Source organism: Pantoea phyllosphaerae (assembly GCF_051025595.1).
Classification (GTDB): Bacteria; Pseudomonadota; Gammaproteobacteria; order Enterobacterales; family Enterobacteriaceae; genus Pantoea.
Genome location: NZ_JBPFDE010000003.1, coordinates 168,241 through 339,995 on the forward strand (window position 1 = coordinate 168,241; position 171,755 = coordinate 339,995).

The window sequence follows — 171,755 nt, forward strand, 5'->3', positions numbered from 1 at the left end:
CCATCAGCACAAAGTAGCGCCCGGCGAACTGGCCGGTCTGCTCGATGGCGTGAATATCCGCCGGGCTCTCCACCACGCAGATGAGACCATTCTGCTGACGCCGCGGATTGGCGCAGATGGTGCAAATCTCCTGCTCGGTGAAGGTACGGCAATCGGCGCAATGGCCGATTTCGGACATGGCGCGCGTCAGCGCCTGCGCCAGCCGCATGCCACCGCTGCGATCGCGCTGCAGCAGCTGAAAAGCCATGCGCTGCGCCGACTTCGGCCCAACGCCGGGCAGGCAGCGCAGCGCCTCCATCAGAGATTCAAGCAGTGGACTGGTTTGCATCAGAATGGCATCTTAAAGCCGGGCGGCAGCTGCATGCCCGAGGAAACAGAGGCCATTTTCTCTTTCTGCGTTTCGTCGATGCGGCGAGCGGCATCGTTGAATGCGGCGGCGACCAGATCTTCCAGCATATCTTTGTCATCTTCCAGCAGGCTGGGATCGATCTCCACGCGGCGGCAGTTGTGCGCGCCGTTAATGGTGACTTTCACCAGGCCTGCGCCCGATTCGCCAGTCACTTCCAGCGCGGCGATCTCTTCCTGGACTTTGGCCATTTTGTCTTGCATCTGCTGGGCCTGCTTCATCAGGTTGCCCAGTCCGCCTTTACCAAACATAGTTTTCTCTCTCAGCTAAGGCCGCATCGCTATCCATAAGACAGCGGCAGCGTGGTCAAACGGGTCGGATACTCTCTTCATCCAGATCGGCGTCGAAGAACCGGCGCAGCGTCTGGATGTGGGTATCACTAATGATAGACTGGCGCGCCTGCGCCAGCTTCTCTTCATAAATGGCCTGTCGCCACTCGAGTGGCGTCAATACCGCAGGATTATCATCTTCAATGATAGTCAATTCAACGGGCTGACCGGCGGCGTCGCTCAGCGCGGCAGCCAGCACCTGCTGCGCCGACGCGGAGTTCAGATGACGCTGCGCGGCGCGCAAATGCAGGCAGACGCCCTGCTCGGTACGCTCTTTCCAGGCGTTCAGCGCCAGCTGCTGCACCAGCTTCGGCAGCGGCAGCGCGGCGATTTCCGCCGCCCAAGGATCGCGCTGCTGCGCTTCTTCCATCAGCCGTGCCGCCAGCTCAGGGGTTTTCTCATGCTCAAGCGCCGAACGCAAGGCTTTTGGCGTCGCCACCGGTTCGGGTGCCGCCTCAACCGGCGACTGCGCTTTCCAGCGGTACGCCTCTTTTTTCGCTGGCGCCGTCTCGCGCGGACGCGCCGCCTGCGCGCGTTCAGTGACGGAGGCCAGGCGCTCCAGCGCGGAGGTAGCCGGCCGCGTCAGAGACGCTGCCGGCTCACTCTTTTTTGGTTTGCTGGCCCCCTGGCGCAGCAGCTGGGTGCGCGCCTGCAGGAGCTGGCTGGTGGTATCGGAAAATGAGCCGTCAGGCGCGGCGGCCGGCGGTGCGGCGACCGGCGGCGCGACCCGTTCCTGCGGCGGCGCGGGCGGCGCCATCTGCGGCTGCGCGGCGGCGACATGCTGCTGCGGCGCGACGGCGTGCGCCTGCGCCTGCGCGGCTGCGGCGGACGGCTCCGCCTGCGGCGTCATCGCTGGACGCGCTGCCGGTTCGGCTATCGCCGTTTGCGGATGGAACGCCAGCGCGCGCAGCAGGGTCATTTCGACGCCCATGCGGCGGTCGGGCGCCAGCGGCAAATCTTTGCGCCCCATCAGTAGCGTCTGATAGTAGAGCTGAACGTCAGCGGGCGGGACCACGCGCGCCAGTTCACGCAGGCGCGGCGCATGGCTCTCTTCTTCATCGCTGATTGAGCCGGGCAGCAGCTGCACCATGGCGATGCGGTGCAGCAGACGCAGCATCTCCACCAGCAGCGCTTCCCACTCTACGCCGCGCGACGCAGCCTGGTTGAGCAGCGTCATCACCTGTTCGCCGCTACCGTCCACCAGCGCCTCGATCAGGCCCAGCGGCTGCTCATCGTCCAGCGTGCCAAGCATCTGGCTGACAACGAGGCTGCTGACGATGCCCTGCCCCATCGCGATCGCCTGATCCGCCAGGCTGAGCGCGTCGCGCATGCTGCCGTCGGCGGCGCGCGCCAGCAGCTGCAGCGCGCGCGGTTCGTTTTCGATCTGCTCCTGCTGCAGCACATAGCTGAGCTGTTTGCGGATCAGTTCGACGTCCAGCGCCTTGAGATGAAACTGCAGGCAGCGGGAGAGGATGGTCACCGGCAGCTTTTGCGGATCGGTGGTAGCCAGCAGGAATTTAACGTGCGACGGCGGCTCTTCGAGGGTTTTCAATAGCGCGTTGAAGCTGTGGCGCGACAGCATATGCACTTCGTCGATCAGATAGACCTTAAAACGGCCGCGCGCGGGGGCATACTGCACGTTGTCCAGCAGATCGCGCGTGTCTTCCACCTTGGTGCGCGAGGCGGCGTCGATCTCGATCAGATCGACGAAGCGGCCCTGTTCGATCTCGCGGCAGTTGTCGCACTGGCCGCACGGCGTGGCGGTGATGCCGGTTTCGCAGTTAAGTCCTTTCGCCAGCAGGCGCGCGATGGTGGTTTTGCCTACGCCGCGCGTGCCGGAGAAGAGATAAGCATGGTGGAGACGTCCCAGTGACAGTCCATTCGCCAGCGCGGTCAGGACATGTTCCTGACCGACAACGTCAGCAAACGCCTGAGGACGCCATTTTCGCGCAAGTACCTGATAGCTCATGTGGATTCGATCACTGGATGTGGTTGGAAAGATGAGCGCAGACGCGCTGCAACCCCTGTATATCGTTGCAGTAGTTTAACAGCGACAGCGGGCATTGCCTATCACTTGCTGGCCTCGCGCGCGGCGAGGCCATTGTCACTTAGTGACCGGGGAAGTTGACCAGGCTGTAGCAGTTGACGCCCAGCGCTTTCAGGCGCGATTCGCCGGTCAGATCGAAGAGATTAATCACGAAGGCGGCGTCTTTGACCTCGCCACCTGCGCGGCGGATCAGCTTGACCGTGGCTTCGATGGTGCCGCCGGTCGCCAGCAGATCGTCAACCACCAGCACCACGTCGCCAGGCTTAATCGCGTCTTTATGCAGCTCGAGCGCATCGGTGCCATATTCCAGCTCGTAGGATTCGCTGAAGGTCTCGCGCGGCAGTTTGCCGGGCTTGCGCACCGGCACGAAGCCGACGCCTAATGCCAGCGCGACCGGCGCGCCAAACAGAAAACCGCGTGCTTCGGTGCCGACGACTTTAGTGATGCCACGATCGCGAAAGCGCTCGACGAACAGCGCGATGGTCGCGGCGTAGGCTTGCGGATCTTCCAGCAGGCTGGTGACGTCGCGGAAGAGGATCCCGGGTTTCGGGTAATCCGGAATGCTTTTAATGCTCTCTTTAATGAATTCAAGCTGCTGCGCAGTTGCGGTCATAATGTTACGCCTGGTAAAAACTTTATATCGCGCAGCTTCCATAGCGTCAGATTCCGAAATGAATCAGACGCAGAGAGTAAAAAAAGGGAAGCCACGCACGAAGATGCCCAAATCTAAGCAAATGGCCGGCTAAATGCAACCTTATCGCGGCGGCGCGCGATCGTCGGGCGATTCGGCGACCACAGGAATACGCCACATCATCAGCAGCAAAAAGCAGAGCATTCCGCCAAGAAAAAGGCGCACCCACAGAATTTTCACCAGCCAGATAGAAAGGCAAAAGGTCACCAGCGTCAGCACCATGGCGCGCCCTTTCGCGCCCGGCGGCATCGCGCGGTGGCGCTGCCAGTGGCGCAGATAGCGGCCAAACGGCGAACGCCACAGCAGCCAGTGGTGAAAGCGCGGCGACGATCGGGCGAAGCACCAGGCTGCCAGCAGCACAAATGGCGTGGTCGGTAATAATGGTAATACAATGCCCAGCGCGCCGAGCAGGATAGCCAGCCAGCCGAGAGTCAGCAGTAAAATACGTTGCATAGCCTTGCCTGAATCCGTTGCATGCGCGCTACGTTAGCACAGATAAGGAAAAGATAATGGCGGACGCCACTACACAACAACGCCTGGCCGCCTGCCTGGCCGCGCTTAAAGCGCAGATTGCGCGCCATTCCGATGGCCACTGCCGCACGCCGCGCTTTGACCGCCAGCTATTTAGCGCTAGCGGCACGCGGCTGGCGGACTATCTGCAGGAGATTGAGCGTAATCAGCAGCTGCTCTACGCCTCGTCGAATGCGCAAGAGCGCGTCTGGCTGGCGGAGAAGCTGGTAAATCAGATTGCCGCCCTGCAGCGCGAAGCGAATACGCAGCAGCTGCGCCCGCGCCGCGAACGCCCTGCGGCGACGCCGCGCCAGCAAAAGCTGGCGGAATACCGCGAGTATGAACGGCGGCTGCAGGCGATGATCGACCAGCGCGAACAGCGGCTGGCGCTGGCGGAGAGCCTGGCGGCGCAGCAGCAGTTGAAACAGGAGCTTGAGGTACTGGAGGGTCGCATGGCGCGCTGTCGTCAGGCGATTGATGCGGTGAGGTGGGCGCTTTCGCTGCGCGGCGAGGCCTTGTGAGACCTATACTTAGCGCCATCTGTTCTGGAGCCTGAAATGGGAATTATCGCCTGGATTATCACTGGAGCGGTCGCGGGCTGGCTGAAGCGGCGTTTTTTCCCCGGACGGCCTGGCGGCCTTGTCGCCACGCTGGTGCTGGCGGTCATCGGCGCGCTGGTCGGCGGCTATATCGCCAGCTATTTCGGCTTTGGCTCGCTGGCGACGCTCCAGCCTGCCGCGCTCGGCTGTGCGCTGGCCGGCGCCCTACTTATGCTGCTGGTTGCAGCGAAACTGCGTATATAAGGAATAGAGATGTCACTGGAAAACGCGCCTGACGAGATAAAACTGGCGGTGGATTTGATTCAGCTGCTGGAGGAGAACCGCTTGCCAGCGGACACCGTGCTGGCGGCGCTGGCAATCGTGCAGCGCGACTTCGAGAAAAAGCGCGACGCGGAGCGTCAGGCCTGATGCGACGCGGTTAGCGTCGGGCTCAGGCGCAGCATATCGATAAAGACTTCGACGATTTGCGGCGCGCTCGCGGCCAGGTCAAAGCTCTCGGGCGTAAACAGCCAGCTCTCCATCATGCCGTTGACGTACCCCCGCATCAGCAGTGCCGCCTGGCGGGTATTGAGCATAACGGGTAATTGCCCGGCCTCAATGCACTCTTTCAATACTTCTTCTATTTTGTCATAGCACTCTGACAGCAGGCTTTGCTGCATGATTTGCAGCGCGGCCATTTCGCCGACGAACTCGCACTTATGGAAGATGATCTCCATCAGCGCACGACGCTGTGGATCCTTTGCTGTCGCTTCAAAGATATAGATCAGCATCGCGCGCAATACAGAAAGTGGATCGCCAGGATATTTTGTCTGATACTCAAGTTCCACATCATCAAGCCCAGCGTCGGTGCGCAGCCAGATTTCGTGTAACACATCGGCTTTATTTTTAAAGTGCCAGTAAATAGCGCCCCGCGTGACGCCAGCCGCTGCGGCTATATCCGCAAGCGAGGTGGCAGAAACACCCTGGCCGGAAAATAACGCAAGGGCTGCATCCAGAATTTGATGACGTGTTTCAAGTGCTTGGGCTTTGGTTTTTCGTGCCATAGGGAGCTTTTTTTACAAACTGGCAAGTTTACATACATTTGTGAATGTATGTACCATAGCACGACCCGGGTTTTAGCGCAGCAATGGGTTTATCGGTTTGTGATCCATTGATCAATTGATATCGGACACTAGAGGTTTATTTATGAATAAAAACAGAGGATTAGCGCCTCTGGCGGCCGTCCTGATGCTTTCAGGCAGCTTTGTGTTAACAGGATGTGATGATAATAAATCCCAGCAAGCCGCCCAGCAGCACCCGCCGGAAGTGGGAGTTGTTACCCTGAAAAGCGAACCCCTGAAGATTACCACGGAGCTGCCGGGCCGAACTTCCGCCTATCGCGTGGCTGAAGTGCGTCCTCAGGTTTCCGGTATCATTCTGAAGCGTAATTTTGTGGAAGGCAGCGATATTAAAGCGGGCGAATCGCTTTATCAGATCGATCCTGCCACCTACCAGGCAAGCTACGACAGCGCCAAAGGCGATCTGGCGCAGGCGGAAGCCAACGCCCGCATCGCGCAGCTGACGGTTAATCGCTACAAGCCGCTGCTCGGCACCAAATATATCAGCCAGCAGGATTACGACAACGCCGTCGCTACCGCCGCGCAGAACGCCGCCGCGGTGCAGGTTGCGAAAGCGAACGTCGAAACCGCCCGCATTAATCTGGCCTACACCAAAGTGACCTCGCCTATCAGCGGTCGTATCGGCAAATCGTCCGTGACCGAAGGGGCGCTGGTGCAGAGTGCGCAGACCACCGCGCTGGCCACTGTGCAGCAGCTCGACCCGATGTATGTCGACGTCACCCAGTCCAGCGACGAATTTATGCGCCTGCGCGCGGAGCTGGAATCTGGCCAGCTGAAACAGGTCGACGGCAAAGCGACCGTTACCCTGCTGATGCAGGACGGCAGCGAATCGCCGCAGAAAGGCACGCTGGAGTTCTCCGACGTCACGGTTGACGAAACCACCGGCTCTATCACCCTGCGCGCTATCGTGCCGAATCCAGATCATCGTTTGCTGCCGGGCATGTTCGTCCGCGCGCGTCTGGAGGAAGGCACCAACCCGAATGCGCTGCTGGTTCCGCAGCAGGCCGTCGCCCGTACGCCGACCGGTCAGGCGACCGTCATGGTGGTTGGCGCGGACAACAAGGTTGAAGTGCGCAGCGTCAACGCCGCGCAGGCGATTGGCGACAAATGGCTGGTGACCTCTGGTCTGAAAGAGGGTGAACGCGTGATCAGCGTCGGCACGCAGCGTGCGAAGCCAGGCGCCCAGGTGACGCCGCAGGAAGTCTCTGCCGAGCAGAAATCTGACGCCAGTGCGCAATCTCAGACCCAGTCTGAAAAAACTTCGTCTTAACAGGAGCCGTTGATACATGGCTAAGTTCTTTATCGATCGCCCCATCTTTGCGTGGGTAATCGCCATCATCGTGATGCTGGCGGGTGCGCTATCGATTCTTAAGCTGCCGATCGAGCAATATCCAAACGTTGCTCCGCCGGCCGTGCAGATTCGTGCCGCCTATCCGGGCGCCGATGCGAAAACGCTGCAGGACTCCGTGACGCAGGTTATCGAACAGAATATGAACGGTATTGATGGGCTGATGTACTTCTCATCAAACAGTGATTCTTCCGGTAACCTGCAGCTGACCCTGAGCTTTGAATCCGGCACCGATCCCGATATCGCGCAGGTCCAGGTGCAGAACAAACTGCAGCTGGCGATGCCGCTGCTGCCGCAGGAAGTGCAGCAGCAGGGTATTCAGGTGCAGAAATCCTCCAGCAGCTTCCTGATGGTGGCGGGTTTCGTCAGCGATGACGGATCAATGACCCAGAACGATATCTCCGACTTCGTCGCCTCGAATATCAAGGACCCTATCAGCCGTACGTCAGGCGTGGGCGATACCCAGATCTTCGGCGCACAGTATGCGATGCGTATCTGGATGGACCCGGCGAAGCTGAATAACTATCAGCTGACGCCGGTCGACGTCATTAGCGCCATCAATACCCAGAACGCCCAGGTGGCGGCGGGCCAGCTTGGCGGCGCGCCTGCCGCGCCGAACCAGCAGCTTAACGCCTCAATTATCGCCCAGACGCGTCTCACCTCGACTGACGAATTCGGCAAGATCCTGCTGAAGGTGAATACCGACGGCTCGCAGGTTCGCCTGCGCGACGTCGCGAAAATCGAGCTGGGCGGGGAGAACTACGAGGTTATCGCGCGCTATAACGGCAAACCCGCTTCCGGTATCGGTATCAAGCTGGCGACCGGCGCAAACGCGCTGGATACCGCCAATGCGGTGAAGGCGGAGCTGGGCAAACTGCAGTCGACCTTCCCGGCTGGCCTGAAAGTGGTTTATCCCTATGACACCACGCCGTTCGTTAAGATCTCCATCTTCGAAGTGGTGAAAACCCTGTTTGAAGCGATCGTGCTGGTGTTCCTGGTGATGTATCTCTTCCTGCAGAACTTCCGCGCCACGCTGATCCCGACTATCGCCGTCCCGGTGGTGCTGCTCGGCACCTTCGCGATTATCAGCGCCTTCGGCTACTCGATAAACACGCTGACGATGTTCGGTATGGTGCTCGCCATCGGCCTGCTGGTGGATGACGCCATCGTCGTAGTGGAAAACGTTGAGCGCGTGATGGCCGAAGAGGGCCTGCCGCCAAAAGAGGCGACCAGGGTCTCAATGGAGCAGATTCAGGGCGCGCTGGTTGGTATTGCGCTGGTGCTCGCGGCGGTCTTTATCCCGATGGCCTTCTTCGGTGGTTCAACCGGCGTTATCTACCGTCAGTTCTCCATTACCATCGTTTCTGCGATGGCGCTGTCGGTGCTGGTCGCGTTGATCCTGACGCCGGCGCTCTGCGCCACGATGCTGAAGCCGATCAAGAAAGGCGATCACGGCAAAACCACCGGTTTCTTCGGCTGGTTTAACCGCCTGTTCGACAAGAGCACCAACCACTACGTCGACAGCGTCGGCCATATCGTGCGCAGCACCGGTCGCTACCTGGTGATCTATCTGGTGATTGTGGTGGGCATGGCCTATCTGTTCCTGCGTCTCCCCTCCTCGTTCCTGCCGGAAGAGGATCAGGGCCTGCTGCTCGCTCAGGCGCAGTTGCCTGCGGGCGCAACGCAAGAGCGTACGCAAAAGGTCATGGATCAGATCACGGACTACTTCCTGAATAAAGAGAAGGATAGCGTGAAGTCGGTGTTTACCGTTAACGGCTTCGGCTTCTCCGGCCGTGGTCAGAACACCGGTATCGCCTTCGTCAGTCTGAAACCCTGGGATGAACGCAGCAGCAGCGATCTGAAGGTGCCGGCTATCGCCGGCCGCGCCATGGGCGCGCTGGGCCAGATTAAAGATGCGATGGTGTTCCCGTTCAACCTGCCGGCGATTATCGAACTGGGTAACGCCACCGGCTTCGACTTTGAGCTGATTGACCAGAATAACCTCGGCCATGAAAAACTGACCGAAGCGCGTAACCAGCTGTTGGGTATGGTGGCGCAGCACTCTGATACGCTGGTGGGCGTGCGCCCCAACGGCCTGGAAGATACGCCGCAGTACAAGCTGACTATCGATCAGGAAAAAGCGCAGGCGCTGGGGGTATCGCTGTCCGATATCAACACCACGCTTGGCTCCGCCTGGGGCGGCTCTTACGTCAATGACTTTATCGATCGCGGCCGCGTGAAGAAGGTCTACGTAATGGGTGAAGCCAAAGATCGTATGCTGCCTGACGACATCAGCAAATGGTACGTGCGCAACAGCAGCGGCAACATGGTGCCCTTCTCCGCCTTCTCGTCGGCGAAGTGGCAGTATGGTTCACCGCGTCTGGAGCGCTATAACGGTCTGCCGTCGATGGAGATTCTGGGCCAGGCTGCGCCAGGCAAGAGCTCCGGTGATGCCATGAACCTGATGGAAGAGTTGGCGTCGAAACTGCCTGCGGGCATCGGCTATGACTGGACCGGCATGTCCTACCAGGAACGCCTCTCCGGCAACCAGGCGCCTGCGCTCTATGCGATCTCGCTGATTGTGGTCTTCCTCTGCCTGGCGGCGCTCTATGAGAGCTGGTCGATTCCCTTCTCGGTGATGCTGGTGGTGCCGCTCGGGGTTATCGGCGCGCTGATCTTCACCACGCTGCGTGGACTCAGCAACGACGTCTACTTTGTGGTGGGACTGTTGACCACCGTCGGGCTATCGGCGAAGAACGCCATTCTGATCGTTGAATTCGCCAAGGATTTGATGGAGAAAGAGGGCAAAGGCCTGGTTGAGGCGACGCTGGATGCCTGCCGCATGCGTCTGCGCCCGATTCTGATGACCTCGCTCGCCTTTATTCTCGGCGTGCTGCCGCTGGCGATCAGCACCGGCGCAGGCTCCGGCGCGCAGAACGCCGTCGGTACCGGCGTAATGGGCGGGATGGTGACGGCGACCGCGCTGGCTATCTTCTTTGTTCCGGTCTTCTTCGTGGTGGTGCGCCGCCGCTTCGGCAAGAACAAAGCGGAGCTGGAAAAAGGTCATCCAACCGAACAGAGCCAGCAGCACTAATCTTTGCTGAATGATAAAAGGCCGCGCAAGCGGCCTTTTTTATTGCTGGCGCGCCTGTGCGGCTACGCTGGCCCGGGCGCCATGAGGCAGAAGCCTTTTCCCTGCCTGCTTGTCCTACCTCACTCATCCGCAACCTCTCCAGCAAAAACTCACGCAAAATCTTCGCGCCCTGGCGACACGGGTTGCATTGTTCGCCAGCGCACGCCATAATAATGTTACTTTATAACATAACATTTGTGAGGCGTTATGAAACCGAATATTCATCCTGCTTATCGTCCAGTCGTGTTCCACGACACCACTGTCGATAAGTATTTCAAAATTGGCTCCACCATTAAAACCGAGCGCACCATCGAATTCGAAGGTGAAACCCTGCCCTACGTGACGCTGGATGTCTCTTCTGCCTCCCACGTCTACTACACCGGCAAGCAAAAAGATTTCACCAAAGAGGGCAGCGCCGCGCGCTTTAATCAGCGCTTCGGCCGCTTCCTTAATAAACAGGGACGCTAAAGATGCAGGTATTGAGCTCGCTGGCGTCGGCAAAAAAACGCCACAAAGATTGCAAAATCGTGCGCCGTCATGGACGCGTCTTTGTGATTTGCAAATCGAATCCGCGCTTTAAAGCGGTACAGGGAAGAAAGAAAAAACGATAGTCAGTGTCGTGAGAGCTGGCCGGGGAACCTCCCCGGCCTTTTTTTTATTTCATGCTGTGGATCATCGCCTCAACGTTGTGGCGAAATGCCGCAACATAGGTGGGCGCAGGGCCGGAAGGCTCAGAGAGCGCCTCAGGATAGAGCTCGCCGCCCGGCTGCGCGCCGGTTGCGCTGGCGATCTGCTTCACCAGGCGCGGGTCGGTCTGGTTCTCAATAAAGTAGCTATGGATATGCTCGGCCTTAAGCTGTTTGATCAGGCCGCCAACATCGCTGGCACTCGCTTCCGCCTCGGTAGAGAAGCCGACCGGCGCCAGGAAGATGACGCCGTAGCGCTGCCCGAAATAACCGAACGCGTCATGGCTGGTCAGCACCTTGCGCTTCGCCGCCGGTATTGCCGCAAAAGCGGTTTTCGCCCAGCTGTCCAGCGTCTGTAGCTGCTGAATATAGGTTTCGCCGCTGCGGCGAATCGCCTCGGCGTCTTGCGGATCCGCTTTAATCAGCGCGTTCATCACGTTGGTGGCGTAGATGACACCGTTGTGCATGCTATTCCACGCGTGGGGATCGGTCACGGTTTTCCCCTCCTCTTCCATGCTGCGCGTCACTACCCCGCGCGAGGCCATCACGGCGTCACCTTTATAACCTGAGGCGCTCACCAGACGATCCATCCAGCCCTCCAGCCCAAGGCCGCTGACGAAGACCAGATCCGCGCGGGCCAGCGCCTGGCTATCCTGCGGCGTCGGCTCGAAGGTATGGGGATCGCCATTGGGTCCGACCAGCGATTTTACCTTCACGTGCTCGCCGCCCACCTGCTTTACGATATCCGCCAGTACGGTAAAACTGGCGACGACATTCACGGTTTTCGCCATAGAGAGCGGGCTGATCAGCAGCGCGCCGACCGCCAGGCTTAACGATAACTTCTTCATAAATACCCCTGTTTAATGGCGGCGCAGAAGGCCGCCGCATGGACCTGCCAGAATAGAAAGAAAAAAGAGCAGCGCGGCGCTCAGCACCACCGCCGGGCCCGCCGGGAGCGAGAAGCGCCAGGAGAGCATCAGCCCGATAACGGCCGCGGCGATCGCCAGCCCCATCGCAGTGACCAGCATCCATGCCAGATGGCGGCTCCAGAATCGGGCGCTGGCGGCGGGCAGCATCATCAGCCCCACTGACATCAGCGTGCCGAGCACCTGAAAGCCCGCCACCAGATTCAGCACCACCAGCAGCAGAAACAGGCCGTGCACCAGCGGCGCGCTCCAGTTGCCCTGCGCACGCAGAAAATCGGGATCGAAAGCGTCAATCACCAGCGGCCGGTAGATCGCCGCCAGCATCAGCAGGGTAAAGGCGGCGATGGCGCCGACCAGCAGCAGCGCTGGCTTATCTACCGCCAGCAGCGAACCGAACAGCACATGCAGCAGATCGACGCTCGATCCGCGCAGCGATACCAGCGTGACGCCAAGCGCCAGCGAGCCTAAGTAAAAACCGGCGAAGCTGGCGTCCTCTTTCAGCGGCGTGTAGCGGCTTACCGCGCCGGAGAGCAGCGCCACCGCCAGCCCGGCGATAAGCCCGCCGACGCCCATCGCCACCAGTGACAAACCCGATATCAGATAGCCAATGGCCGCGCCCGGCAAAACCGCGTGCGACAGCGCGTCGCCAATCAGGCTCATGCGGCGCAGCGACAGGAAGACGCCAAGCGGCGTGGCGCTCACCGCCAGCGCCACGCAGGCGATGAGCGCGCGACGCATAAAGCCGAATTCGATGAAAGGCTGAATCAGCGTCATGAGGCCAGGCTCCGCAGTGCGACCGACGCGTCGCTGGCCGGTTGTAGCGCCGCGTCGTCCAGCGACAGCAGCTGGCTGAAATAGCGCTCCACCAGCGGGCGGTCGTGCAGCACCACCAGCAGCGTGGTGCCCGCCTGCCGCTGCTGCTGCAGGATCGACATCAGCAGCGTCACGGTTTTGCTGTCGATGCCGTTAAAAGGCTCATCCAGCAGCCACAGCGGGCTGCGCTGCAGCAGCAGTCGGGCGAAAAGCACGCGCTGCAGCTGGCCGCCCGACAGCGTGGCGGGCTGTGCGCTGGCAAAATTGCTCATCTGCACCGCATCCAGCGCTTGCTCGATCTCCCGGCGCATGCTGCGGCTGATGCCGCCAAACCAGCCGCAGCGCGGCCAGCAGCCGATCGACACCAGTTCAAAAACGGTCAACGGAAAGCGCGTCTCCAGCTCGCTGCGCTGCGGCATCCAGCCGATAGCCTTCCGGGGAAGTTGCAGCTCGCACTTTCCGGCTACCGGTTTGATCAGCCCGGCGATGGTTTTCAGCAGCGTCGATTTGCCGCTGCCATTGGCGCCGACTAGCGCCGTCATGCTGCCGGACGTTAACTCGGCATTAATCATCGGGGTTACCGCCCTGTTCTGATAGCCCGCCTGCAGCTGGGTAAAGCGCATCATGATGCGACTCCCCACACGATCGCCAGCGCCAGCAGGACGATGACAGACAAGGCCACAGCGACTCTTCCGCCTAGTGAAAGAAGCATTCCACTCTGATCCATGATTTACTCATAATGTTATAACATAACAACAATCTATCTCAATTTTAGCGCAGAGCGTGCAGGCAATATGTTTCAAAAGGTATCCGTTACCCGGCACGCCTTCCTGAAAGACGATGCCATTTATTTGATTCAGTAAGGAAAAAAGCTTTACGAATAATAACAATAGGTTTTGTCGTTAAGAGAGGAGTTGCAAAGTAGTTGCACAAGTCTAATGATCGGTTTAACAATCTCATCGAGCAGGAAATGAAAATGTCACTGCAGCTTGAAAGCAATATCAGCCCGGATAACCCGTCTGTCCCAGAATTAACGGCGTTTATCCAACGGAATATTCCCAAAATAGCGCAGCCTTTGGCAGGAGATTTGCAATGGTATTCGCCTCATGCGCAGTTAGTTCCGGAGAGTTTTAAAATAAAGTCTGTAGAAAAGTTAGCCAGCAATCGTTTTAAAATGCTTTATCAATTTGATGGACATATATTTAGTCCTTGTCTGGATTTAAATGAAGTTTTTACGCGCGAAGAGCAGGTTCAGTTTCAGGTTCTTCCCGGCAGACTTGAGTTTGAGCTCATTGAGAGCCAGCAACCCTCACCCGCTGACGAATTGTAATATTTAGTAATTGAGGTGAGCAAATCTAATGATTGTGTTTTATATTTAATGTATCCCAAGCTCTGACCGCTATTCGTAATCACTTCCTGGCCGCTTAACCTTAACTCGCCGCGTTGCGGTATCCGTGCAAGCTATGGAGGGGAAAAAGATGGACGAGTACTCACCGAAACGGCATGATATTGCCCAGCTTAAATTCCTGTGTGAGAGCCTGTTTGATGAAAGCATGGCGACGCTGACTGACAGCCATCACGGCTGGGTTAACGACCCTACTTCTGAGAACAATTTACAGCTTAATGATTTGATTGAGCACATTGCTTCTTTCACGATGAATTACAAAATAAAGCATGCTGAAGATGAAGATCTGATAACGCAAATCGACGACTATCTTGACGATACCTTTATGCTATTTACTAATTACGGTATCAATGCACAAGATCTGAATCGGTGGCAGCGTTCCGCCCGACGCTTATTTAATCTTTTTAGCGAAGAGTGCGCTTTTCTTCAGCAACCCAGTCACTCAATTTAGGTAAACACGAGACCGGTTTATTTATGAACGATAAAAATCTGACGAAAACTGATTATTTGATGCGGCTGAGACGCTGCCGCTCGATCGATACGCTCGAACGCGTCATTGAAAAGAATAAGTATGAATTATCCGATGACGAACTGGCGGTATTTTACTCTGCTGCCGATCACCGTCTGGCTGAACTGACAATGAACAAACTTTACGATAAAGTTCCTGGCTCAGTATGGAAGTTCGTGCGCTAACACACTGTTTTTCCTTCCTCTTTACTGCATAACACCCGCTTAATTCTGAATAAATCTTTAACTGGCCATGGAGTGGCGGTTATGAGAGATGTCTGAGGATTTTCCGAGGGGTGAAAATGGTGGAGGCCCTGCCAGCCACATCCCGGCACACGCGTCGCCTGCTGCGGCTGCTTCCTTCCGGACCTGACCGAGTTCACAAGTTAGCATTGCGGGAGGACCAACAGAGCCTCCATTGACAAGCCCTCTTTCGAAGGCGGGGGCATTATCAGGGAAGCCCCCGGTAATTGCAAGCGCCGTCCGGATGACCGTTGTTTTCTTGAACAATACGTCTCGCCAGGGGGCCGCGTCGCCGTGTTAGAGTAGCATTTTTGCTTCTGCGCAAGGTCGTTATGGATCCGCAAGAGAGTTTTCAGCAGCGCGTATGGCACATCGTTGCCGCTATTCCGCCAGGTAACGTTGCCACCTATGGCGATATTGCCCGGCTGGCGGGTTCGCCGCGTGCGGCACGTCAGGTGGGTGGCGTGCTGCGTCGTTTACCTGCCGGCAGCCGGCTGCCGTGGCATCGCGTCATTAACCGTCACGGAACCCTTTCGCTACAGGGCGACGATCTGTTAAGGCAACGCGATGCGCTGGCGGCAGAAGGTATTGAGATAAGCGACGATGGGCGCGTTGCGCTGGACGTTTATCGCTGGCAGCCCTGACAGCGGGGCGAAGCCGCCCCGCTCCTGGAGGATTACAGACGTGTTGGTGCCGGTACGGCGGAAGATGGCGTCACCTGCGTCGGCGAGGTCGACGGCACAGTGCTGACCGCGCCGGGCTGCGTAGGCAGCGCGGTTTGCGGTACCGGCACCAGCAGCAGTTCCGCTTTGGTACCGCCCTGGTTAATGACCGGTTTCACCGAATCGGTGATAAAGGCCAGCTTGCCGTCGATGGTAATCGCCGCGCTCAGCAGAATACGCGCGTTGGGCTGGATATCCGCTGGGTTAAACGGCAGCACAAACTGGAACGGTGCCTGCTTGCCCTGCGTGTGTACGGCGCGCTGCGACAGCACTTTCGACGGCGCGTTCGCTACGGTGGCGTCGGAGAGCGTGACCGTCAGCACTGCGTCAGGCGGCAATGCAATCCGCTGACGAATATAGACCGACCCGCTCACGTTAGGCTGCGCAATCGCCGCCTGTTGCCCTGCCGCGCTGGCGCCCAGCGTCGGTACCGGTACCGGCTTGCTGTGATCGGCACAGCCTGCGGCAGCTGCAATCAGGGTAATACCACTTACCATTTGCCAGAGTTTCATTGATGTCGTCTCCATCTGATCACTATGATTATTGGCTGCGAATTCATCGCCTGGGGTTTCATTCGCCTTATGTGGTTAATCCTGGCATAAAATCCAGATATTTCCTCTCTGCCCTTGCGTGGCGTCCGCTGCACTCTTTGATTGACGGCAACTGGTCGGATCTTTCACACTGAGCGGGTTAACTTTGTGAGGATTGCACTATGAGCCAGGCGCTGCAAAATCTGCTGAATTTGTTAAATCTGGAAAAGCTGGAAGAGGGTCTCTTTCGCGGCCAGAGCGAAGATTTAGGACTGCGTCAGGTGTTTGGCGGTCAGGTGGTGGGCCAGGCGCTCTACGCGGCGAAGCAAACCGTGCCGGAGGAGCGTATTATCCACTCTTTCCACAGCTACTTTTTACGGCCGGGCGACAGCAAGAAAGGCATTATTTACGACGTGGAAACCCTGCGCGACGGCAAAAGCTTTAGCGCGCGCCGCGTCAGCGCGGTGCAGAACGGGCAGCCTATTTTCTATATGACCGCCTCTTTCCAGGCGCCTGAGAGCGGCTTCGAGCACCAGAACGCGATGCCTGAAGTGCCCGGCCCGGAGACGCTGGCGTCGGAGCAGGATCTGGCGCAAAAGATGGCGCATCTGCTGCCGGAAAAGGTGCGGGAGAAGTTTATTGCCGAGCGGCCGCTGGAGATACGCCCGGTTCAAATCCACAATCCGCTGAAAGGCCGCGTCGACGAGCCGGTACGACAGGTCTGGATCCGCGCTAACGGCGGGCTGCCTGCCGACCTTCGCATTCACCAGTACCTGCTGGGCTACGCCTCCGATCTCAACTTCCTGCCGGTCGCGCTGCAGCCGCACGGCAAAGGATTTCTTGAGGCCGATATGCAGGTCGCTACCATCGACCATTCCATGTGGTTTCATCGCCCGTTCAACTTCAGCGACTGGCTGCTCTACAGCGTGGTGAGCACCTCGGCCTCCGGGGCGCGCGGTTTTGTACGCGGCGAGTTCTATAACCAGCAGGGCGTGCTGGTCGCGTCGACCGTGCAGGAAGGGGTGATGCGTCAGCGCAGTGAATAAGCTACCAGGCTGCGCAAAGGCAAAAAATAAGGGGCGAATTGTCGCCCCTTTTCGTTTTTCTTTTTCTTAGCGCACTGCTTTTCTTCGCCCGACGGCTTACTGGTTGTAAGCGTTCTCGCCGTGGCTGTTAACGTCCAGACCTTCACGCTCCTGCTCTTCCGGCACGCGCAGCCCAACAATCATATCCGCCAGCTTAAAGCCGATAAAGGCGACCACCGCAGACCAGACGATCGTTACGCCGACGCTGAACAGCTGCACCCATACCTGATGCCCCATGGTGACGCCTTCCGCATAGCCGACGCCGCCCAGCGAAGAAGAGGCGAACACGCCGGTCAGGATACAGCCGACGATGCCGCACACGCCGTGCACGCCGAAGACGTCGCACGGGTCATCCACGCGCAGCATTTTCTTCAGCGAGGTCACGCCCCAAAGCCCGGCCAGACCGCCCACCAGGCCGATAATCAGCGCGCCGCCGACGCCGACATAGCCACAGGCTGGCGTGATAGCCACCAGGCCCGCGATAAAGCCCGAACAGGCACCCAGCAGCGACGGTTTACCGCGTACCGCCCACTCGCCGAAGGTCCATGACAATACCGCGCCTGCGGTCGCTACCACGGTGTTCAGGAAGGCCAGTGCAGCAATTTCGTTGGCGGCAGAGGCGGAGCCGGCGTTAAAGCCAAACCAGCCCACATAGAGGATCGCCGTGCCGGTGAAGACCATCGGCAGGTTATGCGGCTTGAACGCCTCTTTGCCGAAGCCGGCGCGTTTGCCTACCAGATAGGCGCCCACCAGGCCCGCGATGGCGGCGTTGATATGCACCACGGTGCCGCCAGCGAAGTCCAGCGCGCCATCCTGTGCCAGAAAACCGCCCGCCCAGACCATATGCGCAATCGGCAGATAGGCCAGCGTCACCCACACACCGACAAAAATCAGCACCGCGGAGAAGCGAATACGCTCGGCGATAGCGCCAACGATCAGCCCCACGGTGATGCAGGCAAACGACGCCTGGAACGCTACGTGGATATACTGATAGAAGCTGCCCATAACCGCTTTCAGCTCGATGTTTTTCAGCATCGCCCACTGGAAGCTACCGAAGAAGGCGTTGCCTTCGCTGAAGGCCAGCGAATAGCCGTACACAATCCACAGCACGCAGACCAGTGCAAACGTCACCGCCACCTGCGTCAGCATCGAGAGCACGTTTTTGCCGCGAATCAGACCGCCGTAAAACAGCGCAATCCCTGGAATTGTCATAAACAGCACCAGCGCGGTGCAAATCATCATAAAGGCGTTGTCGGCTTTATCCGCTACGGCAGGCGCAGCCATCGCCAGCGACGGTAACAGCGACAGGCTGATGAGGCCCAATAAGGTGAGTGCTTTATTCATTTTTTTCCATCCCATCAGATAACGTAGCCGAAATTAAAGCGCTGCTTCGTCGGTTTCACCGGTACGAATACGGATAACGCGCTGCAGCTCGGCAACAAAAATTTTGCCGTCACCGATCTTGCCGGTATAGGCCGCTTTGCTGATCACATCCACCACTTCGTCGAGCTGATCGTCGGCGATGGCAACGTCAATCTTGACCTTGGGCAGAAAGTTCACGCTGTACTCGGCGCCGCGATAGAGCTCTGCATGGCCTTTCTGGCGGCCGAACCCTTTAACTTCAGAGACGGTCAGCCCCTGAATGCCGATAGAGGAGAGAGCTTCGCGCACATCCTCCAGTTTGAACGGTTTGATGACCACGGTAACCAGCTTCATTGCATCCCCTCCGGGTAATAGACAAGTGAGTCGCCTCAGACACGCAGAGACAGAAGCAAAGGCTGTGCCAGGAATGAAGGAGCGAATGCGACGCGGCGTAAAGGCAGGCCGGGCCGGTTTGAAATGGCAAAAGAAGAGAGCGAGAGAAGAAAAGGGAAACCAGAGGCTAAATAATCTGCACTTCTTTGGTGCTTCTGGCCTCAAAGAAGTGCAAAGGGTAAGAACATTCTGATAAATGCGCGCAAAAAAGGTGCAATTTACTCCACGGTGGCGACGGCCTTGCCCGACGCGAGTTCATCGCCCGCCTGCTGCAGCTGATACATCTGCCAGTAGCGTCCCTGTCGCGCCAGCAGCGCGGCGTGATCGCCCTGCTCTACCACCTGACCACGATGCAGCACCAGAATCGTGTCCGCCTCGGTAATGGTCGACAGACGATGAGCGATCACCACCAGCGTGGTGTGCTGGCGTAGCCTGCTCAGCGTCTGCTGAATCGCCTGCTCGGTGCCAGAGTCGATATTGGCGGTCGCCTCGTCGAGGATAAGGATCTGCGGCATCGCCACCAGCACGCGCGCCAGCGCCAGCAGCTGCTTCTGCCCGACCGAGAGGGTATTGCCCTGCTCGCCCAGGCGCGTATGAATGCCGTCCGGCAATGCGCGCGCCAGCGAGGCGAGCTGCACCTGCTCCAGCGCCTGCCAGACCGCCTCTTCGCTGATATCGCGGCCGAGGCGCACGTTAGCCAGCAGGCTGTCCGCCAGCACCACAGGATCCTGCTGCACCATGGCGATACCGCGCCGCAGCGTCTGATGGCTGAGCTGGCCAACAGGACGATCGTCCAGCCAGATTTCGCCGCGCGTCGCCGGGTAGTAGCCCATCAGCAGATTCGCGAGGGTGCTTTTACCGCTGCCGGTATGGCCGACCAGCGCCACGAAGCTGCGCGGCGGCACCTCAAGGTTGATGTCGCTCAGCACCTCGCGATCGGCGCGATAGGCGAAACTTAGCTGACGCAGCGAGATGCGTCCTGACGCCAGCGGGCGATCGTCGCTGCCGTAGCGCTGCTGCGCGGCATCCATCAGCTCGAAGATTCGCTCGCCCGACACCACCGCCTGCTGCAGCATCGACTGCTGCGTCGTGAGTTCGATCAGCGGTTCGTTCAGGCGGCCAAGGTAGGTAATGAACGCATAGAGCACGCCGACCTCAAATATGCCCGGCGAAGAGAAGCTGAACAGCATCAGCAGGCCGCAAAGGATCATCGCTGAAAACAGGCTGAGCAGCGGGCGCAGCAGAAAACCGTCAAGCCGCAGCGTCTGCATACGCGCTTCATAGTGCGAGCGGCTCGCCTGGCTCATGCGCTCGCCGAAGCGCGCCTGCTGGCGAAACTGCTGGATCACGCTCATGCCGTTGATCACTTCGTTAAAGCCGTTGTTGATATCCGCCAGATAGCTGCGCACGCGGCGCGCGATGGGCGTGCTGTAACGCTGATAAATCAGCATTACCGTCAGCACCAGCGGAAAGATGGTCATCGCCACCAGCGCCATGCGCCAGTCGAGGCTGAACATCGCCACCATCATCGCGCCAATCAGCGCCGCGCTGCGCAGCACCGTGGCCACCACCGTCACGTAGAGATCCCTGATCACTTCGGTATCGTTGGTGACGCGCGAGATAATCTGCCCGACCGGCTGAGTGTCAAAGGCGCTGAGCGGCTGCCGCAGCGCCGCGTCCATCACGTCGCTGCGCAGCTGCTGCACCACGCCAATTGCCGCGCGGTTAAACAGCAGCGCCTGAAAATAGTGCAGCCCCGCCGCCAGCAGCTGGAGGAGAATAAAGCCTGTTACCAGCCCGGCGACAATCCCCCAGGGCATCTGGTGTTTCGCCACCAGGTTATCGATAAAGTAGCTGACCAGCACCGGTCCGGTCACCTCGGCCGCAGCGGCGATCCAGAGCAGACCGACCGCCAGAGCCAGCGATTTACGCCACGGCCTGCCGTAGGCGAGCAGCCGCTTCAGCGTCGGCCATAAGCGTTTAGAGGTCGCCATCGAGCGCTCCTTTTGCCGATTCGTCTTCGTCCAGCGCCGCCTCAAGCTGCTGATAGCGATACATATCGCGATACCAGCCCGGCTGCGCCGCCAGCGCGTCATGATCGCCGCGCTGGGCGATCTCGCCCTGCTGCAGCACCAGAATTTCGTTCGCCTCCGCCAGCGCCGACAGGCGGTGCGCGCTGATAATCAGGGTGCGGCCCCGGCCCCAGAGGCGCAGATTGTGCAGAATATCGTGCTCGGTGCGGCCGTCGACCGCCGACAGCGCGTCATCAAGGATCAGGATCTCCGCGTCGAGCAGCAGCGCGCGCGCAATAGAGAGTCGCTGCTTCTGGCCGCCGGAAAGCATCACGCCGCGCTCGCCCACTTCAGTTGCATACCCCTGCGGCAGCCGCAGGATATCCTCATGTACGCAGGCCAGCGTCGCCGCGCGCTCAATCTCCTCCTGAGTGGCGTCGGGCTTGCCCAGTGCGATATTGCTCGCCACGCTGTCGGAGAAGAGGAACGGCGTCTGGCTGACGACCGCCAGCCGACGGCGCCAGCTGTCGATGCGCAGCTGCGTCAGGGGAATGTCGTGGTAGCGAATATCCCCCTGGTCGATATCAAAATGGCGCTGAAGCAGGCTAAGCAGCGTGCTTTTTCCGCTGCCGGTCGGGCCGCACAGGCCCAGCATCTGCCCCGGTTTCAGCGTGAAGCTGAGGTTGCGCAGTACCGGCGCGGCGCTGGTCGGATAGCGAAACGCGCGGATCGAAGCCTGCAGCACGCCCGCTTCCGCTGGCGGTTCCCGATCGCCATCCACGACCGCAGGCGCTTCCGCCAGCAGCGCGTCGATGCGGCTCCATGCGGCGCTGCCGCGCTCAACGATGTTGAACATCCACGCCAGCGCCAGCATCGGCCAGATCATCAGGCCAAGATACATCACAAAGCTGGTGAGCTGACCAAGCGTCAGCTGGTCGTGCCACACCATCCAGCTGCCGCCGCCAATCGCCAGCAGGTTCGAGAAGCCGATAGCGATATAAATGGTGGGATCGAAACGGGCATCGACGCGCGCCACGCGCAGGTTTTTCGCGCCGGTATCGCGTGCAATAGCGGAGAATTGATCTGACTGGTGCGACTCCAGGCCAAACGCCTTAATCATGCGGATACTGGTCAGGCTCTCCTGCGTCTGATCGTTCAGACTGGAAAAAGCCGCCTGCGCCAGCTTGAAGCGATCGTGCAGCTGGTTGCCGTAGCGGTGGATAAACAGCGCCATGATCGGCATCGGGACCAGCGACAGCAGCGTCAGCTGCCAGCTGATCTGCAGGCTCATCACCAGCAGCACCACGCAGCCCATCACCAGCGAATCCACCAGCGTCAGCACCCCTTCGCCAGCGGCGAACACCACGCGGTCCACGTCGTTAGTGGCGCGCGCGATAAGATCGCCGGTGCGATGGCGCAGATAAAAAGCGGGATGCTGGCGGCTGAGCTGGCGATAAAAATCTTCGCGCAGTTCGACGGCCAGCTGATAGGAGGCGCCGAACAGCAGCACGCGCCAGACGTAGCGCAGCAGATAGGTCGCCACGGCGGTCACCAGCATCACGCCGATCCACATCATGATAGCGCGCCCGCTCATGGTGTGATGCGTGACGCCGTCGACGATCACGCCCACCAGATGCGGCGGCAGCAGCTGCAGGATAGCGATCGCGATCAGAAGAGCGACCGCGCCCAGATAGCGTCGCCACTCGCGGATGAAATACCAACTTAACTGGCTAAATAGTCGCACTAGACTCTTCTCTTTCTTTTGCCTCAGGGGGCAATGGGTAACGCCGTGGTGTATTTAATCTCCTCCATGGCGAAGCTGGAGGTGACGTCGATCAGGCCCGGCACGCTGTTGACCAGACGCTTGTAAAAGTCGTCGTAGCGCTTCATATCCGCAACCTGGATGCGCAGCAGATAGTCGAACTCGCCCGCCGTGCGGTAGAACGCCAGCACCTCAGGCATCTCCTGCACCGCCGTCACGAAGCGCTGATACCATTCACGGCTGTGCTGCTGCGTTTTGACAAACATAAAGGCGGTCAGCGCGAGGCCGAGCTTTTCCGCATCCAGCAGCGCAACGCGAGCACGGATGATACCGTCATCCTCCAGCTTTTTCAGTCGCTTCCAGCATGGCGTGGTGGTGAGGTTGACGGCGTCCGCCAGCGCCTGCAGCGACAGCGTAGCGTCGCGCTGCAGCAGATCGAGCAGATGACGATCGGTTTTATCTAACATTTCTCTCCTCGGGAGAATATTTTTCTCCAGGTGCGCCATTATAGCGGAAATAAAGCCAACTCTTTTTCCTGCCCGTGCCTTACAATCAGCACAACTTTTCAGCTGGAATAGCATTATGAGTAACTGGACTCGCCACGCCATTAATGAGATCAACGCGGACTTTCAGCGCTCCGCCGAAACCCACCTGATTCGCTTTCGCCTGGCGGATTATCCCGGCATCGATTTCTATCTGAAAGATGAGAGCACGCATCCCAGCGGCAGCCTGAAGCATCGGCTGGCGCGCTCGCTGTTTCTTTACGGACTGGCGAACGGCTGGATCAAAGAGAACAGGCCGGTGATCGAGGCCTCTTCCGGCAGCACCGCGGTCTCGGAAGCCTATTTCGCTCAGCTGCTCGGCCTGCCCTTTATCGCCGTCATGCCGGCAAGCACCGCGAAGCGCAAAATCGAGCAGATTGAGTTCTATGGCGGCCAGTGCCACTTCGTCACCGACCCGTGCGAGCTTTACAGCGCCTCGATGCAGCTGGCGCGCGAGCTGAACGGCCATTTTATGGACCAGTTCACCTACGCCGAACGCGCCACCGACTGGCGCGGCAATAATAACATCGCCGAGAGCATTTTCCGCCAGATGGCGCTCGAGCCTTGTCCCGTGCCGCATACGCTTATTATGGGCGCCGGCACCGGCGGCACCTCGGCGACGCTGGGCCGCTATATTCGCTATCAGGGTTTTGCCACGCGGCTGCTGGTAGTCGATCCCGAGCACTCGGTGTTTTACGATTACTGGCACAGCCGCGACGCGACGCTGCGCAGCCCGCGCGGCAGCCAAATCGAAGGTATCGGCCGTCCGCGCGTCGAGCCCTCTTTTATGCCCGATGTGATTGACGAAATGATGAAGGTGCCGGACGCTGCCACGCTGGCGGCGATGCTGAAGCTGGCGCACATTATCGGCCGTAAGCCAGGCGCCTCAACAGGCACCAACTTCTGGGGCATGATGCAGGTGGCGAAGCGGATGCGAGCGAACGGCGAACGGGGCGCGCTGGTGACGCTGATGTGCGACAGCGGCGAGCGCTATCCCGACAGCTATTACGATGAAAGCTGGGTCGCGCGGCAGTTTGGCGATATCAGCCGCTGGCAGCGCGAGCTGGAATAAAATCGCGGACTCCCTGTCCGCTTCACTCTAATCCTCAGCATTCGGGGGAATACGCGAGGTGCGGCGTCGCCAGCCAGTGATCTAAAAAGTGAGACACCGCCTGTGTCTCGCAATGGCCGATAACCGGCAAATGGGGCAGCGCCGACTTAAGCTGGCTCATGGCGTTGCCCATCACAAACCCTTTCCCCACCAGCCCCAGCATTTCACGGTCGTTCATGGCGTCACCGAAGGCCATGCACTCCGCCAGCGGCAGTGAAAGATGGTGACACAGCATGGCGAGCGCGCTGCCTTTGTTGCAGTTGAGCGGCAGCACCTCCAGACAGTCCAGCGCCGAGAAACAGATATGGGCGCGGTCGCCGAGCGCCGCCTCAAGCTGCGCTTTCAGCTGGCAAAGCGCGTCGTGACGTTCGACGAAGCAGATTTTGGTGACCTGATGCGCGGGAATGCTTTTCAGATCGCGTAGCTGGTAGCGAAAGCCGCTCAGCGCGTGCGCCTGCAGCATCTCCGGCGCCGGTACGCCGGTAAACCAGCCCTCGTCGTTAAAAACGTGCGCCGTGGCGCTGCTCTTCCAGCGGCTATGCAGTACCTCTTCCGCCACCGAAGGCGAGAGATCGCTGGCAAACAGCAGATTGCCGTCCAGATCGTGCACGCGCGTGCCGTTACCGGTAATTAGCCAGGCGGGCAGCGTAATGCGCTGCCGCAGGATCTGCATCTCCAGCAGGTGACGGCCGGTGGCGAAGGCCAGCTGCACGTTGCGCTGATGCAGCGCCAGCAAACTGTTTAACGTCTGCTGTCCCAGCTGGTGGCTGGGCAGCAGCAGCGTGCCATCCATATCAAATGCGGCAAGTCGCGCCATTGCTCTCTCCCGTTGATAAGTCAGCATTCACTATCGCCTGGCAATCCCGGAACTAATAGTGAATACTTTTTGAAAACTGTTCCGGGTTTTCTATGCGCCAGCTCAATCGCCTCAATCAGTTTCAGCGCCTGTGGCAGCAGAGCCAGGGCGCCCCCCAACAGACCTGCGTGGCCGAGATGGCGCGCCGCTGTTTTTGCAGCGAGCGCCACCTGCGCACGCTGCTTTCGCAGTGGCAGCATGCAGGCTGGCTGCGCTGGCAGGGCAAATCGGGGCGCGGCAGGCTGGGCACCCTGACCTTTCTTCGCTCACCCGAACAGCTGCGGCAACAGCTGCTGCAGACGCAGCTGCAGGCGGGCAACGCCGCCGAAGCGCTGCAGGTGCTGGATATGGCGCCGGAGCGGCTGGTGGATCTGCTGCGCCCGCTGATGGGCGGCCAGTGGCAAAACGATGCTCCTGTGCTGCGCATCCCCTACTATCGTCCGCTCGATTCCGTCGCGCCGCTGCAGATTGTCGGGCGCGCCGAACAGCACCTGGCGCGTCAGCTCTTTTCCGGCCTGACGCGATTCGAAGCGGACGAGCCGGTCGGCGATCTGGCGCATCACTGGCAGCACGCCGACGAAGGGCGCGTCTGGCTGTTCTGGCTGCGCCCGCAGCTGTTCTGGCATAACGACGAGCCGCTTCAGGCCGCGCAGCTGGTCGAGCAGTTTCAGCGCATTTTGCAGGACGCGCGCGCGCAGCGCCTGCTGGCGGCGGTCGCAAGCGTAGACGCGCCGCATCCGCTGGCGCTGCGCTTTCGGCTGAGCCGCAGCGACTACTGGCTGCCCTGGCGACTGGCGCATCAGCTCTGTTTGCTGCCCCATCCGCAGCAGCCGCGCCTCGGCAGCGGCCCCTGGAAGCTGGCGCACTTCACGTCCGAGCTGGTGCGTATTGAGAGCCATACGCGCTGTCACCTGCCGCTGCCGCTGATGCAGGCGGTTGAGTACTGGATTACGCCGACGCTGTTCGATCGCGCACTCGGCACCAGCTGCCGCCATCCGGTGCAGATCGCCATTGGCGATGCGGCGGATCTGGCGTCGCTGCGTCCGGTCAGCCGCAGCATCAGCCTCGGCTTTTGCTACCTCGCCTGTCGTCCGCGCGCCGGTTTTAGCCCGGCGCAGGCGCGTCGTCTGCTCCGCCTGCTGCAGCAAAGCGGCATCGTGGCGCAGCTGCCGCTGGAAGAGGGGCTGATTACGCCGAGCAAAGAGCTGCTGCCGAGCTGGCCAGTGCCGCCTGTAGAGGATGAGGCGGCGCGTCTGCCGCCGCGCCTGACGCTGCACTACCAGCTACCGGTCGAACTGCATGAGATGGCGCAGGCGCTGCGTGAACTCTTGCGCGCGGAAGGCTGTGAACTCACGCTGATCTTTCACGAGGTGAAAAGCTGGCGAGGCAGCGAGGATCTGGCGCAGGCCGATCTGGTGATGGGCGACCGGCTGATCGGCGATGCGCCGCTTTTTACGCTGGCAAGCTGGCTGGAGATCGATCGGTTGTGGCCTGCGGCAACCAGCCATCATCTTCGTCAGCAGCTCCTGGAGATACAGCGGCTGGCCGACGGCGAGGCGCGCCGCGTCGCGCTGCACCAGCTCTACCACAGTCTGATGCGCGACGGTCTGCTGCTGCCGCTGTTCAACTATCGCTATCAAATCTTTGCTCCACCGGGCGTAGAGGGTATCCAGCTCAACCCCCTCGGCTGGTTCGACTTCAGCCGCGCCTGGGTTCCGCCGCCGCTGACGGCGTAAAGCCGCGCTTCGCGCTGTTCAGCGGGCGGGAGAGTGATTACCATAGAGGCAAAATTTTCGACCAGGACAATATGATGAAACGAGCCGTTGTCGTCTTTAGCGGTGGACAAGACTCCACTACCTGCCTGATTCAGGCGTTGCAGCAGTATGACGAGGTGCACTGCGTCACCTTCGACTACGGCCAGCGCCATCGCGAAGAGATTGATGTTGCCCGTGCGCTGGCGCTGAAGCTGGGCGCACGCGCCCATAAGGTGCTCGACGTCACCCTGCTGAACGAGCTGGCGGTAAGCAGCCTGACCCGCGACAACATTCCTGTCCCCTCTTACGATCCCGCTGCCAGCGGCCTGCCGAGCACCTTTGTGCCAGGACGCAATATTCTGTTCCTCACCCTCGCTTCGGTTTATGCGTATCAGGTGGAGGCGGAGGCCGTGATCACCGGCGTCTGCGAAACCGATTTTTCCGGCTATCCTGACTGCCGCGACGAGTTCGTTAAGGCGCTGAATCACGCCGTCAGCCTTGGCATGGCGCGCGAGGTGCGTTTTGAAACCCCGCTGATGTGGCTCAATAAAGCAGAGACATGGGCGCTGGCCGACTACTGGCAAAGCCTGACGCTGGTACGCGAAGAGACGCTGACCTGCTATAACGGCGTCAAGGGCGACGGCTGCGGCGAATGTGCCGCCTGTCATCTGCGCGCACGGGGCCTGAATGACTATCTCGCCGATTGCGACGCCGTGATGGCAGTAATGAAAAGCAAAAGCGGCCTGGTCTGATACTGGCGCGGCGCTGCTCAGATGCGCCGTGCTGTTGCCTCAGGCGGAGAAGGCCTCCAGCCGCGCGCGCAGTTCGCTCTCCAGCGCAACCGCTTTCTGCGTGCGCAAATCGATGCAGACAAAGGTCAGCGCCGCATCCGCCACCAGGATTTCGCTCCCCGCCAGCGTGACGCGCTGGGTAATGACGCCGCTTTTTCCGTTCAGCTGCGCCATTTCGCTGTGAATCGCCAGAACGTCGCCCAGCACAGCCGGACGACGGTAGTTGATATTGATATTCACCACCACAAACGCCAGCTGCTGCTGCTGCAGCCAGCTGAACGCGTCTGCCTCTTCGAGCCACTGCCAGCGCGCCTCTTCAAGAAACTCCAGATAGCGCGCATTGTTGACGTGCTGATACACGTCGAGGTGATAGCCGCGAACTTTAATTGTGGTCTGCATGCCTGACATCTCCTGTCGTTAAAGAGGGCTTAACTGGTATGACCTCTCTAGCGTAGCAAAAGGCCTTTTGCCGCGCGGCAAAAGCGTCAGGGTTGCGTCTTAGCTCACAGTTTCAGCCGCTCAGCGTTACGTTCAATAAGCGAATTGCCGATGCCTGGCACCTCCTTCAGCTGTTCGACGGCGGTAAACGGCCCATACTGCTCGCGATAGCTGACAATCGCCTGCGCCTTTTTCAGCCCGACGCCGTTCATCGCCGCCGACAGCTGCTCGGCGGTCGCTTCGTTAATGCTGACTTTTTCGCCTGCCGCCTGTGCGGCCTGGGCAATCGGTTTCTCACCTGCGGTTTCCGCCGCTGACAGGCTGGAGTAGCCGAGTGCGCCGCCAAGCGCGAGGGTGAAGCAAAGAACGGACAATAGTGATTTAGACATGCTCTGTTTCTCCTTATGTTTAACAGCAAGGAGAGGGTGACAGAGAAGAGCGAAGGCCTCAAAAGGCAACATTCAGAAATGGAAAAGGCCGCGCAGGCGGCCTTTTCGTTTCTTACTGCAAAACACTTTTTTGCGAGCGTTACTGCATTTGCGCCGCGGCACCGTATTTGATTTTGGCTTCTTTGCGCAGGTTAGCGAGCAGCGCTTCGAACGCCAGCTGCGCGTTATTCTGCGTTACGCCCTTAATCATTTCGTCTACCTGCTCCTGCGGCAGCGTACCGCTGCTGACTTTATCCAGCGCCACCAGCACGACATTGCCCTGCATATCTTCGCTCACGCCCCACGACGTTTTACCGTCAACAGGCTGCGGCAGATTGAAGGCGGTCTGCGCGATGGGATCCTGGCTGTTACGGTCGACGGTTTTGCTGGCGCTTAGCGTCAGACCGGCCGCGCTCAGCGCCTCCTGTTTGCCCGCTTTAAGATCGGCCAGCAGTTTGTCCGCCTGCGCCTTCGCCTGCTGTTCCGCTTTATCGTGCTTCAGCGTGTCGGCAATCTGCGCTTTCACCTCATCCAGCGGTTTAACCGCTTCAGGTTTGTGCTCGCTGATACGCAGCACAAACGCGCGGTCGCCATCCACGGTGATCACGTCGGAGTTGTTGCCTGGCGCGCCGTTCTGTCCGGTGAGGCCCCCGTTGAAGATGGCGTTTTTCACCGCGTCGAAGTTCAGCTCCTGCGGCACGCTGTCGCGGCTGAACCAGCCGGTCTCAACCACTTTCAGGCCGGAAGCCTGTGCGGCGCCAGCGAGCGACTCATTGTCGTTGCTCGCCGCTTCGCTCACTTTCTGCTGCTGCTGGTAGAAGGCGTCGACCGCTTTCTCCTGCTTCGCTTTTTCGGCCACCGCGTCGCGCACTTCGGCCAGCGGTTTGATCTGCTCCGGCTGGATATCGTCCAGACGCACCACCAGGAAGCCGACCGACGATTTAATCACGCCAGAAAGCTGGCCTTTCTGCGTCAGGCCAGCGTTTTTCAGCTCGTCCGGCGTGGTGGCCGGCTCAAGCCAGCCCATATCGCCGCCCTTACGCGCGGAGATAGGATCGATCGATTTGCTTTTCGCCAGCGCGGCAAAGTCAGCCCCGCCCTTCAGCTGCGCCAGCACGGCGCTGGCATCCGCCTCGGTTTTGGTCTGAATGACGCTGTAGCGGTTACGCTGCGGCTGGGTGTAGTCCGCTTTATGTTGGTCGTACCAGCTCTGAATGTCGGCGTCGCTGACGCTGGCCTGCAGGCTGGCGGCGTCCATTTTGATGTAGCTGACGCGGAACTGCTCCGGCGCCATAAAGTTGTTTTTATGCTGCTGGTAGTACTGCGCAATCTCGTCGGCTGACGCGGTTTGTTTCGCCGCCAGCGCGTTGACGTCGATGGTCGCCTGACGGATGTCGCGCTTCTGCGACACCAGATCCACCAGCTTGCTGGTTTCGCCTTTCAGCATAAAGTCGGTATTGGCGACGGCGTTGATCAGCTGCTGGGTTGCCAGCTGCTTGCGCAGCGCTTCCGCGTAGCGATCGGCGGTAAAGCCCATGCTGCTCAGCAGAGCGTTATACTTCGCGTTGTCGAACTTGCCGTTGGTCTGGAACGCCTGCTGGGCGAAAATCGCCTGCTTGACCTGATCGTCGCTGATAGTAATGTGGAGGTCGTTGATATACTGATCGAGCAGCGCCTGGTCTACCAGCTGCGACAGCGCCTGCTGACGCATCTGCTGCATGAAGCCGTCGTTACCGGCAAGCTGCGAGAACTGATCGCCCAGCATCTGCTGCTGGCGGCTACGCTCGCTGTTGAACGCCTGATCGAGCTGCGCGCGGCTGATTTCCTGTCCGTTGACTTTAGCGGCGTAATCGCTGCCGCCGCCGATAAGGTAGTTGCCAACGCCGGTCAGCACGAAGGAGAGAATAATCAACCCCAAAATAACCTTGAGCACGACATGATTCGACGCCGCGCGTAAATTGTCCATCATGGTATGACAACGCTCCGCTGTAGTGTGGATATAAACCTCGGGCGCAACGCCTGTCGGATAAAGGCCGTTACGCAACTGCCGTTTAGCCTGGCAGCTTCACTCCTGTTGAGACAAGTCTTAGCGCGATTTATCCCCGGATCCGAATAAAAAAGGCACATCAAATTTGATGTGCCCGTATGTTACATGAGAACGCAAGAACCGTCCTCTAGTCCACGGAAGAAAATGCTTCTGTGGACGGATGCGATGTCATGCGTTGACAGCGTCTTTCAGCGCTTTACCGGCGCGGAAGCCCGGTACTTTGCCAGCGGCAATGGTGATCTCTTTGCCGGTCTGCGGGTTGCGGCCGGTACGTGCGGCACGTTCGCGTACGGAAAAGGTGCCAAAGCCCACCAGAGCCACTTCGTCGCCGCCTTTCAGCGCGTCGGAAACAGAACTGGTGAATGCGTCTAAAACACGTCCGGCTGCTGCTTTAGAAATGTCAGCGTCTGCAGCAATTTTGTCGATCAACTGTGACTTATTCACTCTCTTCATCCCCTCTTTTATTATTTCACTTCACATCCGCGCGTCCTGGCGGATACGAATGCGCAGCACGTTATATCAAGCCTGTTGAGGCGAAACAACGGAATTCATCTTAATCGTTGATCCCGCAGCCCCCTAAATTAACGGCACTAAAAAAAGCTGGCAAGCGCTCATTGGCCTGCCAGCTTCGCTTTTTAATGCTTTATGTCGCTAATCACTATTTTGCAGTAGCGACCTGCATGCCGTAAGGGGCGTTTTCCAGCGCAAGGCCTAAAACTTCTTCGATGCGTTTCACCGGATGGATCTCCAGATCGGCGATAACGTTGGCCGGAATCTCTTCCAGGTCGCGCTTATTATCGTCCGGGATCAGCACCACTTTAATGCCACCACGATGGGCCGCCAGCAGCTTCTCTTTCAGGCCGCCAATCGGCAGCACCTGGCCGCGCAGCGTGATCTCGCCGGTCATCGCCACGTCAGAGCGCACCGGGTTGCCGGTCAGACAGGAGACCAGCGCGGTGCACATCGCGATACCGGCGCTCGGGCCATCCTTCGGGGTCGCGCCTTCCGGTACGTGAACGTGGATGTCGCGCTTCTCGTAGAAATCGCCGTTGATGCCCAGCTTCTCGGCGCGCGCGCGCACTACCGTCAGCGCCGCCTGGATCGACTCCTGCATCACCTCGCCGAGTGAACCGGTGTAGGTCAGCTTGCCTTTGCCCGGCACGCACGCGGTTTCGATGGTCAGCAGATCGCCGCCCACTTCGGTCCACGCGAGGCCGGTTACCTGGCCAACGCGGTTTTCACTTTCGGCGCGGCCATAGTCGAAGCGCTGTACGCCCAGGTAATCTTTGAGGTTGTCGCCGTTGATGGTGATATGCTTCTGCTCTTTGTTCAGCAGCAGCGTTTTCACCGCTTTACGGCACAGCTTCGACAGTTCGCGCTCCAGGCTACGCACGCCTGCTTCGCGCGTGTAGTAGCGAATGATGCCGACAATGGCGCTGTCTTCCACCGTGATTTCGCTCTCTTTCAGGGCGTTACGCTCAATCTGTTTCGGCAGCAGATGCTGTTTGGCGATGTTGAGCTTCTCATCCTCGGTGTAACCAGAGAGGCGAATCACTTCCATACGGTCCAGCAGCGGTGCCGGAATGTTCATGGAGTTGGAGGTGGCAACGAACATCACGTCGGAAAGATCGTAATCGACTTCCAGGTAGTGATCGTTAAAGGCGATGTTCTGCTCGGGATCGAGCACTTCCAGCAGCGCGGAAGCGGGATCGCCGCGCATGTCGGATGACATTTTGTCAATCTCGTCCAGCAGGAACAGCGGGTTTTTCACCCCGACCTTCGCCATTTTCTGAATCAGTTTTCCTGGCATAGAGCCGATATAGGTCCGGCGGTGACCGCGAATTTCTGCCTCGTCACGCACCCCGCCCAGCGCCATACGCACATACTTACGGCCGGTCGCCTTGGCGATCGACTGACCCAGCGAGGTTTTACCCACGCCCGGCGGTCCAACCAGGCAGAGGATCGGGCCTTTAATTTTACTGACGCGGCTCTGCACGGCGAGATATTCCAGGATGCGGTCTTTGACGCGCTCCAGACCATAGTGGTCAGTGTCCAGCGTCTCCTGAGCCTTGCGCAGGTCTTTTTTCACCTTGCTGCGCGCATTCCACGGTACCTGGACCATCCAGTCGATATAGCCACGTACCACTGTCGCTTCAGCGGACATCGGCGACATCATTTTTAATTTCTGCAGCTCGGCTTCAGCTTTTTCACGCGCTTCGTTCGGCATTTTCGCCGCGTCGATTTTGCGTTTCAGGGCTTCGTACTCATCCGGCACGTCGTCCATTTCGCCCAGCTCTTTCTGAATGGCCTTCATCTGCTCATTCAGGTAATACTCGCGCTGGCTCTTCTCCATCTGCTTTTTCACGCGGTTGCGAATGCGCTTCTCAACCTGCAGCAGATCGATTTCCGACTCCATCATTGCCATCAGATATTCCAGACGCTCGTTCACGTCTGACATCTCCAGCACCGACTGTTTATCGGCTAATTTCAGCGGCATATGGGCCGCAACGGTATCAGCGAGGCGCGCCGCATCGTCAATATTGTTCAGCGAGGTCAGCACTTCCGGCGGGATCTTTTTGTTCAGCTTGATATAGCCTTCAAACTGATTGATCGCCGTCCGTACCAGCACTTCCTGTTCACGCTCTTCAATTTCCGGCGAGATCAGGTATTCCGCCTGCGCGGTAAAATGGTCGCCATTATCCGCCAGGGTGGTGATATGTGCGCGCTGCAGGCCTTCGACTAAAACTTTGACGGTGCCGTCAGGCAGTTTCAGCATCTGCAGCACAGAGGCCACGGTCCCTACAGAGAAGAGATCGTTAATGCCAGGTTCATCCGTTGACGCCTCTTTCTGGGCAACCAGCATGATCTTCTTGTCATGATCCATCGCCGCTTCGAGGCAACGAATCGATTTTTCCCGACCAACAAACAACGGAATTACCATGTGCGGATAAACCACCACGTCGCGCAGAGGCAACACGGGGATTTCAATGCGTTCAGAACGCTCAGGATTCATAGAGCTCTCTCTTAGTTAGTGTCCGCCAGGTGATGGGCACCGCATAATGCAGGGAATGTGCAGTTAAACCCACAGGATTATGAGTATATGGGGATGATCGTTCGACATTCAACGTCATGAGAGCGAGAAAAACAAAAGGGGAAAGAATTTTCCCCTTTTTTAATGATATCAATGCCCTTGCGCTGGCGAATTATTCGCCAGACGCCTGGGCTTCGTGCTTGCCGTAGATAAGCATTGGCTCTGACTGACCATCGATAACCGACTCGTCAATCACCACTTTTTCTACGTCTTCCATAGAAGGCAGGTCATACATGGTTTCCAGCAGCGCGCCTTCAACGATAGAACGCAGGCCGCGGGCACCGGTCTTACGCGACATCGCCTTTTTGGCGATGGCGGTCAAAGCTTCGTCGCGGAACTCCAGTTCGACCCCTTCCAGGTTGAACAACGCCTGGTACTGTTTGGTCAGGGCGTTCTTCGGCTCGCGCAGGATCTGGATCAGCGCCTCTTCGCTCAGCTCGTTGAGCGTCGCGACCACCGGCAGACGACCAATGAACTCCGGGATCAGACCGAATTTGATCAGATCTTCAGGTTCTACCTGAGAAAGCAGTTCGCCTTCGCTCGCTTTTTCCGACTTACCTTTTACCGTTGCGCCGAAGCCGATACCAGAGCCGGTTTCCACGCGCTGGGAGATCACCTTATCCAGACCCGCGAATGCGCCGCCGCAGATAAACAGAATTTTAGAGGTATCGACCTGCAAAAATTCCTGCTGCGGATGCTTGCGACCGCCCTGCGGCGGCACGGCCGCTACGGTGCCTTCAATCAGCTTCAGCAGCGCCTGCTGCACGCCTTCGCCGGAAACGTCGCGCGTAATCGACGGGTTGTCTGACTTACGCGAGATTTTATCAATCTCATCGATATAAACGATGCCGCGCTGCGCTTTTTGCACGTCGTAGTCGCACTTCTGCAGCAGCTTCTGGATGATGTTCTCCACATCCTCGCCCACATAGCCCGCTTCGGTCAGCGTGGTAGCGTCAGCCATGGTAAACGGCACATCCAGCAGGCGCGCCAGCGTTTCCGCCAGCAGGGTCTTACCACTACCGGTTGGGCCAATCAGCAGGATGTTGCTTTTGCCCAGTTCGATGCCATTGCTGGTATCACCGTTGCGCAGGCGTTTGTAGTGGTTGTACACCGCAACCGCCAGCACTTTTTTCGCCTTTTCCTGGCCGATAACATAATCATCGAGGTGATGGCGGATTTCGTGCGGCGTAGGCAGCGCGCTACGTTCGCGATGCGGGGCAACTTCTTTGATCTCTTCGCGAATGATGTCATTACACAGATCGACACATTCGTCGCAGATATACACTGACGGCCCGGCAATCAGCTTACGCACTTCATGCTGGCTTTTGCCGCAAAAAGAGCAGTACAGCAACTTTCCTGAACCGTCTTTGCGCTTATCTGTCATCAGTTAACCTCTTCTTGTTCTCAGGCCATACAGGCGTACGGCGCAGGCCGTGCGAACACGGCCAATATTCATTCAACTCAAGCCCGTTTCCCAGTAACTATAGCGCAAGGAGACGGGCAGATGAGTCTTATTCGCGATGTGTCAGGACGGAGTCGACTAAACCATACTCTACCGCTTCACTCGCCGAGAGGAAACGGTCACGCTCGGTATCGCGCTCAATTTCTTCCAGCGACTTGCCGGTATGCTCCGCCATCAGCTCATTCATACGCTGTTTGACTTTCAGAATCTCTTTCGCATGAATCTCGATGTCGGTCGCCTGGCCCTGATAGCCGCCCAGCGGCTGGTGAATCATCACGCGCGAGTTCGGCAGGCAGAAACGCTTGCCTTTGGTGCCAGCAGTCAGCAGGAAGGCGCCCATGGAGCAGGCCTGGCCCATACAGATAGTGCTGACGTCCGGCTTGATGAACTTCATGGTGTCGTAAATCGACATGCCCGCAGTAATCACACCGCCTGGGGAGTTAATATAAAGATAGATATCTTTCTCAGGGTTTTCCGCTTCCAGAAACAGCATCTGCGCCACGATCAGATTGGCCATGTGATCTTCAACCTGGCCGGTCAGGAAGATGACGCGCTCTTTCAGCAGGCGGGAATAGATGTCGTAGGAACGCTCGCCGCGTGAAGTCTGTTCAACCACCATGGGCACCAGCGCATTGCGCGGCGCAGTAAATTCACGATCGCCACTGTATGACATTACCGTCTCCTGGATATAGTTCATTGGCTACATTCTGTACCGATTTTCTCTGAAGCGCGCGCGTTCTGCACAGCTTCGCTTCATTTCCGACACCTTCAAGGACGGTTAATCAGCCAGTCTAACTCTCTTCTGCATACTCCCTCAATCTGGGGATACTGCCCTGCTGTTTCAAGCATAACAACCTTTTCTTCATTCGCTAACCGGGAAAAAGCGCAACGTGAATAATTTGCCGATTTATTAAGCGAATAGCAGCACAGGAGAGGAGATGGCGTCGGAAAAACAAAAAAGCCCGCGACTTTTCAGCCGCGGGCTTAGCACTTCTGGTTAAATCCGCAATCAGGCAGCGTTGGTCTGATTCATCAGTTCCTGGAAGCTGGTCGCTTTCTCAGTTACTTTCGCTTTTTCCAGAACGGCTTCAACCGCCTGCTCTTCGAGCGCCACGTTGCGCATGTTGTTCATCAGCTCGTTATTTTTGCTGTAGAACTCAATCACTTCCTGCGGATCTTCGTACGCCGACGCCATCTCTTCGATCAGGGCGTTAACGCGCGCTTCGTCAGCTTTCAGCTCATGGGTGCGAATCACTTCGCCCAGCAGCAGACCAACAACAACGCGGCGTTTCGCCTGCTCTTCAAACAGCTCGCGCGGCAGTTCCAGCGCTTGCTTCTCGTTGCCGCCGAAGCGCTGCGCAGCCTGACGACGCAGCACGTCGATTTCGCTGTCGATCAGCGCAGCCGGCACGTCGATCTCGTTGGCTTTGACCAAACCGTCGATCGCCTGCGTTTTCACGCGGTTGCGAATGGCGCCTTTCAGCTCGCGGTCCATGTTTTTACGCACTTCAGCGCGCAGACCTTCGATGGAACCATCTTCCACGCCGAAACGCTTGATGAACTCTTCAGTCAGCTCAGGCAGTTCGCGCGTTTCAACTTTCTTCAGCACGATGTCGAACTTCGCGTCTTTCCCTTTCAGGTTTTCCGCATGGTAGTCTTCCGGGAATTTCACATCGATAGTGAAGGTTTCGCCCGCTTTATGACCCACGATGCCCTCTTCGAAGCCCGGGATCATACGGCCCTGGCCCATCGCCAGCACGAAGTCAGAGGCTTTGCCGCCTTCGAACTCTTCGCCGTCGACTGAACCGCTGAAGTCGATGGTCGCGCGATCTTCAGCAGTCGCTGCCGCATCGCTCTCTTTCCAGTTGGCCTGCTGCTTGCGCAGGGTATCCAGCATGGCGTCGACGTCAGCGTCGGTCACTTCGACCAGCGGTTTTTCGACTTCGATGCTGTCCAGACCCTGCAGCTCAACTTCCGGATAGACTTCGAACTCGACCGCGTAGGTGAAATCTTCGCCTTCTTTATATTCGCCCGGCACGTAGTTCGGCGCGCCAGCCGGATTGATTTTTTCTTTGATGATGGCGTCAACGAAGTTGCGCGTCATCAGCTCGCCCAGCACGTCCTGACGAACAGAAGCGCCGTAGCGCTGTGCGATGATATTGGCCGGCACTTTGCCTTTACGGAAACCATCGATACGGACTTTTTTCGCCACTTCCACCAGTTCTTTCTTCACTGCGCTTTCGATGCTGTCTGCGGGGACAGTAATCGTAATGCGACGGCCCAGACCCTGCGTGGTTTCTACTGAAACTGTCATCTTGTTACCTCAAAAAATCGCGTGCTCGGTCAACTTCAGACACCACACATTATGTAATGCGCCGTATCCAACAACCGGGACGGCTTCCATTAAGAGAACCTGATCCCTGTCACCAGAAGCGTCCCGAAGACATTCCGGAAAAATAGACGCAGCATTATAGCGGCATCGCCCTGGTGAGTCGAGGCTGTAAACTCACCACTTTTTAGCGGCTTTGCTGCTTTTTTGCGCCAGAGATCGCGTTTATCGCTAAATAATGAAAAAAACGGCCCGGAGGCCGTTTTTTAAAAAAGGCGGGAGGTGCTCAGGCGAGGGTGCCGGCACCGCGGCAGTTTGGCGAGGCGAGCACGGTATCCTGCAACCCCTCCCACTCTTTCAGGGTGTAGGTATGCAGCGCCAGCGCATGAACGCTGCCTGCCAGCTCGGCGGCGAGCTCGCCGTAAATCGCCCGGTGGCGCGCCAGAAAGCGCTGACCAGCGAATACGTCGCTGACGATAACCACCTTGAAGTGGCTTTCGGAACCCGCCGGGACATTGTGACGATAACTTTCGTCATGCACTTCCAGATGAGCCGGCGCAAAAGCCAGGCGAAGCTTCTCTTCGATCTGTTCGCGAATCATTGTCTCTTTCCTCAATGGCGAGCGCTGTGCCCCATCTGGTTAAATATTAGTAGGTTTTCAGGCGCGTCCGCACAAATGTGTGAAAATATTTCCGCCGTTGCCTGAGCCGACCGGCATGATAGCGCAGCGCGAGTGCAGGTCAATGCCCCGATTTTTCATAGCCTATAAAAAAGGCGGTTTCCGCGAATTTCCCCTTCGCAAGGGCTTTTTTCACTGCCGCGCAATGCTATGATGGCCGCAGTTTTTGCAAGCCAACCCACAACATTAACGAGAATAAGCATGTTGAAAAAACTGTTATTTCCCCTGCTGGCCGCCTTTATTTTGGCTGGCTGTGCCGCTAACAGCAATACGTTGACCATTCAGCCGAAAATTGAGCTGCCGCAGCAGGATCCCAGCCTGATGGGCGTGACCGTTAGCATCAACGGTGCCGATCAGCGCAGCGACCAGGCGCTGGCGAAAGTCAATCGCGATGGTCAGCTGGTTACCCTCACCCCGTCCCGCGATCTGCGCTTCCTGCTGCAGGAGGTGCTGGAGAAACAGATGACCGCGCGCGGCTATATGATCGGGCCGGAAGGGGCCGTCGACCTGCAGATCGTGGTGAATCACCTCTATGCAGACGTGACCGAGGGCAACGTACGCTACAGCATCACCACCAAAGCGGATATTTCGATTATCGCCACCGCGAAGAACGGCAACAAGCAGGTGAAGAACTATCGCCAGACCTATAGCGTAGAAGGCGCTTTCAGCGCGACCAACGACAAGATCACCAAAGCAGTGAACTCGACGCTGGGCGACGTGATCGCCGATATGGCGCAGGACACCAGTATCAACAATTTCATTAAGCAGAACGCGCACTAATCCACCGCACTATATGCATGCCCGGCGCACCGCCGGGCATCGCTTCAGGGTCAGCATGAATCACTATCTTCGCATCTTCACGCAACGAAACGCCGCCGTTTTACTGCTGCTCGGCTTTGCTTCCGGCCTGCCGCTGGCGCTGACCGCTGGCACGCTGCAGGCCTGGATGACGGTGGAAAATGTCGATCTCAAAACCATCGGTTTTTTTTCGCTGGTTGGTCAGGCGTACGTGTTTAAATTTCTCTGGTCGCCGGTGATGGATCGCTTTACGCCACCGTTTCTTGGCCGTCGCCGCGGCTGGCTGCTGCTGACGCAGCTGGCGCTGATCGCCGGGATTATCGCCATGGGTTTTATGCAGCCCGCACGCGACCTGACGCTGCTCGCTGCACTGGCGGTACTGGTTGCCTTCTGCTCCGCCTCGCAGGATATCGTCTTCGACGCGTGGAAAACCGACGTGCTGCCGCCGGAAGAGCGTGGCAGCGGCGCCGCCATCACCGTGCTTGGCTACCGGCTGGCGATGCTGATCTCCGGCGGGCTCGCGCTCTGGCTGGCGGATCGCTACCTTGGCTGGCAGGCGACCTACTGGCTGATGGCGCTGCTGATGGTGCCCGCGCTTATCGCCACCCTGATAGCCAAAGAACCCGACACGCGCGCCACCACGCCGCATTCGCTGCGTGAGGCGGTATCACTGCCCCTGAAGGACTTTTTTCAGCGCAACAATGCCTGGCTGCTGATTACCCTTATCGTGCTCTATAAGCTGGGCGACGCCTTCGCTGCCTCGCTGACCACCACTTTTCTGATCCGCGGCGTCGGTTTCAGCGCCGGCGACGTCGGGCTGGTAAACAAAACGCTCGGGCTGCTGGCGACCATTATCGGAGCCCTCTACGGCGGCGTGCTGATGCAGCGCCTGAGCCTGTTCCGCGCCCTGATGATTTTTGGCGTACTGCAGGCGGTCTCCAATTTTGCCTACTGGCTGCTGGCGGTAACGCCCCCGCATTTATGGAGTATGGCCAGCGCCGTCTTCGTGGAGAATCTGTGTGGCGGCATGGGCACGGCGGCGTTCGTGGCGCTGCTGATGACGCTGTGCAATAAGTCCTTCTCCGCGACGCAGTTCGCCCTGCTCTCGGCGCTCTCGGCGGTAGGCCGCGTCTATGTCGGCCCTGCGGCTGGCTGGCTGGTCGAGCTCTGGGGCTGGCCGACCTTCTATGCTTTCACTGTGCTGGCGGCGCTGCCCGGTCTGCTGCTGCTGCTGCTCTGCCGCGACACGCTGAGCGAAGCGCAAAACAGCGGGCATTTCCTGACGCGCACGCGTTTTGCCGCTGGCTACCGCTGGACCACCCGCCTGTTCTGCTGCGGATGCGCTGTTATCGCGCTCTGGCTGGCGATGCTGGCGTGTCAGGCGCTGGGGCTGTGGCAACTGGAAAGCGTGCCGGGCATGCTGTTCGAAGCCGGTATGATGCTGCTGGCGCTGGCGGTATGCGGAGGCGTAACGCTGGACTACGTTGCGCAGCGAAAAGCACCACACCGCAGCTTTAATTAACAAGAGGTATTATTTCATAACGGAAATGTATCTGGCCGCTCTGACGGGCGGCAAACGTTAAACTTTGTCATCAAGAGTTATTTTCTGGGAAATATTAAGATCCCATTTCGTCATTTCGCGAATATATTAAAAACCGGTGCGCAATTATTTTGTATAAATTTCATCACTCAAATGATGCAGATTTGTTAAAGAATTGGGTATCAAAAGTAAGGTTTATTCTTTCCCTGATTTCTTTAAGGATACTTTCATCGGTTTTTGTTATATTGGTGCCAACTGCTTGTCGCAGTTAATAATTTATCACCCCAGGCAACATCTGTGACACCCTTAGCAAAAGGTGTCAACACGCTGCTGACACATCCTTATGCTGGTTTACACTGCATAAACCTTCCCGTAAAATGCGCGCACACTTAAACGACAATAAGCCCTTTGTCATTGAGGTCGTTAAATGAGACTCAGGAAATACAATAAAAGTTTGGGGATTTTGTCATTAATCGCAGGCACTTTGTTAATGAGTGGCTGCGATAATGCGTTGTTAAATCCCAAGGGACAGATTGCACTTGAGCAACGTTCGTTGATTCTGACAGCCTTTGGCTTGATGTTGATCGTCGTTATTCCCGCAATCTTGATGGCGGTGGTGTTTGCATGGAAATATCGTGCATCCAACACTGAAGCGAAGTACAGCCCCAACTGGTCACACTCTAACAAAGTCGAAGCCGTGGTCTGGACCATTCCGATCCTGATCATTCTCTTCCTCGGCGTGCTGACCTGGAAATCAACCCACGCGCTGGAGCCGAGCAAACCGCTTGCCTCTGACGTGAAGCCAGTTGAGATCCAAGTAGTGGCGCTGGACTGGAAATGGTTGTTTATCTACCCGGAACAGGGTATTGCCACCGTTAACCAGATCGCTTTCCCGGCTAACACGCCGGTGAGCTTCAAAATTACCTCCAACTCCGTTATGAACTCTTTCTTTATTCCGACGCTCGGCAGCCAGATCTACGCCATGGCGGGCATGCAGACCAAACTGCACCTGATCGCCAATGAGCCAGGAACGTTCGACGGTATCTCCTCGAACTTCAGTGGTCGAGGTTTCTCTGGTATGAAGTTCAAAGCCATTGCAACCAAGGACGATGCGGAATTCCAGCAGTGGGTCGCCAAAGTTAAAGCGGCACCTAACACGCTGACCACTATGGAAGATTTCGAGAAAGTCGCCGTACCAAGCGAAAATCATCCGGTGGAATATTTCTCTTCAGCGAATCCTGAACTGTTCAAGCAAGTCATCGCTAAGTTCATGACCAGCCACGGGAAGATGGACATGTCTCAGCACGAAGGCATGGACATGAGTCACACCGCTTCCGCGGGAGCCGAGGAATAATACGATGTTCGGAAAATTAACACTGGATGCAGTGCCGTACCATGAGCCGATTATCATGGTTACGGTTGCCGGGATCATCATTGGTGGTCTGGCAATCATCGCTGCCCTAACCTACTTTGGTAAATGGCAGTACCTGTGGTCTGAATGGCTCACCTCCGTCGACCATAAAAAACTGGGTATCATGTACATCATCATGGCGTTCGTCATGCTGCTGCGCGGCTTCGCCGATGCCATCATGATGCGTACCCAGCAGGTAATGGCTTCTGCCGGGGAAGCCGGCATACTCCCGCCGCATCACTACGACCAGATCTTTACCGCGCACGGCGTGATTATGATCTTCTTCGTGGCGATGCCTTTCGTCGTGGGTCTGATGAACATCGCTGTGCCGCTGCAAATCGGCGCACGCGACGTTGCCTTCCCGTTCCTGAACAACCTGAGCTTCTGGTTTACCGCGGTTGGTGTGATCCTGGTTAACCTGTCGCTGGGCGTGGGCGAGTTCGCACAGACCGGCTGGCTGGCCTATCCGCCGCTGTCGGGCGCGGAGTACAGTCCTGGCGTCGGGGTTGATTACTGGATCTGGAGTCTCCAGCTTTCCGGTATCGGGACCACGCTGACCGGCATCAACTTCTTCGTGACTATTCTGAAGATGCGTGCGCCGGGCATGGACCTGTTCAAAATGCCGGTGTTTACCTGGGCTTCTCTTTGCACCAACGTCCTGATTATCGCTGCGTTCCCGGTTCTGACCGTGACCCTGGCGCTGTTGACGCTTGATCGTTACCTTGGCTTCCATTTCTTTACCAATGATATGGGCGGTAACATGATGATGTACGTCAACCTGATCTGGGTTTGGGGTCATCCGGAAGTGTACATCCTGGTGCTGCCGGTGTTCGGCGTCTTCTCTGAAGTCACTGCGACCTTCTCGAAAAAACGTCTGTTTGGCTACACCTCACTGGTGTGGGCGACCATCGCCATTACCGTGCTGTCGTTCATCGTCTGGCTGCACCACTTCTTCACCATGGGTGCGGGCGCGAACGTTAACGCCTTCTTTGGCATCATGACGATGATTATCGCGATTCCGACCGGCGTGAAAATCTTCAACTGGCTGTTCACCATGTACCAGGGCCGCATCGTAATGCACTCTGCCATGCTGTGGACCGTAGGCTTCCTGGTCACCTTCTCTGTTGGTGGTATGACCGGTGTTCTGCTGGCGGTGCCGGGTGCGGACTTCGTGCTGCATAACAGTCTGTTCCTGATCGCGCACTTCCATAACGTCATCATCGGCGGCGTGGTATTCGGCTGTATGGCTGGCGTGACCTACTGGTTCCCGAAAGCTTTCGGCTTTACCCTGAACGAAACCTGGGGCAAACGCGCCTTCTGGTTCTGGATCATCGGCTTCTTCGTTGCCTTTATGCCGCTCTACATTCTGGGCTTCATGGGCATGACGCGTCGTCTGAGCCAGGATATCGATCCGCAGTTCCACTCTCTGCTGGTTGTCGCGGCCGTCGGTGCAGGCCTGATCGCTTGCGGTATCATCAGCCAGGTAATCATGTTCTACGTCTCTGTGCGTGACCGTCATCAGAATCGCGATCTGACCGGTGACCCGTGGGGCGGCCGTACGCTGGAGTGGGCAACCTCTTCACCGCCGCCGTTCTACAACTTTGCCACTATCCCGCATATCCACGAGCGCGACGCGTTCTGGGAAATGAAAGAGAAAGGCGAAGCGTACAAGCAGCCGGCGAAATATGAAGAGATTCATATGCCGAAGAACAGCGGCGCGGCTATCGTCATCGCTGCCTTCGCAACGGTATTCGGTTTTGCCGCAATCTGGCATATCTGGTGGCTGGCTGGCCTCTCCTTCCTGGGCATGATCGTGACCTGGATTGTGAAGAGCTTCGACGAAGACGTGGACTACTACGTTCCGGTTGTCGAGATCGAGAAGATCGAGAAGCAGCACTTTGACGACATCAGCAAAGCGGGTCTGAAATAATGTCAACTGAAACTCTGACAAAACACCACCACGACGCCCATGCGGAGCATGGGCATCACGATGCGGGAGCCAATAAAGTCTTTGGCTTCTGGATCTACCTGATGAGTGACTGCATTATCTTCGCAACCCTGTTTGCGACCTATGCAGTTATGGTCAACAGCACTGCCGGTGGCCCGGCAGGCAAAGACATCTTCGAACTGCCGTTCGTTCTGGGCGAAACAGCGCTGCTGCTGCTGAGCTCCATCACCTACGGCATGGCGGTTATCGCCATGAACCACGACAAGAAGAGCTCCGTCCTTAGCTGGCTGGCGCTGACCTTCCTGTTTGGTCTTGGCTTTATCTGCATGGAGATCTATGAGTTCCATCATCTGATCGAAGAGGGTTTCGGCCCGAATCGTAGCGGCTTCCTGTCAGGCTTCTTTACCCTGGTAGGCACCCACGGTCTGCACGTTACCTGCGGCCTGATCTGGATGCTGGTGCTGATGTTCCAGATTGCCAAACGTGGGCTGACGTCGACTAACCATACCCGTATCCTGTGCCTGAGCCTGTTCTGGCACTTCCTGGATGTGGTCTGGATCTGCGTATTTACCATTGTCTATCTGATGGGAGTCATGTAATGAGTCATTCAGCTAACGGAAATGTTGTTCCGCACAGCAGCGTGAAGTCCTACATGATCGGCTTCATCCTCTCCGTCATCCTGACCGGTATTCCGTTCTGGATGGTGATGAGCGGTGGGTCATCTCAAGGTATGACCCTGGGCGTCGTGGTTGCCTGCGCAGTCATCCAGGTCGTTGTTCACCTGATCTACTTCCTGCATCTGGACACCAAGTCCGAAGGCGGCTGGAACATGGTAGCCATCGTCTTCTCGGCAATCATCATTCTGATCGTCGTAGTTGGCTCGCTGTGGATTATGTGGAACCTCAACTACAACATGATGGTTCACTAAAGAGTCGCGTAATGATTAAGCAATACCTGCAAGTAACAAAACCAGGAATTATTTTCGGGAATTTAATTTCTGTGATCGGCGGATTTCTGCTGGCTTCAAAAGGCAGCATTGATTACGCCCTGTTTCTCGCCTCGCTGATCGGCGTGTCGCTGGTTGTCGCCTCAGGTTGTGTTTTCAACAACGTGATCGACCGCGATATCGACGTAAAGATGGAGAGAACCCGGAATCGAGTGCTGGTTAAAGGCCTCATCTCCGCGAAAGTAAGCCTGATTTATGCTACCGCGCTGGGTATTGCTGGCTTTGCGTTGCTCTACTTTGGTGCCAATCCGCTGGCCATGTGGCTGGCGGTCATGGGCTTCGTGGTTTACGTCGGCGTTTACAGTCTCTACATGAAGCGTCACTCGGTTTACGGGACGCTGATTGGCAGCCTGTCTGGCGCCGCGCCGCCGGTGATTGGCTACTGCGCCGTCACCAACCAGTTTGATGCCGGTGCGCTGATCCTGCTGGCGATCTTTAGCCTGTGGCAGATGCCGCACTCCTATGCGATTGCCATCTTCCGCTTTAAAGATTACCAGGCGGCGAACATCCCGGTTCTGCCGGTGGTGAAAGGCATCTCCGTGGCGAAGAATCATATTACGCTCTATATTCTGGCGTTTATGATTGCCACGCTGATGCTGTCACTGGGCGGCTACGCAGGCTATAAATACCTGGTGGTCGCGGCGGCCGTAAGCGTCTGGTGGCTGGGAATGGCGTTATCAGGTTACAAGACCTCAAACGATCGTGTCTGGGCGCGTAAGCTGTTCGTCTTCTCAATCGTGGCTATCACCGCGCTGAGCGTCATGATGTCGGTGGACTTTATGGCCCCGGCGTCAAAAGATCTCCTGACCTACGTGTGGTAATGCCGCACGGCCATGCATGCTAAGGGCGCGATTCCGCGCCCTTTCTTTTTGTTACCACTTCTTAAACACTATTATTTTACCCGCCCTCCCCTGCTCCCTAAAATAGATGCGGCAAACTTACAGAGGTTGGAATGAACGATAATAAAATGACGCCGGTGGAGCTCCGCGCCACATGGGGTTTGGGCACGGTATTTTCCCTGCGAATGCTGGGTATGTTTATGGTCCTGCCGGTATTAACCACTTACGGCATGGCCCTTCAGGGTGCAAGTGAAACCCTTATCGGCCTGGCGATCGGCATCTACGGTCTGGCGCAGGCGATTTTTCAAATTCCCTTTGGCCTGATGTCCGACCGCATTGGCCGCAAACCGCTGATCGTCGGCGGCCTGCTGCTGTTTGTCCTCGGCAGTCTTATCGCCGCGACCACCACCTCTATCTGGGGTATTATTCTCGGCCGCGCGCTGCAGGGCTCCGGCGCGATTGCCGCTGCCGTGATGGCGCTGCTTTCTGATTTAACCCGCGAGCAGAACCGCACCAAGGCAATGGCCTTTATCGGCATCAGCTTCGGCGTCACCTTTGCTATCGCGATGGTGATCGGCCCCATCGTTACCCACGCGCTCGGCCTGCACGCGCTCTTCTGGATGATCGCCATTCTCGCCTCGCTGGGTATCGTGATTACCCTGCTGGTCGTGCCGAGCGCGCCCGGCCATGTGCTGAACCGCGAATCGGGTATGGTGAAAGGCAGCTTCCGCAAGGTGCTCGGCAATTCGCGCCTGATCAAACTCAACGTCGGCATTCTCTCTCTGCATATTCTGCTGATGTCCAGCTTCGTCGCCCTGCCCGGCCAGTTCGAGCAGGCGGGCCTGCCCGCCGCCGAGCACTGGAAAATCTATCTGGTGACGATGCTGATCGCCTTTGTCGGCGTGGTGCCCTTTATTATCTACGCCGAGGTAAAGCGCCGCATGAAGCGCGTCTTCGTCGCCTGCGTCAGCCTGATTGTTATCGCGGAGATTGTACTGTGGGGCGCGGCAGGCCATTTCTGGACGCTGGTGATCGGCGTGCAGCTCTTTTTCTTCGCCTTTAACCTGATGGAGGCGATTCTGCCGTCGCTGGTGAGCAAAGAGTCGCCGGCTGGCTATAAAGGCACGGCGATGGGGCTCTACTCCACCAGCCAGTTTATCGGCGTGGCGATTGGCGGTAGCCTCGGCGGCTGGGTGTTCGGCCATTTCGACGCGCAGACGGTGTTCCTGGTGGGCGCCATCGTGGCGGCGGTCTGGCTGTTCGTCGCCATGACCATGCAGGAGCCGCCCTACGTCAGCAGCCTGCGTATCGTGCTGAGCGATAACGCGCTGGCGGTGCCGAATCTTGAGCAGCGCCTGAAAGCCCAGCCGGGCGTATCGGCGGTGTTAATCGTGCCGGAAGAGAAAAGCGCCTATATTAAGATCGACAGTAAGGTCACCAGCCGCCCCGAACTGGAGGCGCTGCTGGCAAGCAGCTAAACGCGGGATAGTCAGCCTGAGACAAAAGAACCGGCATTGCGCCGGTTCTTTGCTTTTCGCGCAGCGTTAAAGTGACATATCCACCACGATCCGCCCTTCGATTTTGCCAGCGTGCATACGCTCAAAGATAGCGTTGATGTGGCTCAAGGGCTCAACGGCAATGGTCGCTTTCACCTTATGCCGTCCGGCAAAATCGAGCGCCTCCTGCAAATCTTTTCTTGTGCCCACGATAGAGCCTCGTACCGTGATGCCGTCCAGGACCATATCAAAGATAGAGAGATCGAACTTGCCCGGCGGCAGCCCGTTAAGCACCATGGTGCCGCCGCGTCGCAGCGTGCCAATGGCCTGTTCAAACGCCTTAGGCGATACGGCGGTGACCAGCGCCGCATGCGCGCCGCCGAACTGCGCGTGAAACACCTGCGCCGGATCCTCTTTGCGTGCGTTGGCCACCACGCTGGCGCCGAGACGCTGCGCAAAAGCCAGCTTTTCATCGTCAACATCGACCGCGGCGACGTTTAGCCCCATCGCCACAGCATACTGCACCGCCAGATGGCCCAGTCCACCGATACCGGAAATAACTACCCAGTTTCCAGGCCGCGCCTCCGTCATTTTCAGGCCCTTATAGACCGTCACCCCGGCACACAGGATCGGCGCTACCTCGGCATAATCGAGGTTATCAGGCAAAATGCCGACATAGTTGGCATCGGCCAGGCAATACTCCGCAAAGCTGCCGTTAACCGAATAGCCTGCATTTTTTTGCTCATGGCAGAGCGTCTCCCAGCTATCCAGACAGTGCTCGCAGTGCCCGCACGCGGAATAGAGCCAGGGCACGCCAACGCGATCTCCCGGCTTGAGGTGCGTAACATGAGGCCCGACAGCCACCACCTCGCCGACGCCTTCATGACCGGGAATAAAAGGCGGCACAGGTTTGACGGGCCAGTCGCCCTGCGCCGCATGAAGATCGGTATGACAGACGCCGGTCGCCGCAATTTTTACCAGTACCTGCCCTGCCCCGACTTCTGGTATTGGCACCTGCTCAATAACCAGCGGTGCGCCAAACGCCTTAACCACGGCAGCTTTCATCATTTTCATGACGTCTTTCTCCTGTTGAGGGTTTCATCAAGAGAGTTGCACACCTTTACTGATAAGCATATTGATTTAACGCAGAGGTAAGAGAAAACAGGCGGGGCAAGAGAGGCGGTAAACAAGGCGTGCAGCAGATGAGCTGCCGCACGCCTTAAGAGGATTAATCGCGGAAGTTCTTGAACTGGAATGGCTGGCCAAGGTTGCCGCCGCGCACCAGCGCCATCGCGCTCTGCAGGTCATCGCGCGACTTGCCGGTGACGCGCAGCGATTCACCCTGAATCTGCGTCTGGACCTTGATCTTGCTGTCTTTAATCAGCTTCACAATCTTTTTCGCCACGTCGCTCTCAATGCCCTTTTTCATTTTGGCATCGACGCTCCAGCTCTTGCCGCTGTGCTCGATCTCCTCAGGGATATCGAGCGCGGCGCCCTCAATGCCGCGCTTGAGCATCTTCTCGCGCAGCATATCCACCAGCTGTTTCACCTGAAAATCGGACTCGCTGGTCACTTTGATGGTTTCACTCTTTTCGTTGAGCTCGAAGCTGGCGCTCACGTTGCGAAAATCGAAGCGGGTCGTTAATTCACGGTTGGCGTTTTCGACCGCGTTGCGGACTTCCTGCATGTCGATTTCTGAAACGATATCGAAAGATGGCATCTCTTCTTCTCCTGACGCTAAAGTGACATGCATAATACGCGTCTTGCCGCACTAAACAAAATCAGGCTGCGCACAACGCTATACTTATTATCACTGGGTATAACAGAATAAACGACAAACCCGGATACGGGAGGCAGTATGAAAATTACCGTGTTGGGTTGTGGCGCTATTGGCCAGGTCTGGCTCGCTGCCCTGGCGCGCCAGGGCCACGACGTGCAGGGATGGCTGCGCGTGCCGCAGCCCTACTGTTCCGTCAATGTGATTGATTACCAGGGCCAGGTGAGCAACAACACCTTTATCGCCAACGATCCGCTGTTTCTGGCCAGCAGCCAGCTGCTGCTGGTGACGCTAAAAGCACCGCAGGTTTCGCCCGCGGTGCGCAACCTGCAGACCGTGCTGTCGGACGATTGCCCGGTGCTGCTGCTGCACAACGGTATGGGCACCCTGGAAGAGCTGAAAGGCCTGAGCCAGCCGCTGCTGCGCGGCATCACCACGCATGCGGCGATGCGCGACGGGACGGTAATCAAACATGTCGCCGGCGGTATAACGCATATCGGCCCGGCAAACCGCAAAAGCGCGGCCTTTAGCGATCTTGCCGATATCCTGCACGCGGCGCTGCCGGACGTCGCCTGGCACGACAATATCGCCGCCGCCTGCTGGCGCAAGCTGGCGGTCAACTGCGTTATCAATCCGCTGACCGTGGAGCACGACTGCCAGAACGGCGCGCTGCGCGCCTGGCCGGAACAGATCGACCTGCTCTGCCAGGAGCTGAGCTGGGTGATGGAGCGCGAGGGCCAGCACATCACCGCCGACAGCCTGCGGGACATTGTCGACAACGTGATTGAAACCACCGCGGCCAATACCTCCTCTATGCTGCAGGACGTGCGTGCGCAGCGTCTGACCGAAATCGATTACATTTCTGGCTTTCTGCTGCGACGCGCGCGCGCCCAGGGCATCGCGGTGCCGGAAAACACCCGTCTTTATGAACTCGTAAAACGCAAGGAGTCCCACTATGACCGCGAACACGCCAGTTCTCGTTTGCCTGGCACATGGCAGTGAAGAGACCGAGGCGGTCACCACTATCGATTTGCTGGTGCGCGGCGGCCTGAGAGTTGTTACCGCCAGCGTGGAGAGCGACGGCTCGCGCGAAATCGTCTGCTCGCGCGGCGTGCGCCTGCTGGCGGATGCGCCACTGGTGGAGGTGGCCGATGATGACTACGCGGCAATCGTGCTGCCGGGCGGTCTGAAAGGCGCGGAAACCTTCCGCGACAGTCCGCTGCTGGTAGAAACGGTGCGCCAGTTCCATCTCTCTGGCCGCATCGTCGCGGCAATCTGCGCGGCGGCTGGCACGGTGCTGGTGCCGCACGACCTCTTTCCGGTGGGCAATATGACCGGCTTTCCCGGCTTAAAAGAGACGATTCCGGCGGAGAAATGGATGGAAAGACGCGTGGTATGGGATCCGCGCGTCAATCTGCTGACCAGCCAGGGGCCGGGCACGGCGATGGATTTCGCGCTTAAGCTCATCGATCTGCTGGCGGGTAAAGAGAAAGCGGCGGAGGTGGCGTCGCAGCTGGTGCTGGCGGCGGGCATCTACGATTACAGCGAGTAACACAGGCTGCGCGTTATGCGCAGCCTTTTTTCACTACGGACGATAGACCTTCACGTTTTTGAAGCCCTGCTCGTGCAGATAGAGCGCCTGCAGCTTGCTCATCACGCCGCGATCGCAGTAGAGCAGCCAGGTTTTGCTCTGGTCGAGATCGCCGAACTGGCTGCTGAGCTTATAAAACGGCAGCGATTTCACCTCGGTGCCCTGCAGCGCCAGCGGCTTATCTTCCTGCTCGTCAATGGCGCGGATATCCAGTACCACATCGTCGCTGCCGAAGGAGTCCACCGTTTCCACTTCCACGACTTCTTCTTCAGCCTGCTCGGCGATATCGCGGATATCGAGGTTGCTCGCCTCTTCCACTACGCGCTGCAGGATTGCGAAGTCGAAGTGCTGCTCTTCCGCCTCAATTTTCGCCTTAACCGCTTTCACCGTCGGGCTTTTAGAGATAACGCCGCAATATTCCGGCATGGTGCTGGCGAAATCTTCGGTGCCAATCTCACGCGCCACTTTGATGATGTGCTCTTTATCGTGCGAGATCAGCGGACGTAGAATCAGGGTATCGGAGGCGTTATCGATCAGGCGCAGGTTGGTCAGCGTCTGGCTGGAGACCTGGCCCAGCGCTTCGCCGGTGACCAGCGCCTGCACGCCGTAGCGCTCTGCGACCATCGACGCGGCGCGCACCATCATGCGCTTCAGCACGACGCCCATCTGGCCGTCATCCACTTTTTCCAGAATCTCGCCGACTACCGGCTCAAAGTTGATCGCCACAAAGCGTACGCGGTGCGAGCGGCCGAAGCGGTTCCAGATATAGTGCGCCACCTGGCGCACGCCAATTTCGTGCGCTGCGCCGCCGAGATTAAAGAAGCAGTAGTGCACGCGACAGCCGCGACGCAGCAGCATATAGCTGGAGACGCCGGAGTCGAAGCCGCCGGAGATCAGTGACAGCACATCTTCCTGCGTGCCGATCGGGAAACCGCCCAGCCCTTCATAGCGGCCGGTGATCAGCATCAGCCGATCGTCGTCGATTTCGAGGTGCACGGTGACGTCAGGCTTGTTCAGCTGCACCTTCGCGCTGGCGATATGCTGATTCAGGCCGCCGCCGACGTAGCGCTCTACGTCCTGCGAGCTAAACTCATGTTTACCGCGGCGCTTAACGCGCACGCAGAAGCTTTTGTTCTGCAGGCTTTCGCCATACTGCGCCATCGTCTGCTCGAAAATATCGTGCACGTCGGTGTAGCTGCGGTCTTCGACCGACAGCACGTGATGAATGCCGGGAATGCGGGTGAGCTCATCCACAATCACGCCGCGCAGCCCTTCGTCTTTTGACCGGACTTCGATGTGATCCCAGTGGCGAACCACGGCGATATCGTCGCCGACGCTCTTCAGCACGTTGCGAATATTGGTGGTGAGAATTTTGATAAAGCGCAACCGCACCGACTGACTTTTGATGGTGATTTCGGGAAATAACTTGATGATAAACTTCATGGCGACACGAATTCGTTGGGCAAATAAGTGCGAGCGCGCGGCACTTAGCTGGTAAAATCACAAAAATTGCGGGCAAAAGGGCGCAGCCGCATCCGAGGCGCGAGAGTATATCACCTTTGTCAGATGACTGCTTCTGCAACCGCAGTCACATTGATTATTTTGCTAATCAAACGCTCTCCGCTACCATGACCGATTACGAGAGAAAGTCTTACACGTGAGTCGACACTGAATATGCCGAAAAAAGCCGAACAGCCCGCCAGTTTTGAAACCTCCTTGCAACAGCTGGAGCAGATTGTCAGCCGGCTCGAGAGCGGCGAGCTGCCGCTGGAAGAGGCGCTGAATGAGTTTGAGCGCGGCGTACAGCTGGCGCGCAACGGTCAGCAAACGCTACAACAGGCCGAGCAGCGCGTACGCATCCTGCTCAGCGACGATAAAGACGCCGATCTCAGCCCCTTCACGCCGGAAAAAGAGTAATGGATTTTATTCACCTGCTGAGCCTCTATCCGGAACGGGCCAACGCCGCGCTGTCTCGCTTATTAGCGCCGCTTCCCTTTCAGAGTTCTCCTCTGGTTAACGCCATGCGTTATGGGGCACTATTAGGCGGTAAACGCCTGCGTCCCTTTCTGGTCTATGCCACCGGCGAAATGTTCAATGCCGATCCGGCGAGCCTTGACGCACCGGCCGCCGCCGTGGAATGCATTCACGCCTACTCTCTGATCCATGACGACCTGCCCGCGATGGATGACGACGCGCTGCGTCGCGGCCAGCCGACCTGTCATATCAAATATGGCGAAGATACCGCGATACTGGCCGGCGATGCGCTGCAAACCCTGGCGTTCTCAATCCTGGCGGAGGAGCCGATGCCGGGCGTCAGCGACGCCAGCCGCATTGCGATGATTGCCGAACTGGCGCGCGCCAGCGGCGTGGCGGGCATGTGTGGCGGCCAGGCGCTCGATTTAGCGGCGGAAGGCCAGCGCGTCGGGCTGGAACAGCTGGAGCAGATCCACCGCCATAAAACCGGCGCGCTGATCCGCGCCGCCGTGCGCCTTGGCGCGTTAGCGGCGGGCGAGCGTGGACGCGATGCGCTGCCGGCGCTGGATATCTACGCTGACGCCATCGGCCTCGCGTTTCAGGTACAAGACGATATTCTTGATGTGGTAGGCGACAGCGCCATCACCGGCAAAAAACAGGGTGCCGATCAGGATCTGGATAAAAGCACTTACCCGTCGCTGCTTGGGCTCGACAATGCCCGAGCGAAAGCCAGGGAGCTTCACCAGCAAGCGCTGAGCGCGCTGGATATTCTTGCGGCGCAATCGTTAGACACCACAGCATTGCAGGCGCTGGCAAGCTTCATAATTGAACGCGACAAATAACTTCCATAATGAGTCTCTGATGAGTTTTGATATTGCAAAATACCCGACACTGGCGCAGGCAAGCACCGTTGAGGAGCTGCGTTCTCTTCCGAAAGAGTCGCTTCCGGCGCTGTGCGACGAGCTTCGTCAATACCTGCTGGACAGCGTAAGCCGCTCCAGCGGCCATTTCGCCTCGGGTCTGGGCGTCGTCGAGCTGACCGTTGCGCTGCATTACGTCTACAACACGCCGTTCGATCATCTGGTGTGGGATGTCGGGCATCAGGCCTACCCGCATAAAATTCTGACCGGACGCCGCGACCGCATCGGCACTATTCGCCAGAAAAACGGCCTGCACCCCTTTCCGTGGCGCGGCGAGAGCGAATATGACGTGCTGAGCGTCGGCCACTCCTCGACCTCCATCAGCGCCGGGCTCGGCATGGCGGCGGCGGCGGAGCGCGAAGGTCTGGGCCGCCGCACCGCCTGCATTATCGGCGACGGCGCCATTACCGCCGGTATGGCGTTTGAGGCGATGAACCACGCGGGAGATATCAAGCCCGATATGCTGGTGATCCTTAACGACAACGAGATGTCGATTTCGGAGAACGTCGGCGCGCTGAATAACCGTCTGGCGCAGATCCTGTCGGGCAAAACCTACTCGCGCCTGCGCGAAGGGGGCAAACGCGTGCTGGGCGGGCTGCCGCCGATCAAAGAGCTAGTGAAGCGCACCGAAGAGCACCTGAAAGGCATGGTGGTGCCAGGTACGCTGTTTGAAGAGCTGGGCTTTAACTATATCGGCCCGGTAGATGGTCACGACGTGCTGACGCTGGTGACGACGCTGAAGAACATGCGCAGCCTGAAAGGGCCGCAGTTCCTGCATATCATGACCAAAAAGGGCAAAGGCTACGCGCCGGCGGAACAGGATCCGATCGCCTGGCACGCGGTGCCGAAGTTCGATCCCGCCAGCGGCGCGCTGCCTAAGAGCGCCGAAGGTCTGCCGAGCTACTCCAAAATTTTCGGCAGCTGGCTGTGCGAAATGGCGCAGGACGATCCGAAGCTGATGGCGATTACGCCTGCGATGCGCGAAGGCTCCGGCATGGTGGAATTTTCGCGCCGCTATCCGGCGCAATATTTCGACGTGGCGATCGCCGAGCAGCATGCGGTGACGTTCGCCGCGGGCATGGCGATCGGCGGCTACAAGCCGATTGTGGCGATCTACTCGACCTTCCTGCAGCGCGCCTACGATCAGGTGATCCACGACGTGGCGATCCAGAAGCTGCCGGTGCTGTTCGCCATCGATCGCGGCGGCATCGTCGGCGCCGACGGCCAGACCCACCAGGGCGCCTTTGATCTGGCGTTTCTGCGCTGCGTGCCGGAGATGGTGATTATGACGCCGAGCGACGAGAACGAATGTCGCCAGATGCTCTATACCGGCTATCACTATCAGGACGGGCCGAGCGCGGTGCGCTATCCGCGCGGCAATGCGGTCGGCGTCGAGCTGACGCCGCTGCAGAGTCTGCCGCTGGGCAAAGGCGTGGTGAAGCGTCAGGGCGAGAAGCTGGCGATCCTGAACTTCGGCACGCTGCTGCCTGCGGCGGCGGAAGCGGCGGACGCGCTTAACGCCACGCTGGTGGATATGCGCTTCGTGAAGCCGCTGGATGAGGCGCTGATTGCCGAGCTGGCGCAGCGTCACGAAGCGCTGGTGACGCTGGAAGAAGGCGCAATTAAAGGCGGCGCGGGCAGCGGCGTCAACGAGACGGTGATGGCGAAACGCCTGCGCGTCTCGGTGCTTAACCTCGGCCTGCCGGATGAGTTTATTCCGCAGGGGACCCAGGATGAAGTGCGTCACGATTACCAGCTGGACGCGCAAGGCATTCAGCAGCAGATCAGCGACTGGCTCGCGCAGTAATTCCCCGCCCTCCTCTCCTGCTATGCTTGATGGTTTAATGCATAGCAGGAGCTTTCATGAAAACTACCCAGTTAGGCAACACCGACCTTGAGGTTTCCCGTCTCTGCCTGGGCTGCATGACGTTTGGTGAGCCGGACCGCGGTCGCCACGCCTGGACGCTGCCGGAAGCGAGCAGCCGTCCGCTAATCCAGCAGGCGCTGGAGGCAGGCATTAACTTTTTCGATACCGCGAACAGCTATTCCGATGGCAGCAGCGAAGAGATCGTCGGCCGCGCGCTGAAGGCCTTCGCCCGTCGTGAGGAGATCGTGGTCGCCACCAAGGTTTATTTCCCGCTCAGCAATCTCTCACAGGGCCTGTCGCGCAAGAATATTATGCAGTCGATCGACGACAGCCTGCGCCGCCTCGATATGGAGTATGTCGACCTGCTGCAAATTCACCGCTGGGACTATGAGACGCCGCTGGAGGAGACGCTGGAAGCGCTGAGCGACGTGGTGAAGGCGGGCAAAGCGCGCTATATCGGCGCCTCTTCGATGCATGCGTGGCAGTTCGCCAAAGCGGTCTATACCCAGCGGCAGCACGGCTGGGCGCCGTTCGTCAGCATGCAGGATCAATACAACCTGATTCAGCGCGAAGAGGAGCGCGAGATGCACCCGCTCTGTCAGGCGGAGAATATCGCCGTGCTGCCGTGGAGCCCGCTGGCGCGCGGCAGGCTGACGCGCCCCTGGGGCGAAGCGACAGCGCGTACCGCTTCAGATGAGTATGGCAAAACTCTTTATCAGGCCACGGAGGAGAACGATGCGGTCATCGCGCAGCGCCTGGAGGCGATCGCGGTGCGTAAAGGGGTGAGCCGCGCGCAGGTGGCGCTCGCCTGGCTGCTGCATAAGCCAGCCGTGACCGCGCCAATTATCGGCGCATCGCGCGCCGAGCAGCTAGCGGACCTGGTGAAAGCGGTTGAGGTGGAACTGAGTGCTGAGGAGATTGCCGAGCTGGAAACGGTTTATCAGCCGCACCCGGTAGTAGGCTTCGAATAGTAGCCTGTGAATCAAGTGCCTGCACGGGCGGCATGGCCAGATCGCAAAGTCGCTCAAGGCATCCCTGCACGCTCGGCCCGCGCGAATACGCACCTCATCCCTGAGGTGCGCCCGTAAACGGGCCAACGCGTTGCGTTGTTCAAAAACGCTCCCGGCGTTTTTGTCCTTGCCGCGGGACGCTTTGCTCTTCTGCCCATGCCGCCCGCTTGTAGGAATAGCGTGCGCGCTGAAAGAGGTTTCAGCACGCGCCAGCAAAAATCAGGCCGCCAGCCACACGCCTGCGCTATAGAGCAGCGCCGCCGAGATCACGCCGGCGATAATATCGTCCACCATAATCCCCATGCCGCCGTGCACGTTGCGATCGAACCAGCGGATCGGCCAGGGCTTCCACATATCGAAAATGCGGAACACCACAAACCCGGCCAGCACCCACTGCCAGCTGTTCACTGGAATCGCCATCAGCGTAATCCACATGCCGATAAACTCATCCCAGACGATGCTGCCGTGATCGTGCACGCCCATATCTTTGGCGGTGCGGTGGCAAATATAAACGCCGATGCTAATGCCCAACAGCACGATCAGCGAATAGAGATCCTGCGGCAGCCGCGCCATTAGCCACCAGAACGGGATCGCCGCCAGTGACCCCATCGTACCTGGCACATAAGGACTCAACCCGCTGCCGAAACCGGTGGCGAGCAGATGCCAGGGATTGCTCATGCGCAAGCGGCCCTTCGCCACATCCTTATTTCGCGTCAAAATGATCAAATCCCTTATGGCTGAAGGTCACCGGTTTATCGTGCTCCAGCAGCGTGAGCCCTTCCGCTTCTGGCACCAGCTGCCCAATGCTGGTAAAGGGCACACCGAGGTGGCCCAGCGCTACGTCAAGCGCGCCACGGTTTATCTCCGGCACGGTAAAGCAGAGCTCGTAATCTTCGCCGCCGCTCAGCGCCCAGCGCAGCACCTGCTCAGGCGCAAAATGGTCGCGCAGCGCAGGCGACAGCGGCAGCGCCTCCAGATTCAACCGCGCGCCGCAGCCGCTGGCCTTGAGAATATGGCCGATATCGGAAATCAGTCCGTCGGAGAGATCGATCGCCGCCGAGGCGAGCGAACGCAGCGCCTGGCCCTGCAGGATGCGCGGCATTGGGCGCAGGTGGCGCTTAATCAGCGCCTCATGCACCGCCGGATCCTGGATACGGTGATGATGCTGCAGCAGCGACAGGCCCGCCGCGCTGTCGCCCAGGGTGCCGGTCACGTAGATCCAGTCGCCTGGCTTTGCGCCCGAGCGCTTCAGCGCGCGGCCCTGCGGCACCAGCCCGTGAATACCGAGCGTCATGCTCAGCGGGCCGCGCGTGGTATCGCCACCCACCAGCTGCATATCGTAATACTCCAGCAGCTCGAACAGGCTTTCGCTAAAGGCTTTCAGCCATTCCTCATCGACCTCCGGCAGCGTCAGCGCCAGCGTCAGCCACGCCGGATCGGCCCCCATGGCCGCCAGATCGCTGAGGTTAACCGCCAGCGCTTTATAGCCGAGATCGGCAGGATGAATATCACGTAAAAAGTGGACGCCCGCCACCAGCGTATCGGTGCTGATCGCCAGCGTCTGTTTCTCCGGCACGCTCATCAGCGCGCAGTCGTCGCCGATGCCGGTCTCAACGTCGCGGCGGCTGCGGGTTCTGCGATTGAAATAGCGTGCGATGAGTTCGAATTCGCCACAGGACATGGTTGCGTTCCGCTTACTGATGAAAAAAGGCCAGCAAGCTGGCCTTTTCTTTATTTGCGATTGGGTCTGATTTGTGGTGCAGCTTTATCCAGCACGCCGTTGACGAACTTGTGGCTCTCTTCAGCGCCAAACACTTTCGCCAGCTCGATACCTTCGTTGATTGCCACTTTATACGGCACATCATCGCGCTTGCTCAGTTCATACAGCGAAATACGCAGGATTGCTTTTTCTACCTGGCCCAGCTCTTCCAGCTGGCGCGACAGGTAAGGTTTCATCAGCCCATCCAGATACGCGCTGTTGGTCGCCACACCGGACAGCAGTTCGCGGAAATAGGTAATGTCGACGTCTTTGACGTCCTGTTCCGCCAGAAACTGGTATTCCACATCGGCAATGTCGTTTTTAGACAACTGCCAGGAGTAGAGCGCCTGGACAGCGCACTCGCGGGCGCGGCGACGAGCAGCAGGTTTCACAAAATTCCCCTTACAAAAATCAGGCTTTGATGGCTTTCAATACGTTAATCATTTCGAGTGCGGTCAGGGCCGCTTCGGCGCCTTTGTTACCCGCTTTGGTACCGGCACGCTCAATAGCCTGCTCGATATTTTCCGTGGTCAACACGCCGAAAGTCACCGGGATTTCGCTGGTCATCGCGACGTTAGCGATGCCGGAACTGGCTTCGCCGGCGACATATTCAAAGTGGGCGGTGCCGCCGCGAATCACGGTGCCCAGCGCCACGATAGCGTCGTGCTTGCCGCTGTTCGCCAGCGCGCGAGCCGCCAGCGGCAGTTCGTATGCGCCTGGCACCCAGACGACGGTGATATTTTCATCTTTCACCTGACCGATACGCTTCAGGGCATCGATCGCGCCGTCCAGCAGGCTGTCGTTGATGAAGTTGTTAAAACGCGCAATAACGATGGCGACATTGGCCTCAGGCGTGGCAACAGCAGCTTCGATAACTTTCATACTTATCCTTTCAGGGTTTTGTTATGGCCCCGCAGGGGGGCGGATTCTATCACACTCTTTGGCGGCGTGCTCTCGCTTTTCCGCCGCGGTCAGCGCGGCGTCAGCGTCAGGCGCAGATCGGGGCCGACCTGGCGCACGTCGCGAAATGAAAAGGCTGGCGCATCGGCCAGCTGCGCTAAGCCGGGCAGCTGGCACAGGCCGCGCGCGGCGTCGCCGAGCAGCCTTGGCGCCATATAGACGATCAGCTCATCCACCACGCCTGTCTGCAGCAGCGCACCGGCCAGCGACGCGCCCGCTTCGACCCACAGGCTGTTCACCTGCCGTTTGCCCAGCAGCATCATCAGCGCCACCAGGTCGAGCTGTTCGCCACGCGGCGGCACGGCGATCTGCGTCACGCTCTCCGGCCAGGCCTGCTGGTCCGGCGCGGCGCGCATCAGCCAGGTTTCGCCCGGCTGGCTAATCAGTTTGTGCTGCGGCGTCACCCGATTGCGGCTGTCAATAATGACGCGCAGCGGCTGACGCAGCTCAGCTTCCTTCAGCAGCGACTGCGACGCGCTATCGAGCTCTGCCCAGCGCACCGTCAGCGACGGATCGTCCGCCAGGACGGTGGCGCTGCTGCTGAGGATCGCCGAGCTCTGCGCCCGCAGGCGCTGCACGTCGCGACGCGCGGCGGCTGAGGTAATCCACTGGCTCTCGCCGCTCGCCATCGCGGTGCGGCCATCCAGGGAGGCGCCGAGCTTGAGCTGAACATACGGAAATCCGGTGCGCATGCGCTTCAGAAAGCCGCGATTGAGCGCTTCCGCTTCCGCCATCATCAGCCCGTGGCTGACCTCAATGCCCGCCTGCTGCAGGCGATAGAGACCGCGCCCGGCAACCTGCGGATTAGGATCCTGCATCGCCGCGACCACGCGGCTAACGCCGGCGGCGATCAGCGCGTCGCAGCACGGCGGCGTGCGGCCATGGTGGCTGCACGGCTCAAGCGTGACGTAGGCGGTGGCGCCGCGCGCCCTGTCGCCCGCCATGCGCAGCGCGTGCACCTCAGCGTGCGGCTCGCCGGCGCGCTGATGCCAGCCTTCGCCGACGATCTCGCCGTCGCGTACGATAACGCAGCCCACGTCAGGATTGGGCGTCGTGGTAAAGCGTCCGCGCCGCGCCAGCTCCAGCGCGCGCGCCATATAGCGTTCATCCATAATCAATCCTGTAACCTGGCGATCTCCGCACCGAAATCGCGAATATCTTCAAAACTGCGGTAGACCGAGGCGAAGCGAATATAGGCGACCTTATCGAGCTTTTTCAGCTCGTCCATCACCAGATTGCCGATCAGCTTGCTGGGGATCTCTCGCTCGCCGGTGGCGCGCAGCTGGGTTTTGATATGGTTTACCGCACTTTCCACCGCATCGGCGCTGACCGGGCGCTTCTCCAGCGCCTTCATCATGCCGCTGCTGAGCTTGTCTTCATTAAAGGGTTCGCGCACGTCATTGCTTTTCACTACCCGCGGCATCACCAGCTCCGCCACTTCAAAGGTGGTAAAGCGCTCATGGCACACCAGACACTGACGACGTCGTCGCACGGACGATCCTTCACTAACCAGACGTGAATCAATGACTTTTGTGTCCACAGCAGAGCAAAATGGGCAGTGCATGACCTTTCCTGACGCTTAACAAATGGGCCCTACAGTGTAGCGCGAATGGCATGTCAACAAAATGTATAAGCGTGTCTTTCCTCTTTTGCCATTCGGCAGGAGACGTCGCGAGAAAGTGTCTATGCTTACTGATGTCGTCAGAAAGACGGCCCACACCATGACCATCTGGAGGATATATATGGGTTTGTTTAACTTTGTGAAAGAGGCAGGCGAAAAACTGTGGGATGCGGTATCCGGCCATGATGATGCCAGCAAAAAGCTGAAAGAGCACATCGACAAGCTGGGCCTACCTGACAGCGACAAAGTAAACGTAGCGGTTAACGGCGATACCGTCACGGTGAGCGGCGATGGCATTTCTCAGGAGCTGAAAGAGAAAATTCTGGTGGCCGCCGGCAACGTCGCGGGCATTACCAAAGTCGACGACCAGGTCAAAACCGCCGACAGCGCGCCAGAAGCGGAGTTCTATACCGTGAAAAAAGGCGACACGCTGAGCGCGATTTCGAAAGCGGTTTACGGTAACCCTAACGAATATAACAAGATTTTCGAAGCCAACAAGCCGATGCTGACCCACCCCGACAAAATCTATCCGGGCCAGGTGTTACGTATTCCTAAATAACGGACAAGGAAGGCTTTATGAACAGGATGGTTTGGGCGCCTTTGGCGTGCGCGATGGCGCTGTTAAGCGGCTGTAGCTCGACGCCCGTCAGTCCCAAAGTGAACCAGCTGCATCAGGAAGTGAGCCAGCTGAATCAGCAGATGCGCCACCTGACCACTCAGGCAAGCGCCATCGAAATCCAGGGGCAGCTTAACAGCAACTCGGCCCAGGGCGCCTGGCTGGTGCCACAGGCTAATACGCCGGTCGAGCTGCAAACCCAGCTTGGCAAGCTGCGCCTCTCGCTGACGCGCGTCGCGGCGGAAGCCAACGGCACGCGCGCTAACCTGACCATCAGCGCCACCGACGGCCAGCCTGTTCCGGCGCTGCGCGCGCGCGTGGTGTGGGGCGAACGCGATCCGGCGACGGGCAAACCGCTTGACGCCACCAGCCTGAGCCAGACGATCGCGGTGCCTGACGCGCTGCTGCCGCGCGCCTCTGTCATCGTGCCGCTGCGCCTGAGCGGCCTGACGCCGGACCAGCTTGGCTTCGTGCGCGTGCATGACGTTGTAGGCGACGCCCCTGCTGCGCCTGTTACGCAATAACAGAAGCGCCCAAACAAAACGGGCTGCCAGATGGCAGCCCGTTTTTTATTACGCTTACGCGTTACGGCAAGATTGAGGGCTGGTCCGCGCCCTCTTTTTCTACCTTCTGCACCAGCATATGTTCGCGCTTCATACCCAGCTTCAGCGCCAGCGCGGAAGAGGTATAAATCGACGAGATAGTGCCGATGGTGACGCCGATCAGCATCGTCAGCGAGAAGCCTTTCAGCAGTGCACCGCCGAAGATAAACAGGATCAGGATCATCGCCAGCGTCGTCAGCGAGGTGATCAGGGTACGGCTCAGCGTCTGGGTCAGCGACACGTTGGTGATGTCGTAAGGCGTGCCGCGGCGGATCTTGCGGAAGTTCTCACGAATACGGTCGGATACCACGATTTTATCGTTGAGCGAGTAGCCAATCACCGACATCAGCGAAGCGACGATGGTCAGATCGATTTCGATATGCGCCAGCGAGAGAATGCCGCAGGTGATGATCACGTCGTGCGCCAGCGCCAGCACGGTGCCGAGCGCCAGGCGCCACTCAAAGCGAAAGCCGATATAGATCAGAATGGCAATCAGCGCCGACAGCAACGCCATTGCACCGGCCTGCGCCAGGTCGCTGCCCACGCTCGGGCCAACGAACTCAATGCGCTTCACCGTCGCGTTCTGCTGGGTGGTCTGATTGACGATAGTAATGATCTTGTTGCCCAGCTCCTGGCCAGCCGGACCGTCCATAGGCGCCATGCGCACCATCACGTCGCGGCTGCTGCCAAAGTTCTGCACGATAGGATCGGCATAACCCGCTTTTTCCAGCCCGTCACGCAGCGTATCCAGCTCTGCAGGTTTCTCCAGCGCGATCTCGATCACCGTACCACCGGTAAAATCGAGCCCCCAGTTGAAACCTCGCACGGAGATGATGGCGACAGACGCCACGATCAGCAGGGCGGAGATAATAAACGCCAGCGTGTCCCAGCGCATAAAGTCGACAACTTTACGTCCGTGGTTCAGCTGTTCAATATTGTATTCCTGTGCCACAACGCACTCCTCAGATAGACAGCTTGTTGATGCGCTTGCCGCCGTACACCAGGTTCACGATGGCGCGCGTTCCAACGATCGCGGTAAACATCGAGGTGGCGATACCAATAGCGGTGGTAATCGCAAAGCCTTTAATTGAACCTGTACCAACGGCATACAGGATGATGACCTTGATCAGCGTCGTTACGTTAGCATCGACGATACTGGAGAAGGCGCCTTTATAGCCTTCATGAATCGCCTGCTGCACGGAACGGCCGTTTCTCAACTCTTCCTTAATACGCTCGTTAATCAGTACGTTCGCATCCACCGCCACCGCCAGCGTCAGCACGATACCGGCGATACCCGGCATGGTGAGCGTGGCGCCCGGCAGCAGCGACATGATGCCGACAATCAGCACCAGGTTGCACAGCAGCGCGCTGGTCGCAATCAGGCCGAACTTTTTATAGAACACCACCATAAACAGAATCGAGGCGATCAGACCCCACAGGCAGGCTTCAAGCCCCTGGGTAATGTTCTGTGCACCCATGGTCGGGCCGATAGTACGCTCTTCCACGATCTGAATCGGCGCAATCAGCGCGCCCGCACGCAGCAGCAGCGAGAGCTGGCGCGCTTCGTTCGGGTTGCTGATGCCGGTGATACGGAAGCTGTTGCCGAGGCGAGACTGGATATTGGCGACGTTAATCACCTCTTCCTGTTTCACCAGTACCGCGCGACCGTTAGCGTCTTTCTTACCGCTGTCTTTGTACTCCACAAAGAGAGTCGCCATCGGCTTGCCGATATTGTCCTTGGTGAAGTTAGACATGATATTGCCGCCCGCGCCGTCCAGGGAGATGTTGACCTGCGGCTGGTTATACTCGTCCATGCTGGAGGTCGAGTCGGTAATATGGTCACCGGTCAGGATCACGCGCTTGTAGAGCACAACTGGCTGACCTTCGCGCGTCTGCTTCACTTCCGAGTCGCCCGGCACGCGGCCGTTAGCGGCGGCGGTCGGATCGACAGTGGTGTTCACCAGACGGAACTCCAGGGTCGCGGTGGCACCGAGGATCTCTTTAGCGCGCGCGGTATCCTGAATGCCCGGCAGCTCAACCACGATGCGATCGGTACCCTGACGCTGCACCAGCGGTTCGGCGACGCCAAGCTGGTTAACGCGGTTACGCAGGATAGTGATGTTCTGCTGCACGGCGTATTCGCGCGCTTCGCTGAGGCGCGCATCGCTCATGACCGCGCGCAGCGCGTCGCTACCGCTGGAGGAGATGACCATGTCGCGATGGCGTCCGCTCAGCCAGTTAATTGCGGCGTCACGGCTGTCGCCGTCGCGGAAACGGATTTCCACGCCGTAGTTGGCGATTTTATTGACGTTGGTATAGGGGATATTCTTTTCACGCAGGTCGCTGCGCAGGCTGTCGGCATTCTGCTCCTGCAGCTTGCTCAGCGCGGTATCCATATCCACTTCCATCAGGAAGTGCACGCCGCCGCGCAGATCCAGACCGAGCTTCATCGGTTCAGCCGCCAGCATGCTCAGCCAGCGCGGGGTAGCCGGCGCGAGGTTGAGCGCAACGACGTAGTTCTCGCCAAGCTTATTCACAATCGCTTCACGGGCGCGCAACTGCACATCCGTATTGGGGAAGCGCGCCAGAATAGCACCGTTTTCCAGCGCGAGAGATTTGCTCTGGATATTCTCTTGTTTTAACAGGTTCTGAATCTGATCCAACGTTTGTTCACTGGCGGCGACGCCGCGCGCGCCAGTGATCTGAACGGCCGGATCCTCACCATACAGGTTGGGAAGCGCATAGAGCAGGCCGACAAGAATGACGACGACCAGCATCACGTACTTCCACAAAGGATAACGATTTAACACGGCAGTTCCCTTAGGGAAGTAAATATTAGAGCGCCTTCATCGTACCTTTCGGCAGGACGGCAGCCACGAAATCACGTTTGATAACCACTTCATTCGTCTCGTTCAGGGCGATAGTGACATAGCCCGTTTCAGAAACTTTCGTTACGCGGCCTACCAGGCCACCGCTGGTCAGCACTTCGTCGCCCTTAGCGATGGAATCCATCAGCTTTTTGTGCTCTTTCGCACGCTTCTGCTGCGGACGCAGGATCATGAAGTAAAAAATCAGACCAAACACCACCAGCATGATCACCAGAGAATACGGACTTCCCTGCGACGGTGCACCTGCGGCAGCCACGGCGTCAGAAATGAAAAAGCTCATTTAATTTCCCTCATTGATAGAATTATCAGACGTTTAACGGCGGAACCGCTTTGCCCGTCCGTTGGTAGAACTCGCTAACAAAGCGCTCCAATTTACCCTCTTCGATAGCCTGGCGTAAACCCGCCATCAGGCGCTGGTAGTAGCGCAGGTTATGAATGGTATTCAGGCGCGCGCCGAGTATTTCGTTACAGCGATCAAGATGATGCAAGTAGGCGCGGCTGTAATTGCGACAGGTGTAGCAATCACACTCCGCATCCAGCGGCGAGGTATCGTCTTTATGCTTCGCGTTACGGATTTTCACCACGCCGTCGGTGACGAACAGATGGCCGTTACGCGCGTTGCGCGTCGGCATTACGCAGTCGAACATATCAATGCCGCGACGCACGCCTTCCACCAGATCTTCCGGCTTGCCGACGCCCATCAGGTAACGAGGTTTGTCCTGCGGGATCTGCGGACAAACGTGCTCCAGGATGCGATGCATGTCCTCTTTCGGCTCACCCACCGCCAGGCCGCCCACAGCGTACCCATCAAAGCCAATCTCTACCAGACCTTTGACGGAGACATCACGTAAATCTTCGTAAACAGAGCCCTGGATAATGCCGAACAGCGCGTTCTTGTTGCCCAGGCTGTCGAAGCGATCGCGGCTGCGTCGCGCCCAGCGCAGCGACATCTCCATCGAGCGCTTCGCGTAGTCCCAGTCCGCCGGGTATGGCGTACATTCGTCGAAGATCATCACGATGTCCGATCCCAGATCGAACTGGATCTCCATCGATTTTTCCGGATCGAGGAAGATCGGATCGCCGTTGATCGGATTGCGGAAGTGGACGCCCGCTTCGGTGATCTTGCGGATATCGCCAAGGCTGAACACCTGGAAGCCGCCGGAATCGGTGAGAATCGGCCCCTTCCACTGCATAAAGTCGTGCAGATCGCCGTGCAGCTTCATGATCTCCTGACCAGGACGCAGCCAGAGATGGAAGGTGTTGCCGAGAATAATCTGCGCGCCGGTTTCCTGTACCTCTTCCGGCGTCATGCCCTTAACCGTGCCGTAGGTGCCTACCGGCATAAACGCCGGGGTTTCCACCACGCCGCGATCGAAAATCAGACGGCCACGGCGCGCGCGCCCGTCGGTAGTGTCGAGTTCAAACTTCACAAAGCCTCCATCAGAGAAACAGTCTGATGCGATGGTTAAACAAGCAGTTTACGGCGGCGCCGTAAACCGGACGTCATCAGGCACCGACTTTCTCGTGCGGTGCCTGCGGATTTTTCGTAATGAACATCGCGTCGCCATAGCTGAAGAAGCGATATTGTTCAGCCACCGCGGCCTGATAGGCCGCCATGGTGTGCTGATAGCCGGCAAAGGCCGACACCAGCATAATCAGGGTCGATTCCGGCAGGTGGAAATTGGTGATCAGCGCGTCGATCACCTGATACGAGTAGCCGGGATAGATAAAGATCTGGGTGTCGTCGAAGAAGGGCGCAATCAGCGCCTCCTGGCTCGCCTGCGCCGCGCTCTCCAGCGAGCGCACCGAGGTGGTGCCGACGGCCACCACCTTATTGCCGCGCGCTTTGCACGCCAGCACCGCGTCGACCACCTCCTGCGGCACTTCGGCATATTCGGAGTGCATAACGTGCTCTTCGATACTGTCGACGCGCACAGGCTGAAAGGTGCCCGCCCCGACGTGCAGCGTCACGAACGCCATCTCCACGCCCTTTTCTCGCAGCGCCGCCAGCAGCGGCTCGTCGAAGTGCAGTCCCGCGGTCGGTGCCGCCACGGCGCCGGGACGCGCGCTGTAGACGGTCTGATAAAGCTCGCGATCCGCCTCTTCGTCGGGACGATCGATATAGGGCGGCAGCGGCATATGGCCGACGCTGTTGAGAATATCCAGCACCGCGCGATCGTCTTCGAAGGCAATCTCAAACAGGGCGTCGTGACGCGCCACCATGGTCGCCTTCACGCTCTCGTCGTCGCCCAGCAGCAGCTCTGCCCCCGGCTTCGGCGCCTTAGAGGCGCGCACGTGCGCCAGCACGCGCTTCTCGTCCAGCATGCGCTCCACCAGCATTTCGATTTTGCCGCCGCTCGCCTTCCGGCCGTAAACGCGCGCCGGGATCACCCGCGTATTGTTGAACACCAGCAGATCGCCGGGATTCAGCTTCTCCAGCACGTCGGTAAAGACCCCGTGCGTCAGCTGCCCGCTCGGACCGTCCAGCGACAGCAGGCGACAACCGCTGCGCTGCGCCTGCGGATAGTGGGCGATAAGAGATTCAGGCAACTCAAAAGTAAAATCGGCGACACGCATGGCTAACTTCTTACTCAGGCATAAAAACAAGCGGCACAGTTTAGCGGAAAAGCGGCCAATTCTGAACAACTGGCTGCACGTTCGCACTTCTGGCTATAATGCGGCATGAACTTTCTTGCCCATCTTCACCTTGCTCATCTCGCCGACAGCTCGCTGCTCGGCAACCTGCTGGCGGATTTCGTGCGCGGAAACCCGCACGAACAGTGGCCGATGCCGGTAGCCGACGGCATTCTGATGCACCGCCGTCTTGATGCGATGACCGACGCCCTGCCGGAAGTGCAGGAGGCGCGCCCGCTGTTTCGTCCGGAAACGCGCCGCGTCGCGCCCATTACGCTTGACGTAGTGTGGGATCACTTTCTCGCCCGCCACTGGACAACCCTCCATCCGGAGGTCACGCTGGCGGCCTTCTCGCGCTTTGCTGAACAGCGCGTGGTGCCGCAGATGGCGGGCACGCCGGAGAGCTTTCAGGCGCTCAACTCGGTGATGTGGCGCGAACGCTGGTTCGAGCACTACGCCGATCCGGCGCGCATGGCACGCGTCCTCAGCGGCATGGCCCAGCGGCGGCCGCGTCTTGCCGCGCTGCGCGACTCCTATCAGGATTTCACCGATCATTACGACCAGCTGGAAATGCTCTTTTTCCGCTTCTATCCGCGGCTGATGGCGCTGGCGCGCAGCAAAACGCTCTGATCTTTTCCCGACTTGCCACACCTCTGCATTTGCGGCTTAATGAAAGCCTGCTTAACAATCGCGTGCACCCTGCACGCTATTTCCGGCGAATGATCGATTCAGCCGCGTGACAAATCATAAGAGGGAAAGGATGTCATCCGCTTCGCAAACCGAAACAGACGCGCGTTACCACTATGCCTGTGACATCGCCCGTGCGGCGGCCAGCCGCGCCTATGCCTGGTATCAGCAGCGCCAGCAGCTGGTGGTTGAACACAAGCGGGATTTACAGGATGTGGTCAGCGAGGCGGACCGCAACGTCGAAGAGCTGATTAAGACCCTGATTGCCGAACGCTTCCCGGACGATGCGGTGCTGGGGGAAGAGAGCGGCGGCGAGGTCGAGGGCGCGCGCTGGGCGTGGGTGGTGGATCCCATCGACGGCACCGCCTGCTTCCTTAACGGCCTGCATAACTGGTGCGTGTCACTGGCCGTCTTGTGCGACGGCGAAGCGCTGATCGGCGTGATTTGCGACCCGAACCATCAGGAGCTGTTTCACGCCCGCGCGGGCCGCGGCGCCTGGGTCAATGAAACGCGCCTGCAGGCGCACGGCGCGCAGCATCTCAGCGAGGGCGTGCTGGGATTAAGCAACTCCAGCCGCGCGCCAGCGGAACAGACCGCCGCATTCATTCAGGGTCTGCTTGCCGAGGGCGGCATGTTCGTTCGCATCGGTTCCGGCGCGCTCACCACCGCCTGGGCGGCGGCGGGCCGTCTGATCGGCTATTACGAAGCGCATATGAACCCCTGGGACAGCCTGCCGGGCATCGTGCTGATGCGCGAAGCGGGCGGCATTACCAACGACTATCTCGCCAACGACGGCCTGAGAAACGGCAATCCGGTGCTGCTGGCCAACCCGGCTATCTATGCGCAAATTACCGCGCTGCTCGGCCCTGACGCGATGAAAGCTACCTGAGTCAGCTTGCCTTTTTACAGGCGGCGCAACAGCCTGTAACGCGGTTGGGATGGCGCGGTCGCAAAATCCCCCCTTCTCCTGCGCGCCCGTCCCGCTAACGGGCCTGCGCGCAGCGTGCTTGCCCCCTGGGCCATGCGCATTGCTTCTGCACCTTCCCTTCTTTCGCTGGCTTAAGCCTGCCTAATCAATCGCCCTTTTATCCTTAACCGCTCCTGCACTGTTTTTTTAGCGCCGCTGCGAACTTTTCTATATTCGCGCCGACATGATTTTCCGGCCCTGTTTTGACTTAACATAAAGGCGTCAATCATCCCTTTATCATTATTTTTTATTTTTTCTTTTGCTTAATTCGGCGACGGGATTCGCCGATTTCTTTATGGACGACGCCAACGACATCGGCGGTATTAAATACCCTTGTCGCTACTCGGGGAATCCGATAATGAAAACGATCTCATCGCAGGATTATCGCGCGGATATCGATGGCCTGCGCGCCGTGGCGATCCTGCTGGTTGTGCTGTTTCACGCGGGCGTCAGCGCCCTGCCTGGCGGCTACGTCGGCGCCGATCTCTTCTTTGTTATTTCAGGCTTTCTTATCGGCGGCACGCTCTACCGCGACTACACTGCCGGCCACTTCTCGCTCTATCGCTTTGCCGTGCGTCGTATTCGCCGCATTGCGCCTGCGCTGTTGACCATGCTATTCGGGCTGCTGTTTATCGGCTATTTCCTGCTGTCGCCGCTGGAATATAGCCAGCTGGCGAAATACAGCGTTGGCGTCTTTCTTTCGGTGCCCAATATTATTCTGCTAAAAGGCGCAGATTATTTCAGCGCACCGGCAGATTTAAACCCGCTGCTGATCACCTGGTCACTCGGCATTGAAGAGCAGTTCTATCTTGTGCTGCCGGTTATTATGCTGCTGGCCGCCAGAAAGCGCCTCTTATTATTCACGGTGGTGGCGCTGCTGAGCCTGCTGTCGCTGGCGGGCTGCATCTGGCTGACGCCGCAAAACAGCTCGCAGGCCTTCTATCTGCTGCCGACGCGCGGCTGGGAGCTGGGCGCGGGCGTGCTGCTGGCGCTGTGGAGACCGCGGCCGATCGGCGGCCTGTGGGCCAACCTCTTCACGCTGGCCGGACTGGCGCTGATCGCCTCCTGCGCACTCCGGCTCAACAACGGCGAGGGATTTCCCGGCGGCCAGGCGCTGCTGCCGGTGCTGGCGGCCTGCCTGCTGATCGCGGCGCGCAGCGCAGTCAGTCGCCTGGCGCTGGAAAACGCGCCGATGCGCTTTATCGGCAAAATCTCTTACTCCTGGTACCTGTGGCACTGGCCGCTGCTGGCGCTGGCGCGCATCTGCAGCGACGGCCCGGTCAGCGTCAACCAGGGACTGAGCATCAGCGCGATAGCGCTCGGCGTCGCCTGGCTGTCGTGGCGCTACGTTGAGCAGCCGTTCCGCCGACCGGCCAGAGCGCCGCGCGCGGTGATCCCCACCTATTGCCTGATCTCAGCTGTTGCCGCCGCCGCAATGGTGGGCCTGTGGAGCAGCGGCGGCCTGCCGTGGCGCGTCAATGATAAGGTGCTCAGCAGCGAAGCCTACAAAATCGAGGCGCAGGCCGATCCCTGCCTGGCCGATAACGGCGCAGGGCTGCCTTCAGCCAGCCAGCACTGCCAGCCGAAGACGTCGCGCCCCGGTATCGCCCTGGTCGGCGACAGCCATGCGGCGGCGATGCGCAGCGCCGTAGCGCGCTACGCCGAGTCGCAGGACAAGCCGCTCTTTCAGCTAACGAAAGCCACCTGCCCGCTGCTGGCGGCGGGCGTCACGCGTGCGCTCTACCAGCAGCCAGCGCATGCCAGCCAGTGCGAGGCGTTTAACGCCGCAGTGATGAAAGAGCTGGTCAGCCCGCGCATCGACGAGGTGATCATCGCCGCCTCCTGGGCGGCCGGAATCGAAACGCTGCCCGGCGCAGGCTATCGCGACATTCATCATCCCGACAGAGACAACCTCAGCGCGCTGAAACAGGGCATGGACGGGGTTATCGCCCAGCTGCGCCAGGCGGGAAAAAAGGTGGTCTTGATCGAGGATGCACCGCTGCTGTCGCTGGATCCCCTGCGCTACAGCAACAACCGCAACATGCCGCTGCGCCGCGAGCTGAGCCAGTGGCTGAGCGACTGGAAACCGCTGCCGACGCAGAACGCCCGCACCCGGCTCTACTCGCTGCCGGAAGCGGACGTCACGCGACTGCTGCGCAGCTACGAACAGCGCGACGTGCGCGTGGTGTCGTTACAGGAGAATTTATGCAACCGCAGCGGCTGTCTGGTGACCTGGCAGGGTCTGCCGCTCTACTACGACGATAGCCATCTGAGCCCGCAGGGCGTGGAGATCGCGCTGGGCAGCCGCTGGTAGCGGCTTTGCCCCCGGCCATAAAGCAAAACGGCCCGCGCAATCTCCTGCGCGGGCCGTTTTCGTCTTATGACGATTTAAGGCTTACGCACCAGCTTATAGCCCGCCAGCAGCAGCACAATCCACACCAGGCCCACATAGAGCGAAATCCGCGTATCCGGGAAGTAGCCGATCAGCGCGATAATAAAGCCCAGGAACAGCACGCCGAACAGCGAGGTCCAGATGCCGCCCGGCACCGCGAACTGCAGTTTGCTCGCCGCCTCTTTGCCAATCTTGCGGCGGAAAGCGATCTGCGACAGCAGGATCATAATCCACACCCACACGGTGGCGAAGGTGGCCAGCGAGGCGATGACCAGGAAGACTTTCTCCGGCATCAGATAGTTGAGATAGACCGCAATCAGCATCGCCGCCATCATCACCACCACCGTCACCCAGGGAATACCGCGCGCGGAAACCTTCATAAACATCTTCGGCGCGTGGCCCTGCTGCGCCATGCCGTGCAGCATACGTCCGACGCCAAACACGTCGCTGTTGATCGCCGACAGCGACGCCGTCAGCACCACGAAATTCAGGATAGAGGCCGCCGCCGCAATGCCGAGATGCTGGAAGGTCAGCACGAAAGGCGAGCCGTTGGTGCCAACCTGATTCCAGGGGTAGATCGACATAATCACGAACAGCGTGCCGACGTAAAACACCAGAATGCGCATCGGCACCGAGTTGATGGCGCGCGGAATTGACTGCGCCGGATCTTTGGCTTCGCCAGCGGTAATGCCGATAATCTCGATGCCGCCGTAGGCGAACATCACCATCTGCAGCGACAGCAGCATGCCGACGATGCCGTGGGCGAAGAAGCCGCCGTTGCTCCACAGGTTATGAATGCCGGTCGGCTGGCCGCCGTTGCCGATGCCCCAGAAAATCATCGCGAAACCGGCGACGATCATCACCACGATGGTAGCGACCTTAAAGAAAGAGAACCAGAATTCGACTTCGCCGAACACCTTCACGCTCATCAGGTTAACGGCGCCGATAATCAGCACCACGCTCAGCACCCATATCCAGTGCGGCACCTCAGGAAACCAGACGCCCATATAGATGCCGAAGGCGGTCACGTCGGCGATGGCGACGATCAGGATTTCAAAGCAGTAGGTCCAGCCGGTGATATAGCCCGCCAGCGGCCCAAGATAATCCTGCGCATAGCGCGAAAAGGAGCTGGCCTGCGGGTTATTCACCGACATCTCGCCGAGCGCGCGCATAATGATATAGGCCACCGCGCCGCCGATAATATAGGCGAGCAGCACGCTCGGCCCCGCCATCTTGATGGCATCCGCCGACCCGTAAAACAGTCCGGTGCCAATCGCCGATCCCAGCGCCATAAAACGGATATGGCGCGTGCTCAGTCCGCGTTTGAGCTTGTTGGTTTCTTGCATAACAACCTGTACCTGTAAAAGAAAAACCACGGGCAAGCCCGTGGTTACATTGCAGCCAAAGCCCGCAAGCGGGTGAGATGGCCCGAAGAGCAAAGCGTCCCGCGCCATGGACAAAAACGCCGGGAGCGTTTTTGAACAACGCGGCGCGTTGGCCCGTTTACGGGCGCACCTCAAGGATGAGGTGCGTAACGTGCGGGCCGAGCTGGCATGGATGCCATGTTGCGTCTTTGCGATCGGGCCATTTCTCCCGCGTCAGCACTCTGTCACTAAACTAACCACGGGCAAGCCCGTGGTCAGAGAAAACAGCAGCGGCGGTTACGAGTGCGCCGTAACCTGCTCGCGTCCTTTAACGCGATCCACAACCGCCGCGATCAGCAGCATCACCAGCGCGGGCGGCAGCCAGGCGAGTCCCTGGTCCGCCAGCGGCAGCTGCTGGCTGAACGCCGGCAGCATATCCTTGAAGCTGGTGGTTTTCACCCCGTCGACAATGCCGAAAATCAGGCTGACCAGCATGGTCGGCGCAACCAGACGGCTGCTCTTGTTCCACCAGTTCAGGGTGAAACTCAGCACAATCAGCACGATGCACGGCGGATAGATCGCCGTCAGCACCGGAATTGAAATCTGAATCAGATGGCTCAGGCCAAGGTTCGACACCACCATTGAAAACAGACCCAGGATAAAGACCAGTGCTTTATACGACAACGGCAGGTATTGCGCAAAAAATTCCGCACAGGCGCAGGTCAGACCGACCGCCGTCACCATGCAGGCGACGAAAATCAGCGCCGCCAGGAAGAAGCTGCCCATGCCGCCGAAGGTCTGCTGCACGTAGGCATGCAGGATCGCCGCGCCGTTTGCGCTCTGCGCCACCAGCGCGCCGCTGCCGTTGCCAAGTTTGAACAGGCTGAGGTAAACCAGCGTCAGGCCGACGCCTGCAATCAGACCCGCCATTACGGTATAGCGCGTCAGCAGGCTGGCGCTCTCCACGCCGCGCGAGCGCGCCGCATTGACGATAACGATACCGAACACCAGCGCGCCAAGCGTATCCATCGTCAGATAGCCATTAACGAAGCCGCTGGAGAAGGCGGCGCGCTGATAATCTTCCGTTGCAGGCGCGATGGTGCCTGCTGGCCAGATCAGCGCGGCGACGCCGAGCACCGTCAGCGCGACGATTTTCAGCGGCGCGAGGAAATGGCCCACGGTGTCCAGCAGCTTGCCGGGATAGAGCGACACGCCAATCACCAGCACGAAATAGATCAGGCTGTAGATAAACAGCGGCAGCGCGCCGTCGCCGGTCAGCGGTGCGATGCCCATCTCGAACGATACGGTCGCGGTGCGCGGCGTGGCGAACAGCGGGCCGACCGCCAGATAGCAGACGGTGGCCAGCAGCAGGCCGGCGCCCTTGCCGATAGGGGTGCTGAGCGCGTCGACGCCGCCGCCAACGCGTGCCAGCGCGATTACGGTCATTACCGGCAGGCCGACGGCGGTGATCAAGAAGCCAACGGCGGCGGTCCAGACATGTTCACCAGACTGAATACCGACCATCGGCGGGAAAATAATGTTACCCGCGCCGACAAACAGGGCAAACGTCATAAAGCCCAGCGCGAGGATATCCTTCGAGGTTAAACGATGTGTCATACAACTGTATTGCCTGTTACGAGTGTTGCGGTGGAAGTTGGGTTTATGTTGTCCCCAGACCGCGCGTTGACAACGACGTAGCGCACGATGCCAGCGCATTGTGCTTGCCTTAATCGTGTCGCGCAGGTGAATTAAGCTGCTTTTGTTCTGTTCACAAGTGGGATACTACGACAACGGCCGTAAGTAGAACGTTTATAGCGGAGAAAGGCAATACGGGATCGGAAAACCAGAAGGTTATGACGGAAAACAGCCAAAAAGCAGTGAATATCTCGGATATATCTCCGCAGGGCATCAGATGATGTGCTTATTTTTTCTGCATCGCGTAAGAAATTTCAGCGTAAGTGTGCGGCATGATGCACAAAAGGCGCGTTTTACGCGCCTGTTTGCACAAGTTTACAGCCTTACCACACCTGTCCGGCGATATCGACCACCAGGCGAATCTTCGCCCACTGCTGCTCTTCGCTCAGGCTGTTGCCCTCTTCTGTCGAGGCGAAGCCGCACTGCGGGCTGAGGCAAATCTGGTCCAGGCTGACGAATTTCGCCGCCTCCTGCAGACGCGCCTTCACCTGCGCCGGATCTTCCAGCTCGCCGTTTTTGGTGGTCACCAGGCCCAGCACCACTTTCTGGTGGCCTGGCCTGATAAAGCGCAGAGGCTCGAAGCCGCCGGAGCGCTCGTTGTCATACTCCAGGAAGAAAGCGTCGATGTTCACGCCGCCAAACAGAATCTCCGCCACCGGCTCGTAGCCGCCTTCAGAGATCCAGGTCGAGCGGAAGTTGCCGCGGCAGACGTGCAGGCCGACGGTAAGATCGGCGGGCTTGCCCTCCAGCGCCTTGTTGAGCACGCGGGCGTAGGTCTGCGCCAGCTGCTCGGGATCGTCGCCGCGCTCGCGGATTTGACGCTTCTGATCTTCCGAGCAGAGATAGGCCCAGACGGTGTCGTCCAGCTGCAGATAGCGGCAGCCCGCATCGTAAAAGGCTTTGATCGCCGTTTTATAGGTTTCGGCCAGGTCGTCGAAGTAGTCCGCCAGATCGGGATAGACGGTTTCGTCGATCACTTTGCGGCCACCGCGGAAGTGCAGCACGCTCGGGCTGGGAATGGTCATCTTCGGCACCGCGTCGCCCGCGACGCTCTGCAGGAAGCGAAAATGCTCCAGCATCGGGTGATCGCGGAAGCCCAGCTTGCCCACCACGCGCACGCCGTGCGCTTTGGTCTGGACGCCGTTGAACTGAATGCCCTGCTCCGCTTCAAACAGCTCGACGCCCTCCAGGCCACCGAAAAAGTCGAAGTGCCACCAGGCGCGGCGGAACTCGCCGTCGGTCACCACCTGTAGACCATTGGCAATCTGCTTGCTGACGACATCGCGGATTGCGTCGTCTTCGATGCGGGTCAGCGCGGCTTTGTCGATCTGGCCAGCGGCATACTGTTCGCGCGCGTTTTTAATGGCGGCGGGACGCAGGAAGCTGCCGACGGTATCGGCGCGGAACGGGGCGGTCTGTGCGGTCATCTTCACTCCTGGCACCCTGAGCGTTAATCACGTCAGGGAATAATTTCGCTAAGTTATATATAGCCATCTGGATGGCTAAACGTCTGTGGACAGAGTGGCACGCGCGCGCCTTATCTGCAACAGAAGAAATTTCAGCGGAGTTGAAAAAAATTCACGTTAGCGCTTACTTCGCCTCTAGCGCTGCCAGTGCCTGCTCGCGCTGCGCCGCTGACAGCGGAAGATAGCCCGCTTCGCTGACGCGGCGCTGGCCCTGCGGCGAAAGCACCTGATGAAGAAAGGCGTTTACCAGCGGCGGCAGCGGCTTGCCCGGCGGCTTGTTGACATAGATATAGAGCGGGCGCGCCCAGGGGTAGCGGCCGCTGCGGATAGAGTCGGCGTCCGGCGCTACCGCCGCGCCCTGCGCGTCAGCGACGGCAAGCATCTTCACGCCGCTGAGATGAAAACCGAAGCTGGCGTAGCCAATGCTGCGCGGATTGGCGGCGACCGCCTGCACCACGGCGGCCGAGCCGGGAAACTCCGCCACGTCGGCGCGAAAATCGCCGTTGCACAGCGCCTGCTGCTTAAAGAAGCCCCAGGTGCCCGAGGCGGAGTTGCGTCCGTAGCGCTGAATCGGTCGCCGCGCCCAGTCGGGCTGTCGCACGCCCATATCGCCCCAGCGCGCTGGCACCTGCGGCGCGCCGCACAGGCGCGTCACGGAAAAGATGGCGTCGAGCTGGCGCATAGCGATCTGCGTGAGCGGATTGCGCTGATTAACCACCACCACCAGCGCGTCGAGCGCCACCGGCACGGCGAGCGGAGGGTAGCCATAGCGCGCCTGAAAGGTTTGCCGCTCTTCCGCCTGCATGGGGCGGCTCATCGGGCCGAGCTGCGCGGCACCCGCCGCCAGCGCCGTCGGCGCGGTGGAAGAGCCGGAGGCCTGCACCTGTAGATTGACGCCCGGCGCCCGCGCGCTGAAATCTTCGCTCCACAGCATCATCAGCGTTCCCAGCGTGTCTGAGCCGACGCTGCTGAGGTTGCCGGTGAGCATTTCAGGCTGAGGCGCCGCCAGCGTCAGCGCGGGCGAAAAGAGAGAAAGCAACAGCAGCCAGACGCGCATAAGAGGTTCCATTAACGGTTAATGGACGGCATTCTCCTGCAATCCTGCGCTGACGATCAACCTTGACGGCAGCGTAAAGGTAAAACAGGTCTCTTTATCGGGAATGCTGGTGATCTCCAGCCGCGCATTATGGTGGCTCAGGGCGTGCTTGACGATCGCCAGCCCCAGACCGCTGCCGCCGGTGGCGCGCGAGCGCGCCTTATCCACGCGGTAGAAGCGCTCGGTCAGGCGCGGCAGGTGCTCAGCTGAAATCCCCGGCCCGTTGTCGCAGACCTTGAACTGTGCGCCCTGGCGGCTGCGCAGCCAGCTGATGTCGATGCGCGTGCCTTCTGGCGTATGATTGACCGCGTTGTACACCAGGTTAGAGAGGGCGCTGCGCAGCTGATCGTCGTCGCCGAGCACCTTGAGATGCGGATCGGTATGGAAGTGGATCTGGTGACGGCCGCCGCTCAGCGTCTCCGCTTCGCGCTGCAGCAGATGCAGCATCATCGGCACGTCCACCGTCTCTTTCATGTCGATGGCTGGCGCCGCCTCAATGCGCGACAGCGTCAGCAGCTGGCGCACCAGGCTGTCCATGCGGCGCGTTTGCTCCTGCATGGTCTGCAGCGCTTTGCCGCGCGAGCGCTCGTTCATCACCGAGTCGTTCATCATCTCCAGATAGCCCTGCAGCACCGTCAGCGGCGTGCGCAGTTCATGGCTGACGTTGGCGAAGAAGTTGCGCCGCGCCCCTTCCAGCTGGTGCATCTGCGTCACGTCGCGCGCCACCATCAGCCACTGCCCCTCGCTATAGGGCATGATGCGAAACTCCATGTGGCGCTGGTTATTGAAAATGAGGGTGAGCGGCTTGTTGAAATCGCGCTGGCGAATATAGCGGGAGAACTCCGGATAGCGCAGCAGGTTAAGGATGTTCTGGCCGTTATCTTCCGGCCAGCGCAGGCCGAGGTGCTGCTGCGCCAGGCCGTTGCACCAGAAAATAGCGCCCTCTTCCGTGGTCAGCACCACCGCGTCGGGCAGCGTCTCGGCGCCGCTGCGAAAGCGCTTGATCAGATTGCCCAGCTCGCGCCGCCGCCGCCGGTTGCGCAGCTGCATCTGATAGAGACCGTAAAACAGCGGTTCCCAGCTCGCCTTTCCGGTGGGCGGCGTCATGGTGCGATCGACCCACAGCCAGTGCGACAGCCGCATCAGATTAGAGAAGTGCCACAGCAGCATCCCCAGCACGCTAATCAGCAGCAGCCAGGGGAGATAACCAAAAATCAATCCGACAATCAGCGCAGGCAGACAGGCCAGCGCCAGCTCAGAGAGCAGTCTCTTCCAGGAGAGTCGTTCCAGCACGGTAAAGACTCCGTTTAGTAGCGGGCGGAGAAACGATACCCCGTTCCGCGAACGGTTTGAACCATGCGATCGTGGCCGGAAACTTCCAGCGCCTTACGTAAGCGGCGGATATGCACGTCAACGGTGCGATCTTCCACATAAACATTGGTGCCCCAGACGTGGTTCAGCAGCTGCTCGCGGCTGTAAACGCGCTCGGGATGCGTCATAAAGAAGTGCAGCAGCTTATATTCGGTCGGGCCCATCTCAAGCGGCGTCGATTCCGACATCACGCGGTGCGAGGAGGGATCCAGGCTCAAACCCTGCATCTCAATCACCTCTTCCACCGCCATCGGCGAAATGCGGCGCATCACCGCCTTGATGCGCGCCATCAGCTCTTTCGGCGAAAAAGGCTTGGTGATGTAATCATCCGCGCCCACTTCCAGACCGCGCACCCGATCTTCCTCTTCGCCGCGCGCCGTCAGCATCATTACCGGAATATCGCGCGTCAGGGCCTCGCGCTTGAGGTGCTTGATAAACTGAATGCCGCTGCCGCCCGGCAACATCCAGTCCAGCAGAATTAAATCTGGCCAGGGCTCAATCAGTTTCCCTACCGCGCTGTCATAATCCTCGGCCTCAATGGGCTGGTAGTCGTTCTGTTCCAGAACAAAGCACAACATTTCACGGATAGGGGCTTCATCTTCCACAACCAAAATGCGCTTAGCCATTGCAACTCCTGCTGATGTGACTGCTGTCACCGTTATATGCGGCGCCATTATGCGTCAGATTTATGACACTTTTATGAAAAACATAGCCGCTTAATCAGCGCGTTAACACTGCTTTATAACCGCTGGCGCCGCTTTTTTTGCTTTTGCGCCATAGCCGGTATAATCCTCCGGCAAACCGTTACCGCAGGGAGTTTTATGCGCATCATTCATACCGCGGACTGGCACCTCGGTCAGTTTTTCTATAACAAGAGCCGGGCGGCCGAGCACCAGGCCTTTCTCGACTGGCTGCTGGCGCGCATTGAGGAGCATCAGGTCGATGCGCTGATCGTCGCGGGCGACCTTTTCGACAGCGGCACGCCGCCAAGCTACGCGCGCGAACTCTTTAACCGTTTCGTGGTGGCGCTGCAGCCAACCGGCTGCCAGCTGGTGGTGCTGGCGGGCAATCACGATTCGGTCGCCACCCTCAACGAATCGCGCGCCCTGCTCGCCTGCCTGAATACCCAGGTGATCACCACGCCGCAGGCGGATCACAATCTGCTGCTGCTGCGCGACCGCGCCGGCGAACCAGGCGCGCTGCTCTGCGCCATTCCCTATCTGCGACCGCGCGATATTATGCGCAGCCGCGCGGGCCAGTCGGGGCGCGAAAAGCAGCTCAGCCTGCTGGAGGCGATCGCCGCGCACTACCAGCGCAGCGTCGACGCGGCGCGCGCGCATCCGCTGGCGCTGCCGGTCATCGCCACTGGCCATCTCACCACCGTCGGCGTCAGCAAAAGCGATTCGGTGCGCGATATCTATATCGGCACGCTCGACGCCTTTCCCGCGTCGGCTTTTCCCGACGTCGACTACGTGGCGCTCGGCCATATCCATCGCGCCCAGCGCGTCGCCAACAGCGATCATATTCGCTACAGCGGCTCGCCGATCCCGCTCAGCTTCGACGAGCTCGGCAGCGAGAAAAGCGTCTTTCTGCTCGAGGTGAATAGCGCCGGTTTGCAGCGCGTGACGCCGCTGCCTGTCCCCTCTTTCCAGCCGATGAAAATGCTGAAAGGCTCGCTGACAGAGATCGAGGCGCAGCTGGCGCCCTTTGCCGACCATCAGGGCAACAAGCCGGTATGGCTCGATATCGAGGTGACGACCCAGGAATTCCTCAGCGACCTGCAGCGCCGCGTCGAGGCGCTGACCGCCGATCTGCCGGTCGAAGTCCTGCTGCTGCGCCGCAGCCGCGAACAGCGCCAGCAGAGCCTGGCGCAGCTGAAAAACGAAACCCTGAGCGAGCTAAAAGTGGAGGAGGTCTTCGCCCGCCGCATGGCGCTGGCGGAGGATATCGACGAATCGGGGCATGCGCACCTCAGCGCCCTGTTCCGCTCCACCCTCGCCTCGCTGGAGGAGAGCGAATGAAAATCCTCACGCTGCGCTTTAAAAACCTGAACGCGCTGAAAGGCGAATGGTTTATCGACTTTCGCGCCGAGCCCTTTGCCAGCAACGGTCTGTTCGCCATTACCGGCGCGACCGGGGCAGGCAAAACCACCCTGCTCGACGCCATCTGTCTGGCGCTCTATCACCAGACGCCGCGCCTCGGCGTGCTGTCGCAGACGCAAAACGGTCTGATGACGCGCGACACCGCCGAATGCCTTGCTGAAGTGGAGTTTGAGATCAAAGGCGAAGCCTGGCGCGCCTTCTGGAGCCAGAACCGCGCGCGCGGCGCGGCCGACGGCAAGCTGCAGGCGCCGCGCGTCGAGCTGGCGCGCTGTATCGATGACAAAATCTTCGCGGACAAGGTCAACGACAAATTAAAACTGATCGAGTCGCTGTCGGGCCTCGACTTCGATCGCTTTACCCGCTCGATGATGCTGTCGCAGGGTCAGTTCGCCGCCTTTCTTAACGCGAAGCCCGGCGAGCGCGCCGAACTGCTGGAGGAGCTGACCGGCACCGAGATTTACGGCCAGATCTCCGTCGCCATCTACGAACGCCACAAGGCGGCGCGCCTGGCGCTGGACAACCTGCGCAGCCGCGCCGGCACCCTGACCCTGCTCGACGCCGACGCGCGCGCTGCGCTGCAGCAGCAGCTGGCTGCGCTAACGGAAGCGGAGCAGGCGCTTACTCAGCAAAACGACAGCCTGCGCAGGCAGCATCAGTGGCTGACCCAGGCGCAGCAGCTCGACAGCGATATTCAGGCCGCACAGGCCGCGCTGGAGGCGGCGGAACAGGCGTGGCGCGATGCGGAGGCGGATCGCCAGCGGCTGGCGCGCAGCGAGCCGGCGGAGAAGATGCGCGATAAATTAGCGCAGCGCGATAGCCTGCTGCATGAGCAGCAGCGTCTGCAGCAGACGCAGCAGCAGCTTACACAGCAGCGCCAGGCCGCCGAGCAGCAAATGCAGAGCGACCGGCAGCGCCGCGAGGCGGCGCAGGCGGCGCGCGACGCCGCGCTACGCGAGCAGCAGGCGCAGGAGACGCTGCTGACGGAGCAGGTCATTCCGCTCGACCAGCAGATCGCCGCCCTGGTGACGCAGGCGCAGCAGCAGCGGCAGGAAAGCGACCAGCAGCAGCAGGCGCTGACGCAAAGCGCGCGCGCGCTGCAGCAGGAAACGGCAGAGCGCGACAGCCTGCAGGCCGCGCTGGCGAAACAGCAGCAGTGGCGCGCGGATCAGGGCACGCTGCCGCAGTGGGGTCCTTCGCTGGCGCTGTGGCAGGAGCGCTTCGCCCAGCTGACGCAGCAGGAAACTGCGCTGGAGGCGCTGCGCGAGCAGCAGCGTCTCCAGCAGCAAAAGTTGACGCAGCAGCAGGCGGCGCTCGCCCGTCTGGCGCAGCAGGCAACGCCGCTGAGCCAGGCCGAACAGCAGGCGGCGAGCGCCCTGGAAAGCGCGCAACAGGCGCTGGCCGATCTGGAGCAGCGCCATCCGCCGCAGGCGCTGCAGGCCAGCCTGGCGCAGTTCGAGAGCCGCCGTCCGCTGCGCCAGCAGCTGGTGGTGCTCGCCTCGCAGTGGACGCCGCTGCAGCAGCATCTCGCCGCGCGTCAGCAGCGCCTTGCCGCGCTGGAAAAGAGGCTACAGCAGGATGACGACACGCTGCAGACGCTGCGCGCCGCCTTCGCGCGCGAAAAGGCGTCGCTGGCCGATATCAAAAAGATTTGCGAGCTGGAGCAGCACATCGCCGATCTGGCGGCCTGGCGCGCGCGCCTGGAACCTGAGCAGCCCTGCCCGCTGTGCGGATCGTGCCAGCATCCGGCGGTCGAGCGCTACGCCGCGCTGGAACTGAGCGAGAATCAGCGACGGCTGGCCGAACAGGAGAGGCAGGTCGAGGCGCTGCGCGAACAGGGCATCCAAAAAGGCGAGGCGGTTAAGCAGGCGAAGAGTGAACAGCAGAGGCTCCGGGAGGAACTGGCGGCAGATACCCAACGGCTGGATGAGCTAACCCAGCAGTGGCGAGATCTACAGCGTAAGCTGGTGCTCACATTTGATGCGGACGACAGCGCGGCGCTGGCCGCCTGGCAGCAGCAGCAAAACAGCGAGGAGCAGGCGCTGCAGCAGCTGATACGTCAGCAGGAGAGCGCCGCGCGCCAGCGCCAGCAGGCGAAAGATGAGCACCTGCGGCACCAGCAGGCGCTGCAGCAGCATCAGCAGCAGCTTCAGCTGGCCCAGCAAACGCTCACTAACCTGCAAGAGGGCGCGACAACGCTGGCGCAGCGCCTGGAACAGGAAGAGCGCGACTGGCGGCAGCGCCGCGAGGCGCTGCATCAGGCGCTGGCGGACGCTGGCCTCGCCCTGCCCGACGCGGCGTCGCGTGACGGCTGGCTGCAACAGCAGCTGCTGCGCTGGCAGCAGTGGAATGAGAGCGAGCAGCAGCTGGCTCAACTTCAGCCGCAGCTGGCACGCGCCGAAGCGCAGTGCAGCAGCCTGCAGCAGCGCGTTGAGCGTGAACGGCAGCAGCTTGACGCCCTGCTACAGCAGCGTGCGCAAAGCGACGCGACGCTGGCGCAGCAGCGCGCGACGCGGCAGGCGCTGTTCGCTGATAACGACGTCGCCGCGGCGCGGCGGCAGATGCAGGCGCAGATCCAGCAGCAGGAAGCCGCCCTCGCCGCCGCGCTGGAGGCGCTGCAGAAAAGCCAGAGCCACCTCAGCCAGCTGGCCGGGCGCGCCGCCGAGCTGGAAACGCAGCAGGAAAAGGTGAGCCAGGGGCTGCGCGAGGCGCAGCCGTTGCTCAGCGCCGCGCTGGCCGCCGCCGGCTTTGACGATGAAGCCAGCCTGCGCGCGGCGCTGCTGGAGGAAGAGGAGGCGCGCGCGCTGCGCGGCCGGTTACAGCAGCTTGAGCAGCAGCGCCAGGCGCTGCAGGCGCAGCGGCAGCAGCTGACCGAGCGTCGGGCGGCGCATCAGCAAAGCCGTCCCGAGGGCGCGGCGGAAAACGCCGCCGCGCTGGAGGCGCAGCTTGAAGATCTGCGTCTGGCGCTGCGCGACAATGCGCGCCAGCAGGGCGAGGCGCAGCAGCAGCTTCAGAGCGACGCACGCCTGCGCGAACAGCAGCAGAGCCTGATGACGCAGATCGAAGAGGAGGAGGCGGCGCTGGCGCACTGGAGTCAGCTAAACGATCTTATCGGCTCCGCCAGCGGCGACAAATTCCGCCGCTTCGCGCAGGGGCTGACGCTGGATCACCTGGTGGCGCTCGCCAACCGCCAGCTCGATCGGCTGCACGGCCGCTATCTGCTGCAGCGCCGCGCCAGCGACGCGCTTGAGCTGGACGTGATCGATACCTGGCAGGCGGACGCCGCGCGCGACACCCGCACCCTTTCGGGCGGCGAAAGTTTTCTGGTCAGCCTCGCGCTGGCGCTGGCACTTTCAGATTTAGTCAGCGTGAAAACGCGCATAGAGTCTTTGTTTCTCGACGAGGGCTTCGGTACGCTGGACGCCGAAACGCTCGACACCGCGCTGGACGCGCTGGACGCGCTCAACGCCAGCGGCAAAACCATCGGCGTCATCAGCCACGTCGAGGCGATGAAAGAGCGCATTCCGGTACAGATTCGGGTGCGCAAGATTAACGGGCTGGGCTACAGCAAACTGGAGCTGCCCCGCCCTCAGGAGGCGTAATGAAAACAGGCATGGCGCTGCTGCTCGCCAGCGCGCTGCTGGCGGGATGCAGCAGCAAACCGCAAAGCAATCTCAGCTGCGACCGCGCTTACTCGGCGGCGCAGTGCAGCTATCTGCGCGACGTTCAGCATCAGCTGATCGACAGCTTCAACAGCAGCGTCGCGCCGCGCTATCCCGGCCAGCACTGTCTGGTGTCGGCGCACCGCCGCGCCGACGGCGGCTACAGCGTGCTGCGCACCGAAGGGGACGAGGCGCTCTGCCTGCGCGCCTGGCAACAGGTCAGCAGCGCGCGCAACCTGCCGCTGCCGCCGGTCGGCGTGCCGGAGAGCTGGCAATTCCCCTTCGGCGCGCCGCAGTAACCCCTACTTTTCCAGCGGCCAGAGCCAGGCCGCGCCGCGCACTCCGCTCGAATCGCCGTGTTTTGCTTTTAGCACCGGCGTTTCGCACTCTCCGCCGAAAACCCACTGCTTCATCAGCGCTGGCACCGTCTGGTAGAGGCGATCGTTATTGCTCATGCCGCCACCGAGCACGATCGCATCGGGATCGAGCAGGTTCACCACCTGCGCCAGCGACTTCGCCAGCCGGGTTTCGTAGCGCCGCATCGCCTGCTCGGCGACGGGATCCTGCTGCGCGATCAGCCTGACGATCTCCGCGCCCTTTAGCGCCTGGCCGCTCAGCCGCCGGTAGTCGATGGCAAAGCCGGTGCCGGAGACAAAGGTCTCGATGCAGCCTTTCTGGCCGCAGTAGCACGGCACCTCCTCACGGTAGCGCAGCTCCTCTTCATCCATCCACGGCAGCGGATTGTGCCCCCACTCGCCCGCGTTGCCGTTGCCGCCGATGCGCGCTTCGCCGTTGATTGCCACGCCCGCCCCCGATCCGGTGCCGATGATCACCGCGAACACCAGCGGCTGCCCCGCGCCCGCGCCGTCAACCGCTTCCGAGACGGCCAGGCAGTTGGCGTCGTTGGCGATGCGCACCTCGCGCTGCAGCGCCAGCGCCAGATCGCGATCCAGCGGCTGGCCGTTAAGCCAGGTAGAGTTAGCGTTTTTCACGCGGTGCGCGTAAGGCGAAATCGTGCCGGGAATGCCGACGCCGACGCTGCCGGTCTGCCCGGTTTCTGCTTCAGCAAGGCGCACCAGATGCGCGATCGTCTGCACCGTGGCACCGTAGTCGTCGCGCGGCGTATCCACGCGGTGGCGAAACAGCTCATTTCCCTCGTCAGACAGGGCGATCACTTCAACCTTGGTGCCGCCCAAATCGATACCTATACGCACGCATTATTCCTCATTATTCGTCAGGGTAGCAGATACATTAGGAGCGGCGTCGGGGAAAGGCAATGAAACCGTTTCGATGTTTCGCTATCATGCGCGCTGACCTCTCGACTTGTGCGCCAGATCGCGCGACCCGGTAAGGAATTATGATGTTGTGGTTTAAAAATATGATGGTTTATCGTCTGAATCGGGACATTCCGCTCTCTGCAGACGACATGGAAAAACAGCTTGAGGCTTACACCTTCTCTCCCTGCGGCAGCCAGGATATGAGCAAAACCGGCTGGGTATCACCCATGGGCAACCGCAGCGACGCGCTGACCCACGTGAACAACGGCCAGATCGTGATTTGCGCCCGTAAAGAGGAGAAGATCCTGCCGTCGCCGGTGGTGAAGCAGGCGCTGGAAGCGAAGATCAGCAAGCTGGAAGCGGAACAGAGCCGCAAGCTGAAAAAGACCGAAAAAGATTCGCTGAAAGATGAAGTGCTGCACAGCCTGCTGCCGCGCGCCTTCAGCCGCCTCAGCCAGACCTTTATCTGGATCGACACCGTCAACAACCTGATCATGGTCGACTGCGCCAGCGCGAAAAAGGCGGAAGATACGCTGGCGCTGCTGCGTAAGAGCCTCGGCTCGCTGCCGGTCGTGCCGCTGACGCTGGAAAGCCCGATCGAGCTGACGCTGACCGAATGGGTGCGCTCCGGCGATCTGCCCGCCGGTTTCGCCCTGATGGATGAAGCGGAGCTGAAGGCGATCCTCGAAGATGGCGGCGTGATCCGCTGTAAAAAACAGGATCTGGTGTGCGACGAGATCGCCAACCATATCGAAGCGGGCAAGCTGGTGACTAAGCTGGCGCTCGACTGGCAGGAGCGCATTCAGTTCGTGCTGGCGGACGACGGCTCGGTGAAGCGCCTGAAGTTCAGCGACACGCTGCGCGAGCAGAACGACGATATCGACCGTGAAGATTTCGCTCAGCGTTTCGACGCCGACTTTATTCTGATGACCAGCGAACTCGCCGCGCTCACCAGCAATCTGGTGGAAGCGCTGGGCGGCGAAGCAAAACGCTGAGGGTTCAAGAGTGACGCGCCTTTGCCGATAATCACTTCTTTCGGCAAAGGATTTCCGCTATGTCTCGTTTCTCTATCCGCGCAGCGCTGCTCGTCGGGTGTATGCTCTTCTCCTCCGCCAGCTTTGGCGACGCCGCTTTTACTCGCCTGAATGCGTTGCGCATCAACGACCGCCTGAATGTGATGGTGGCGCTGGCTGGTAAATCGGGCGGCGCGATGCAGGTCTGGCAGGCTTACGACTGTAAAACGCTCTCTGCCGAGGCGCTCTATCGCAATCTGCTCGACGCCAGAGGCATGACCACTACGCGCTTCTACGGCAGCGAATTTGGCCGTTACACACCGCCGCAGCCTGGTCCCAATCAGGATCCTGAAACGCTGAAGCGCATCTGTAGCCTGCCGGAGAAAGCGGTAGTCTGGGAAAAGATCGCGCCGACCAACCGCTTTGGGTCTACCGCTCTCGTTGACGTCGCCAGCCTGAAGCGCAGCGGCGACGAATTGCAGGTGCGTTTTGGCTATGACTATGCGACCAGAGATTTCGATCCGCCCTATGACGCCCCTTACGCGTTCAAGGTAGAAAACTATCGCTTCAACTGTCAGACACAGGCGTTTGCACCCGTGTCGATGATGGATGTGGATGATAAAGGCTATGTGACCGACTCGCTGGACAGCGGCGATATCGCAGATCGTAAAGCCTCTTTCCCGCTGACGCCGCTCATGAAACAGACCTTTACCCGCCTTTGCGCCACCGCCGATCTGCAACGCTTCCGCGCGCTGGGTCGCTTTGTCTCTGCAACACATAAGGCGGTCAGCCGCGACGCGCGTACGATTTTGCCCGCGCTCAGCGATAATCCAGCCTCGGTTATGGCGGCGCTGCCGCTGGACAAGGCGCTGGACCAGCAGCTTCATCAGCTGATTGCGCCCTGGGCACTGCCGCGTTTTCGCCAGCTGAACTGGGTAGAAAACAGCCCCTCAGGCAAGGTCGCGGTGCGTATCGACGTTGACGAGCAGGGCTACCTGCGCAAGCTGGAAAATTACGGTATCTGGAAGGTGCAGCGCCTGACGCTGGGCAATATGATCCAGCTGAAGTTTGCGATGTCGATCGCCTCGCAGCCCAGTCGACTGGAAGCGCTAAAAACCACCCTGCGTTTCCCGCTGGTGGCCGGGCAGACGTTCACCGTCGACACGGATTTAGTGGAGCGCGGGTCGACATCGGACGTGCGCCGCACGCGACAGCAGTGCAGCGTGCTGGCAGGGGGCGAGGCGCAGAGCATCAACCCCGCTTTCAGCGGCCGCTATCTGCAAGTGGCGTGTCGTAGTGAGGGTGACGGACAGAAGACGGTCGAAACGCGCGACGCGTGGCTGGAGGATCTGCGCGTGCTGGCGCCGCTGGCGTCGAAGCTGGGCAGTGCGCCGTGGCAGGATACGCGACTGGAGCAGGTTGCCATCACCCGCTAAAAACTGACCTACAGACGGCTGACAAACCTAAAGCCGCGGTAACCAATCCCGGGCAGCAAAGCGGCCCGCGAAAAAAAGTGTCGCGGGCCGCTTTGCGGTGAGGGTTACTCTTTCAGGTAGCGGCAGAGATAGGAACTCGGCTCGCCCACCTGCAGATGAAACTCGCTGTGGCCCGGCACGTTAAACACCGAACCCGCTTCAAACCATTGCCACTCGGTTTCGCCCGGCAGCAGCACCTTCAGCGATCCGCTCACCACCGTCATCTCTTCCGGCTGCGCCGTGCCGAAGGTGTATTCGCCTTCCGCCATTACGCCTACGCTGGCGCGACCGGTGCTGGCACTGTCGAAACCGATCGATTTCACTTTTCCGTCAAAATACTCGCTTACGTTGAGCATATTACTTCCTCACAGCACATTAGGGTGTCTGGCAGTGTAGAGCGGAACTCGCTGATCTGTCACGCGAATTGCAGCGCCGCCTCCCGCTTTGTGATCGCGCCGGTTATCAGACGATAAGTTCAGCAGCCAGTTTGGCGACCAGCACGTTGGAGAGCAGCACCGGAATGCCAAGCAGCTTCTGCAAAAAGTCGCGATGCGTCTGGTTATAGCCGACGCAGTCCAGCACCACCACGTCCGCGCCCTGCTCCTGAAGGGAGAGCGCCGCGTCGGTAAGCTTCTCATTACCGGGAATATAGGGGCTGGCGACGGCGAAACAGGGGCGACGCTTCAGGTTGCGCCACTTATTTGCCTGCTGCTGGATCTGCTCCTCGACCGGCACCACGATGCCGACCTGATGATCCTGCACGATGGCGGCAACCAGCGGCGGAATAATGCGGTCCGGCTCCAGCAGCAGCGCGCTTTTCGCGGTCAGCGCACCGAACTCGCCGGTGCAGAGCAGCAGAATCGTGTCGTAGCCTTCCGCTTCCAGCGCGGTGATTTTCGCCTGCAATCCCTGTTCTACCTTTGCCGTCGCCAGCCGCACCTGCGCGCCGTTCTGCAGGCGCGACACCAGTACGCCATCCTGGGCGTCAGGGGCGAAGCGCGCGGCGATCTCCGCTTCGCTCAGCCCGTCCAGCAGGCCGACATGATCGGTCTGCTCACTGGGTAAAAACGCCGTCAGCAGCGGCATGATATCGCTGCGCGGCGACTGACCGATGGTCAGGGTAACCAGGGATTTCGTCATATTAGTCTCGTTTACGTAGATGGCTCAGGCTGCCATAAAGCGCCAGCAGACGGGCATATTCGTCCGCATCGTAGAAATGGCAGGTCTCACGGCCGAACTCTTTCGCCACCTCCACCGCAAACTTCGCCGCCGCCGCAATATCCACTTCGTGGCTGGCGCCGGTGCCGCAGCCCGGCACCACCGACTCGGCGGTGATCGCTACACCGACCACCGGCACATCGGTGGCGGTAGAGGGCTGCAAAATGCTGTTGAGGTGATAGATGCCGTTACCGTAAGGGGTAATGTCCTGTGTCGTAATGGGAAAGGTGACCGCCGGGCGGCCGGTGGTCATCTCCATAATGCGCAGCAGATCGTCCGATACGCGCAGGATATAGCCCTCCTTTACCGTAGGCGACAGCGCGAATCCTTTGTGGTTGATAATGCGGTTGCCCTTGGTGGTATCAATCGACAGGATAGCGTCGACCTCCTGCACCACCTCATTGTCGTTCATGGTGACGTCGTCGACAGGTGAATCCATAAAATCGACCGGCTCGTGCGGACGCGTCGGCGCGTCGGGACAGATATGGGTGGTGACGATGACGTCGCCCGCCAGCACGTCGCCTTTGGTCTGCATAACGGCCAGCTTCAGCGCGCTGCTCACCGCCGCGACGGCGCCATCGGCGTCGGAAACCATGCCGATGCGCGTCGGGCGCGCGCCGATGCCACCCAGGCGGCCGATAATGCCTAGCGTCGGTGCGCTGCCGCCGCCAGCTTTGCCCTGCGCGCCCGGAATAGTGATGCGAACAAAATCGGTGCGCCCTTTCGGCCCGCTGACGCGTTTAACGCTGGCGCTGACGCCGGGGAAAGCGGCAAAAAGATCGGCCACCTGCTGACCGTCGATCAGCGCGCTGTCGAATAACTCAAATACCTGTAACGTCTGGTGCAGACTCATGTCATCCCTTAATTACTTTTTGCCGCTGGCAAACAGCGAGTGAAAGAAGCTATAGAGCGCGTCGCCGGCGATAAAGCCCGCTGCCATCACCTCCATCGGCGAGCGGCCGCGTTCGCCCCATACGCGAATAATAACGATGCGCAGCGCAATGCCCACCACCACCGCCCAGCCGGCCATCGCGTTGTTGATCAGCAGGCCGGTGGCAAGCAGCACGCCGAGTTGGCGTTTCGGCCCGCCGATCAGCTGAATAATGGCACCGGGAATTGCCCACATCAGCAGGCTACCGGCGATGCCGGGCTCCGCACCCGCCTGGATAGTTTTGGCGTAGACGCGCGCCACCGGCGGCAGCAGGTTTTCCGCAAAGAACAGGTTATGCGCGTACCAGACGACGGGAATAGAGACCAGAAACGCGATCATCGCCGCGATCAGCTGAATGCGGCGGCCCCACAGCTCCTGCTGCAGATCCGCGCCGTGGCCGCGCAGGATAAAGCCCGCTTTAAGATCGTAGCCCATGTCGGCGAAGGCGGGCCCGGTCGCTGCGGTAAAGCCGCACAGCAGGCAGAGCGCCAGCGGCGGAAAGCCGAGCAGGATGCCGACGATCAGGGTAATCAGCGCTACCGCAAAGGCCGGGAACCAGCCGGAGTGCATCGCGGCGATGCCGACGATCAGCTCATGCACGAAGGCGGCGAACGCGGCGTAAATCACAAACAGCAGCAGCATCGGCAGGCTCATTTCGCTCCACAGGCCCCCCGCCAGCGCCAGCAGCGCTGAAATTATCAGATAGCCCACGCCGCCAAGACCGAGCGCGCGCCTGACCTCATTGCCGCCGCGGCTCACTTTTTGCTCCTCATGGCGGCGGCTGCGGATCACCATCACGACCTGAATCAGCGCCACCAGCCCCGCGCCGACCATGACGCCGTGCGGCAGATAGAGCGCGTTAATGTCGATGCCGGCAACCGGTTGCGCATAGGCGCGCACCAGAAAGCCCAGTCCGAGCATGCCCAGCGCCCAGATATTGCCGATAAAGGCGGTGCCGAAAGCGGACATCGGGATCTTCAGCATCGAGCCGACGATGCCGCCGACAATGCCTGCCGCCAGCAGCCAGGCCTGTCGTCCGCCCCTGTCGCCCGCTTTGATCGCCTCTGCGGCGGCCACGCCCGGCGGCCAGGCGTTGCTGGCGGGAAAGACGCGGGTATCGAACAGACGGTAGAGCAGATAAGCATCCAGCAGCATCGCCGCGCTGACGCCGCAGAACATCGGCAGCACCAGCTGCGGCTCGCCCAGCGCCCAGGGCACCGCGATCGGCATTAACAAGCTGTTGGCGGCGCCGAAGGTGGCGGAGGAGATGGCGGTTTGCGCGAGGTTCTGGATTTCAATCGAACGGTAACGGCGAAATGCCTGTAAGGGAATGCGCGCCAGCAGCATGGCGAATAGCGCGCCGATAATAGAAGTATTCGGCGTCACGCCGATAGTGGTAATAAGCTGCACACCGATAATGGCGCCCGCCACCGACAGGGCGATTAATACTATCGCCACGCCAGCCTGTTTAACTGGATTAACCTTCTCCATATTGTCCCCGTCAGGAATGCCGGTAAAAAGGAAATAATGACGCTTCGCGAGCCTTTATCCGGCTCGCTTACGCCGTTTTTTTATTTCATCCGTGAGGTTGAATAAACAGGCCCGAAGGCCTGACGTTTTCCCGGTGTGGCGAAAGTATTGCGCCGATAAAATTAAATTCAGGGTGCCGTTGGGCCATATTTCTCAGCCAGGTCGCTGGCCGTTATGCGTAATTCATCAAGCAGCGCAGGTGGATAGCCGGGCGAACTCGCCTGCGACAAAAAAGAGAGGCAAAGCGCCACCGTATCGCCGTGATATTTATTATGCAGCGCGACGGAGAGCGAGCTGATGCCGGGCAGCGTTTCGTTGCGCGCCAGCGACCAGCCCTGGCGGCGGATCGCCGCCAGCTGCGTACAGAGCGCCTCCAGCGTTTGCGGCGAATTGGGCGGCAGCGGCTGCCAGGCGTCGCGGTAGCGCTCGCGCACCTCTTCTTCGCTGAGCTGCGCCAGCAGCACGCGGCCGGTCGAGGTGGCGGCGGCGATCATGCGGCTTCCCGGCGGCGTCACCAGCTGGGTGAAGTGGCGTCCATGAAACATCCGCATCACCACCAGATCGCGCCCGTCGAGACGCGAGATATAGCCGATGCTGCCGGTTTTATCCGCCAGCCGCGCCATCGCCGGCGCGGCGCTGTCTACCAGCGGCGCAGAGAGATAGTGTCCGGCGACCGACAGCAGGACGCGGCCAATATGAAAACAGCGGCTCTCTGCATCGCGCTCCAGCAGGCCCTGGCTTTCCATGGTGGCCAGCAGGCGCGACACGGTGCTTTTCGGCAGGCGCAGCGCCTCGACGACATCGGTAAACGTCAGCCCGGGGTTTCCCTGCGTCACGCCTTTTTGCTGAAACAGCTTAAGCACCGCGGCGGCGTTTTCGAGTGTGGTCATATTGTGAGTTTCACTATATGGAACCGAGTTCCTGTATCGATGGTTAAAACTAAAACGCAGAGGAACAGGGGTCAAGCGTCAATTTTTGTTAAAAGCGAACGTGCGCAGTGAAATAACCGGGCAGGCGGCAAAGAGAAATGATTTTATAAGGGCGTTGCGAGAAATAGCAGAATGGATAACAGTTTTGCTGCGCGCAGACAGCAAATAACAGCAAATAGAAATGAACGAATAAATGTATTCAGGCTGGCGTCCCTGCCAGAGAGATTGCCCTACTCTTTTTCCACATCTTCATAGCGAACTTTGGCGTCCTGCGCTTCCTCTTCCGACGTATGTTCGCTAATTAAGGTATTGGGCGATGGATGATCGGCGCGTAGCTCCCATGATGTGACGGTGCTGCCCTGCGGTCCCTTCTCAACGACGACAACGCGAGCTTCGCGTGGATAAGGCGGTCTGGTTGGCATATTCAATCCCTCCTGGCTAATCGTATTCCACACGACGAGACAATTCCCGTCTGATACTCAGTATAGCCAGGCTATGCAGCCCAGACGGGAAAGCGGGAAGAATCTGAAGAAAAAGTGGGGAAGCTAGCTGGCGCGCGCCAGCGACAACGACTGGAGAATATCTTCGATCACGCGCTCTGGCGGCTGCATGGCGTTGACTTCATGGTGGGCGGCGTCACGATAGAGATGCGCGCGCTCGCGCAGGATATCGCCCATCTCTTCGGCGATGGGACGGCCGGTCAGCGTAGGACGCTGCGCCGCTTCCGGCTGGCTCTCCAGCCGCTGTGCCAGAATATGCGACGGCGCGCTGAGCCAGATTACGCGCCCGTGCTCACGCATAAAGCGGCGATTCTGCTCCGCCAGCACCATGCCGCCACCGGTAGCGATCACCGTAGCTGGCGCGGTAACCGCTTTCAGCGACTCCGTTTCCCGCGCGCGGAAGCCTTCCCAGCCCTCATCCGCCACAATCTGCGCGACGCTGCGCTGAGTGCTGAGCTGCAGATGGTGATCGGTATCGCGAAAGGCGTAGCCGAGCGCGCGCGACAGCGCCTCGCCCACGGTAGTTTTGCCGCAGCCGCGCGCGCCGATCAGATAAATAGGTAGAGACATCGGGCAGTTCCTCCGCCGTTACAGGCCGTATATCGCGGCAAATCGCTTGCTAATGCGACGCATCATAACTGGAAACGGCTATCGCCTCCACCCGCGAAGCAAGAATTGCGCATCCTTTTCCGATTTTCCCATCTGTTTCATTAATTATTAGTGGGTTAACCATGCGCAATTCGTGCAGATCGCGCCAGATCAAGCGGCGGCAACATTTGCTTACCTGCTGGATTTTACTTTGCTGCGCTCCGCCCCCATATACTTATTCAGTCGCAACAGGAGAGCCATTATGTATAGCCAGGAACACCAACTGATTGAGGGTCTGTTCAGCCGTCTGAAACAGGCCGAGAGCCAGACCGGACCGCGTGACGCGGCGGCGGAACAGCTGATTAAAGAGCATCTGCAGCAGCAGCCCGGCGCGCCTTACTATATGGCGCAGGCGATCCTGATCCAGGAAGCCGCGATGAAGAAACTTAACGATCGCATTACCGAGCTGGAGAATCGCGTGGCTCAGCAGCAGCAGCAGCCCCAACAGCAGAGCAGCGGCGGTTTTCTGTCGAGCCTGTTCGGCGGCGGCTCGCGCCAGCAGGCGCCTGCGCAGCAGCAGCCCCAGCAGCAGGCGTGGAACAACGCACCGCAGCAGCCGCAGTATAATAACGCGCCAGCGGCACCGGCGCGCGGCACCGGCTTTCTCGGCGGCGCGCTGCAAACTGCGGTAGGCGTCGCGGGCGGCGTAGTGATGGCGGATATGCTGACCAGCATGTTCCACCACTCGCAGCCGGAAGAGATCGTCAACATCATCAACGAACCCGACGCGCCGCTGCCGCAGGTCGATGACAATCTCGACACCTTCAACAGCGGTGGCAGCGGTTTCCTCGACCAGAACAACGGCTGGGATAATAACTACGCCGACAACAATGACTTCAACGATCTCGGCAACGACAGCTTCGACGGCTTTAACGACGACGACGACAGCTTCGTCTGATTTCAGCGCTGGCGCTGCGTCAGCCAGCTGTCGAGCGCGTTAGCGAACTGCTGGCGGTCGCGCGGACTCATCGCCGCGGGGCCGCCCGTTTGCACGCCGCTGGCGCGCATCGTGTCCATAAAGTCGCGCATGGTCAGCTTTTCGCGAATAGTGGCGGGTGAATAGCGCTCACCGCGCGGGTTAAGCGCCGCGCCCCCTTTCTCCAGCACCTCTGCCGCCAGCGGAATATCGGCGGTGATGACCAGATCCCCCTGTTCTACGCGCTTCACAATCTCATTATCCGCGACGTCGAATCCGGCCGGCACGCGCAGCGTTTTCAGCCAGGGCGACGGCGGCACGCGCAGCGACTGGTTGGCGACGAAGGTCACCTGCGTTTTGGTGCGATCCGCCGCACGGTAGAGCACCTCTTTAATGACGTTGGGGCAGGCGTCGGCATCAACCCAGATAACCATACTTTTTCCTTACTCTTTGGGAATGATGGAGATCTTGCCGGTCTTCTCCAGAATGGCAAACTTTATTTGGTCCAGCCGCTCTAGCCCCTGCGAGCTGCGCGCGCTCTGCAGAATATCCTCTTCGTCTACCCCGGCGCGTTTCGCCCGCTGGCGCAGCAGTTTGCCCTCTTCCACCAGAATCAGCGAGGAGCCGTCAATCAGCCGCTCCATGCGCGGAAAGCGCGTTTTCATCATGCCGAACAGAATATCTATCACGATTAGCGTGACGATGGTCAACCCGGCGCCCGTGACGGAAAAGTCATCGCCGAGCAGCGCCTGCTGGGTCGCCTCGCTGATAATCAGCAGCAGAATCAGGTCAAAAGAGGTCATCTCCATCAGGGTGCGCCGCCCAGCAATTTTAAACACCACCATCAACAACAGATACATGCTGGCTGCGCGCAAAACCGTTTCCATATGGCTCTCCTAGGGGTAGATAAACTGACTAAAGCGTACGCTGGAGGCGTCGTCGAGCGTGACGGTAAAGTGATAACGGCCGAAATCCTGCGCCTGGATGCCGATCCAGATAGTGGCCTCCTGCTGATCGGCGCGTCGATGCCAGCGGAGCACCAGGCTATCGCCGGTGCTCCAGGCGTCGTCCGGCTGCGGCTGAAGCGTCTGCAGCTGGATATCGTCGAGCTGCGGACCGCGCAGCCTGACCTGATAATCGCCGCCGCGCAGCTGCCCCAGATGCAGCGTCATATCCATGTTGCTTTCCCGCCGTCCAAAGCGTTCGTAAGCGACGCTCAGCCGTTTATCGGCGCTGACGACGCGCTGGTTGCTCAGCCAGCCTTTGGAAAACAGCCCTGCCGCGCCAGCGACGACAATCAGCAGCAGCAGCGCAAAACCCGCGTGCTGAATACGCCACTCGATACGTTGCCACGGCATATTCTCTTTAACCGGGTAGTGCCGGCTTTGATTTTCATTGTCGCCCATGCAGTGTTCTCCTTGCTGACTTGTTATTAATCCTGGCTGAAGTAAGCTAACGCGTTAAGATTTTCGAACTTTCTTAAGGATACGGCGATGCTGGAGAAGAAGATTGGGTTTATCGGCGGCGGCAATATGGCCAAAGCCATTATTGGCGGACTGGTGAAAAGCGGCCAGGTCGCGCCCTCGAACATCTGGGTATTTGACCGCAAAGCGGAGACCAACGAGGCGCTGGCGCGCGAATACAACATTCAGGCTGCTGAGAGCGCTGAGGCGCTGGCGCGCGAGGTTGATATTCTGTTCGGCGCGGTCAAACCCAACGTCATCCTGAAAGTGCTGAAAGATCTGGCCAGCCAGCTGAAAAAAGAGGCGCTGGTCGTCTCTATTGCCGCGGGCGTCACGCTCGACTCGCTGGCGACCGTGCTCGGCCACGACCGCAAAATTGTGCGCGTCATGCCCAATACGCCGGCGCTGGTCAATGAAGGGATGACCTCGATAACGCCAAACGTGCTGGTCGAGCAGCCGGAAATCGACGAAGTGGTCACGATATTCGAAAGCTTCGGCAAAGCCGCGGTGGTCAACGAATATCTCATCCATTCGGTGGTCAGCGTAAGCGGCTCTGCGCCCGCCTATGTCTTTATGTTTATCGAGGCGATGGCGGATGCGGCGGTGCTGGGCGGCATGCCGCGCGCCCAGGCCTATCAGTTCGCCGCTCAGGCGGTAAAAGGCTCGGCGCAGATGGTGCTGGAAACCGGCAAACATCCTGCCGAACTGAAAGATATGGTCTGCTCGCCCGGCGGCACCACCATCGAAGCGGTGAAAGTGCTGGAAGAGAAAGGCTTCCGCGCCGCCGTAATGGAGGCGATGCAGCAGTGCATGGCGAAGTCTGAAGCGCTGAGCAAAAAGTAACGCATGGGGCGGCGCGCCCGCCCCGTCCGCTTGCGCTATTCCTGACGGCTCGTCACCGCTGCCAGCGCCTGCTCCATGGTCATCGGCTGCTGCATCTCCAGCACCAGCGCCGCCGTAAGCGTATACATGCCGCAGGAGAACGCCGCCGCCAGCTTGCCCTGCTGGCCGTAAAGCGCGATAAACTTTTTCTCCTCCAGCGAGCCGATCAGGCGATACTCGTCCCACTCTTCGGCATGACCGAGATACTCGTAGCGCGTGCCGAAGTGCGTGGTCCAGAAAAAGGGCACGCGGTCATACATCATGCGCTTGTCCAGCATATTAAAGGCGGCGATACGCCCCTGCTGATGGGCGACGCGATAGTGCTCGACGCGCAGCGGCCCCTGCGGCGTCAGATAGCTGGCAATATCTCCCGCCACCCAGACGTTTTGCGTGACCCGCAGCTGGCTGTCGGCGAGCAGGCTGCCATCCTCGCGCAGCGGCAGATCGTGAATAAACCCGGTGGCGGGCTGAATACCGGTCGCCAGCAGCACCACGTCCGCCTTGATACGGCGGCCATCCTCCAGGCGCAGCGCGGTAACGTGCTGCGCGCCCTCCAGCTCTGCCGGATCCCCATCAACAAAATGTACGCCGTTGCTGCCGTGCAGATCGCGGAAATAGCGGCCAATCTGCTCGCCGAACTGGCGCGCAAAAGGCAGCGGATGCCGCGCCACCACCGTGACCTCGACGTCGCGATTGCGCAGCGCCGACGCCATCTCCATGCCGATAAAGCTGTTACCAACAATCACCAGCTGCTGGCTCTGGTCGACCTCCTTTAGCAGCGCATCCGCCTGCGCCAGCGAACGCAGCAGGTGAACGCCTGCCAGCTCGCTGCCCGCTAAATCGGGACGCTGCGGCGCGCCGCCTGAGGCGATCAGCAACTTGTCGTAAAACAGCGCGTCGCCGTCGGCGAAGTGGATACGCTGCTCGCGCGTGTCAAGACGCGTTACTTCGCCCTGGCGACGCTCGACGTGCTGCAAAATGTCCTCTTTCAGAATGCGCGGCACATCCTTGATATCCATCTTGCCGGAGGGGACAAATTTCGTCAGCGCCGTGCGGTCATAGGGCGCTTCCGGCTCGCGCTCGACCAGCACCACCTTCCCCTTAAAGCCCTCCCGGCGCAGCGTCCAGATGGCGGCGCTGCCCGCCGCGCCGCCGCCGAGCACCGCATAAACCGGCGCGTCGCCGCCGCTGCCGATGGGCGTCGCAGATGACATCGCTTTAGGATTGACCTGCACAATGCCATTCTCGACGCGCAGCGGAAACTGTTTGAGATCGGCCAGCGCCAGCGGTTCGCACATATGACCATCTTCCAGCGCGAACACCGCCTTATGCCAGGGACAGACCAGCTTATCGCCGCAGATGGCCCCCTGCTCCAGCGGCGCGCCCGCATGCGGACAGGTGGCCTGATAAGCGCGCACCTTTTCTCCGTCGCGCACCAGCAGGATATCGGTATCGGCGACGTTGGCTTTGGTGGGCTGGCGGTCGGGCAGATCGTTTAAGGCGATGACGGGCTGATAATTCATCATGCGGCTCCTTCTTTGTCGTTATTTAACAATGCGCCCTGGGCGGGCGCCGCTATTCCCCTGTAAAAAGTAAGTGTGGCAAAGGAAAGCGGAAGGCAGCGTCTGAAAAATAAAAAAAGCGGTTAACATATTGTTAATCCGCCCTTTTTAAAATTTTAGCAAGTGTAAATATCAGAAAGGCAGGCTCGGCAGAATAATCAGCGCAAACAGCGCTGCGATCAGACTGTATTTCACCCAGTAGTAAAGCGTACGGTTACGCTTCTTCAGCCGCTGACCTGCATTGCGGATGGCATAAACATACTTAAAGATACGATTGATAAAACCGGTACGGTCATTGGCATCATTTGGCGAAGCGGCGGCGGCCATAAGCCAGCGGCCAACGCCGCGATTGACCCTTTGCGCCCAGCGCCATTTCATTGGCCGCTCAATATCGCAAAACAAGATAATTCGCGTTTGTTCGCTCTCATTTTGCGCCCAGTGCACATAGGTTTCGTCAAAAATAACCGCCTCGCCGTCGCGCCAGCTATGGCGTTGACGATCGACCTCAATAAAGCAGCGATCGTCGTTAGGGGTTTGTAAACCCAGGTGATAACGAACCGATCCGGCATAGGGGTCGCGATGCTTTCCCAGATGGCTACCGGCAGGCAATTCAGCAAACATCGCCGCCTTGACAGAAGGTATACGGCTTACCAGCTCGGTTGTCACTGGACATAGCTCGCGCGCTGAAGGATGAGCGTCGCTATACCACTTCAGGTAGAAGCGCTTCCAGCCGCGTTTAAAAAAAGTGTTAAAGCCGGCGTCGTTGTTGCTTTGCGCCGCCTTAATATGATCCTGCAGGCGCAGCGCCTCTTCCCGGATCACCTGCCAGTTTTCCGTCAGCTGGCGCAGCTCAGGAAAATCCTCTGGCGGAAAATAGGGCTGTTTAGGCGGCAGCGTGGAAAAGCCCGTCATAAACATGTTAATTGGCGCCATAAAGGTGGAGTGATCGAAAAGCTGACGCGACAATTTCTGTTTTTCTACCCCACGGGAGTGGGCGTAAATAACGCTAATAATAAATATACCGATAATAATGACTGCTACCATACAACAGTTCCTTATGTTGCCGTAAGAACGCGTCTGCTTCGCTCAGCGCTGGGAGGAGTAAGGTATTTAATGTTTTTTTTAGCGGTCGGTTTATCAACGCGTGCGATTAAAATGCCACAGGATAAACGGCGGTGAAATGGCGTTTAAAAGAGGCGGGAATACGGCCGCGTACGACCGTATTAAGCGAGGATTAGCTTTTTTTGAGGCAGGTGCTCATAAAGCTTTTACGCGCGTCGCCGCTGAGCTTTTTAGCGCCCGCTTCTGTATTACAGCTTTTCATTTTTACCTGCTGCGGCGTCATGTCGGCCAGCTTGCTCTCTTTCTTCAGGCACTCGCTCATAAAAGATTTACGCGCGTCGCCTTTCAAATTTTGCGTGCTCGCGTGCTGATTGCACTGGGTCATTTTTTGCTGCTGCGCCGTTTTCTCGGCGGCCTGCGCCACGCTGACGCCGTTCACCAGCAAACCTGCCATTACGACTGCCGCTAAATGCAATTTCATGGTATGACTCCCTTGATGAATGATCCGTTAATTCTGGCACGAGAGAAACAGAGCGGTGAAGATTTACGCGAATTTGCAGCGCCGATCCCACTGCTGCGCCATTAGCCCTCACACGCGCGGATGGTTAAGTAATTTATCCAGGTAGTTACGGAGCAAAAGCGCATCATTATTAGTGGCGTCAGCGTCGGCATTATGCATTGCGTTGTCGATACTCGCTGCGATAGCCTGTTGTTGTTCCGGCTCGAGCTTGCGCAGTATCGCCGTTACGATAATTTCCAGCGCCTCAACCTGGGCCACCAGTTCTTTAGACTCTTCTTCTTTAGCCGCCAGTTTTACCAGTAATTCAGCAATAAGGTTCTTCATGCCCTTTTCCCGTCGGTAAATAAAAGCAGACGTTATCACTCGCCAAAATAAAAAAACAGCGCTTTTGGCCGATTTTGCTCAGCACTTTATAGCAGCTCTTATTAAAACAGGGCTTAAACATATTCCAGGATGCGGGCGAAACGTTTTGACGTTAATTAAACGAGACGTCAATCGTTCCGGCCCGGAATAAAACGAATGCCAGGCGGGATTAACGTGGGCCAGTAAAGCCGTGACCGTGACCGCCCCAACCGCCGCCGCCAGACCCTCCCCAGCCACCGCCCGGAGGCGGGAAAATACAGCCGCTCAGCGCGGTCGTCAGCGCCACGATCGCGGCAAGTTTACCAATACGTACCATAACCACCTCAGGGTAGATGAAATCGGGCTGAGTGTATGAGCGGCAAACCGGGGCGACAAGCGAGAATTCTCTGCTTCAGGGCGGTATTAACTGTTGCATACCAGGCTTAACAATTTACTGGCACGAACGTGACACAAAACCGGCGTTCAAGCCGTTTAAGGTATCGGGCCAGTTAAAAAATTGCGCCTCTCGTTAGCATGCCGCGCTTTACAGCCCGCAGCAAACACTGCATTGTGAGCGCAATACAATTTAAGGACACCGCCATGTCAACGCCACCGATTTCGCTGAGTCAACTTCTTGCCCGCCGCGACTGGGAGAACCCGGTCGTCACCAGCCTGCATCGCCTTGACGCTCATCCGCCTTTCGCCAGCTGGCGCAGCGAAGCGGCAGCGCGCGACGAGCAGCCCTCTGCTGCGCAGCACAGCCTGAACGGCACGTGGAATTTTAGCTACTTTGCCCGCCCTGAAGCGGTGCCGGAGCGCTGGCTGCAGCAGGATCTGCCCGATGCCGCTACGCTGCCGGTACCCGCTAACTGGCAGATGCACGGTTATGACGCGCCCATTTATACCAACGTTCAGTATCCGATCGCGGCGACGCCGCCGTGCGTGCCGGAAGAGAATCCGACTGGTTGTTACTCGCTCACATTCACCCTTGATGACAGCTGGCCTGAAACTGGACAGACGCGCGTAATCTTCGACGGCGTCAGCTCCGCCTTTTACCTGTGGTGCAACGGCCAGTTTATCGGTTACTCCCAGGATAGCCGTCTGCCCGCCGAATTCGACCTGAGCGCAGCGCTGCTGCCCGGCGCGAATCGCCTGGCGGTGATGGTGCTGCGCTGGAGCGACGGCACCTGGCTGGAGGACCAGGATATGTGGCGCATGAGCGGCATTTTCCGCGACGTCTCGCTGCTGCATAAGCCGACGCCGCACCTGGCGGATGTCCAGCTGGAGACGCTGCTGAGCCCGGAATACCGCAGCGCGGATCTGGTGGCGCGGGTGCGCGTCACCGCGCAGGACGCGGCGCTGCGTTTGCGGCTGACGCTGTGGCGAGAAGGCAAACAGACGGGCGCCATTGAGCAGCCGCTGGGCAGCGCAATTATCGACGAGCGCGGCCACTATGGCGATCGCGCCGAGCTGCGCCTGCGCGTTGAGGCGCCCGCGCTGTGGAGCGCCGAAACGCCAGCGCTTTATCGCGCCACGCTGGCGCTGCTGGACGCGCAGGGTGAAACAGTTGAGGTCGAGGCGTACGATGTCGGCTTTCGCCGCGTCGCCATCGAAAACGGCCTGCTCTGCCTGAACGGCCAGCCGCTGCTGATACGCGGCGTCAACCGCCACGAACATCACCCGGAGAGGGGCCAGGTGGTGGATGAAGAGACAATGCGGCGCGACATCGAACTGATGAAGCAGCATAACTTCAACGCGGTGCGCTGTTCGCACTACCCCAACCATCCGCTCTGGTATCGGCTGTGCGACCGCTACGGCCTCTACGTGGTTGACGAAGCCAATATCGAAACCCACGGCATGCAGCCGATGAGCCGCCTGGCGGACGACCCGCGCTGGTTTGCCGCTTTTAGCGAACGCGTTATGCGCATGGTGCAGCGCGACCGCAACCACTGCAGCATTATTATCTGGTCGTTGGGCAATGAATCGGGGCACGGCAGCACGCACGACGCGCTCTATCGCTGGGTGAAAAGCGCCGATCCGACGCGCCCCGTGCAGTATGAAGGCGGCGGCGCCAACAGCGCGGCGACCGATATTCTCTGCCCGATGTACGCGCGCGTCGATGAAGATCAGCCCTTCCCCGCCGTGCCGAAATGGTCGCTGAAAAAATGGATCGGCCTGCCGGGCGAAAACCGGCCGCTGATCCTGTGCGAGTATGCGCACGCCATGGGCAACAGCCTCGGCGGCTTTGCAAAATACTGGCAGGCGTTTCGTCAGTTTCCGCGCCTGCAGGGCGGCTTCGTCTGGGACTGGGTCGACCAGAGCCTGACGCGCTACGATGAAAACGGCCAGCCCTGGCAGGCGTACGGCGGCGACTTCGGCGATAAGCCTAACGACCGCCAGTTCTGCATGAACGGCCTGGTGTTCGCCGACCGCACGCCGCACCCGGCGCTGTTTGAAGCGCAGCGCGCGCAGCAGTTCTTTCACTTCACGCCGGACGCCAACGATCCCTTTAGCTTTACCGTCAGCAGCGACTTCCTGTTTCGCCGCAGCGATAACGAGGTGCTGCGCTGGCGCGTCGAGCAGCAGGGCGAGGTGGTGGCGCAGGGCGAAACCGCGCTGGATATCGCGCCACAAGGGAGCGCGCGCATTTGCGTTCCGCGCGTGGCGGATCTGACCGGCGAGTGCTGGCTAAACGTCGCCGTGCATCAGTGCGCCGCAACCGCCTGGTCTGACGCCGACTGGCGCGTCGCCTGGCATCAGTGGCCGCTACCTGCCGCGCTGGCGCTGCCGCCGCAGCCGGGTTCGGGGGACGCGCCGACGCTCAGCATGGAGGAGACGGCTATCGTGGTTACGCACCGCAACCAGCGCTGGCAGTTTAACCGCAGCAGCGGCGAGCTGACGCAGTGGCTGGTCGATGAACAGGCAAGGCTGCTGTCGCCGCTGCAGGACTGCTTTATCCGCGCGCCGCTTGATAATGATATCGGCACCAGCGAAGCGGAGCGCATCGATCCCAACGCCTGGTCGGAGCGCTGGAAGGCGGCCGGCTATGACGCCATGAGCTGCCGTCTGGAGCGGACAGAGGCTTCGACGCTGTCGGACGCGGTGCAGATCAGCGTACTGCACGGCTGGTACGCTCAGGGTCGGCTCGCCTTTCTCAGCCACAAACGCTACCGGTTTGACGCGCAGGGCGACATGAATCTGGAGGCTGAGGTGGAACAGGCCGCCGACGCGCCCGCACCGGCACGCATCGGCCTGCGCTGCCAGCTCGCCGCCACGCCGCAGCAGGTTGGCTGGCTGGGGCTGGGCCCCCATGAAAACTATCCGGACCGCCAGCTGGCGGCGCAGTTCTCGCGCTGGCAGCTGCCGCTCGACGCGCTGCATACCCCTTACGTCTTTCCGAGTGAAAACGGCCTGCGCGGCGGCACGCGCTGGCTGGAAGCTGAAGGCTGGCGCGTCAGCGGCGATTTCAGCTTCTCGCTGAGCCGCTACAGCCTTGAGCAGCTGCGCGAGGCGTCGCACCGCCATCTGCTGCGCGCGGAGGCGGGATGCTGGCTGCATCTGGACGCCGCGCATATGGGCGTGGGCGGCGATGACTCCTGGAGCCCGAGCGTCAGCGCCGAGTTTCTGTTGACGCAGCGTCGCTGGCGCTATGCGCTGCGCTTTTCCCCTTCGGCTCCAGCACCGTACGCGGACGGCGATAAAAGCGCTTCAGCAGCAGCACGTTAACCAGCACCACCAGCGCGGTGGCGAAGAAGACCCAGCGGTAGCCGGTCAGCGCCGACACCGCCGCGCCGAGCAGCGGGCCGGCGACGTTGCCGAGATACATAAAAGACTGGTTGTAGCCGAAGATACGGCCGGTAATGTTGTCGCGCGAGTGGCGCACCAGCAGCGTTTGCACCGCTGGCATCATCGCGCCGTCGGCAAAGCCGAGCAGGAAGCGCAGCACGCCGAGCTGGGTGGCGCTGGTGACAAAAGACATGGCGATCAGCAGCAGCAGCGACACCACCATGGTTGCCAGCAGAATCCGCTGGGTGCCGATACGGTCGCCCAGCCTGCCCAGGCGCGGCGCGGCGCGGCGATCAGCGCCGAGATGCCTGGCAGCGCGGCAATCACCCCGCTGAGAAAGGCGATGTTCTCGGCGGTCGGCGCCAGCTCGCGCACGAACAGCGTCAAAATCGGGTTAACCGAGCCGTTGCACATCTGGATCACCATGGTGGTAACAAACAGACAGAGCATCAGCCTGGGATTGTCGAGCGAGGCGAACACCTCGCGCCCGCTCAGCTTCTCCTTTTTACTCACCGGCGTATAGCCGGTCTCTTTAATCAGAAACAGCGTCACCAGGAAACTCACCAGCAGCAGCGCGGCGGTAACGATAAAGACCATGCGCAGGCCGACCCAGTCCGCCAGCAGCCCGCCCAGCATGGGGCCCAGGATTACCCCGCCAATCTGGCCGGTCGAGACGCAGCTCAGCGCCCAGCCGCTGCGGTCGCGCGGCACCTGCGCCGCCACCAGCGCCATGGCGTTGGGAATATAGCCCGAGGTCAGCCCCATCAGCGCGCGCAGCAGCAGCAGTTGCCAGGCCTGGGTAACGAAGGCCTGCAGCAGGATCACCACGCCCATGCCGAACGCCGCGCGCAGCAGCATCAGCTTGCGTCCTTTGCGGTCGGCGAGACTGCCCCACAGCGGCGCGACGGCGGCCGAGATCACAAAGGTGATGCTGAAGGTGAGGCCTGACCAGAGGCTAAGCGCATCGCCATCTTTGATGCCGAGCTGTTCGATATAGAGCGGCAGAAAAGGAATGATCTGACTGATGGCCAGCCCGGTGAAAAAACAGCCGAACCAGACTGAGATAAGATTAATTTTCCAGGATTCGATTGCGCGTGGCATGAGCAAATGGACGTTATCAGAGGGAAGCGACAGTCTACCAATGCCGCGCTGCCGCTGAGCGGCAAATAATGGCACAAAATGAAAAAACCGTTTTTCTCTGCGTCACTCCCTTGCGCACTGCCGTATGCAGGTCGTTATCGCTCGATTGCAGTGAATGTTGATAGCGCGGCTGGCCGCGTGTCAGCAGAGATGAAAAAATATGTCAGCCTGTTACTGACAAGTTCAGATGTCGGTTGTATGTTTAAAAAAACGCCAGTTTCTCTGGCGCAGGTGCGGCTTTCCGGCTGCGCTAACGCCTCCGCCACTTCCCGTCGCGGCGAGGTCCACCGTTATCCATTACGTTGACTATCACGCTGCGCTACGCAGGTCGTGACAGACGCGCCGTCGCCGCAGCGGAGGTGAATATGAGAGTTCAAAACAGTGCCAGCCGTGCCATTGTGGACTATTTCAACAGCCCCGCATGGAACGCCCCGCAGGAGTCCGATCTGCTGGCGGTGATCCTGCGCGAGCTAATGGAGGCTGGGGAGCCCGCGACCAATAAAGCGGTGATCGCGCGGGTTATAGAGCGGCTGGAGATGGAGGGCGACACGCGCCGTCTGGAAAATTATCGTCAACTGCTGGCGCAGTTAATGGAAACCGGATCGTCGGAATAAGAAAAAAATTCCCGCCGAAGCGGGAATAAACAAGACGAGCATTGCATATTGAGAGTGACGAGGAAATCTCTGTTATCCGCGATCTATCCTCGGCGCCGTTGATGACCAGCGCATGACAATGCGACGCTTTTTTTATGACGCTTTAGCCGCAGTAGACCTGAGTAATCACGTCGTCTTTATCCGCCAGAAAGTTCAGGCGGTGCAGGTTAAAGTCCATCGTGACCGCGCTGTTCCAGCGAATGGCGCGCATCGGCGTCTCCAGACGCAGGCTGCTGGCGGCGCTAATCGGCTTGCCGACGTAGTGCTGATACTGCGAAGCGCCGCAGGTGTCGCTTGCTGCGTCTGCTGCGGTGTTATCAGGCTTATTCGCTGACTGACAGGCGGTTAAGGCGAACATGCCCAGCGCCAGCAGCGCTTTTCCGTAATATTTCACGTTTTCTCCTCATGAACGTGGTGAACGCGTCTCAGAGAGTAGCAAAGGCGTGCCGCTGGCTTCACCCTCAGGCGCTAAAAAAAGCGTGCCGTCCCCCCCTCTGTTTGCACCGTCACGCACCGTTTTTTTCAGATAAATCGCACTTACTGACCAAAACCCTCACGCTGGCGCACTAAAATTATTAGGACTTTTCTGAGGAGGATCGTATGGAACTGGCAATTTTCGTGGGCTTTGCCATTCTGATGACCGCCGTGGCGGTCAAAGTGCGTTAAGCCCTGATTGACTGAGATGGGGTTTCCAGAAGCGCAGTAAAGGCCGCCAGCGGCACGGGGCGTCCTAAAAAGTAGCCCTGCCCCTCTTCGCAGGAGAGCCGTTTTAGCTGGTCGAGCTGCGCTTCTGTCTCTATCCCTTCCGCCGTAACCGTCAGCGCGAAAGCGTGCGCCAGCGCGATAATGCCCGCCACTACCGACTCCGCCTGCTGTGACTCTGGAAAATCCTTCATCCAGGAGCGATCGATCTTCAGACCGTTAAACGGAAAGGTCTTCAGATAACCCAGCGCCGCATAGCCGGTGCCGAAGTCGTCTACCGTCAGCCTGACGCCGAGCGCGCGCAGCCCCTGCATCACTTCCAGCGCCTGCTGCGGATGCTCGAACGTCACGTTTTCCGTGATCTCCAGCTCCAGCCGTGTGGCGGGGAGCCCACTGTTCGCCAGCGCCCGCGCGACGCGCTGCACCAAATCATTGGTGCGAAACTCTACCGGCGAAATATTGACCGACACATAGCGATCCGCCCCCCAGCTGCTGGCGTCGCAGCAGGCGCGCGCCAGCACCCAGTCGCTGATGGCCACGATCAGGCCGTTCTCCTCCGCCAGCGGAATAAAGCGATCGGGCGTAATCGGCGGTCCCTCCGCTGGCTGCCAGCGAATCAGCGCCTCTGCTCCCGCCAGCCTGCCGTTTTGCAGCTGATAGCGCGGCTGGTAATGCAGGCAAAACTCGTCGTTTAGCAACGCCTGCTCGATGCGTTTCGCCATCTCGCGCTTATGCTCGCGCTGGCTGGCCATATTATTGGCGTACCAGACCCAGCGGTTGCGTCCCGCGGCGCGCGCTTCGTTCAGGGCGATATCTGACATGCGCAGCAGCGCCTCGGGGTGGCTGGCATCCTGCGGCGCGCAGGCGATGCCGATGCTGGCGGTAAGATAGTGTGCATGCTGCCCGGTGTAGATCGGTTGCTGCACCTCCTGCAGCAGCCGGGCGCAGCGGTGCGCCACCACTTCGGCATCGCCCTCCTGCAGCACCAGCACGAACTCATCGCTGCCCAGCCGCGCTGCCAGCTCGTGCGCGTCAACGCCGCGCTGCAGCCGCTGCGCCATCTGATTCAGCACCTGATCGCCCGCCGCGTGCCCCCAGTTATCGTTCAGCGGCCTGAACTGGTCGAGATCGAGGCTAACGATCGCCAAAGGCGACGACAGCTGCGGCGGCTCCAGATGGCGCGTCAAAAACTCCTGTAGCTGAAGGCGGTTAGCGAGTCCGGTCAGCGCGTCGTGGCGTGACAGAAACTGAATGCGCGCCTCCGCCTCCATTCCCTGAGTAATATCCGACACCGTGCCGCGAAAGCCGACGCACCGCCCCTCTTGCCAGATGGTTTTCGCCACCAGATGGCCGATACGGCGTTCGCCCTGCGCGGTCATAAACTGGCAGCGCAGCGGCGCTGAGGATCCGCTCTCCTCCTGACGCATCAGCCAGGCCACCAGCGAGTGGCTGGAGTGCGTCAGCAGACGATCGATATGCTCGCCCGTCCAGTCGGCAATCTGATGGCCTGTCAGGCGATGGAAGCGGGAAGAGAGATAGATCAGCCGTCCGTGCTCGTCGGTTTCCCAAATCCAGTCTGAAGCCGCTTCCGCCAGGTCGCGGAAGCGCGCTTCGCTGTTGGCCAGCTCCTGCTGACTCAGGGCCAGCATGGCAAAACGGCGATCGGATAGCAGGGCGTGATGCAGCGCGTAGCGACTGACGCGGCGCGTAATCCAGCCGGTGAGCAGCGCCACCGTCGCCAGTATCGGCAGCAGCAGCAGCAGCAGGCGCGTGCCCGGCATTTCCGGCTGCCAGCGCAGCATCACGGTACCGCCGTCTATCGCCTCCAGCGCCATACCCGGACGCTGCGGCGCGTCGTTGTCCGCTGTCCCGCGCGGCGCCCGGATGTCGAGCATTCTGCCCAGCGCCTCTAATTTGGCTGGCGTGAACAGATTGACGAAGACGAGCACCGAGGGGGCGCCTGGCCGCTCAGAGAGACCCGCCGCTTTGCCCCTTGAGATAGGGGCCGCCACGACAATGGCGGGTTGCCGCTCAATTACGGCGTTGCGCGCCAGCGCCGCGTTCTGCAGCCCGCGCGCGTCGCGCAGCAGCGAGGCGCTGTGCGCGCCGAGCCAGGCCTCCAGCGGCAGATCGGCGAGTTTTCCGTTAATCACCGCATAGCGCGTGCGGCCCGCATTATCCACCACGAATACCCCTTCGTAGTGGTACTCGTTGTAGAGATCCGGTCCGATATTCTCCTCATTCCATGCCCAGCGCTTATTTAGCGTCAGATGCAGGTTGCGCCACGCTTCGCTCCAGAAAGCGTAGTCGCGCACGTCGGTCAGCATCGTCTCCTGCCTGGCGTTCCACGCCTGGCGCAGCCGCTGGCGATCGTGATCCGTCGCGTCGCGGTTCTGCCGTTGGGCGATAACGAGCACCATCACCACGACGAGCAGCAGCACGCCGAAGAGCAGCCGCGAAAAGATGCGCAGGCTGCGGCGCGTGCTGCGCAGCGTGCGATCTTCTGCCGCCGACACAGAGCGGCGCGACGGCGATTTCGGTATGTCAAAAGTCATCAGGGGCGCTCACAGCAAAGCGATAAAAGAGACGCGGGCAACAGCGCGTCGACGGCTGACGTCGCAGGCCCATACAGGTTTAATCGGTTATCGGCGTGCGGCGTCGCGGTTTTAGCCTGAGGCAGCAATTTACTGCGGTGAGTTTGTGCGCGCGCCTCCCTCGACAGGGATCGGGCGCGTTGCTACTATGCGCTTTCCTCCAGTGGCTGGGTTGCCTATGAACACCAATCCCGACAGAGTGACGTTGACGCTGTTCTACGTCGGCAGCTTTGTGGTTTATTACCTCGTGACGATGCTGATTACGCTGTTTCCCAACTACGGCGTGCTGCGTAACGATGGTCTTCTGGTGCCGGTGCTCTGCCTGTTTGAATTTGCCGTGATTTACCCGCTTTACCGCTTTTATTGCCAGCGCCGCAGCGATCTGCCGCTGGGCGAGCTGCGCATCCGTCAAACGCTGCTGTTTATCCTGGCGCTGTTTGCGCTAATGGCGGCCCAGACGCAGTTTTTGCAGCCTGAAGGCTGGCTGGTCGAGCAGGCGCAGCAGGGCCGCAATTCGATGCTGATCCTGCTGCTGACCGCCGTGCTGCTGGCGCCGGTGTTCGAGGAGGTGCTGTTTCGCGGCTTTCTGCTGCAGGGATTCCTGCTGTGGGCGCCGCGCAGCCGCTTCGCCTGCATGCTGCTGACGTCGCTGCTGTTTGCGGCGATGCATACTCAGTATGTGCACTGGGAGACCCTGGTGGCGCTGACGCTCTTTTCCCTGCTGCTCTGCTACGCGCGCCTGCGCAGTAACAGCCTGGCCTTGCCGATCTTCCTGCATACCTTCAACAACCTTATCGCCCTGCTGCCCGCCTGGTTTTTCTCCTGAGACGCCATACCGCTCAGGCTGATAATGCCGCGCGGTCACGTTTGTCTATACTGGATCGTAAAAAAGGAATCTAAGCATCACAGTCCGTACCAACGAGACCGTGTAAAGGAGTCGAGCCATGTTGATTGGATTTGTGTTGTTAGTGAGCGCCTGCGGCCATGATGCCTGCGATGCCCTGCCGGTGTCGGAGCGCATTTATCCGACCAAAGCGGCCTGTGAAACCATGGCGGATCGCATCCATAAAGTGCGTCCTGGCGTGGTCCTGCTGTGCGGCGAGGTGCATCGTTAATTAAGGCCGCTGAAGGGTATGATGAAAAAAGAAGCGGTTTAACGTTGCAGCCTGCGGCAACAGCGTTCAAAATATAAGCTGTTTTAACCTGTTATCGTTGTGATCCCCATGAAAACACCACGCCCCCGTCGTCCGACTGGACGCTGGGTTTATTACATTTTGTATGACGGCATTATCTGGCCCTGCCCGGTGCGCTGGGAGTGGGAAAGCGGCTTTGGCGGCTGGCTGCCGTTTTACTATTCGCCGACCTTTGAGTTCGTCGCGGGCGATCCCGGCAAGGCGTATCGCATCGCCCGCAGCGACGTGCGCGCTAAACGGCGCGAGCAGGAAGAGCGTGAATATGTGTGACGCGACTTAGCGGGAGACCCAGGGCAGCCAGGATGAGGTCAACAGAAAGTGAATCAGCTCCAGCGCCAGCACTATCATCACTAATATGCCCAACCTGTGACGGCAGATCCACGCCTTCAGGCCCATATCATCGCCGCCCAGCGGATCAGCATTAACCCGCCGCAAATAGAGAGCAGCACCAGCACCATTTTCCAGTGTTTTTTTGCCGGCAGATATTTCGCCACGCCTCTTCTCCTTCCGCAAAAAGAAAAGATGCGCCCCAGGGCGCATCCATTGCGGTTCATCAGAACCTGAGTCAGTCAGCATAGCGCGGTCGCCGATTGAGGGCGACCTGCTGGATCAATTATTCAGGGTATAATCGAGGGTTATCTCAGCATTCAGCACCTGCGAGACCGGGCAGCCCGCTTTCGCCTTTTGGATAATTTCATCAAACGCCGCGCTGTCGATGCCCGGCAAGCTGATGGTGCTGTTCAGCGCCACTTTAGTGATGGCGAAGCCTTCGCCTTTTTTATCCAGCGAGACGTCAGCCGTGGTATCGATGCTCTGCGGCTTATGGCCAGCATTGCCCAGCATCAGCGACAGCGCCATGGAGAAACAGGCGGCGTGCGCCGCGCCGATCAGCTCTTCCGGGTTGGTGCCCTTCTCCCCTTCGAAGCGGGTGTTGAAACCGTAAGGCGTCTGACTCAGCACGCCGCTTTCGGTGCTGATGGTGCCTTTGCCTTTAATATCGCCTTCCCAGTGCGCCGATCCTTTCTTGTGAATAGTCATGTCATTCCTCCTGTTGATGAAGAGTGAGTAAGTATAGACAAGCTTCAGCTAACGGCACGCGGACGCGGCGCGACGGCTGCGTGAGTGAGCGCCGCGCCGGCATCCACCAGGGCGTCGCGCGTGATCCCGGCGATCGATTTCGCCCCGGTCAGGGTCATCGCCACGCGCATCTCTTTCTCCACCAGCGAAAGCAGGTTTTCCACGCCGCGCTGGCCGTGCGTCGCCAGCGCGTAAAGCCAGGCGCGCCCCAGCAGCACGCTGTCGGCACCGAGCGCGATCATGCGCACCACGTCCAGCCCGTTGCGGATGCCGCTGTCGGCAAGAATAGTGATATCGCCCTTCACCGCGTCGGCGATAGCAGGCAGCGCGCGCGCCGAAGAGAGCACGCCGTCCAGCTGGCGGCCGCCGTGGTTTGACACCACGATGCCGTCCGCGCCGAACCGCACGGCATCGCGCGCGTCTTCAGGATCGAGAATGCCTTTGATCACCATCGGGCCGTCCCAGAATTCGCGGATCCACTCCAGATCGCGCCAGGAAATAGAGGGGTCGAAGTTATTGGCCAGCCAGCCGATATAATCCTCCAGCCCGGTCGGCTTACCGAGATAGGTCGAAATATTGCCGAGATCGTGCGGACGGCCGTGCAGGCCGACGTCCCACGCCCACTGCGGGTGCGTCGCCGCCTGCCAGTAGCGGCGCAGCGCGGCGTGCTGCCCGCTCATGCCGGAGTGCGCATCGCGATAGCGCGCGCCGGGCGTCGGCATATCCACGGTAAACACCAGCGTCGAGCAGCCGGCGGCTTTGGCGCGCTCCAGCGCGTTGCGCATAAAGCCGCGGTCGCGCAGCACGTAGAGCTGGAACCACATCGGGCGGTTGATGGCGGGCGCCACCTCCTCGATCGGACAGACCGAGACCGTCGACAGGGTAAAAGGAATGCCTTTCAGCGCCGCGGCGCGCGCCGCCTGCACCTCGCCGCGGCGCGCGTACATGCCGCAAAGCCCGACCGGCGCCAGCGCCACCGGCATCGCCAGGGTTTCGTTAAAGAGGCGAGTTTCCAGACTGAGATCGGACATATTCTTCAGCACGCGCTGGCGCAGCGCCACGTCGGCCAAATCCTCGACGTTACGCTGCAGCGTGCGCTCGTTATAGGCGCCCCCGTCGATGTAGTGGAAAAGAAACGGCGGCAGAATGCGCTGCGCGGCGGCGCGATAATCGGAAGCGGCGGAGATAATCACAGGTCAGTTTCCTTGCAGTTAGAAAGTGTCGTTGCCTGGCAGACGCGTGCTGCGCGCCTGGCGCGCTTCATCTTCATGCAGGCTTTTCAGGGTGGCGTGGACGAAGCCGAGGTGATCCATCGCCGCCCGGCGCGCCGCCTCGGCCTCGCCGGCGAGGATGGCGTCGAGCAGGCGCTGATGCTGTTCGGTGAGGCGGGCGAAAATCGGCGGCTGGCTGTACAGGCGCTGGCGGCTTTGCAGCACCGAGGATTGCAGCAGCGCAAAGAAGCCGCGCATGGTCTGCAGCAGCACCACATTGTGCGACGCTTCAGCAATAGCGAGGTGAAAGCGCACGTCGGCCTGCGCGGCGAGGTCAGGATCGTCGCTCTCTTTCAGCTTCAGCGTGGCGTCAAAAGCGAGCCGCAGCCGCTCCTTATCCGCGTCGGTGGCGCGCTGCGCCGCATACCAGGCGGTGCTCGCCTCGATGGCGTGGCGCGCTTCAAGAATATCGTAGCGATAGTCGGGGTCGTCCTGCAGCAGCGCGCGCACCGGCGCGACGATACGCTCTTCCGCCCAGGGCGCCAGCGGCTGACGCAGCCAGGTACCGCCGCCGCGACGGCTGATCAGCAGGCCGCTGCTAATCAGCTGCTGTAGCGCTTCGCGCAGCGACGATCGCGATACGCCCAGCTCAGCAGCAAGCTGGCGTTCAGCGGGCAGCCTCATACCCGGCGCCAGCTTTTGCTGTTCGATATAGCGCCGCAGCCGCACCACAAGATGCTCTGCGGCTGTCGATGTCGATTCCCTCATGGCGTCATCCTAAAACGGCGCGCCTTTTTGGTCGGACCAAAGGCACGCAGCGCGTCAATAAGAGTTCAGATGGTTAATCTTTTGTTAACCACAGACAACCTTCAGGGCGTGATTTTTCCGCTTCTGTGACTGATGCTAAAAAGCAGGCGGTGATTGGTAGGACCAATTAAGTAAATTGAGCAAACGACAGGCATAAAAAAAGCCTCCGACTGGAGGCTTGGTTCAACGGAGACGACGACGTCAGGCGCTCTTCGCCCATTTCTGGGCCGTCATCATTTCCACCGCCAGCGCAAACAGCTGCTGCTGGTGCTGCTCCGCGCTCTCGGCATAGCAGCCGATCATTGAGACAACCTTGTCAGCAGATAAGCTTTCACCGTGGACATGCAGCGTAAGCACTGCGCGGCCAACAATTTTCAGCACTTCTTCATGCGATCCCTGGGCAATATTACTCAATGGAGAACCCTCAAACTGTCGTTGTAATAAAAGTATGGCGCGCTAAATATAAAGCAATTGCAGTGATTATTTTATCGGCCGCATTGGTGACTTTATTTAATGATTAATTCTTTTGCTGGAGTATAAAAAAGGGAATTGTCTGATACAAAAAGAAATTAACTTGCTCGGCCGAGCAGTTATAAAGTTTTCACTGGCCTTGAAATGCCACACGATATGCACAAATAGCCTGCCGCTGGCAAAAAGCATTAGAAGATAACATCCATTCTCACCCATCTTCGGGTTATTCCTAAACGCCTGCGGAGCGAAGCAGTTATGCAGGTTATCCTTTTCGCCGGTTGCCGTGCGCCGCACATTCTGCCAGACTTGCCGCGCTATTTTTCGACCACCTTTTGCCGCCGAGGCCGCCCGTGACCGCATTTACTACCCTTACCGCTCTTCCCGCCAGCCAGATCGCCAATCTGGCTGACATGGGCTACACCGAGATGACCCCTGTTCAGGCCGCCACGCTGCCCGCTATCCTGGCGCGGCGCGACGTGCGGGCGCAGGCCAAAACCGGCAGCGGCAAAACGGCGGCGTTCGGCATTGGCCTGCTGCAGCATATCGACAGCAGCCGCTACGCTACCCAGGCGCTGGTGCTCTGCCCGACGCGCGAGCTGGCGGATCAGGTCAGCAACGTGCTGCGTCAGCTGGCGCGCTTTACCCGCAATATTAAGATCCTCACCCTGTGTGGCGGCCAGCCCATCAGCGCACAGCGCGACTCGCTGGCGCATGCGCCCCACATCGTAGTCGGCACGCCAGGCCGTATTCTCGATCACCTGAAGCGCGAAACGCTGAAGCTCGACCAGCTCGATACGCTGGTCCTTGACGAGGCGGATCGCATGCTGGAGATGGGCTTCCGCGACGATATGGAGGCGGTGGCTGCGCTTACGCCCGCCAGCCGCCAGACGCTGCTCTTCTCGGCGACCTGGCCGGAGAGCATCGCCTCCCTTAGCGCGCGCTTTCAGCGCGACGCGCTGCATGTTGCCACCGAAGAGGTGAGCGAGCTGCCCGCCATTGAACAGGAATTTATCGAAGCGAGCCAGAGCGAAAAGCTGCCGCTGCTGCAGGCGCTGCTGGCGCAGCGTCAGCCAGCCTCGTGCGTGGTCTTCTGCAACACCAAACGCGAGTGCGACGATATCGCCGCCGCGCTCAATCAGCAGAATATCAGCGCGCTGGCGCTGCATGGCGATCTGGAGCAGCGCGATCGCGAACGCGTGCTGATCCGCTTCGCCAACGGCAGCGGACGCGTACTGGTAGCAACCGACGTGGCGGCGCGCGGCCTGGATATTAAAGCGCTGGCGATGGTGGTGAACTATCAGCTGGCGTGGGATCCTGAGGTGCATGTGCACCGCATCGGCCGCACCGGGCGCGCCGGCGAACAGGGCAGCGCGGTGAGCTTTGTCGCGGCGGACGAAATGGCGCGCGCCCATGCGCTGGAAGATTTTCTGCAGCAGCCGCTACGCTGGCTGGCGGCGAGCACGCTGAAAAAAGGCGCGCGCCAGCCGCTGCCGGCCGCCATGATGACGCTCTGCATCGACGGTGGCCGCAAAGCGAAGATCCGTCCGGGCGATATTCTCGGCGCACTGACCGGCGACGCGGGCTTCCGCGCCGATCAGATCGGCAAAATCGATATTACCCCGACTCACGCTTATGTGGCCGTGGCAGCCAGCGAAGCCAAAGCGGCGCTGGTCAGGCTGAAGCAGGGGAAAATGAAGGGTAAGAGCGTGCGGGCGATTCTGCTGCAGGATTAAGATCCACGCTGAAAGGACGCGGGCCGCGATCTCGCCCGCGCCGACCATCATGCCTTAAACGCCGTTCTGACGCTTACGGCTCGTCGATCTGCGTGACGTGCAGTACCGTTTTCTCGCCTTTGCCGTGGACGCGGCCGCTGACGCGCACCTGCTCGTCCGCTTTATAGGTTTTGCCGCCGAAGGTTTTCTCCGGCGCAATAATGGTGATAGTGCCAGTGCTGTCGCGGAACTGGTAGTTATCGCCCTGCAGCTTCTTCAGAATATAACCTTCAAGCGTAACGTAACCGTCCTGACGAAAATCGCGGATCTGATTGATATGGGTCTGGCCGGTATCCTCTGACCCTTTATAGCCTGCATCCTGTTTTTTCTGCGGCGGCGGGGTCGCGCCCGCTTCAAAACCGCCCTTCTCAGCCAGCGCTGGCAGACTCAACAGGGCCAGCAGCGTAAACGTCATGACTTTTTTCATGGTGCGCTCCTTTAGTGAAATTTTTCCGTTGTTACCCACTAAGCCTGGCACAAGTATGGCTAACTGCGCGCGCGATCAAATTTGCGCATCTGCCTCTCATTTTTTAGCCAGTCGTGCCGATAAAGCTTTTATCATTCACTCAGGCTGCGTCACAGGCGGCAGCAAGGCAGAGCAACGATGGATAATTTTCAAAAAGAGATAGATGAAAGAGCAAATCTGGCGTTATCAAATCGCTTTGAACTGCTGCTGTTCCGTCTGGGCACCGATCAGGCCAAGGGTAAGTCGGAGCTGTTCGGCATTAACGTCTTTAAGCTGAGGGAGATCGTGCCGATGCAGCCGATCACCCGCGCGGCTGGCATGCGATCGCCGCTGCTGGGCATGACCAACATTCGCGGCCAGTTTATCCCGGTAATCGATCTGCCAGCGGTCGCGGGCTGCACGCCGGAAACCGGCCTGAACCTGCTGCTGGTTACCGAGTATGCACGTAACACCCAGGCCTTCGCCGTGGAGTCGGTAGATAACATCGTGCGTCTCGACTGGAGCCAGGTACATACCGCCGAGAAAGGGATTGGCGGCCGCAATATCACCAGCATCGCCTGTCTCGACGACGATAAAGGCAGCAACAGCCTGGCGATGGTGCTCGACGTCGAGCAGATCCTCTATGACGTTATCCCGTCGGTACGCGGCGTCGAGCCAGCCCCGGAGACCGTACGCAGCTTTAAACTCAAGCCCGGCGCGGTCGCCATCGTGGCGGAAGATTCTAAAGTGGCGCGTCAGCTGCTGGAGCAGGGCCTGAAGAGCATGGGCATCCCGGCGCTGATGCACAACACCGGGCTTGAAGCCTGGCTGAAGATCAAAGAGATGAACGACGCTGCGCAGGCGGCGGGCGAGTCGATCCACGACAAAATCGCGCTGGTGCTGACCGATCTCGAAATGCCGGAGATGGACGGCTTTACCCTCACGCGCAATATCAAGCGTGAAGAGAGCCTGAAGCGCATTCCGGTGGTGATCCACTCTTCGCTTTCCGGCAGCGCCAACGAAGATCACGTGCGCAAAGTCGGCGCCGACGGCTACGTCGCTAAATTCGAAATCAACGAACTCTCCTCCGTGATCCACAGCGTGCTGGAAAAAGCCCCCTGATGCGCCCGCAACACGCGACGCAACGTCGCGTGTTCCTTTTCTGCTGCCCGCTTATCGCCTCTTCTTCCGCGGTTGCCCTCTCCTCTTGCCGCCCTGTTCATCTGCTCGCTAACCGCCGTTATTCAATTGCTTAGCCTGGTTAATCTGATCGTAGCGTGCCGCTGGCGTCCCGCCTTCGCAGCTTATGGTTGCCGTTCAGCTCCCCCCTTACGTCGTTCAGGCAGGCAGAAATTGCCTGGAAAAAATTAAAGTCAAAACAGAAACATCCGATAACCTGTGCGCCAGCTCTCATTTTTAACCGTTATTGGGCGGCCTGGGCTGGTCACGCACAGGCGTTAAAAAACTTAACTATTGCAGCAGCAACATTCGATGTAATCGCGGGAGAACAGAGATGTGGAGTCTAAAAAATATGAAGGTCGGCGTCCGGCTCGGCGTCGCCTTCGGCATTGTGGTGGCGCTGATGGTGATCATCGGCGTGACGACCGTCAGCAAAATTCAGAGCATCAACAGCGGCATTTCCGCTATCGTCGATGACCGCTATGTCAAAGTGCGCCTCGCCTTCGACGTGCGCGACGGCGTCAACGATCAGATTAAATACCTGCGTGGTCTGGTGATCGACACTGCGCATCCTGACCGGAACATCAAGCGTTACGGCCAGCTGGATGAAGCGACCCAGCGCACCAACACCGCGATGAACCGCATCGCCGCCATCCAGGTCACTGCCGTCGGCAAAAAGAAAATACAGGGGCTGATCGAGGCGGGCCAGCAGTTTGAAACGGCGAAAAACGCGCTGATTGCGCTGGTCAAAGCTGGCGATTTTGAAGGGGCCGGCGTCTACGCGCTGAAAACCATGACGCCAAGCCAGAATGCCTTCCTTGAGGGCGCGGAGAAATTCGCCAACTCGCAGGATTCACAGCTGCGTGGCGAAGGCCAGAGCATTGTCAGCGCCGCCAGCACGGCAATTATGATTACGCTGGTGTGCGCCGCGCTGGCGATTATCGCCTCCATCCTGCTGGGCGTCTATCTGACGCGCTCCATCGTGCGTCCGTTGACCGAAGCGGTCGGCGTCGCCGAACGCGTCGCCGCCGGCGATCTGGGCTCGAAAATCACCATCCACAGCCGCGACGAAACCGGCGTGCTGATGCGCGCGCTGCAGCAGATGAACGACAACCTGCTGAGCATTGTGACCGAAGTGCGCACCGGCTCCGACACCATCGCCGTCGCCTCGAATCAGATCTCCAGCGGTAACCTGGACCTCTCCACCCGCACCGAGCAGCAGGCCAGCTCGCTGGAGGAGACCGCCTCGGCAATGGAGCAGATGACCTCAACCGTGAAGCACAACGCCGACAACGCGCGCGAAGCCAATCAGCTGGTGGCGAGCACCTCAGCGGTCGCGCGCGAAGGCGGCGTGGTGATGGAACAGGTGATTGAGAAGATGGAGGCGATTGCGCTCTCGTCCAAAAAAATCGTCGATATCATCAGCGTCATCGACTCTATCGCCTTCCAGACCAACATTCTTTCGCTTAACGCCGCCGTCGAAGCGGCGCGCGCGGGCGAACAGGGACGCGGCTTCGCCGTGGTGGCGAGCGAAGTGCGCAATCTGGCGCAGCGCTCGGCGTCAGCGGCAAAAGAGATCAAGCTGCTGATTGAAGATTCGGTGGCCAAAGTAGAGGAAGGCAGCAAGCTGGTTTCCCATGCCGGATCAACCATCGGCGAGGTGGTCAACAGCGTGAAGAGCGTGGCCGGTATTATGAGTGAAATCACCATTGCCAGCAGCGAGCAGAGCACCGGCATCAGCGAAATCAATATGGCGATTACCCAGATGGAAGCGGTAACGCAGCAGAACGCCGCGCTGGTACAGGAAGCCTCCGCCGCGTCGCAGGCGCTGCAGGATCAGGCAGAGCGCATGGCGCAGGCGATGAGCGTGTTTAAAACCGGCGCGCTGCGCCCGGCGTAATCAGCCGTTCAGCATCGGGCGACCTGAAAAGGTCGTCCGATGTGATTAACGCGGCTAAACCACAGAAACGTCAAACCTGGTGATGTGTAGCGGATGAAATACATCCATTAAAATGCACGCGCCTTATACAGGGCGTAAAGGCAGTAGTAAGCCGCAAAGCTGTTGAAATTCATAATGATATATTTCAGCTTTTCATTGCGGTTCAGCAGAATAAAAATTCCTTTCGAATATTTGCCGCGCTTGATCTCGTTTATTTCGCGCGAGATTTCGTTGTGCGTAAAGGAATCGTAATACATGGATGTCACAATCTGCATATCCAGCGCCAGCACCCGTTTCGACACCCCTTTGAGAAAGTGGTCGAGATCGCGATGCGTATATTTACTCATGATGGTGTCGTAAAGCCCGGTCAGAAACTGCTTACGCGCCTTAAGCTCATTGTACTGCACGCGCTTTTTTGACAGCGAATCCATCACGTTTTCATAGTGATAGGCGGCGCTGTCGATGACCAGACAGTTGCTGATGTTGTAGAAATATTTGAGGTTGAACAGCAGATCCTCGCTCATGGAGATCCCCTCAAGGAAATAGAGATTGTTCACCTCAATCACCCGTCGGCTGTAGCACTTGTTGTGCAGATAGCCGATATTGTCGCTCATCTCCAGCTCGCCCAGCAGATAAGGCATCTCCTGCATCGTAAAATAGCCATATTTGCGAATACTGCCGATGCGGTCATCCACCAGGTTGCCGACGATAAGATCGACCGGCCGGCCGTGGCTGCTATCCAGCGACTGCTGAAAGCTGGCGAGAAACGTCTCTTCCACCCAGTCATCAGCATCGAGGAAAATAATAAAATCCCCTTGCGCCTGCTTCAGCGCGCGATTGCGCGCCGCGCTGACGCCGCCGTTTGGCTGGTTGATAACGCGGATGGTCGGTTGGTAGCTAAACTCCTCCAACAGCGCGGCGGTGCCGTCGGTGCTGCCGTCATTAACCACGATCACTTCATAATCATCGCAGGTTTGCTGCAGCACACTGATCAAGGTTCTTCTCAATGTTTTTTGCGCATTCCACGCGGGAATAATAATGCTGAACTTTGGTGCTGGAATCATTTTTCATTCCTCTTAACTATCTGAGGGTCTTGGCGTCGTTTAATAAAAACCATATTTTTTTTGGACTGAAAAAAGAGCGATGAATAGTGAACATCGGTTGAGCGGCAAAAAAGTAATTCAACAGCGTAAAAGAGAGCAGCTCGGTCAAAATCACGCTAAAGGCCGCGCCGGTGAGCCCATAGAGCGGTACCAGCACGACGGAAGAAACCAGGCAAATCAGCAGTACAAAAAACGTTTTTTTCACCAGATAGGCGTAGCCGTTGTATTTGATAATAAAGCGATCCATGACGCTGCTCAGCAGGCCGAACATTGCCCCCAGGCAGAGCCAGACCGTGGGCGCGACCGCGTCCTGATAGGCCGGGCCGTAAAAGTAGTGAATAAAGGGCGGCGCCAGCAGCGCGACGGCAGCAATGACCAGTGCCGAAACGCCCACCACCAGCAGATGCAGCTGCTGGATTTTAATGATGGCGCGTTTCGGATCGCGCTCTGAGAAAAAGGCCGGATAGAAGGAAGCCAGCAGCGCATTGGGCAAAAAGACCCAGGCGCCGGAGAGGGTTAAGGCCACGGAAAAGACGCCCGCCTCTTTTACGCCGAGAAAATAGCTGACGCTGAACTGGTTAAGGCGCGTATAGAGCGCCACGGCGATCACCGAGAAGATCAGCGTGCCGCCTGAGGCCAGCATATAGCGCGAATAGGCTTTCAGCTGTTTACGGTTGGGCCTGTGCATCGCGCCTTCGTAGCGGCGGAATAGCACCAGCTTAATCACGAAGGGAATAAAGGTCGCCAGTACGATCGGCAGCGCCAGCCAGGCGGGATCGAGCCCCCAGCTGGAGATAACGAAGCGTATCGTCAAACTGATGGTTAAGCCGATAACGTTGGCGATAACGTTCAGCTTCGCATTCAGCATCGCCTCGTTAAATACGTTCACCAGGTCGATGGCGGAAAAGAGGCAGGCGATGGCCGCGGCGATAATAAAGATCTGCGCCTGAGAGCTCATCTCTTCGTGCATAATCGCCATCCCGACCGACGCCAGCGCCAGGTAGAGCGTGACGATCAGCACCGAGGCGGAGATCATCAGCCTGATGCCAGAGGCCTTATTCTGCGACAGCCGTTTTAGCAGGATAACATCGCTGCCCATATAGGCCACGGTCTGCAAAAACTGAAACACCAGCAGCGAAATGGAAATAATGCCGAAGGTGGTCGGGCCGACATATTTCGCCACAAACGAGGTGACGAAAATCAGGCCGAAGACCGCGATGATCTTTTCGGCGATCATCCACATCGAGTTTTTGAGTTTATCTTTCATGGTTATCCTTCGCGCCTCCCGCTTTGCGCCAGCTTGCGCAGTTGCGAAACCAGGCGCGGCGAGCAGAAAAAGAGCGTGAAGTAGAGACTCCAGCCGTTAACGATGACGCCGGAAGAGAGATAGGCTTTAAAGGCCTTGCGATAGCGCCGAATATGGTCGTTGATAAAAGCGGCGTTAAATTCGCCGGAGGCGATAGCCTTATATAAATAGGCAGAAGAGACTTTTAGCAGCAGAAAATAGAAAAACTTATCGTTGCTGCGCGACAGCAGCCGCTGCATCTCGCTAAATGAACGGGCGAAGGAGAAATGCTTTTCGCGCACCGAGGAGCGCGTCGCCGAGTTCTCTGACTCCACGTAGTGATAAATCACGCTGTTGATGCAGATGACCTGCTGCGTGCTGAGCAGGCTAAGATACTGCATCACAAACAGCAGATCCTCAAAATTGGCGATCTGTTCGTTAAAGCGCAGCTGATGCGCGCGGATCAGCTCGCCATTGAAGAGTTTGTCGCAGATACCGTGGCGCGGATGGAAATAGAGCAGATCGTTGACCGCGTCGCTGGCGCTGAGCACGCGCTGCGCCTCAGGCGGAAAGGCGCGCGCAATCGGCTCGCCCTGTGGCGTAAAGTGCTGCGACTCGCCGACAATCAGGCCGACCTCCTCATTCATCAGCGCCAGGCAGAGGCTTAGCGCATTGGCGGGCAGAAAGTCATCTGCATCGACGAAGCGCAAATAGGTGCCGCGCGAGGCGGCAATACCGGCATTACGCGCCGCCGAAACGCCGGCGTTCTGCTGGGTGATCACGCGCACCTGAGGATGGTCGCTCCAGCTCTCCAGCATTAGCGGCGAGCTGTCGGTTGACCCGTCGTCCACCAGAATGAGCTCAAGGTGCGGCACCGACTGCGCCAGCACGCTTTCAACGCAGCGAATAATCGAATTTTCGGCATTATAGACCGGCACAATTACGCTAATTAACGGGTTGCTGAGCGTCACCATAGATCCTCTGGACATGTTTTTACCTCCGCGCTAAAAAGCGCGGCAATAACTGCAATAAAATTTTAGTGCCGGGCTCACGTCAGCGTTTTTGTTTTTTTCCCGGATAAGTATTGTGCGACTACAGAAAAAATCAGGATTGAATGAAGAGATATTACGTGGTGCTTTTATTGCGTCAATGGGATGAGCGCTAAACCGGAATTTCCGCACAGGCGCTCTGCTTATCCATCAGAATTAATGGATAAGCAGGCATTACGCTTATCTGTGACATCGACGGCCTTTCAGAACAGGAACCATTAAAAGGCGGGAACACCTCGAATAAAAATCGCGCTTCGATGACGTCAGGAAAAGCTTATCCATTAGGAATTATCCTGGTAGATAAAAATAAAAAGCGTAGTGCTTTCATGGCATCGCAAAATGCGATGCCAAAGCCTGTTAGCCGCGCTTAATAATTTTTATTTCTCGAAAGCGTCGCTATTTATCAGCGGTTAATTATGCTCTCTTAAGGGTAATAACAATATATCTTCAGCGCATAGCGCCAGGTTAAACAATGCTGATGTGAAAAAACGGAGAAAAAAGAGGGGAAAAATTAAGGCTGTTAACGTGACGCAGATCGCGTAAATTTTGCTGATTGAACTAAGAATTGAGCGAGGCGTCAGGGCAGAGGAAAACCAGGCACGACCGTCGCGCAAAGCGATGAAGGGCTGGCTTACGCCCTTCATACACCAGGTTAAAGCGCATTCAGCGCATTTATCACCGCATCGGGCATGCTGGGCCTGCCGTTGCTGAGACAGGTGCAGACAAAGGTCGCCTCAGCATAAATAACGCCGTCGACCTTGATCTGCTGCACGAAGTTGACCCGGTTGCGCTTGTCATTTTTCTCCAGCGCGCAGGTCACCTCCAGGCGGTCGCCCTTTTGCAGGCTTTTACGGAAGCGCAGCGAATATTCCAGCACCATATACAGGCGTCCCTGTTTGAACTCCTCTTCAATGTCGATGCCCAGCGCTTCACGCATATAGGCATGGCGCGCCCATTCCATATAGAACGGATAGTAGAGGCCATCGACGATGCCCTGGAAATCGATATGCTTTTCATCAACCTCATAGTGCTTTGCAAACATCTCCGTATCCTGCCGTAGTGAGTAGATTAACCGTATGATTTTGCAAATTTAACCTGGCAGGAGGCGAATGCCATACTTTTTTTGTGCTGCGGCAAAGGGAAAAAAGCCAGGCGTTTCGCCTGGCGCAGCATCAGTTCAGGTACGTTTTCAGCCCATCGGCCGCCTGGCGCAGCGCACTACGCACCGCCGGCACGTCGCTCAGCCCGTTCAGCAGGCCGTAGTCGTGGATCAGACCGTTATAGCGCGTGACCGTGACGTCAACGCCCGCCGCGTCCAGCTTGCGGCCAAAGGCCTCGCCTTCATCGCGCAGCACATCCAGCTCGGCGGTCTGAATTAAGGTAGGCGGCAGTCCCTGCAGCTGTTCGCGGGTTGCGCGCAGCGGCGACGCCAGAATATTGTTACGGTCGCCAGCTTTGGTGGTGTAGTTATCCCAGAACCATTTCATCATATTGCGCGTCAGGAAATAGCCCTTCTGGAACTGCTGATAGGAGCCGGTATCGAAGCGCGCGTCGGTCACCGGCCACAGCATGACCTCATAGCGAATCGCCGGGGTATGCTGCTGCTTCGCCTGCAGCGCCACCGCCGCCACCATGTTGCCGCCGACGCTGTTGCCCGCCAGCGCCAGGCGCTTGCCGTCTACGCCAATCTCGGCGCCGTGCTCCGCCACCCAGCGGGTCGCGGCGTAGGCCTGGTTGATGGCAACGGGATAGTGCGCTTCCGGCGACGGCGTGTAGTTCACGAAGACCGCGGCGGCGCCCGACGCTACCACCAGGTCGCGCACCAGGCGTTCATGGGTCTGAAAATCCCCTAATACCCAGCCGCCGCCGTGAAAGAACATAAACACCGGCAGCGTGCCCTGCGCCCCTTTGGGCTTAACGATATTCAGTTTTAAAGGCTGGCCGTTCACCTCAATGGTTTTTTCCGTCACCTCAGCCTCAGGCAGCGTCGCCCCCTTTTGCGCGCCGATCAGCACCTCGCGCGCCGCCTGCGGCGAGAGCTGCTCAATAGGTTTGCCGCCGCTGCTGTTCAGCGCGTTTAAAAAAGTCTGTACGTGGCGCTCCGGCTGCGGCGCGTCGGCGAAGCTATTGGCGGACGCGGCGGCCAGCGCCAGCGCTAAAACGGTCTGCTTAATGGTCATGGGAGGACTCCTTGTGTTTAATCGCTATTAAATCGCACACTACTTAAATGCATCGCCTTTACTGCACTGCGGCACATTCGGGATGAGGGGAATGTATATAGCGCGCTACTTAATAGCAAACAAAAAATCACCTCACCTTGCCCGATCAATGCCATGTAATTGATATTAAGCACATTTCACAGGCACGTAATGTTAAGCGTTTGCAAAGAGAATGACAGTTAAGCTAACCATAAGAACAAGCCGGTGAACTTGCGTTGTCTGGAGGAAATTTGACGGAACCGCTGCGGTGCCAAATCTGTTCCACAAAATGGAAAAAGAGAGGGATTAGCGCGACAGTCTTGAAACAACTGGTGCCGGAAACAGGAGTCGAACCTGCGACCTTCGCATTACGAATGCGCTGCTCTACCAACTGAGCTACACCGGCATGGAGGTGAGAACTACGGGGCATTAAGTTAGAAAAAAGCGACACTTCCGTCAAGAGCCGCCGCGCGCGGATGCTGCTTTTCTCGTCATCTGAGAACGAAAAGAGCACGGCAGCCGCCTTTCCCTGTGCGCTTACCGGGCCAAAAACAAAAAAAAAGGCGAGGCCGGAGCCTCGCCAAAAAGTGCCTCTCATCAATCGTAATAAGGAACCTTGCGGTCGGTACCATTGATATTGATCAGCACAAAGCCCGAGGGCGTGGTTTTGTTTGTCGGCGTACCCGCGGTCGTCGCGAGCGTGACTACGCCTTTCTCGTTAGCGCCGATACCCGCCACTCCATTGTGCAGGCCAAAGCGCGCTGCCGGCTTCAGCGTCCCCATTTTGGTGGTATCCGTTACCATCGACATATCAGACTGGAACAGCGAGCATGAACCGGCATCGAAGCGCGTCGGGCCGGTACATTTCAGGTTGAACATGGTGTCCCCACTGTTTGCCGCCAGCTTTACCCAGACCACCGCGTAGGTGGTGCCGACGCGGTTGTAGCGGATATCCAGCACCGCCGGCTGCCCCATATGGTGGGCGTCGGCCCAGACGGTTTCCAGCCGCTGCAGGTTAATGATGGTTTTACCGGTGCCCACCATATTCACCGGCGAAGCGGCGGTGGTGGATGGCGAGGTGGCGTCGCCTTTGCCGATCATCTCGATAACCCACTGCTGGTTAGCGTTGGGGAAAAAGAACTGACCGAGGCGATACCAGTTATCGGTAGCGGTATTGTTGGTGACCTTATAACCGCTGAAGTACCCTACCCGCAGCGAGCCGGTCATAAAGGTGCCGTGGTTTTCATCACGGCGATAACCATACTCGAAGGTAGAGAGCCAGCGGCCGCTGGCGGCGTCCTGAGAGATCCTCGCCCCGGACTGCAGGCCGATCTGACGCATCACCACGCGCGCATTGTTCAGATTGAACGGGCTGCCGCAATCCTCAATGTTCAGCGTGTCGATGGTCCAGCCGCCGTCGGAGAGATCGCCCGGGTTGCGCGTATGTTCAATCCAGACGTTGCGCATAATCCCCTGAGTGACGCGCGGCATATAGAGCGTGGCGTCGCCATAGCCGGTCTGGAAGTTGGCGTTGCTCAGCTCGATCGCCGTTGAGTGATCCCAGACGCCGCGCGGTGAGTTTGACCAGCCTACATCAAACACGCGCGAATAGGTGTAGAGGGTATAGATCTGGTCGAACTTACTGTCGAGCGTATCCAGCAGTTTGAACACCGTGCCGCCGGTATTCTGCGCGCGGAAGCAGTGAATATTCACCGTTTCACCCTCGATACAGGTGTTCTCGAAGAACGGCTGATTGTTGCTCACCAGGTCGGGGGTGATGGTGCCGGTATTTTTCACCGTATCGGCGCTCGCCTGGCCGTTCCACGCCATCCCTGTGATCACCGTGCGGCGCGCTTTTACCTTAAACACCGGCGTATTGCTTTTATCGGAGATGATGGTGGTGCGCGGCAGCGAGCCCAGCGGCGTATCATCACCGAGCAGACCAAAGAAGGTCGATTCCGCGGCGCTGAGATCGATCGGCTTGATCAGGAATTTCCCGCCGGGAAAACGCACGGGTATCGCGACGCAGTTGGCGTTCCAGGCCTTGGTCCAGTTGTACATGCGCATAAAGGCTTCGGTATCGTCGGCGTAGCCGTCCCCTTTCGCCCCGAAGTGCAGTACGTTCAGCTCGGTGGGATCGTTGATGGTGCGCTTCCAATAGAAACCGTCGCCAACCGCAATGGTGCCGCCGTCATCTTTCAGCGTGGTGGTGCCGAGATAGCCGACAAAATCGCCGCCGCCACGGAAGGTGGAATCCTTGTCGTAGTAGCGGTTCAGGCTGGCGACCTGGCCTGAGGCTGCAGGTTTGGTGGTACGCAGTTCAGCATATGAGTTCACTTCGATCATGGTATCCTCCTCAGGATTTTTGGGTACTAAAGCACGTCGTTAATCAGGGTTTGGCCGGATGGCCGCAAAGCCGATCCCACATGTCGTTGTGGGTATTGATGGCGCGAACGGTGCGAACGTCCATACGCTGCGCATCGTCGCCGTGGGTGTAAATCGGGGAAAAAAGCACGCAGGCCGAATCGGTAATGGCCGTGGGCTCAGGGCTTGTTGTATTTCGACTGCTGCAGCTTGTCGCGAGCAGCAGCGTCATCAAGATTGCTGTTCTCGGTGCTAACACGGGTCGCCTCCTCGCGATGCTGTTGTTGCTGTTTCGCGACGGCGGCAGTTTGTGCCGCCTCTTTCTGCGCGCTCTTCGTATCGGCTTCGGCCTGCTGCTGCACCTTGCCGATCTTTTTGCCGCCGAAGTAGCTGGCGCCCAGCGCGGCGATCAGCGCGCCGATGACGGCGAGCCAGTGCCAGCCGCCGCTAAGCAGTGCGGTAAACAGACTCATGATTTTTTCGCCTCCAGCTGCTGCTTCTGCTGCACCAGATTTTTCTGCCGCACAAACTGCGCGATCACGCCCATCGCCACCATAAAGGCGCCGATCAGGCCGAGGTAGTTGTGGGGCAGAATGGCTTTCACGTCTTCCGGCAGGGTGTTCCAGGCATCCACCGAGGCGGCGGGGAAAGATTGCACCCAGGCGCTGAGCATTGACCCGAGCGACGCCAGCCAGACCGACCAGGTTTTAAACAGCAGGCGCGCATGCGTCACGAACTCCAGCGTGGTAAAGCGCTGCATAATCAGCAGCACGATTACCACCATCAGCACGGCGATGATAAAAAAGAGCCATCTCATAGCAGCCCCCTGTAGACGTCGTAGGTGCCGCTGCGCATCACTTCGGCATGACGACGGGCGCGTCCCGGCGTCTGGCGCGCCCACAGGCTGTTAAGCATGGCGTTGGCCGCGCTGTCGTAATCCTCGGCCGCCACGGCGGTCAGCATGTTTTTAAACAGGGCGAGTCCGTCGACGCCGAGCTGATAGGCCATGCTGTAAAGCACATCGCTGCGCGCGTCGTTGCACTTCGCCAGCGCCTGCTTCAGCAGCGGCGCGCCCTGCATCTGTTGGGCTTTGCCCTCGATAATGCACTTCTTCCAGACGTCGCCGACCTGGCGCGGCACGCGAAACACATAGTTATTGAGCGACGCGCCTTTCGGGCCGATACGTATGCCCCCCGCCACGGTAGGGAAGCCCTGCGTGTCGAGGTAAGGCGCTTCGACGTAACCCTCTTCAAAATTGAGAATCTCAATAATCTGGCTCATGACCATTCCTCATTTCCGGGCATGGAAAGATGTTCTCCATGCGACAACAACAGTTAAATCGCACTGATCAGTGCCAGGAATAACCCCAGCAAAACTGCCGGTGAAAGCAGCAGCAGGACTAAACAGTACGAGGAGAATTCCCGTCCAGGTAAAACGGGAGAAAAGATGAGATACAGCGGTACAGGCGGATAGAGAGCAGATTTAGCGCACGGCATAGAGATGCACATGCGGCAAACAGCAGTTATCGAAGCTGGCGGTCTCAGAACGGTTAACGGGCGTCGGGGCAATCGCCCGCTCAACACGCGAGGTCACAGGACGCTGTGCGATGCGCTCGGCGTGACGTAACGGGGGATTTTCGGGTTCGCAACCCAGCGCCTGATCGATGCTGAGCTTAAGTCGACTGAGCGGCTGGCGCCGCCGATGCCTGCGGGTGCGGGCATTACCTACAAAGACGCTTTTGCCATAGTGTATTATCGCCATAACTCCTCCTGTGAATGAGTCTTTGGCGATGGGGTGGCAGGCATGGGTTTTCGGCAAGCCGAACCGTCCCGGATGCCGCGTTTTCCGCTCACAGCGCAATGCCCCGGCTGTAATAACAGCCAGGCTAAGCGCGAGTTGGGAGAAAAAGGCGGCATCTGACGACGCTGCATGTGCGCATCCACCCCATCCCAAAGTTCACTGACTTTGGATGGTTTGATTCGCGCTTGTGCAGCGCCTCGATTGTTTAAGAGCGGCTCACTCCGTGAGAGAAGGGCTTCGTTGGTCCACGCTCAAATTATTAACCTGTTCTTATGCTTTATCAAACACCAACAGTTAATTTTTTATTTACCATTGGTTAAATTTTTGAATTCTGCTGAATTATTTTTTTCAGCAGGTTGCAGGCGCACAGATTTTAACCAGAGGTTAACCCAGCAGCTGATAGTTCCGCGCCTGGCTCAGGATCACCTTGGCCATGACCTGCATACTGTCGACGTCCTCCCGATTAAGATACCAGGTTTCATAGCGCTTATTATCTGAAATAACAGCAATTTTTTTATGCTGAAGCTGCAAACGCTTGAGGTAGAGCTGGTTATCGAGGGTAAAAATGTAGATGCCATCCCCGTCGAAAAACTTCACGCTGATGTCCACGAACAGCTGATCGCGCGGTGCGAAGGTCTCCACCATTGAGTCACTGTTGATCGCTATCAACCGAATGTTCTCTGCTGGACGGCCGTTGAACAGCACGCGCGCCTCATCCATGCCATATTCAATGGCATGGATGGTCTCAACAAACTCATCGCGCGCGTGCAGCCCCGATGCTGACTTCTGCCCAATATCAAGGCTTTCGATACGAAAGACGTTGCGCTGCGCCTTCAGGCTGTCGAGCGACAGCGATTCGGCGGGCTTTTCCATCCCGTACTGCAGCCATTCAACCCGTACGCCCAGCAGGCGGCTTAGCGCCAGCAAATTATTATCATCCGGCACGGACTGCGCGTTGAACCACTTCCACACGCCCGGCGTCGATATTTTGCACCCCAGCTGCTGTAACGCTTTGGCAACCTGTTTATTTCGTCCATGTCCGACAATTCCCGCACTTTCGCATGCGGCAATCAGCCTGGCAGTGAAAGCTTGTCTCGTACTCTCTTTTTTAACCATTAGTTAATAATCTGCCATAGAGGAGATACTGGATGTTATTTTCATTATTGCTACCAGTTCATTTTATATTACCGTCCGTTTGCTACCCAATTGCTTTTGTAAAGCAACGCTAATTATCATTATCCTCCTGACGCTCTGGGCAACCAGTCTCAATCGCGCCTTGCCCCGTTGCGGCGCGGCTTTCAGGAATGTTCCGTAGAAAAACGGGCAAAAAACAGACAGCCACTTTGTTGAAAAAAAAGTAGCGTTCAGACGCGCTGAAAGTCGCACCTGAAAACTCCAAATTTAACTGGATCGAAAAACAGGGGGTAAAAAAAAGGGCGCCCGCTCTGGACACCCTTTTTGTTAAATAAATTCGCAATCAGGGGCGCAGCGTATCGTCGCCCCACGCGACCCATTTGTAGGTCGTCAGCGCCTCCAGCCCCATCGGGCCGCGCGCATGGAGCTTCTGCGTGCTCACCGCCACCTCCGCGCCGAGACCGAACTGACCGCCGTCGGTAAAACGCGTGCTGGCGTTGACGTACACCGCCGAGGAGTCGACCTGTTTCACAAAGCGACTGGCGTTCTGCGTGCTGCGCGTCAGGATGGCGTCGGAATGCTGGGTGCCGTGCATACGGATATGGTCGATAGCCGCGTCCATGTTATCCACCAGCTTCACGTTAAGGTCGAGCGATAGCCACTCGTCATCGTAGTCGCCCTGCTCAATCGGCGTGACGCTGGCGGGGCTCTCCTGCAGCCGCGCCAGCAGATTTTCGTCGGCGTGCAGCGGGATCCCCTCCTGCGCCATGCGCGCGGTAAACGCCGGCAGGAAACGGTCGGCGGCGGCGCGGTGGATCAGCAGGGTTTCCAGCGAGTTGCAGGCGCTGGGGCGCTGTTTTTTCGCGTTGACGATCACCTCCAGCGCGGGCGCGACCTCCATGGTCTCATCAAGATAGATATGGCAGACGCCGATGCCGCCGGTGATCACCGGAATGGTGGAGTTTTCGCGGCACAGCTTATGCAGGCCGGCGCCGCCGCGCGGGATCAGCATATCGACGTAGCGATCGAGCTTCAGCAGCTGATTTACCAGTTCGCGATCTGGATTTTCAATCGCCTGCACCGCCGCCGCCGGCAGCCCGAACGCCTGCAGCGCGTTCTGGATCACGCGCACCGTGGCGGCGTTGGTGCGCCACGTCTCTTTTCCGCCGCGCAGAATCGACGCGTTGCCGGTTTTCAGGCAGAGGCTGGCGACATCCACCGTGACGTTGGGGCGCGCTTCATAGATCACCCCGACCACGCCGAGCGGCACGCGGCGACGTTCGATACGCAGCCCGCTGTCGAGCTGGCCGCCGTCAATCAGCTGGCCGACCGGATCGGCGAGCTGGCACACCTTGCGCACGTCGTCGGCAATAGCGCTCAGGCGCTGCGGGTTGAGCATCAGGCGATCGAGCAGCGCGGCGCTCATGCCGCTGGCGCGCGCATCGGCGAGATCCTGCTCGTTGGCCGCCAGAATCGTTTCGCGCTCCGCGTCGAGACGGTCGGCGATCGCCAGCAGCACCTGGTTTTTCTCAGCGGTCGACAGATCGGCCAGCTTATATGCAGCGGCGCGCGCCGCTTTTCCCATTTCTTCAAGCATTTGACCGCTCCTTAACTGACGATCATGTCGTCGCGATGTACGGCCACCGGGCCATATTCGTAGCCGAGGATCTCCCCGATCTGCTGGCTGTGGTGGCCAGCGATGATGCGCAGCGCATCGCTGTTGTAGCGCGAGACGCCGTGCGCAATATCACGGCCCTGCAGGCTGCGAATGCGGATTACCTCGCCGCGCGAAAAATTGCCGCGCACCTCGCGGATGCCCTTCGGCAGCAGCGAGCTGCCGCGCTCCAGCATCGCCGCCAGCGCGCCGTCGTCCACGGTGATCTCACCGGCCGGGGGCGCGCCGAAGATCCAGCGCTTGCGGTTCTCCAGCGGCGTCTGCATGGCGTGAAAGCGCGTGCCGACCGGCTTGCCGGCGATTACGTCGGCGATCACGCCGGGACGGCTGCCCGCGGCAATAATGGTGTCGATGCCGGCGCGACAGGCGACGTCTGCCGCCTGCAGCTTGGTGGACATGCCGCCGGTGCCCAGACCGGAGACGCTGTCGCCCGCCAGCGCGCGCAGCGCGTCGTCGATTTCATGCACGTCGGCAATCAGCTCCGCCTGCGGATTGCTGCGCGGATCGGCGGTATAAAGCCCCTGCTGATCGGTGAGCAGCAGCAGCTTGTCAGCGCCGCCCAGCATTGCCGCCAGCGCCGACAGGTTATCGTTATCGCCGACTTTAATCTCTGCGGTGGCCACCGCGTCGTTTTCGTTGATCACCGGCACGATATGGTTATCCAGCAGCGCGCGCAGGGTGTCCCGGGCGTTGAGGAAACGCTCGCGATCCTCCATATCCGCGCGGGTCAGCAGCATCTGGCCGATATGAATGCCGTAGATAGAGAACAGCTGTTCCCACAGCTGAATTAAACGGCTCTGCCCCACCGCAGCCAGCAGCTGCTTTGAGGCGATGGTAGGGGGCAGTTCCGGGTAACCCAGGTGTTCGCGCCCGGCGGCCATTGCGCCGGAGGTGACGATCACAATGCGATGGCCGGCCGCGTGCTGCTGCGCGCACTGACGAACCAGCTCCACCATATGCGCCCGATTCAACCGGCGCGAACCGCCGGTAAGGACGCTGGTCCCCAATTTGACCACCAGGGTCTGACTGCCGCTCATATTTCCTGCCGTTTACGTTAAAAAATAAAAAAATTTCTGCGAAGGAACTTTTTATCAGGAGTAGGAAGCGAAGCCAACTCTCCGCCGGGGAAAAGCACGAAAAACCCGAGACAAGCAGGTAGACCAAAAGTTCGCATATCACAAGAAATCAGAAAAAATGTCATAAAACGTTCATCTCCAGACGGTAAAACGTCCCCTGTTTTATCAGCCCTTTTCAGGGGCATAACACATTTTACTCATCGGGATTGATAGCAAATGAAGAAAAGTACACTGGCACTCGTCGTCTCTGCTCTGGCGCTGACCTCTGCTGCTCACGCGGCGGAAGTGTATAACAAAGACGGCAATAAGCTGGACTTCTATGGCAAAGTAAAAGCGATGCACTACCTGAGCGACGCGGACAGCCAGGACGGGGATAAGTCCTATGTACGTATCGGCTTCAAAGGCCAGACCCAGATCAACGACCTGATGACCGGCTACGGCCAGTGGGAATATCAGTATAACGTCAATAACTCTGAAGGCTCCGATGCCAACAACGGCAACAAAACCCGTCTGGGCTTTGCCGGCCTGAAGTTTGGTCAGTACGGCTCTGTGGATTACGGCCGCAACTACGGCGTGCTCTATGACGTCGAAGCCTGGACCGACGTCTTCCCGGAATTCGGCGGCGACGGCACCGCGCGTGCTGACAGCTATATGACGCAGCGCGCCACCGGCGTAGCCACCTATCGCAACAACAACTTCTTCGGCCTGGTTGACGGCCTGCGCTTCGCGCTGCAGTACCAGGGCCGCAACGACGCCAACGGCACCAACTCGCGTACCGACATTAACCGCCAGAACGGCGACGGCTACGGCGCATCGCTGGGCTACACCCTCGGCGATACCGGCATCAGCGTGATGTCAGCCATCACCTCTTCCGACCGCACCAACCAGCAGCAGGCGCGCGTTTACGGTCAGGGCGACCGGGCAGACTCCTGGGGCGCAGGCGTGAAATATGACGCCAACAGCGTCTACCTGGCGGCGATCTACACCGAAACGCGCAACATGACGCCGTTTAGCGGTACCAACCGCGCAACGGGCCTGGCGGCAGCGGGCGCGGCGAATAAAGCGCAGAACATCGAGCTGGTGGCGCAGTATCAGTTTGATTTCGGCCTGCGTCCGTCACTGGGCTACGTGCAGACCAAAGGCAAAGATATCGAAAACGGTATCGGCGACGCGGATCTGGTGAAGTATATCGACGTGGGCGCCACCTACTACTTCAACAAAAATATGTCGGCGTTCGTGGATTACAAAATCAACCAGCTGGACGACGACAACCGTCTGAGCCTGAACAACGACGACGTGGTTGCGCTGGGCGTGACCTACCAGTTCTAAAAATCTGACGCCGCCGCGACGCGACGCGCGACGGCATCAGTGCTCCTCCCTCAATGTGTCTGTAAAACAAGGGCCGCCTCATCAGCGGCCCTTTCTTTTTCTTCTGCGGGCACGGCGCGGGTGGGACGGCCCGATCGCAAAGTCGCTCAAGGCTTCCCTGCGCGCTCGGCCCGCGACATCCCTGTCGCGGGACGCTTTGCTCTTCGTCCCGCCCCACCCGCGCTTTAACATCTGTGCGGTTTGCCATTCGCACTCAGAACGTCCAGCGCACCCCGGCGTTATAGCGCCACCCCTTCGCGCCGTTGCCGTCAATCTCCTTGCGGTAGTCCGCCTCGGCGTAGAGCGACACGTCGTTGCGGAAGCGGGTGGTGCCGCCTACGCCGACGTCCCACATCTGCCCGAACCTGCCGCTGTCAAAATCCTGGCTAATGTCGCTTCCCGCCGCGCCGACGTTGACCTTCGAGCCGCCGCCCCAGCCGTGGGAGTAGCTGGCGCGCAGATAAGGCGTATATTCACGCTGCGCGTCGTCCTGCCAGGTGCGATCCAGCCGCGCGCCGAGACGGCCGATGGTCTGGTCGTCGTCGTTGAAGTTCACGGTGGTGCCATCCTTATCGGTGGTGTCATCGAACTTCAGACGCATCCAGGTCAGCTGCGCCTGCGGCTCAAGACGCAGGCCGTTGGCGAAAACAAACGGATAGCCCGACTCCAGCGAGGCGCTCCAGCCGTCAGCCTTCAGCTTCGCCACCTCTTTTTGCCGCGCGATATCGGTGTCGCCGCGGTGCCAGCTCCAGCTCAGCGAGCCGTCCAGATAGAAGCCGCTGTCGCGCTGCCAGGTGCCGTAGAACGAGACGCTGTCGCTGTCGAAGGTGGTAGCGCTGTAGCCGTCGGCCGCGTGCGGGCGAATGCGCGTATTGCCGCGCGTATAGGCGACGCCGCCGCGCAGGCTGTCGCTCGCGCCGTCCAGCTGCAGCAGGTTGCCGCCGAGCTGCACCGCGCTGTAGTCGATATCGGCGTCAAAGCCGTAGTCGCTCAGGTCGCGGTTGCTCTGGTAGGTCAGGTTCGAGCCGAGATAGCGCAGGAACAGCTCGCCGCCCGTGCCGCTGCGCTGGCCGTCGCGCAGCTCGCCGAGGCGCTTATGCAGGTCGTCGGTGATCGCCTGGGTGTAGTAGGCGAGACCGACCGGCGTAGAGAGATAGGAGGGCACCTGCGGCGCCAGCGCCGGACGCGCCGCGCGCGATGCAGCACCTCCCGCCTGCGGCTGGCACAGCGTGCCGTCCTCGCACACGTAGCGGTTAGCGAGCCGGTAGTCCCAGCCCGCGCCGCTGCCGTCAGGCGCAAACGCATAGAGCCCGTACTGCCAGGGCCCGGCGGCGAGATAGCCGCCCTGCAGCGCGAAGCTGTCGGCGCTGGCGCTGCCGGAAACCTGCGCCAGCGAGACGCCTTCGCGGCGATCGATCGCGCCGTCGCCGCTGGCGTCGCTCTGCGTCGCGGCGCTGCCGGCGAGAATACGATCGTCAATCAGCGTGGTGCCGGTAACGTCGCCGTTCACCCGCAGCGCGTCGCTCTGGCCGCCTGCGCCGCTCAGCCGCGTCGCCAGCCGCAGCGTGCCGCCGAGCGACGCCAGCGTGCCGTCGATGGTCAGCAAATTATTAGCCGCGCCGCCGTTGCTCAGATCGAGCGTACCGGCGTTGTTCACCACCAGCGAGTCGTCGGTGGCGCCCGCCAGCAGCGGGTTGACGTTATTCCCGGCAAACAGCGTGGAGTCGCGGTCGATGTTGATGGTGCTGTGCGCCAGCTTCAGGTTGTCGGTCAGCGTCCACTGGGTTTTGGTGAAGTTGAGCGTGCTCCAGCCCGCGCCGAGGTTAACCCCTTTGCTGAGGTCGTCGCCGCTGAAGGAGCCGCCGCTGGCGTCGATGTTGCGGAAGCTGAGCGTGCTGCCGACGCCGCCCGCGGTGGTGATATGGCGGGTATTCGCCAGGCTGACGTTCTCGATCAGCGCCTGGTTGTTCTCGCCGCTGCCCATGGTAAGGCTACCGTTGAGGGTGCCGCCGGTGACGGCCAGCGTATCGCTGCCGTTGCCGGTATCGACCTCGCCAACCACGCTGCCGCCGATAAAGGCGAGCCGATCATTAGTCGCGCCGCCCGCCACGATTGGGATAGAGGGATCGACCGCGCTGATATCGCCCTGGTTGATAAACAGCGTCTGGCCGCCGCGCAGGTCGATTACCGGCGCGACGCGGCTGTAGGAGATAATCGAGCCACGGTTAATCACCTCGCTGGCGGTGCGGGTGACAATCGCCGAGCCGCCATTCTCATTGGCGATAGCGATAAAGCCGTTGGAGAAGACGCGGCCGGTGGTGTTGGCGCGGATGCCGTCACCGCTGCCGTTGACGATAATCGCGTAGCCTGGCGGCACCACCAGGTCGTTCGCGGTGGCGGAGCCATCTTCGTTCTGGAACAGGTAGCCGACGCCGCTGCCCTGCACGTCCAGATAGGCCTTGCCGTTATAGTCAAACGAGGTGGCTGAACGGATGCCTGCACCGTCAACCGGAATGATATAGGCGTTGTCCAGCGCGATATTCGCGGTTTCGGCGCGGTTGTTGATAGCGCTGCCGCCGCCCTCGGCGCTGAGGATAATTTCGCGGGCCTGGAGCCCGGCTGCGCCCTTGTCCAGCAGCACCGCATCTGCGCCCCCGCTCGAACGAATGCCGCTGCGGAAGAGCTGGTCGCCCTGGATATCGAGCGTGGCGTTCTCGCCGACCCGCGCGCCCGCAATGCCGCCGTCCACCTGCACCGTGCCGTTATAAGGCTGATAAATCCCTGCCCCGTCGCTGACGTTGACGCCGATGCCGGAGGCGACATGGATCCAGCTCTGGTTGATGACGCGGCCGTTATTGAACAGGCGCACGCCAGTGCTGTTTTCGCCGGTAAGATCCACAGTGCCGTTATTCATCACCGTGCCGCCATTGCTTGCCTGTAGCCCGGTGATGTTTTTGCCGCTGCCGCCGATGGTGCCGTAGCTGAACACAGCACCGTCACCGTTCTCACTGATGGCCCCAATACTCTTCTCGCCGTTCAGCACGACATTCTCAAGCTGGGCATAAGCGCCGTTAGTTGCGCGCAGCGCCACCGCCCCCTTACCGTTGACGAGGTAGTTATCATTGCCATACATAGTGGTGCCGTAATCGGCAATCGCGATGCCGGTGGTGTTCTCTCCGCTCAGGGTAATGGTTGCGGGCGTCCGCGCGGCAAAAATTGCGCCGTCGGCGAGGCGGTAGAGCGTCGATCCCGTTGTGCTGACATCCTGACTGCTGCCGTAGGTATTCAGGATGCCGCCGCCCTCTGCCAGCTGGTAGCCGGTCTGGTTAGCGTCATGAAACACCACTTTGCTCTCGGGGCCGAGCGTAATCCAGCCACCGTACAGCGCCTCGCCCGCCAGCGCATGGGTACCGTAGAGATTAACCGTACCGTTCTGCTCAATGCGCGCCGCGTCGCCTTCCGCATAGAGGCCCGTCGAGGGGAAAAGCGCGCTGGCGCTGCCCGCCGTCACGTTCAGCGTGCCGCGGCTGACGATCGAGGAGGTGGTCGCGCTGGCGCTGTCGAAGTAGTAGCCCGAGGCGTAAAGCGCCGTTGCGCCGTCGCTGACGTTAATGTCGCCGCTGTTGGTTACTTTGCCGCCGCGCAGCGCCTGGATAGCGTAGCTCTGGTCACCGCGCAGGGTAACAGTGCCACTGTTGTTTAGCGCGCCCTGGAACTGGGCGATCAGGCCAACCTGCTGGCTGGCTGACCCGTTGATATCCGCATGGTTGACCAGCGTCGAGGCGAAAGGCTGGTCGAAGCTGTTGGTGATGTAGCGCGTCAGGTTGTAGTAGTTGCCGTCTACCACCGCCGCCGTCGCGCCGCCGACGTTGAGGTTAAGCTGCGTCGCCGCATCGATGGTGCCCTGCGCGCCGCCCTCGATACGCAGGCCGGTGGAGGTGTTGCCGATGTTGAAGATCGCGCCGTGGGTGTTGACCACCGAGCCCTCGCCCACCGCTTCGATGCCGGTGGAGAACGCCGCGCCCGGCGCGAGGGTCAGGCCCGCACCGTCGAAGTCCGCGCCATCCTGATAGCGGAAAATGGTGGCGTACCAGTCGTCAGGGCCGGTGGCGTAGTTGCCCGCCTGCGGCAGGTTAATCCTGGCGTTCGGCCCGATGGCGAGGAAGCCCATCTGATACTCTCCGCTGCCGCCGAGCTGCGGCACCGCGTCGGCGGTGAGATCGACCGTGGCGTTGCCCTCGGCGCGAATGCCGACCGCGCCGTCGCCCTGCAGGGCGATCGGGCCGCTCAGGGTGGCGGACGCCTTGCCGCTGCCCTGCCCGTTAACCCACACCGCGGTGTTGAAGCTGCCGTTCAGCGTATCGGCGCGGCCGGGCACGTTGATCGCCCCACTGGAGAAGGCGCTGGCGCGCTGGCCGTCGCGGGCGATGACCTTGATGCCGGTGCCGCCGTCGCCGTTAAGGTTGATGGTGCCGTTGTTGCCCACCAGCCCGCCGCTGCCGGAATCGATCGCCAGCAGGCCGACGCTTTCCGCCGGGCGAAACTGCGCGCGACCGTTAAGATCGAGGGTGCCGTTGTTAAGCGCGATCGCTTCCGGCCCGTTCTCAACGCGCATGGCGGCAGCGTTCTGCACCCTGCTGCCGAGCACGATGCGCCCGTCATTGATCGCGGTAGAGTTAAACTGCTGCGCAATGGCGCTCACGCCGCCGCTCTGGTTAATCGCCACATCCTCCACGACGTCGCTTTTCGCGTTCTGCGGCGCGCGGCCGACGTAGATTACCCCGCCTGCGGTGTTAATAAAGCTGGCGCCGCTGGTGTCGAGCAAAACGCCCGCGCTGCTGTGGCTGCCGCTCGACTCCGCTACGCCGAGGTTAATTACGCCGTTGTTGATCCCCTGGGCGTCGCTGAGCCGCAGCGCGCTGCCCGGCTGCGTAGTGGCGTCATTCAGCACGCCGTTGTTGACGAAACGGCTGCCGCCGGTCGCCAGCACCGCAGTGCCGCTGTAGCCGAGCGTCGCCGCATCCACGCCGCTGCCGTCGGCGTTATTGAAAAAGCCGCCGTTGATGACGCCGTTATTGACGCCGCTGGCGCCATCCAGCCGCAGCGCCGTGTTTTCATGGGCCGCCGATCCGCTGGCGGCCAGCTTGCCGTCGATGGTGGCCTTCGCGCCGTTGGTGGCGCGCACCGCGCCGCCGTCGGAGTCGACCACCTCCAGCGTGGCCCCCTTCTGCACCGAAACGCTGGCGCCTGGGCCGTCGGCGCTCAGCACCGTTCGTTCGCCCACCGGCAGCGTCACCTCGTCGTAATACTCATCGGCGTCAATCACATAGGCGATGGGCGCGCTGTAGAGCGACAGCGCCTTATTGAATTCGCCGTTATAGCTGCCTGCGCTGAGGTTGCCGCTCTGCAGTTGCGCAATCAGCCAGTCGTTGTACTGGCGCAGATCGTCGAGGCTGGCGACGTTAAATTCCCGGCTGTTGCCGTCCAGCGTGTTCACGCTGAAGGGGCCGCTGTACTGGGCGACGTTATCCACCCACCAGGCCAGGTTATAGGTGTATTCGGTATAGGAGCCGGTAAAGGCGATGCGGTTGGCCGACTGCCAGTTCATCGCCCCGCTGCCGCTGGCGGTAAACAGCTGGCTCTGCTTCGCCGCCATGCTCCAGCCGTTGGTGGCGGCGGTGGTCGCCGCGCCGTCGACGCCGATATTCACGTTAATGGTGCCGTTGCTTACCTGCGCCACACGGGCATCAATATATTGCTCTCCGTTGACGTTGTAGTAGTTGGGCAGTTCGCTGGCGGGCGTCACCGAGGCGAGCGCGCTGATATTCGCCGAATTAAACACCGGCAGCTGATTATTACCGCTGCCGTTAACGTCGGGCACGCTAATTAAATAATCCTGTGCGCCGAACGTCAGGCGATCCGCGCCGATGACATTGTCATCGGAAATAATTCTGCCGCTTGATAACAATTCGCCGACGGTAATGGGGCGGCCGCCATCTAAGCCCGGCTGAAAGCGCTGAATGCCGCTCAGCGTTTGCGTCGAGCCATTACAGACGCAAAATACGCCTGCCTTATTGTCATTTAATAATGGGGAAAAAGGTTTTAACGTAGCGGCCTGACTACCGGTAACAGGAAAAAGCAGCCCGGGCGCAGCGGCCAGGCTTAATAACAGCGGATTTAATTTAAACAAAGGGTTTTCCTCCAGAGAGACAGCACAGGACCACCCGAACTTTTAGCTGTCCGGGTTGGCATTCTTTTTTTTGCCGATAACAAACGGAGAAAAGCCGCGACGAGTGCTGTCGCGCTGGCTGGTATCAGACCATTTCGTCAGGAAAACGTCTACAAATCGTCAGTGCGATCCGCCTCAATAAAATAAGAATAGGAATTATACCGTGCCGCTCTCTGATTTAGCTGGACCGGGCATTTCAATGAGCAGCGTTGATTACCCAGCGTTTATCACGTGGATTTAGTTAATATCGATAATCAAATAAGCCGGGAAGATATTGGGTGTCGGCAGGAAGAATTAAATAAAAGCGCGGAAGTAAAAAGAGGATAAAAACGCGTCAGGAAATATCGCTAAAGCGGTAGAAAATATAAGCGCAGCGCCAGCGCAGCAATAATGCAGAACAGGCATAGCCGAAGCGAATCGAACTATGCCTGCCGTTCAGGGTTACGCGCTGAGATCGACCGGCTCTTTAAAGCCGCTGGCGGGCGTCAGCCCCAGGTTCAGCTCCTGCAGCATCGCTTTCAGGCGGGTATGGAAGTTACGCAGCGTCTCTTCCACCTTCTGTGCGTTCTCTTTTCCCTTGATGTTCGCCACGGACCAGTCGCCATCTTTATCGAACAGGCCAATATGATAAACGTAGGTAAAATGGTCTTGCTGTGCGTCCAGCTCCATCCACCAGCCCCAGAACTCGCGGCTTTCCGGCGCGGGTTTAACATTGACGCAGGCGGCCAGGCAGTCGAAAAAGAACCGCGTTTCTTCACATTTCCCTTCGCGGATATACGGTCCCAGCTCGGTGAAGCGCTTAAGCAGGCGACTACGGGGGTGACCACTCGGTAACGTCATGCTAATTCTCCATAAGTTTGACCGTTAGTATTAAAGCAAAGCGCTGTGAATTTGCCAGCTACTGTTGTAACCGCTTTGCCAGCCAGTCGCAAACCTCATTCAGCGCGCGCTCGAAATTTGCCAGCGCGGGCCTGGCTCCGATCGGCAGCAGTTTGCCGTCGGCGGAGGAGCTGGCGATCAGCCGCGCATCCTCTTCCGGGCCGAAAGGATCGCCCGGCCAGTAGCCCGCGAGCATCGGCGTCGGGGTGCGGCGGCCCAGCAGCCCCTGTACTTTAAGCGAGTAGCGATTCAGCTCGGTGCGCAGCGCGCTGTCGCGGGTAAACGCCATGCCGAGGCGGCTGGCGAGCATATCCATATACATATCCGGGATGGCGTCCTGCTGCTGCGCGCTGGTCAGCAGGCTATGCACCATCGGGCCAAGCGTCGCGACGGCGCGCAGCCGCGGCGCTTCCAGATAGGCAAGCCGCACCGCGACGTTGGCGCCAAAGCGATAGCCGAACGCCGCCACGCGCCGGTGATCGATCCAGGGCACGTTCGCCAGATCGCGCAGCACCTGCTGATGCAGAAAGCTGGTGTCCTGGTTGAGCCGCCACTTCACGGAGAAGCCCACCGACGGCATATCCAGCGTCAGCATGGCGATGCCGCGCGGCGCCAGGTAGTCATGGAACAGGCGATAGTGATCGCTTTGCAGCGAGTCGAGGCCGCCGCACAGCAGCACGGTGGGATACGGCGCCGAGGCGTTGGGCGGCATATGCAGAAAGCCGGTGATCGGGCTGCCGCCTTCAATATTAAAGCTCAGCGCCTTGAGTTCGCCGGGCAGTCGACGCGTCGCCTCTTCGTAGGCGCGATTCGCCAGCGTCTGCGCCTGGTCCGCCAGCTCATCGCCTTTGATATAGGGGTAGGCGGCCATGCTAAAGAGGTGCGAGGCGCGCAGCCAGTATTCGCCAGCCAGACTGTCGTCGCGCTCTTCCTGCGCACGCGCCTGCCAGTGGCCCGCCTGCTTCGACCACTCAAACGCCCAGTTGCCGCTGCGAAAACCGATCACGGTGTCGAGCAGCGCATCATCGGTATGGCGCTGGTCGCTGATGGCGATACGCGCCAGCACTTCACTGATCTCCTGCGGCGGCACGCCGCGCCACGTCCACATCAGTTTGTTGAGCATGCGATACCAGCCGTGCTGGCTGCTGCCGTCCAGCGTCGCTTCGACATCTACCTGGTGAGCGTGGTGCTGGCGATGTACCAGCGAGGAGGTTTCGGGGTAGTTGTAGTGCGGCTTAAATAGCTCTTCGCTGAGATTTTTGCTCGACATGCTCGGTTCTCCTGACGGCTCTGGCAGAGGCTAAGTGTACTGCAGGGTCAGGAGCGGCGCGAGGTGCAAAAGAGCGCAGTGCGCGGCGGCAGAAAGCACAACGCCCGGCAAGCCGGGCGTTGTTAACACGAAACGATCAGGCGCCTTTAACGATAGGCGGAATGTAAACCACGCCCATGTCCCACGGCTGCTCAATCCAGGTGTTCTGCGGGATATCCACCACGTAGTCGTCCACCAGCGGGCGGCCTGCCGGCTTGGCGAAGATGGTGACGAAGTGCGCTTTGGGATACATCTCGCGGATCGCCTGCGCGGTGCCGCCGGTGTCGACCAGGTCGTCGATGACGATAAAGCCTTCGCCGTCGCCTTCCGCGCGCTTAAGCACGGTCATTTCGCGCTGATGGTCGTGGTCGTAGCTGGAGATGCAGACGGTGTCGACATAGCGAATGCCGAGCTCGCGCGCCAGCAGAGAAGCCGGCACCAGGCCGCCGCGGCTGACCGCGATAATGCCCTTCCACTGTTCGACAGGCAGCAGACGCTGGGCCAGTTTGCGGGCATGAATCTGCAGCATGTCCCAGGTAACGACGTATTTTTCACTCATGAATAGCGATCCCAGCCAGTTTAATCGGCTTAAAAATGTGCAACGGGAAAAAGGTTGCGCGAGATTATAAGGATCCTCAGCGCTAAAAACCAGCATCCGAACCACTGGTTGCGGCTTTTTAGCGCGCCTGAGTACGCACCCGGCGATAACAGTGATATTCTCAGCCCCATCACGTCAGATTCGCTGACGGCGACCATTCACTGGAAACTCGCGCACACCGGCCTGGCCGGCGCACTGACACAGGAGACCTGTCGTGTCTGAATTGTCTCAGCTTTCTCCCCAACCGCTGTGGGATATCTTCGCCAAAATCTGCTCTATTCCGCACCCCTCTTTTCATGAAGAGGCGCTGGCCACCTATATTGTCGGCTGGGCGAAAGAGCAGGGTTTTTGGGTCGAGCGCGACGCGGTCGGCAATATCCTGATCCGCAAACCGGCAACCGCCGGGATGGAAAACCGCACGCCGGTGGCGCTGCAGGCGCACCTCGATATGGTGCCGCAGAAAAACAACGACACCGCCCATGACTTCACCAAAGATCCGATTCAGCCCTATATTGATGGCGAATGGGTAAAGGCGCGCGGCACCACGCTGGGCGCCGACAACGGCATCGGCATGGCGTCCGCGCTGGCGGTGCTGGCCGACAACAGCCTGACCCACGGCCCGCTGGAGGTGCTGCTCACCATGACCGAAGAGACCGGCATGGACGGCGCCTTCGGTCTGCAGCCGAACTGGCTGCAGGCGGAGATCCTGATCAACACCGACTCGGAAGAGGAAGGCGAGATCTATATGGGCTGCGCGGGCGGCATCGACTTTATCACCACCCTGCCGCTGACGCGCGAAGCGGTTCCGGCCGGTTTCGAAACGCTGAAGCTGACCCTGAAAGGGCTACGCGGCGGCCACTCCGGCGCAGATATCCATATGGGCCTCGGCAACGCCAATAAGCTGCTGGCGCGCTTCCTCGCCGCGCACGCCGCCGAGCTCGACCTGCGTCTGATTGACTTTACCGGCGGCACGCTGCGCAACGCCATCCCGCGTGAAGCCTTTGCCACGCTGGCGGTCGAAAGCCATAAAGTCGACGCGCTGAAATCCGCGGCGGCGCACTTCCTGCTGGCGCTGCAAAACGAGCACGGCGTGAAAGAGCAGAACATCAACGTCGTTACCGAGCCGCTGGCGCATCAGGGCGAGGCGCTGAGCGCGGAGAGTCGCGACCGCTTCCTGAACCTGCTGAACAGCACGCCGAACGGCGTTATTCGCAACTCCGACGTGGCGAAAGGCGTGGTGGAGACCTCTCTTAACGTCGGCGTCGTTACCATGGATCACGATAAGGCGGAGATTAACTGCCTGATCCGCTCGCTGATCGACACCGGTCGCGACTACGTAGTGCAGATGCTGACCTCCCTCGGCCAGCTCGCTGGCGCGCAGACCAAACCGAAAGGCGGCTATCCGGGCTGGCAGCCGGACGCTAACTCACCGATTATGGCGCTGACCCGTCAGACCTATATTGCGCTGTTCGACAAAACGCCGAACATTCAGGTGATCCACGCCGGTCTCGAGTGCGGCCTGTTCAAGAAGCCTTACCCGGACATGGATATGGTTTCTATCGGCCCGACCATCACCGGTCCGCACTCGCCGGACGAGCAGGTGCATATTGAGAGCGTCGGCCTTTACTGGAAACTGCTCACCACCCTGCTGAATGCGATCCCAGCAAAGTAAGCGCGTCACCTTTTGATAAACCAGGCTTCGGCCTGGTTTTTTTATGTCCGCGCGCCGCGCCAGCATAAAACACCACTTCTTTTTGCTTCCCTGCTGTAAAACACCAGCGTTCTTTGACGCGCCAGCTTTAGCCGCCAAACTATCCAGATGTCTGGATGGCTAATAAGATTTCGTGCTAGCTTATGCGCTTTCGGCTGTTGCCGCGCCTGAAACTTCAGGAAAAAATTGCGGCCAGTCAGTTACAGGGAGCCTGAGCTAATGAGTGCCTTAAACCGCCTTGAGATGCGCAATATCTCACTCGCATTCGGCGGATTCGCCGCGCTGACGCAGGTCGATTTCGTCGCGGAAGGCCACTCGGTGCATGCGCTGACCGGCGCTAACGGCGCGGGCAAATCGACGCTGATGGCGGTGCTCTCTGGCGCGCACAGCCACTACAGCGGCGAAATCTGGCTGGACGGCGCGCCGGTGTCGATACGCAGCCCGCGCGACGCGAAACAACTCGGCATACACCTGGTGCAGCAGGAGGTGGACGTGGCGCTGGTGCCTCAACTCAGCGTGGCAGAGAACATCCTGCTGGATCGGCTGGCCGAACCGGGGCACGGCTTTCGCTGGCGCGCTATTCGCCGCCAGGCGCGCGCCCTGCTGGCGCAGCTCGAGGCGAACATTGACGTGAACCAACAGGTGGAGCGCTGCACGCTGGCGGAGAAGCAGCAGATTTTGCTGGCGCGCGCGCTGTCGCACCACTGTCGCTTTCTGATCCTCGACGAACCGACCGCCCCGCTCGACCAGCACGAAAGCGAGCGGCTGTTCGCCGTGGTGCGCCGCCTGCAAAACAGCGGCATCGGCGTGGTGTTTATCTCGCACCGCATCCACGAGCTGAAGGCGATCTGCGACCGCCTGACGGTGCTGCGCGACGGCCGCCTGATCGAGAGCGGTCCGATGGCGGCGCTGAGCGGCGAGCAGATCGTCGAGAAGATGCTCGGCCATCAGCTGACCGATATCTATCCGCCGCGCCGTCCCGCCAGCGCGCAGCCGCTGCTGCTGGCGGTCGAGGGGCTGCACGACGATCGGCTGCTGCAGGATATTTCGCTGCGGCTGCACCAGGGCGAGATCCTTGGCATCGCCGGGCTGGCGGGCGCGGGCAAAACCGAGCTGTGCAAAGCGCTGTTCGGCGCCAGCAAAAGCCGCGTCACGCGCGGCGAACTGCACGGCAGGCCGTGGCGGCCGCGCTCGCCGCACGATTCAGTGAGCCAACGCGTGGCGCTGGTGCCGGAAGAGCGACGTAAAGAGGGTATTTTTATCGACGAGTCAGTGGCGATGAATCTCAGCGTCAGCGCCGACAGCAGCTTTTCGCGCTGGAGCCTGTTTGACCATCGCCAGGCGTGGCGCTGGGCGGAAGCGGTGATCGCGCGTCTGAACGTGCGCACCACCGGCCCGGGGCAGCCGCTGCGCCGCCTCTCCGGCGGCAACCAGCAGAAGATCGCCATCGGCAAGTGGCTGCGCAGCCACGCCGACGTGCTGATTTTTGATGAGCCGACCAAAGGGGTCGATATCAAGGCGAAAACCGAACTGTTCCGCTTAATTAGCGGTCTGGCGCAGGAAGGCAAAGGGGTGATTTACGCCTCTGGCGAATTTTCCGAGCTGGTTGGGCTGTGCGACCGAATTTGCGTGCTCTGGGATGGACGCATCGTGGCCGAGCTGGACGGGCGCGCGGCCACCGAAGAGACGCTTCTGCTTTATTCCACTGGAGGAACCCCTGCGTGAGCAGCAAAGAGATTACCCTGACCGCGGCGACGCCGCTGCGCCATCGACTGTTCGACTTCCTCTATAAGTGGGGCATGCTGATCACGGTCGCCCTGCTGATCGCCGGCTTCGGCATCGCCTCCGACAGTTTTCTCGAGCCCAACAACATCATCAATATCCTGCGCTCTATCGCCATCGTGACGGTGATCGCCGTGGGGGTCTCGGTGTCGCTGACCGTCGGCGGCTTCGATCTGTCGGTCGGCTCCACCGCCTCGCTGGCCAACGCGCTGGTGATCTCGCTGTTCGTCTGGTACGGCATGAACAGCGTCGAGGCGATTGCGCTGACCCTGGCGCTCTGCACGCTGATCGGGCTGTTCAACGCCTTTCTGATCGTGATGCTGCGCATTCCCGATATGCTGGCGACGCTCGCCACGCTGTTTATTATCCAGGGCGTCGCGATGACCTATAGCTTCGGTGGTTCGATCACGGAAAACATGGTGATGCCGAGCGGCGATATGGCGGAAGGTACGATTCCGGCGGGCTTCGGCCTGCTCGGCCAGGTGCCGGTGATCGTCATTATTATGCTGGTGGTGACCGTTGTGGCGCAGCTGGCGCTGTCGCTCACCACCCACGGCCGCCGCATGTACGCGCTGGGCGGCAACCCGGAAGCGGCGCGCCTCTCCGGCATCCGCACCACGCGCTACCGCGTGCTGGCCTATGTAATCGCCTCGCTGCTGGCGGGCCTGGGCGGCATTCTGCTGGCGTCGCGCATCGGCTCGTCGCAGGTCAATGCCGGCGGCGGCTACCTGATGGACGCCGTGGCGGCCGCCTGGATCGGCCTGTCGCTGGCGGGTGCCGGCAAGCCCAATGCGCTCGGTACGCTGGTAGGCGCGGTGCTGCTCGGCGTGCTGCAAAACGGGCTGGTGATGCTCTCCGTTCCCTATTACGCCATGGACATTATTAAAGGACTGGTGCTGGCTCTGGCACTGGCGATGACCTACGTTCAGCGCCGCTAACGCTGATTAACCTGGAAAAAGACAATGAAAAAGATAACGCTCTCTCTGCTGGCCGCAAGCCTGTTCGCCGCCAGCGCCATCGCTGATACGGTTGTCCCTGTGCCTGCGGCCATCGCCAGTCACCAGGGACCGGTGCGCATTGCGGTGATCCGCAACCTGGGCTCCGACGACAACACCACGCAGTTTGTCGCGGGCGCCATTCAGGAGGGCCGCAAGCTGGGCTTTAAGGTCAGCACCTTCCTCAGCAACGGCGACGACGCGCGTTTCCAGGACTTCGTGAACCAGGCGATCAGCCAGAAATATGACGGCATTATTCTGTCGCACGGCAAAGCGCCCTATGCCAGCGGTCTGGTGAAGCGCGTCGCCGACGCGGGCATTAAAGTGTCGGTGTTCGACACCCCGGTTGATGCGCCGATCCCCGGCGTGACCGTCACCGCGCAGGATGACGCCTCCCTGGCGCAGGCGTCGCTCGGCCAGCTGATCAAAGATTTCAACGGCAAGGCCAATATCGTCAAGCTGTGGGTTGCCGGTTTCCCGGCAATGGAGCGCCGTCAGGTGGTGTATGAGAAGTTGCTGAAGGAGAATCCAGGCATTCATCAGCTGGAGTCGATCGGCGCGGTCTCCTCCGACGTGCAGGGCGATACCGCCAATAAGATCGGCGCGATCCTGGCAAAGTACCCGAAAGGTAAGATCGATGCGATCTGGGGGGCGTGGGACGCCTTTAGCCAGGGTGCCTATAAGGCGCTGCAGGAGAACGGCCGCACCGAGATCAAGCTCTACAGCATTGACGTTTCTAACCAGGATCTGCAGCTGATGCGCGAAAAGAATAGCCCGTGGGTGCAGACGGTCGCGGTCGATCCGAAAACCATCGGCGCGGTGAATATGCGCCTGGTGGCGAATAAGATCGCCGGCGAAGCCACGCCCGCCAGCTACGATTTTAAAGGCGCTTCAATCTCTCAGCAGCAGCTGAACAGCCAGCAGGGCGCGATTAACGTGGCGTCGCTGAACAAGATCGTCCCCGGCTGGGGCGGCAATAACGATTTCGTCGCGCCGTGGTTCGCGACGCTGGAAGCGAAATACAAAAAGTAAAACAGAAAGCGGCCTGAGGATGAATGCCTGTCAGTAAAGGTCATTTTCAGGTAAGGCCGCTGTTTTCTCAAAATGGCGGCCCTTTCTTATACGCAGGTGAGCTGTTGGGGCGGGCCAGCAGGCTGGTGCCACTCTGGGGCGGGCATTTCGCAGCGCTGAACAGAGTGAGTCTGCCAGGAGAGCCCGCAGGGAAGCGGGCGAAAGGTGGGCTGGAACAGGGATGTTCCATCCCACCGGTCCGTCAGGCAGATGAATGACGTGAAGGGACCGCGTCAGCGGCGCGAGGACCGCCAGCCCCAGAGTGGCACCAGACTGCGTTATCATCCCATGCTTAACTGACAAGCATTAGCCTGAAGGCCGTATTTCTACCGCATCGCGCCGCCGATCTTCAGCGTCGCGGCGATATTGCGCGCCGCCAGCCGCAGATTGGTCTCGGCATTCGTCAGCGCCTCCTCCAGCGTGCAGATGCTGTAAAGCACGCTGAATACCGCGTCCAGACCGTGCTGATGCACCACGCCGACATCCGCCGTCAGGCTGCCGGCAATGCCGATCACCGGCTTATTAAACTGCTTCGCCACCTGCGCCACGCCAATCGGCACCTTGCCGTTGATGCTCTGGCTGTCGATACGCCCTTCGCCGGTGATCACCAGCGAAGCGTCTTTGACCTGCTCCGCCAGCCCGAGCGCCTCGGTGACGATTTCAATGCCGCGCCGCAAATCCGCCTGGCAGAAGGCGTGCAGCGCCGCGCCCATGCCGCCCGCCGCGCCGCCGCCGGGAATATGCAGCACGTCGATATCGAGATCGCGCTGAATAATCGCCGCATAGTGCGCCAGCGCGCTGTCCAGCTGCTCGACAAGCTGCGGCGTCGCGCCTTTCTGCGGGCCGAAGATAGCTGACGCACCGTCGCGGCCGGTCAGCGGGTTGGTGACGTCGCACGCCACTTCGAAACGGCACTGCCGCACGCGCGCGTCCAGCCCGCTGATATCAATTTTTGCCAGTAAAGGCAGCGCGCCGCCGCCGAAGCCGATATCGTTCTGCTGCGCATCCAGCAGCCGCGCGCCCAGCGCCTGCATCATGCCCGCGCCGCCGTCGTTGGTGGCGCTGCCGCCGATGCCGATAATGATATGCCCGACCCCCTTGTCCAGCGCGCTCTTGATCAGCTCGCCGGTGCCGAACGAGGTGGTGGTGAGAGGATTGCGCTGCGCGGCGGGCACCAGCTCCAGCCCGCTGGCGGCCGCCATTTCGATAAAGGCGGTGCGCGCGTCGCCGGAGAGGCCGTAGAAGGCGTCGACCGGCGCGCCGAGCGGTCCGGTGACGCGCAGGTTGACGATGCTCCCTGCCGTCGCCGCCACCATCGCCTCAACCGTGCCTTCGCCGCCGTCGGCAACCGGTATCTTCACGTAGGTGGCGTCAGGAAAAATCTCGCGGAAGCCCGCCTCAATCGCGGTTGCCACCCCTGAGGCGGATAAACTCTCTTTGTATGAATCCGGTGCGATTACGATTTTCATAGGCAATCCAGGCGCTGTTGATAGACGGTTCATCATCCGTGATGGCGCAGTGCAGCGGCCGCGCCGGCCGCTGCGACGCGTTAACGGGTTATCTCAACCTTGGCTAATTTTTCATAATAGCAGGCAAGCGCGCTATGGTCGGCGTTGCCCTGGCCGTCGTTGCGCAACGCCTGCATCATCTCCATCACCGCGGCGGTGAGCGGCAGATGAGCGCCGATGCCGTGCGAGGTATCAAGCGCGTTGGCCAGATCCTTAATATGCAGGTCGATGCGGAAGCCTGGCTTGAAGTTGCGATCCAGCACCATCGGCGCTTTAGCGTCGAGCACGGTGCTGCCCGCCAGCCCGCCGCGGATCGCCTGATAGACCAGCTCGGGATTAACGCCCGCCTTGGTCGCCAGCGACAGCGCTTCCGACATCGCCGCGATATTGAGCGCCACAATCACCTGGTTCGCCAGCTTGGTGACGTTGCCCGCGCCGATATCGCCGGTGTGCACCACCGATCCCGCCATCGCCTTCATGATCTCGTAGCAGCGATCGAAGACCGCTTTGTCGCCGCCCACCATCACGGAAAGCGTGCCTTCGATCGCTTTCGGCTCGCCGCCGCTCACCGGCGCATCGAGCATTTTGATACCCTTCTCCGCCAGCGCGTCATGCACCTCGCGGCTGGCGAGCGGCGCGATAGAACTCATATCAATGACGATCAGGCCCGGCTTCGCGCCGTCGATGATGCCGTTTTCGCCCAGGCAAACCTCTTTCACCTGCGGCGAGTTGGGCACCATGGTGATCACCACGTCAACCTGTTCCGCCACCTCTTTCGGCGATGTCGCCACGGTGGCGCCCAGCGCGCTTAATTCCGCTTCGTTGCTGGCGTTGTGATCGCGCACCACCAGAGAATAACCGGCTTTCACCAGGTTTTTACTCATCGGTTTGCCCATAATGCCGAGGCCGATAAATCCAATTTTCATTGCCTTTCCCCTTCGTCAGTTACTTCTTAAATTTGTCGCACAACGCCTGCGTCGCGTTGCGGAAGACCCCTAAGTCGCTGCCCACCGCCACGAAGCTGGCGCCCCATTCGAGATAGCGGCGCGCGTCTGCTTCGACCGGCGCGAGGATGCCGCTCGGCTTGCCCGCCGCTCTGGCGCGCTCGAAGACATGCTTAATCACCTTCAGCACCTCAGGGTGCGCAGGCTGGCCGAGATAGCCGAGCGCGGCGGAGAGATCGCCTGGTCCGACGAAGATGCCGTCGACGCCCTCTACCGCGGCGATGGCGTCGATATTGTCGACCGCCTGCTGGGTTTCAATCTGCACCAGCACCGTGATGTTGTCGTTCACCGTGGCGTTGTAGTCGGGCAGCGTGCCGTACATATTGCTGCGGTGCGACACCGAGACGCCGCGAATGCCAGCGGGTGGATAGCGGGTCGAGGCCACGGCGCGCAGCGCCTCCTCTTCCGTTTCCACAAATGGGATCAGGAAGTTGTAGAAACCGATATCCAGCAGGCGCTTGATGATCACCGGTTCGTTGCAGGGCGGACGCACCACCGGCGCGCTGACGCTACCCTTGAGCGCCATCAGCTGCGGCACGAAGGTGGTAATGTCGTTGGGCGCATGTTCGCCGTCCAGCACCAGCCAGTCGAAACCGGCCAGGCCGAGCACTTCAGTGGTGACAGGGTTCGCCAGCGCGCACCAGCTGCCGATCAGGGTTTCTCCTGCCAGCAGACGACGGCGAAATGCGTTCGGCCAGGCTGTGTTACTCATCATCTCTTCTCCCGTTACAACTGCTCCCCGCAGGGAGCCTAAAAGTTAGCGCACCAGACAGGGACGTTTATTGTCGAAGGTCCAGTTCGGTACCAGAAACTGCATCGCCTGCGCATCGTCGCGCGCGCCCAGCCCATGTTTTTGATAAAGCGCGTTGGCCTGCATCACCTGATCCATATCCAGCTCGACGCCCAGCCCCGGCTTCTGCGGCACCTGCACCATGCCGCCTTTGATCTGCAGCGGCTCTCTGGTCAGGCGCTGGTTGCCCTCCTGCCAGATCCAGTGGGTGTCGATGGCGGTAATGGCGCCTGGCGCGGCGGCGGCGACGTGGGTGAACATCGCCAGCGAGACGTCGAAGTGGTTGTTGGAGTGCGAGCCCCAGGTCAGGCCGAAGTCGTGGCACATCTGCGCCACGCGCACCGAGCCCTGCATGGTCCAGAAGTGCGGGTCGGCCAGCGGAATATCGACCGACTGCAGCGACAGCGTATGGCCCATCTGCCGCCAGTCGGTGGCGATCATATTGGTGGCGGTCGGCAGGCCGGTGGCGCGGCGGAACTCCGCCATCACCTCGCGGCCGGAATAGCCCTGCTCGGCGCCGCACGGATCTTCCGCATAGGCCAGCACCCCTTTCAGCTGCTTGCCGAGCAGGATCGCCTCGTTGAGCGACCAGGCGCCGTTGGGATCGAGCGTAATGCGTGCCTCTGGAAAGCGCTTCGCCAGCGCGATCACCGCCTCCGCCTCTTCGCCGCCGCGCAGCACGCCGCCCTTGAGCTTGAAGTCGTTAAAGCCGTACTTGTCATACGCCGCCTCGGCCAGCCGCACCACCGCGTCCGGCGTCAGCGCCTCTTCGTGGCGCAGGCGATACCAGTCGCAGGCCTCATCTTCCTGGCTCTGGTAGGGCAGCGCGGTCTTTTTACGATCGCCGACGTAAAACAGGTAGCCGAGCATCTCGACGCGGTCGCGCTGCTGCCCGTCGCCCAGCAGCGTAGCGACGTTGACCTGCAGATGCTGGCCCAGCAGATCGAGCAGCGCCGCCTCAATGCCGGTGACCACGTGAATGGTGGTGCGCAGGTCAAAAGTCTGGCTGCCGCGTCCCGACGAATCGCGGTCGGCGAAGGTGCTGCGCACCAGGCTGAGTACGTTTTTGTACTCGCCAACCGTTTTGCCGATCACCAGCGCCGCCGCATCCTCCAGCGTCTGGCGGATTTTCTCGCCGCCGGGGATTTCGCCGACGCCGGTGTGGCCCGCGTTATCTTTGATAATCACAATATTGCGGGTGAAAAAAGGCGCGTGCGCGCCGCTCAGGTTGAGCAACATGCTGTCATATCCGGCGACCGGAATAACCTGCATTGCTGTGACTTTCGGTGTCGAACTCATCTCCTGCTCCTTACGCTGTGGCGCGGCCGAATGCCGGGCGCTTACGGTCGAACGTCCAACCGGGAATCAGATACTGCATGGCGGTGGCGTCGTTACGCGCGCCCGCCGGCAGCGATTTAAAGAGGTCGTTGGCCTGGCGCAGCCGATCCCAGTCCAGCTCGACGCCGAGCCCCGGCGCGTCGGGCACGGCGATTTTGCCGTTGCGGATCTGCAGCGGCTCTTTGGTCAGGCGCTGGTCGCCCTCCTGCCAGATCCAGTGGGTATCGAGCGCGGTCGGATTGCCCGGCGCGGCTGCGCCAACGTGGGTAAACATCGCCAGCGAAATATCGAAGTGGTTATTGGAGTGGCAACCCCAGGTGAGCCCCCACTCGTCGCAGAGCTGCGCCACGCGCACCGCGCCGCTCAGCGTCCAGAAGTGCGGATCGGCCAGCGGAATATCGACCGCGTTGAGCATCACCGCGTGGTTCATCTCGCGCCAGTTGGTGGCGATCATATTGGTGGCGACCGGCAGCCCGGTGGCGCGGCGGAACTCCGCCATCACCTCGCGGCCGGAATAGCCCTGCTCGGCGCCGCACGGATCCTCCGCGTAGGTCAGCACCTCGCCCATGCCTTTGCAGAGGCGGATCGCCTCGTCCAGCGTCCATGCGCCGTTGGGATCGACGGTAATGCGCGCGTCTGGAAAACGCCGCTTCAGCGCCGCCGCGGAGGCAATCTCCTGCTCGCCCGGCAGCACGCCGCCTTTGAGTTTGAAATCCTTAAAGCCATATTTGTCCTGCGCCGCCTCCGCCAGACGCACCACCGCGTCGGGCATCAGCGCCTCCTGATGGCGCAGGCGATACCAGTCGTGATTGCCGTTCTCACCGCTCTGGTAGGGCAGATCGGTTTTACGGCGGTCGCCGATATAGAAGAGATAGCCGAGCACCGTCACCTCGTCGCGCTGCTGGCCGGGGCCGAGCAGCTCCGCCACCGGCACGCCGAGGCACTGGCCGAGCAGGTCGAGCAGCGCCGCCTCCAGCGCGGCGACCGCGTTGACGCGCAGCTCAAAGGTCCAGGCGCCTTTGCCGAAGGTGTCGAAATCGGCCGACTGGTTGCCTTTGTGCACCTGCTGCACCAGCCGGTTCATGCGCGCCACCTGCTGGCCCTCGACCTGCGGGATCGCCTCGACCAGCGTCTGGTAGATGGTGTCGCCGCCCGGTGCTTCCCCGACGCCGGTATGCCCGGCGCTGTCGGTCAGCACCACGATATTGCGGGTAAAGCAGGCGTTGTGCGCGCCGCCGATATTCAGCAGCATGCTGTCATACCCGGCGACCGGGATCACCTGCATGCGGGCGATGGTTGGCGTGCTTTGCGTAGACATATTCTCTCCTTATGTCCGCGGTTTTAGTTCGATACGTTTGATATCGCCTGCAATCACCAGGAAGCTGAACGCGGCGACGAACGCATGGATGCCGACATAGATCAGCGCGCCTTCAAACGAACCGCTGGTGGCGATGATGTAGCCGATCGCGATCGGCGTGACGATGCCGGAGAAGTTGCCGAACATATTGAACAGGCCGCCGCTCAGGCCGCTGATCTCTTTCGGCGCGGTATCCGCCATCACCGCCCAGCCCAGCGCGCCGATGCCTTTGCCGAAGAAGGCGAGCGCCATAAAGAACACCACCACCCATTCGGTGTCGCTGTAGTTACACATCACCATGCTGATAGAGAGCAGCATGCCGAGCACGATAGGCGTTTTGCGCGCGATGTTGAGCGAACCGGTTTTACGCATCAGGTAATCGGAGATGACGCCGCCCAGCACGCCGCCGAGGAAGCCGCACACCGCCGGAACCGAAGCGATCATCCCCGCTTTCAGGATCGACATACCGCGCGCCTGCACCAGATAGACCGGGAACCAGGTGATAAAGAAGTAGGTGAGCGCATTGACGCAGTACTGGCCGAGATAGATGCCCAGCATCATACGCGAGGAGAGCAGCTGCTTGATCTGGAACCATTTCTCATCCCAGCTCACTTTCTGCTGCGCCTTTTTCGCATCCATATTGATCAGCGCGCCGCCCTGCTCCATATACTCCAGCTCAGCTTTGTTCACGCCAGGATGGTCTTTGGGATCGTGGATCACTTTCAGCCAGACAAAGCTGAGAATGATGCCAAGGCCGCCCATAAACCAGAACACGTGCGCCCAGCCCACCTCGGCCACCAGCCAGCCCATAATCGGCGCAAAAATTACCGTGGCGAAATACTGCGCGGAGTTGAAAATTGCCACCGCGGTGCCGCGCTCCTGCGCCGGGAACCAGGCCGCGACGATGCGGCTGTTGCCCGGGAACGACGGCGCTTCAGCCAGGCCGACCATAAAGCGCAGCAGAAACAGCGAAACGATAATGCCGAAGCCGCTGAAGATATCGACGAAGCCCTGCAGCAGAGTAAAAAGCGACCAGAGGAAGATACTCCAGAAGTAGACGCGTTTTGATCCAAAGCGGTCCAGCAGCCAGCCGCCTGGGATCTGGCCGATAACATAGGCCCACGAGAACGCCGAGAAGATGTAGCCCAGTCCAACCGCGTCGAGGCCGATATCTTTCGACATGGCGGAACCGGCGATGGAAATGGTGGCGCGGTCGCCGTAGTTGAACGAGGTGACGATAAACAACATCACCACGATCCAGTAGCGGGCGTTGGTGCGCTTCTGCACCGCTTCCGCCGTCTGGCTGTAACTATTCATGATGCACTCCTGAAATATAGCGTTTGCTACATTCGCTCTGACTGCATACACATCGCGTTGGGTATCAGAGAGAAGTCGGGTTAAACACGGCGATTTTTTATAGGGGCAAACCGATAGTGCGTCGTGACGAATAACCTAACGTCGTATAACGAAAGCCAGTATAGGAATGACAAAAGGCGGAGGCACTGGAAGAACGCCTGACAATAACGGCCCGAATGCACGCATTATCTGGCAGTTGCACAGTAGACTGCGGCGCGCCTCACGGAACCCGGTTTTTTCCGTCTGAAATGGCGATTAATTGAGCAAAGGTCGACGCCTTTGTGAGACTCTTCACTTGCTTTTGGATAAGAGAACTAAAAAGCAGCGTAAATGGAGGGAAATAGCGGACAGTTGCACAATGCGGCGGGCAACCTGCATTCATATACTAAGGCTGGCAAATCCGATGTGCGACATCAGAAACGATAACGCGCCGCCACGAACGGCGCGCCGGGCCGCTGACCCGGCCAGCAAAGGCACTTTATTAACGACTCGCGTATGCATGACTGGAAGGTGAGCGATGAACCGAATTCTCAATGAGCCGCCGCTTTATATCAAAGTCCATGAAGATGACAATGTCGCTATCGTGGTCAACAACCAGGGGCTGCCAGCAGGCACGACCTTTCCCGACGGGCTGACGCTGACGGAGCATGTGCCGCAGGGGCATAAAGTGGCGCTCGCCGCGATTCCGCAGGGCGCGGCCATTTTCCGCTATGGCGAAGTGATCGGCTATGCGCTGCGTGATATCGCGCAAGGCGGCTGGATCGACGAGTCGCTGGTGGCGCTGCCCGAAGCGCCACCGCTCGCCAGCCTGCCGCTGGCGACTAACGTGCCGCCCGAGCTGCCGCCGCTGGAAGGCTACACCTTTGAAGGCTACCGCAACGCGGATGGCAGCGTCGGCACGCGCAACCTGCTCGGCATTACCACCAGCGTGCACTGCGTGGCGGGCGTGGTGGACTATGTGGTGCAGATTATCGAGCGCGATCTGCTGCCGAACTATCCGAACGTCGATGGCGTCGTGGCGCTCAACCACCTTTACGGCTGCGGCGTGGCGATTAACGCGCCGGCGGCGGTGGTGCCGATCCGCACCATTCATAACCTGGCGCTGAATGCCAACTTCGGCGGCGAAATCATGGTGGTGAGCCTCGGCTGCGAGAAGCTACAGCCCGAGCGTCTGCTGACCGGCACCAGCGATGTGCAGGCGATCTCGCTGGACGATAGCGACATTGTGCGCTTGCAGGATGAGCGCCATATCGGCTTCGGCGCGATGGTGGAAGAGATCCTCAGCGTGGCGAAAAAACATCTTGAGCGCCTCAACCGCCGCCAGCGCGAAACCTGCCCCGCCTCTGCGCTGATTGTCGGCACGCAGTGCGGCGGCAGCGACGCCTTTTCCGGCGTGACCGCCAATCCCGCCGTGGGCTTCGCCTCCGATCTGCTGGTGCGCTGCGGCGCAACGGTGATGTTTTCGGAAGTGACCGAAGTGCGCGACGCGATCCATCTGCTGACGCCGCGCGCCATTAATGAAGAGGTGGGCAAGCGACTGCTGGAAGAGATGGCGTGGTATGACGACTATCTTGACCAGGGCCAGACCGACCGCAGCGCCAACCCTTCGCCCGGCAATAAAAAGGGCGGACTGGCGAACGTGGTGGAAAAAGCGCTGGGATCGATCGCCAAGTCGGGCCGCAGCGCCATTGTCGAGGTGCTGTCGCCGGGTCAGCGCCCGACGCGGCGCGGGCTGATCTACGCCGCCACGCCCGCCAGCGATTTTGTCTGCGGCACCCAGCAGATGGCGTCGGGCATTACGCTGCAGGTCTTTACCACCGGGCGCGGCACGCCTTACGGTCTGGCGGCCATTCCGGTGATCAAGATGGCGACGCGCAACGCGCTGGCCGATCGCTGGCACGACCTGATGGATATCAACGCTGGCACTATCGCTACGGGCGAGGAGACTATCGAGCAGGTCGGCTGGCGGCTTTTCCACCTGATACTGGATATCGCCAGTGGCCGCCAGCAAACCTGGTCGGATCGCTGGGGTATTCGCAATCAGCTGGCGGTATTTAATCCGGCGCCGGTGACCTGATAAAGGCGCGCGCTGCGCGGCGGCAGCGCGCGATTAACTCACAGCGCTTTTCCCCAGGCCTCGACCCAGGGTGAGGTGACCGTCTCCGGCTCAGGATCTTCGGTTGCGTCCACCAGCAGCACTTCGCCGACGCGCTGCGCGCCCTGCTCCTGCAACAGCGCGTCAAAGCTTTTACCCGCCCCGCAAAAATGATCGTAGCTGCTGTCGCCGAGCGCGATGACGCCGTAACGCAGCGTCGGCTGATAGCCCAGCTTATCTTTCACGTCGTGATAAAGCGCAGCGATGTTGTCGGGGAAATTGCCCTGGCCGGTGGTCGAGGTGATCACCAGCGCGACGTCGCCGCCGTACGCCTGCCACTGCGCGAGGGTCGGATCGTCATAGAGCGCAACCTCGTGCCCCTGCGCCTGTAAAACAGGCTGCGCCTCTTCCGCCACCAGCAGCGCGTTACCGTATACCGTACCTACAAAAATGCCAATCTTCGCCATGTGCCTGCTCCTTAAGCTGAGGTGCTATCCTCGCCTGCCGCGACCGCAAACTCAAGCCCTGCGGCGGCGAACGCCGCCTGCCAGCCGAACTCGCCGGCCAGCCGCTGCCAGACCGCATCCAGCCCGGCGCGGATCACCAGCGGTTCGCCGGTTACCGGGTGCGTCAGCGCCAGGCTGCTGGCGTGCAGCATCAGGCGGTCGGCGCCGAAATGCTGCGCCGCGCCGCGATTTTGCCGCAGATCGCCGTGGGTGGTGTCGCCGATAATCGGGTGGCGCAGATGCGCCATATGGCGGCGCAGCTGATGCTTGCGGCCCGTGTGCGGCGAGAGCTGCATCAGGCTATAGCGCGCGCTGGGATAGCGGCCAATCGCTATTGGCATTTCCGCCCAGGCCAGCGCCTGATAGTCGGTCACCGCTGGCTGCGGCGCGCGCGCTTCCGTAGCGAACTTATCGGCGATCTTGTCCAGCTCTTCCACCAGCGGATAGTCGAGCGTGCCGCTCTCCTGCAGCCAGCCGCGCGTCACCGCGTGGTAGGTTTTTCGCATCTGATGCTGCTCGAACTGCTGCGACAGCAGGCGTCCCACTTCGCTGGAGAGGCCCATCAGCAACACGCCGGAGGTTGGGCGGTCAAGCCGATGCGCGGTAAAGACATGCTGGCCGATCTGGTCACGTACGGTCTGCATCACCACGACCTTCTCTTTGCGATCCAGCCAGCTGCGATGCACCAGCCAGCCGGCGGGTTTATTGACCGCCACCAGCCATTCATCCTGATAGATAATCTCCAGCATCAGGCGGGGTCGTCCATAAACAGCGCGTCGAGCTGGGTCAGGCTATGCAAAATTGGCGCATGACCCGGCGTGGCGGCGGGCAGCGCGACGTCAAAATAGGGGGCGACAGCGAAATTTTGCGGCAGCGGCTGCTGCGCGGCGACAAGTGCCCGCATACGCGGAATAAGCACCCACTGGAGCCATTCGAGCGGCTCCAGCGTGTCGAGACAGAAAGGCTGGCTGCTGGCGAGCGCGCTGGCGGACGGGGGCGTTTCCTGCCAGTGATGGTGATCGCGCAGCAGCGCTTCAAGCTGCTCCAGCCGTTGTAACAGTAAAGGGGTCATAGGTCACCTCCAGCGAGCGGTAAATTCGGGCCGCAAGCATACCACCGCCAGACACGGGCGCAAAAAAAGGGAGCACTGTTAAAACAGTGCTCCCGGTTCGTTTGCAGCTTTCCCGCTACTTAGATGCTCCCTGCCTCATCCGTGACAACTTTTCCTGTACGCCATCCTGCGCTTATCGTCCTGACAACTCCTTTAGCTTCCAGGCCCACCGCGCATCATGTGCGGCTCTCATTCTCCTTCCTGGAGGTGTCCCTGACTCTCTCCTGAGTATCCTGCTTCATCCTGAAGCCTTCCGTGTGACGTAAACTCCGTTACGGTCCCGCCTCCTGGCATGACGTATCCTGACGCTATCTTCAATCCTCTGGCTTCCTGCCAACTGCTGACTATTCTGGCAGAGGGCGCTGAATAAACAAGGTACTAAACAGCGTTACTTTATATGTTTATAGACCAAATTTAGGAGTAATGCCATTAAGTCAATGATTCACAATATTTTTACATTACAGACTTCTGGACGCCTCTTGAGAATAATGCCAATCTCTCACACTACATGTAAGAGATATCTCACAAGGTCACTGGCGATTATCTGCAAAGCCCGGTATAACCACCTGTAAATTCTTAAGAAACGTCTGAGCATTTTCCGCCAGAATTTCACGTTTTTTGGTGCCGGGTTGTTCAAGAATGACCTCGCCGGTCAGATTGCAAATCGAGACGATCTCCTGCTCCGATTCAGTGGCGGCGATAAAGAGCGTCGGCGTCTGTTTCAGGCGGCGCTTCATGATCAGATGCCCGATCAGATTCTCCTGCAGCCGCAAAAAATCCTCTTCGCTCCAGACCTGCAGCAGCGACAGCTCAAGGTGCGCAAAGCGCGCCGCCATATCGCCCGCGAACTGCGCGGTATAAAAAGCGGCAATATCCGCCTGAAGCGTGATCTCCAGCGCGCGCTCTACCGCCTCCAGCGTGGTGGGTAGGGTAAAGGGCTGCGGCTGCCACCATATCTCATCCGCCTGGGTGGCGATAATACAGGGCGACGGCACGCCATAAAGTGCCTGGCTGGCGGGCGCGTGGCCGGTGCGCTGTTGCCAGGCGTCGCAGTAGCGGGCGGTAAATTCGCGCAGGGCATCCATGGTCTGTTGCATCACTCTTTTTCTCACGTCTGATGGGTTACACTTATCCACTTTGTTTTGTATCACGGGTAACCGCTATGTCTTTATATGAAAAGGATCAGGCGCTGAGCAGCCTGACCCTGGGCAAACCTACAGCCTACCACGATCGGTACGATCCCAGCCTGCTTCAGGCGGTGCCGCGCAGCCTGAACCGCACGCCGCTGGGGCTTACATCCGATTCGCTGCCCTTTACCGGCGCGGATATCTGGACGCTTTACGAACTCTCCTGGCTTAACAGCAAGGGCGTGCCGCAGGTGGCGCTGGGCGAAGTGGTGCTGAACGCCACCAGCGAACATCTTATCGAGTCGAAAAGTTTTAAGCTCTACCTTAACAGCTTTAACCAGACGCGCTTCGATAACTGGGGCGACGTGCGCCAGACGCTCGAGCGCGACCTTAGCGCCTGCGCGCAGGGCGAGGTCAGCGTCGCGCTGTTCCGCCTGAGCGAAATCGAGGGCCAGCCCATCGGACAGTTTAGCGGTTACTGCATCGACGAGCAGGATATCGCCATCACGGACTACAGCTTCAATGCCGACTACCTTGCCGGTGCGGCGGACGGCGACGTCGTGGAAGAGACGCTGGTCAGCCATCTGCTGAAATCCAACTGTTTGATCACCAACCAGCCCGACTGGGGTTCGGTGATGATCCGCTACAAAGGCCCGCGCATCGACCGCGAAGCCCTGCTGCGCTACCTGATCTCCTTCCGCCAGCACAATGAGTTCCACGAGCAGTGCGTGGAGCGCATCTTTAACGATCTGATGCGCTTCTGCCAGCCGCAGCAGCTTACCGTCTATGCGCGCTACACGCGCCGCGGCGGTCTGGATATCAATCCGTGGCGCAGCAACGTGCCTTTTACGCCGGGATATTCCCGTCTGGCGCGTCAGTAGCTTTGCGAGGCCTCTCGCAGCCTGCGCGTCAAAGGTTGCGTTCCCCTTGAGCATTGAGGGTCGACAAGGCACTCTGGTTGAGGCGGCGATCGGAGGATCGCCGACCAGGGATTTTCGCCACCGCAACGGCGGTGTCATTAGTCACCCAGGCGGGTGTAACGGAGTTCATTTGATTACGCATATCAGCCCTCTTGGCTCGATGGATCTGCTCTCTCAGCTGGAAGTGGACATGCTCAAGCGCACGGCGAGCAGCGACCTTTACCAGCTGTTTCGCAACTGCTCCCTTGCCGTCCTGAATTCAGGCAGCCAGACTGACAGCAGCCACGAACTGCTTTCCCGCTTTGAAAATTTCGACATCAACGTGCTGCGCCGCGAGCGCGGCGTCAAGCTGGAACTGATCAATCCGCCGGAAGAGGCGTTTGTCGACGGACGCATTATCCGTTCGCTGCAGGCCAACCTGTTTGCCGTGCTGCGCGACATTCTGTTTGTTAACGGCCAGCTGGCGATCGCCGGCATGGAAGAGGCGCCGCCGGATGATTCGGCGCATATCACTAACCAGGTCTTCTCAATCCTGCGCAACGCTCGCGCGCTGCATATTGGGGAATACCCGAATACCGTTGTCTGCTGGGGCGGCCACTCCATTAACGCGGTAGAGTACCAGTACTGCCGCAACGTCGGCACCCAGCTGGGCCTGCGCGAGCTGAATATCTGCACCGGCTGCGGGCCGGGCGTGATGGAGGCGCCAATGAAAGGCGCCGCGGTAGGCCATGCGCAGCAGCGCTATCGCGACAGCCGCTTTATCGGCCTGACCGAGCCGTCGATTATCGCCGCAGAGCCGCCGAATCCGCTGGTGAACGAACTTATCATCATGCCGGATATCGAAAAACGCCTGGAAGCCTTTGTGCGCATCGCGCACGGCATCATTATTTTCCCGGGTGGCGTGGGCACGGCGGAAGAGCTGCTCTACCTGCTGGGCATTATGATGAATCCGCAGAACCACGAGCAGGTGCTGCCGCTGATCCTGACCGGCCCGCAGGAGAGCGCCGACTACTTCCACGTGCTGGACGACTTCATCGTCAACACGCTGGGGGAAGCGGCCCGTCGTCACTATAAGATCATTATCGACGACGCCGCCGAAGTGGCGCGCCTGATGAAGAAAGCGATGCCGCAGGTGAAGGAGTATCGCCGCGAAACCGGCGACGCCTACAGCTTCAACTGGTCAATTCGCATCTCGCCCGATCTGCAGAAGCCGTTTCTGCCAACGCATGAAAATATGGCCAACCTCAATCTCTACACCAGCCAGCCGGCGGAGCAGCTGGCGGCAGATCTGCGTCGCGCCTTCTCCGGCATCGTCGCCGGAAACGTGAAAGAGATCGGTATACGGGAAATCCGCGAAAAGGGACCTTATAAGCTGCACGGCGAGCCAGACATTATGCGCCGCATGGATGAGCTGCTGCAGGGCTTCGTCGCTCAGCACCGCATGAAGCTGCCGGGCACCGCCTATATCCCCTGCTACGAAATCATTAAATAAACCGCAAGGAAGGCAGCCCTGCCGGGCTGCCGTTTAGCTTATGTCATTTCACCTTCTTATTGTGGATGCGCTCAATCTGATACGTCGTCTGCACGCAGTACAGGGATCGCCCTGCGCCGAGGGTTGCGTCGCGGCGCTGCGCCAGCTTCTGGGGCATACGCAGCCAACCCACGTCGTGGCGGTATTCGACAGCGAACAGCGTCACCAGGGCTGGCGGCATCAGCTGCTGCCGGACTATAAAAGCGGCCGACCGCCGATGCCGGAGGATCTGCATGCCGAACTGCCCGCGCTGCAGGAGGCGTTCCGCCACCTCGGCGTCAGCTGCTGGATCGCCGAGGCGGATGAAGCAGACGACCTGGCCGCTACGCTGGCGGTAAAAATGGCGCAGGCGGGCCATCAGGCGACCATCGTCTCTACCGACAAAGGCTACTGTCAGCTGCTGGCGCCGCAGATCCGCATCCGCGACTACTTTCAAAAGCGCTGGCTGGATCTGCCTTTTATCGAAAATGCGTTCGGCGTTGCACCGCAGCGGCTGCCTGACTACTGGGGGCTGTGCGGCATCAGCAGCAGCAAGATCCCCGGCGTGGCGGGCATCGGACCGAAAAGCGCAAAAACGCTGCTGCAAACGTTTGGTTCGCTGGAGGCGATCTATGCGCAGCTTCATGAGGTGCCGGAGAAGTGGCGCGCGAAGCTGGAGGCCGGACGTGAGTCCGCCTTTATCAGCCGACAGGTTGCGATGCTGAAGCAGGATTTAGTGCTGCAGGGGAATCTGAAAACGCTGCGCTACGAAGGCCAGGCGCCGCAGCGCCCGGCCTGACGCTTAACGTTCGTCGCGGCGGCCCGGTATGGCGCCCCAGATGCGGCGAATATGCACCGTGACCTCTTCGCGGTCATGGTAGAGCTGGCGGGCACGAATCTGCGCGTTGATGCCCTGCGCCTTCAGCGCCTCGTCAATCATCGCCAGGTTCTGCGTCACCTCTTCATAGCGCTTTTTCATCGGCAGCTTAAGGTTAAAAATCGCCTCGCGGCACCAGCCGTTGACCAGCCATTCCGTCATCAGGCTAGCGACGCGCACCGGCTTCTCGACCATATCGCACACCAGCCAGTCATTGTTGTTGCGCGTCGGGCGAAACTTAAAGCCGTCTTCGCGGCAGTGGGTGACCTGCCCGGTATCCATCAGGCTCGGCGCCATCGGGCCGTTATCCACCGCGTCAACCCACATGCTGCGCTTCACCAGCTGGTAGGTCCAGCCGCCGGGACAGGCGCCGAGATCGACCGCACGCATGCCGCCCGCCAGGCGCTCATCCCACTCGTCGGCGGGAATAAAGACATGAAACGCCTCTTCCAGCTTCAGGGTGGATCGGCTCGGCGCATCGGCCGGAAACTTCAGGCGTGGAATGCCCATATAGAACGGCGAGTTGTTGCCGACCACAGAGTAGCCGACGTAACAGGCACCTGGCGCGATAAAGAAGACGTGCACCACCGGGCGCTTCGGGCTTTCGTAGTTAAGCAGGATCCCCGCGTCGCGCAGGCTGGCGCGCAGCGGCACGGTAAACTTGCGGCAAAACTTCGTCAGCTCTTTCGCTTCGTTAGTATCGGGTACCTCGACGCGCAGTTCGCCGCCCTTCTCCACTACGCCGGTCAGCATGCCGACAATCGGCGCGATACGATCGTCCGGCGGCAGATCTTTCAGCAGCTCGCCGACCACCAGCATCTGGCGGGCGAAGATCAGCGTATCAAAAGGCAGATCGTGCGCCAGGCGATCGGCGTCTTCGTGCTGATAGCATTCGAACAGCACATAGCCGCTGTTCTCTTTTACCCGCGGGAAACCGTAGATTTCACGCTCGGCGGCGCAGGCGGCGATTTCCGCGGCGCACTCTTTTTCAAACCCTGGACGGCAATAGAGTAAAACTTTATTCATGGCGATCTGCCTTTCGTTTAAGACGCAGTGCGCCAATCAACATCAGAAACCAGCCGACCAGGAAAAAGAGGCCGCCGACCGGCGTAACAAAAACCCAAAACTTCAGATGCGACAGCGCCAGAGAGTAGAGGCTGCCGCTGAACAGCACGACGCCGAGGGCAAGAAAGGCGCTGCTCCAGTAAAACCAGAGATTGGCGCGGCGCAGCATCGCGGCGCCCAGGCCAATGACCGCCAGCGTATGGTACGCCTGATACTCGAGTCCGGTATGGATCCAGGCCATTTCGGTCGGCCCCAGAGAACGGCTTAAAACGTGGGCGCCAAAAGCGCCAAACGCCACCAGCAAAAACCCGCTGATGGCGGCAAAAATAAACATGGCACGGCTGGACATCGGACTATCCTCAAGGTGCATCTGTACATCAGGCTACAGAAACAATTAGTTAGTGTTCGTAGCGAAAGCGGAATTTTTCTTGTTCGCTGGCGGCTTTCGCGATGATCCACTGTCGAAAGGCGGCTATTTTACCCAGTTCTGCCTGACTGTCATGACAAACCAGATAAAAAGCATTTTTGCTTACCAGCACGTCGTTAAACGGACAGATCAATCGGCCAGCTTCGATTTCGCTCTGCGCCATCACGTTGTTCGCCAGCGCCACGCCCTGGCCGTGGATCGCGGCCTGCAGCACCATGGCGCTGTGGCTAAAAATGGGCCCCTGCTGAACGTTGATATGCTGCAAGCCTAGCTGCCGAATATAAGATTGCCAGTCGCGCCGCGAAGCGTCATGCAGCAGCGTGAAGCGCGACAGATCCATTGGCGTTTTCAACGGATTGTCGCCGGTCATCAGCGCGGGCGAACAGACCGGCAGCAGATATTCGGCGTACAGTTTTTCCACGCGCAGTCCTGGCCAGTTGCCGCGGCCGTAGAAAATCGCCACGTCGACGTCGTCGGCCAGCTTCTCTTCATCGCGGTCGACCGCCTGAATACGCACGTCGATGCCCGGATAAGCCATATTAAAGCTGGAGAGTCGAGGCACCAGCCACTGAATGGCGAAGCTGGGCAGCAGGCTGACGGTTAAGGCGCCTTTTGCGCTACGCGCCTGAAGTTTGCGCGTCGCGTCGTTAAGCGCGGTGAAAATCTCTTTGATATCGAGATAGTAGCTTTGCCCCTCTTCCGTCAGCAGCAGCGAACGATTCCTCCGGCGAAACAGCTTAAGTCCCAGAAAATCTTCCAGCGATTTTATCTGATGGCTGACGGCGGCCTGGGTGACAAACAGCTCTTCGGCGGCCTTGGTAAAGCTGAGATGGCGCGCCGCAGCGTCAAACACGCGGAGTGCATTAAGAGGAGGAAGGCGTTTCGACATGGTTTTCCGTGCTCGGATCGGGGGTAATATAGGTGCGCTTATAAAAAGCGGTCACATATTAGTTTTAGTAATCCGAGGCATTATAAATTGTCCGTTGAGGAAGCTCCAGCAAATACCTATAGTTGCCGCACTTCCTGAGCCGGAACGAAAAGATTTCAGGATTTGTGAGTGAGTTCGCAGATTTCCGGGAAGCTTTTGGCTTGTGGTCGTGATGTTGTGTTTGCATTTTGATCTGACGCTTGCAGATCAAGCTTTTAATTCCTGTAGATTTACCCTGTCTGTCCATAGTGATTTTGAATAGCACCGCAAACTGCGGTGCTTTTTTTTTGCCTGCAGCCGCCGCCGAAGCGCTTACTGCATCTCAACCATCTCTTTGACGTCGGCGCGGTTAATCTGCTGCTTGTTGCCGTTAGCGTCTTTATAGCTGATCATACCGGTATCACTGTCTACCGAAGGCTTGCCTTCTGAGACAATGGTGCGACCATCGTTAGTATGCATAACATAATTGCTTGAACACGCGGCCAGTGTAAAAGCCATAGCGCAGACAGCCAGCACTGCTGAAAGTTTTTTCATTTTCTATCTCCTTGTAGATGATTGCATCAAACCGCCCGCGTTGGCTAACCCTAGTCAAATCGACTAAAGAAGGTTGCTCCTTGTGCGGGTTTTGGTTTAAACCTTGCATTAATCAGCATAACGCGCTTTTACAGCTTTGCCAGGAGAAGGCCAGGCTTTTGATCTGGCCCTGATTATTTGTATGACGAGACAAAGCATGACCGCATTCAACCCCACCGCTTTCCGCCAGCAGTTTCCCGCGCTGAACGACGCCGGTGTTTATCTCGACAGCGCCGCCACGACGCTCAAGCCGCAGGTGGTGATTGATACCACGCAACAGTTTTACAGCCTGAGCGGCGGCACCGTGCATCGCAGCCAGTACGGCGCGGCGCGTCAGCTTACCGAGCGCTATGAACAGGCGCGGCATCAGGTGGCGCACCTGCTGAATGCGGCGCACGACCACCAGATTGTCTGGACGCGCGGCACCACGGAGGCGATTAATCTGGTCGCCAACGGCTGGCTATTACCGCGGCTGAAGGCTGGCGACGAGATCCTGGTGAGCGAGGCGGAGCATCACGCCAACCTGGTGCCCTGGCTGATGGCGGCGCAGGCGCGCGGCGCGAAGGTGGTGAAGTGGCCTGTCGGCGCCGATCGATTGCCAGATATGGCGCTGCTGCCGTCGCTGCTTAATGCGCGCACCCGGCTGCTGGCGATCGGCCAGATGTCCAACGTCACCGGCGGCTGTCCGGATCTGGCGCAGGCGATCGCGCTGGCGCACGGCGTCGGCGCGAAAGTGATGGTTGATGGCGCCCAGGGCGTGGCGCACTGCCCAACCGACGTGCAGGCGCTCGATATCGACTTTTACGCCTTCTCCGCCCATAAAATCTACGGCCCGACCGGCATCGGCGCGCTCTATGGTAAAGCCGAGCTGCTGGAGGAGATGTCGCCGTGGCAAGGCGGCGGTAAGATGCTGACCCATGTCGATTTTAACGGCTTCACGCCGCAGCCCGTGCCCTGGCGCTTCGAGGCCGGCACGCCGAACGTGGCGGGCGTAGTGGGACTGAGCGCCGCGCTAAGCTGGTTTGAGCAGCACGACCGGCTGAAAGCGGAGATGTGGAGCCAGCAGCTTGCCAGCCTGGCTGAGGAGCAGCTGGGTGAGTTTCCCGGTTTCCGCAGCTACCGTGCGGGCCGCACGAGCGTGCTGGCGTTTGATTTCGAGGGCGTGCACCACAGCGACATCGTTACGCTGCTGGCGGAACAGGGCATTGCGCTGCGCGCTGGCCAGCACTGCGCGCAGCCGCTGATGGCGGCGCTGGGGGTCAGCGGCACGCTGCGCGTCTCTTTCGCGCCCTATAATAATTTACAGGATGTCGACGCGCTGACGCGCGCTGTCTACACCGCACTCGATCTGCTCTCTGAGGAGGAAGCATGAGTCAGGCTCTGACTGGCCCGCACCCGTTTGGCGATCTGATTACCCTGGACGGCCTGAAAGAGAAGTTCGCCCATTTTCAGCAGTGGGAGGATCGCTATCGCCAGCTTATCCAGCTCAGCCGCCAGCTGCCTGCGCTGCCGGAGGCGCTGAAAACGGCCGACATTGAGCTGACCGGCTGCGAAAACCGCGTCTGGCTCGGCAGCCAGCTGCGCCACGACGGCACGCTGCATTTCTACGGCGACAGTGAAGGCCGCATCGTGCGTGGTCTGCTGGCGGTGCTGCTGACCGCCGTGGAGGGAAAAACGCCGCAGGCGCTGCTGGCGGACGATCCGCTACAGCTGTTTGACGAACTGGGGCTGCGCGCCCAGCTCAGCGCCTCGCGCAGCAGCGGACTGAAAGCGCTGGCGGAGGCGGTACATCAGGCCGCGCGCGCGGCGCGCGCCTGAGGTTCTACGCCGCCTGACGCGCCGCGCGCGCCAGAAACTTCTTCAGCGCATGGGAAACGGCGACAAAGCCGAAGGTGGCGGTCACCATGGTGGCCGCGCCAAATCCCGCTTCGCAATCCATTCTTTTCGGTCCTTCAGCAGTGCTGCGCGCGGCGCAAACGCTGCCGTCCGGCTGCGGATACATCAGCGCTTCGGTCGAGAAGACGCAGTCGATGCCCAGCTTGCCTTTGCTGTTTTTTACCACGCCGAGCGTCTTCAGCCGCTCGCGCAGCTTAGCCGCCAGCGGATCCTGAATCGTCTTCGCCAGATCGGCCACCTGGATCTGGGTCGGATCGATCTGGCCGCCCGCGCCGCCGGTGGTGATCAGCGGGATCTTGTTGCGGCGGCACCAGGCGATCAGCGCCGCCTTCGGACGTACGCTGTCGATGGCGTCAATCACGTAGTCGTAGCCCGCCGCCATCAACTCGGCGGTGTTGTCCGGCGTGATAAAGTCGTCGATGCAGATCACCTCGCAGTCGGGATTGATGGCGCGCAGGCGCTCAGCCATCACCTCGGTTTTCGCCCTGCCGACGTTGCCGTTCAGCGCGTGGATCTGCCGGTTGGTATTGGTGATGCAGACATCATCCATGTCGATCAGGGTAATTTTGCCGATGCCGGTGCGCACCAGCGCTTCCGCCGCCCAGGAGCCGACGCCGCCGATGCCGATCACGCAGAAGTGCGCCGCGGCGAAACGCGCCAGCGCATCCTGCCCATAAAGACGTGCCGTGCCGCCAAAACGCTGACGCCAGGCGTCGTTAACTACACTCATAATTAACCTTGTCACCTCATGCGGGCCGCGCGGCCCGCCGAGTAATCAGTTTGAACCCAGTAACAGAGAGCCATTATCGCCGTTTTGCGGGTTGCTGAACAGCGGCTGCCCGGCGCCTGGCGCCGCCTTTAGCACCCAGACGCGGCCGTAGTGGTTATAGAAGCCCGCCAGGTGCGCCGCGTCGGGCCCGATGCCCTGATAGATGTCAAAGTGCTGGCCCTTAATGGCCCCGCCGACGTCCAGCGCCACCATCAGGCGCATCTCATACTTACCGTTGAACTTGCCCTTTTCGTTCAGCTGCGGCACTTCCGCCAGCAGCGCGGTGCCCGCCGGGATCAGCGAGCGGTCCGACGCCACAGAGGCCTTCGCCACCAGCGGCACCGCGCTGGCGCCGCGCACCGGCGTGTAAGGTTCCGGCTTGAAGAAGACGAACGACGGGTTGGTTTCCAGCAGCGCGCGCACCTCCTGCTCAGAGTGCGACGCCGCCCAGTCGCGAATCGCCTGCATCGACATATCCTCGCGCTTCACCTCGCCGCGATCGATCAGCTCTTTGCCGATGCTGTGATAGGCCCAGCCATTTTTGCCGCCGTAGCCGAAGAAGGTCATCGGACGGCCGTCGCCGTAGTCGACGTAGCCGCTGCCCTGCACGTCCATAATAAAGTTATCGATCAGCGAATTGCTCCAGCCGATGACGTAGCGTTCGTCCAGCGCGCCGCTATAGATAGAGGCGCGGCTCGGCAATTTTGCGCCGCGCTTGCGCGGCGGCATGCGGTAGATGGGGTACTGGAATTCGCCCTGGCGCGTATAGCGCGCCTGCACCACCGGCGTGTAGTAGCCGGTAAATTGCACGTTGCCGTAGTTGTCGGTGCCCTCCATCTGGAAGGCGTTGAGGCCGAACTGGCGCAGCTGGCGCGTATCGGCACCCGCCATCAGCCAGCTCTCGATAGCGCTGTAGGTGCCGGTGTGGCGTCCATACAGGGCAGACGAGGCGGACTGGATTTGCCGCACCTGCTCGCCGAAATCTCGGCCATTCACCGGTCGGCCTTTGGCATTAGGCTGGTTAACCAGCGCCAGCGGCTGTTCCAGCTTGCCGTCTTTATATTGCTGCCCGCGATCGGTCGGCTTCGAGCTACAACCCGCCAGCAGCGCAAACATTGCACCAGTAAGTGCGTACTTCGCCCAGTGTCCTTTATTCATCGCCATCTCTTTTATTCATCAGTGTTCGCCCCGCGACGATAGCAAAGCGCCTGCCAGATTGAAATCCGCCTGCCCCTTCCGCGCACACGGCTGTGCGATAATTAGCCAGATGGAGAAAATATTCAGCAAACGCACGCTAATTTGACGCTCTGCGCTAAAAAGGGGTTGCATCATCAGCGCCAGGCGGTATAGTGCGCATCCACGGACGCGGGATGGAGCAGCCTGGTAGCTCGTCGGGCTCATAACCCGAAGGTCGTCGGTTCAAATCCGGCTCCCGCAACCAACTCTTCTTTTGAAGAGACAATGTGAAAAAGACGCAATGCGCACTACGGACGCGGGATGGAGCAGCCTGGTAGCTCGTCGGGCTCATAACCCGAAGGTCGTCGGTTCAAATCCGGCTCCCGC

General features: G+C 59.7%; 163 protein-coding genes, 2 tRNA genes, 1 other RNA gene, 2 pseudogenes and 1 other annotated feature (1 of these 169 running past the window's edge). Of the genes and pseudogenes, 62 read left to right on the top strand and 106 right to left on the bottom strand.

Annotation, left to right across the window (positions count from 1 at the left end):
- The 5 genes from recR to ACR6A7_RS06235 form a co-directional block, all read right to left on the bottom strand.
- A protein-coding gene (gene recR, locus ACR6A7_RS06215) for a recombination mediator RecR (RefSeq protein ID WP_434123970.1) crosses the window boundary here: on the bottom strand, nucleotides 1-328 show its 5' portion. It extends 278 nt beyond the left edge of the window; the window shows 328 of its 606 coding nt (coding positions 1-328); it begins with the start codon at nucleotides 326-328; its stop codon lies beyond the left edge, outside the window.
- Complete coding sequence (locus ACR6A7_RS06220; RefSeq protein WP_033752664.1) at nucleotides 328-657, bottom strand: YbaB/EbfC family nucleoid-associated protein; 330 nt, start codon at nucleotides 655-657, stop codon at nucleotides 328-330. The genes recR and ACR6A7_RS06220 overlap by 1 nt, the downstream gene beginning before the upstream one ends.
- Before the next feature lie 55 nt (nucleotides 658-712).
- The gene (dnaX, locus tag ACR6A7_RS06225) at nucleotides 713-2,704 is read right to left on the bottom strand and encodes a DNA polymerase III subunit gamma/tau (RefSeq protein ID WP_434123972.1); all 1,992 of its coding nucleotides are present in this window, start codon (nucleotides 2,702-2,704) and stop codon (nucleotides 713-715) included.
- Nucleotides 1,304-1,365, bottom strand: a sequence feature (DnaX frameshifting element). It overlaps the preceding gene by 62 nt.
- A gap of 139 nt (nucleotides 2,705-2,843) precedes the next feature.
- The gene (gene apt / locus ACR6A7_RS06230) at nucleotides 2,844-3,395 is read right to left on the bottom strand and encodes an adenine phosphoribosyltransferase (protein WP_434123973.1); all 552 of its coding nucleotides are present in this window, start codon (nucleotides 3,393-3,395) and stop codon (nucleotides 2,844-2,846) included.
- Nucleotides 3,396-3,536: 141 nt separating this feature from the next.
- Nucleotides 3,537-3,926, bottom strand: coding sequence for a DUF454 family protein (locus tag ACR6A7_RS06235; RefSeq protein ID WP_434123974.1), 390 nt, complete (start codon nucleotides 3,924-3,926; stop codon nucleotides 3,537-3,539).
- Nucleotides 3,927-3,982: 56 nt separating this feature from the next.
- Between ACR6A7_RS06235 and priC the strand changes: the two genes are divergently transcribed.
- From priC to rsmS, 3 genes are read left to right on the top strand one after another with little or no spacing between them, the layout of a single operon-like run.
- Nucleotides 3,983-4,504, top strand: a complete 522-nt coding sequence (gene priC / locus ACR6A7_RS06240) for a primosomal replication protein PriC (protein ID WP_434123976.1) — start codon at nucleotides 3,983-3,985, stop codon at nucleotides 4,502-4,504.
- A gap of 36 nt (nucleotides 4,505-4,540) precedes the next feature.
- The gene (locus ACR6A7_RS06245; protein ID WP_434123977.1) at nucleotides 4,541-4,786 is read left to right on the top strand and encodes a GlsB/YeaQ/YmgE family stress response membrane protein; all 246 of its coding nucleotides are present in this window, start codon (nucleotides 4,541-4,543) and stop codon (nucleotides 4,784-4,786) included.
- A 9-nt stretch (nucleotides 4,787-4,795) separates the two neighbouring features.
- Nucleotides 4,796-4,951, top strand: coding sequence for a pleiotropic regulatory protein RsmS (gene rsmS / locus ACR6A7_RS06250; RefSeq protein ID WP_084883987.1), 156 nt, complete (start codon nucleotides 4,796-4,798; stop codon nucleotides 4,949-4,951).
- On the opposite strand, the gene acrR is transcribed toward rsmS, so the two are convergent.
- Nucleotides 4,942-5,586, bottom strand: coding sequence for a multidrug efflux transporter transcriptional repressor AcrR (acrR, locus tag ACR6A7_RS06255; protein WP_434123978.1), 645 nt, complete (start codon nucleotides 5,584-5,586; stop codon nucleotides 4,942-4,944). The genes rsmS and acrR overlap by 10 nt on opposite strands.
- Before the next feature lie 142 nt (nucleotides 5,587-5,728).
- Here acrR and ACR6A7_RS06260 point away from each other — a divergent pair, with 142 nt between their 5' ends.
- From ACR6A7_RS06260 to ykgO, 4 genes are all read left to right on the top strand, one after another.
- Nucleotides 5,729-6,931, top strand: a complete 1,203-nt coding sequence (locus tag ACR6A7_RS06260) for an efflux RND transporter periplasmic adaptor subunit (protein WP_434123980.1) — start codon at nucleotides 5,729-5,731, stop codon at nucleotides 6,929-6,931.
- 16 nt (nucleotides 6,932-6,947) lie between these two features.
- Nucleotides 6,948-10,103: an efflux RND transporter permease subunit gene (locus ACR6A7_RS06265; RefSeq protein WP_434123981.1), complete on the top strand. Its 3,156-nt coding sequence runs from the start codon at nucleotides 6,948-6,950 to the stop codon at nucleotides 10,101-10,103.
- A gap of 246 nt (nucleotides 10,104-10,349) precedes the next feature.
- Nucleotides 10,350-10,610 (top strand): type B 50S ribosomal protein L31, encoded by a 261-nt coding sequence (locus ACR6A7_RS06270; protein WP_434123983.1) that lies wholly within the window; start codon nucleotides 10,350-10,352, stop codon nucleotides 10,608-10,610.
- Between the two features lie 2 nt (nucleotides 10,611-10,612).
- Entirely contained in the window at nucleotides 10,613-10,753 is a 141-nt protein-coding gene (gene ykgO / locus ACR6A7_RS06275) for a type B 50S ribosomal protein L36 (protein ID WP_071997379.1), read from the top strand.
- A gap of 44 nt (nucleotides 10,754-10,797) precedes the next feature.
- Here the strand turns inward: ykgO and ACR6A7_RS06280 are convergent, their stop codons facing one another.
- The 3 genes from ACR6A7_RS06280 to ACR6A7_RS06290 are packed head-to-tail and all read right to left on the bottom strand — an operon-like array spanning nucleotide 10,798 to nucleotide 13,193.
- Complete coding sequence (locus ACR6A7_RS06280) at nucleotides 10,798-11,676, bottom strand: metal ABC transporter substrate-binding protein (RefSeq protein WP_434123984.1); 879 nt, start codon at nucleotides 11,674-11,676, stop codon at nucleotides 10,798-10,800.
- A gap of 12 nt (nucleotides 11,677-11,688) precedes the next feature.
- On the bottom strand, nucleotides 11,689-12,528 hold the full coding sequence (locus tag ACR6A7_RS06285; protein ID WP_434123986.1) for a metal ABC transporter permease: 840 nt from the start codon (nucleotides 12,526-12,528) through the stop codon (nucleotides 11,689-11,691).
- Nucleotides 12,525-13,193: a metal ABC transporter ATP-binding protein gene (locus ACR6A7_RS06290; protein ID WP_434123988.1), complete on the bottom strand. Its 669-nt coding sequence runs from the start codon at nucleotides 13,191-13,193 to the stop codon at nucleotides 12,525-12,527. Before ACR6A7_RS06290 ends, ACR6A7_RS06285 begins: the two co-directional genes overlap by 4 nt.
- Nucleotides 13,194-13,543: 350 nt before the next feature.
- Here ACR6A7_RS06290 and ACR6A7_RS06295 point away from each other — a divergent pair, with 350 nt between their 5' ends.
- From ACR6A7_RS06295 to hha, 3 genes are all read left to right on the top strand, one after another.
- Nucleotides 13,544-13,897, top strand: a complete 354-nt coding sequence (locus tag ACR6A7_RS06295) for a hypothetical protein (protein ID WP_434123990.1) — start codon at nucleotides 13,544-13,546, stop codon at nucleotides 13,895-13,897.
- Between the two features lie 148 nt (nucleotides 13,898-14,045).
- Nucleotides 14,046-14,423 (top strand): Hha toxicity modulator TomB, encoded by a 378-nt coding sequence (tomB, locus tag ACR6A7_RS06300; RefSeq protein ID WP_033752682.1) that lies wholly within the window; start codon nucleotides 14,046-14,048, stop codon nucleotides 14,421-14,423.
- A 23-nt stretch (nucleotides 14,424-14,446) separates the two neighbouring features.
- Complete coding sequence (gene hha / locus ACR6A7_RS06305; RefSeq protein WP_033752683.1) at nucleotides 14,447-14,665, top strand: hemolysin expression-modulating protein Hha; 219 nt, start codon at nucleotides 14,447-14,449, stop codon at nucleotides 14,663-14,665.
- Between the two features lie 126 nt (nucleotides 14,666-14,791).
- Here the strand turns inward: hha and ffs are convergent.
- An RNA gene (gene ffs / locus ACR6A7_RS06310) (signal recognition particle sRNA small type) lies at nucleotides 14,792-14,888 on the bottom strand.
- Between the two features lie 166 nt (nucleotides 14,889-15,054).
- On the opposite strand from ffs, the gene ACR6A7_RS06315 reads away from it, so the two are divergent.
- Nucleotides 15,055-15,366: an MGMT family protein gene (locus tag ACR6A7_RS06315; protein ID WP_434123992.1), complete on the top strand. Its 312-nt coding sequence runs from the start codon at nucleotides 15,055-15,057 to the stop codon at nucleotides 15,364-15,366.
- A gap of 32 nt (nucleotides 15,367-15,398) precedes the next feature.
- Here the strand turns inward: ACR6A7_RS06315 and ACR6A7_RS06320 are convergent, their stop codons facing one another.
- Nucleotides 15,399-15,956, bottom strand: a complete 558-nt coding sequence (locus ACR6A7_RS06320) for a YbaY family lipoprotein (RefSeq protein ID WP_434123993.1) — start codon at nucleotides 15,954-15,956, stop codon at nucleotides 15,399-15,401.
- Between the two features lie 200 nt (nucleotides 15,957-16,156).
- Between ACR6A7_RS06320 and tesB the strand changes: the two genes are divergently transcribed.
- Nucleotides 16,157-17,020: an acyl-CoA thioesterase II gene (gene tesB, locus ACR6A7_RS06325; RefSeq protein ID WP_033788820.1), complete on the top strand. Its 864-nt coding sequence runs from the start codon at nucleotides 16,157-16,159 to the stop codon at nucleotides 17,018-17,020.
- A gap of 96 nt (nucleotides 17,021-17,116) precedes the next feature.
- Here tesB and amtB read toward each other — a convergent pair whose 3' ends face one another.
- From amtB to ACR6A7_RS06350, 5 genes are all read right to left on the bottom strand, one after another.
- A complete protein-coding gene (amtB, locus tag ACR6A7_RS06330) occupies nucleotides 17,117-18,403 on the bottom strand; it encodes an ammonium transporter AmtB (RefSeq protein WP_033752689.1) in 1,287 nt (428 codons plus the stop codon).
- A 33-nt stretch (nucleotides 18,404-18,436) separates the two neighbouring features.
- Nucleotides 18,437-18,775 (bottom strand): P-II family nitrogen regulator, encoded by a 339-nt coding sequence (gene glnK, locus ACR6A7_RS06335; RefSeq protein WP_033752690.1) that lies wholly within the window; start codon nucleotides 18,773-18,775, stop codon nucleotides 18,437-18,439.
- 257 nt (nucleotides 18,776-19,032) lie between these two features.
- The gene (locus tag ACR6A7_RS06340) at nucleotides 19,033-20,808 is read right to left on the bottom strand and encodes a SmdB family multidrug efflux ABC transporter permease/ATP-binding protein (RefSeq protein WP_434123994.1); all 1,776 of its coding nucleotides are present in this window, start codon (nucleotides 20,806-20,808) and stop codon (nucleotides 19,033-19,035) included.
- Nucleotides 20,795-22,570: a SmdA family multidrug ABC transporter permease/ATP-binding protein gene (locus ACR6A7_RS06345; protein WP_434123996.1), complete on the bottom strand. Its 1,776-nt coding sequence runs from the start codon at nucleotides 22,568-22,570 to the stop codon at nucleotides 20,795-20,797. The genes ACR6A7_RS06340 and ACR6A7_RS06345 overlap by 14 nt, the downstream gene beginning before the upstream one ends.
- A 23-nt stretch (nucleotides 22,571-22,593) precedes the next feature.
- Nucleotides 22,594-23,055 (bottom strand): Lrp/AsnC family transcriptional regulator, encoded by a 462-nt coding sequence (locus tag ACR6A7_RS06350; RefSeq protein WP_434123997.1) that lies wholly within the window; start codon nucleotides 23,053-23,055, stop codon nucleotides 22,594-22,596.
- A gap of 115 nt (nucleotides 23,056-23,170) precedes the next feature.
- Here ACR6A7_RS06350 and ACR6A7_RS06355 point away from each other — a divergent pair, with 115 nt between their 5' ends.
- Nucleotides 23,171-24,202, top strand: a complete 1,032-nt coding sequence (locus ACR6A7_RS06355) for a PLP-dependent cysteine synthase family protein (RefSeq protein WP_434123998.1) — start codon at nucleotides 23,171-23,173, stop codon at nucleotides 24,200-24,202.
- Between the two features lie 34 nt (nucleotides 24,203-24,236).
- Here ACR6A7_RS06355 and cof read toward each other — a convergent pair whose 3' ends face one another.
- The gene (gene cof, locus ACR6A7_RS06360) at nucleotides 24,237-25,058 is read right to left on the bottom strand and encodes an HMP-PP phosphatase (RefSeq protein ID WP_434124000.1); all 822 of its coding nucleotides are present in this window, start codon (nucleotides 25,056-25,058) and stop codon (nucleotides 24,237-24,239) included.
- 92 nt (nucleotides 25,059-25,150) lie between these two features.
- On the opposite strand from cof, the gene ACR6A7_RS06365 reads away from it, so the two are divergent.
- Nucleotides 25,151-26,833 carry an SgrR family transcriptional regulator gene (locus ACR6A7_RS06365; protein WP_434124001.1) on the top strand — a complete coding sequence of 561 codons (1,683 nt, stop codon included), beginning with the start codon at nucleotides 25,151-25,153 and terminating at the stop codon, nucleotides 26,831-26,833.
- 74 nt (nucleotides 26,834-26,907) lie between these two features.
- Nucleotides 26,908-27,603: a 7-cyano-7-deazaguanine synthase QueC gene (queC, locus tag ACR6A7_RS06370; RefSeq protein ID WP_434124002.1), complete on the top strand. Its 696-nt coding sequence runs from the start codon at nucleotides 26,908-26,910 to the stop codon at nucleotides 27,601-27,603.
- Between the two features lie 39 nt (nucleotides 27,604-27,642).
- Here the strand turns inward: queC and ACR6A7_RS06375 are convergent, their stop codons facing one another.
- The 9 genes from ACR6A7_RS06375 to bolA form a co-directional block, all read right to left on the bottom strand.
- Nucleotides 27,643-28,041, bottom strand: a complete 399-nt coding sequence (locus ACR6A7_RS06375) for a YbgC/FadM family acyl-CoA thioesterase (protein ID WP_434124003.1) — start codon at nucleotides 28,039-28,041, stop codon at nucleotides 27,643-27,645.
- A gap of 104 nt (nucleotides 28,042-28,145) precedes the next feature.
- Nucleotides 28,146-28,469, bottom strand: a complete 324-nt coding sequence (locus ACR6A7_RS06380) for a ComEA family DNA-binding protein (protein WP_434124004.1) — start codon at nucleotides 28,467-28,469, stop codon at nucleotides 28,146-28,148.
- A 139-nt stretch (nucleotides 28,470-28,608) separates the two neighbouring features.
- Nucleotides 28,609-30,477, bottom strand: coding sequence for a peptidylprolyl isomerase (gene ppiD, locus ACR6A7_RS06385; RefSeq protein ID WP_434124005.1), 1,869 nt, complete (start codon nucleotides 30,475-30,477; stop codon nucleotides 28,609-28,611).
- A 246-nt stretch (nucleotides 30,478-30,723) separates the two neighbouring features.
- Nucleotides 30,724-30,999: a nucleoid-associated protein HU-beta gene (hupB, locus tag ACR6A7_RS06390; RefSeq protein ID WP_033752705.1), complete on the bottom strand. Its 276-nt coding sequence runs from the start codon at nucleotides 30,997-30,999 to the stop codon at nucleotides 30,724-30,726.
- Between the two features lie 214 nt (nucleotides 31,000-31,213).
- Entirely contained in the window at nucleotides 31,214-33,568 is a 2,355-nt protein-coding gene (gene lon, locus ACR6A7_RS06395; RefSeq protein ID WP_434124006.1) for an endopeptidase La, read from the bottom strand.
- 190 nt (nucleotides 33,569-33,758) lie between these two features.
- The gene (clpX, locus tag ACR6A7_RS06400; RefSeq protein WP_434124007.1) at nucleotides 33,759-35,030 is read right to left on the bottom strand and encodes an ATP-dependent protease ATP-binding subunit ClpX; all 1,272 of its coding nucleotides are present in this window, start codon (nucleotides 35,028-35,030) and stop codon (nucleotides 33,759-33,761) included.
- Between the two features lie 127 nt (nucleotides 35,031-35,157).
- On the bottom strand, nucleotides 35,158-35,781 hold the full coding sequence (clpP, locus tag ACR6A7_RS06405; protein WP_033752709.1) for an ATP-dependent Clp endopeptidase proteolytic subunit ClpP: 624 nt from the start codon (nucleotides 35,779-35,781) through the stop codon (nucleotides 35,158-35,160).
- A 336-nt stretch (nucleotides 35,782-36,117) separates the two neighbouring features.
- Entirely contained in the window at nucleotides 36,118-37,422 is a 1,305-nt protein-coding gene (tig, locus tag ACR6A7_RS06410; RefSeq protein ID WP_434124008.1) for a trigger factor, read from the bottom strand.
- A gap of 301 nt (nucleotides 37,423-37,723) precedes the next feature.
- Complete coding sequence (bolA, locus tag ACR6A7_RS06415; RefSeq protein WP_434124009.1) at nucleotides 37,724-38,038, bottom strand: transcriptional regulator BolA; 315 nt, start codon at nucleotides 38,036-38,038, stop codon at nucleotides 37,724-37,726.
- Nucleotides 38,039-38,317: 279 nt separating this feature from the next.
- Between bolA and ACR6A7_RS06420 the strand changes: the two genes are divergently transcribed.
- The 8 genes from ACR6A7_RS06420 to ACR6A7_RS06455 all read left to right on the top strand — a co-directional run bounded on the left by ACR6A7_RS06420 (nucleotide 38,318) and on the right by ACR6A7_RS06455 (nucleotide 47,136).
- The gene (locus ACR6A7_RS06420; protein WP_434124010.1) at nucleotides 38,318-38,896 is read left to right on the top strand and encodes a lipoprotein; all 579 of its coding nucleotides are present in this window, start codon (nucleotides 38,318-38,320) and stop codon (nucleotides 38,894-38,896) included.
- Between the two features lie 55 nt (nucleotides 38,897-38,951).
- Entirely contained in the window at nucleotides 38,952-40,436 is a 1,485-nt protein-coding gene (ampG, locus tag ACR6A7_RS06425) for a muropeptide MFS transporter AmpG (RefSeq protein ID WP_434124011.1), read from the top strand.
- 445 nt (nucleotides 40,437-40,881) lie between these two features.
- Nucleotides 40,882-41,808, top strand: coding sequence for a cytochrome o ubiquinol oxidase subunit II (gene cyoA / locus ACR6A7_RS06430; protein WP_434124013.1), 927 nt, complete (start codon nucleotides 40,882-40,884; stop codon nucleotides 41,806-41,808).
- Nucleotides 41,809-41,812: 4 nt separating this feature from the next.
- The gene (cyoB, locus tag ACR6A7_RS06435) at nucleotides 41,813-43,795 is read left to right on the top strand and encodes a cytochrome o ubiquinol oxidase subunit I (RefSeq protein WP_434124014.1); all 1,983 of its coding nucleotides are present in this window, start codon (nucleotides 41,813-41,815) and stop codon (nucleotides 43,793-43,795) included.
- Nucleotides 43,795-44,412, top strand: coding sequence for a cytochrome o ubiquinol oxidase subunit III (locus ACR6A7_RS06440; protein WP_033752718.1), 618 nt, complete (start codon nucleotides 43,795-43,797; stop codon nucleotides 44,410-44,412). Before cyoB ends, ACR6A7_RS06440 begins: the two co-directional genes overlap by 1 nt.
- A complete protein-coding gene (locus ACR6A7_RS06445; RefSeq protein ID WP_048783368.1) occupies nucleotides 44,412-44,741 on the top strand; it encodes a cytochrome o ubiquinol oxidase subunit IV in 330 nt (109 codons plus the stop codon). Before ACR6A7_RS06440 ends, ACR6A7_RS06445 begins: the two co-directional genes overlap by 1 nt.
- Nucleotides 44,742-44,752: 11 nt before the next feature.
- Entirely contained in the window at nucleotides 44,753-45,640 is an 888-nt protein-coding gene (gene cyoE, locus ACR6A7_RS06450) for a heme o synthase (protein WP_033752721.1), read from the top strand.
- Nucleotides 45,641-45,771: 131 nt separating this feature from the next.
- Nucleotides 45,772-47,136: an MFS transporter gene (locus tag ACR6A7_RS06455; protein WP_434124015.1), complete on the top strand. Its 1,365-nt coding sequence runs from the start codon at nucleotides 45,772-45,774 to the stop codon at nucleotides 47,134-47,136.
- Nucleotides 47,137-47,202: 66 nt separating this feature from the next.
- Here the strand turns inward: ACR6A7_RS06455 and adhP are convergent, their stop codons facing one another.
- Entirely contained in the window at nucleotides 47,203-48,228 is a 1,026-nt protein-coding gene (adhP, locus tag ACR6A7_RS06460; RefSeq protein ID WP_434124016.1) for an alcohol dehydrogenase AdhP, read from the bottom strand.
- Nucleotides 48,229-48,382: 154 nt separating this feature from the next.
- On the bottom strand, nucleotides 48,383-48,874 hold the full coding sequence (locus tag ACR6A7_RS06465) for a YajQ family cyclic di-GMP-binding protein (RefSeq protein ID WP_434124017.1): 492 nt from the start codon (nucleotides 48,872-48,874) through the stop codon (nucleotides 48,383-48,385).
- 138 nt (nucleotides 48,875-49,012) lie between these two features.
- On the opposite strand from ACR6A7_RS06465, the gene panE reads away from it, so the two are divergent.
- Entirely contained in the window at nucleotides 49,013-49,933 is a 921-nt protein-coding gene (panE, locus tag ACR6A7_RS06470) for a 2-dehydropantoate 2-reductase (protein ID WP_434124018.1), read from the top strand.
- Nucleotides 49,887-50,483, top strand: a complete 597-nt coding sequence (gene yajL, locus ACR6A7_RS06475) for a protein deglycase YajL (protein ID WP_434124019.1) — start codon at nucleotides 49,887-49,889, stop codon at nucleotides 50,481-50,483. The genes panE and yajL overlap by 47 nt, the downstream gene beginning before the upstream one ends.
- Nucleotides 50,484-50,516: 33 nt before the next feature.
- Here yajL and thiI read toward each other — a convergent pair whose 3' ends face one another.
- Complete coding sequence (gene thiI / locus ACR6A7_RS06480; RefSeq protein ID WP_434124020.1) at nucleotides 50,517-51,965, bottom strand: tRNA uracil 4-sulfurtransferase ThiI; 1,449 nt, start codon at nucleotides 51,963-51,965, stop codon at nucleotides 50,517-50,519.
- Between the two features lie 231 nt (nucleotides 51,966-52,196).
- On the opposite strand from thiI, the gene xseB reads away from it, so the two are divergent.
- The 4 genes from xseB to ACR6A7_RS06500 are packed head-to-tail and all read left to right on the top strand — an operon-like array spanning nucleotide 52,197 to nucleotide 56,254.
- Nucleotides 52,197-52,439 (top strand): exodeoxyribonuclease VII small subunit, encoded by a 243-nt coding sequence (xseB, locus tag ACR6A7_RS06485; RefSeq protein WP_033752728.1) that lies wholly within the window; start codon nucleotides 52,197-52,199, stop codon nucleotides 52,437-52,439.
- Nucleotides 52,439-53,338 (top strand): (2E,6E)-farnesyl diphosphate synthase, encoded by a 900-nt coding sequence (ispA, locus tag ACR6A7_RS06490; RefSeq protein WP_434124022.1) that lies wholly within the window; start codon nucleotides 52,439-52,441, stop codon nucleotides 53,336-53,338. Before xseB ends, ispA begins: the two co-directional genes overlap by 1 nt.
- 19 nt (nucleotides 53,339-53,357) lie before the next feature.
- Complete coding sequence (gene dxs, locus ACR6A7_RS06495) at nucleotides 53,358-55,223, top strand: 1-deoxy-D-xylulose-5-phosphate synthase (RefSeq protein WP_434124024.1); 1,866 nt, start codon at nucleotides 53,358-53,360, stop codon at nucleotides 55,221-55,223.
- 56 nt (nucleotides 55,224-55,279) lie between these two features.
- Entirely contained in the window at nucleotides 55,280-56,254 is a 975-nt protein-coding gene (locus ACR6A7_RS06500; RefSeq protein WP_434124026.1) for an aldo/keto reductase, read from the top strand.
- Nucleotides 56,255-56,512: 258 nt separating this feature from the next.
- Here the strand turns inward: ACR6A7_RS06500 and pgpA are convergent, their stop codons facing one another.
- The 6 genes from pgpA to nrdR all read right to left on the bottom strand — a co-directional run bounded on the left by pgpA (nucleotide 56,513) and on the right by nrdR (nucleotide 60,576).
- Nucleotides 56,513-56,971 carry a phosphatidylglycerophosphatase A gene (gene pgpA, locus ACR6A7_RS06505; protein WP_434124131.1) on the bottom strand — a complete coding sequence of 153 codons (459 nt, stop codon included), beginning with the start codon at nucleotides 56,969-56,971 and terminating at the stop codon, nucleotides 56,513-56,515.
- Nucleotides 56,972-56,996: 25 nt separating this feature from the next.
- Nucleotides 56,997-57,974, bottom strand: coding sequence for a thiamine-phosphate kinase (thiL, locus tag ACR6A7_RS06510; RefSeq protein WP_434124027.1), 978 nt, complete (start codon nucleotides 57,972-57,974; stop codon nucleotides 56,997-56,999).
- Nucleotides 57,975-58,024: 50 nt separating this feature from the next.
- On the bottom strand, nucleotides 58,025-58,444 hold the full coding sequence (nusB, locus tag ACR6A7_RS06515; RefSeq protein ID WP_434124029.1) for a transcription antitermination factor NusB: 420 nt from the start codon (nucleotides 58,442-58,444) through the stop codon (nucleotides 58,025-58,027).
- Between the two features lie 19 nt (nucleotides 58,445-58,463).
- Nucleotides 58,464-58,934: a 6,7-dimethyl-8-ribityllumazine synthase gene (gene ribH / locus ACR6A7_RS06520; RefSeq protein WP_103795113.1), complete on the bottom strand. Its 471-nt coding sequence runs from the start codon at nucleotides 58,932-58,934 to the stop codon at nucleotides 58,464-58,466.
- Between the two features lie 89 nt (nucleotides 58,935-59,023).
- Entirely contained in the window at nucleotides 59,024-60,124 is a 1,101-nt protein-coding gene (ribD, locus tag ACR6A7_RS06525) for a bifunctional diaminohydroxyphosphoribosylaminopyrimidine deaminase/5-amino-6-(5-phosphoribosylamino)uracil reductase RibD (protein ID WP_434124031.1), read from the bottom strand.
- A 2-nt stretch (nucleotides 60,125-60,126) separates the two neighbouring features.
- Nucleotides 60,127-60,576 (bottom strand): transcriptional regulator NrdR, encoded by a 450-nt coding sequence (nrdR, locus tag ACR6A7_RS06530; protein ID WP_033788790.1) that lies wholly within the window; start codon nucleotides 60,574-60,576, stop codon nucleotides 60,127-60,129.
- A gap of 178 nt (nucleotides 60,577-60,754) precedes the next feature.
- Between nrdR and lysM the strand changes: the two genes are divergently transcribed.
- Entirely contained in the window at nucleotides 60,755-61,192 is a 438-nt protein-coding gene (gene lysM / locus ACR6A7_RS06535; RefSeq protein WP_316555265.1) for a peptidoglycan-binding protein LysM, read from the top strand.
- 17 nt (nucleotides 61,193-61,209) lie between these two features.
- Nucleotides 61,210-61,773, top strand: a complete 564-nt coding sequence (locus tag ACR6A7_RS06540) for a SadB/YajI family lipoprotein (RefSeq protein WP_434124033.1) — start codon at nucleotides 61,210-61,212, stop codon at nucleotides 61,771-61,773.
- Between the two features lie 61 nt (nucleotides 61,774-61,834).
- On the opposite strand, the gene secF is transcribed toward ACR6A7_RS06540, so the two are convergent.
- From secF to queA, 5 genes are all read right to left on the bottom strand, one after another.
- Nucleotides 61,835-62,803 (bottom strand): protein translocase subunit SecF, encoded by a 969-nt coding sequence (gene secF / locus ACR6A7_RS06545; protein WP_434124034.1) that lies wholly within the window; start codon nucleotides 62,801-62,803, stop codon nucleotides 61,835-61,837.
- Nucleotides 62,804-62,813: 10 nt separating this feature from the next.
- Nucleotides 62,814-64,661, bottom strand: a complete 1,848-nt coding sequence (gene secD / locus ACR6A7_RS06550) for a protein translocase subunit SecD (protein WP_434124035.1) — start codon at nucleotides 64,659-64,661, stop codon at nucleotides 62,814-62,816.
- Nucleotides 64,662-64,686: 25 nt separating this feature from the next.
- Nucleotides 64,687-65,019 (bottom strand): preprotein translocase subunit YajC, encoded by a 333-nt coding sequence (gene yajC, locus ACR6A7_RS06555; protein ID WP_434124036.1) that lies wholly within the window; start codon nucleotides 65,017-65,019, stop codon nucleotides 64,687-64,689.
- A gap of 25 nt (nucleotides 65,020-65,044) precedes the next feature.
- Nucleotides 65,045-66,169: a tRNA guanosine(34) transglycosylase Tgt gene (gene tgt, locus ACR6A7_RS06560; RefSeq protein ID WP_033752742.1), complete on the bottom strand. Its 1,125-nt coding sequence runs from the start codon at nucleotides 66,167-66,169 to the stop codon at nucleotides 65,045-65,047.
- A 76-nt stretch (nucleotides 66,170-66,245) separates the two neighbouring features.
- A complete protein-coding gene (gene queA / locus ACR6A7_RS06565) occupies nucleotides 66,246-67,316 on the bottom strand; it encodes a tRNA preQ1(34) S-adenosylmethionine ribosyltransferase-isomerase QueA (protein WP_434124037.1) in 1,071 nt (356 codons plus the stop codon).
- A 105-nt stretch (nucleotides 67,317-67,421) separates the two neighbouring features.
- Between queA and ACR6A7_RS06570 the strand changes: the two genes are divergently transcribed.
- The 3 genes from ACR6A7_RS06570 (at nucleotide 67,422) to ACR6A7_RS06580 (ending at nucleotide 71,341) form a co-directional block, all read left to right on the top strand.
- On the top strand, nucleotides 67,422-68,003 hold the full coding sequence (locus ACR6A7_RS06570; RefSeq protein WP_434124038.1) for an ACP phosphodiesterase: 582 nt from the start codon (nucleotides 67,422-67,424) through the stop codon (nucleotides 68,001-68,003).
- A 130-nt stretch (nucleotides 68,004-68,133) separates the two neighbouring features.
- The gene (locus ACR6A7_RS06575; protein WP_434124039.1) at nucleotides 68,134-68,949 is read left to right on the top strand and encodes an inositol monophosphatase family protein; all 816 of its coding nucleotides are present in this window, start codon (nucleotides 68,134-68,136) and stop codon (nucleotides 68,947-68,949) included.
- A gap of 436 nt (nucleotides 68,950-69,385) precedes the next feature.
- Nucleotides 69,386-71,341 carry an acyltransferase family protein gene (locus ACR6A7_RS06580; protein ID WP_434124040.1) on the top strand — a complete coding sequence of 652 codons (1,956 nt, stop codon included), beginning with the start codon at nucleotides 69,386-69,388 and terminating at the stop codon, nucleotides 71,339-71,341.
- 74 nt (nucleotides 71,342-71,415) lie between these two features.
- Here ACR6A7_RS06580 and proY read toward each other — a convergent pair whose 3' ends face one another.
- The 6 genes from proY to phoB all read right to left on the bottom strand — a co-directional run bounded on the left by proY (nucleotide 71,416) and on the right by phoB (nucleotide 79,037).
- Nucleotides 71,416-72,765, bottom strand: coding sequence for a proline-specific permease ProY (gene proY, locus ACR6A7_RS06585; protein ID WP_434124041.1), 1,350 nt, complete (start codon nucleotides 72,763-72,765; stop codon nucleotides 71,416-71,418).
- Nucleotides 72,766-73,080: 315 nt separating this feature from the next.
- Complete coding sequence (gene brnQ, locus ACR6A7_RS06590) at nucleotides 73,081-74,400, bottom strand: branched-chain amino acid transporter carrier protein BrnQ (protein ID WP_434124043.1); 1,320 nt, start codon at nucleotides 74,398-74,400, stop codon at nucleotides 73,081-73,083.
- 401 nt (nucleotides 74,401-74,801) lie between these two features.
- A complete protein-coding gene (locus ACR6A7_RS06595; protein ID WP_434124044.1) occupies nucleotides 74,802-75,905 on the bottom strand; it encodes a cobalamin-independent methionine synthase II family protein in 1,104 nt (367 codons plus the stop codon).
- Between the two features lie 163 nt (nucleotides 75,906-76,068).
- The gene (locus ACR6A7_RS06600; protein ID WP_434124046.1) at nucleotides 76,069-77,001 is read right to left on the bottom strand and encodes a PstS family phosphate ABC transporter substrate-binding protein; all 933 of its coding nucleotides are present in this window, start codon (nucleotides 76,999-77,001) and stop codon (nucleotides 76,069-76,071) included.
- Between the two features lie 18 nt (nucleotides 77,002-77,019).
- Nucleotides 77,020-78,333: a phosphate regulon sensor histidine kinase PhoR gene (phoR, locus tag ACR6A7_RS06605; protein ID WP_434124047.1), complete on the bottom strand. Its 1,314-nt coding sequence runs from the start codon at nucleotides 78,331-78,333 to the stop codon at nucleotides 77,020-77,022.
- 14 nt (nucleotides 78,334-78,347) lie between these two features.
- Nucleotides 78,348-79,037, bottom strand: a complete 690-nt coding sequence (phoB, locus tag ACR6A7_RS06610; RefSeq protein ID WP_033788773.1) for a phosphate response regulator transcription factor PhoB — start codon at nucleotides 79,035-79,037, stop codon at nucleotides 78,348-78,350.
- Between the two features lie 195 nt (nucleotides 79,038-79,232).
- Between phoB and sbcD the strand changes: the two genes are divergently transcribed.
- The 3 genes from sbcD to ACR6A7_RS06625 are packed head-to-tail and all read left to right on the top strand — an operon-like array spanning nucleotide 79,233 to nucleotide 84,471.
- Nucleotides 79,233-80,432 (top strand): exonuclease subunit SbcD, encoded by a 1,200-nt coding sequence (gene sbcD / locus ACR6A7_RS06615; protein WP_434124048.1) that lies wholly within the window; start codon nucleotides 79,233-79,235, stop codon nucleotides 80,430-80,432.
- Nucleotides 80,429-84,112, top strand: a complete 3,684-nt coding sequence (locus ACR6A7_RS06620) for an SbcC/MukB-like Walker B domain-containing protein (RefSeq protein WP_434124049.1) — start codon at nucleotides 80,429-80,431, stop codon at nucleotides 84,110-84,112. The genes sbcD and ACR6A7_RS06620 overlap by 4 nt, the downstream gene beginning before the upstream one ends.
- On the top strand, nucleotides 84,112-84,471 hold the full coding sequence (locus ACR6A7_RS06625) for a cell envelope biogenesis protein TolA (RefSeq protein ID WP_434124050.1): 360 nt from the start codon (nucleotides 84,112-84,114) through the stop codon (nucleotides 84,469-84,471). Before ACR6A7_RS06620 ends, ACR6A7_RS06625 begins: the two co-directional genes overlap by 1 nt.
- 3 nt (nucleotides 84,472-84,474) lie before the next feature.
- Here ACR6A7_RS06625 and mak read toward each other — a convergent pair whose 3' ends face one another.
- Entirely contained in the window at nucleotides 84,475-85,386 is a 912-nt protein-coding gene (mak, locus tag ACR6A7_RS06630; protein WP_434124051.1) for a fructokinase, read from the bottom strand.
- Between the two features lie 146 nt (nucleotides 85,387-85,532).
- Between mak and rdgC the strand changes: the two genes are divergently transcribed.
- On the top strand, nucleotides 85,533-86,444 hold the full coding sequence (gene rdgC / locus ACR6A7_RS06635; RefSeq protein WP_033788768.1) for a recombination-associated protein RdgC: 912 nt from the start codon (nucleotides 85,533-85,535) through the stop codon (nucleotides 86,442-86,444).
- A 59-nt stretch (nucleotides 86,445-86,503) separates the two neighbouring features.
- Complete coding sequence (locus ACR6A7_RS06640) at nucleotides 86,504-87,898, top strand: hypothetical protein (RefSeq protein WP_434124053.1); 1,395 nt, start codon at nucleotides 86,504-86,506, stop codon at nucleotides 87,896-87,898.
- 104 nt (nucleotides 87,899-88,002) lie between these two features.
- Here ACR6A7_RS06640 and ppnP read toward each other — a convergent pair whose 3' ends face one another.
- The 7 genes from ppnP to aroL all read right to left on the bottom strand — a co-directional run bounded on the left by ppnP (nucleotide 88,003) and on the right by aroL (nucleotide 93,615).
- Nucleotides 88,003-88,293, bottom strand: a complete 291-nt coding sequence (ppnP, locus tag ACR6A7_RS06645; RefSeq protein WP_033752757.1) for a pyrimidine/purine nucleoside phosphorylase — start codon at nucleotides 88,291-88,293, stop codon at nucleotides 88,003-88,005.
- Between the two features lie 106 nt (nucleotides 88,294-88,399).
- Nucleotides 88,400-89,077: an AroM family protein gene (locus tag ACR6A7_RS06650; protein ID WP_434124054.1), complete on the bottom strand. Its 678-nt coding sequence runs from the start codon at nucleotides 89,075-89,077 to the stop codon at nucleotides 88,400-88,402.
- 1 nt (nucleotide 89,078) lies between these two features.
- Nucleotides 89,079-90,008, bottom strand: coding sequence for a DUF1177 domain-containing protein (locus ACR6A7_RS06655; RefSeq protein WP_434124055.1), 930 nt, complete (start codon nucleotides 90,006-90,008; stop codon nucleotides 89,079-89,081).
- A gap of 12 nt (nucleotides 90,009-90,020) precedes the next feature.
- Nucleotides 90,021-91,577 (bottom strand): OPT/YSL family transporter, encoded by a 1,557-nt coding sequence (locus ACR6A7_RS06660; protein WP_434124057.1) that lies wholly within the window; start codon nucleotides 91,575-91,577, stop codon nucleotides 90,021-90,023.
- A 167-nt stretch (nucleotides 91,578-91,744) separates the two neighbouring features.
- Entirely contained in the window at nucleotides 91,745-92,506 is a 762-nt protein-coding gene (locus ACR6A7_RS06665) for an IclR family transcriptional regulator (protein WP_434124058.1), read from the bottom strand.
- 269 nt (nucleotides 92,507-92,775) lie between these two features.
- A complete protein-coding gene (locus ACR6A7_RS06670; protein ID WP_434124059.1) occupies nucleotides 92,776-92,967 on the bottom strand; it encodes a YaiA family protein in 192 nt (63 codons plus the stop codon).
- Nucleotides 92,968-93,090: 123 nt separating this feature from the next.
- A complete protein-coding gene (aroL, locus tag ACR6A7_RS06675; RefSeq protein WP_434124060.1) occupies nucleotides 93,091-93,615 on the bottom strand; it encodes a shikimate kinase AroL in 525 nt (174 codons plus the stop codon).
- Nucleotides 93,616-93,895: 280 nt separating this feature from the next.
- Here aroL and ACR6A7_RS06680 point away from each other — a divergent pair, with 280 nt between their 5' ends.
- Nucleotides 93,896-94,591, top strand: coding sequence for a DUF2076 domain-containing protein (locus ACR6A7_RS06680; RefSeq protein ID WP_434124062.1), 696 nt, complete (start codon nucleotides 93,896-93,898; stop codon nucleotides 94,589-94,591).
- Between the two features lie 2 nt (nucleotides 94,592-94,593).
- On the opposite strand, the gene ACR6A7_RS06685 is transcribed toward ACR6A7_RS06680, so the two are convergent.
- From ACR6A7_RS06685 to ACR6A7_RS06695, 3 genes are read right to left on the bottom strand one after another with little or no spacing between them, the layout of a single operon-like run.
- Complete coding sequence (locus ACR6A7_RS06685; protein ID WP_434124063.1) at nucleotides 94,594-95,043, bottom strand: YaiI/YqxD family protein; 450 nt, start codon at nucleotides 95,041-95,043, stop codon at nucleotides 94,594-94,596.
- A 9-nt stretch (nucleotides 95,044-95,052) separates the two neighbouring features.
- Complete coding sequence (locus tag ACR6A7_RS06690) at nucleotides 95,053-95,496, bottom strand: DUF421 domain-containing protein (protein ID WP_434124064.1); 444 nt, start codon at nucleotides 95,494-95,496, stop codon at nucleotides 95,053-95,055.
- Between the two features lie 9 nt (nucleotides 95,497-95,505).
- Nucleotides 95,506-96,015, bottom strand: coding sequence for a hypothetical protein (locus ACR6A7_RS06695; protein ID WP_434124065.1), 510 nt, complete (start codon nucleotides 96,013-96,015; stop codon nucleotides 95,506-95,508).
- An 87-nt stretch (nucleotides 96,016-96,102) separates the two neighbouring features.
- Here ACR6A7_RS06695 and proC point away from each other — a divergent pair, with 87 nt between their 5' ends.
- Entirely contained in the window at nucleotides 96,103-96,915 is an 813-nt protein-coding gene (proC, locus tag ACR6A7_RS06700; RefSeq protein WP_434124066.1) for a pyrroline-5-carboxylate reductase, read from the top strand.
- Between the two features lie 35 nt (nucleotides 96,916-96,950).
- Here the strand turns inward: proC and ACR6A7_RS06705 are convergent, their stop codons facing one another.
- The 5 genes from ACR6A7_RS06705 to ACR6A7_RS06725 all read right to left on the bottom strand — a co-directional run bounded on the left by ACR6A7_RS06705 (nucleotide 96,951) and on the right by ACR6A7_RS06725 (nucleotide 100,777).
- Complete coding sequence (locus ACR6A7_RS06705; RefSeq protein ID WP_434124132.1) at nucleotides 96,951-98,477, bottom strand: FAD-dependent oxidoreductase; 1,527 nt, start codon at nucleotides 98,475-98,477, stop codon at nucleotides 96,951-96,953.
- 171 nt (nucleotides 98,478-98,648) lie between these two features.
- The gene (gene lpxO, locus ACR6A7_RS06710; RefSeq protein ID WP_434124067.1) at nucleotides 98,649-99,560 is read right to left on the bottom strand and encodes a lipid A hydroxylase LpxO; all 912 of its coding nucleotides are present in this window, start codon (nucleotides 99,558-99,560) and stop codon (nucleotides 98,649-98,651) included.
- Nucleotides 99,561-99,750: 190 nt separating this feature from the next.
- Nucleotides 99,751-100,059, bottom strand: coding sequence for a PsiF family protein (locus ACR6A7_RS06715; protein WP_434124068.1), 309 nt, complete (start codon nucleotides 100,057-100,059; stop codon nucleotides 99,751-99,753).
- Between the two features lie 108 nt (nucleotides 100,060-100,167).
- The gene (gene iraP / locus ACR6A7_RS06720) at nucleotides 100,168-100,422 is read right to left on the bottom strand and encodes an anti-adapter protein IraP (protein WP_434124069.1); all 255 of its coding nucleotides are present in this window, start codon (nucleotides 100,420-100,422) and stop codon (nucleotides 100,168-100,170) included.
- A gap of 208 nt (nucleotides 100,423-100,630) precedes the next feature.
- Nucleotides 100,631-100,777 (bottom strand): hypothetical protein, encoded by a 147-nt coding sequence (locus tag ACR6A7_RS06725; RefSeq protein WP_434124070.1) that lies wholly within the window; start codon nucleotides 100,775-100,777, stop codon nucleotides 100,631-100,633.
- 263 nt (nucleotides 100,778-101,040) lie between these two features.
- On the opposite strand from ACR6A7_RS06725, the gene ACR6A7_RS06730 reads away from it, so the two are divergent.
- Entirely contained in the window at nucleotides 101,041-104,166 is a 3,126-nt protein-coding gene (locus ACR6A7_RS06730) for a beta-galactosidase (RefSeq protein ID WP_434124071.1), read from the top strand.
- Here the strand turns inward: ACR6A7_RS06730 and ACR6A7_RS06735 are convergent.
- Nucleotides 104,051-105,327 (bottom strand): annotated as a pseudogene (locus ACR6A7_RS06735) (multidrug efflux MFS transporter). The gene ACR6A7_RS06730 and the pseudogene ACR6A7_RS06735 sit on opposite strands and share 116 nt — an antisense overlap.
- Nucleotides 105,328-105,405: 78 nt before the next feature.
- Between ACR6A7_RS06735 and ACR6A7_RS06740 the strand changes: the two are divergent.
- Nucleotides 105,406-105,672 (top strand): hypothetical protein, encoded by a 267-nt coding sequence (locus ACR6A7_RS06740; RefSeq protein WP_434124073.1) that lies wholly within the window; start codon nucleotides 105,406-105,408, stop codon nucleotides 105,670-105,672.
- Between the two features lie 59 nt (nucleotides 105,673-105,731).
- On the top strand, nucleotides 105,732-105,980 hold the full coding sequence (locus ACR6A7_RS06745) for a biofilm development regulator YmgB/AriR family protein (protein ID WP_434124074.1): 249 nt from the start codon (nucleotides 105,732-105,734) through the stop codon (nucleotides 105,978-105,980).
- 142 nt (nucleotides 105,981-106,122) lie between these two features.
- Here ACR6A7_RS06745 and ACR6A7_RS06750 read toward each other — a convergent pair whose 3' ends face one another.
- Nucleotides 106,123-106,413, bottom strand: coding sequence for an I78 family peptidase inhibitor (locus ACR6A7_RS06750; protein WP_434124075.1), 291 nt, complete (start codon nucleotides 106,411-106,413; stop codon nucleotides 106,123-106,125).
- A 268-nt stretch (nucleotides 106,414-106,681) separates the two neighbouring features.
- Nucleotides 106,682-109,276 carry a bifunctional diguanylate cyclase/phosphodiesterase gene (locus ACR6A7_RS06755; protein ID WP_434124077.1) on the bottom strand — a complete coding sequence of 865 codons (2,595 nt, stop codon included), beginning with the start codon at nucleotides 109,274-109,276 and terminating at the stop codon, nucleotides 106,682-106,684.
- A gap of 217 nt (nucleotides 109,277-109,493) precedes the next feature.
- Between ACR6A7_RS06755 and ACR6A7_RS06760 the strand changes: the two genes are divergently transcribed.
- The 3 genes from ACR6A7_RS06760 to ACR6A7_RS06770 all read left to right on the top strand — a co-directional run bounded on the left by ACR6A7_RS06760 (nucleotide 109,494) and on the right by ACR6A7_RS06770 (nucleotide 110,778).
- Nucleotides 109,494-110,141: a CPBP family intramembrane glutamic endopeptidase gene (locus ACR6A7_RS06760; RefSeq protein ID WP_033788745.1), complete on the top strand. Its 648-nt coding sequence runs from the start codon at nucleotides 109,494-109,496 to the stop codon at nucleotides 110,139-110,141.
- A 118-nt stretch (nucleotides 110,142-110,259) separates the two neighbouring features.
- Complete coding sequence (locus ACR6A7_RS06765; RefSeq protein ID WP_094078501.1) at nucleotides 110,260-110,430, top strand: hypothetical protein; 171 nt, start codon at nucleotides 110,260-110,262, stop codon at nucleotides 110,428-110,430.
- Between the two features lie 108 nt (nucleotides 110,431-110,538).
- Nucleotides 110,539-110,778 carry a hypothetical protein gene (locus ACR6A7_RS06770; RefSeq protein ID WP_033752778.1) on the top strand — a complete coding sequence of 80 codons (240 nt, stop codon included), beginning with the start codon at nucleotides 110,539-110,541 and terminating at the stop codon, nucleotides 110,776-110,778.
- A 6-nt stretch (nucleotides 110,779-110,784) separates the two neighbouring features.
- Here ACR6A7_RS06770 and ACR6A7_RS06775 read toward each other — a convergent pair whose 3' ends face one another.
- From ACR6A7_RS06775 to ACR6A7_RS06795, 5 genes and pseudogenes are all read right to left on the bottom strand, one after another.
- Nucleotides 110,785-111,084: a hypothetical protein gene (locus tag ACR6A7_RS06775; protein ID WP_434124078.1), complete on the bottom strand. Its 300-nt coding sequence runs from the start codon at nucleotides 111,082-111,084 to the stop codon at nucleotides 110,785-110,787.
- Nucleotides 111,085-111,117: 33 nt separating this feature from the next.
- The gene (locus ACR6A7_RS06780; RefSeq protein WP_033752779.1) at nucleotides 111,118-111,546 is read right to left on the bottom strand and encodes an OsmC family protein; all 429 of its coding nucleotides are present in this window, start codon (nucleotides 111,544-111,546) and stop codon (nucleotides 111,118-111,120) included.
- Between the two features lie 44 nt (nucleotides 111,547-111,590).
- A complete protein-coding gene (gene lldD / locus ACR6A7_RS06785; RefSeq protein ID WP_434124079.1) occupies nucleotides 111,591-112,778 on the bottom strand; it encodes an FMN-dependent L-lactate dehydrogenase LldD in 1,188 nt (395 codons plus the stop codon).
- Nucleotides 112,775-113,564 (bottom strand): annotated as a pseudogene (gene lldR / locus ACR6A7_RS06790) (transcriptional regulator LldR). Before lldR ends, lldD begins: the two are co-directional and overlap by 4 nt.
- A gap of 240 nt (nucleotides 113,565-113,804) precedes the next feature.
- On the bottom strand, nucleotides 113,805-114,017 hold the full coding sequence (locus ACR6A7_RS06795) for a hypothetical protein (RefSeq protein WP_434124080.1): 213 nt from the start codon (nucleotides 114,015-114,017) through the stop codon (nucleotides 113,805-113,807).
- Nucleotides 114,018-114,424: 407 nt separating this feature from the next.
- Between ACR6A7_RS06795 and dbpA the strand changes: the two genes are divergently transcribed.
- The gene (gene dbpA, locus ACR6A7_RS06800) at nucleotides 114,425-115,807 is read left to right on the top strand and encodes an ATP-dependent RNA helicase DbpA (protein ID WP_434124081.1); all 1,383 of its coding nucleotides are present in this window, start codon (nucleotides 114,425-114,427) and stop codon (nucleotides 115,805-115,807) included.
- A 73-nt stretch (nucleotides 115,808-115,880) separates the two neighbouring features.
- On the opposite strand, the gene ACR6A7_RS06805 is transcribed toward dbpA, so the two are convergent.
- Entirely contained in the window at nucleotides 115,881-116,273 is a 393-nt protein-coding gene (locus tag ACR6A7_RS06805) for a YgiW/YdeI family stress tolerance OB fold protein (RefSeq protein ID WP_434124082.1), read from the bottom strand.
- A gap of 177 nt (nucleotides 116,274-116,450) precedes the next feature.
- Here ACR6A7_RS06805 and ACR6A7_RS06810 point away from each other — a divergent pair, with 177 nt between their 5' ends.
- Both ACR6A7_RS06810 and ACR6A7_RS06815 read left to right on the top strand, forming a co-directional pair.
- Nucleotides 116,451-117,413, top strand: a complete 963-nt coding sequence (locus ACR6A7_RS06810) for a chemotaxis protein (protein WP_434124084.1) — start codon at nucleotides 116,451-116,453, stop codon at nucleotides 117,411-117,413.
- A gap of 391 nt (nucleotides 117,414-117,804) precedes the next feature.
- On the top strand, nucleotides 117,805-119,370 hold the full coding sequence (locus ACR6A7_RS06815; RefSeq protein WP_434124085.1) for a methyl-accepting chemotaxis protein: 1,566 nt from the start codon (nucleotides 117,805-117,807) through the stop codon (nucleotides 119,368-119,370).
- A gap of 107 nt (nucleotides 119,371-119,477) precedes the next feature.
- Here ACR6A7_RS06815 and ACR6A7_RS06820 read toward each other — a convergent pair whose 3' ends face one another.
- The 15 genes from ACR6A7_RS06820 to proB form a co-directional block, all read right to left on the bottom strand.
- Nucleotides 119,478-120,473 carry a glycosyltransferase family 2 protein gene (locus ACR6A7_RS06820; protein ID WP_434124086.1) on the bottom strand — a complete coding sequence of 332 codons (996 nt, stop codon included), beginning with the start codon at nucleotides 120,471-120,473 and terminating at the stop codon, nucleotides 119,478-119,480.
- Between the two features lie 16 nt (nucleotides 120,474-120,489).
- On the bottom strand, nucleotides 120,490-121,779 hold the full coding sequence (locus tag ACR6A7_RS06825; protein WP_434124087.1) for an oligosaccharide flippase family protein: 1,290 nt from the start codon (nucleotides 121,777-121,779) through the stop codon (nucleotides 120,490-120,492).
- Between the two features lie 2 nt (nucleotides 121,780-121,781).
- Nucleotides 121,782-122,786 (bottom strand): glycosyltransferase family 2 protein, encoded by a 1,005-nt coding sequence (locus tag ACR6A7_RS06830; protein WP_434124088.1) that lies wholly within the window; start codon nucleotides 122,784-122,786, stop codon nucleotides 121,782-121,784.
- A 712-nt stretch (nucleotides 122,787-123,498) separates the two neighbouring features.
- Nucleotides 123,499-123,888, bottom strand: coding sequence for an acyl-CoA thioesterase (locus ACR6A7_RS06835; protein ID WP_434124089.1), 390 nt, complete (start codon nucleotides 123,886-123,888; stop codon nucleotides 123,499-123,501).
- Between the two features lie 130 nt (nucleotides 123,889-124,018).
- Entirely contained in the window at nucleotides 124,019-125,026 is a 1,008-nt protein-coding gene (locus ACR6A7_RS06840; protein WP_434124090.1) for an alpha/beta hydrolase, read from the bottom strand.
- A gap of 348 nt (nucleotides 125,027-125,374) precedes the next feature.
- Nucleotides 125,375-125,450 (bottom strand) — tRNA-Thr (locus ACR6A7_RS06845).
- 191 nt (nucleotides 125,451-125,641) lie between these two features.
- The gene (locus tag ACR6A7_RS06850; RefSeq protein ID WP_434124092.1) at nucleotides 125,642-127,390 is read right to left on the bottom strand and encodes a putative phage tail protein; all 1,749 of its coding nucleotides are present in this window, start codon (nucleotides 127,388-127,390) and stop codon (nucleotides 125,642-125,644) included.
- 43 nt (nucleotides 127,391-127,433) lie between these two features.
- Nucleotides 127,434-127,559, bottom strand: a complete 126-nt coding sequence (locus ACR6A7_RS06855; protein WP_275043380.1) for a hypothetical protein — start codon at nucleotides 127,557-127,559, stop codon at nucleotides 127,434-127,436.
- Between the two features lie 28 nt (nucleotides 127,560-127,587).
- Nucleotides 127,588-127,881, bottom strand: a complete 294-nt coding sequence (locus ACR6A7_RS06860) for a hypothetical protein (protein WP_434124093.1) — start codon at nucleotides 127,879-127,881, stop codon at nucleotides 127,588-127,590.
- Nucleotides 127,878-128,225 carry a DUF7940 domain-containing protein gene (locus ACR6A7_RS06865; protein WP_434124094.1) on the bottom strand — a complete coding sequence of 116 codons (348 nt, stop codon included), beginning with the start codon at nucleotides 128,223-128,225 and terminating at the stop codon, nucleotides 127,878-127,880. Before ACR6A7_RS06865 ends, ACR6A7_RS06860 begins: the two co-directional genes overlap by 4 nt.
- A complete protein-coding gene (locus ACR6A7_RS06870; RefSeq protein ID WP_434124095.1) occupies nucleotides 128,222-128,689 on the bottom strand; it encodes a lysozyme family protein in 468 nt (155 codons plus the stop codon). The genes ACR6A7_RS06865 and ACR6A7_RS06870 overlap by 4 nt, the downstream gene beginning before the upstream one ends.
- Nucleotides 128,690-128,890: 201 nt before the next feature.
- A complete protein-coding gene (locus ACR6A7_RS06875; RefSeq protein ID WP_033752796.1) occupies nucleotides 128,891-129,169 on the bottom strand; it encodes a transcriptional antitermination N peptide in 279 nt (92 codons plus the stop codon).
- A gap of 423 nt (nucleotides 129,170-129,592) precedes the next feature.
- Nucleotides 129,593-130,324 (bottom strand): S24 family peptidase, encoded by a 732-nt coding sequence (locus tag ACR6A7_RS06880; protein ID WP_434124097.1) that lies wholly within the window; start codon nucleotides 130,322-130,324, stop codon nucleotides 129,593-129,595.
- Between the two features lie 361 nt (nucleotides 130,325-130,685).
- Nucleotides 130,686-131,939 carry a glutamate-5-semialdehyde dehydrogenase gene (gene proA, locus ACR6A7_RS06885; protein ID WP_434124098.1) on the bottom strand — a complete coding sequence of 418 codons (1,254 nt, stop codon included), beginning with the start codon at nucleotides 131,937-131,939 and terminating at the stop codon, nucleotides 130,686-130,688.
- An 11-nt stretch (nucleotides 131,940-131,950) separates the two neighbouring features.
- Entirely contained in the window at nucleotides 131,951-133,054 is a 1,104-nt protein-coding gene (gene proB / locus ACR6A7_RS06890) for a glutamate 5-kinase (RefSeq protein WP_434124099.1), read from the bottom strand.
- 255 nt (nucleotides 133,055-133,309) lie between these two features.
- On the opposite strand from proB, the gene ompC reads away from it, so the two are divergent.
- Nucleotides 133,310-134,422, top strand: coding sequence for a porin OmpC (ompC, locus tag ACR6A7_RS06895; RefSeq protein WP_434124100.1), 1,113 nt, complete (start codon nucleotides 133,310-133,312; stop codon nucleotides 134,420-134,422).
- 253 nt (nucleotides 134,423-134,675) lie between these two features.
- On the opposite strand, the gene ACR6A7_RS06900 is transcribed toward ompC, so the two are convergent.
- From ACR6A7_RS06900 to gpt, 4 genes are all read right to left on the bottom strand, one after another.
- Nucleotides 134,676-140,651, bottom strand: coding sequence for an autotransporter outer membrane beta-barrel domain-containing protein (locus ACR6A7_RS06900; protein WP_434124101.1), 5,976 nt, complete (start codon nucleotides 140,649-140,651; stop codon nucleotides 134,676-134,678).
- 480 nt (nucleotides 140,652-141,131) lie between these two features.
- The gene (gene crl, locus ACR6A7_RS06905) at nucleotides 141,132-141,530 is read right to left on the bottom strand and encodes a sigma factor-binding protein Crl (RefSeq protein WP_033752802.1); all 399 of its coding nucleotides are present in this window, start codon (nucleotides 141,528-141,530) and stop codon (nucleotides 141,132-141,134) included.
- A 58-nt stretch (nucleotides 141,531-141,588) separates the two neighbouring features.
- Complete coding sequence (frsA, locus tag ACR6A7_RS06910) at nucleotides 141,589-142,839, bottom strand: esterase FrsA (RefSeq protein ID WP_434124102.1); 1,251 nt, start codon at nucleotides 142,837-142,839, stop codon at nucleotides 141,589-141,591.
- Between the two features lie 136 nt (nucleotides 142,840-142,975).
- A complete protein-coding gene (gpt, locus tag ACR6A7_RS06915; protein WP_033752804.1) occupies nucleotides 142,976-143,437 on the bottom strand; it encodes a xanthine phosphoribosyltransferase in 462 nt (153 codons plus the stop codon).
- A gap of 253 nt (nucleotides 143,438-143,690) precedes the next feature.
- Between gpt and pepD the strand changes: the two genes are divergently transcribed.
- The 4 genes from pepD (at nucleotide 143,691) to ACR6A7_RS06935 (ending at nucleotide 148,996) form a co-directional block, all read left to right on the top strand.
- Nucleotides 143,691-145,148 (top strand): beta-Ala-His dipeptidase, encoded by a 1,458-nt coding sequence (gene pepD / locus ACR6A7_RS06920; RefSeq protein WP_434124103.1) that lies wholly within the window; start codon nucleotides 143,691-143,693, stop codon nucleotides 145,146-145,148.
- Between the two features lie 258 nt (nucleotides 145,149-145,406).
- Nucleotides 145,407-146,912 (top strand): sugar ABC transporter ATP-binding protein, encoded by a 1,506-nt coding sequence (locus ACR6A7_RS06925; protein WP_434124104.1) that lies wholly within the window; start codon nucleotides 145,407-145,409, stop codon nucleotides 146,910-146,912.
- A complete protein-coding gene (locus tag ACR6A7_RS06930) occupies nucleotides 146,909-147,907 on the top strand; it encodes an ABC transporter permease (RefSeq protein ID WP_434124105.1) in 999 nt (332 codons plus the stop codon). Before ACR6A7_RS06925 ends, ACR6A7_RS06930 begins: the two co-directional genes overlap by 4 nt.
- A 24-nt stretch (nucleotides 147,908-147,931) precedes the next feature.
- Nucleotides 147,932-148,996, top strand: coding sequence for a sugar ABC transporter substrate-binding protein (locus tag ACR6A7_RS06935; RefSeq protein WP_434124106.1), 1,065 nt, complete (start codon nucleotides 147,932-147,934; stop codon nucleotides 148,994-148,996).
- Nucleotides 148,997-149,361: 365 nt separating this feature from the next.
- On the opposite strand, the gene ACR6A7_RS06940 is transcribed toward ACR6A7_RS06935, so the two are convergent.
- From ACR6A7_RS06940 to ACR6A7_RS06965, 6 genes are all read right to left on the bottom strand, one after another.
- Nucleotides 149,362-150,504 (bottom strand): glycerate kinase, encoded by a 1,143-nt coding sequence (locus ACR6A7_RS06940; RefSeq protein WP_434124107.1) that lies wholly within the window; start codon nucleotides 150,502-150,504, stop codon nucleotides 149,362-149,364.
- An 80-nt stretch (nucleotides 150,505-150,584) separates the two neighbouring features.
- Nucleotides 150,585-151,469, bottom strand: a complete 885-nt coding sequence (gene garR, locus ACR6A7_RS06945; protein WP_434124109.1) for a 2-hydroxy-3-oxopropionate reductase — start codon at nucleotides 151,467-151,469, stop codon at nucleotides 150,585-150,587.
- A 19-nt stretch (nucleotides 151,470-151,488) separates the two neighbouring features.
- The gene (garL, locus tag ACR6A7_RS06950) at nucleotides 151,489-152,259 is read right to left on the bottom strand and encodes a 2-dehydro-3-deoxyglucarate aldolase (protein ID WP_434124133.1); all 771 of its coding nucleotides are present in this window, start codon (nucleotides 152,257-152,259) and stop codon (nucleotides 151,489-151,491) included.
- A 45-nt stretch (nucleotides 152,260-152,304) separates the two neighbouring features.
- Nucleotides 152,305-153,636, bottom strand: coding sequence for a glucarate dehydratase (gene gudD, locus ACR6A7_RS06955; RefSeq protein WP_434124110.1), 1,332 nt, complete (start codon nucleotides 153,634-153,636; stop codon nucleotides 152,305-152,307).
- Between the two features lie 10 nt (nucleotides 153,637-153,646).
- Nucleotides 153,647-154,993, bottom strand: a complete 1,347-nt coding sequence (locus ACR6A7_RS06960) for an enolase C-terminal domain-like protein (RefSeq protein ID WP_434124111.1) — start codon at nucleotides 154,991-154,993, stop codon at nucleotides 153,647-153,649.
- A 9-nt stretch (nucleotides 154,994-155,002) separates the two neighbouring features.
- Complete coding sequence (locus tag ACR6A7_RS06965) at nucleotides 155,003-156,349, bottom strand: MFS transporter (protein ID WP_434124112.1); 1,347 nt, start codon at nucleotides 156,347-156,349, stop codon at nucleotides 155,003-155,005.
- Nucleotides 156,350-156,905: 556 nt separating this feature from the next.
- Here ACR6A7_RS06965 and garD point away from each other — a divergent pair.
- Nucleotides 156,906-158,465 carry a galactarate dehydratase gene (gene garD / locus ACR6A7_RS06970; protein WP_434124113.1) on the top strand — a complete coding sequence of 520 codons (1,560 nt, stop codon included), beginning with the start codon at nucleotides 156,906-156,908 and terminating at the stop codon, nucleotides 158,463-158,465.
- A gap of 38 nt (nucleotides 158,466-158,503) precedes the next feature.
- Here the strand turns inward: garD and ACR6A7_RS06975 are convergent, their stop codons facing one another.
- The 4 genes from ACR6A7_RS06975 to syd all read right to left on the bottom strand — a co-directional run bounded on the left by ACR6A7_RS06975 (nucleotide 158,504) and on the right by syd (nucleotide 161,200).
- Nucleotides 158,504-158,950: a flavodoxin gene (locus ACR6A7_RS06975; protein ID WP_434124114.1), complete on the bottom strand. Its 447-nt coding sequence runs from the start codon at nucleotides 158,948-158,950 to the stop codon at nucleotides 158,504-158,506.
- Nucleotides 158,951-158,961: 11 nt separating this feature from the next.
- Entirely contained in the window at nucleotides 158,962-159,738 is a 777-nt protein-coding gene (gene truC, locus ACR6A7_RS06980; RefSeq protein WP_434124115.1) for a tRNA pseudouridine(65) synthase TruC, read from the bottom strand.
- Complete coding sequence (locus tag ACR6A7_RS06985; RefSeq protein ID WP_434124116.1) at nucleotides 159,738-160,061, bottom strand: YqcC family protein; 324 nt, start codon at nucleotides 160,059-160,061, stop codon at nucleotides 159,738-159,740. Before ACR6A7_RS06985 ends, truC begins: the two co-directional genes overlap by 1 nt.
- 569 nt (nucleotides 160,062-160,630) lie before the next feature.
- Nucleotides 160,631-161,200 (bottom strand): SecY-interacting protein, encoded by a 570-nt coding sequence (syd, locus tag ACR6A7_RS06990; protein ID WP_434124117.1) that lies wholly within the window; start codon nucleotides 161,198-161,200, stop codon nucleotides 160,631-160,633.
- Between the two features lie 62 nt (nucleotides 161,201-161,262).
- Here syd and queF point away from each other — a divergent pair, with 62 nt between their 5' ends.
- The 3 genes from queF (at nucleotide 161,263) to xni (ending at nucleotide 164,456) form a co-directional block, all read left to right on the top strand.
- A complete protein-coding gene (gene queF / locus ACR6A7_RS06995; RefSeq protein ID WP_434124118.1) occupies nucleotides 161,263-162,108 on the top strand; it encodes an NADPH-dependent 7-cyano-7-deazaguanine reductase QueF in 846 nt (281 codons plus the stop codon).
- 169 nt (nucleotides 162,109-162,277) lie between these two features.
- A complete protein-coding gene (gene ppnN, locus ACR6A7_RS07000) occupies nucleotides 162,278-163,639 on the top strand; it encodes a nucleotide 5'-monophosphate nucleosidase PpnN (RefSeq protein WP_048786947.1) in 1,362 nt (453 codons plus the stop codon).
- A 40-nt stretch (nucleotides 163,640-163,679) separates the two neighbouring features.
- The gene (xni, locus tag ACR6A7_RS07005) at nucleotides 163,680-164,456 is read left to right on the top strand and encodes a flap endonuclease Xni (protein ID WP_434124119.1); all 777 of its coding nucleotides are present in this window, start codon (nucleotides 163,680-163,682) and stop codon (nucleotides 164,454-164,456) included.
- A gap of 3 nt (nucleotides 164,457-164,459) precedes the next feature.
- On the opposite strand, the gene rlmM is transcribed toward xni, so the two are convergent.
- From rlmM to ACR6A7_RS07025, 4 genes are all read right to left on the bottom strand, one after another.
- On the bottom strand, nucleotides 164,460-165,560 hold the full coding sequence (gene rlmM, locus ACR6A7_RS07010) for a 23S rRNA (cytidine(2498)-2'-O)-methyltransferase RlmM (RefSeq protein ID WP_434124120.1): 1,101 nt from the start codon (nucleotides 165,558-165,560) through the stop codon (nucleotides 164,460-164,462).
- Entirely contained in the window at nucleotides 165,553-165,948 is a 396-nt protein-coding gene (locus tag ACR6A7_RS07015) for a DUF423 domain-containing protein (protein WP_434124121.1), read from the bottom strand. Before ACR6A7_RS07015 ends, rlmM begins: the two co-directional genes overlap by 8 nt.
- Nucleotides 165,949-165,997: 49 nt before the next feature.
- Entirely contained in the window at nucleotides 165,998-166,915 is a 918-nt protein-coding gene (locus ACR6A7_RS07020; RefSeq protein WP_434124122.1) for a transcriptional regulator GcvA, read from the bottom strand.
- A gap of 351 nt (nucleotides 166,916-167,266) precedes the next feature.
- Nucleotides 167,267-167,488, bottom strand: a complete 222-nt coding sequence (locus ACR6A7_RS07025) for a YgdI/YgdR family lipoprotein (protein ID WP_103795208.1) — start codon at nucleotides 167,486-167,488, stop codon at nucleotides 167,267-167,269.
- Nucleotides 167,489-167,684: 196 nt separating this feature from the next.
- Here ACR6A7_RS07025 and csdA point away from each other — a divergent pair, with 196 nt between their 5' ends.
- Entirely contained in the window at nucleotides 167,685-168,899 is a 1,215-nt protein-coding gene (csdA, locus tag ACR6A7_RS07030; protein ID WP_434124123.1) for a cysteine desulfurase CsdA, read from the top strand.
- Nucleotides 168,896-169,345, top strand: a complete 450-nt coding sequence (gene csdE, locus ACR6A7_RS07035; RefSeq protein ID WP_033752828.1) for a cysteine desulfurase sulfur acceptor subunit CsdE — start codon at nucleotides 168,896-168,898, stop codon at nucleotides 169,343-169,345. The genes csdA and csdE overlap by 4 nt, the downstream gene beginning before the upstream one ends.
- Nucleotides 169,346-169,349: 4 nt before the next feature.
- Here csdE and tcdA read toward each other — a convergent pair whose 3' ends face one another.
- Nucleotides 169,350-170,153: a tRNA cyclic N6-threonylcarbamoyladenosine(37) synthase TcdA gene (gene tcdA, locus ACR6A7_RS07040; RefSeq protein WP_434124124.1), complete on the bottom strand. Its 804-nt coding sequence runs from the start codon at nucleotides 170,151-170,153 to the stop codon at nucleotides 169,350-169,352.
- Between the two features lie 45 nt (nucleotides 170,154-170,198).
- Nucleotides 170,199-171,350 (bottom strand): murein transglycosylase A, encoded by a 1,152-nt coding sequence (gene mltA, locus ACR6A7_RS07045; RefSeq protein ID WP_033752830.1) that lies wholly within the window; start codon nucleotides 171,348-171,350, stop codon nucleotides 170,199-170,201.
- Nucleotides 171,351-171,556: 206 nt separating this feature from the next.
- On the opposite strand from mltA, the gene ACR6A7_RS07050 reads away from it, so the two are divergent.
- Nucleotides 171,557-171,633, top strand: a tRNA-Met gene (locus ACR6A7_RS07050).
- The last annotated feature ends 122 nt before the right edge of the window (nucleotides 171,634-171,755 follow it).

What these genes read in the sequence shown, in the direction of transcription:
- ribH (WP_103795113.1), bottom strand. Translation starts at nt 58,934, where the DNA reads ATGAAAGTTATCGAAGCTGCTGTTGCCACGCCTGAGGCCAATGTCGCC.
- nrdR (WP_033788790.1), bottom strand. Translation starts at nt 60,576, where the DNA reads ATGCACTGCCCATTTTGCTCTGCTGTGGACACAAAAGTCATTGATTCA.
- ACR6A7_RS06290 (WP_434123988.1), bottom strand. Translation starts at nt 13,193, where the DNA reads ATGATGCGCTTTACCCAGCTGCAGGCGGGCTATCAGAACAGGGCGGTA.
- ACR6A7_RS06595 (WP_434124044.1), bottom strand. Translation starts at nt 75,905, where the DNA reads ATGACCGCACAGACCGCCCCGTTCCGCGCCGATACCGTCGGCAGCTTC.
- ACR6A7_RS06765 (WP_094078501.1), top strand. Translation starts at nt 110,260, where the DNA reads ATGTTGATTGGATTTGTGTTGTTAGTGAGCGCCTGCGGCCATGATGCC.
- ACR6A7_RS06655 (WP_434124055.1), bottom strand. Translation starts at nt 90,008, where the DNA reads ATGAGTCTGCACCAGACGTTACAGGTATTTGAGTTATTCGACAGCGCG.
- ACR6A7_RS06580 (WP_434124040.1), top strand. Translation starts at nt 69,386, where the DNA reads ATGAAAACGATCTCATCGCAGGATTATCGCGCGGATATCGATGGCCTG.
- xni (WP_434124119.1), top strand. Translation starts at nt 163,680, where the DNA reads ATGTCATTTCACCTTCTTATTGTGGATGCGCTCAATCTGATACGTCGT.
- ppnP (WP_033752757.1), bottom strand. Translation starts at nt 88,293, where the DNA reads ATGCTCAACGTAAGCGAGTATTTTGACGGAAAAGTGAAATCGATCGGT.
- ACR6A7_RS06295 (WP_434123990.1), top strand. Translation starts at nt 13,544, where the DNA reads ATGTCACTGCAGCTTGAAAGCAATATCAGCCCGGATAACCCGTCTGTC.
- ACR6A7_RS06650 (WP_434124054.1), bottom strand. Translation starts at nt 89,077, where the DNA reads ATGACGAAATCCCTGGTTACCCTGACCATCGGTCAGTCGCCGCGCAGC.
- ACR6A7_RS06600 (WP_434124046.1), bottom strand. Translation starts at nt 77,001, where the DNA reads ATGCGCGTCTGGCTGCTGTTGCTTTCTCTCTTTTCGCCCGCGCTGACG.
- ACR6A7_RS06245 (WP_434123977.1), top strand. Translation starts at nt 4,541, where the DNA reads ATGGGAATTATCGCCTGGATTATCACTGGAGCGGTCGCGGGCTGGCTG.
- ACR6A7_RS06865 (WP_434124094.1), bottom strand. Translation starts at nt 128,225, where the DNA reads ATGAGATGGCTCTTTTTTATCATCGCCGTGCTGATGGTGGTAATCGTG.
- truC (WP_434124115.1), bottom strand. Translation starts at nt 159,738, where the DNA reads ATGCTGGAGATTATCTATCAGGATGAATGGCTGGTGGCGGTCAATAAA.
- ACR6A7_RS06445 (WP_048783368.1), top strand. Translation starts at nt 44,412, where the DNA reads ATGAGTCATTCAGCTAACGGAAATGTTGTTCCGCACAGCAGCGTGAAG.
- ACR6A7_RS07020 (WP_434124122.1), bottom strand. Translation starts at nt 166,915, where the DNA reads ATGTCGAAACGCCTTCCTCCTCTTAATGCACTCCGCGTGTTTGACGCT.
- pgpA (WP_434124131.1), bottom strand. Translation starts at nt 56,971, where the DNA reads ATGAGCAATCCCTGGCATCTGCTCGCCACCGGTTTCGGCAGCGGGTTG.
- ACR6A7_RS06440 (WP_033752718.1), top strand. Translation starts at nt 43,795, where the DNA reads ATGTCAACTGAAACTCTGACAAAACACCACCACGACGCCCATGCGGAG.
- csdE (WP_033752828.1), top strand. Translation starts at nt 168,896, where the DNA reads ATGAGTCAGGCTCTGACTGGCCCGCACCCGTTTGGCGATCTGATTACC.
- ACR6A7_RS06500 (WP_434124026.1), top strand. Translation starts at nt 55,280, where the DNA reads ATGAAAACTACCCAGTTAGGCAACACCGACCTTGAGGTTTCCCGTCTC.
- amtB (WP_033752689.1), bottom strand. Translation starts at nt 18,403, where the DNA reads ATGAATAAAGCACTCACCTTATTGGGCCTCATCAGCCTGTCGCTGTTA.
- garR (WP_434124109.1), bottom strand. Translation starts at nt 151,469, where the DNA reads ATGAAAATTGGATTTATCGGCCTCGGCATTATGGGCAAACCGATGAGT.
- xseB (WP_033752728.1), top strand. Translation starts at nt 52,197, where the DNA reads ATGCCGAAAAAAGCCGAACAGCCCGCCAGTTTTGAAACCTCCTTGCAA.
- ACR6A7_RS06575 (WP_434124039.1), top strand. Translation starts at nt 68,134, where the DNA reads ATGTCATCCGCTTCGCAAACCGAAACAGACGCGCGTTACCACTATGCC.
- queF (WP_434124118.1), top strand. Translation starts at nt 161,263, where the DNA reads ATGTCTTTATATGAAAAGGATCAGGCGCTGAGCAGCCTGACCCTGGGC.
- lysM (WP_316555265.1), top strand. Translation starts at nt 60,755, where the DNA reads ATGGGTTTGTTTAACTTTGTGAAAGAGGCAGGCGAAAAACTGTGGGAT.
- thiI (WP_434124020.1), bottom strand. Translation starts at nt 51,965, where the DNA reads ATGAAGTTTATCATCAAGTTATTTCCCGAAATCACCATCAAAAGTCAG.
- ACR6A7_RS06640 (WP_434124053.1), top strand. Translation starts at nt 86,504, where the DNA reads ATGTCTCGTTTCTCTATCCGCGCAGCGCTGCTCGTCGGGTGTATGCTC.
- ACR6A7_RS06810 (WP_434124084.1), top strand. Translation starts at nt 116,451, where the DNA reads ATGGATAATTTTCAAAAAGAGATAGATGAAAGAGCAAATCTGGCGTTA.
- ACR6A7_RS06935 (WP_434124106.1), top strand. Translation starts at nt 147,932, where the DNA reads ATGAAAAAGATAACGCTCTCTCTGCTGGCCGCAAGCCTGTTCGCCGCC.
- ACR6A7_RS06725 (WP_434124070.1), bottom strand. Translation starts at nt 100,777, where the DNA reads ATGGTACGTATTGGTAAACTTGCCGCGATCGTGGCGCTGACGACCGCG.
- dxs (WP_434124024.1), top strand. Translation starts at nt 53,358, where the DNA reads ATGAGTTTTGATATTGCAAAATACCCGACACTGGCGCAGGCAAGCACC.
- gpt (WP_033752804.1), bottom strand. Translation starts at nt 143,437, where the DNA reads ATGAGTGAAAAATACGTCGTTACCTGGGACATGCTGCAGATTCATGCC.
- ACR6A7_RS06620 (WP_434124049.1), top strand. Translation starts at nt 80,429, where the DNA reads ATGAAAATCCTCACGCTGCGCTTTAAAAACCTGAACGCGCTGAAAGGC.
- aroL (WP_434124060.1), bottom strand. Translation starts at nt 93,615, where the DNA reads ATGTCTCTACCTATTTATCTGATCGGCGCGCGCGGCTGCGGCAAAACT.
- apt (WP_434123973.1), bottom strand. Translation starts at nt 3,395, where the DNA reads ATGACCGCAACTGCGCAGCAGCTTGAATTCATTAAAGAGAGCATTAAA.
- ACR6A7_RS06825 (WP_434124087.1), bottom strand. Translation starts at nt 121,779, where the DNA reads ATGAAAGATAAACTCAAAAACTCGATGTGGATGATCGCCGAAAAGATC.
- ACR6A7_RS06760 (WP_033788745.1), top strand. Translation starts at nt 109,494, where the DNA reads ATGAACACCAATCCCGACAGAGTGACGTTGACGCTGTTCTACGTCGGC.
- ACR6A7_RS06380 (WP_434124004.1), bottom strand. Translation starts at nt 28,469, where the DNA reads ATGTCTAAATCACTATTGTCCGTTCTTTGCTTCACCCTCGCGCTTGGC.
- ACR6A7_RS06340 (WP_434123994.1), bottom strand. Translation starts at nt 20,808, where the DNA reads ATGGCGACCTCTAAACGCTTATGGCCGACGCTGAAGCGGCTGCTCGCC.
- lon (WP_434124006.1), bottom strand. Translation starts at nt 33,568, where the DNA reads ATGAATCCTGAGCGTTCTGAACGCATTGAAATCCCCGTGTTGCCTCTG.
- ACR6A7_RS06870 (WP_434124095.1), bottom strand. Translation starts at nt 128,689, where the DNA reads ATGAGCCAGATTATTGAGATTCTCAATTTTGAAGAGGGTTACGTCGAA.
- ACR6A7_RS06960 (WP_434124111.1), bottom strand. Translation starts at nt 154,993, where the DNA reads ATGTCTACGCAAAGCACGCCAACCATCGCCCGCATGCAGGTGATCCCG.
- tig (WP_434124008.1), bottom strand. Translation starts at nt 37,422, where the DNA reads ATGACAGTTTCAGTAGAAACCACGCAGGGTCTGGGCCGTCGCATTACG.
- tesB (WP_033788820.1), top strand. Translation starts at nt 16,157, where the DNA reads ATGAGCCAGGCGCTGCAAAATCTGCTGAATTTGTTAAATCTGGAAAAG.
- ACR6A7_RS06685 (WP_434124063.1), bottom strand. Translation starts at nt 95,043, where the DNA reads ATGGTTATCTGGGTTGATGCCGACGCCTGCCCCAACGTCATTAAAGAG.
- ACR6A7_RS06745 (WP_434124074.1), top strand. Translation starts at nt 105,732, where the DNA reads ATGAGAGTTCAAAACAGTGCCAGCCGTGCCATTGTGGACTATTTCAAC.
- priC (WP_434123976.1), top strand. Translation starts at nt 3,983, where the DNA reads ATGGCGGACGCCACTACACAACAACGCCTGGCCGCCTGCCTGGCCGCG.
- ACR6A7_RS06280 (WP_434123984.1), bottom strand. Translation starts at nt 11,676, where the DNA reads ATGAAGAAGTTATCGTTAAGCCTGGCGGTCGGCGCGCTGCTGATCAGC.
- ACR6A7_RS06940 (WP_434124107.1), bottom strand. Translation starts at nt 150,504, where the DNA reads ATGAAAATCGTAATCGCACCGGATTCATACAAAGAGAGTTTATCCGCC.
- ACR6A7_RS06365 (WP_434124001.1), top strand. Translation starts at nt 25,151, where the DNA reads ATGCGCCAGCTCAATCGCCTCAATCAGTTTCAGCGCCTGTGGCAGCAG.
- ACR6A7_RS06830 (WP_434124088.1), bottom strand. Translation starts at nt 122,786, where the DNA reads ATGTCCAGAGGATCTATGGTGACGCTCAGCAACCCGTTAATTAGCGTA.
- ampG (WP_434124011.1), top strand. Translation starts at nt 38,952, where the DNA reads ATGAATCACTATCTTCGCATCTTCACGCAACGAAACGCCGCCGTTTTA.
- ACR6A7_RS06265 (WP_434123981.1), top strand. Translation starts at nt 6,948, where the DNA reads ATGGCTAAGTTCTTTATCGATCGCCCCATCTTTGCGTGGGTAATCGCC.
- ACR6A7_RS06665 (WP_434124058.1), bottom strand. Translation starts at nt 92,506, where the DNA reads ATGACCACACTCGAAAACGCCGCCGCGGTGCTTAAGCTGTTTCAGCAA.
- acrR (WP_434123978.1), bottom strand. Translation starts at nt 5,586, where the DNA reads ATGGCACGAAAAACCAAAGCCCAAGCACTTGAAACACGTCATCAAATT.
- ACR6A7_RS06925 (WP_434124104.1), top strand. Translation starts at nt 145,407, where the DNA reads ATGAGTGCCTTAAACCGCCTTGAGATGCGCAATATCTCACTCGCATTC.
- dnaX (WP_434123972.1), bottom strand. Translation starts at nt 2,704, where the DNA reads ATGAGCTATCAGGTACTTGCGCGAAAATGGCGTCCTCAGGCGTTTGCT.
- ACR6A7_RS06625 (WP_434124050.1), top strand. Translation starts at nt 84,112, where the DNA reads ATGAAAACAGGCATGGCGCTGCTGCTCGCCAGCGCGCTGCTGGCGGGA.
- ACR6A7_RS06320 (WP_434123993.1), bottom strand. Translation starts at nt 15,956, where the DNA reads ATGAAACTCTGGCAAATGGTAAGTGGTATTACCCTGATTGCAGCTGCC.
- ACR6A7_RS06840 (WP_434124090.1), bottom strand. Translation starts at nt 125,026, where the DNA reads ATGACCATTAAGCAGACCGTTTTAGCGCTGGCGCTGGCCGCCGCGTCC.
- ACR6A7_RS06455 (WP_434124015.1), top strand. Translation starts at nt 45,772, where the DNA reads ATGAACGATAATAAAATGACGCCGGTGGAGCTCCGCGCCACATGGGGT.
- ACR6A7_RS06680 (WP_434124062.1), top strand. Translation starts at nt 93,896, where the DNA reads ATGTATAGCCAGGAACACCAACTGATTGAGGGTCTGTTCAGCCGTCTG.
- phoB (WP_033788773.1), bottom strand. Translation starts at nt 79,037, where the DNA reads ATGGCTAAGCGCATTTTGGTTGTGGAAGATGAAGCCCCTATCCGTGAA.
- ACR6A7_RS06285 (WP_434123986.1), bottom strand. Translation starts at nt 12,528, where the DNA reads ATGACGCTGATTCAGCCTTTCATCGAATTCGGCTTTATGCGTCGCGCG.
- ACR6A7_RS06540 (WP_434124033.1), top strand. Translation starts at nt 61,210, where the DNA reads ATGAACAGGATGGTTTGGGCGCCTTTGGCGTGCGCGATGGCGCTGTTA.
- tcdA (WP_434124124.1), bottom strand. Translation starts at nt 170,153, where the DNA reads ATGAGTGTAGTTAACGACGCCTGGCGTCAGCGTTTTGGCGGCACGGCA.
- ACR6A7_RS06755 (WP_434124077.1), bottom strand. Translation starts at nt 109,276, where the DNA reads ATGACTTTTGACATACCGAAATCGCCGTCGCGCCGCTCTGTGTCGGCG.
- ACR6A7_RS06315 (WP_434123992.1), top strand. Translation starts at nt 15,055, where the DNA reads ATGGATCCGCAAGAGAGTTTTCAGCAGCGCGTATGGCACATCGTTGCC.
- ACR6A7_RS06660 (WP_434124057.1), bottom strand. Translation starts at nt 91,577, where the DNA reads ATGGAGAAGGTTAATCCAGTTAAACAGGCTGGCGTGGCGATAGTATTA.
- lpxO (WP_434124067.1), bottom strand. Translation starts at nt 99,560, where the DNA reads ATGGTAGCAGTCATTATTATCGGTATATTTATTATTAGCGTTATTTAC.
- tomB (WP_033752682.1), top strand. Translation starts at nt 14,046, where the DNA reads ATGGACGAGTACTCACCGAAACGGCATGATATTGCCCAGCTTAAATTC.
- panE (WP_434124018.1), top strand. Translation starts at nt 49,013, where the DNA reads ATGAAAATTACCGTGTTGGGTTGTGGCGCTATTGGCCAGGTCTGGCTC.
- cyoA (WP_434124013.1), top strand. Translation starts at nt 40,882, where the DNA reads ATGAGACTCAGGAAATACAATAAAAGTTTGGGGATTTTGTCATTAATC.
- rsmS (WP_084883987.1), top strand. Translation starts at nt 4,796, where the DNA reads ATGTCACTGGAAAACGCGCCTGACGAGATAAAACTGGCGGTGGATTTG.
- proY (WP_434124041.1), bottom strand. Translation starts at nt 72,765, where the DNA reads ATGCAAGAAACCAACAAGCTCAAACGCGGACTGAGCACGCGCCATATC.
- adhP (WP_434124016.1), bottom strand. Translation starts at nt 48,228, where the DNA reads ATGAAAATGATGAAAGCTGCCGTGGTTAAGGCGTTTGGCGCACCGCTG.
- ACR6A7_RS06260 (WP_434123980.1), top strand. Translation starts at nt 5,729, where the DNA reads ATGAATAAAAACAGAGGATTAGCGCCTCTGGCGGCCGTCCTGATGCTT.
- ACR6A7_RS06220 (WP_033752664.1), bottom strand. Translation starts at nt 657, where the DNA reads ATGTTTGGTAAAGGCGGACTGGGCAACCTGATGAAGCAGGCCCAGCAG.
- csdA (WP_434124123.1), top strand. Translation starts at nt 167,685, where the DNA reads ATGACCGCATTCAACCCCACCGCTTTCCGCCAGCAGTTTCCCGCGCTG.
- ACR6A7_RS06570 (WP_434124038.1), top strand. Translation starts at nt 67,422, where the DNA reads ATGAACTTTCTTGCCCATCTTCACCTTGCTCATCTCGCCGACAGCTCG.
- ACR6A7_RS06690 (WP_434124064.1), bottom strand. Translation starts at nt 95,496, where the DNA reads ATGGAAACGGTTTTGCGCGCAGCCAGCATGTATCTGTTGTTGATGGTG.
- ompC (WP_434124100.1), top strand. Translation starts at nt 133,310, where the DNA reads ATGAAGAAAAGTACACTGGCACTCGTCGTCTCTGCTCTGGCGCTGACC.
- ACR6A7_RS06355 (WP_434123998.1), top strand. Translation starts at nt 23,171, where the DNA reads ATGAGTAACTGGACTCGCCACGCCATTAATGAGATCAACGCGGACTTT.
- ACR6A7_RS06270 (WP_434123983.1), top strand. Translation starts at nt 10,350, where the DNA reads ATGAAACCGAATATTCATCCTGCTTATCGTCCAGTCGTGTTCCACGAC.
- brnQ (WP_434124043.1), bottom strand. Translation starts at nt 74,400, where the DNA reads ATGACACATCGTTTAACCTCGAAGGATATCCTCGCGCTGGGCTTTATG.
- ACR6A7_RS06350 (WP_434123997.1), bottom strand. Translation starts at nt 23,055, where the DNA reads ATGTTAGATAAAACCGATCGTCATCTGCTCGATCTGCTGCAGCGCGAC.
- ACR6A7_RS06775 (WP_434124078.1), bottom strand. Translation starts at nt 111,084, where the DNA reads ATGCTGACTGACTCAGGTTCTGATGAACCGCAATGGATGCGCCCTGGG.
- ACR6A7_RS06880 (WP_434124097.1), bottom strand. Translation starts at nt 130,324, where the DNA reads ATGGTTAAAAAAGAGAGTACGAGACAAGCTTTCACTGCCAGGCTGATT.
- proC (WP_434124066.1), top strand. Translation starts at nt 96,103, where the DNA reads ATGCTGGAGAAGAAGATTGGGTTTATCGGCGGCGGCAATATGGCCAAA.
- ACR6A7_RS07015 (WP_434124121.1), bottom strand. Translation starts at nt 165,948, where the DNA reads ATGTCCAGCCGTGCCATGTTTATTTTTGCCGCCATCAGCGGGTTTTTG.
- frsA (WP_434124102.1), bottom strand. Translation starts at nt 142,839, where the DNA reads ATGTCGAGCAAAAATCTCAGCGAAGAGCTATTTAAGCCGCACTACAAC.
- ACR6A7_RS06815 (WP_434124085.1), top strand. Translation starts at nt 117,805, where the DNA reads ATGTGGAGTCTAAAAAATATGAAGGTCGGCGTCCGGCTCGGCGTCGCC.
- garL (WP_434124133.1), bottom strand. Translation starts at nt 152,259, where the DNA reads ATGAGTAACACAGCCTGGCCGAACGCATTTCGCCGTCGTCTGCTGGCA.
- ykgO (WP_071997379.1), top strand. Translation starts at nt 10,613, where the DNA reads ATGCAGGTATTGAGCTCGCTGGCGTCGGCAAAAAAACGCCACAAAGAT.
- ACR6A7_RS06820 (WP_434124086.1), bottom strand. Translation starts at nt 120,473, where the DNA reads ATGATTCCAGCACCAAAGTTCAGCATTATTATTCCCGCGTGGAATGCG.
- yajL (WP_434124019.1), top strand. Translation starts at nt 49,887, where the DNA reads ATGACCGCGAACACGCCAGTTCTCGTTTGCCTGGCACATGGCAGTGAA.
- ACR6A7_RS06740 (WP_434124073.1), top strand. Translation starts at nt 105,406, where the DNA reads ATGAAAAAACCGTTTTTCTCTGCGTCACTCCCTTGCGCACTGCCGTAT.
- ACR6A7_RS06860 (WP_434124093.1), bottom strand. Translation starts at nt 127,881, where the DNA reads ATGAGTCTGTTTACCGCACTGCTTAGCGGCGGCTGGCACTGGCTCGCC.
- thiL (WP_434124027.1), bottom strand. Translation starts at nt 57,974, where the DNA reads ATGTCCTGTGGCGAATTCGAACTCATCGCACGCTATTTCAATCGCAGA.
- ACR6A7_RS06985 (WP_434124116.1), bottom strand. Translation starts at nt 160,061, where the DNA reads ATGACCCCTTTACTGTTACAACGGCTGGAGCAGCTTGAAGCGCTGCTG.
- ACR6A7_RS06835 (WP_434124089.1), bottom strand. Translation starts at nt 123,888, where the DNA reads ATGTTTGCAAAGCACTATGAGGTTGATGAAAAGCATATCGATTTCCAG.
- iraP (WP_434124069.1), bottom strand. Translation starts at nt 100,422, where the DNA reads ATGAAGAACCTTATTGCTGAATTACTGGTAAAACTGGCGGCTAAAGAA.
- mltA (WP_033752830.1), bottom strand. Translation starts at nt 171,350, where the DNA reads ATGAATAAAGGACACTGGGCGAAGTACGCACTTACTGGTGCAATGTTT.
- proA (WP_434124098.1), bottom strand. Translation starts at nt 131,939, where the DNA reads ATGCTTGAAGAAATGGGAAAAGCGGCGCGCGCCGCTGCATATAAGCTG.
- bolA (WP_434124009.1), bottom strand. Translation starts at nt 38,038, where the DNA reads ATGATTCGCGAACAGATCGAAGAGAAGCTTCGCCTGGCTTTTGCGCCG.
- hha (WP_033752683.1), top strand. Translation starts at nt 14,447, where the DNA reads ATGAACGATAAAAATCTGACGAAAACTGATTATTTGATGCGGCTGAGA.
- ACR6A7_RS06805 (WP_434124082.1), bottom strand. Translation starts at nt 116,273, where the DNA reads ATGAAAAAAGTCATGACGTTTACGCTGCTGGCCCTGTTGAGTCTGCCA.
- rdgC (WP_033788768.1), top strand. Translation starts at nt 85,533, where the DNA reads ATGTTGTGGTTTAAAAATATGATGGTTTATCGTCTGAATCGGGACATT.
- ACR6A7_RS06705 (WP_434124132.1), bottom strand. Translation starts at nt 98,477, where the DNA reads ATGAATTATCAGCCCGTCATCGCCTTAAACGATCTGCCCGACCGCCAG.
- ppiD (WP_434124005.1), bottom strand. Translation starts at nt 30,477, where the DNA reads ATGATGGACAATTTACGCGCGGCGTCGAATCATGTCGTGCTCAAGGTT.
- ACR6A7_RS06375 (WP_434124003.1), bottom strand. Translation starts at nt 28,041, where the DNA reads ATGCAGACCACAATTAAAGTTCGCGGCTATCACCTCGACGTGTATCAG.
- ACR6A7_RS06715 (WP_434124068.1), bottom strand. Translation starts at nt 100,059, where the DNA reads ATGAAATTGCATTTAGCGGCAGTCGTAATGGCAGGTTTGCTGGTGAAC.
- ribD (WP_434124031.1), bottom strand. Translation starts at nt 60,124, where the DNA reads ATGGATGAACGCTATATGGCGCGCGCGCTGGAGCTGGCGCGGCGCGGA.
- ACR6A7_RS06975 (WP_434124114.1), bottom strand. Translation starts at nt 158,950, where the DNA reads ATGGCGAAGATTGGCATTTTTGTAGGTACGGTATACGGTAACGCGCTG.
- rlmM (WP_434124120.1), bottom strand. Translation starts at nt 165,560, where the DNA reads ATGAATAAAGTTTTACTCTATTGCCGTCCAGGGTTTGAAAAAGAGTGC.
- ACR6A7_RS06695 (WP_434124065.1), bottom strand. Translation starts at nt 96,015, where the DNA reads ATGGGCGACAATGAAAATCAAAGCCGGCACTACCCGGTTAAAGAGAAT.
- ACR6A7_RS06235 (WP_434123974.1), bottom strand. Translation starts at nt 3,926, where the DNA reads ATGCAACGTATTTTACTGCTGACTCTCGGCTGGCTGGCTATCCTGCTC.
- clpX (WP_434124007.1), bottom strand. Translation starts at nt 35,030, where the DNA reads ATGACAGATAAGCGCAAAGACGGTTCAGGAAAGTTGCTGTACTGCTCT.
- ispA (WP_434124022.1), top strand. Translation starts at nt 52,439, where the DNA reads ATGGATTTTATTCACCTGCTGAGCCTCTATCCGGAACGGGCCAACGCC.
- ACR6A7_RS06965 (WP_434124112.1), bottom strand. Translation starts at nt 156,349, where the DNA reads ATGAATAGTTACAGCCAGACGGCGGAAGCGGTGCAGAAGCGCACCAAC.
- queA (WP_434124037.1), bottom strand. Translation starts at nt 67,316, where the DNA reads ATGCGTGTCGCCGATTTTACTTTTGAGTTGCCTGAATCTCTTATCGCC.
- yajC (WP_434124036.1), bottom strand. Translation starts at nt 65,019, where the DNA reads ATGAGCTTTTTCATTTCTGACGCCGTGGCTGCCGCAGGTGCACCGTCG.
- ACR6A7_RS06850 (WP_434124092.1), bottom strand. Translation starts at nt 127,390, where the DNA reads ATGATCGAAGTGAACTCATATGCTGAACTGCGTACCACCAAACCTGCA.
- cof (WP_434124000.1), bottom strand. Translation starts at nt 25,058, where the DNA reads ATGGCGCGACTTGCCGCATTTGATATGGATGGCACGCTGCTGCTGCCC.
- ACR6A7_RS06730 (WP_434124071.1), top strand. Translation starts at nt 101,041, where the DNA reads ATGTCAACGCCACCGATTTCGCTGAGTCAACTTCTTGCCCGCCGCGAC.
- ACR6A7_RS06780 (WP_033752779.1), bottom strand. Translation starts at nt 111,546, where the DNA reads ATGACTATTCACAAGAAAGGATCGGCGCACTGGGAAGGCGATATTAAA.
- ACR6A7_RS06875 (WP_033752796.1), bottom strand. Translation starts at nt 129,169, where the DNA reads ATGGCGATAATACACTATGGCAAAAGCGTCTTTGTAGGTAATGCCCGC.
- sbcD (WP_434124048.1), top strand. Translation starts at nt 79,233, where the DNA reads ATGCGCATCATTCATACCGCGGACTGGCACCTCGGTCAGTTTTTCTAT.
- cyoB (WP_434124014.1), top strand. Translation starts at nt 41,813, where the DNA reads ATGTTCGGAAAATTAACACTGGATGCAGTGCCGTACCATGAGCCGATT.
- queC (WP_434124002.1), top strand. Translation starts at nt 26,908, where the DNA reads ATGAAACGAGCCGTTGTCGTCTTTAGCGGTGGACAAGACTCCACTACC.
- glnK (WP_033752690.1), bottom strand. Translation starts at nt 18,775, where the DNA reads ATGAAGCTGGTTACCGTGGTCATCAAACCGTTCAAACTGGAGGATGTG.
- ACR6A7_RS06465 (WP_434124017.1), bottom strand. Translation starts at nt 48,874, where the DNA reads ATGCCATCTTTCGATATCGTTTCAGAAATCGACATGCAGGAAGTCCGC.
- ACR6A7_RS06770 (WP_033752778.1), top strand. Translation starts at nt 110,539, where the DNA reads ATGAAAACACCACGCCCCCGTCGTCCGACTGGACGCTGGGTTTATTAC.
- ACR6A7_RS06670 (WP_434124059.1), bottom strand. Translation starts at nt 92,967, where the DNA reads ATGCCAACCAGACCGCCTTATCCACGCGAAGCTCGCGTTGTCGTCGTT.
- clpP (WP_033752709.1), bottom strand. Translation starts at nt 35,781, where the DNA reads ATGTCATACAGTGGCGATCGTGAATTTACTGCGCCGCGCAATGCGCTG.
- proB (WP_434124099.1), bottom strand. Translation starts at nt 133,054, where the DNA reads ATGAGCGGCAGTCAGACCCTGGTGGTCAAATTGGGGACCAGCGTCCTT.
- ACR6A7_RS06420 (WP_434124010.1), top strand. Translation starts at nt 38,318, where the DNA reads ATGTTGAAAAAACTGTTATTTCCCCTGCTGGCCGCCTTTATTTTGGCT.
- crl (WP_033752802.1), bottom strand. Translation starts at nt 141,530, where the DNA reads ATGACGTTACCGAGTGGTCACCCCCGTAGTCGCCTGCTTAAGCGCTTC.
- gudD (WP_434124110.1), bottom strand. Translation starts at nt 153,636, where the DNA reads ATGAGTTCGACACCGAAAGTCACAGCAATGCAGGTTATTCCGGTCGCC.
- ACR6A7_RS07025 (WP_103795208.1), bottom strand. Translation starts at nt 167,488, where the DNA reads ATGAAAAAACTTTCAGCAGTGCTGGCTGTCTGCGCTATGGCTTTTACA.
- garD (WP_434124113.1), top strand. Translation starts at nt 156,906, where the DNA reads ATGAACCGAATTCTCAATGAGCCGCCGCTTTATATCAAAGTCCATGAA.
- cyoE (WP_033752721.1), top strand. Translation starts at nt 44,753, where the DNA reads ATGATTAAGCAATACCTGCAAGTAACAAAACCAGGAATTATTTTCGGG.